Origin of the sequence: Chryseobacterium hilariae (genome assembly GCF_051400735.1) — a bacterium.
Taxonomy (GTDB): domain Bacteria; phylum Bacteroidota; class Bacteroidia; order Flavobacteriales; family Weeksellaceae; genus Chryseobacterium.
In genome coordinates this window covers 743446-974131 of sequence record NZ_JBLFFJ010000001.1, presented here as the reverse complement: position 1 = coordinate 974131, position 230686 = coordinate 743446, and the positions used below count along the sequence as shown (strand labels likewise).

General features: G+C 37.9%; 194 protein-coding genes and 2 tRNA genes (2 of these 196 running past the window's edge). 137 read left to right on the top strand and 59 right to left on the bottom strand.

Translation table 11 applies throughout. The features are described 5' to 3' along the window. The 6 genes from carB to ACMGDK_RS04520 form a co-directional block, all read left to right on the top strand. Positions 1–2516, top strand: the 3' portion of a protein-coding gene (carB, locus tag ACMGDK_RS04545) for a carbamoyl-phosphate synthase large subunit (RefSeq protein ID WP_436806838.1). The gene continues 664 nt to the left of window position 1, outside the view; only the last 2516 of its 3180 coding nucleotides appear in the window; its start codon lies off the left edge, out of view; it ends in the stop codon at positions 2514–2516. A 150-nt stretch (positions 2517–2666) separates the two neighbouring features. Then, a complete protein-coding gene (locus tag ACMGDK_RS04540) occupies positions 2667–4220 on the top strand; it encodes a rhomboid family intramembrane serine protease (protein WP_436806837.1) in 1554 nt (517 codons plus the stop codon). Positions 4221–4504: 284 nt separating this feature from the next. Continuing rightward, positions 4505–4891 carry a serine hydrolase domain-containing protein gene (locus tag ACMGDK_RS04535; RefSeq protein WP_436806836.1) on the top strand — a complete coding sequence of 129 codons (387 nt, stop codon included), beginning with the start codon at positions 4505–4507 and terminating at the stop codon, positions 4889–4891. A gap of 32 nt (positions 4892–4923) precedes the next feature. Further along, on the top strand, positions 4924–5673 hold the full coding sequence (locus ACMGDK_RS04530; RefSeq protein WP_436807250.1) for a serine hydrolase domain-containing protein: 750 nt from the start codon (positions 4924–4926) through the stop codon (positions 5671–5673). Between the two features lie 124 nt (positions 5674–5797). Next, positions 5798–6568: an isocitrate lyase/PEP mutase family protein gene (locus ACMGDK_RS04525; RefSeq protein ID WP_436806835.1), complete on the top strand. Its 771-nt coding sequence runs from the start codon at positions 5798–5800 to the stop codon at positions 6566–6568. Between the two features lie 2 nt (positions 6569–6570). Then, entirely contained in the window at positions 6571–7617 is a 1047-nt protein-coding gene (locus ACMGDK_RS04520) for a bifunctional transcriptional activator/DNA repair enzyme AdaA (RefSeq protein WP_436806834.1), read from the top strand. Positions 7618–7626: 9 nt separating this feature from the next. Here ACMGDK_RS04520 and ACMGDK_RS04515 read toward each other — a convergent pair whose 3' ends face one another. Then, positions 7627–8481: a hypothetical protein gene (locus ACMGDK_RS04515; protein ID WP_436806833.1), complete on the bottom strand. Its 855-nt coding sequence runs from the start codon at positions 8479–8481 to the stop codon at positions 7627–7629. 129 nt (positions 8482–8610) lie between these two features. Between ACMGDK_RS04515 and ACMGDK_RS04510 the strand changes: the two genes are divergently transcribed. Genes ACMGDK_RS04510 through ACMGDK_RS04495 form a run of 4 tightly spaced genes read left to right on the top strand, consistent with a single transcriptional unit; the run spans position 8611 to position 10282 of the window. Next, on the top strand, positions 8611–8757 hold the full coding sequence (locus ACMGDK_RS04510) for an MGMT family protein (RefSeq protein ID WP_495849243.1): 147 nt from the start codon (positions 8611–8613) through the stop codon (positions 8755–8757). Between the two features lie 29 nt (positions 8758–8786). Continuing rightward, a complete protein-coding gene (locus ACMGDK_RS04505; protein ID WP_436806832.1) occupies positions 8787–9392 on the top strand; it encodes a DUF2911 domain-containing protein in 606 nt (201 codons plus the stop codon). Between the two features lie 3 nt (positions 9393–9395). Then, positions 9396–9923: a GNAT family N-acetyltransferase gene (locus ACMGDK_RS04500; protein ID WP_436806831.1), complete on the top strand. Its 528-nt coding sequence runs from the start codon at positions 9396–9398 to the stop codon at positions 9921–9923. Beyond that, positions 9920–10282 (top strand): cupin domain-containing protein, encoded by a 363-nt coding sequence (locus ACMGDK_RS04495; protein ID WP_436806830.1) that lies wholly within the window; start codon positions 9920–9922, stop codon positions 10280–10282. Before ACMGDK_RS04500 ends, ACMGDK_RS04495 begins: the two co-directional genes overlap by 4 nt. Positions 10283–10366: 84 nt before the next feature. Here ACMGDK_RS04495 and ACMGDK_RS04490 read toward each other — a convergent pair whose 3' ends face one another. The 5 genes from ACMGDK_RS04490 to ACMGDK_RS04470 form a co-directional block, all read right to left on the bottom strand. After that, positions 10367–11110: a dienelactone hydrolase family protein gene (locus tag ACMGDK_RS04490; RefSeq protein WP_436806829.1), complete on the bottom strand. Its 744-nt coding sequence runs from the start codon at positions 11108–11110 to the stop codon at positions 10367–10369. 167 nt (positions 11111–11277) lie between these two features. Next, on the bottom strand, positions 11278–12939 hold the full coding sequence (locus ACMGDK_RS04485; protein ID WP_436806828.1) for a S41 family peptidase: 1662 nt from the start codon (positions 12937–12939) through the stop codon (positions 11278–11280). 15 nt (positions 12940–12954) lie between these two features. Further along, complete coding sequence (locus tag ACMGDK_RS04480; RefSeq protein WP_436806827.1) at positions 12955–13671, bottom strand: outer membrane beta-barrel protein; 717 nt, start codon at positions 13669–13671, stop codon at positions 12955–12957. A gap of 233 nt (positions 13672–13904) precedes the next feature. Beyond that, positions 13905–14516 carry an HAD family hydrolase gene (locus ACMGDK_RS04475; RefSeq protein WP_436806826.1) on the bottom strand — a complete coding sequence of 204 codons (612 nt, stop codon included), beginning with the start codon at positions 14514–14516 and terminating at the stop codon, positions 13905–13907. A 189-nt stretch (positions 14517–14705) separates the two neighbouring features. Beyond that, positions 14706–15137 carry a type I restriction enzyme HsdR N-terminal domain-containing protein gene (locus tag ACMGDK_RS04470; protein WP_436806825.1) on the bottom strand — a complete coding sequence of 144 codons (432 nt, stop codon included), beginning with the start codon at positions 15135–15137 and terminating at the stop codon, positions 14706–14708. Between the two features lie 7 nt (positions 15138–15144). Between ACMGDK_RS04470 and holA the strand changes: the two genes are divergently transcribed. The 4 genes from holA to ACMGDK_RS04450 all read left to right on the top strand — a co-directional run bounded on the left by holA (position 15145) and on the right by ACMGDK_RS04450 (position 18070). After that, positions 15145–16182 carry a DNA polymerase III subunit delta gene (gene holA, locus ACMGDK_RS04465; RefSeq protein ID WP_436806824.1) on the top strand — a complete coding sequence of 346 codons (1038 nt, stop codon included), beginning with the start codon at positions 15145–15147 and terminating at the stop codon, positions 16180–16182. 169 nt (positions 16183–16351) lie between these two features. After that, positions 16352–17293 (top strand): thioredoxin-disulfide reductase, encoded by a 942-nt coding sequence (gene trxB / locus ACMGDK_RS04460; protein WP_436806823.1) that lies wholly within the window; start codon positions 16352–16354, stop codon positions 17291–17293. A 337-nt stretch (positions 17294–17630) separates the two neighbouring features. Continuing rightward, the gene (locus ACMGDK_RS04455) at positions 17631–17858 is read left to right on the top strand and encodes a glyceraldehyde-3-phosphate dehydrogenase (RefSeq protein ID WP_436806822.1); all 228 of its coding nucleotides are present in this window, start codon (positions 17631–17633) and stop codon (positions 17856–17858) included. Between the two features lie 127 nt (positions 17859–17985). Continuing rightward, positions 17986–18070 (top strand) — tRNA-Ser (locus tag ACMGDK_RS04450). Between the two features lie 259 nt (positions 18071–18329). Here ACMGDK_RS04450 and ACMGDK_RS04445 read toward each other — a convergent pair. Beyond that, positions 18330–19706, bottom strand: a complete 1377-nt coding sequence (locus tag ACMGDK_RS04445; protein WP_436806821.1) for a phage tail-like protein — start codon at positions 19704–19706, stop codon at positions 18330–18332. A gap of 877 nt (positions 19707–20583) precedes the next feature. On the opposite strand from ACMGDK_RS04445, the gene ACMGDK_RS04440 reads away from it, so the two are divergent. The 15 genes from ACMGDK_RS04440 (at position 20584) to ACMGDK_RS04370 (ending at position 45930) form a co-directional block, all read left to right on the top strand. Then, positions 20584–22050 carry a phage tail-like protein gene (locus tag ACMGDK_RS04440; RefSeq protein WP_436806820.1) on the top strand — a complete coding sequence of 489 codons (1467 nt, stop codon included), beginning with the start codon at positions 20584–20586 and terminating at the stop codon, positions 22048–22050. A 763-nt stretch (positions 22051–22813) separates the two neighbouring features. Continuing rightward, complete coding sequence (locus tag ACMGDK_RS04435) at positions 22814–24613, top strand: POTRA domain-containing protein (protein WP_436806819.1); 1800 nt, start codon at positions 22814–22816, stop codon at positions 24611–24613. Between the two features lie 583 nt (positions 24614–25196). After that, entirely contained in the window at positions 25197–26774 is a 1578-nt protein-coding gene (locus ACMGDK_RS04430; protein WP_436806818.1) for a sensor histidine kinase, read from the top strand. Positions 26775–26887: 113 nt separating this feature from the next. Further along, complete coding sequence (locus tag ACMGDK_RS04425; protein ID WP_436806817.1) at positions 26888–29470, top strand: zinc-dependent metalloprotease; 2583 nt, start codon at positions 26888–26890, stop codon at positions 29468–29470. Positions 29471–29476: 6 nt separating this feature from the next. Beyond that, positions 29477–32806, top strand: a complete 3330-nt coding sequence (locus tag ACMGDK_RS04420) for a SusC/RagA family TonB-linked outer membrane protein (RefSeq protein ID WP_436806816.1) — start codon at positions 29477–29479, stop codon at positions 32804–32806. 10 nt (positions 32807–32816) lie between these two features. Then, positions 32817–34136 carry a RagB/SusD family nutrient uptake outer membrane protein gene (locus tag ACMGDK_RS04415; protein WP_436806815.1) on the top strand — a complete coding sequence of 440 codons (1320 nt, stop codon included), beginning with the start codon at positions 32817–32819 and terminating at the stop codon, positions 34134–34136. Between the two features lie 75 nt (positions 34137–34211). Next, positions 34212–34976, top strand: coding sequence for a LytR/AlgR family response regulator transcription factor (locus tag ACMGDK_RS04410; RefSeq protein ID WP_436806814.1), 765 nt, complete (start codon positions 34212–34214; stop codon positions 34974–34976). Positions 34977–35208: 232 nt separating this feature from the next. Then, positions 35209–36303, top strand: coding sequence for a hypothetical protein (locus tag ACMGDK_RS04405; protein WP_436806813.1), 1095 nt, complete (start codon positions 35209–35211; stop codon positions 36301–36303). 200 nt (positions 36304–36503) lie between these two features. Further along, positions 36504–38303 carry a serine hydrolase gene (locus ACMGDK_RS04400; RefSeq protein WP_436806812.1) on the top strand — a complete coding sequence of 600 codons (1800 nt, stop codon included), beginning with the start codon at positions 36504–36506 and terminating at the stop codon, positions 38301–38303. 352 nt (positions 38304–38655) lie between these two features. Continuing rightward, positions 38656–40131 carry a hybrid sensor histidine kinase/response regulator gene (locus ACMGDK_RS04395; protein WP_436806811.1) on the top strand — a complete coding sequence of 492 codons (1476 nt, stop codon included), beginning with the start codon at positions 38656–38658 and terminating at the stop codon, positions 40129–40131. A gap of 6 nt (positions 40132–40137) precedes the next feature. Beyond that, positions 40138–43743 carry a response regulator gene (locus ACMGDK_RS04390; protein ID WP_436806810.1) on the top strand — a complete coding sequence of 1202 codons (3606 nt, stop codon included), beginning with the start codon at positions 40138–40140 and terminating at the stop codon, positions 43741–43743. Then, the gene (locus tag ACMGDK_RS04385; protein ID WP_436806809.1) at positions 43744–44109 is read left to right on the top strand and encodes a response regulator; all 366 of its coding nucleotides are present in this window, start codon (positions 43744–43746) and stop codon (positions 44107–44109) included. After that, positions 44110–44940: a CheR family methyltransferase gene (locus tag ACMGDK_RS04380; protein ID WP_436806808.1), complete on the top strand. Its 831-nt coding sequence runs from the start codon at positions 44110–44112 to the stop codon at positions 44938–44940. Between the two features lie 10 nt (positions 44941–44950). Then, positions 44951–45523 (top strand): chemotaxis protein CheB, encoded by a 573-nt coding sequence (locus tag ACMGDK_RS04375; protein WP_436806807.1) that lies wholly within the window; start codon positions 44951–44953, stop codon positions 45521–45523. A gap of 41 nt (positions 45524–45564) precedes the next feature. After that, on the top strand, positions 45565–45930 hold the full coding sequence (locus tag ACMGDK_RS04370) for a response regulator (protein WP_436806806.1): 366 nt from the start codon (positions 45565–45567) through the stop codon (positions 45928–45930). 88 nt (positions 45931–46018) lie between these two features. Here ACMGDK_RS04370 and ACMGDK_RS04365 read toward each other — a convergent pair whose 3' ends face one another. Continuing rightward, positions 46019–46321: a hypothetical protein gene (locus tag ACMGDK_RS04365; protein ID WP_436806805.1), complete on the bottom strand. Its 303-nt coding sequence runs from the start codon at positions 46319–46321 to the stop codon at positions 46019–46021. A gap of 174 nt (positions 46322–46495) precedes the next feature. Between ACMGDK_RS04365 and mug the strand changes: the two genes are divergently transcribed. The 4 genes from mug to ACMGDK_RS04345 all read left to right on the top strand — a co-directional run bounded on the left by mug (position 46496) and on the right by ACMGDK_RS04345 (position 52750). Next, positions 46496–47011 (top strand): G/U mismatch-specific DNA glycosylase, encoded by a 516-nt coding sequence (gene mug, locus ACMGDK_RS04360; protein WP_436806804.1) that lies wholly within the window; start codon positions 46496–46498, stop codon positions 47009–47011. Between the two features lie 86 nt (positions 47012–47097). Further along, complete coding sequence (locus ACMGDK_RS04355) at positions 47098–48264, top strand: cytochrome-c peroxidase (RefSeq protein ID WP_436806803.1); 1167 nt, start codon at positions 47098–47100, stop codon at positions 48262–48264. Between the two features lie 100 nt (positions 48265–48364). After that, positions 48365–49153: an SDR family oxidoreductase gene (locus ACMGDK_RS04350; RefSeq protein ID WP_436806802.1), complete on the top strand. Its 789-nt coding sequence runs from the start codon at positions 48365–48367 to the stop codon at positions 49151–49153. Between the two features lie 111 nt (positions 49154–49264). Next, positions 49265–52750, top strand: a complete 3486-nt coding sequence (locus ACMGDK_RS04345; protein ID WP_436806801.1) for a glycosyltransferase family 117 protein — start codon at positions 49265–49267, stop codon at positions 52748–52750. A gap of 94 nt (positions 52751–52844) precedes the next feature. Here ACMGDK_RS04345 and ACMGDK_RS04340 read toward each other — a convergent pair whose 3' ends face one another. The 4 genes from ACMGDK_RS04340 to ACMGDK_RS04325 all read right to left on the bottom strand — a co-directional run bounded on the left by ACMGDK_RS04340 (position 52845) and on the right by ACMGDK_RS04325 (position 58185). Continuing rightward, complete coding sequence (locus ACMGDK_RS04340) at positions 52845–53222, bottom strand: VOC family protein (RefSeq protein WP_436806800.1); 378 nt, start codon at positions 53220–53222, stop codon at positions 52845–52847. Positions 53223–53501: 279 nt separating this feature from the next. Next, on the bottom strand, positions 53502–54683 hold the full coding sequence (locus ACMGDK_RS04335) for a Ca2+-dependent phosphoinositide-specific phospholipase C (protein ID WP_436806799.1): 1182 nt from the start codon (positions 54681–54683) through the stop codon (positions 53502–53504). Between the two features lie 24 nt (positions 54684–54707). Continuing rightward, positions 54708–57560 (bottom strand): TonB-dependent receptor, encoded by a 2853-nt coding sequence (locus ACMGDK_RS04330; protein ID WP_436806798.1) that lies wholly within the window; start codon positions 57558–57560, stop codon positions 54708–54710. A gap of 148 nt (positions 57561–57708) precedes the next feature. Continuing rightward, positions 57709–58185: a helix-turn-helix domain-containing protein gene (locus ACMGDK_RS04325; protein WP_436806797.1), complete on the bottom strand. Its 477-nt coding sequence runs from the start codon at positions 58183–58185 to the stop codon at positions 57709–57711. 265 nt (positions 58186–58450) lie between these two features. Between ACMGDK_RS04325 and ACMGDK_RS04320 the strand changes: the two genes are divergently transcribed. From ACMGDK_RS04320 to ACMGDK_RS04300, 5 genes are all read left to right on the top strand, one after another. Beyond that, complete coding sequence (locus ACMGDK_RS04320; RefSeq protein ID WP_436806796.1) at positions 58451–58669, top strand: hypothetical protein; 219 nt, start codon at positions 58451–58453, stop codon at positions 58667–58669. A 266-nt stretch (positions 58670–58935) separates the two neighbouring features. Further along, a complete protein-coding gene (locus tag ACMGDK_RS04315) occupies positions 58936–59928 on the top strand; it encodes an MsnO8 family LLM class oxidoreductase (protein ID WP_436806795.1) in 993 nt (330 codons plus the stop codon). A gap of 15 nt (positions 59929–59943) precedes the next feature. Further along, complete coding sequence (locus ACMGDK_RS04310; protein WP_436806794.1) at positions 59944–60306, top strand: hypothetical protein; 363 nt, start codon at positions 59944–59946, stop codon at positions 60304–60306. Between the two features lie 119 nt (positions 60307–60425). Beyond that, a complete protein-coding gene (locus ACMGDK_RS04305; RefSeq protein ID WP_436806793.1) occupies positions 60426–61007 on the top strand; it encodes a Crp/Fnr family transcriptional regulator in 582 nt (193 codons plus the stop codon). Between the two features lie 63 nt (positions 61008–61070). Further along, the gene (locus ACMGDK_RS04300) at positions 61071–62006 is read left to right on the top strand and encodes a ketopantoate reductase family protein (RefSeq protein WP_436806792.1); all 936 of its coding nucleotides are present in this window, start codon (positions 61071–61073) and stop codon (positions 62004–62006) included. 93 nt (positions 62007–62099) lie between these two features. Here ACMGDK_RS04300 and ACMGDK_RS04295 read toward each other — a convergent pair whose 3' ends face one another. The 4 genes from ACMGDK_RS04295 to ACMGDK_RS04280 form a co-directional block, all read right to left on the bottom strand. Next, positions 62100–62447 carry a 4Fe-4S dicluster domain-containing protein gene (locus ACMGDK_RS04295; protein WP_436806791.1) on the bottom strand — a complete coding sequence of 116 codons (348 nt, stop codon included), beginning with the start codon at positions 62445–62447 and terminating at the stop codon, positions 62100–62102. 107 nt (positions 62448–62554) lie between these two features. Then, entirely contained in the window at positions 62555–63109 is a 555-nt protein-coding gene (locus ACMGDK_RS04290) for an NADPH-dependent FMN reductase (protein WP_436806790.1), read from the bottom strand. A 5-nt stretch (positions 63110–63114) separates the two neighbouring features. Then, on the bottom strand, positions 63115–63615 hold the full coding sequence (locus tag ACMGDK_RS04285; RefSeq protein ID WP_436806789.1) for a DUF2480 family protein: 501 nt from the start codon (positions 63613–63615) through the stop codon (positions 63115–63117). A gap of 30 nt (positions 63616–63645) precedes the next feature. Then, the gene (locus ACMGDK_RS04280; RefSeq protein WP_436806788.1) at positions 63646–64272 is read right to left on the bottom strand and encodes a superoxide dismutase; all 627 of its coding nucleotides are present in this window, start codon (positions 64270–64272) and stop codon (positions 63646–63648) included. A gap of 191 nt (positions 64273–64463) precedes the next feature. Here ACMGDK_RS04280 and ACMGDK_RS04275 point away from each other — a divergent pair, with 191 nt between their 5' ends. Beyond that, entirely contained in the window at positions 64464–65084 is a 621-nt protein-coding gene (locus tag ACMGDK_RS04275) for a helix-turn-helix transcriptional regulator (protein ID WP_436806787.1), read from the top strand. A gap of 116 nt (positions 65085–65200) precedes the next feature. On the opposite strand, the gene ACMGDK_RS04270 is transcribed toward ACMGDK_RS04275, so the two are convergent. Both ACMGDK_RS04270 and ACMGDK_RS04265 read right to left on the bottom strand, forming a co-directional pair. Next, the gene (locus tag ACMGDK_RS04270; RefSeq protein ID WP_436806786.1) at positions 65201–65587 is read right to left on the bottom strand and encodes a hypothetical protein; all 387 of its coding nucleotides are present in this window, start codon (positions 65585–65587) and stop codon (positions 65201–65203) included. A gap of 57 nt (positions 65588–65644) precedes the next feature. Beyond that, on the bottom strand, positions 65645–67018 hold the full coding sequence (locus ACMGDK_RS04265; protein ID WP_436806785.1) for an MFS transporter: 1374 nt from the start codon (positions 67016–67018) through the stop codon (positions 65645–65647). A gap of 72 nt (positions 67019–67090) precedes the next feature. On the opposite strand from ACMGDK_RS04265, the gene ACMGDK_RS04260 reads away from it, so the two are divergent. Beyond that, complete coding sequence (locus ACMGDK_RS04260; protein ID WP_436806784.1) at positions 67091–67963, top strand: AraC family transcriptional regulator; 873 nt, start codon at positions 67091–67093, stop codon at positions 67961–67963. 91 nt (positions 67964–68054) lie between these two features. On the opposite strand, the gene ACMGDK_RS04255 is transcribed toward ACMGDK_RS04260, so the two are convergent. Continuing rightward, positions 68055–68681: an RNA polymerase sigma factor gene (locus ACMGDK_RS04255; RefSeq protein WP_436806783.1), complete on the bottom strand. Its 627-nt coding sequence runs from the start codon at positions 68679–68681 to the stop codon at positions 68055–68057. Positions 68682–68922: 241 nt separating this feature from the next. Here ACMGDK_RS04255 and ACMGDK_RS04250 point away from each other — a divergent pair, with 241 nt between their 5' ends. From ACMGDK_RS04250 to ACMGDK_RS04220, 7 genes are all read left to right on the top strand, one after another. Next, positions 68923–69867: a FecR family protein gene (locus ACMGDK_RS04250; protein ID WP_436806782.1), complete on the top strand. Its 945-nt coding sequence runs from the start codon at positions 68923–68925 to the stop codon at positions 69865–69867. 56 nt (positions 69868–69923) lie between these two features. Next, positions 69924–73232, top strand: a complete 3309-nt coding sequence (locus tag ACMGDK_RS04245) for a TonB-dependent receptor (protein ID WP_436806781.1) — start codon at positions 69924–69926, stop codon at positions 73230–73232. Positions 73233–73528: 296 nt separating this feature from the next. Then, complete coding sequence (locus tag ACMGDK_RS04240; protein WP_436806780.1) at positions 73529–74842, top strand: beta-helix domain-containing protein; 1314 nt, start codon at positions 73529–73531, stop codon at positions 74840–74842. Positions 74843–74913: 71 nt separating this feature from the next. Further along, positions 74914–75840: a T9SS type A sorting domain-containing protein gene (locus ACMGDK_RS04235; RefSeq protein WP_436806779.1), complete on the top strand. Its 927-nt coding sequence runs from the start codon at positions 74914–74916 to the stop codon at positions 75838–75840. 210 nt (positions 75841–76050) lie between these two features. Beyond that, entirely contained in the window at positions 76051–76791 is a 741-nt protein-coding gene (locus tag ACMGDK_RS04230; protein WP_436806778.1) for a hypothetical protein, read from the top strand. Between the two features lie 14 nt (positions 76792–76805). Beyond that, positions 76806–78155 (top strand): S41 family peptidase, encoded by a 1350-nt coding sequence (locus ACMGDK_RS04225; RefSeq protein WP_436806777.1) that lies wholly within the window; start codon positions 76806–76808, stop codon positions 78153–78155. A gap of 34 nt (positions 78156–78189) precedes the next feature. After that, positions 78190–78462: a hypothetical protein gene (locus ACMGDK_RS04220; protein WP_436806776.1), complete on the top strand. Its 273-nt coding sequence runs from the start codon at positions 78190–78192 to the stop codon at positions 78460–78462. A gap of 347 nt (positions 78463–78809) precedes the next feature. On the opposite strand, the gene ACMGDK_RS04215 is transcribed toward ACMGDK_RS04220, so the two are convergent. The 5 genes from ACMGDK_RS04215 to ACMGDK_RS04195 form a co-directional block, all read right to left on the bottom strand. After that, positions 78810–79841, bottom strand: a complete 1032-nt coding sequence (locus tag ACMGDK_RS04215) for a phytase (RefSeq protein WP_436806775.1) — start codon at positions 79839–79841, stop codon at positions 78810–78812. 4 nt (positions 79842–79845) lie between these two features. Next, entirely contained in the window at positions 79846–82656 is a 2811-nt protein-coding gene (locus tag ACMGDK_RS04210) for a TonB-dependent receptor (protein WP_436806774.1), read from the bottom strand. Between the two features lie 210 nt (positions 82657–82866). Next, positions 82867–83223 carry a nuclear transport factor 2 family protein gene (locus ACMGDK_RS04205; RefSeq protein ID WP_436806773.1) on the bottom strand — a complete coding sequence of 119 codons (357 nt, stop codon included), beginning with the start codon at positions 83221–83223 and terminating at the stop codon, positions 82867–82869. A 2-nt stretch (positions 83224–83225) separates the two neighbouring features. Then, on the bottom strand, positions 83226–83810 hold the full coding sequence (locus tag ACMGDK_RS04200) for an FMN-dependent NADH-azoreductase (RefSeq protein WP_436806772.1): 585 nt from the start codon (positions 83808–83810) through the stop codon (positions 83226–83228). A 78-nt stretch (positions 83811–83888) separates the two neighbouring features. After that, positions 83889–84719 carry a sigma-70 family RNA polymerase sigma factor gene (locus ACMGDK_RS04195; protein ID WP_436806771.1) on the bottom strand — a complete coding sequence of 277 codons (831 nt, stop codon included), beginning with the start codon at positions 84717–84719 and terminating at the stop codon, positions 83889–83891. A gap of 168 nt (positions 84720–84887) precedes the next feature. Here ACMGDK_RS04195 and ACMGDK_RS04190 point away from each other — a divergent pair, with 168 nt between their 5' ends. The 17 genes from ACMGDK_RS04190 (at position 84888) to ACMGDK_RS04110 (ending at position 101019) form a co-directional block, all read left to right on the top strand. Continuing rightward, positions 84888–85460 (top strand): DUF6624 domain-containing protein, encoded by a 573-nt coding sequence (locus tag ACMGDK_RS04190; RefSeq protein WP_436806770.1) that lies wholly within the window; start codon positions 84888–84890, stop codon positions 85458–85460. A 126-nt stretch (positions 85461–85586) separates the two neighbouring features. Beyond that, positions 85587–85671 (top strand) — tRNA-Ser (locus ACMGDK_RS04185). 184 nt (positions 85672–85855) lie between these two features. Beyond that, the gene (locus ACMGDK_RS04180) at positions 85856–86476 is read left to right on the top strand and encodes a Crp/Fnr family transcriptional regulator (RefSeq protein WP_436806769.1); all 621 of its coding nucleotides are present in this window, start codon (positions 85856–85858) and stop codon (positions 86474–86476) included. Between the two features lie 433 nt (positions 86477–86909). After that, positions 86910–87554, top strand: coding sequence for an SDR family oxidoreductase (locus ACMGDK_RS04175; protein WP_436806768.1), 645 nt, complete (start codon positions 86910–86912; stop codon positions 87552–87554). A 212-nt stretch (positions 87555–87766) separates the two neighbouring features. Beyond that, positions 87767–88588: an alpha/beta fold hydrolase gene (locus ACMGDK_RS04170; protein ID WP_436806767.1), complete on the top strand. Its 822-nt coding sequence runs from the start codon at positions 87767–87769 to the stop codon at positions 88586–88588. Between the two features lie 50 nt (positions 88589–88638). Further along, positions 88639–89127, top strand: a complete 489-nt coding sequence (locus ACMGDK_RS04165) for a MaoC family dehydratase (protein WP_436806766.1) — start codon at positions 88639–88641, stop codon at positions 89125–89127. A gap of 182 nt (positions 89128–89309) precedes the next feature. Then, entirely contained in the window at positions 89310–90233 is a 924-nt protein-coding gene (locus ACMGDK_RS04160) for an alpha/beta fold hydrolase (protein WP_436806765.1), read from the top strand. Positions 90234–90295: 62 nt separating this feature from the next. Beyond that, positions 90296–90928 carry a hydrolase gene (locus ACMGDK_RS04155; protein ID WP_436806764.1) on the top strand — a complete coding sequence of 211 codons (633 nt, stop codon included), beginning with the start codon at positions 90296–90298 and terminating at the stop codon, positions 90926–90928. A 20-nt stretch (positions 90929–90948) separates the two neighbouring features. Next, the gene (locus ACMGDK_RS04150) at positions 90949–92337 is read left to right on the top strand and encodes an alginate export family protein (RefSeq protein WP_436806763.1); all 1389 of its coding nucleotides are present in this window, start codon (positions 90949–90951) and stop codon (positions 92335–92337) included. Positions 92338–92358: 21 nt separating this feature from the next. After that, positions 92359–93105: a M17 family peptidase N-terminal domain-containing protein gene (locus ACMGDK_RS04145; RefSeq protein ID WP_436806762.1), complete on the top strand. Its 747-nt coding sequence runs from the start codon at positions 92359–92361 to the stop codon at positions 93103–93105. A 5-nt stretch (positions 93106–93110) separates the two neighbouring features. Then, positions 93111–95000: an amidohydrolase gene (locus tag ACMGDK_RS04140; protein WP_436806761.1), complete on the top strand. Its 1890-nt coding sequence runs from the start codon at positions 93111–93113 to the stop codon at positions 94998–95000. Positions 95001–95012: 12 nt separating this feature from the next. Next, positions 95013–95438, top strand: coding sequence for a DoxX family protein (locus ACMGDK_RS04135; RefSeq protein ID WP_436806760.1), 426 nt, complete (start codon positions 95013–95015; stop codon positions 95436–95438). 1 nt (position 95439) lies between these two features. Continuing rightward, positions 95440–95913 carry a Dps family protein gene (locus ACMGDK_RS04130; RefSeq protein ID WP_436806759.1) on the top strand — a complete coding sequence of 158 codons (474 nt, stop codon included), beginning with the start codon at positions 95440–95442 and terminating at the stop codon, positions 95911–95913. A 6-nt stretch (positions 95914–95919) separates the two neighbouring features. Further along, on the top strand, positions 95920–96585 hold the full coding sequence (locus ACMGDK_RS04125) for a YoaK family protein (protein ID WP_436806758.1): 666 nt from the start codon (positions 95920–95922) through the stop codon (positions 96583–96585). 46 nt (positions 96586–96631) lie between these two features. Beyond that, positions 96632–98902, top strand: a complete 2271-nt coding sequence (locus ACMGDK_RS04120) for a histidine kinase dimerization/phosphoacceptor domain -containing protein (RefSeq protein WP_436806757.1) — start codon at positions 96632–96634, stop codon at positions 98900–98902. 21 nt (positions 98903–98923) lie between these two features. Beyond that, positions 98924–100276 carry a sigma-54-dependent transcriptional regulator gene (locus tag ACMGDK_RS04115; protein ID WP_436806756.1) on the top strand — a complete coding sequence of 451 codons (1353 nt, stop codon included), beginning with the start codon at positions 98924–98926 and terminating at the stop codon, positions 100274–100276. Between the two features lie 116 nt (positions 100277–100392). After that, complete coding sequence (locus ACMGDK_RS04110) at positions 100393–101019, top strand: TMEM175 family protein (RefSeq protein ID WP_436806755.1); 627 nt, start codon at positions 100393–100395, stop codon at positions 101017–101019. A gap of 20 nt (positions 101020–101039) precedes the next feature. On the opposite strand, the gene ACMGDK_RS04105 is transcribed toward ACMGDK_RS04110, so the two are convergent. Further along, the gene (locus ACMGDK_RS04105) at positions 101040–102635 is read right to left on the bottom strand and encodes a sigma-54 interaction domain-containing protein (protein ID WP_436806754.1); all 1596 of its coding nucleotides are present in this window, start codon (positions 102633–102635) and stop codon (positions 101040–101042) included. Positions 102636–103244: 609 nt separating this feature from the next. On the opposite strand from ACMGDK_RS04105, the gene ACMGDK_RS04100 reads away from it, so the two are divergent. The 28 genes from ACMGDK_RS04100 (at position 103245) to ACMGDK_RS03965 (ending at position 148012) form a co-directional block, all read left to right on the top strand. Beyond that, on the top strand, positions 103245–103970 hold the full coding sequence (locus ACMGDK_RS04100; protein ID WP_111952731.1) for an NUDIX hydrolase: 726 nt from the start codon (positions 103245–103247) through the stop codon (positions 103968–103970). Between the two features lie 16 nt (positions 103971–103986). Beyond that, positions 103987–105471 carry a xylulokinase gene (locus ACMGDK_RS04095; RefSeq protein ID WP_436806753.1) on the top strand — a complete coding sequence of 495 codons (1485 nt, stop codon included), beginning with the start codon at positions 103987–103989 and terminating at the stop codon, positions 105469–105471. Between the two features lie 107 nt (positions 105472–105578). After that, the gene (gene xylA / locus ACMGDK_RS04090; RefSeq protein ID WP_436806752.1) at positions 105579–106907 is read left to right on the top strand and encodes a xylose isomerase; all 1329 of its coding nucleotides are present in this window, start codon (positions 105579–105581) and stop codon (positions 106905–106907) included. A 79-nt stretch (positions 106908–106986) separates the two neighbouring features. Continuing rightward, positions 106987–109845: a SusC/RagA family TonB-linked outer membrane protein gene (locus tag ACMGDK_RS04085; RefSeq protein WP_436806751.1), complete on the top strand. Its 2859-nt coding sequence runs from the start codon at positions 106987–106989 to the stop codon at positions 109843–109845. A gap of 11 nt (positions 109846–109856) precedes the next feature. After that, positions 109857–111806, top strand: a complete 1950-nt coding sequence (locus ACMGDK_RS04080) for a RagB/SusD family nutrient uptake outer membrane protein (RefSeq protein ID WP_436806750.1) — start codon at positions 109857–109859, stop codon at positions 111804–111806. 78 nt (positions 111807–111884) lie between these two features. Continuing rightward, positions 111885–113060: a mannonate dehydratase gene (gene uxuA, locus ACMGDK_RS04075; protein ID WP_436806749.1), complete on the top strand. Its 1176-nt coding sequence runs from the start codon at positions 111885–111887 to the stop codon at positions 113058–113060. Positions 113061–113097: 37 nt separating this feature from the next. Continuing rightward, positions 113098–113913 (top strand): SDR family oxidoreductase, encoded by an 816-nt coding sequence (locus ACMGDK_RS04070; RefSeq protein WP_436806748.1) that lies wholly within the window; start codon positions 113098–113100, stop codon positions 113911–113913. A gap of 178 nt (positions 113914–114091) precedes the next feature. Further along, complete coding sequence (gene uxaC, locus ACMGDK_RS04065) at positions 114092–115510, top strand: glucuronate isomerase (protein WP_436806747.1); 1419 nt, start codon at positions 114092–114094, stop codon at positions 115508–115510. A gap of 4 nt (positions 115511–115514) precedes the next feature. Beyond that, positions 115515–116522 (top strand): sugar kinase, encoded by a 1008-nt coding sequence (locus tag ACMGDK_RS04060; RefSeq protein ID WP_436806746.1) that lies wholly within the window; start codon positions 115515–115517, stop codon positions 116520–116522. Next, a complete protein-coding gene (locus ACMGDK_RS04055; protein ID WP_436806745.1) occupies positions 116519–117154 on the top strand; it encodes a bifunctional 4-hydroxy-2-oxoglutarate aldolase/2-dehydro-3-deoxy-phosphogluconate aldolase in 636 nt (211 codons plus the stop codon). The genes ACMGDK_RS04060 and ACMGDK_RS04055 overlap by 4 nt, the downstream gene beginning before the upstream one ends. Beyond that, positions 117154–118428 carry an MFS transporter gene (locus ACMGDK_RS04050; protein ID WP_436806744.1) on the top strand — a complete coding sequence of 425 codons (1275 nt, stop codon included), beginning with the start codon at positions 117154–117156 and terminating at the stop codon, positions 118426–118428. Before ACMGDK_RS04055 ends, ACMGDK_RS04050 begins: the two co-directional genes overlap by 1 nt. A 63-nt stretch (positions 118429–118491) precedes the next feature. Continuing rightward, on the top strand, positions 118492–120210 hold the full coding sequence (locus tag ACMGDK_RS04045) for a glycoside hydrolase family 43 protein (protein ID WP_436806743.1): 1719 nt from the start codon (positions 118492–118494) through the stop codon (positions 120208–120210). A gap of 112 nt (positions 120211–120322) precedes the next feature. Further along, positions 120323–121942 carry a glycoside hydrolase family 43 protein gene (locus tag ACMGDK_RS04040; protein WP_436806742.1) on the top strand — a complete coding sequence of 540 codons (1620 nt, stop codon included), beginning with the start codon at positions 120323–120325 and terminating at the stop codon, positions 121940–121942. A gap of 87 nt (positions 121943–122029) precedes the next feature. Next, positions 122030–122908, top strand: a complete 879-nt coding sequence (locus ACMGDK_RS04035; RefSeq protein WP_436806741.1) for an alpha/beta hydrolase — start codon at positions 122030–122032, stop codon at positions 122906–122908. Positions 122909–122931: 23 nt separating this feature from the next. After that, positions 122932–124320 carry a glycoside hydrolase family 43 protein gene (locus ACMGDK_RS04030; RefSeq protein WP_436806740.1) on the top strand — a complete coding sequence of 463 codons (1389 nt, stop codon included), beginning with the start codon at positions 122932–122934 and terminating at the stop codon, positions 124318–124320. 25 nt (positions 124321–124345) lie between these two features. After that, positions 124346–125713 carry a glycoside hydrolase family 43 protein gene (locus tag ACMGDK_RS04025; protein ID WP_436806739.1) on the top strand — a complete coding sequence of 456 codons (1368 nt, stop codon included), beginning with the start codon at positions 124346–124348 and terminating at the stop codon, positions 125711–125713. Between the two features lie 6 nt (positions 125714–125719). Further along, positions 125720–127663, top strand: coding sequence for a glycoside hydrolase family 97 protein (locus tag ACMGDK_RS04020; RefSeq protein ID WP_436806738.1), 1944 nt, complete (start codon positions 125720–125722; stop codon positions 127661–127663). A gap of 68 nt (positions 127664–127731) precedes the next feature. After that, the gene (locus ACMGDK_RS04015) at positions 127732–130257 is read left to right on the top strand and encodes a glycosyl hydrolase 115 family protein (protein ID WP_436806737.1); all 2526 of its coding nucleotides are present in this window, start codon (positions 127732–127734) and stop codon (positions 130255–130257) included. 140 nt (positions 130258–130397) lie between these two features. Next, positions 130398–133139 carry a T9SS type A sorting domain-containing protein gene (locus ACMGDK_RS04010; protein WP_436806736.1) on the top strand — a complete coding sequence of 914 codons (2742 nt, stop codon included), beginning with the start codon at positions 130398–130400 and terminating at the stop codon, positions 133137–133139. Positions 133140–133331: 192 nt separating this feature from the next. Then, on the top strand, positions 133332–135959 hold the full coding sequence (locus tag ACMGDK_RS04005) for a glycoside hydrolase family 3 C-terminal domain-containing protein (RefSeq protein ID WP_436806735.1): 2628 nt from the start codon (positions 133332–133334) through the stop codon (positions 135957–135959). Between the two features lie 90 nt (positions 135960–136049). After that, the gene (locus tag ACMGDK_RS04000; RefSeq protein ID WP_436806734.1) at positions 136050–138023 is read left to right on the top strand and encodes an alpha-L-arabinofuranosidase family protein; all 1974 of its coding nucleotides are present in this window, start codon (positions 136050–136052) and stop codon (positions 138021–138023) included. A 138-nt stretch (positions 138024–138161) separates the two neighbouring features. Beyond that, the gene (locus ACMGDK_RS03995) at positions 138162–139859 is read left to right on the top strand and encodes a ribulokinase (RefSeq protein WP_436806733.1); all 1698 of its coding nucleotides are present in this window, start codon (positions 138162–138164) and stop codon (positions 139857–139859) included. A 196-nt stretch (positions 139860–140055) separates the two neighbouring features. Then, on the top strand, positions 140056–140754 hold the full coding sequence (locus ACMGDK_RS03990) for an L-ribulose-5-phosphate 4-epimerase (RefSeq protein WP_436806732.1): 699 nt from the start codon (positions 140056–140058) through the stop codon (positions 140752–140754). 163 nt (positions 140755–140917) lie between these two features. Next, entirely contained in the window at positions 140918–142414 is a 1497-nt protein-coding gene (araA, locus tag ACMGDK_RS03985) for an L-arabinose isomerase (protein ID WP_436806731.1), read from the top strand. A gap of 21 nt (positions 142415–142435) precedes the next feature. After that, positions 142436–143596 carry an aldose epimerase family protein gene (locus tag ACMGDK_RS03980; RefSeq protein ID WP_436806730.1) on the top strand — a complete coding sequence of 387 codons (1161 nt, stop codon included), beginning with the start codon at positions 142436–142438 and terminating at the stop codon, positions 143594–143596. Between the two features lie 3 nt (positions 143597–143599). After that, positions 143600–145327, top strand: a complete 1728-nt coding sequence (locus ACMGDK_RS03975; protein WP_436806729.1) for a sodium:solute symporter family transporter — start codon at positions 143600–143602, stop codon at positions 145325–145327. 88 nt (positions 145328–145415) lie between these two features. Further along, positions 145416–146054 (top strand): 3'-5' exonuclease, encoded by a 639-nt coding sequence (locus tag ACMGDK_RS03970; protein ID WP_436806728.1) that lies wholly within the window; start codon positions 145416–145418, stop codon positions 146052–146054. A gap of 50 nt (positions 146055–146104) precedes the next feature. Next, positions 146105–148012 carry a DUF294 nucleotidyltransferase-like domain-containing protein gene (locus ACMGDK_RS03965; protein WP_436806727.1) on the top strand — a complete coding sequence of 636 codons (1908 nt, stop codon included), beginning with the start codon at positions 146105–146107 and terminating at the stop codon, positions 148010–148012. A 2-nt stretch (positions 148013–148014) separates the two neighbouring features. Here ACMGDK_RS03965 and ACMGDK_RS03960 read toward each other — a convergent pair whose 3' ends face one another. Further along, positions 148015–148701, bottom strand: a complete 687-nt coding sequence (locus ACMGDK_RS03960) for an NUDIX hydrolase (RefSeq protein ID WP_436806726.1) — start codon at positions 148699–148701, stop codon at positions 148015–148017. 522 nt (positions 148702–149223) lie between these two features. Here ACMGDK_RS03960 and ACMGDK_RS03955 point away from each other — a divergent pair. The 12 genes from ACMGDK_RS03955 to ACMGDK_RS03900 all read left to right on the top strand — a co-directional run bounded on the left by ACMGDK_RS03955 (position 149224) and on the right by ACMGDK_RS03900 (position 165190). Next, complete coding sequence (locus ACMGDK_RS03955; RefSeq protein ID WP_436806725.1) at positions 149224–151596, top strand: beta-L-arabinofuranosidase domain-containing protein; 2373 nt, start codon at positions 149224–149226, stop codon at positions 151594–151596. A 55-nt stretch (positions 151597–151651) separates the two neighbouring features. Further along, positions 151652–153559, top strand: coding sequence for a sialate O-acetylesterase (locus tag ACMGDK_RS03950; protein ID WP_436806724.1), 1908 nt, complete (start codon positions 151652–151654; stop codon positions 153557–153559). A gap of 20 nt (positions 153560–153579) precedes the next feature. Next, positions 153580–155034: an MFS transporter gene (locus ACMGDK_RS03945; RefSeq protein WP_436806723.1), complete on the top strand. Its 1455-nt coding sequence runs from the start codon at positions 153580–153582 to the stop codon at positions 155032–155034. Between the two features lie 134 nt (positions 155035–155168). Next, entirely contained in the window at positions 155169–156290 is a 1122-nt protein-coding gene (locus tag ACMGDK_RS03940; protein ID WP_436806722.1) for an endo-1,4-beta-xylanase, read from the top strand. A 42-nt stretch (positions 156291–156332) separates the two neighbouring features. Further along, complete coding sequence (locus tag ACMGDK_RS03935) at positions 156333–157301, top strand: glycoside hydrolase family 43 protein (RefSeq protein WP_436806721.1); 969 nt, start codon at positions 156333–156335, stop codon at positions 157299–157301. 91 nt (positions 157302–157392) lie between these two features. Then, positions 157393–159426: an alpha-glucuronidase gene (locus ACMGDK_RS03930; protein ID WP_436806720.1), complete on the top strand. Its 2034-nt coding sequence runs from the start codon at positions 157393–157395 to the stop codon at positions 159424–159426. A gap of 130 nt (positions 159427–159556) precedes the next feature. Continuing rightward, positions 159557–160210: a fructose-6-phosphate aldolase gene (fsa, locus tag ACMGDK_RS03925; RefSeq protein WP_111952829.1), complete on the top strand. Its 654-nt coding sequence runs from the start codon at positions 159557–159559 to the stop codon at positions 160208–160210. 4 nt (positions 160211–160214) lie between these two features. Then, complete coding sequence (locus tag ACMGDK_RS03920; RefSeq protein ID WP_436806719.1) at positions 160215–161063, top strand: transketolase; 849 nt, start codon at positions 160215–160217, stop codon at positions 161061–161063. 11 nt (positions 161064–161074) lie between these two features. Beyond that, positions 161075–162043, top strand: coding sequence for a transketolase family protein (locus tag ACMGDK_RS03915; RefSeq protein ID WP_436806718.1), 969 nt, complete (start codon positions 161075–161077; stop codon positions 162041–162043). A gap of 42 nt (positions 162044–162085) precedes the next feature. After that, positions 162086–163273, top strand: a complete 1188-nt coding sequence (gene galK, locus ACMGDK_RS03910; RefSeq protein ID WP_436806717.1) for a galactokinase — start codon at positions 162086–162088, stop codon at positions 163271–163273. Continuing rightward, positions 163233–164306: a UDP-glucose--hexose-1-phosphate uridylyltransferase gene (locus ACMGDK_RS03905; RefSeq protein WP_436806716.1), complete on the top strand. Its 1074-nt coding sequence runs from the start codon at positions 163233–163235 to the stop codon at positions 164304–164306. The genes galK and ACMGDK_RS03905 overlap by 41 nt, the downstream gene beginning before the upstream one ends. An 86-nt stretch (positions 164307–164392) precedes the next feature. Next, entirely contained in the window at positions 164393–165190 is a 798-nt protein-coding gene (locus ACMGDK_RS03900) for an HAD family hydrolase (RefSeq protein WP_436806715.1), read from the top strand. A 273-nt stretch (positions 165191–165463) separates the two neighbouring features. Here the strand turns inward: ACMGDK_RS03900 and ACMGDK_RS03895 are convergent, their stop codons facing one another. Both ACMGDK_RS03895 and ACMGDK_RS03890 read right to left on the bottom strand, forming a co-directional pair. After that, positions 165464–166300 (bottom strand): GLPGLI family protein, encoded by an 837-nt coding sequence (locus ACMGDK_RS03895; RefSeq protein WP_436806714.1) that lies wholly within the window; start codon positions 166298–166300, stop codon positions 165464–165466. A gap of 261 nt (positions 166301–166561) precedes the next feature. Continuing rightward, positions 166562–166702, bottom strand: coding sequence for a bacteriocin-like protein (locus ACMGDK_RS03890; protein WP_436806713.1), 141 nt, complete (start codon positions 166700–166702; stop codon positions 166562–166564). A 287-nt stretch (positions 166703–166989) separates the two neighbouring features. Between ACMGDK_RS03890 and ACMGDK_RS03885 the strand changes: the two genes are divergently transcribed. Both ACMGDK_RS03885 and ACMGDK_RS03880 read left to right on the top strand, forming a co-directional pair. Next, a complete protein-coding gene (locus tag ACMGDK_RS03885; RefSeq protein WP_436806712.1) occupies positions 166990–167718 on the top strand; it encodes an NAD-dependent epimerase/dehydratase family protein in 729 nt (242 codons plus the stop codon). 430 nt (positions 167719–168148) lie between these two features. Beyond that, on the top strand, positions 168149–168334 hold the full coding sequence (locus tag ACMGDK_RS03880; RefSeq protein WP_436806711.1) for a hypothetical protein: 186 nt from the start codon (positions 168149–168151) through the stop codon (positions 168332–168334). A 421-nt stretch (positions 168335–168755) separates the two neighbouring features. Here the strand turns inward: ACMGDK_RS03880 and ACMGDK_RS03875 are convergent, their stop codons facing one another. After that, complete coding sequence (locus ACMGDK_RS03875; RefSeq protein ID WP_436806710.1) at positions 168756–168902, bottom strand: bacteriocin-like protein; 147 nt, start codon at positions 168900–168902, stop codon at positions 168756–168758. 28 nt (positions 168903–168930) lie between these two features. After that, entirely contained in the window at positions 168931–169074 is a 144-nt protein-coding gene (locus ACMGDK_RS03870; RefSeq protein WP_426048842.1) for a bacteriocin-like protein, read from the bottom strand. 376 nt (positions 169075–169450) lie between these two features. On the opposite strand from ACMGDK_RS03870, the gene ACMGDK_RS03865 reads away from it, so the two are divergent. Next, positions 169451–169822: a VOC family protein gene (locus ACMGDK_RS03865; protein WP_436806709.1), complete on the top strand. Its 372-nt coding sequence runs from the start codon at positions 169451–169453 to the stop codon at positions 169820–169822. A gap of 95 nt (positions 169823–169917) precedes the next feature. Here ACMGDK_RS03865 and ACMGDK_RS03860 read toward each other — a convergent pair whose 3' ends face one another. After that, the gene (locus ACMGDK_RS03860) at positions 169918–170319 is read right to left on the bottom strand and encodes a hypothetical protein (protein ID WP_436806708.1); all 402 of its coding nucleotides are present in this window, start codon (positions 170317–170319) and stop codon (positions 169918–169920) included. Positions 170320–170686: 367 nt separating this feature from the next. Here ACMGDK_RS03860 and ACMGDK_RS03855 point away from each other — a divergent pair, with 367 nt between their 5' ends. Continuing rightward, a complete protein-coding gene (locus ACMGDK_RS03855; protein ID WP_436806707.1) occupies positions 170687–172156 on the top strand; it encodes an alpha-amylase in 1470 nt (489 codons plus the stop codon). A gap of 25 nt (positions 172157–172181) precedes the next feature. Here the strand turns inward: ACMGDK_RS03855 and ACMGDK_RS03850 are convergent, their stop codons facing one another. Continuing rightward, positions 172182–172805: a hypothetical protein gene (locus ACMGDK_RS03850; protein ID WP_436806706.1), complete on the bottom strand. Its 624-nt coding sequence runs from the start codon at positions 172803–172805 to the stop codon at positions 172182–172184. Positions 172806–173144: 339 nt separating this feature from the next. On the opposite strand from ACMGDK_RS03850, the gene ACMGDK_RS03845 reads away from it, so the two are divergent. Then, positions 173145–173756, top strand: a complete 612-nt coding sequence (locus ACMGDK_RS03845) for a DUF4142 domain-containing protein (protein WP_436806705.1) — start codon at positions 173145–173147, stop codon at positions 173754–173756. Positions 173757–173969: 213 nt separating this feature from the next. On the opposite strand, the gene ACMGDK_RS03840 is transcribed toward ACMGDK_RS03845, so the two are convergent. From ACMGDK_RS03840 to ACMGDK_RS03815, 6 genes are all read right to left on the bottom strand, one after another. Further along, positions 173970–174329 (bottom strand): prevent-host-death protein, encoded by a 360-nt coding sequence (locus tag ACMGDK_RS03840; RefSeq protein WP_436806704.1) that lies wholly within the window; start codon positions 174327–174329, stop codon positions 173970–173972. 420 nt (positions 174330–174749) lie between these two features. Then, the gene (locus tag ACMGDK_RS03835) at positions 174750–175676 is read right to left on the bottom strand and encodes a hypothetical protein (protein ID WP_436806703.1); all 927 of its coding nucleotides are present in this window, start codon (positions 175674–175676) and stop codon (positions 174750–174752) included. Between the two features lie 155 nt (positions 175677–175831). Further along, positions 175832–176944, bottom strand: a complete 1113-nt coding sequence (locus ACMGDK_RS03830; protein WP_436806702.1) for a hypothetical protein — start codon at positions 176942–176944, stop codon at positions 175832–175834. Between the two features lie 275 nt (positions 176945–177219). After that, entirely contained in the window at positions 177220–177834 is a 615-nt protein-coding gene (locus tag ACMGDK_RS03825; RefSeq protein WP_436806701.1) for a response regulator transcription factor, read from the bottom strand. Next, entirely contained in the window at positions 177827–180838 is a 3012-nt protein-coding gene (locus ACMGDK_RS03820; protein ID WP_436806700.1) for a ligand-binding sensor domain-containing protein, read from the bottom strand. Before ACMGDK_RS03820 ends, ACMGDK_RS03825 begins: the two co-directional genes overlap by 8 nt. Positions 180839–181017: 179 nt before the next feature. Beyond that, positions 181018–181434 carry a hypothetical protein gene (locus tag ACMGDK_RS03815; protein WP_436806699.1) on the bottom strand — a complete coding sequence of 139 codons (417 nt, stop codon included), beginning with the start codon at positions 181432–181434 and terminating at the stop codon, positions 181018–181020. Between the two features lie 580 nt (positions 181435–182014). Between ACMGDK_RS03815 and ACMGDK_RS03810 the strand changes: the two genes are divergently transcribed. Next, positions 182015–183625: a sensor histidine kinase gene (locus ACMGDK_RS03810; RefSeq protein WP_436806698.1), complete on the top strand. Its 1611-nt coding sequence runs from the start codon at positions 182015–182017 to the stop codon at positions 183623–183625. Beyond that, positions 183609–184262 (top strand): response regulator transcription factor, encoded by a 654-nt coding sequence (locus ACMGDK_RS03805; RefSeq protein ID WP_436806697.1) that lies wholly within the window; start codon positions 183609–183611, stop codon positions 184260–184262. The genes ACMGDK_RS03810 and ACMGDK_RS03805 overlap by 17 nt, the downstream gene beginning before the upstream one ends. A gap of 659 nt (positions 184263–184921) precedes the next feature. Here the strand turns inward: ACMGDK_RS03805 and ACMGDK_RS03800 are convergent. Continuing rightward, a complete protein-coding gene (locus ACMGDK_RS03800) occupies positions 184922–185077 on the bottom strand; it encodes a hypothetical protein (RefSeq protein WP_436806696.1) in 156 nt (51 codons plus the stop codon). On the opposite strand from ACMGDK_RS03800, the gene ACMGDK_RS03795 reads away from it, so the two are divergent. Further along, positions 185076–185627, top strand: coding sequence for a thermonuclease family protein (locus ACMGDK_RS03795; RefSeq protein WP_436806695.1), 552 nt, complete (start codon positions 185076–185078; stop codon positions 185625–185627). The genes ACMGDK_RS03800 and ACMGDK_RS03795 overlap by 2 nt on opposite strands. 75 nt (positions 185628–185702) lie before the next feature. Here the strand turns inward: ACMGDK_RS03795 and ACMGDK_RS03790 are convergent, their stop codons facing one another. The 3 genes from ACMGDK_RS03790 to ACMGDK_RS03780 all read right to left on the bottom strand — a co-directional run bounded on the left by ACMGDK_RS03790 (position 185703) and on the right by ACMGDK_RS03780 (position 188586). Beyond that, on the bottom strand, positions 185703–186119 hold the full coding sequence (locus ACMGDK_RS03790) for a hypothetical protein (protein WP_436806694.1): 417 nt from the start codon (positions 186117–186119) through the stop codon (positions 185703–185705). Positions 186120–186531: 412 nt separating this feature from the next. Next, positions 186532–187143 (bottom strand): response regulator, encoded by a 612-nt coding sequence (locus ACMGDK_RS03785; RefSeq protein WP_436806693.1) that lies wholly within the window; start codon positions 187141–187143, stop codon positions 186532–186534. A 795-nt stretch (positions 187144–187938) separates the two neighbouring features. After that, positions 187939–188586, bottom strand: a complete 648-nt coding sequence (locus ACMGDK_RS03780) for a DUF1349 domain-containing protein (RefSeq protein WP_436806692.1) — start codon at positions 188584–188586, stop codon at positions 187939–187941. Positions 188587–188668: 82 nt separating this feature from the next. Here ACMGDK_RS03780 and ACMGDK_RS03775 point away from each other — a divergent pair, with 82 nt between their 5' ends. From ACMGDK_RS03775 to ACMGDK_RS03725, 11 genes are all read left to right on the top strand, one after another. Further along, positions 188669–189412: a response regulator transcription factor gene (locus ACMGDK_RS03775; RefSeq protein ID WP_436806691.1), complete on the top strand. Its 744-nt coding sequence runs from the start codon at positions 188669–188671 to the stop codon at positions 189410–189412. A gap of 100 nt (positions 189413–189512) precedes the next feature. Next, positions 189513–189872 (top strand): helix-turn-helix domain-containing protein, encoded by a 360-nt coding sequence (locus ACMGDK_RS03770; protein ID WP_436806690.1) that lies wholly within the window; start codon positions 189513–189515, stop codon positions 189870–189872. Positions 189873–190267: 395 nt separating this feature from the next. Beyond that, positions 190268–191524 carry an aminotransferase class I/II-fold pyridoxal phosphate-dependent enzyme gene (locus ACMGDK_RS03765; RefSeq protein ID WP_436806689.1) on the top strand — a complete coding sequence of 419 codons (1257 nt, stop codon included), beginning with the start codon at positions 190268–190270 and terminating at the stop codon, positions 191522–191524. A gap of 6 nt (positions 191525–191530) precedes the next feature. Next, a complete protein-coding gene (locus ACMGDK_RS03760; RefSeq protein ID WP_436806688.1) occupies positions 191531–192163 on the top strand; it encodes a TetR/AcrR family transcriptional regulator in 633 nt (210 codons plus the stop codon). A gap of 97 nt (positions 192164–192260) precedes the next feature. Then, entirely contained in the window at positions 192261–193346 is a 1086-nt protein-coding gene (gene dnaX / locus ACMGDK_RS03755) for a DNA polymerase III subunit gamma/tau (protein ID WP_111952930.1), read from the top strand. 272 nt (positions 193347–193618) lie between these two features. Beyond that, entirely contained in the window at positions 193619–193954 is a 336-nt protein-coding gene (locus tag ACMGDK_RS03750) for a DUF8439 domain-containing protein (protein WP_116014759.1), read from the top strand. A 433-nt stretch (positions 193955–194387) separates the two neighbouring features. After that, entirely contained in the window at positions 194388–195467 is a 1080-nt protein-coding gene (locus ACMGDK_RS03745; protein ID WP_436806687.1) for a chorismate mutase, read from the top strand. 182 nt (positions 195468–195649) lie between these two features. Beyond that, on the top strand, positions 195650–196576 hold the full coding sequence (gene rsgA / locus ACMGDK_RS03740) for a ribosome small subunit-dependent GTPase A (protein ID WP_436806686.1): 927 nt from the start codon (positions 195650–195652) through the stop codon (positions 196574–196576). A 592-nt stretch (positions 196577–197168) separates the two neighbouring features. Then, entirely contained in the window at positions 197169–197585 is a 417-nt protein-coding gene (locus ACMGDK_RS03735) for a nucleoside-diphosphate kinase (RefSeq protein ID WP_436806685.1), read from the top strand. A 257-nt stretch (positions 197586–197842) separates the two neighbouring features. Next, complete coding sequence (locus ACMGDK_RS03730; protein WP_436806684.1) at positions 197843–198121, top strand: anthrone oxygenase family protein; 279 nt, start codon at positions 197843–197845, stop codon at positions 198119–198121. Continuing rightward, positions 198097–198339, top strand: coding sequence for an anthrone oxygenase family protein (locus ACMGDK_RS03725; protein ID WP_436806683.1), 243 nt, complete (start codon positions 198097–198099; stop codon positions 198337–198339). The genes ACMGDK_RS03730 and ACMGDK_RS03725 overlap by 25 nt, the downstream gene beginning before the upstream one ends. 325 nt (positions 198340–198664) lie before the next feature. On the opposite strand, the gene rpe is transcribed toward ACMGDK_RS03725, so the two are convergent. Together rpe and chrP are read right to left on the bottom strand one after the other, a co-directional pair. Then, positions 198665–199315: a ribulose-phosphate 3-epimerase gene (gene rpe, locus ACMGDK_RS03720; protein WP_436806682.1), complete on the bottom strand. Its 651-nt coding sequence runs from the start codon at positions 199313–199315 to the stop codon at positions 198665–198667. Positions 199316–199642: 327 nt separating this feature from the next. Next, positions 199643–200716 (bottom strand): chryseobasin maturation metalloprotease ChrP, encoded by a 1074-nt coding sequence (chrP, locus tag ACMGDK_RS03715; protein WP_436806681.1) that lies wholly within the window; start codon positions 200714–200716, stop codon positions 199643–199645. 51 nt (positions 200717–200767) lie between these two features. Here chrP and ACMGDK_RS03710 point away from each other — a divergent pair, with 51 nt between their 5' ends. Beyond that, positions 200768–201472, top strand: a complete 705-nt coding sequence (locus tag ACMGDK_RS03710; RefSeq protein ID WP_436806680.1) for a DUF4294 domain-containing protein — start codon at positions 200768–200770, stop codon at positions 201470–201472. A 53-nt stretch (positions 201473–201525) separates the two neighbouring features. Here ACMGDK_RS03710 and ACMGDK_RS03705 read toward each other — a convergent pair whose 3' ends face one another. Both ACMGDK_RS03705 and mnmC2 read right to left on the bottom strand, forming a co-directional pair. Continuing rightward, a complete protein-coding gene (locus ACMGDK_RS03705; protein ID WP_436806679.1) occupies positions 201526–201942 on the bottom strand; it encodes an NUDIX domain-containing protein in 417 nt (138 codons plus the stop codon). A gap of 97 nt (positions 201943–202039) precedes the next feature. Beyond that, positions 202040–202738: a tRNA (5-methylaminomethyl-2-thiouridine)(34)-methyltransferase MnmC2 gene (gene mnmC2, locus ACMGDK_RS03700; RefSeq protein ID WP_436806678.1), complete on the bottom strand. Its 699-nt coding sequence runs from the start codon at positions 202736–202738 to the stop codon at positions 202040–202042. A gap of 85 nt (positions 202739–202823) precedes the next feature. On the opposite strand from mnmC2, the gene ACMGDK_RS03695 reads away from it, so the two are divergent. The 5 genes from ACMGDK_RS03695 (at position 202824) to ACMGDK_RS03675 (ending at position 208624) form a co-directional block, all read left to right on the top strand. Continuing rightward, positions 202824–203897 carry a branched-chain amino acid aminotransferase gene (locus ACMGDK_RS03695; protein ID WP_116014692.1) on the top strand — a complete coding sequence of 358 codons (1074 nt, stop codon included), beginning with the start codon at positions 202824–202826 and terminating at the stop codon, positions 203895–203897. A 104-nt stretch (positions 203898–204001) separates the two neighbouring features. Next, the gene (locus ACMGDK_RS03690) at positions 204002–205279 is read left to right on the top strand and encodes a spondin domain-containing protein (protein WP_436806677.1); all 1278 of its coding nucleotides are present in this window, start codon (positions 204002–204004) and stop codon (positions 205277–205279) included. Positions 205280–205677: 398 nt separating this feature from the next. Continuing rightward, the gene (locus ACMGDK_RS03685) at positions 205678–206190 is read left to right on the top strand and encodes an FKBP-type peptidyl-prolyl cis-trans isomerase (RefSeq protein WP_436806676.1); all 513 of its coding nucleotides are present in this window, start codon (positions 205678–205680) and stop codon (positions 206188–206190) included. An 81-nt stretch (positions 206191–206271) separates the two neighbouring features. Next, positions 206272–207312, top strand: a complete 1041-nt coding sequence (locus ACMGDK_RS03680) for a peptidylprolyl isomerase (RefSeq protein ID WP_436807248.1) — start codon at positions 206272–206274, stop codon at positions 207310–207312. Between the two features lie 139 nt (positions 207313–207451). Next, positions 207452–208624, top strand: coding sequence for a retropepsin-like aspartic protease (locus tag ACMGDK_RS03675; protein WP_436806675.1), 1173 nt, complete (start codon positions 207452–207454; stop codon positions 208622–208624). Between the two features lie 207 nt (positions 208625–208831). Here ACMGDK_RS03675 and ACMGDK_RS03670 read toward each other — a convergent pair whose 3' ends face one another. The 7 genes from ACMGDK_RS03670 to ACMGDK_RS03640 all read right to left on the bottom strand — a co-directional run bounded on the left by ACMGDK_RS03670 (position 208832) and on the right by ACMGDK_RS03640 (position 216532). Beyond that, entirely contained in the window at positions 208832–209095 is a 264-nt protein-coding gene (locus ACMGDK_RS03670; protein ID WP_436806674.1) for a hypothetical protein, read from the bottom strand. 745 nt (positions 209096–209840) lie between these two features. After that, a complete protein-coding gene (locus tag ACMGDK_RS03665) occupies positions 209841–211199 on the bottom strand; it encodes a M20/M25/M40 family metallo-hydrolase (RefSeq protein WP_436806673.1) in 1359 nt (452 codons plus the stop codon). Positions 211200–211204: 5 nt separating this feature from the next. Next, entirely contained in the window at positions 211205–212608 is a 1404-nt protein-coding gene (locus tag ACMGDK_RS03660; RefSeq protein ID WP_436806672.1) for a M20/M25/M40 family metallo-hydrolase, read from the bottom strand. A 55-nt stretch (positions 212609–212663) separates the two neighbouring features. Further along, positions 212664–213908, bottom strand: a complete 1245-nt coding sequence (locus tag ACMGDK_RS03655) for a DUF1015 domain-containing protein (RefSeq protein WP_436806671.1) — start codon at positions 213906–213908, stop codon at positions 212664–212666. Between the two features lie 3 nt (positions 213909–213911). Then, a complete protein-coding gene (locus tag ACMGDK_RS03650; RefSeq protein WP_436806670.1) occupies positions 213912–214877 on the bottom strand; it encodes a D-2-hydroxyacid dehydrogenase in 966 nt (321 codons plus the stop codon). Between the two features lie 122 nt (positions 214878–214999). Further along, entirely contained in the window at positions 215000–216064 is a 1065-nt protein-coding gene (gene serC, locus ACMGDK_RS03645) for a 3-phosphoserine/phosphohydroxythreonine transaminase (protein WP_436806669.1), read from the bottom strand. A 117-nt stretch (positions 216065–216181) separates the two neighbouring features. Next, positions 216182–216532: a 4Fe-4S binding protein gene (locus tag ACMGDK_RS03640; protein WP_040999034.1), complete on the bottom strand. Its 351-nt coding sequence runs from the start codon at positions 216530–216532 to the stop codon at positions 216182–216184. Positions 216533–216591: 59 nt separating this feature from the next. Between ACMGDK_RS03640 and ACMGDK_RS03635 the strand changes: the two genes are divergently transcribed. Genes ACMGDK_RS03635 through ACMGDK_RS03625 form a run of 3 tightly spaced genes read left to right on the top strand, consistent with a single transcriptional unit; the run spans position 216592 to position 218834 of the window. Further along, a complete protein-coding gene (locus ACMGDK_RS03635; RefSeq protein WP_436806668.1) occupies positions 216592–217626 on the top strand; it encodes an acyl-CoA reductase in 1035 nt (344 codons plus the stop codon). Between the two features lie 44 nt (positions 217627–217670). Then, positions 217671–218114: a peptidylprolyl isomerase gene (locus tag ACMGDK_RS03630; RefSeq protein ID WP_436806667.1), complete on the top strand. Its 444-nt coding sequence runs from the start codon at positions 217671–217673 to the stop codon at positions 218112–218114. Between the two features lie 30 nt (positions 218115–218144). Then, complete coding sequence (locus ACMGDK_RS03625) at positions 218145–218834, top strand: Bax inhibitor-1/YccA family protein (protein WP_436806666.1); 690 nt, start codon at positions 218145–218147, stop codon at positions 218832–218834. Positions 218835–219299: 465 nt separating this feature from the next. Here ACMGDK_RS03625 and ACMGDK_RS03620 read toward each other — a convergent pair whose 3' ends face one another. The 4 genes from ACMGDK_RS03620 to ACMGDK_RS03605 form a co-directional block, all read right to left on the bottom strand. Next, positions 219300–219548 (bottom strand): DUF6952 family protein, encoded by a 249-nt coding sequence (locus ACMGDK_RS03620; protein ID WP_034727575.1) that lies wholly within the window; start codon positions 219546–219548, stop codon positions 219300–219302. Then, positions 219548–219856 carry a thioredoxin family protein gene (locus tag ACMGDK_RS03615; protein ID WP_034707328.1) on the bottom strand — a complete coding sequence of 103 codons (309 nt, stop codon included), beginning with the start codon at positions 219854–219856 and terminating at the stop codon, positions 219548–219550. Before ACMGDK_RS03615 ends, ACMGDK_RS03620 begins: the two co-directional genes overlap by 1 nt. 117 nt (positions 219857–219973) lie before the next feature. After that, a complete protein-coding gene (locus tag ACMGDK_RS03610; RefSeq protein WP_436806665.1) occupies positions 219974–220606 on the bottom strand; it encodes a peroxiredoxin in 633 nt (210 codons plus the stop codon). A gap of 172 nt (positions 220607–220778) precedes the next feature. Continuing rightward, positions 220779–221975 (bottom strand): pyridoxal phosphate-dependent aminotransferase, encoded by a 1197-nt coding sequence (locus ACMGDK_RS03605; protein ID WP_436806664.1) that lies wholly within the window; start codon positions 221973–221975, stop codon positions 220779–220781. 226 nt (positions 221976–222201) lie between these two features. Between ACMGDK_RS03605 and ACMGDK_RS03600 the strand changes: the two genes are divergently transcribed. The 5 genes from ACMGDK_RS03600 to ACMGDK_RS03580 all read left to right on the top strand — a co-directional run bounded on the left by ACMGDK_RS03600 (position 222202) and on the right by ACMGDK_RS03580 (position 227965). Next, positions 222202–223539 (top strand): M20/M25/M40 family metallo-hydrolase, encoded by a 1338-nt coding sequence (locus ACMGDK_RS03600; RefSeq protein ID WP_436806663.1) that lies wholly within the window; start codon positions 222202–222204, stop codon positions 223537–223539. Between the two features lie 97 nt (positions 223540–223636). Beyond that, positions 223637–224272, top strand: a complete 636-nt coding sequence (gene rsmG, locus ACMGDK_RS03595) for a 16S rRNA (guanine(527)-N(7))-methyltransferase RsmG (RefSeq protein ID WP_111952984.1) — start codon at positions 223637–223639, stop codon at positions 224270–224272. Between the two features lie 62 nt (positions 224273–224334). Continuing rightward, positions 224335–224736: a hypothetical protein gene (locus ACMGDK_RS03590; protein ID WP_436806662.1), complete on the top strand. Its 402-nt coding sequence runs from the start codon at positions 224335–224337 to the stop codon at positions 224734–224736. Between the two features lie 2 nt (positions 224737–224738). Further along, the gene (locus ACMGDK_RS03585; protein WP_436806661.1) at positions 224739–225275 is read left to right on the top strand and encodes a DUF922 domain-containing protein; all 537 of its coding nucleotides are present in this window, start codon (positions 224739–224741) and stop codon (positions 225273–225275) included. Then, positions 225272–227965, top strand: a complete 2694-nt coding sequence (locus ACMGDK_RS03580; protein WP_436806660.1) for a PD-(D/E)XK nuclease family protein — start codon at positions 225272–225274, stop codon at positions 227963–227965. The genes ACMGDK_RS03585 and ACMGDK_RS03580 overlap by 4 nt, the downstream gene beginning before the upstream one ends. A 62-nt stretch (positions 227966–228027) precedes the next feature. Here ACMGDK_RS03580 and ACMGDK_RS03575 read toward each other — a convergent pair whose 3' ends face one another. Next, complete coding sequence (locus ACMGDK_RS03575) at positions 228028–229968, bottom strand: T9SS type A sorting domain-containing protein (RefSeq protein ID WP_436806659.1); 1941 nt, start codon at positions 229966–229968, stop codon at positions 228028–228030. A 164-nt stretch (positions 229969–230132) separates the two neighbouring features. Continuing rightward, on the bottom strand, positions 230133–230686 hold the 3' portion of the coding sequence (locus tag ACMGDK_RS03570; RefSeq protein ID WP_111952994.1) for an acyl-CoA dehydrogenase family protein. Its footprint extends 625 nt past the window's final position; only the last 554 of its 1179 coding nucleotides appear in the window; the start codon falls outside the window, past its right edge — the gene reads right to left on this strand; it ends in the stop codon at positions 230133–230135.

Sequence of the window (230686 nt, the reverse complement as noted above, 5' to 3'; positions counted from 1 at the left end):
ATGCCAACGACAATGCGATTGTGGTTTGTAACATGGAAAATATAGATCCGGTAGGAGTTCACACAGGGGATTCTATCGTAGTAGCGCCTTCCCAGACACTTTCTGACAGAGAGTATCAGTTACTGAGAAACGCTTCCCTAAAAATCATCAGAGCCTTAGGAATTGAAGGAGGATGTAATGTACAGCTGGCTTTAGATCCGCATTCATTCAACTACTATATCATCGAGGTGAATCCTAGAGTTTCCCGTTCATCAGCATTGGCAAGTAAAGCGACAGGATATCCGATCGCAAAAATTGCTGCAAAAATTGCAGTAGGATTAACGCTTGACGAGATTATGAATCCGGTAACAGGAAAAACATACGCATGTTTTGAGCCGGCCCTTGACTATGTGGTAACGAAATTCCCGAGATTCCCGTTTGATAAATTCGAGACAGCAGACAGAAGACTGTCTACACAGATGAAAGCGACCGGAGAAGTAATGGCCATCGGGAGAAACTTCGAAGAATCATTACAGAAAGCCGTTCGTTCCTTAGAAACAGGCTTAAGACATCTAGGATTAAAAACAAAACAGGCTGCCGCTTTAACAGACGAAGATATCGAAAGAAGAATCAGGGTTTGTGACGATGAAAGACTGTTTATTATCTGTGATGCTTTAAGAAGAGGTTACGATTGGGAACAAATTGTAGAATGGAGTAAAATTGATAAATTCTTCATCTGGAAATTAAAGAAGCTTGTTGATTTTGAAAAAGAAATAGCTGCCCATCAATTCGACAAAGAAATTTTAGTTCAGGCTAAAAAATTAGGTTTCTCGGATCAGAATATCGCTCATTTATGGGGATCTTCCCAGAGGGAGGTATATAATTTCAGAAAAGAAAACGGGGTAATACCGGTTTACAAAATGGTAGACACGTGTGCAGCAGAATTTGAAAGTGAAACCCCTTATTTCTACGGAACCTATGAAGAAGAAAATGAAAGTGTGGTAACGGATAAGCAAAAGGTGGTCGTTCTGGGTTCAGGACCTATCAGAATCGGGCAGGGAGTTGAGTTCGACTATGCAACGGTTCATTCGGTTTGGGCGATCAAGGAGATGGGTTACGAAGCGATTATCATCAACAACAACCCGGAAACGGTTTCTACAGACTTCTCGATTTCAGATAAATTATACTTTGAGCCTTTAACGGAAGAAGACGTAATGAATATCATCGACCTTGAAAAACCGATGGGAGTGGTGGTTCAGTTCGGAGGTCAGACAGCGATCAACTTAGCAGATAAACTGGCAAGTTACGGTGTGAAAATTCTGGGAACTTCACTGGAAGATTTAGACCGAGCTGAAAACAGAGATAAATTTGAAAAGGCCCTTCAGGAAATGGGAATTCCACAGCCTTTAGGAAAAACGTCAACGTCAAAAGAAGAAGCCATTAAAATTGCCAGTGAGATCGGGTATCCGGTTTTGGTTCGTCCAAGTTATGTTTTGGGAGGTAGGGCAATGGAAATTGTGTATACCGAAAGCGAATTGGCTCACTACATGGAATTTGCGGTAGATGCCAGCCCGGAGCACCCGGTTTTGGTAGACCGTTATATTACAGGAAAAGAAGTTGAGGTTGATGCAATCTGCGACGGTGAAACGGTAATTATCCCTGGGATTATGGAACATATCGAAAGAGCAGGAGTTCACTCCGGGGATTCAATCGCTGTGTATCCGCCTCAGAATGTTTCGCAGCAGGAAATTGATACTCTGGTAGATTATACTCAGAGACTGGCTAAAGGATTGAATGTGATCGGTTTAATGAATATCCAGTACGTTCTTTTCGAAGGAAATGTATATGTGATTGAGGTGAACCCGCGTTCATCAAGAACAGTTCCTTTCTTATCTAAAATCACTGAAGTACCGATGGCTAACCTGGCAACAAAAGCAATTTTAGGTCAGAAACTGAAAGATTTAGGGTACAAAAATGGATTAGTTCCGAATAAAGAAGGAGTCTTTGTAAAAGTTCCTGTATTCTCTTTCTCAAAACTAACGAAAGTAGATATCTCTCTGGGACCGGAAATGAAGTCTACAGGAGAAGTAATGGGGAAAGATACAACATTGGAGAAAGCTCTTTACAAAGGACTGATCGCAGCAGGAAGAAAAGTTCCGATGCACGGTTCAATTTTGTTCACTGTTGCAGATAAACACAAGCAGGAAGCTGCAGATCTGGCGTCAAGATTCCATGAAGTTGGCTTCAGAATCTGGGCAACAGAAGGAACAGCTAAATTCTTTGAAGAAAAAGGAATACCTTGTAAAATCGGATACAAAATAGGAGAAGATGATGTGAACCTTATCGACCTGATCCAGAAAGGTAAAGTACAGTATGTAGTGAATACCATGACCAAAGGTAAACAGGTAGAGAGAGACGGATTCCAGATCAGAAGAATGAGTGTGGAGAACGGCGTTCCTTGTTTAACATCCATGGATACGGTAGAAGCTATCCTGAAAGTCATTGAAAGCATGAGTTTCAAAATGGAGACGATGTAATTTCGGATTCAAATGATATAATTTTAAACCCCGTGAGTTTTCTTGCGGGGTTTTTGTTTAATTTTGTGGATTTTTACAAACTTTAAATGCAGCACAGATGCTGGCTGCAATGATTAATGGCACTTTATAAAAGAGTAATACCAAGAAAATATGAACGAAATTTCGGACAAATTAAAATTAATTTTTAAACCCTTTTTGATTATTGCAATTTGTTTTATTGTAGGATATACTTTTTTGCATTGGATATTATTTATCAAAGCGGAAATTCCACTGAAAGAACAGATTGTAAGATTCTGGCTACCTTTTGGACTTCCCTTTATTCCAATATTAATTTGGTTGAGGCCAAAAATAAAGTTGTTGTATTTCAAAAATGAAAATGCTTCATTTTTATACCAGTTTATTGCTTGCGTCGCTATAGCAATTCCTACCATAATTGCTCAGGAATATTTAGTAACTGCTATAGGTAAGCTTACAAAAGTTGAAAACATATCACAAATTGATAAGAGTGAAAAAACTAAATATTATTCTTTAAAGAATTACTATATCGACAAGAGACATATTGCTGTGCAAAATACAGTAACAGTAACCGGGAAAAATAATACAGATTTTAATATGTTGATCTATGTTGCGATGCCAATTTTAAAAAGCATTTCCGACACAGCAAAAGCAGAAAGTAAATTTTGGTTAGGAAAGCGATACAGTGAACGGATAAGCAACCGTCTTTCAGATCAGGAAAAAGAAACTAAATACAAAATTTTTGCAGAACAAAAACAAAAAGAATTTGAAAAAACTGACTTTAGTAAATTCAAGTATTTAGAAATAATAGGAAATACTGAAGATCATGATGAATTTAATAAAGCAATTTTAGATTTAGGAATGATCAATGGTGACGATCAGATAGTTTTTGAAGCTAAAAATGAGCCTTTTGAAAATAGAAACGGTAAAAAGTTTGAATGGATTTTTGGTTCGCTGGGAATTGGAATCTTAGTGTATTTTATACTTTTATTATTTTTTAAGTTTGATAAAAAACGATTGGAAAATTTTAAAAGAGGAAGGACTGAAAAAGATACAGATCTGAAAGAAATACTTGAATTTTTCGTTCCTAAAAAAGATTTTTTTATTACCCCAATAATTATTAACCTGAATTTACTGGTTTTTGTTGCAATGGTTATTGCTGGTTTTGGTCTTATATCTTTCAAAGCAGACAATTTATTAAGCTGGGGGGCTAATTACAGACCCATTACGACTGACGGGCAATGGTGGAGGCTTGTGACAAATACTTTTATGCATGGAGGGCTAATGCACATTTTAGCCAATATATATGGGCTTTTATTTGTAGGTATTTTCCTTGAACCGCTTTTGGGAAAGACAAAATATTTACTTGTTTATTTGATAACAGGGATATTAGCAAGTGCTGCCAGTATCTGGTGGTATCCTGCTGTAGTAAGTATTGGAGCTTCGGGTGCAATTTTTGGACTTTATGGTTTCTTTTTAGCAACCTTATTACTTAAAGTGTTCCCACCTGATTTTGGAAAAGCATTTTTATTAAGCACACTTGTTTTTGTTGGCTTTAATTTGCTTATGGGTTTTACTGGTGGTGTTGACAATGCTGCGCATATTGGAGGTCTCTTAAGTGGATTTATAATTGGAATTTTAATGTCAAGACAGCTTAAATTAAAAATTGATATGCAGAACGAAGAATAGTAGAAACAGCTACATCCATGGACACAGTAGAAGCTATCCTGAAAGTCATTGAAAGCATGAGTTTCAAAATGGAGACGATGTAATTTCGGATTCAAATGATATAATTTTAAACCCCGTGAGTTTTCTTGCGGGGTTTTTGTTTATTGAAAATTTAATTATCAGCTGATTACAGAAATTTGTATGAATTAGATGATGGTATAAGTGAAATGTGTACATTGCATATAGGTGAATAGTAGCGAAAATTTAATGACATTGAAAGTTTAGATTAATAAAATACCCTCCAAATGATAAACATCAAATCCGGTTTCTTATATACTGTTTCATGTATTGGAATCCTTTTTTCCTGTACCTCTGCAAAGCATATTGTGGTAGAGCCAGATACGCATGTTATTCCTGAAAAAACAGATTCGCTCTATAAAGAAATCCAAAGGCTCGGTTTAGAATACACTCAAAAAAGTAATGTTCCCGGAGTAGCTGTTGCTGTGATTGAAAATGGAAAAGTTACATGGATACAATGCATTGGATATGCTGATGTAGTAAATAAAAAACCGGTAACAAACCAGACAATTTTTAACGTTGGCTCCGTTTCAAAGGTCGTCGCTGCGTGGGGATTCATGCAATTGACAGAAAAAAAACTGGTTGAATTGGATGATCCTGTAATCAATACTTAACCCGCTGGAAATTACCACAATCCTCATTTGATATTTCAAAAGTTACCCTTAGACGGATTCTAAGCCATACGGCTGGACTTTCCGTTCATGGATATGGAGGTTCTGAGCAGGGAGCTAAACTCTTATCATTAGAAGAATCTCTTTCAGGAAAAACAAAAAGAAACAAAGAAAGTGTAAGTCTGATCATGGAGTCCGGAACAAAATGGAAATATTCAGGTGGTGGTTACACGCTTGCGCAGCTCTTACTTGAAGAAAGAACCAAAGAAAACTTTGCTGAATACATGAGAAAAAATGTTTTTAAGCCTCTGGGATTAAATCATACTAATTATGAATGGACAGAAGAAATGAAAGCAAATTCCGCCACAGCTTATGATACATTGGGAAAACCTATAAAAAACAGAATATTTACCGAACAGGCTGCTGCAGGACTGCAAACAACAATTTTAGATTTTGCCCGTTTTGCTGAATTATCTATCACAGCCGATCCAAAAGAACTGAATAAAGTTTTAAAACCCCAAACGGTACGATTGATGGAACAACGTGTCCAGCCAGGTTCCAGTGAAGGAGAAAGCGGTCTCGGTTACCGGTTCTTTAACTTTGAAAATCTTCAGACTGTTGGCCATACAGGTGAAAACGATGGTTGGTGCGCTTCTATGTTTTTGCACATGCCTACTAAAAGCGGTTTAGTTATTCTTTGCAATGGCTCTAACTGGAAAGATGATATGAGAAATTCAATGTATGCTGCTTGGGCAAAATCAGTTTTAAGAAAACTCGGAAAATGATGATTTGATATGAGTAAAATTTAAGCCCTGTAATTTTCTTGCGTAGTTTTTTCATATAAAAATACTTGTCCGTTTTTCGGTTGCACAAAAACCGCATCTGTATTACTTTTGATAAAAAATTAAGATGACAGCAATTCAGAGATTCAGAGAACTGCATGAGCAGAATGATCCATTATTGATAGGAAACGTTTGGAATGTCCAGAGCGCTAAGGTTTATGAAAAACTGGGCTATAAAGCAGTGGCGACTTCAAGCTCGGCAGTAGCATTTAGCCTGGGATATGAAGACGGCGAAAACATAAGCTTTGATGAATATTTTTATATCATTGAAAGAATTTTAAAATCCATATCAATTCCATTATCCGTAGATCTGGAAGGCGGCTATGGAAAAACCACTGACGAGATAGTTTTAAACATTTCCAGACTGGCGAAGGCTGGTGTTGTCGGGATCAATATTGAAGACAGTGTCATTATTGAAGGTAGCAGAAAATTATTAAGTCCAGACGATTTTTTTAATAAATTAAATGCAGTTATTCAAAAGCTAAAAGAACAAAACATTGAGATTTTCGTCAATGTCAGAATAGATCCGTTTCTGCTCGGTGTAGACAATGCAGCAGAAGAAAGTTTGCACCGGATGAAAATCATAGAAAAAGTGGGAGCGGACGGGATCTTTGTTCCCTGTATCACTGAAGTACAGGATATTAAACGCCTTACCGATGCCGCAAAACTTCCGTTCAGTGTTATGGCTATGCCTGAACTTCCGGCTTTTATTACCCTGGAAAGGCTAGGCGTTAAAAGAATTTCATCCGGAAATTTCTTAAATGGCTATATTTATGGACAATTAGAAACTGCATTAAAAAACATCGGTGAAACCGGGAGCTTTTCCCCAATTTTTTAAACATGATAAAGCTTACAGAAGAAAGAATGTATCAGGCATCTTTAGAGAAAGATTCCTCATTTGAAGGCATTTACTGGATGGCTGTAAAAACTACGGGTATATTCTGCCGCCCAACCTGTACAGCCAGAAAGCCCAAAAGAGAAAATGTTGAATTCTTTATTAATACAGAAAAGGCGATAGAAAATGGCTACAGACCGTGTAAAATTTGCCGGCCACTCGAAAAACTGAATGAAACACCCCGATATATTCAGGATCTGATAGACGAACTTCAGCAGAATGAATCATTAAAAATCAAAGACGCAGACCTCCTGAAAAGAAACATAGAACCGGTAACCATCAGACGCTGGTTCCTGAAAAACCACCGAATGACCTTTCAGGCTTTTCAGAGAGAATTCAGAATGAATAAAGCATTTAAGAAAATAAAAAACGGCGGAAACATTATGGAAACAGCACTGGAATCAGGTTACGAAAGTTTAAGCGGCTTTAATGAACGCTTTAAAGATGTTATTGGTACAACACCCAAAAATACAATCCGCCGGAAAATCATTGACCTAAAAAGGCTGGAGACACCATTAGGACCCATGTTTGCCTGTTCATGCGAAGAAGGAATATGCCTGCTCGAATTTACAGACCGAAAAAATATAGACCGCCAGTTCAGCCAGCTGTCCAAAGTGATGAACGCAGAAATCGTTCAGGGTGAGAATAAACACTTTAAGCAGCTGGAAGATGAACTCAATGAATATTTTGAGGGAAAAAGAACGAAATTTGATGTACCGATTTATACCACCGGAACGGATTTTCAGAAAAAAGTCTGGAACCTTTTGACTGAAATACCCCTAGGAGAAACCCGGACGTACAAACAACAATCTGAGTTTTTGGGCAATCCTAAAGCCGTACGCGCTGTAGGAACGGCAAACGGGATTAATAAAATCGCAATCATCATTCCCTGTCACCGGGTAATAGGCTCAGATGGCGAACTGGTAGGGTATGCCGGAGGAATATGGAGAAAGCAAAAACTTCTGGAACTGGAAGGAGCTATCTTATTTTAAATAGCTCCGTTAATTCATTTTATAATAAGGCTCGGAAAAATATTTGCTGTGCTTAATGTACACTGTTTTTCTATCAGCATCGAAAATCCAGTTGAACCTCTTCAGCATATCTGCACCCAAATAATTAACTGTTTGTGTCTTACGTTTTCCTACAAAAAAGCCTGCTGGTACATCCTTCAGAACAGAATTACTTAGCTTAAAGAAAGGAAGAATTCCCTGCTTGGTTATGATACTTTCTCCTGAAGAATTCTTCATGGTTTTTTCCGAAGTTGTCTTTAAAAGCTTATCCAGCTCTTTTTCTTCTGCAAAAGCATTGCTGTAAAGAATAGCTCCGGAGAATCCGGACTGTAGCAGAAAATAGGCTTCCTGCTGTTGCTTACCATCAATGACATTATCTGCATTAATAAAAAACTGTCCATTCTCATGGAATAGCATAACGCCTTGATAACCATTTAAATCCGGTTCTTTGTCATAAATTTCAAACCTGTTGTTATCATAATCTATTTTAAAAGATTTTCCAGAGAACATTCCTGTTCCGATCTTTCCATCTGCTTCATGACCCGTCAGCTCATTATTAAAAAAACGGACATTATTTAAATTCATCTTCCCGATCTGTACTGTATTATCATTACTCACATCATCTTTATCAAAAGTAATATGATCTGCTTTGTGGTGTCTTTCCGGAGAAATTGATGCATCCTCCATGGCGATCTGGAACATCAGATCCAGAGAATCCTTCTTATTCACCAGGGTTTTGATGATAATATTATTGTGTTTTGTAATTCTGAACGGAATCGTCTGCTGTGCATTGATGGTGAAAAGACCTGCAGAAAGCAGTACGATAATGCTTGATTTTATGAACATTCTGATGTGATTATGGTTAAATTCCGGAATTTTAAAATTACCCATTATCTTTGGAACAGCAAAAACTAAAATCAGATGATTCAAAAAGTGATTAATAGCAGCTTTCATTGAAAAAAAATATCACGTGCAGTGGGAACAGCAAAAAGCATCAATAAAATTGCCATTCTGATAGCCTGTCACCGTGTTACCGGTTCAAATGGCGAGCGGGTTGGGTATGTTGGAGGAATCCGGAAAAAGCAAAAATTATTGGAATTAGAGGAGGTTATTTTATTTTGATTTTTGTAAATTTAGGCAAAAATTTACACGTGAAAAAGTTACTATTTGCACTTTGCATATCAGCTTCGGCTTTAAGTTTTGCTCAGGATTACTCAGTACCGGCAGCAAGTCCGCGTCAGAAGGTAGAACAGCAGTTTTCTATGTCCAAAATCAGCATTGATTATGGAAGACCGGGAGTGAAAGGACGTAAGATCTTCGGAGAACTGGTTCCCTACGGACAGGTTTGGAGAGCAGGCGCGAACTCATCTACAAAAATCACATTTGGACAGTCTGTTAACTTCGGCGGAAAAACAGTTCCTGCAGGAACATACGGGCTTTTTATTGTTCCTACGGAAAAAGAATGGAAAGTAATATTAAATAAAGATTTCCAGCAATGGGGCGCTTACACCTATGATCCAAAGCAGGATGTTGTAGATGTAACTGTACCGGTGAACAAACTGGCTGACAAGCAGGAGTGGTTTGAAATCACCTTGAACCCAACGGATGAAAACTCAGGAAACCTGGTGATTAAATGGGATATGGCTCAGGCAGAAGTTGCTTTAAAACCTGCAAAACCAGAGGCTGTTATCAAGATTGCAGATAAACTTAAAGAAATTAAGAAAATAGAAGCAGACGCTGCAAAAACAAAAAGTTAGGCAATGAAATTTTCAATTCAACCTGTTTTAGAAAATCAGGAATATAAATTAATCCCCTTAGAGCAAGGGGATTTTGAGTCTTTATATGAAGTAGCTTCCGATCCGAGAGTTTGGGAGCAGCATCCTAATAAAGAGCGATATCAAAGAGAGGTCTTTGAAAGCTTTTTCAGAGGAGCTATGGAAAGCGGAGGTGCTTTTAAAATAGTAGAAAAATCCTCCGGCGATATTTTGGGCAGTACACGTTTTTATAATTTTGATGAAAATGAGAGCCGCATTTTCATTGGCTATACTTTCTATGGAACAAAGTCGTGGGGAAAAGGGATCAATCCTAAAGTGAAAAAAATGATGCTTGATTATATCTTCCAATACGTAGACAAGGTACATTTCCATATTGGAAAAGAAAATTTCAGATCCCAGACTGCTTTGGAAAGAATTGGTGGCAAGAAGATCGCAGAAGAGGAAGTGGCTTATTTTGCAGAGCCTACAAGAACCAATTTTGTGTATGAAATCAAAAAAGAAAATCATTCATGAAAAAATACAAGATCCAAACATCACCGTTTGTAGTACCTACCACAGACGGAAAATTAATTGAAGAGCATTGGGGAAATTCTACAGGAAATTCAAATGTTTCCATTGCCCATATGGTAGCACCACCGGACTGGAGCGAACCGCATCAGACCCCGGATTTCGACGAGTTTACTCTTATTATTTCAGGGAAAAAGCAGTTTGAGATAGACGGAGAAATCATCATTCTTGAAAAAGGACAGAGTATTTTGATAGAAAAGGGAGCAAGAGTACGTTACAGCAATCCGTTTTCAGAATCTTGTGAATATATTGCCATCTGTCTTCCAGCGTTTTCGATGGAGCTGGTAAACAGGGAGGAAGAATAAATATAACAATATAGCAGTGTAACAGTGTACCAATCACTCGGTTCAATTATTGTTACACTGCTATACTGTTACATTAAAATAAATTTACTTAAGTATTTCTTTCAGGAATAGCAACGTATGATTCCAGGCTCTTTTGGCCATTACTTCATTATAATCTGGCGATTTCGGATCGGTAAACGTATGCTTCGAATGGGCATAAGTGATGATCTGCCAGTCTGCATTGCCTTCGTTCATCTCTTTGACTAAATTGTTATAATCTTCCGGGGTAACTCCTTGGTCATTTGCAGGATTTTCGACTAATATTTTTGCGGAAATCGGACCGTTTTTTCTGGTCTGATCTTTTCCTATACTTCCGTGAATGGAAACAACGCCCACTACCGGAAGACTTCCTCTCGCAGATTCCAAAGCTCCCGTTCCGCCAAAACAGTATCCGATCACGGCAATTTTATCAGCAATTGCTCCATTCTTTCTCAGTTGTTCTAAAGCCAGGGAAATCCGTTTTTGATAAGCATCATAATTCTGTTTATAATATCCGGAAGTTTTGCTGGCAGAAGCATTGTCAGCCGGAATATTTCCTTCACCGTAAATGTCAGCAATAAAGGCTATATAACCTTGCTTTTCAAGATCGGCAGCAGCAGTTTTAGCTTCATCGTCGATCCCTTTCCAGGCCGGCAGGATCAGGACACCCGGAAGTTTTTTTCCGGCATTCGAAGTGACTAATCCGTTGAGTTTCTGAGAACCGTCCTGATAGGAAACAGGTTTTAATTTTTGACTAAAAACGGTTCCTGCACTTATCATGCATGCTGTTAATAAAAGGTTGCGTATCATATTCTGCAATTTGGTAAATTGTTAAACAGATTTTGATTATGAGTTAATAAAAAATCCTCAACTAAATTACAGAAAATAACTTAGATGAGGATGAATCATTAAAAATCAAAAAAATGAAGATCTTTGATTTTTAATATGAATAGAAATACTTTAAATTAAAACTAACTTTATTTTGTTGAAAGGTATTTTAACGCTTCGTCGATAACTCTGTCTACGAATGTTGTAGGACTGTTTTTCATCTGCTGTAATTCCGCATCCGTAGGAGGAGTTACATAAATATCGGGTTTCACACCAATGCCTTCAATCACTGTTCCGCTAGCATCTTTCGCAGCCATCAGAGGCATATAGAATTCAAGAATACCGCCGGCAACAATATCTCTGGTTCCTCCGTTGAAATCATCAGGAGTTCCTAATCCGGCAGTGGCTCCCGCGCTGTAATCTCCCATTGAAATCACATGATTTCCCTGGCTTTTCAGCATTAATGTGGTCATTTCAGACATACTGGCACTTCCTTTATCTGTTAAAATGACGGTAGGGATATTTTTAGGAATTCCAAACAGGTGAGGCTTGGCTTGTACCGGCACCCATGGCGTATAATTGTACTGCCCGTTTCCTTCCTTGGTTCTCTGGTAATAGGCTATTGCATTTTTAGTGATAAAACGGTCCGAGAAAAAGCGTGCATCCACTATGTCCCCTCCGCCATTACTTCTTAAATCCAGAATGATTTTTTTAATATCTCCGTTACGAAGAGGGTTTAAGAACTTTTTATAAAAGGGAGCTCTTGTTAAGATCCCGTTGGCTGCCGTTTGAAATTGGGGTAAATTATATCCGTATTTTACGTGCCCATCCATTTTTTGAATAAACCACTGAAGATAAGGAAGAGTTTCATTCGTTAAAACAGGTGTATACGTTGATGAAAGATTGTATTTTACGAGATTATTGGACTGATTTAATGTCTGCTGAGTAAGGGTTAATAACTGATCTGATAAAATTTCACTGTTTTTAAATGTCTTAATCTGCTCGTTGAATGTTTTTATATCATTGGAATTTGGAAAAGTATTCCATTGATTTAAGATGTTGATTGTAAAATTCTTTACTTCATTTCGGGTAGTAACATTGGTAATGGCGTTAAGTTCGGCACTGCTCTCAATAATTGCAGGCGTCAGTACCAGAATATTACCAACATCGGGACTGAGATATTTGTCTAAAAGATTGATCTTTTGACTGGAAGTAAGACCGAAGCTTTTAAAGCTGAAATAATAAACTCCGGGACTTGCTTTTAAATTTCCTGCCAATAGAAAGTTGTTGCTTAATAGTGCGCCGTCTTCCAGCCTCTCCTTCATGTAAGCATATTTGTTGTCAAAAGGGTAAATATTCGGATCCTTGGTTTTCATACCTCCAAAGAATGTATAGGTAATAGAAATACCTGCATTGGTATAAGGCATTTTTATTTTCACAGAAAAATGACGGTCAATAATAGGATCTACAATTTCTGTAAAATATTGTTTCGCTTTTTCAGCATCGGCTTGATAATCAGTATCGGTGGCCCCAGATTTAGGGTTGTAGGACTTCAGAGCTTCAAACTTTGGATAGTATTCTTTGTAAATAGTATTCCAATCCATACCATCGGTTCTTTTTTGTTCATAAAAGTAATTGTAACGCTGGTCCATAACTTTCCAGAATACTTTGAAAAGATCGGCATAGGATTTTATATCACTGCTTATATATCTGGTGGTTTCGGTAATGGGCTCATTTTCTTCAAGACATGAATTAAATGTTCCTGTAGCTACAAAAAAAAGTAAGCCTAAAGTAATTAATTTCTTTTTCATAGGTATTTGAATGTATTAATTGAATTTATAGGATGCCCCCAAAGAGATCATATGAGATCTGATAGATGCTTTTTGATTTTTGTCTTCATTGTCTTTGTTGATATCCGAAAGCCCGTGCTGATAGGAATATGAACCATATACATTTAATTTTTTGAACGAATAGCCTAATTGTGCTTTCCCAACCAGGCCGTAGTTCCAGCGGTTCAGCTGATTTTCGTTTTTTTTGAAATCATAAGTATCAGATACTTCCGTATAATTGAAAGTCCCGTTTTCCTGTAATTCCCCAAATACCGGATATCTGCCTTCTCTTTTCATGCTGAGCCAGTAGTCAGAATACATTCCGCCTTCCACTTTAAGCCATACTCCTGTAGTTTCATGAGGATTGTTTAAGATATAGGCACCTACGGTCAGAGGAAGAGTCAGGAAGTTATTGGTGTATTGGGTATACCAGCCTGTACGGCTTCCCGTTCGTTTAAACTCATAGTTTTTCTGTTGGAAACCAACTCCGGTAGAAACGAAAAACGATTTCCAAATCATATATTCTCCGGATAAATTGACTCCAAAACCTGGGCGGCTTTCATATTTTGAATCCACAAGATTGGAAAGATCAGCATGTAATATGCTGGATGTATAGCCTGCATCAAGACCTATATTAAAATGATGCTGTGCAGAAATAGATATACTTGCAACTAAGAGGCCTAGGCTGGCAGCTCTGCATAACTTTTTGTTCATAAAGCGAATTATTTAAATTTTGCTGGAACTAAAATAACGAAAAATAACCAAAGTAAAGCCTTTTTTTTGGCTGTTAAGTTATTGATTATCTTTTTGTTATGCATTTTGGGTGTTGATTTTTTTTAATTAATTCATTGATAAGGGAAAAATATTTTATATTAATTTTTTGTGAAAATAAAAATCCTTAACCGATAAGTAAGGATTGGTAGAATATTATTAAAGTTGAAAATTTATTAAATATTTATGCCTAAACGATGAAGTTCTTCTTCTAAATTGGTGTCCGAATTAACCTGAATGGTAGTAAACCCTAAAATTTGCGCCATTTCGATATTTTTAGGATTATCATCGATGAAAACAGATTCATTGGCCTTAAGATTATATCTTTCCAGCAGAACATGCCAGATTTTCGGATCCGGTTTGATAAGTTTTTCCGTTCCCGAAACTACAATCTTTCCATTAAAAAGTTGGAAGAAGTCATAATTTTCCAAGGCGTAAGGGAAAGTTTCTTCAGACCAGTTCGTCAGTCCGTATAATTGATAATTTGTATTTCCTAAACGTCTTAAAATTTCTACGTTCTGAGGAATATCACTTTTCAGCATCACAGTCCAGTTATCATAATAAGCCCTGAGTTCCTTTTCCCATTCCGGAAATTTTTTCACCTGGATATCAGTGCCTTCTGCCAGGCTTCTTCCGCGGTCCTGCTCTTCATTCCATTCCGACTGGGCAATGTTTTCAAGAAAGTATTCCATTTTTACGTCATCATTGAAATAATCTTTGAAAAAATATCTTGGATTCCAATCCATTAATACGCCGCCAAAATCGAAGATGATATTCTTAATTTCCATATATGAATTTAACTTTTTTAATTTATTATTCTTTTTTTAACCACCCCGTCAAATTTTGATTTACCATTTCTCCAGAGAGGGGGAATGTGATTCTACAAATTAAAGTTGGCTTAACAGATTTTCTTCTTAACCTTGTGTGTACGTACTTATTTTTTATACGTCCAATGTATTTGTTAAAAATATTAGCGGTTACTCCGGTTTATAAAATTGATACTGCCCGTTTTCATAATATGCATTGATGTGCTGAAGACCATTGGTCAGGATAATTTCTTTCGCCCCGATAATGGAGTTGTACCGCGCCGTCTGTTCAAATGTTTTCTCTGTCAGCTTAATTTGTGGCGCCTTGCATTCAATCAGGATAATAGGTTCCGTTTTTTCGGTAACCAGCAGGTCAATTCTTTTGGTAAGACCGTTCAGCAGGATTTTTTTTTCAGTGATAATTGCCGACCGGGAATAAGCCTTTACGGTAAGATAATAGTGTACCCAATGCTGCCTCACCCATTCCTCGGGGGTGAGGAGAAGATAAGTTTTGCGGACCAAGTCATAAATAAAAAACTTATCTTTGTCTTTCTTGAATTTAAAATCAAAAGTTTCCTGAAAATTCAGTTTTGGAAGTTCCATTAATAAGATGAAAGAATTAGATTTAATCCTCAAAAATATTAAAAATAAAGAAGTTTTACCTATTTATTTTTTCCACGGAGAAGAACCTTACTTTATTGATGCTGCTGTAAAAGTACTTGAACACGACTTTCTGGAGGAAGATGAAAAAGCTTTTAACCAGACTGTAGTGTACGGAAAAGATACTTCCTATCAGGAAATCCTTTCCCTGGCAAGGCAGTTCCCGATGATGGGTGACAAGCAGATAATCATTGTAAAAGAAGCTCAGGATCTGAAGTTTAATGAAGAGGAAAACAGAGTGCTGGAAACCTATGTTGAAAATCCTGTACCGTCTACCGTATTGGTTTTTGCCCATAAGCATAAGAAACTGGACAGCAGAAAAAAAGCTACAAAAGCTTTGGACAAAGCAAAGGCCCTTTTCTTAAGTGAACCGGTGAGAGATACCAATCTTCCGAAATGGATTGCTGACGAATGCACACGCCTTAAAATTAAAACAGCTCCGAATATTTCTCATCTGCTTGCAGAATATCTCGGAAACGACCTTTCAAGAATTGCCAACGAACTGAATAAATTGAAGATCATCCTTAAAGAAGGTGAAATACTGGACGGGACGATCGTGGAAAACCATATCGGAATCAGTAAGGAATATAATGTTTTTGAGCTTCAGAAGGCTTTAGGAACAAAAAATACTGATGCAGCCTTCAGAATCGCTCATTTTATGGGTAAAAATCCAAAGAACAATCCTTTTGTTATGATGCTGGCAAGTCTTTACAGCTACTTTTCCAATGTGATTATTTACCAGACCATGGCAGGGCAACCTCCACAGGTTATTGCTTCACAAATGGGCGTTAATCCTTATTTTATTAAAGATTATGCAGAAAGTGCAAGACTGTATCCTTTAAAGCATGCGACAAGAGTCATTTCCATTTTAAGGGAATTTGATATGAAAGGAAAGGGACTTGGTGCTGTAAATATGGGCGAGACAGAACTGATCAAGGAACTGGTGTATAAGATTATCAATGTGGATAAATTTAAGATGAAGGTGTAATGAAGTAGAGTGGGAGAGTCAGGGAGTTTAGGATTGGAGAATAAGCGAACAATTTATCGACAGTTCACATATTTGATATTGACAAGTATCATTAAAAATACTTTAATAAAACATTAAAAATTACGAAATTAGCGGACTGAATTAAAATCTTTTTGAACAAAGTAAATTTATGGAACAAAATATTTTAGATTGTGTGATCGTTGGATCCGGACCTTCTGGTTTCACAGCGGCAATATATGCAGCAAGAGCAGACTTAAAACCTGAGCTTTATACAGGTTTGGAGCCGGGCGGACAATTAACAACAACTACGGAGGTGGATAACTTTCCAGGATATCCGGCAGGGATTACAGGACCTGAAATGATGATGGACCTGCAGAAGCAGGCAGAAAGATTCGACACTAAAGTTCATTATGAAATGATCACCAAAGCTGAATTCTCTAAGGAAAATGGTGGTGTTCACAAATTATATGCAGGAAATAAGGAGATCCTGGCTAAAACAGTGATTATCTCTACAGGAGCTACAGCCAAATATCTTGGTCTGGATGATGAGAAGAAATATGCAGGAGGCGGTGTTTCGGCATGTGCTACATGCGACGGTTTTTTCTACAGAGGAAAAGATGTGGTAGTGGTAGGAGCGGGAGATACAGCAGCTGAAGAAGCTACCTATCTTGCAAAACTTACCAGAAAGGTAACCATGCTGGTAAGAAAAGACGTTTTCAGAGCTTCTAAAGCAATGATCCACAGAGTGGAAAATACTCCGAATATTGAAGTAAAATTCAATCATGAGCTGATTGGTATTGAAGGTGAAAACAGCCTTGTAGAAAGAGCCCTGATCATCAACAACCAAACGCAGGAAACCTCTACGGTTGACGTAGAAGGTATTTTCATCGCTATCGGACACAAACCGAATACGGATATCTTCGCAGGACAGATCGACCTTGACGAAAACGGATATATCCTTACTGAAAAAGGATCTACAAGAACCAATCTTCCGGGAGTTTTTGCTGCAGGAGATGTTCAGGATCATATTTACAGACAGGCCATTACTGCTGCAGGAAGCGGATGTATGGCTGCGATGGATGCAGAAAAATATCTGGCTGAATTACATTAATATAATATTCAGTTTATTATCATAAAAAGCGTACCCGTGGGTGCGCTTTTTTTGTTTTATTTTATCTTCCTTTTAACCACAAAAGTCACAAAAGCTTATTAAAAATTCTATTTATTTTTAAGTTGAATATGTGTGAACTTAAGTTTATAAAAAAAATAAGATTTTTATTGAAAGATAATACATATTATATTCAATAGAGATGGGCTTTAGCCCGTTTAACGTATTGGAAATTCCGCTGGCTTTAGCCAAATCTAGACTCATGGGCTGTTCTTCGTGAAATATATAATTGTACTTACCGGAAAATTCCTAAATTTAAATCCCAATCAAAAAAAATAATATGCACAATAAAATCATAAAAATAAAACACATTACAGGAACTTACACCATTGAAATCCAGGATGGAAGGTTGAATGAAATGCAAAGCCAGCTGGACAAATGCCTGAACGATGAACAGGCGGCTATTGTAGTGAAGGGAGAAAATGGAGATCAATTTGTGTATCCGTCGGATCTTATAAAAAACAGTTTCATTGCCATAGTAGACAGGGAAGAGGTTAGAGTACCCTGAAAAAATAATTCCTCTGATTTTAAGTCTATTATTAAGTTTCATTAAAATTTCTCCCGGAAAAGTTTTGCAGAACTGTAAAATCGTTTTATATTTGCACCACTGAAAACAACGGTATAGCCGTTATTCAGGAGAGATGGCAGAGTGGTCGATTGCGATAGTCTTGAAAACTATTGACTGTAACAGGTCCGGGGGTTCGAATCCCTCTCTCTCCGCGAAATGCAAAGAAGAAATTCTTTACCAGCACAAAAAAATTAAATCCTGCGATTCAATGAATTGCAGGATTTTTTATTGGTTTTAAAAAAGAATATGCAGAATTACATCATGTGTCACTGATGTAATATCTAAAAAATATTATTTTAAAATAGATGTTCATTTGTATATAAATAAGTTTTGTAAATAAGATGATGGGGTGGTGTTTTATTTAATATAGAGCTCATAGTAAAGGTAGCCCCTTACTAGTAAAATATTCTTCTAAAGTGGTGTATAAACAATTGACATGGTTGCCCCCGCTTGTCTGTAGGTTCCACCTTTATCGCATTGAGTATAGGAATGAAACTGTTCTCCGGCATTTAATATGAAAACAGCCGTTAAATTAGTAAAGCCATGTCCAGCAATATAACTAGAGCCATAATGCTGAGTTCTTTTACTTCCATTTGTAGTAGAAACTCCCAAGGTAACACCCCTATACCGGCTGTTTTGTTGTGGTGTTCCTAGCGGAACACCCTCAAATCTAGCGGTAATTGTTATTGTATATAATCCGGTTTTTTTTGCCTGAAAAACTCCATTATCAATTCTGGTTAGATAATCATTATCAATCTGGTTGGTATTTTCAAACCATAGTACACTGTCTGAAGCGTCAGCTGCTTTTAATGATGATCCCGTTCTTGTAGCAATCAAAACACTTGTAGGTGTTTTTAAAGCTACTTTTTCAGCAACTCCGTTATTATCTAATGCGACCAACATATCAGTGGTATTTAGAGATGATGCAGGTACCTTTCTGAATCTTACATTCCCGTCTACATCCAGTTTTTCTGAAGGAGACATTGCATAATTTGCATTCGAATGGCCTATTCCCATATTTCCATATTCATTAATTAATACAGCTGGTCTATCGCTGGTAGAAAATGTAAGAGTAGAAGAATTGGATGATCCATTTCCCCAATAATTTGCTTTTATTCCTGCCAACGGATGATCTGCACCTGCAATCCTGCCATTAAAAGATATTTTTCCCAGCTCAGTGCCTGTAGACAAATTGTTAACACCTGATCTTTCCAAAGTTAGTAATGAAGAAGTGTTTACAGATTCTACTTTTAGCTGATTACTTCCCGCTGTAGAGCTTTCTTTTAAATGTAATCCGCTGTCAGGGGATGAAGTACCGATTCCTACCTTGCCATTATCTTTAATAACAAAATCAGTATTGGTAATCCTTGCAGCACCGGTAGAACTCTTGCCCAGCTTTACCATTGTACCGGCAGGATCATCAATAAAAGCATCCGCAGTCGGGTCTCCAATGGCTGTGTTCCCTGTATTTAGCTTTTGCCATTTGTTTAAGCTACCGTCAAAATAAAAATAACCGGAACTTGTGACATCAGCAGTCTGCCCTGCCGGAGCTGTGTCGGCGGCTGTTACATAAACCATTGCACCCGTTTGGCTGGCAGTATAGGTTTTCGCCCTGAGTTGTGCTCCTGTAATTCTTGGAGCGATAATTCCATCCATAATTTTGATTGAATTTGGTTTACCTACTACATCCAAGGTGGCCTGGGGATTTGGAGTATTAATTCCTATTTGAGAGTGAACTGACAGGTAACATAATATTCCGCCTAAAAATAAAATTTTTTTATTCATCATTGTTTGATTTATTTTTTATGTGCAAATGTAGAGATACAGACGGCAAACAAAGAAAAATCGTTACATCATAAATACATCATATATACACTTTTCATACAATGCATCTAACATATTCGCATGCTAAAATAAATTATGTTACAGTAAATCTGATAATCATTTCTTGAGGTTCTGATATAGACCTGACAAAACGCTACAAATAGATTTCGGTTTCCATGGTAGTTTTTCCGCAGCCGATGCTCAGCAGTGAACTGACAATTGATTTTTAAAAATAAGCACAAAGAATGACACGATATCATGGCGATTTCAATGCTTATCGTAAAGAGTAGGTGAGAACCTTTTTTCCACGAAGTGCAAGAAAAATTCTTTACAAAGCACAAAAAACAAACCCTGTATTCAAACGAATTACAGGATTTTTTGTTTTAAGGAATGCTTCAATTATTAATGATAGGTTTCCTTGGATGTTGTACCAGTTTACTTTTTGTTTTAACAGCTAATATGGCGATTGATAATGTAATATTTACAACTCCAAAAAAGTCTATAAGTATTAGGTCTTGACGGAGCTAAAATGGATTTATACCAAATCCTCAGAAGACAAAAACTGCTTTTACTATTTCGTTGCTTGCACAAGTTGAAAAATCACTGGTAAATAGAAAATTATCAGTTTGTATAAAATAGTGGCAGATTCTTCCTATTTAATTTTTCTATGATTTAGACCTGAATGAATAAATATTAATCAAACTAAGGTTCTGAATGAAAAGAACATTGATATAATGTGCATTGATGCATGTATGGTGTATATCTGATGCATGTATGATGTATATATTTGTTTATTTTTTTTCTGTAAAGATTATAATTTTGCGGCTCAATAATACTGAAGATGAAAAAAAAAGTTCTATTAACCGGAACCATTCTGGGTTCCTTACAAGTATTTTCCCAAGTGGGGATTAATACTTCAAGTCCCAAGGCCACATTAGACGTAGAAGGAAAAGCCTCTGTAGCCAATGTATTGGATGGTATAATTGCTCCGAGAATTACAGGAGCACAACTCAGGGCGAAAACCTATACTGCCAGCCAAACGGGTGCAATGGTTTATGTAACAGCCGCCGACACGGCTCCCGCAGGGCAGACCGTTGATGTCACAAGTTCCGGTTATTTTTATTTTGACGGGAGCTTAAACAAATGGCAAAAGCTAAATACAGGAAATGCGGCCATTGCAGATCCAACTCCGGATGCCTTTATTGATGACCCTGCCGGTACAATGGTAAAGCTTGGCAAGAGTTCTACCGGTGCTGCAAGGATTACCAATACCGATTTTGTTATTAAAGATGATGGAAAGGTGGGAATCGGTACGTCATCCCCTGACAGCGGATTACATTTAAAAGAAAGCTCTATAGTAGGAAGTAATCAATTAAAAGTAGAATCTGTAAACACTTTCTCATTACTAACTTTGGAAAGATCAGGTGTTAACAATTTGTCTACAGGCACAGAGCTGGGAAAAGTATCTTTTAATGGCAGGATTGCAGGTGCAGATCATCCGTTGGCAGGAATAAAAGCAAATTACTGGGGAACCGGATCAACCAATTCTTCTGCTCTTACATTTTCTACGAGCGATAGTCCGGCTATGGTAATTAATGAGTATGGAAATATGGGAATAGGCCGTTCGAATGCAAATTATGCGATGTCTCCTTCAGAAAAACTGGATGTGGATGGAAATGTAAGATTTAGAGGCGTTCCGGATGCTGCCAGTGTAGATTCTACAGAAAGAATAGTAGTATTGAAAAGTGATGGAACAGCAAAAAAGGTTCCTGTAGAAGCAGTGTATCCTACTGACAAATTTAGTTTGGATGATGTATTGGTTAATAAAGCAGGCGGCCCCATACATTATCATTTTGATTCTCCCACTATATCTAATGCTGGTATTGATTTGGGTACTTTTACGAGAGCTGTTACCATTCCTCCTTTTACTATTGGAAGAATAATATTGAACTATTCCATTCCCGCCGGTACTCATACGAGTGGCTGTGCGAATCCGGATAGAATAGATTACCTGGGGATCACTTTTTACAAAGATGGTGTAGAGCAGCAGGAAGGCTCCAGGAAAGTAGCAATCAAAGGTTTGGATTCAGGATCAAGAATGTCTACTATTAATGGTAATTTTTCTGAGGACATCACAAACAATACCTCATCCAATATGACTGTCACTTATAAATTATCAGGATATGTAGAAGGTGGCGGAGCTGGAACATGTATGATTGTTTATAATATGTGGGACGGAGGCGGCCAACCTAATTTCAACTGGGGACGAGGAACTATGACCGTCCAGATGTTTAAAAAACCTTTATAACAATATCTATTCTTAAACAATATATTTAATAAAAGTCTTGGTCCGTTTTCACAACTAGTGGAAACGGACTCTTTTTATAACCTTTCTAGACTTCCTCCGATACCATGTTTTAACTAAACCACTATGAACTTAGAGTCCGCAATTTAAAAGCATGATCAACAAACGGGAAAAATCCTTTTTATTTTCTCGAAAAGTGTCAGCATATCCTGCTATTCCAAAATTGAATAAGCAATTAAAAATTGAGATAAATTTTTAAGGCTTACTAATTAATCTGAATTCTGGATAAGGATTAAATTAAACATAAAGATAGACAGAGCCGTTTCACTTATTGGTAAGCAATACAGGGAAATGTATCGGTCTTACTTTGCTGAATGAAATGTCCTTGTTTTCTTTATTAAGATGTCAAAAATCTACTTTGTTTGCCTTTGCGATAAAAATACAATTTGTTTCAGGTATTTCTTATCCTGAAGTTAGGTTAATTAACTTTATTTCATGATTTCAACTTTAATTATGATTTGTTATTGATATGCAACAACTAAACACTAGAGGATGATTATGTCTTTTACTGACTCTTAAATCTCGTCAGTACTACTGTACAAGTCTATAGGGAACAGCTCATTAAATTATTTTCGTAATATATAGGAAAGAAAAATATCCTGATTATACTGGTAATTGGCAGAAACAAAACACAGGCTAAATTATTATATTGCCTTTATATTGGCTTATTAATTGATATTGAATTTTATCCAATTTTTAATTATTGATGAACAGATCGATCATAATTTTTATTTTCTTTTTAAATTGTTTTTTCTTTTTAAATGCGCAGGAAAGAAAAGATTCGCTTTATTATAAAATAGAAAAGTTTTCGGATAAAAGAAAAGTTACCAAATTCATTCATCGCTTCATATTTCGCAGGGAGGCGGATTCGGCATCTGTTAAAACACGAACTGAGAAACTTTTACAGGAAACTCATAAAGGAAAGCATATCAGAAATATCCGGATAGAAACAATTGACCCGTTTGGATATGGTTCAAAAGAAAAAAAAGAAAAATCCAGGTGGTATGATTGGTTCACAAATCATCTTCATGCCAATACGAGGACTTCTACGGTCAATAATTATTTGCTTTTTAAGGAAGGTGAAGAATATAATGCCCAGAAACTCTATGAATCTGAACGTTTGCTAAGAACAATGCCTTTTATAAACAGAGTGAATATCAGTGTTTCCGACAGTACTTCCGGCAAAGATTCTATTGATGTTGTCATAAAAGTTCTCGATTCCTGGAGTCTGAAGCCGAGAGTCAGTTATTCAGGAAGCAAAATTGGCCTGGGGGTTACCGAAGAAAATGTATTGGGATTAGGACATGAATTGAATTTACTTTATAGGAATGATTCCAAAGAAAAGCAAGATTATCTTTTAGGAAGCTACACTGCATATAACCTTTTGGGTTCTTATATCAACGCCCAGGTTTTAGGGGAACGGGATTTTCTGAAAAATGAAAGAATCAATTTCAATGTCAGAAGAGATTTCTTCTCACCCCTGACGAAATGGGCAGGCGGTTTTACTTTTGAATATTTTATGCGGAATGTTTCACTTCCGGTAGAAACGGGCACTACTTTTCCGGAAGTTCAAATTAAGGTGTACAGCCAGGATTTATGGGGTGGTTATCAAATTCCCGTTTCATCTGATTCAAAGGAAAAAGTCAACAGCAATATTGCATTGATAGGAAGATTTCAGAATTATCAATATAAAGACAGTCCGGGAATCAACCAGTATCAATATTTTAGTTCTTACAGCAGCTTTTTGATGTCTGCCGGATTTATTCACAGAAATTTTTCAGTTCAGAAGAATATTTTTCAATATGATCTGCCGGAGGATATTGCGTATGGTAATTCAATGAATCTTACAGCTGGAGTCTTATCAAGAAGTAATGATGTAATGCCCTATGTGGGAATTTCTGCATCGTATGGCAATTTTATAAAGATAGGTTATTTCAATGTGAAAGCTCAGTTTGGAAGATTTTTTAATGAAGACAGTCAAAACCGCGAGTCTTTCCGTTTGGATGGAACTTATTTTACTAATCTTATGGATTGGAAATTTGCCAAAGCAAGGCATTTCTTTTCTCCAACTTTAGCATTAGGGAATCCGCAGCATAATTATTCTTATAAAGACAGGATTAATCTTTCTTCTGCAGATGAATTTCCTGTTTACAATTCAGATTATATAGGAACTAAAAAATTGGTTTTGAGATACCAGCTTCAGCTTTTCGTAAATAAAACCTGGAAGAATTTTCATTTCAGTCCTTATCTAACTGCAGCAGTCGGCTGGTTAGGAATGCCAGACGATAAATTACTAAAAACAAAAACTAACACTAAAATAGGAATTGGTGTTTTGATAAATAACCCATATTTGGTTTTCAACAGAATTCAAATTTCTTTTACTTATTATCCCCGCGTTCCTTTCGATAATAATTCAGTTTTTGATTTTAACAGCAACCGGAACAATATTTTGCCGATAAACGACCTTGCAACAGAGATTCCGCATTTTGTGAATTTTGGAAATTGATGAGGTATAATAGATTGTAAAGTTTCTTGAGCCATTTCAAAAGTCCTTTGCTATAATTTTGTTTTAAATCTTTAGAAAAGTAATGGTAATTACAGGTGTGAGCCGTGAAACTATTGAATCTGTATTGAATGAACGTTAGGTAAGTTATATGTCCCGTTCGATGACAGGTCTCGGAAGTGTTTTTCATTAATTATTAAAATCAGTATTTAAAGTAAATTTTTCATAATAATTTACGATTTGATTAAAAATAATAATTTCTAATTTCTTATATTTGTATCGCGAAACCAAAGCTGTTATTTTGTAACTTTTATATTTACAATTGATTATGCGGTTGGGTGTTAATTCCTCAAGCTCTGAAGAAAAATCATATAGTTCCGTTAGAATTCTAATGGAACTACTTTTTTATATTGTTGCTGGTTGCATACATTCCAATGAGGAATCCACTGTGAATTAATATCGTCAAAAAATGGCCATCCAATTAAAAAATTGCTCAGGAGGATCAATAATAACCCTCGTTTCAAACAGAGACCAACAAAATATTAATATGATTATTAAATCAATAGTATAAAAATAATCATAAGAATTGAATATTAATTTTAAACATATAGTATCTCAGAAATCTATTTATATAGCAGTTCTGTCGACCTGTTTAATTGCCGCCGCCGCATTTGCCGTTCTGAGTGTTCTCATTACCCACGACAGCCGGAAAAATAATGAAGAATTTGCACGGAAAACATTTTTCAGGAAATACGAAACTATAGAGAAAGAATTCAGGAATATCGAAGATCATCAATATCTCCTCAGGATTCTGACCCAGAAAGACGGTCTGAAGAATTATAAAGAATATTCTTCCGTTCTAAACGACCTGAACCAAAGACGCAACCTGCTGCCTTACAGCTGGTATTCCTACTATAACCATATTTCCGGGAAATTTGAAAGCAGCAGTCCTCTATCTTACCTCTTCAGAAAAAAAGGGAAATATATAAAAATGGAGAATAGCGGTTCCGGACATTTCCGTGATTTTCTCACCACCCGTAAAGACAGTATGTATTGGGTAAGCTATGATTCTCTTGCGCTGCCCAATAAAGATATGCTGTATTACGGTTCTGCAGTGAGTCTTGATGACCTTCACGAATATTTCATTAATATAGATAAAACCCCGAACAATTATGCTTACGTTTTCACCAAAGAAGGGATCTGCATTACCCATCCTGAAAAGAAGTATCTAGGCAGGAATATTTTTGAGTTTACCAACATTAAGCCCAAAGATACCATAACCGGTACTACAAAATCAGGATATACAGAAGGAAGTACGGTTTCCGAATATCTGAACGTAGACGTAACCCGTTTCATAAAGCCGTTGAAGACCGATAACTTTGAAGGATACGCCGTCGTAAACCACGTCAATTTCCTGATCGATGAAAGCGTTAACAAAACAAAGGCCTACACCATCTATATCTTTCTGGCCGCTCTCTTCCTTATTGTAACTGTTTTTATACTGTTTCAGAGATCTACAGCGCTGGCGTACCGGGAAAAAGAAAAGATACAGTCCGAAAAAAATCTCCTGCTGGTTGAAAACGAAAAAATGCACAAAGCAGAAGCCCTGAATCAGCTTAGGCAGCTTAAAAATAACATCAATCCCCATTTCCTGTTCAATTCGCTGAATTCCCTTTATATGCTCATTGGGCTCAACAAAGAAAACGCACAGAAATTTACCATGAACCTTTCCAGAATTTACCGGTATCTCATTGTGCCTCCCAAAGAAAATATCGTTCCTGTTGCCCAGGAAATCAGTTTTATCCGGCAGTATATGGACCTTTTGAAAAGCAGATTTGATGAGGAAATTACTTTTAATTTCATCATCAAGGACTCTAAAAGCCTGGAAAAAAGGATACCTTACTTATCTCTTCAGATGGCCGTGGAAAATGCCATCAAACACAATATTGCTACCATAGATCATCCACTGGACATTATTATTACTGTTGAACACAATGGTGTCAGTATTAAAAATACATGGCAGCCAAAGACAGAAGAAAAGATTCAGGGCGAGAAATTTGGAATTGATTATTTGAATCAGGTTTATGATTATTTTAAAAATAATTCTGTTAATATTTCAGTAGATGGTGAATATTTCATATGCTTTTTACCCCTATTGGAATAAAAAATGAAATCCACTCACTCCCAAAAACACACCTTTCACTCCCTATTAATGTTGATATTATTTCTTTACCTATAGTTTTGCGGGCAGAAACATGGGATATCTAATAATTTGGAATGAATAGGACTATTTTAATGAAGAACTACAGGCTGGCACTGTATTTAGGACTCGCTTTAGCCTCACCGGCAGCACTTGCACAGAAAAAAGACACTTTAAAAACAGATAAGGAAAAATCAGAAAAGACAGATGCTTCATCAAAAAAAGCCAAGAAAATTGATGACCTGATTAAAAAAGGGACTTATAAAAAAGGTCTTTTGAATACCATTCAGGTAAAAACAGATGTTTACTTTGAAATTCCCGACAGTCTGATGGGACGTCAGTTTCTGGTAGTCAATAAACTGTCACAGGTTCCGATGCAGGTCAATGAAGCCGGCTTGAATAAAGGAATGAACTATGAAAACAAAGTCATTTCCTTTCACCGGGACGCCATAGCCAGAAAAGTTTGGGTGAAAACTGTGGTTCCACAGGTATCATCACCAAAAAACGATGCGATTACAAAATCTGTTAAAGATAACTTTTCAGAATCTGTGATTGAGGTTTTTGATATTGAAGCCCAAAACAGCGATTCTACCTCTGTAGCCATTAAAGTAAATAAAATCTTTGACGGAAATCAGAAAAGTTTCAACGACGTTCTGGCTAATGTGGGCCTTGGAGGATCCGTAAAATCAAACCTTTCCTACATAGAAAAAGTAAAAACCTTTCCTCAGAACCTTGTGGTGAAGTCTCAACTGACGACATCCGTAAACGAAGGAGGCGTGGATCTGCCGGTAACTCTTGGAGTAACTACCAATCTTGTTCTGCTTTCCAAAATACCAATGCAGCCGAGAACAGCTGATTCAAGAGTCGGGTTTTTCAGTGAAAAACACTGGACATTCAACGACCGTCAGCAGAAAATGGATGAAAAGCAGCTCATTACCAGATGGAGGCTTGAACCCAAAGACGAAGATAAAGAACGATACTTAAGAGGTGAGCTGGTAGAGCCTAAAAAACCGATTATTTATTACATAGACCCATCAACACCCAAACAATGGCGTGAAAAGATCATAGCAGGCGTCTATGACTGGCAGGCCGCTTTTGAAAAGGCAGGCTTTAAAAATGCTGTTATCGCCAAAATGCCGGATGAAAAAGATGAAGACTTTGATATTGATGATGTAAGATATTCTGTGATCACATATGCTGCCTCACCTAAGGCCAATGCGATGGGGCCGTCGGTAGTGGATCCGAGAAGTGGTGAAATCATCGAATCGGATATCATATGGTGGCATAATGTGATGACTTCCCTCCAGGAATGGATGAGAATTCAGACAGGACCGATTGACCCGAAAGCCAGGGGAAATACATTCAGTGATGAACATATGGGGGAAGCGATCCGTTTCGTATCCTCCCATGAAGTGGGGCATACCTTCGGGCTTAAACACAATATGGGAGCGTCCTTCGCATTTCCCGTAGAATCACTTCGTTCAAAAGAGTTTACTGATAAAATGGGTGGCACTGCGCCTTCCATCATGGATTATGCACGGTACAATTACGTCGCTCAGCCCGAGGATGGTGTTACCGCCATTACTCCAAAGATCGGTGTCTACGATAAATATGCTATTGAATGGGGTTACCGGTGGTATCCAGATGAAATGTCCGAGAAAAAAGCACTGAGGAATTTAATAGAAAAACACCAGGATGATCCCATGTATTTTTATGGAGAACAGCAGAATTATCTGGAAACTATCGATCCGCGTTCACAGTCTGAAGACTTGGGTGATGATGCTATGAAAGCCGGTGAATACGGAATCAAAAACTTAAAAATTGTTCTCAAAAACCTTTTAACATGGACTTATGAAGACGGAAAAAGCTATACAGATGCCGGAAAACTGTATCTGGGAGCAATAGGGCAGTGGGATCTCTACACAGGTCATGTCATGGCCAATGTAGGAGGCATTTATCTGAATCATACGGTTTTCGGAAACAATAAAAAAGCCTATGAAGCAGTACCTGCCGAAACCCAGAAAAGAGCGGTCGATTATCTCATTAAAAATGCAATAGAACTTCCGGAGTGGCTATTTTTTAATCCTATTTCAGAGAAAACCTATCCGGTTAAAAACTCACCGATGGGGCCATTCGAGCAGACTCCGTATACTTTAGCAAGAGGAATGCAGTACGGGAATATTTACTCCCTGTTTATGGATGACCGACTGCTCAGAATGATCGAAAATGAATTAAAACATGAAGTTTCAGGTTCAAAAGAAGAAATCTACACTGTAGAAAATTTATTCAACCAGGTTCGTGCGGCCATTTTCAGCAAAAAAGGAAGTTTAACTATCCTTGAAAAGATGACCCAGAAAAATTATGTGGATGCTTTAATCGTTTCCGTTAATAAACTATTTGAAAAAACAGCAGTCAAAGCTTTAAAGGTTGAAAATACGCTGAATGTCCCGATGATCTGTAACTTCCATGAAGAAGATCACAGCCTTAGGAATATCAACTATTCATCCATGAAAAGAGTATCTGAAGTAACCACTTATAAAAGAGCAGAACTCCAGAAAGTACTGAACTTGCTATATAAAACGAACAACAAAGGAGATGAAGCTTCCAGGGCTCATTATGCAGACTTGATCATCCGGATAAAAGAGGCTTTAAACAAATAATCAGCTATGAAAAAAACTCTAATACTTTTACCTCTTTTGGCGGCTCAGATTGCGTTGGCCCAGGAAAAGAAAACCATTACTGGAAAAATTGAAGACGAAAATACCTCTGGTGTTATTGCAGGGGCATCTGTAAAAATAGAAACGCAGTCCGTTTCCACCAAAACCGACCTTGAAGGAATTATTGAAAGCGTATCAGTAGGTACGGTAACCGATAAAAGCGGAAAATTCATCCTTGAAATTCCTGCAGATACCAAGTCTGTACTGATCAGCTATCCCGGCTATGAGTCCAGAATCATTCAGATCAGTGAAGACAAGACTAATTATACGGTAAGACTGATGCCTGAAGTTACAGACAAAAATAAAATTCAGGAAGTTATCATTACCGGATACCAGAAAATTGAAAAGCGTAAACAGACCTCTGCCGTAGCTACGGTAAAAATGGATAATATCAACCAGGCCGGCGTTGCCAGTGTAGACCAGATGCTTTCCGGACAGATTGCCGGAGTTGTGGTAACGCCTGAGACTGGAGCTCCCGGAGGTCCTGCAAAAATAAGAATTAGGGGAACAGCTTCCCTTTCCGGTCCACAGGATCCGCTATGGGTGGTTGATGGTCTTCCATTAGAAGGAAATGATGTCCCTAATTTCAGTGACAAAGACAATATAGACCAGCTTCAGAATTTTTCTATTGCCGGACTGAATCCTAATGATATTGAAGATATTACCATCCTGAAGGATGCTGCGGCTACCGCAATTTATGGGGCCAGAGCAGCAAACGGTGTGATCTCCATTACAACCAAGAAAGGAAAGAAAGGGAGCATGAAGGTTAATTTCTCAGCAGATACATTCGTGACCGCACGTCCTGATTTCAGTAAACTGAACCTGCTGAATGCTTCGGAAAAAGTAGATCTGGAGCTGATGCTTGCCAGCCGTTCAGATTTAACCTACCGTGATGATAAAGGGGAAGTGATGAGAATTTTAAGGAAAAACAACCAGCTTGATGCTTACAGAAGCGGAGGCTTAGGTGCGTTGAATTCAATCACCCGTCACCAGCTGGACGGTTTAAGAAACAATAATACAGACTGGGGAAAACTCTTGTACCGGAATGCAATCAATAAACAGTATGGATTAAGCATTTCAGGAGGAAGCGAACGTTCAGATTATTATTTCTCTTTAGGGTATTATGATGAAGAAGGAACAACGATCGGGACAGGTTTCGAACGTTATAACCTGACTTTAAAAAACAATTATAAACTCAGTGATAAATTAACTGCAGGAATCTCTGTTTTCGGTACCCAGAGCGAACGTAAATCGTTTGTGACCGATGCTGACGCTGCCATCAATCCTATTAATTATTCAAGAAATGCCAATCCTTATCTTACGCCGTTCAATGCAGATGGAAGCTACAGGTATGATCAGGATATTGATGGTCTGAGAGACGCATATGTACCTTTTAACTTCCTGGAAGAAAGAGAAAACACGAGCTATACACTGAAAAACCGTTCATTGAAAGCGATATTCGATTTAGAATATAAAGTGACCAAAGACCTGAAGATTACTTCGCAGTTCGGCATGCAGTACGACAGCAATAAAACAGAGAAGTTTGCCGCTGAAAACACCTACTTTACCCGAAAAATGAAAGAGGGAACCCGCTATTATAAAGATGGGGCATTTCGTTATTTCCTGCCTGACGGAGGAGTAAAACAAAATTGGGATAATGAGTTTTTCCAGTACAACTGGAAATTGCAGGGAACATACAGCACAAAAATAAATTCAAGGCATGAAATTGATTTGATGGCCGGAACGGAAATCCGTAAAACGGATGATAATACAACACTGACCAGAGCCTTCGGTTATAACAGTATGACAAAAGTTGGAACCCCTATCGTTTTCCCAAGTTCGAATTTCGCAGGAGATAAAAAGTATGAAACCTACCGGGAAATGCCACCCGTAGAGAATGCTTATGCTTCCATGTTTGCAACGGCTTCCTATACTTTCGACCAGAAATATACTTTTTTCGGAAGTGTGAGATATGACGGGACCAACTTATTCGGGGTTAATAAAAAATATAAATACCTGCCGATATGGGCTGTCTCAGGTTCATGGCTGGTAACGAAAGAAAATTTCATGAAGAACCTTACCGCTGTTTCTAATCTTAGATTAAGAGCTTCCTATGGTTTGCAGGGGAATATAGACCGTAACACATCGCCGTTCTTTATCGGTGAATACTATGATATCACCATACTTCCGGGAAATAAAGAGAATATAATTAACGTGATCAGTCCGCCCAATGATAAACTTCGTTGGGAAAAAACAACCAATGTTAACATGGGTCTTGACCTGGGAATGTTTAAGAACCGTATCAATTTTACAGCGGATCTCTACAGCAGAAAAGGAACGGATATGATCAGTATGAAAGAAACGCCGCTCGAAACCGGGTTTGAATATACGATGATGAACTGGGGAAGCTTGACCAACAAAGGTTTCGAACTGGCGCTATCTACAAGAAATATAGATAAGGAGAATTTCAAATGGACGACTACGATTAACTTCGCCCATAATAAGAGTAAAGTATTAAGCGAACAGCCCCGTAACAATGCCTTGCTTCCTTCCAGGGAAGGTCTTCCTGTAAATGCTGTCTTTGCTTTGAAAACAGCCGGAATGGATGAAAACGGAAATCCGATGTTCTGGAAAGGAAATGAAAAGATAAAAGCCGAGGATTTCTTCAAGCTGTACGATGTATATGCAGACTTCCTTCCGGGCCAGCTGGTAGATACAAAACTTTCCAACGAGGAGCTTAGAAACCTGTTTACCTATGTAGGAGACAGAGATCCCAAATTTACAGGAGGAATTATCAATACATTTAAAGTACACAACTTTGATATGACAATCTCCGCTGCTTTTAATTTAAAACAGACGGTTATGAGAACCCCTTCTTACCGTGGGATGGATCTGGACAGAGGAAGAAATTATACCAAAGATATCTACGAGGCGGGAAACACACTTCCGGGAATTACCAGTCCTGATATGGAAACCAATCCGGGATGGATGGCCAATAAGTGGTTTGCTGATAACCGTTCCAATGCCTACAGCTTTCTGGATGTATGGGCAAAAGAAATCAGCTATGTAAGAATCAGCAGTATCCGTTTGGGGTATACGCTGCCTAAAGAATTTACCAGTCCTATGGGAATCAGCAGTCTGAGACTTAGTGTTGAAGGGCGTAACCTGTTTGTGTTCAGTAATGGGTACAAAGGTTATTTTGATCCGGAAACCTATGGTAATATTTATGCACAGCCGATTGCCAAATCAGTGACCGTAGGATTTAATGTTTCTTTTTAAACTTGAAAAAATGAGAAAAATAACAACATTCATTGCACTTGCCGTATTAAGCTTTTCCAGCATCGGGTGCGATCGTTTTTTAGATATACAGCCTGAAGGGAAAATTATCCCTACAACCGTTGAAGATTACCGTAAAGTGCTTACCTCGGCATATTCCAAGTATCCGGTGCACAAATCTTTGACCGCTCTGCGAACAGATGAGCTGAATATAGATGAAAATCTGAATGAATTCAATGTCTACCGTGAAATTGCCATGTGGAAAGACTCAAATAACGATCAGGCAACCGCTGAGTTTCCATGGGTGGCTTTTTATTCAGTGAATTTTTATCTGAATCAGATTATCAACGAAGGAAGCAAGACCATGGCAGATTCTCCTGAAAAACAGCAGATTCTGGCAGAAGCCTATGCGCTTCGTGCCTATCTGTATTTTGATATGGTCAATCTGTATGGGAAGCCTTACAATAGTGCTACGGCAGCTACAGACAGAGGTGTTCCCATCAGTCTTGAAATTGATCTTGAACAGGTATTGAAACCGTCTTCGGTACAGGAAGTCTATGACCAGGTGCATGCAGATATCGCAAAGGCGGAAGGTCTTATGGTAGAAGAGAAGCAGCAGTCCGGCATCAATTACAGATTCTCAAAGGTAGCTTTGAAAGCATTTCAGGCAAGAGCAGCTCTTTACCAGAGTAACTGGAACAAGGCGTTAAGCTTTTCAGAGCAGGCCATGACGATTAAAGGAGAATTAAGTAATTTAAATACCACTGCTACTGCACCTAATCACTTTGCTTCTGTAGAGTCCATCATGGCTTTGGATAATCCATTTAATATTGCGGTACAGAATGTATCGTTTGCTTCTGCCAATCTGACCTCAAAATACAATACGGCTACAGACAAACGGTTTGGTCTTTATTTTGAAAAAAACGGCAGCAAATACAAGGTGATCAAGGGAGGAACTACGGAGTTCAGAGTCTCTTTCAGAACAGCGGAAATGTATTTTATAAAATCTGAAGCATTATTAAAGCTGAACAGACTTAATGAAGCTAAAGATGTACTCCTTAAAGTTTTAAAGAACAGATACACTCCCGAAGGCTATACTGCCGTTCAAAGTACAATCAGTACAATGAACAGTACGGACTTCATGAATTATATTCTGGATGAAAGATTCAGGGAATTTGCACTGGAAGGACAGCGCTGGTTCGATTTAAGACGGGCAGACCAGAAGAAAATCATTCATATCGTCAACGGAGTTGAATATATTCTTCAGCAGAATGACGTGAGATATACGATAGAATTTCCAATGAGCGCAAAAAAGAACAATCCCCTTTTATAAAACATTCATATTAACAAACCCCGAAACCGCTTGAATGTAATAGTTTTAGCGGTTTTTTTGTACTTTTGTAAGGTTATGAAAATCGCCATTATAGAAGATGAATTGCTGGCTGTTAATTATCTTAAAGATTTATTGGATAAACAAAGCATAGTTCCTGTTACAGAGACTGTGATTCTCCGTTCAAAAAAACAGGCCATAGATTTCTTCGAAAACCATTCGGCGGATCTTATCTTTATGGATATCCATCTGGGGGATGGGATGAGCCTGGAGATTTTCGAACAGGTGGAACTCTTTACACCCATTATTTTTATCACCGCATTTGATGAATATGCGATACGGGTTTTCAGGCATTTTACCATAGATTATCTTCTGAAACCTTTTGAAGAGAATGATCTGCAGCAGGCATTGCAGAAATTCATTTCCATAAGATCCAATTTCGATCCCGAACCTGTTTTACAGTCTATTTCCACATTACGTCAGGCAGAAAATCCTGGAAAGATGAATCATTTTATGGTGCGGGAAGGAAATAAGCTGAAATCAATAGACGAGCATAATACCGCTTACTTTTTTGCTTCGGGAAAATATCTTTTTCTCACAACGATGGACAACCGGACCTATATTTATGATAATACCATTAAAGATATCATCCACAAACTGAATCCGGAACTTTTTTTTAAAATCAACCGTAAGTTTATCATCAATAAAAATGCAATTGTTGAGATCATCAAGCATTCCAGCCAGAAAGTGGAATTAAAGCTTTCCCCGGCTCCTGAAATCAATTCGGATGTATTTATCAGCAAAAGACAGATCACCGAGTGTTTAAACTGGATGAAAAGCTGATCATAAATTGATGCAAAATCGAACGTTTTGGGGTTTGAAAAAACAATTGGATAAATTGTACCATCAGAATTTTCGGAAGATAATGAGTAAAGTCTGCTAGGAAAGGCATTTCTGTTATTATATGCGAACCTTAAAAGCATTTATTTAATTTAATTATACTTAAATTAACAGGATAAATAAAAGGTATCAATATAACCAGAAATTATAACCAGACACAATAACCAGCAGAAATATGAAAAATCCGGATAAAGCAAATCCCTATCAATCGATCATTAAGAAAACCGAATTTGGAACGTTGACAACACTGTCTGTAGTAAGTGGTGTTTCATGCCACGGAAACATTTCATGCGGTGACAAAACACTTTTAGCCAATTATGTTTATCATAAAAACGGTACGTATAAGCTAGTTTACACCCTTATTGACCCAGAAGGAAATGACGAAAGTTTTGAAGAAGAGGATGGTATTTTACCGACATTATTTTTAAGTCCGGATCAGAAAAATTTTGTGTCACTGGTTCCCTATCATCCCGACAAGGAAGCTGAAATAAGTATTCCTGTTTTTAACCGGGCAGCCATAGAACAGCCAAAAGGAAACAGGCCTTTTACCGGAAAATTTGTTGGGACAACCCATCAGTTTTCAATTTTTTATGATGTTGATATCTGGTCAGAAACAAAACCGGATAAAATGCTTTCTATCGAATTTAGTAATGATACCCTAAAAAAGAAGCACAACATAAAAATAGACTTTCCCAGAAACAATAAAATATTCATGGATAACGGTGAAATTCATTTATTAGCTAATGATAAAAATGGTTGGCTCCACAGGCAGATTGATGAATCGGGAAATGTAAAACGCGAAAGACTGATCTACTCCGGAAAGGAATGGTTTTGGGAAATACTACATCTGTCTTTTGATGAAAATTCATACCTTCTTTGTGAAGAAGAAGGCAAAATATCTGTTGAGGTCATCTCGCCGGATCTTCAATGCACTACTACAGAACTGGCAGATTTGGAAAATGAATTTTTCAATACCTGGCAACCGGTAAAAATTGCAGAACATACTTTTGTAACACATTTCAACGGGGAATTTGGGAACGGCTGGCTTACAATTAAAAATGATACGCTTTTGGAATTGTTTTACAACAAAGATGAAAAAGGGTATAAAAACATCATGACTCATCATATTCTACCAATGGAGAAGGAAAATTTGATTATTTCTGGAATCAACAAAACGGCTGAAAACAGTTATGCCGTTGTCTTTTATCCAATGACTGACGATGAATCCAAAAATAAAGAACTCCTCATTTTAAACCGTAGGATAGAATAATATCTGCCATAACAATTTAAAAATAATACAGGCTTAACACATTGCATTTTTGGGTGTTTTTCAAGAAATCCGGAACGCAATGATGTAATGAGTAGGGTGACAATGGTGTCATATAAGCAAAATCTTTTTTAATAGTAAAGTAATCTATTCAATTCTGCTAAAACTTGCCTATTTTTGATCAACTAAATTTCAAAATAAAAATGAAAGCCAAAGCTCCTTTTTATACTGCACTTATCATCGGAATGGCCTGTCTTCCATTATCTGCGCAGACAAAGTCCCAATTAAACAATGAGATTTCCAAAGTAGAAGCAGGACTGATGCCTGCGGTTCGTTTTCAGGGCGATCCTCTCTGGACCTTAGAATCCAGGATGAAACATTACAATATTCCCGGAGTGAGCATTGCAGTTATTAAAAATTCCAAAGTAATCTGGAGCAAGGCCTATGGTTTTGCAGATATAGAATCCAAAATTCCGGTAAATAACCAAACATTGTTTCAGGCAGCATCTATGAGTAAGCCGGTGAGTGTGTATGCAGCACTGTCTGAAGTTGAAGCCGGGAAAATAAATCCGGACGCTGATGTAAATACCTACCTGAAATCCTGGAAAATTCCCGAAAATGAATTTACAAAAGAAAAAAAAGTAAGTTTCAAAAATATAGCCAGTCACACGGCAGGATTTACCGTAAGCGGTTTTCCAGGATATGAACCCGGTAAGCCTGTTCCTACACTGGTTCAGCTTCTGAATGGCCAAAGCCCTTCCAATACTCCGGCTATTTTCGTAGATAAAGCTCCCGGAACACCTTTCAGGTATGCAGGTGGCGGATACTGTGTCATGCAGCAAATGATGATGGACATAGAAGGGAAAGATTTTACCACTATTATGAACGAGAAAGTACTGATACCTCTGAACATGAAGAACAGTACCTTTTCCCAACCTCTGTCTGAAGCCCAGGCCCAATTGGCTGCTACGGCATATAACCAGGAGGGTGTAAAGGTTGCCGGAAAACACCATATCTATCCTGAACAGGCGCCTGCCGGTTTATGGACCACTGCTGAAGATCTGTCAAAATTTATAATTGATGTCCAAAATACCCTCAGCGGTAAAAGCAGTACCATTATTTCACAAAAAACAGCTGAAGAATTTACAACCCCTTTTATTGATCCATTTATGGGATTGGGCGTCTTTCTGGAAAACAGAGAAGGGCACATCTATTTCAATCATGGAGGTTGGAACGAAGGCTTTTCAAGCAGGTTTATAGCCAGCAAAACAAGTGGTGACGGGATTGTTGTTTTAACCAATACCAACAAACCTGAGTTTGTAGAAGAACTGGTGCGCTCCGTAGCAGAAGTCTATCACTGGCCTGAGTTTAATTCTCCGGTTAATAAAGTTTTACCTTTAAATAATGAAGATTTCAGCTATACCGGACGTTACAGCAATGATACCTATGGTTTTTTCAAGATCTATAGTGAAAAAGGAAAGCTGATGGCGGTGAACAATACGGAAACTCCTATGGAACTTCTAAAAACGGGAAAAGATACTTATGCAGTCCGGGAATGGGATTTTAAGCTTAAGCTGGTGAAAAATAGCCAGACAGGAAAGACAGAACTGGAGCAGGTTCTCCGCAATGGTAAAATCAGAAAGGGTTTGAAGTTGAGTGACAATGAAAAAATTCCTTTGAAAATGATTCTGGAGGGAAATTTTGATGAAGGGCTCGAAGCCTACAGGAATGCAAAAATCAAAGAGGAGAATCACCATCTTCTTTCCGAAAATTATCTGAACGATGTAGGCTATTCATTACTCAACAAAAAAGATTTCACTAAAGCGATTGATGTTTTCCGTTTAAATACAGCGCTGTATCCCGGAAGTGCAAATGCTTACGACAGCCTGGGGGAAGCCTATATGAAGGCCGGACAAAAAGAAAAAGCAAAAGCGACCTATCAAAAACTACTGAAGATAAACCCTTCAAATGAAAATGCCGCAAATGTCTTAAAAACATTATAAAACAAACTGCTTTCATATTTTGAAGGCAGTTCTTAATTATCCGTATTTATAATGATGCAGGCTGATATTTTTTCCGTTGCCAGATATCAGAGACCTATTACAGGAATGGTTAGAATTCTTGCAATCATAAGTTTTTTTGGATAAGCCTATTGTTCAGTCATTTATCTAAAATATTGATACTTTTTATGGTTATAAGGAAATTTTTGCAAATATTTTTTTTGAAAATTAATTTATAAGTGTATATATGTGGTATGTAGGCATAAAATGATTAAAAAATCAATGTTTTTCGAAATTTTGTAAGTATTTTTGGCAGTATTTAAAAGTAAAATAAACCCAAGTACTGATTCATCTTATGATCTTAATTGTTGATGATAACCAAAGCAATCTCTATTCATTGAAAAAACTGCTGGAATCTAAAGACTTTCAGGTAGATACGGCCAGTTCCGGAGAAGAAGCATTAGGAAAAGCAATAAAAAATAATTATGCGCTCATTATTCTGGATGTGCAGATGCCTGGAATGGATGGTTTTGAAGTGGCCGAAACATTAGCAGACTACAGTAAAACAAAAGACGTTCCCATTATATTTTTATCCGCGGTCAATACCGAAAAGAAATTTATAACCCGAGGATATGCTTCAGGAGGGAAAGATTATGTCACAAAACCTGTAGATCCTGAAATTCTGTTGCTTAAAGTGAAAACTTTTTACAGTCTTCAGGAGCAGAATCTTGCTATGAAAAAGACCCAGCAGAGTCTGGAGCTGGAGGTTAAAGGAAGACGTGAATCGCAGGTGACCATGAAGTCCCAGATTGATCATTTCCAGCTAATGCTTGAATCTCTGCCGCAGATTGCATTTACACTCAATGAAGATGGAAATATAGAATTTGTCAACTGCAAATGGTACCAATACTCGGATACAGATGTGGATTTTCCTGAAGTGCATCCCGATGACCTTAATATCAGAGAAGAATTTAACCGCTGCCGCAAAAAGGGTCAGGCATTGGAACTTGAAGTCAGAATAAAAAAAGTGGATTCCGGAGAATACAGATATCATCTCTTGCGGATAACCCCGGTGAATGACGGAAACATAATAAAAAACTGGGTAGGGACCTTTACCGACATTGATGATCAGAAAAAAGTTGAAAAAGAAAAAGATGAATTCCTGAGCATCGCCAGCCATGAGCTGAAAACACCTTTAACCAGTATAAAAGCTTACGTTCAGCTTCTGGACCGTAAATTAAAATTGGATAAGCAAAGCGCTGAAGCAGGTTTTATGAACAAAGTGCAGGATCAGATAGAAAAGCTGAACACCCTGATCACCGATCTTCTTGATATTTCAAAAATAGAAAACGGAAAGCTTAAAATCAACAAAAAACCAACCAGCCTTGAAAACATTATCAGCAATGCGGTTGAAACCATTATTCAGACTCATGACGAAAATAAAGTCAAGATAAAACGGCATGGTATAAGCCCCGATATTCTGATTCCTTTAGATGAAATACGCATAGAACAGGTTCTCATTAACTTCCTGACCAACGCCATCAAATACTCACCCCAGAATAACCAGATTATAGTCACAACATTTGTAGACGAAGAAAAGCAGGAAGTAAAAGTAAGTGTCACGGATTTCGGAATAGGAATTCCGGACTTTAAGCAGGACGCCGTATTCCAGAAATTTTACCGCGTAGAAGAATCCTCGCTGCAGTTTCAGGGAATGGGCATAGGATTGTTTATCTGTTCAGAAATCATCAAACAGCACCACGGAACCATAGGAGTATCCAGTAAAGTAGAAGAAGGTTCTACTTTCTATTTTACGTTACCTTTAAACTAATTTCTCATGCCGAAAAAAATAATCAGAAATCTTCAGTTTGGGGTCGGGTTATCTTTGCTGATCCTTATTGCAAGTTCAGTTGCATCTTATCTGAGTATCCAAAGACAGATGGATCATCGTGAAAGCCTTTCTCAAAGCAGGAGATCAATAACAGCAGTAAAAGACGTTCTTGTTGCATTACTGGATGCAGAAACAGGAAGCAGAGGTTACCAGCTTACCGGAAAAGAAAGTTTTCTGGAGCCTTACAACCGCAGTTTAAGCGAATTTTCTAAGGCGATAGAACGGGTGAAATCCTTAGATATTTCAGATCAGAAACAGCTGCAGCGTTTAAATGACCTGGAAAAAAATGTTAACAGCAATATTGATAATTTAAAGCAGTTTGTCCAGAACAGACGGAATGGTATTATAATGACCCAGCAACAGATCCTGTTGAGCAAAAGCTATATGGACAGATGCCGCCAGATCGTCCGCGATTTTGTACAATACGAAGAAAACCAGCTTGAAATTAAAAATAAAGATCTCAACCGCTCATCCGGTACAACTGTCATGTTTATTATTGTTTCGGCAATAGCTGCAGTAATTGTCACGATATTCTTTTATTTTAAGCTCAGAGCAGATTTGATCCGAAGAGACAAACTAGAAAAAGAATTAAGATCAAAAGATCTGGAAATAAGCAGGCGTGTAAGTGCTGTTCAGCAGATTGCAAACAGGGTGGCCAATGGAGATTACAGCCAGAAAGCAGTAGATCATTCACAGGATGATCTCGGAGATCTGGTAGATTCCCTGAACCATATGACCGACTCACTGAAAAAGTCCTTCGAGAAGATCAATAAAAGTGACTGGCGCCAGAAAGGTTTAGCCTTACTCAACGAATCTCTGGTAGGCAATAAATCCGTGAAGGAAGTCTCTGATGCATCCTTAAACCAGCTTGTGGAATATAGTAAATGCATCAACGGTGCTTTATACCTTTTTGATGACGGAATCCTTAGGCTTAGTACAGCTTTCGGCCTGGAAAGTACAATGAAAAAAACTTTCGAGCCGGGAGAAGGAATGATCGGACAGGCTTTTGCCAATGAAAAAATGCAGGTCTATAACAACCTTCGTGAAGAAGATTTTGTCGTAAGCTTTGCCAGCAGCAGAATAAAAATTAACAGCATATTACTGTTTCCGGTTCATGCAGACGGCCACTGTATCGGGATACTGGAATTAGGATCAACATCAGATTTTGATGAAGACAAAATTAATTATTTTGCTGAAAGCAGCCGCAATATCGGAATTGCTTTAAATGCTGCCAAAGGCCGCGAAAAAGAACAGCAGCTTTTGGAAGAAACGCAGGCTCAATCGGAAGAACTGCAGGTACAACATGCTGAACTGGAAAATCTGAATACCGAACTGGAAGCCCAGACCCAGAAACTTCAGGCGTCTGAAGAAGAACTGAAAGTACAGCAAGAAGAACTGATGCAGGCCAATGCCGAACTGGAAGAACGTTCAAGATTGCTCGAAGAAAAAAATCACCTGATCGCAGAAAGAAACAGCGAAATCCAGAAAAAAGTAGAAGAACTTGCCTTAAGTACCAAGTACAAATCTGAATTTTTAGCCAACATGTCCCACGAACTGAGGACTCCGCTGAATTCAATTCTTCTTCTCTCGAGATTAATGGCCGAAAATCCTGATGAAAACCTGAATGAAGACCAGATAGAATCTGCAAAAGTTATTCAGAGCTCCGGAAGCAGCCTTCTGACTCTTATTGATGAGATTTTAGATCTGGCCAAAATAGAATCAGGTAAAATGTCACTGGAATATCAGGATGTTGCGATTGATGATGTGGTGAAAGATCTGAAAAACCTATTTAACCCGGTTGTTCAGGAAAAGAAACTTAAATTTGATATTCAGATAGAGCGTGATGTTGAAAAAACCATCGAGACCGACAGGCTTAGAGTAGATCAGGTGCTGCGTAACCTTTTGTCAAATGCTTTGAAATTTACATCAGAAGGAAGCATTGATCTGAACATAGCGAAAGACCCTAAAAATAAAGACTTTATTATTTTCACTGTAAAAGATACCGGAATCGGAATCCCTGAAGAAAAGCAGGCTATTATTTTTGAAGCATTCCAGCAGGCTGACGGCTCTACACGCCGCAGATTTGGCGGAACCGGATTAGGACTCTCCATAAGCCGTGAAATTGCCCGGCTGCTTGGAGGAGAATTAACCCTGAAAAGTAAAGTAAATGAAGGTAGCAAATTCAGCCTGATTATTCCCGTAAAGGCTGTAGATGAAACAGTTCAGCCTGAAACTGACCAGCATTTGGTGGATATTATCCGTGAAGATGTTGAAGAGATTCAGAATATTTTAGAAGACACAGAATCCCAGCCAGCCTTACCTGTTGAAATATTGCCAATTCCGGAAGCTATAGACGATGACCGGGATGCCATAACCGCACAGGATAAGGTAATTTTAATTGTTGAAGATGATATTCATTTTGCTAAGGCTCTCCTCAAATATGCCCGTATGAACCATTACAGAGGAGTAGTGGTGGTAAGAGGAGATTATGCGTTATCCGCAGCTGTTCAGTATCATCCCCAGGCTATTTTACTCGATGTTCAGCTACCGGTGAAAGACGGCTGGCAGGTGATGGACGAGCTTAAATCCAACGCTTCAACCAGGCATATTCCCGTGCATATGATGTCCGTGCTGCAGCTTGAAAAAGAAAGTCTGATGAAAGGGGCTATTGATTTCATTAATAAGCCTATGGCACTTGATAAAATGACCGATGTTTTCAGGAAAATTGAAGAAGCCCTTCTGAAATCTCCCCAAAAGGTCTTAATTGTAGAAAACAATGCTAAACATGCCAGCGCGCTGGCTTATTTCCTGAGCAATTTCAATATTTCCTTATCAGTGGAAAATAATGTGGAAGACAGCGTGAAAGCCCTGACATCATCTCATGTGGATTGCGTCATCCTGGAAGCTTCAAAAGGGAATGAATACCAGATCATTGAATCTATCAAAAGTTATGAAGGACTGGAGAACCTGCCCATCATTATTTTTACAGAACACAGTCTGTCCAAATCCGAAGAACTTAAAATCAAGCAGTATGCGGATTCCATTGTCGTAAAAACCGCCCATTCTTACGAAAGGATTTTAGATGAAGTAGGTTTGTTCCTGCATTTGGTGGAAGAGAAAAATAATTCTGTTGAAACAGCCAGAAACAAAGTTTTAGGATCGTTGACCGAAGTATTAAGCGGCAAAAAAATCCTGATTACCGATGATGATGTCCGTAATATCTTCTCTTTAACCAAAGCATTAGAAAAGTATAAAGTTGAGGTCGTTGTTGCCATGGATGGAAAACATGCCCTGCAGCAGATCAAAGAGCATAAAGATATAGATGTTATTTTAATGGATATGATGATGCCGGAAATGGACGGCTACGAAACCATAAAAGAGATCAGGAAAATGCCTGCTCTTACAAGGCTTCCTATTATTGCCATTACAGCAAAATCTATGATTGGTGACCGTGAAAAATGTATCGAGGCCGGAGCCTCAGATTATATCTCGAAACCTGTGGATATTGATCAGTTATTGTCCTTACTGCGTGTCTGGTTATATGAAAGTTAAATGATGAAAAAGAAAATTTTAATTGTGGACGATGATCCACGTAATATATTTGCACTTAAGCTGACCCTGAAATCCCGTGGATATCAGATTGAAAGTTGTATCAGTGCTCAGGTAGCTATTCAGGTTTTAAAAGAAAATGAAACAGATATTGTCCTTATGGATATGATGATGCCTGAAATGGACGGTTATGAAGCTATAAAGATGATCAGAAATACACCGGCTATCAGCCAGATTCCTGTAATTGCTGTTACAGCACAGGCAATGCCCGAAGACCGTCAGAAATGTCTCGATGCCGGAGCCCAGGATTACGTATCAAAACCGATTGATGTAGATCAGCTGATTGCAGCCATAGAAAAATTATCATAAATGTTAGAGCCCAGCATTGTAAAAGATGAAGAAATTGAATACCTCATAAAAGATGTTTATGAGATGTATGGCTATGACTTTTCCGAGTACAGCAGAGCTTCATTTAAGCGTCGGGTAAACCGTATCTGCCTTATTGACAGGTTTACCAGCTTTGCGGAGCTCAGGTATACTATTCTTAATGATCCGGAATATCTGAAGCGTTTTGTAGAAGAAATAACGGTGAATGTTACTGAAATGTTCCGTGATCCCCATTTCTTTAAAGCACTCAGGGAAAAGATTCTGCCGCAGCTCGGGACCTATCCGCTGATCAGGATTTGGGTAGCGGGCTGTTCCACCGGCGAAGAAGCTTATTCCATGGCTATATTGCTTAAAGAAGCCAATCTGTATCACAAATCGCTGATCTACGGCACAGATCTCAATCCATCCGTTTTGGAAACTGCGCGTTCAGGAGTTTTTCCTTTACAGCAAATGAAAACCTATTCGGAAAACTATATCTTATCCGGCGGTAAAAAAGACTTTTCAGATTATTATACCGCGAACTATGACAGTGTAAAATTTGATAAAAGTTTACAGGAAAAACTGATTTTATCTACTCATAACCTGGTTTCGGACAGTTCTTTTAACAGCTTTCAACTAATCATCTGCAGAAATGTACTGATCTATTTTGACAGGGAATTGCAGGAACGTGTCTTTAAACTTTTTGATAACAGCCTTGAAAATTTAGGCTATCTCGCACTGGGAGCAAAAGAAACCCTTAGGTTTTCCAAGCTGGATAAAAATTACCATCAGGTAGATGACCAGCGCATTTGGAAGAAAGCAGAGCATATCTAAAAACATGATCATGGAAACAGAAAACGTAAAAACAGAATTAGTGGTGATAGGAGGGTCTGCGGGAAGTCTGCAGGTCATTCTTGAAATGCTTAAAAATTTAAAAGACAAGCTCAGTTTCCCTATTGTTCTGATACTGCATCGTAAAGCTTATTCAACCAATATCCTTCAGACCCTGTTGCAGCAGTTTATTTCCATTGAAGTGGTGGAGATTGATGATAAAACAGAAATTCAGAACAATAAAGTGTATGTAGTTCCTGCAGATTACCATCTCCTTTTTGAGAACAAAAGTATGATGTCTCTGGATTTTTCGGAGAAAATGAACTATTCACGTCCATCTATTGATGTGACTTTCAAATCTGCCGCAGAAGTATATGGTGAAAACCTGGTAGGTGTTCTGTTGTCAGGTGCCAATGCCGATGGAGTGGGAGGCTTGGGATTTATTAAAAAAAATAAAGGAAAAGTCTGGATCCAGGAACCCGAGACCGCCGAGGTAGATTATATGCCCAGGCATGCCCTGCAGGAAGTTGTCTGCGATTTAATCATTAAGCCGGATAATCTGGCAGGCCATATCAATCAATTGTAATAATAAATTTAAACAACCCCTAAAGATTAAATAGAACAAATATGAGTACAAAGAAAATTTTGATTTTTGATGATGATACCACTATTTTAGAAATCATTACCATCATTTTTGAGGAAAATGGATATCAGGTCGAAATTTCAGAAACATCTCATGATATTTTGGAAAAAGTTTCCCAGTTTCAGCCGGATGTTATTCTTATGGATAACTGGATTCCAAAAATTGGAGGAGTTCAGGCAACCCAGCTTCTGAAGAGCCACGAAGAATTCAGGTCAATCCCCGTTATTTATGTAACGGCCAATAATGACATCGTGAGCCTGGCACAGGAAGCTCAGGCTGATGATTATGTGGCAAAGCCGTTCAATCTTGATGATCTGGAGGAAAAAGTGGCTAAATATTTACAAGAATAAAAAATGGATTGTTTCAAAAGTCATGCAAATACAATAGTATTAGAATAAATAGAAGAATCCTTACATCACCTGTAAGGATTTTTTTGATTTAAATAATCTTTCTGACAGGAAGGTACTTTATTTCCTCAAAATGTTTGATTCTTTCACGGATAAGATCAACAGTGCATTTTCCATTGTTAATTTCAGTAATCAGTGCGGTTACAAATAATTTCAGTTCCGGATAAAGTAGTATTTTGTTTGTAAACGTAGAAACAATGATGGTCTTTTTAGATACAATATTCTGCGTAAAAGTATATTCACCTTCCAGATCAACGGTTGAGTAAAACCGGTCCGTTATACTAATGGATAAATACCGGTGTATCAGGTCTATATTTTCTAACATGTTTTCCATCTGGTGTATTTATATGATATACAATAATATTTATGCCATAATTGCTTTTTAGAGATTTTTTATGATAAGCTGCAACGAAGATGATCATTGGATATATTAAAATAAATATTATCTTGCTGTTCACAGGCAATTGTAGAAAATTCTAAAAACCTATAAAATTATATCTGCTTTAACATGTTGAAAGATATCATCGCCAAAAATCTCACCGTTATTTTCTGTGGAATCAATCCTGGTTTAAAATCGGCTGAAGAAGGACACCATTTTTCAGGAAAGAGCAACCGGTTCTGGAAAGTCTTGCACAAGGCAGGATTTACTCCGTACCAGATCGAAGCTGGGAACGACAGGAGCCTTTTGAATTTCGGATACGGGCTCACCACTGCTGTAGCAAGAGCAACATCCCGCGCGGATGAACTTTCAAAAGATGAATTCAACAGTTCCCTGGAAATTTTTAAAATAAAAATGACGGAATTTCAGCCAAAATATATTGTATTTCTCGGTAAGGCAGCATACAAATCTTTTTCAGGAAAAAAAGAAATTCTGTGGGGTCCGCAGCCCGAAGATTTTTGTGGCTGCCGGGTCTGGGTCTTACCGAATACAAGCGGTTTGAACCGCGGATTTAGTTTAGATGATCTTGTTCAGGCTTATGGAGATTTTTATAGAGAGATTCATGAAAATGTTCATAAAATTTGATGTTTTTAAATGGATCACAGAATCTTGCCATCAATTTTTAAAATGTATTTAACAGATTTCCTATTTTTGCCAAAATCTCAATATTCATGAAGAATGTCCTGAGCTGGATATTAATTGTATTTCTTACCATTTCTCTTTTGAATAACTGTTTCAGCAATAGTATTCAAAAGGAAATCAGAGAAAAATCCTCGTTCCTTGCAGAACTGAGGAAATTATATTCTTCCAGAGACCCTTCGAAATGGCCAAAACCGATCCTGGATCCACAAGCCGTACCTTATTTTTCTGAAATAGGTCATCTTCCGGAAGTCCAGTCTCCCGCAGATAATCCTTATTCAGAAGCTAAAGCATTGCTGGGAAAAACACTTTTCTTTGATCCACGGCTTTCCAAATCCAATCAGATTGCATGCGCTTCCTGTCATGATCCTGAACTCGGATGGTGCGATAACCGAACTCTCTCTTTCGGACACGACAGGCAGCTCGGTACCAGAAACGCAATGAGTATCATGAATGTAGCTTATGCGCGGTCATTATTTTGGGACGGCCGTGCCGCATCCCTTGAAGAGCAGTCGGAAGTGCCAATTCGTGATGAAAGAGAAATGAACGGACATATTGATCTCGCAGCCGGAAAAATTGCAAAAATTAAAGGCTATGAAATGCTGTTTGAAAAAGCTTTTGGGGATAAAATAGTTTCAAAGGACAGGATTTCCAAGGCAATAGCCGCTTTTGAGAGAAGTATAAGGAGCGGAACTTCTAAATTTGATCAGTTCATTGATGGAAAAACAGATGCTTATTCTGATGATGAACTCATGGGTTTACATCTTTTCCGGACCAAAGCCCAGTGCATGAACTGCCACAGCTCTGGTTATTTTTCCAATAATCAGTTTGAAAATGTAGGAACTTCTTTATTGGGATCGAAAGAAGAAGATCTGGGCCGGTATCTGGTGACCAAAAACCCGGAAGATGCCGGGAAATTCCGGGTACCCGGACTGCGTGAAGTCGCGAGAACAGGACCCTGGATGCATAACGGCTCTATGGCCACCCTTACGGAGGTGATCCGGTTTTATAGCAGAGGAAATCCTGAACATTCCCAAAAGCGGTCGACAGTTCATGAGGGAATAAGCCTTTCTTCTGAGAAATCAGGTTTTGTAAGGCTGCTGGATCTTACGGATGAAGAAATTGCCCAGCTGGAAGCATTTCTGCGGACTTTATCTACAAAACCGGAAAGAGTTCTACCGCCTGTATTGCCACAGTAAATTAACACTCATATAGCTGGAAATAAAAGATTCATTGGCTCAGAATGTAAAGCTTTTTTGCTACATTTATAGAGCAATAATCCGAAATCATTATCCACTTATGAATATTGAACTTTTTTCAAAGAATGCTTTAGTAGGAGCTGCTACCCAGGGAATCGGCGCAGGAATAGCATTGGAGCTGGCAAAATGCGGTGCTAACGTAACTGTAATGGCCCGCAATGAAGCAAAACTTAAAAAGATGGTGTCTTCATTACCTGTAATCAATTCCGGTCAGAAGCATCAATATCTGGTGGCCGATTTTTCTAATTTTGAAGAATACAGAAGGATTATTTCCGGATATTTCAGCAATAACTCTATAGATATCCTGGTTAACAATACCAATGGTCCGGAACCGGGGCAGGCACTGGATAAAAATGTTGATGATTATCAGAAAGCATTTGACCTGCTTTTTAAAACGGTTTGTGAGACAACTTTACTGGCTTTACCGCATATGATCAAACAGAAAAGCGGGCGTATCATTAATGTTTCTTCATTATCTGTCAAAGAGCCGATCAATAATTTATCCCTTTCCAATTCCATTCGTTCAGCGGTGATTGCCTGGGCAAAGACATTATCCAATGAAGTGGCACAGCATCAGATCACGATTAACAATATTCTGACAGGATATTTTGATACGGAGCGTATTCAGAATCTCATCAGCCATGAGTCACAGCAGACAGGAAAATCCCAGGAAGAAATAAAAAAAGCGAGAGAAAATAAAATTCCGATGAAAAGGCTCGGCAAAACTGAAGAATATGGTCATCTGGCTGCTTTTCTGGCATCGGAATATTCATCTTATCTTACCGGAGCCAGTATTCCTTTGGATGGAGGACTGAATAATACCTATTAATTCTGAGGAAGATATTCAGATAAAAACTTATAATTGTATTACGTTTCTTAATGATCATGTAATAATTCCCCAATCTGGGTTGTCTTACTATGTATTGAAACTACATAGTTTATGAAGAACTGGTCTTTTAAAAAATGGAACACTGTTTTAGGATGGGTTATTTTCGTTATCGCACTGATTACTTATTTCTCCACCATGGAACATTATCTTAGTTTCTGGGACTGCGGCGAGTACATTTCCTCAGCTGTAAAACTTGAAGTAACGCATGCTCCCGGAGCAGCTTTATTCCAGATTGTGGGTGCTATGACCAGTATATTGGCATTGGAAAATGAACAGAATTATGCTATTGTGATCAATGCAATGTCTTCACTCTTTAGTGCATTGACCATTTTATTTCTGTTCTGGACGATTACCCATTTTGTAAGAAGGCTTTTGAACAAAGACTTTGATGAAATTACAAAACACCAGGAAATCTCCATTCTTTTTGCAGGAGCGGTAGGCGCATTATGCTTTACCTTTTCAGATACTTTCTGGTTTTCTGCCGTAGAAGGAGAGGTGTATTCCATGGCTTCCCTGTTTATTGCCCTGCTGGTATGGCTCATCACCAAATGGGAAAACGAATACCTTGCGAAAGACAGCGAAAGATGGATCATCCTTATTTTCTTTGTATTGGGGCTTTCTGTAGGAGTACACATGATGGGGATGTTGGCAGTTCCGGCCGTATGTCTGGTGTATTATGCAAGAAACTACAAATTTACATGGAAAAATTTTATCTGGGCCAACGCAATCACACTGGGAATTCTGATTATTGTTTTCAAAATTATCTTCCCATTGATCATGACCATGTTCGGAAGACTGGAAATATTCTTTGTCAATGGGCTTGGACTTCCTTTCCATTCAGGAACGATCGCTGCATTTATTTTAATGACAGCAGCATGCTATTTTATTATTAAATATGCAAGAAGAGCCAAGAAAAATATATATCAGACTGCTGCATTGTCAATAGTTTTCATGATTATTGGTTTCTCATGCTGGATGGTGATTCCGATCAGAGCGAATGCGAATCCTCCAATGAACCTTAATGATCCTGATACTGCCATTGGTATGCTGGATTATTATAACAGGGAGCAATACGGTGATTGGCCAACTATCTACGGTCAAAACTATACCGCTTTCCTTGATGCGAACGGAATGGAGAAAAATGAAGACGGAAGTTTCAAAACAAAAAAGACCGGAGATATCTATGAAAAAGATGAAAAAACTGGAACCTACAGAAAAACCGGTGACCGGTTCAATTACCTATTCAGTAAGTCTCAGATCAGCTTAATGCCAAGAATGTTCAATCAGGACAAGGATGTAATGGCAAACTACATTTCTATGTACGGAGCCCCTGATTTTACCTTCAATTATGCCAATGAAGAAGTGACAGACAATCCACAGGCTAAACAGATATTTGATGAGCTGAGAGCAAAATATGAAGACAAATCCATTACGGCAGCAGATTATCTGAAAGTAAAACCTTATAACCTGATCAATGTTCAGAAGCCTTCACTAGCTCAGAATATGGATTATTTCATTACCTTCCAGAACGGGTATTACTTTGTAAGATACCTGATGTGGAACTTCGTGGGAAGGCAGAATGATCTTGAAGGCAAAATGGAGAATACAAGAGGAAACTGGATCTCCGGAATTCCTTTTATAGACAATGCCTTACTTGGGAACCAGGATAAAATGCCTGCAAAATTCAAGAATGAAAGCACGGTTAAATTCTTCTTTTTACCCTTAATCTTAGGATTGATCGGTTTCTTTTTCCAGCTTAACAGGGACTTTGGAAGATTCTATGCACTGCTTTCATTGTTTATTTTAACAAGTGTTGGAATTGTTTTCTACACAGGTGTAAAACCTTTTGAAGTAAGGGAAAGAGATTATGCAATGGTAGGCTCATTCTATGCATTTGCGATCTGGATCGGCCTTGGAGCCGGAGCTATTTTATGGTTTATCCAATCTAAGATAAAATCAAACGGAGCAAACATTGCTTTAGGAATAGTTTTATTAGGTATCCCTTTTATGATGGGATTCCAGAACTATACACCGCATGACCGCAGCAAAAAATCGGCGGCACGTGACTATGCCTATTCATTTTTGAAATCACTGTCTAAAGATGATATCATTTTTATCTATGGTGATAACGATACCTTTCCTGTATGGGCGATTCAGGAAACAGAAAGGTTCCGTGATGACGTAAAAACCGTAAATTTCACTCTGTTGGCGACCCCATGGTATATTGATCAGGTAAAAAGAAAAACATACAATGCAGCGGCAATTCCGAGTGAACTCACTCATGAAGATTACAGAGACGGAGTGAATGACCAGATCTACATGATGAAGAAAGAAGACTGGGAAGGCGTTTTTTCTATGCTGAAAGAACAGGGTGTCCCTGATACACAATTCGGAGCCTTCAGAAAATACCTTACAGAGGATTCATTGACATTGAAGGAGGCAATCAACTTTCTAAAGTTTAAATCTCCTGAAAAAGATGAGCTTCTGAAAATGTACTTCGGGGAAGAAAAATATGCAGAATACAATATCCTTCCGGTAAACAAATTCATTCTTCCTGTTAATAAAGAAAATGCATTAAAAGCAGGAATCATCACTCAGGCGGATCTTCCGGATGTGGTGAACCAAATCATGATTACCTATAAAGGAAACACGCTTTATAAAAACAACCTCATGATGCTGGATATGCTGGCGAATTTCGATTGGAAACGTCCAATCAACTTCTCATCAGGGGGAATTTACGACAGTGAGAATATCTTTTACCTTGACGAATATCTTCAGTTTGAAGGTTTCAGCTACAAATTAGTGCCTATTCATACAGCTCCAAACCTGGATGGTGATATGGGCAGGGTAGATACTAATTCATTATATAATGTTGTGAAAAACTTCAGATGGGGAAATTTTAAAGACCTGGGTATTCATTATGATGAAGCAGCCACCTCAAACATTATGGGCTACAGAATGACGGCCGGAAGGGCCGCTTCGGCATTGGCACTAAAAGGACAGAAAGCTAAAGCTATAGAATTATTAGACCTTGCCTCAAAAGAAATTCCTGCTGAAAAATATAATGATCCCCGCTCATTGAGCTCTATGGTCACCGGATATATCATTGCAGGACAGGAGAAAAAAGGCCTTCAGCTGGCAGAAATCCTTAAAAAAGAGATCTTTGAAGAATACGATTACTATCTGAGTCTTTCCCCAACATTTCAGAGGCAGTCAGCCAAGCAGATGAGAGTGAAGCCAATGGAATACTCGATGGTGGTATCAGCGGTAACAGATGCTTATAAGAAATTGGGACAGAATGAAAAGGCATATGCTTACCTGGTAAAATCTATAGAGCCTATCGATAAGAAGTTCAATGTTTTCATCAAAGAGCTTCAACAGATGGGTAAAGAAAAGGAAATGAAAGAATCTGAAAATGTACAGAAGATCACTCCTTTCTATCAATATTTGTTCGATGTGATGCAACCTTTTGATTCTACCTATTCAAAAGAAAAAGAAGACCAGATTACCAGGGCAATGATTAAAGCGATCCAATAGATGCCTTAAAAACTGAACAAAGAAAAAGTCCGGTATAGTCCGGACTTTTAATTTTATATATGATTGTTTGTTCTTGAATGAATTTAAATAACAGCTAATCAACCGGCTCCCATAATTGAATTTTGTTTCCTTCCAGATCCAGAATATGCAGGAATTTTCCATAATCATAAGTTTCGATAGTGTCCAGAATCGTAACGTTTTCTTTTTTTAATTCCTCTGCCAATGCCTCCAGATTTTCCACTCTGTAATTGATCATGAAATCTTTCGTAGAAGGTTCAAAATATTTGGTAGTTTCTGTAAAAGGAGCCCATTGCGTGATTCCTTTTTTCGTAGTATCTTCACTTTCACGCCATTCAAAACTGGTTCCGTAGGGAGTTGTCTCTAGACCGAGATGAGTTTTATACCAATCGTTCATAGCATCCGGATCTTTTGATTTGAAAAGGATGCCTCCGATTCCTGTTACTTTTTTCATGTCTGTTTTTTAGTCATTAGAATATAGGAAGGATGACAGGAAAACTGACCTCTGCTTCCTCCTGTTTTCAAATATATGTAAAACTTTTTTTCAAAAAACTAAATTACAAGAAATTGGACTTAAGTGATCAGTTTAACTCAATTCTGTATAAATCTTTAAACGGCAACAATATTTACATCACGTTAACACATCCAAAAGAGGTAGCAATAAAGTAGAATCTATCTTGGTTGATAACTAAAAAGCATCCTCAAATATAATTTTGAAGATGCTTCATTAGGTTTAGTGACAATCCGCATTGATAGGATTCAGGATATAATCTTTGTCCTGGGGAGGTTTTACAAAATAGGACGTTCCATAAACATTTCCGGGCCGGAAAAAATCTGTAGAAATAACCTGTGCACCACTGCTGAAGGCTGCTTTTGATCGGGTAAGGTCATTGACCTTGGCTTCATATGTTTCAATATCAGCTCTCGTTCGTACCATAAACCCCTGTTTCACCAGAGTCTGAATGTCCTGCTGCCGTACGATTGCATTATCTTTTAAAATAAAGGCTGCAAAACTGTCCTCCGGCTCACTTTCCATGAACATTAGTCTTTTTTCCAGAGAACCGTCAATAAGATAAGGGCTGTTTTTAGTAGACTGAGTTCCTGCACTTCCCGGTAACAGCATAAATATGAATTTTCCTCTGCTGTCTTCCGCTTTCGGCCAGTTATTGTGAACGACAGCCTCCCGCAGTGTAGGAAACTTCCCCTGTACTTCTTTAGGAGTAATGATCTTATCTTTCCCCAGATACTGTAAAATTTCCTGATCCAGATCATCGTAAGCTTTTTGGGTAAAGGGTAAAACCTGGGTAGAATTGGGGAAAATAGGAAATCCGGAGTCCTTAGCTTCCACCATAATAAATAGGGTCGTGTGCTGAGGATGCTGATCCGACCATTGCCGAAGTTCCTTAAGGGCATCTTTTAACGTCGGATAATGCGATCTGAAATCAATATCTGCCATATGCAGAAGCTTAAATCCGGGTTGGTCCAGGTCTTTGGTATTGTGCGGTGCCAGATCTTTTACGCCTTTCTCCTTTAAGACGCGGTAGGATGCCGGATGATTAAAGCGGTTGCCGTCCGGATCATAGTAAACGTCCAGCTCAAGCCCACGGAGGTTGGCATTAAGCTGCTCTGTAAAACCGGGATGATTATAATTGAGGGCCTCTGTAAAATCCATTCCGTTAGGATGGTATTCCTGGAATTTAGCTTTCTGCTCAGAGGACATTCCTGAACTGTATTTTGCCATCAGATTCTTGATAATAGGCGCTGCCAGATCCAATACTTTGGGATCTACCGGTTCTGCATAGGAATTATGGGTTCCTAATACCTGTATCTGGTTAATTCTGATGTTTTTACATTTTTCCTGGGCATGGAATAGCGAGGCTGCAGCTACTGCAGCAGTGTACATATACTTTTTCATAAAGTGGATAATTATTTTGTACTATTAAAAATTGAAATTAACGCCAAACTGGCCTCTTATTCCGGAATAGGAGAGGTTCTCAACTCTGGATTTTTCTCCCATATAATACCGGTTGGGCTCGTTGAAAATATTATTCAGTTCTACAAACAGTCTGATATTTTTATTGATGCTGTACGACGTAGAAGCATCTACCGTAAAGTTTTTATCAAAATGCTGATAATGATCGGGGCCGGCAGCTGTTCTTATTTCGCTGACGTAATCTCCCTTATAATTTCCAGCCAAACGGAGCATGAGCTTACTGGTTTCGAAAAATAATATGGTATTAAAAATATGCTTGGCCTGATTGGGAATGGTCGTTTTCATGGTTCCGGTCTGTTTTCCGTTTTCATAGACGGGCATTTTCATTTCGGAATTGATATAGGTATAATTTCCTTCAAAGCCAAGATGTTTCAGAAATCCGGGAAACCTTTCAAATCGTTTGGAGATTCCGATTTCGAAGCCGTATAGTTTTGCCCCTTCTAAATTTTTAGGAGTGGTAAAGGTGTACGGAAGCCCATTGATATTAAGGATAGACTGGTCTTTGTAGATCAGGTCGGTAATGTCCTTATAAAAAGCTCCGGCGGTGACCAAATCCAGTTTTCCGAAATAGTTTTCAAACATCAGATCGAAATTATTGGAAAAAGTAGGACTCAGCTGAGTATTTCCCTGGACGACAGTATTGGACAGATCATTGACAATAGTTCCTGGATTAAGGTCATTAAAATCAGGTCTGGCAAAAGATCTGGTGTATGCAGCTCTCAGTATTCTGTCTTTGGTCAATTTCCATTTCATATTGATCATAGGCAGAAATATATTATACTTTTTCCCATCTTTAATATCTTCTGCCACAGTTCCGGACTTATCGGAAACTACTTTCTTACCGTAGAAGGAAATGTCATTATATTCATTTCTTACACCGCCTACCAGCTGAAAGTTCTCATTGATCCGCCATGTGCCCATTACATAGGTTGCCCATACATTTTCTGTTCCTCTGTAGGAGCTGGTCATATTGGAATTGCTGTTCTTTCCGCTTACCTGCTGCAGTCCCAGAATATTTTGAGTGTCGGTATTATAAAATTGGTCAATCTGTCCGTTAGTAATCTGGTTGATCATGACTGACTGATAAGGATTACCGATAGGATTCATAAAACCTCCTTTAAAAGGAAAGGGTGTCTGTTCAAACTGGTTCATATAGCTTAACGGAGATCCCGGAATACCCAGTGCCGATTTCGGCATCCAAACCAATACAGCAGCATCAACTACTTTTTCTTTATTATTGAATTTTGTTCCGAATTGAAGTTTAAAATGCTCCGAAACGGTATATTTCAGATCCACCTGACCCCGAAGATCGGTTTCGCTGTTACGGTTCTGGCTGAGGATCACCTGATTCAGTTTTAGCTGGCTGGCAGAAACCGGGCTCTGATTATGAGGTAAGGTAAAGTCTGCTGGATCACCCGTTCCGCCTGGAGCATCCATGGCGAAATATTTTCTGCCATCAGAAGCCAGGCTTCCATAGGTCATAGGCTGTACAAAATTGATGATCGGGTAGCCTCTGTCATGGTCGTCTAAATTTTCCGGAGAATTAAATTTAAAACTTGATCTGGCTTTAGACAAAGACCAGTCTATTTCTAAACGCTGGCCAACCTGATGGTTCCCACCCACCTGCATGGAATATAAATCGGTAAGATAATCAGCATGTCTTGCCTGAAGAGTTACATTCTTAGAGTCAAAATTAAAATAGGTTTCCCGCACAGACTGTCCATCTTTGTATTGACTGTAGAGTCCTTTGAAGTACAATTTATTTTTACTGTTGATATCATAGTCCATTGCGTAATTGAATCCCAAAGTTCTTCTGTCTGCCAGATAATCACGAAGCTGTAACTGATTGATGGAATAGGATGCTGTCTGATCTGCTAAACCATAATTGAAAATATTCCGCATTTGGTCTATGGCACTTGACCGTTGCCATATCACCGCAGAGGAAATAAACTTCAGTTTTTCTGTAATTTTATTTCCATAAACGATGGAAGAGTTAAACGTCGGAGATTTGGACATATTTACATATCCGGTAGCATTACTTATGGCCAGTGTTTCTTTGTTGGGGGATGTTTTTGTAATGAAATCCACATTTCCGCCGATAGCGTCGCCATCAAGATCAGGAGTCAGTGCTTTCGATAAACGTACACTTTGTATAAGCTCAGAAGGGAAAATATCCATCTGGACTCCTCTGTTGGCATTATCACCACTTGCGCTCGGCATTCTGCTGCCATTCAATGTGGAAGAAGTCCATTGAACCGGAGTGCCTCTCACGGCAACAAAACGTCCTTCCCCCATATCCCTTTCAATAGAAACTCCCTGCATGCGCTGTACCGCATCTGCAGCATTACGGTCCGGTAATTTCCCGATAGCATCTGCGCTCAGAACTTCCGTAATGGTGTTAGAGTTTTTCTTCATGGTAATAGCCCGGGCCTGTGACGCTTTATAAGCGCTGGTGACCACTACTTCCTGAATGGCATTCTCTTTCGCTTTTTTTTCGCCTAGGCTGATCAAGCCCAGATCAACCGCCTTCTTATCAGCGACTATAAAAGGTAAATATATACTTTCGTAGCCTGTATATTCAATAATCAGTCTGTAATTTCCGTCAGGAATATTGCTTAATACAAAAGACCCGTCCGTATTCGACGTTATTTTTTCTGCTTTATTTTCTATATAGATTAAAGCATTAGGCAGGTTTCCCTGCTGATCAGCCACAACACCATGTACTGTGGTTTGGGCCATCGCAAAGCCCCCGAGAAAAAAGCCAGCTGCAGTGGTTAAAAAAAATCTTCTTCGTAACATTTTATAAATTTTGCACAAAGATGTTTTCCCTGAGAAAGAATTCAGTTCATTTAAATTTTAACAGACTTGTTTAGATTTGAATATTATTTAATGTGTTGATTTTTAGTTATTTGTGTTTGTTAAATAATTGTAATATAGAATTAGACCGTTATATAACATGATCTGTTGGCAGGCAGTTGAATTCTTTTTTGAAATATTTGTAAAAGGTGGATTTGGACTTAAATCCGCATTGGTAGGCGAGGTCTGTAACATTGGAATCAGGCTCTTTTTCCTGCATGCGTTTGAACTGTAAAACACGGTTACGGTTGGTATATTCATGAAAGTTGGAAGAAAGATATTGGCTGAACGTAATGGTAAGATCGGTTCTGGAAATAGATAAATACTGTGAAAGCTGCTCCAGGGTAAAGTCTTCATCCAGATAGATAATGCTTTTGTCATAAAATTCCTCTATAGAAGATTTTACCTTCTCAAAATCTATTTTGGAAAGATCCTTATATTGATATTTTTCCTTAAATGGAGTTTCTTCAATGATTGTAAGTGTTTCTTTCTTCTGCTGTTCGTGGTACGTTAAAATATAAACGTACAATATCCAGGCGAACTGGATTAAAAATGAAAGGTTATACATTTTTTGAAACAGAAGAATATCCAGCCCTAATTTGTAGCTTGACCAGAAAGCCAAGACACTCCCTAACACAAAAGATAAAAATAGCCGGAATTTTTTTTATAAAAAGGTTTTCGATCTTTTTTTGATACAGGGACAACAAAACAATACAGATGACGAGACTTCCTGTCCAATAATGAATATAATAATTGGCAAAATATTTTGAGTACAAGCCTATAACTAGATCTCCTTCTTGGTAACCGAATAATTTTGCTGACAATCCAAAGGTATGGATGAGAACGATCAGAGAGAAAGGGTAGAGCAAGTATTTCAGTTTATCCCGGTGTTTGAAATTAATCAGATAAAAAGTAATGTACAGAAATATCAAACCTTTAAAAACTCTGAGACTGCCCGGTATTTCATAAAGAACAGATTCATAGCCGAATCTTTGGATGATAAAATATTCGTAGCCCATATCCACTACTACGGTCACAATGTAGAGCAATAGCATATTGTGAAAAGACTTTCTGTTCTTGGCAAGACAGAGTAAGACAGCCAGCGTAATTACAGCCTGTAGGATGACAACCATTAAAATGTACAACATAGCCAGTTTAAATCTGCCCAAAATTATCAATAAACAGGAAGGATGCTTTTAACGGATCATTAAATTTTTGGTATTTTTATAAAAAGTTTTCAGGGACTCATATTCATCTTCAAAAGTATAAGTATTCAATCAGTAATTATTTAGTTTTAAATTAAAAGTAAACAGCAGGTATGAAATTGAAATTAGGGATCCTGGATCAATCTCCAGCCATTGAAGGGGGAAGCTCACTGCAGGCATTGAAGAACAGCATTGATCTGGCAGTGTTTGCTGATAAAGCAGGATTTCATAGTGTAATCTATTCCGAACATCATGGCGTGGATGCGTATGGAAGCTCAAGTCCTGAAATCCTGTCTGCTGTGATATTAGGTAAGACTCAACGTATCAAAGTAGGAACCGGAGGGATTATGATGAAAAACTATTCAGCCTATAAAATTGCCGAATGGACCAAAATGCTGGGCAGTCTTTATCCGGAACGGTTTATTCTGGGTTTGGGTAAAGCTCCGGGAGGTTTAAAGGATGCTGTATCCGCATTGAATAACCACCGACCCGTTGTCTTATCTAGTCAGGAAACAAAACTTGAAGAGATCATACAATATATTAAAGAAGAAAAAGGAATCTACGACGGACTTATTGCCCAACCCACAGCCGTTGCTCAGCTGCCTGAGATCCTGTGGCTAGGTTCCGGAATTCAATCTGCCAGAGAAGCCGCAATGCATGGAGTAGGCTATTCATATGCAGATTTCATGGGAGGCGGGCAGGAAACGGAAAGTACTGAGACTTACTTAAATGAATTTAACAGAAATCAATACAGTTCCACTCCTTCGTTGCAGATAGCGGTTGCTGCATCTGTTGCCGGTGATTTAAAAATAGCCAGATACAATGCCTACGGAATGGCATATCAGTTTCTGCAGGCCCGGCATATCCAGGCGCCCGAAGCTCTTCTCCCAGCTGCAATAATTGAACAGAGAATAATGGGAAGCGAAGATGAAGAGGAATTCTTTAATATTCTGGATCATATCATTGTGGATACACCCGGAAATATTTCAGAAAGGCTACAGGAAAAGGCTCAGGATTATAATACAGATGAACTTTTGATTCTCTGCAATATGTACAGAGAGAAAGACCGGATAGATACCTATAAAAGTATTATATTGGGCAATTAATATTCAACCCATCTCATGAGCTATAATATTCAGTTATTCAGTATCAAAACAAAAGAAAAAGAACAGGAAGCCGATGACGACAGCTTTTTTGACCGTGAAGACAACCTTGTTCCCTTGACTGAAGAGCAGATTGACGGATTAAAAGAACGTCTTTTAAGATATAAATATCAACTGGTAAGAAAAGATGATGCCGGAGTCCATTTCAACCACCCGGACGAAGATTTCGGAACGGCTTTACTTACCGAAAGAGGACTGTATTTCAATGCAAGTCTGAGTGAAAGTTCCATTTTTGAAGTAGGAATGACCGCATCAGAATTTACAGATACCGGTGAATTCGCAAAATATGATCCTCAGAACGAAGGCTGGGAAGAATTTTAGTCTCAGATATATCAGTTTTCAGGATTAAATTTATGGAAATATCTGCTTTATAAATTCTTTCAAAGTAATTTTCACTAAAATTTTCTACTTTTGGAAGTTGCTGAAAAATGCTTTGAATTATGGACAAATCTTCACTTAATATTTATTTTCATTCTTTATTCGATATTAAAGAAGAAGTTGTTGAGAAAATCACTGAGACATTCGGTCACTTTGAGCTAAAAGCGAATGAAGTTTTGTTGAACAAAGATGAGATCAGTACCAGAACATTTTTTCTGGAAAAAGGGTATGTCCGTTCTTTTATCCTTAATGAGGACAACGAAGAAATTACAACGAATATCTACGCAGCGCCCTGCTTTGTGAATGATTTTCTGTCGTTTTTCAGACAGCAGCCCGCTAAAGAAACCTACCAAACCATTACTGCCTGCTCTTTTTGGGAAACGGGACTGAAAAACGTACAGCACAACTTTCATAATATTCCGGAATTCAGGGAGTTCAGCCGGCTTCTTTTCGTTCTCAATTATTACAGCATTCATGACCGACTGATAGAAATGGCCAGCCAGAAAGCTTCTACACGATATTTTAACCTGATGAAAAAGCATCCTGATATTTTCCAGTTTGTTCCTCTGAAGATCATTGCTTCCTACCTGGGAATTAAAGACAGCTCATTAAGCCGTATCAGAAGAGAAATTAATAAAATATAATTTCTTTTCATTTGTCAAGTGATCGTTTAAAATTTGAAACCCATCTTTGTTAAAAATAAATTTATGAGCAAGAAACATATTGCAGTACTTGGATTGGGTGGAGTAGGCGGATATTTCGGTTTTAAAATAAATCAGGAAAATGAAGCCTCAAAAAAATATAAAGTGAGTTTTGTAGCAAGAGGAGAAACCTATCAAAAGGTAAAAGAAAACGGACTGGTTCTTCTCTCGCCTGAGCATCCTATAGATCATACCCGCCCCGATGCTGTAGAGCAGAATATCAGTGACGTGAAAAATGCAGACTTAATATTGATTTGTGTAAAAGAATATGATCTCGAGAATATCTGCCGTCAGCTTAAAGAGGTGATCAGCAGTGAAACAGTACTGCTTCCCATGATGAATGGTGCGGATATTTACGAAAGAATTAGAAAAATAATTCCTGATAACGTTATTCTTCCGACCTGTCTGTATGTTGCTTCCCATATCAAAGAAAAAGGAATTGTAGAGCATAAGGGAAAAGCAGGGAAAATGATTGTAGGAAGAGATCCTGAACATTTTTCTGCGGATGTGGATTGGATCGTTGATATATTGAAAGAAAGTAAAATTGATTTTGATTTTAAAGATAATTCGCTGGCAGATATTTGGACGAAATATATTTTCATTGCCAGTTTCGGATTGGTGACAGCTAAACATAATTCTTCTATTGGAAAGGTATGCACGGATGAAAATCAGAGAACTGAAGCTTCTGAAATCATGAAAGAAATAAAAATGATTGCTGACAGAAAAAGAATTGTTCTGGATGAAGATATTATTCAAAAGACATTTGAAAAAGCAGCTACATTTCCTTTCGAAACTCCAACCTCTCTGCAACTTGACGTGAATTCCGGAAAAGAAAATAATGAACTTGAATTATTAGGAGGTGCCGTTTTGAATTTTGGAAAAGAATTAGGCATAGAGACGCCTTCCACACAAAAAATTTATAATGAAATAAAAGCCTTGTAAATTGCTGGCAGATCTTGGCTAAAGACGAATAATAAGCTGAAAGCGGGTCTATTCCCGCTTTATATTTGTTCACAATTGGATGAGTTCACTTATTTAAGAATGAAGGAACTTCTGCCGGCTGAATAAAATATCATCAGTTTCACGGTGTTCGGGATCGTCTACGCAGCAATCTACCGGGCAAACTGTTTTACACTGCGGTTCCTCATGAAATCCTTTACATTCCGTACATTTTCCAGGAACAATATAATAGACGTCATCAGAATAAGCCTGTTGATAAGCCTCAGCATCTGCTTCCGTGCCATCCGGAAAGACCACTTTCCCGGAAAGTTTTGTTTTGTCCTGCCATCTCCAGTCAATAGCGCCTTCATAGATCGCTGAATTAGGACATTCAGGTTCGCAAGCTCCGCAGTTGATGCAAGCATCAGTTATTGTAATAGCCATATAGTATATTTTTGAAGGTTTAAAAGAGATTTCTCCTGACTTATTAGGGCTCGAGAAATCTCCGTCTCAACATAACTTAAATGAAAAAACAATTGGTTGTAATTCTACTATATCTTTCCTATTCTCTTGGTAGTTGCAATGCCGATCATCTTATCAAATTTAGCAGAATATAAAGAAGATATTTTTGTAGAATCTTCCGGATCAAATAATGCTGTTCTGATAATAGGTATGCTGAAAGGAAGAGGCCATGCCCGCAGAGATTTGGCAACAGCGTCCATCGTATTGATGCCCTGCATAGCCTGCAGACCATCTGCCCAGCAAACCAACCCTACCGTTTTATCCGTGAGATAAGGCTGATAATGATTGGCCGTAACCTCAAGCCAGTCAAGACAATTTTTCATTGCTCCCGGAATGCTTCCGTGATAAAGCGGAGCCATCCAGAAATGAATCTCTGCTTCCAAAAACAGTTGGGACATGCGTTCTACAGCCAAAGGAGTTTTAGTAAGACTAGTGTCGAAAAGTGGAATCCCTGAATCTGCCAGTGTAAAGATCTCCGCCTGGAAATCTGATTGCTTCAGCTTTTCCGCAAAATATTGTGAAACCCGTCCGGAAGTAGAGTCAGGTCTTTTTTCTAAAGAACCGTTAAATATAAGTGCTTTCATTGCTTTTAACTTTTAAAAATTACTTTTGGAAGGCCTATTTCACCATACATCAAAGTTTTGACCAAAGGTTTCAGAAGCCCGGCTGCCAATAAGTACAGGGAAGGATCATGATCAGCTTTTGCCCGAACCACAACCTTCTGATTTTTATAGGATCTCAGGTCTGCATACATAAGACGGCGTTTCCAAAGGTCCAGCAAAACCGTTTCTGCATTATTTAAATCTGCATAAATAGCGTAAGGAGATAATTTCTCCATCAGCATCATAAATGCCCACGGCGGAATAATAGCATCCGTAGAGCAGATGATTCCTACAGCTTTTTCGTTGTATACAGAAAAGTCTACAGCAGCAATGGATTCTTTAAATTCCTTCTCCTTCACAATCATTCCCATGAAAAGATGGTCTTTGATATCCAGTTCTACAATTTCTATAGTTGGCCTATAGTCTGAAAGATCGAGGGCAATGATTCCGGATGCTTCTGCTTTATTGATGAATATTTTCTGATCCATAATTGATTTTGTAATCAATATTAAAGTTAGTTATTTAATTTTTGAAAGGGCTTCCTCGTATTTTCTCTCTACGGCTGACCAATTTAAAACAGACCAGAATGAATCCAGATAATCCGCTCTTTTATTCTGGTAAGCTAAATAATAGGCATGTTCCCATACGTCAATTCCAAGAATCGGAAACCCTCTGTTGACCTGTTGGATATCCATCATCGGGTTGTCCTGATTGGCCGTAGAAGTTACAGCCAGCGAACCACTGAATTTTACGAACAGCCATACCCATCCGGATCCAAACTGTCCAAAACCTGCTTTTTTCATTTCGGTTTTAAGGTTTTCAAGGCTTCCAAAAGTAGAGTTGATAGCCTCTGCCAGCTTTCCTTCAGGATTTAACTGAGGTTGTGGAGAGAGAATTTCCCAAAATAATGAGTGGTTGAAATGCCCGCCGCCGTTATTTCTTACAGCAGGGCTGTATTCACTGATCCTTTGTAGTATAGAATCCAGGTCGGCAGAGGTTTCTTCTGATGCCTTCAATGCTGCATTCAGATTATCCACATAAGCCTGATGGTGACGCTGATGATGAATGGTCATGGTTTCTTTATCTATAAATGGTTCCAGCGTATCGTAAGCATAAGGAAGCTGAGGAAGTGTAAATGTGTTCATTGTTTTTATTTTTTTATTAATGCGTTTCAAAGTTAGTTATATATTTTAATAAAACAACTTTGTTGTTGTTTTATTAAATCTAATAACAGATATTTAAATACCTGAAAATGATTGATTTAATATTTAAAATTAGAGATTATAGAAAATGACTATATTTGTTGTTGTAAATAAAACAACTAAAATATTGTAAAATGAAGAAGCCGGCAGCAGACCGAATCCTGATGTTTTTAAAGATGAGAGGCGAGGCGACATCGTTTTTGATCTCTAAAGAACTCTCCATAACAAAGGAGGGTGCAAGAAAGCATTTACTGAATCTTGCTGAGGAAGGACTCATCCGTTCTGTCTCAAAAAGTGAGGGAGTCGGGCGTCCCACAACTTACTATACCCTGACAGAAAAAGGATTGTCGCAGTTTCCTGATTCCCATGCCGATGTAACTGTACAGATTCTCAGGTCTGTAAAAAATCTTTTGGGAGAAAATGCAATGGACCTTCTGATTAATGACAGAGAAAAAAATATGTACGAACGCTATGAAAAAGCCTTGGTAAAAGCAGAATCCTTAGAACATCGGTTAGAAATATTGGTACAGGTCCGAAGCGAGGAAGGCTATATGGCAGAATGGACAAAAGAAGGCAATGAGTATTTTCTCATAGAAAACCACTGCCCGATATGTGCCGCCGCCACAGAATGTCAGGGATTCTGCCGTGCAGAGCTTTCCAATTTCCGAAGCCTGATCGGCAAAGAGTACCAGGTGGAAAGAGTAAATCATATTCTTTCCGGCGGTCAGCGTTGTGTGTATAAAATTACTGGCTGATTTTTAGATAAAAGACAAAAGATTTCGTTGCTTAAATTCAATAGGAGCGGGCTTTAACCCGCTCAAAAAATATCTCAGTTAGCCAAAATCTAAACTGAGAATCCTGGCATGAATTATCAGATCCAATTCTCAATAAGATGAAGCCAGCATGCTTTTTCCTCCCGGATCACAAAGACCGCTGATGATTTTCTATGTGTTACCGCAGCTCCGGTTGTTTGGATCTCGATATATGATGCTAATCCATGGTTTTCTGTAGTTTGAACCTCAATATTTTCGATAACAATGTTGCGTTCCGAAAACTTACCGTATACTCCCGGAAGCCATTCGGAAAATGCAGCTAAAGATATGGTATCACCGTTGCCTGTGACCATTTTAAAATCTACATCAAATCCGGACAGAAGTTTTTTATAAAGAGTATTCTGATCTCCTTCTCCACGAAACCACGCTTCAATATCTTTGTGGAATCCCCTGATTTCTGTAATGATTTTTTCTGTGTTATTCATAAGTTTAAATATATAATTGTTGTTAATAAAAACGGCATAAAATCTATTCATTATAATTTAATTATGCTTCAATAGCTTTTTATTGATAAAAATTCCCACGACCTGGACAATTGCAATCATTAAAGAAGCCAAAGCAAAAGCTCTCGGGAACCCTAAAAAATCTATAGTACTGAAAAATACGGTTCCGATAATGGTGCCACCGGTTACGCTGCCGACCTGTATGCTTATACTGATCAGTCCTGAAGCCTGACCTGCTTTTTCTTTTCCTAATAGTGTTATAGCCTCCCGCATCATCACAGGCATGATAATACCGTGACCCAGTCCTGCCAAAAACAAACTGATATCCATTCCTATTGAAGGTTTTTCCTGAAGATAAATGAATACTGAAGCCAGTGAGAATCCTGAAATCAGCAATCCTAACCCAGTAAAGATCATGGTGTATGAAGAACGTTTTATTCTGGAAATAAGCAATGGCCCAATAAAGAAAGCCAGTCCGTAGGGAATAATAGTAAGACCAGTATCTACAGGGTTCCAGTTCAGAAACTGCTGCAGATAATACGGATAACAGATAAACAGCCCTGAAGTAAAATTATAAAAGAAAATAATAAACAGACATAAAACAAACGGTTGATGCTGCAAAAGACTAGGATCTATCAGTACAGGTTTGTTCTTTCGCATGGCCTTAATTTCATATCTGTAAAATACAGCAAGTAGTAAAAGTCCGGTAAGTAAAACCACAAAGATCCACCACGCCCAATGGTATTTCCGTCCGAAAATAATAGGGCATATGAACATTAATAATGAGGTGATTAGTAATAGTGCTCCTGTAAAATCAATATTCTGTTTCTTTTCTTCCCGGTTATTGTCCATGGTAAAGTGAATACCTATGATACAAAGCAGCGTAACGGGAACATTGACTAAAAATACCAATTCCCATGAAAATGCAGCCCAGTGTTGGTTAAGCAGAAAACCGCCTAACAATTGCCCTGCAACAGAAGCCAGTCCAAAAACAGAGCTGAATATGCTGACTGCTTTAGGCTGCTCGCTGCTGTTGAACAAAATCCTGATAGATGCTAAAACCTGAGGCGCCAGAAAAGAAGCTCCAACCCCCTGGAACATTCGGGAAATAATAAGAAATGTAATGTTCGGAGAGAAAGCGCACGCAAGAGAAGAAAGTAAAAAAAGGTACAATCCCAGGGTAAATATTTTCTTTCTGCCGTATAAATCTCCCAGGCGTCCTCCACAAACCACAAGCGCTGCATAAGTAAGCCCGTAAATGGCAACAACCATTTGTAGCTGATGATCACTGGCCTCAAAAGCTTTTTTAATGGAGGGAAGTGCCATATTGACTATAAAATAATCGAGTGGTGAAAGAAAGGCTCCTGCTGTCAGATAACCAAGTGCCTGCCATCGTTTGGGGTAGATGTTCATTTTTTTCTGCAAAATTAGCCGCTTATTATACCTGTAAAATTGTACTTTTGGAGGAAAAATAAGTACTCAATCATGAAAATGTTACAGGTTGAACGCATTGATGTAAAGGAAATCAGGATTTGCAGCGAAAAAATAGCTCTCAAAACAAAAGCTTTTCTTTCACTGGTTTATGTTCTGAAGGGTTGCGGAACACTCACGTATGACGAACGAACTATTACATTCGGGGAATCGAAGCTTTTTATTATTCCCCAGCATCAGCTGTATCATTTTGAAAGTAATGATGCCCAGTTGATCATTATAGAATGCCCGATTGAGTTTATAGATAAAATAAGACTGGAAGCTGACCGTATAGAAAGCTGCGAAAACCTTTACAAACTGCAATATATCAGTAATAACTTCCATGCGAGGGCAGGATGTGTATTCGGTAGTAAGGATGATGAAAGTTTTGCTGAGACCCTTATTATACAGATTTCAAGAGAGTATAAAAATAAAACCGATGATTATCTGATTATCAGGAACTGCATTTCCATCCTGCTGAATCTTATCGCACGGAATATCATTGACAGCGAAACCTCCGATCTGCAGCAGAACAGAAGATCTTTTTCCATCATGAAAATCATTACTTATATTCAGGAACATGTAAAAGATAAAGAAAAGACGAGGATTCATGCCATAGCAGATCATTTCGGGATTTCAAAGAATTATTTCGGAGAATACTTTAAGCAGCATACAGGAGTTTCCTATCAGGATTATCTGCTGGATTACCGTCTGAAATTGGTTGAAACTTATTTGAAATACAGCAGTGTCCGTTTAAGTGAAATTGCATACGAACTTCAGTTCAGTGATGAAAGCCATCTTTCGAAACTTTTCAAGAAGCACAGGAATATGACGCCTAAAGAATACAGAAAGAATCTTTTGATTAAACCAGATCAGGAGAAAATTTAGGCTGAAAGAGGGAAAAATAAGAAAGGAAGTGCTAAGACTATAATTACTATGGCTAACTTCCTTCTTCAGGCATCCGGCTTCCATCCCCAATTTAATATTTCGTCAGTATTTCCATCAGCATCAGGATAGATACCAGTTTTTTAGAAGACTGGTATTCCGGGTTCAGCTGTTCCCTTATTTCTCCCAAAGCTTTGCTTAATTTATTACTTACCGTCTTATTGCTGATGCCCAGAGCTTCTGCAGTTTCATCAACAGACATATTTCTTCTGATTCTCATATCATACACGCTCTGTTCTGTCGTGGGAAGCTGGGAAACTACCTCATCAATCATTGATAATAAAGCAGAGATCTCATTTTCTTCAAGAATTTCAAAATATTCCGTATCGGATATATTCATTTCGTCGGTAGAATCAAATTCATCAATACTAATGGTAGACGGTATCTTTTTCGAACTGTTATAATGATCAATGATCCGGTAATGAAGATAACGCAGGAGGTAGCCTTTTGCACTTTCTGTGTCATCGGTCTGTATAGACGCCGTATTTTCCAGTATCTTTATCCAGAGGTTCTGCAGCAGTTCTTCAGACATCTCTTTATCTCTCGTCCTCGTGAAAACAAAACGGTAAAGACTGTCCCAATACCGCTCATAGAACAGCATGAATGCAGGACGGTCACCTGACTTTATCTTCTTTAATATCGTATAGTCTGTAAGCATCATATCGTTGTTACAAAATTACCTAAAGGAAAATTAACTTTTTATGAACTTTGGGGATTCTAAGATTAATTATTTCTGAAAGATATCCCCGAAATGTGAATCAAATGTTGAGAAAGCAGTAGAATGGGTTAAAAATGTTAACAAGTTGGTTTTAATGTTAATACAATATTAAGAACCACCTGGGGAAGTTTTTCATTTTCACAGTCTTATAGATAGAAGTATCTGTGAATACATGAAATATTTTATGAAAAGCCAAAAAAATAAGAATACTGCAGCTTTTGTTTTTAAGCTCTGGCAAAGGGAAGTTTCCGAGGGGGAAATCTCAGAAAAAGAAAATGAAATTTTAAACCAGTGGAAAACCCGGGCAGAAAAAGACCTGGACAGAATCCATATGAAGGAATCCAAAGAAAGGGGTTTATCTGCACTGGAACTGTATTTTATTAAGCCTGCCAAAGAAGCTCCTGTTCATTCACTAAAAAAATATATATACACAGCTGCGGCATCAATTGTACTTCTGTTGTCGCTGGGAGGAATCCTTTATACTGCTTTTTTTAAACCGGATATCTATACTTCGGGATCGGAAAACCGTAAAGTTTACCTGGCAGACGGTTCGGTTGTAACGTTGCTAAAAGGTGCAGAGCTTACAGTCGATAAGTCATTTCCTGCTTCCACAAGAATTGTGAATCTGAAAGGAGATGCCGTTTTTTCTGTCGCTAAATCAAAAAACCATCCATTTATTGTACATGCAGACGGTTTCAGTACCAAAGTCCTGGGAACTGTTTTTAAAATTTCACAGTCCGGGAATGATAAATCTGTACAGCTTTATGAAGGAAAAGTTGCTGTTTCTTATGCCGGAGTTCCGGTTTCTTACCTGAAGCCTAACCAGAAGTGGACGAATTTCGGGATAACCCATACCGCTGCCGTGATTTCACTTATAACAGAAAAAAAATTAGGAAAACAGAAAACAGAACTGGTGTCATTAAGCTTCAACGATGTTTCCTTTAAAGAAGTGGCAGATGTGATGCAGAATAATTACAGAATCAAAATCGTGTATCCCAAAGAAACGGCTGAAAAGAGGATAACAGCAGATTTCACAGGAGGATCAGCTGATGAAAATATGGAAGCGCTGGCCTTTATACTGGGACTTGAAGTACATAAAGAAGATCATATATACACCCTGAAGAAATAACCTACATAGAATTAACACTAAAAGAAAATAAAACTTTTAAAAGAGAAATTGAACATATGAAAAGATTGAAATGTGGTCTTACCGTTGCGGCAGTATTCTTTACAGTAGCAGCTGAAGCTCAGGAACTGGTTCAGAAAGTATCATTTTCAGTGCCTGCAAGCAGACCTCTTATTGAGGTTCTGGAAGATTTTGCAGGAAAAACAGGAATGAGGCTGGCCTATTCTAAAATGGATATTAAAGAGCTGAAGGTAAAAGGCGTAAAATGTGAGAATACTTCTGTCAATAACTGTCTTAAAGATATTACAGACGGGCTTCCGGTGGCATTCCGCCTTCGTGGAGATCTTATTTCAATAAAATATGAAGGAACTGGCATTTCGGTAACGGGAGACGGAAGGATCACCGGAAAGATTGTAGATGAAGTAGGAAATCCTGTGGCCGGCGCTGAAGTGACGGTTGCTAAAAAGACTGTACTTACAGATAATAATGGAGATTTTGTGGTAGATCTGCCTTCCGGAATATATACTTTAACCGTAAAAGCTTCAAAATACAACCCGCTGCGCGTAGAAAAACTTTCAGTCCATACTAATGAAACCAATACAGTCTCATTTGCGATGAAGCAGGCTCCCGACAAAATAACGGACATCCGGGAAGTGGTGATTACCGGGACCCGAAAAGCAGATACGCAGGCCGGACTTCTCGCCCAACAGAAAAAAGCTGCCCAGATGAGCGACGGGATCTCTGCTGAGCAGATCGCCAAAACACCGGATAATGACGTAGGTGGAACCCTAAAAAGAGTAACAGGAATAACGACCATAGACAACAAATATGTAGTGGTTCGGTCTATGGGGGAACGCTGGAATACAGCAGCTATGGACGGAATTAACCTTCCGAGTACAGAAGCCTATAATCAGAACTTCTCATTTGATATTATTCCCACTGCCATGGTGGAAAGCATTGTAGTAAGCAAAACGGCAACACCGGACATGAATGCCAGCTTTGCAGGAGGTTATGTTGAAGTAAGAACCAAAGATATTCCCAATGAAAATTTTACGACAGTAAGCACGGGAACTTCTTATAATGACCAGTCGGCGTTTAAGGAATTCCTGACCCGTAAACGTGGAAAATACGATTATTTCGGGTATGATGACGGCACAAGAGATTTTCCCAAAGGTCTTGAAGCTACAGACTGGAACAATCCTTTGTTTTTTGAACAGTCTAAAAGATTCAAAAATGATAATTTTTCCACCTTCAGTACAACAGGGGACATGGGATCCAATATACAGGTAGCATTGGGAAGATCATTTGCCCTAAAAAATAATAACAAATGGGGTTTTGCAGGAGCATTTACGGTAAGAAATGAGCAGAATACGTTAGACATCGATCATACGGGGAGAGGAAACTGGCTGGACACCACAGCGCCATATGATCCTAACTGGCAGGCAAATGGAACAAGCCCGATTGTATTTTACAATTTCAAAAATAAAGGAGCTTCATACAATTATAACTCGACATTAGCAGGAATGCTGAATTTCGGACTGCAACTTGGGAAAAACAGAATTTCCTTCCGTAATTCCTACACTCATATTTATGATAATACCCTGACAAGAATAACCGGCTGGAACGAATATACAGGAGGAAGCGGAATGGCTGCCAATGCTGAAGCATCCTATAATTATTTCTACAACGGAATTATCCCTAATAATAATCCTTCACAGATCAAGGATCTAGACAAACCCTATACCGACAATACCAATTATCCTATCTACCAGACGCTTTTGCAGAACAAGCTTGAGGGAAACCACAAAGTTGGAAATGCAGAAATTAACTGGTTTGCTGCAAGAACAGGAGTGAAATCTGATACCAAAGATTATACGCAGTACCTGAGCCAATATGATTTCATTGGAGGTGAAATTCTTACCTATCATAATATATACAATTCAGCATCAAACTTTTACAGGGGATATATCGCCAATAAAGAAACAGATTATAATTACGGAGCTTCCCTTAAATGGAATTTAGATAAAGGAAATTTTAAAAATGACATTAAAGCAGGTTATGCTGGTGTTATAAAAAATAATACCAACCAGCAGGAGAAGTTTTTTTTAAGAGTGGATGAAAACAGAGATGTTCCGAATAATGTAAAAGGCCTTTTAACAATGTATGGTTCTCTGTCCCAATGGTTTGATGGCTCCAAATATGTTCCGGGAGGAATAGGCTGGCAAACCAGGCCGTTGTACAAGGATAACAAATATGAGGGGAAAGTAACTCAGAATGCCTTTTATGTTATGTTTGACAACCGCTGGAAGAATACATTCAGATTGGTTTGGGGAGTCCGTGCGGAATATTTTAAATACGATCTTATTTCTCAGCAATTAGATCTTTCGGATAATCAAACGGTTACAAAAGAGCCGATAGATGATAAACCGTGGCAGTGGATGCCTTCTGTAAATTTTACATATAGCCCCACCAATAAAATCAATGTAAGGCTTGCCTACAATAAAACGGTAATTCGTCCTCAATTCAATGAAAGAACAGGGCTTCCATATTTTGACCCGGTAGCCAACGGCTTGATTTATAATACGGAAATGACATCATCAGTCGTCAATAACTATGATTTCAAATTTGAATGGTTTCCGGGTCTTGGAGAAATATTCTCTGCCGGACTTTATTACAAGGACATCGACAGGCCTATTGAGCGTGAAGGACGTCTTTCGAACGAAGGAAACCTCTTCCTTTACAACGGAAACTCTAAAAATGCAAAGCTGAAAGGAGTAGAAGTGGAAGTCCGGAAAAACCTGGGGTTTATAGCTGAAGAATCTTTTCTGGAAAAGCTTTTTGTAAGCGGAAATTTCACCTATAACACGACAAAGATAATTGCTTTTAAAGATCAGTATAAAACAGGAGATAATGGGGAAACCTATGAAGTGGAAAGACCACTGTACGGACAGACTCCCTATGCTTACAATTTAGGAATGACCTATGATGGAGGCCGTTTTGGTGCCAGCTTTTTATACAATGCCAAAGGCGATCAGTATATCACGGTAGGATATGATTATAACGGAGAAGAAATACAGCGTCCTTATGCCGTAGCAGACGCCCAGCTTTCTTATAAATTCTTGAGAAACAGGAATCTGGAAGTGAAGTTTAATGTCAGAAACCTTTTCAACAGGGTGAAAGAGTTTTATAACAATTTCAATTCCTACTCAGTGCCGAATGGATCCGGGGGAAGCAACATATCTACAGACAGGGAGGCGTGGAAGCTTCTGCCGGGAGCCACTGACAAATACGACAAAGATATCGACAAGATTACATTCCGGGCTTATAGCGGAAGGATATTCGGCTTAAGCGTGAATTATACATTTTAAAGATATTATAAAAAACAATAAAAGAGCTCACTGATGCAATGTACAGGTTTCGGAATCCTGGGCACGAGCCGGATCAATACTGATGATGCGCACAGCAGTACCGGATCAGATAAAAACCGGACGCCGTTGTTTTTTCCGGACAGCAGCGGATAAACAGGAAACCCCGGCAGGACAGCTCCTCCTGAAATGCAGGGTGAAAATAAAACCAAATCGCAGGAATATAGAGGCGGATATTCCTAATATTAAAATTTCCGGTTATAAAAATAACATTACTGGATCTACTAAAAATTATAACAATGAAAAAACTAACTTTAATTGCTGCTGCAGCATTATCCCTTACTGCTTGTCAAAATGATCATTTAGCGGATTCTTCTACACCATTCGAAATGCAGTCTGCTTCTGCGGAATATATTACAGCTTCTTCACTTCCGGTAACAACCGTAAGTGGTGACATCACTACAAACACTACATGGAGCGGTGTGGTAGAACTTAACGGTATCGTTACAGTAAAAAATGGTGCTAAATTGACAATCCAGCCAGGAACTTTCATTAAAGCAAAACCAAACACTACGAATACACCTACAGGAGTTCTTGTGATTTCTAAAACTGGTAAAATAGATGCTACCGGTACAGCAACACAGCCGATTATTTTTACAAGTTATAAACTGTTAGATGGAGACGAAAATACAACGGCTGCTCCTGGTGACTTTGGTGGTGTGATTGTTTTAGGAGATGCACCTGCAAATACACCTGATACTAAAACTATCGAAGGATTAACCGGTTCTGATTTTTATTACGGAGGTACCAATGCTGCTCACAACGCAGGAATCTTGAAGTATGTTCGTATTGAATTCGCTGGATTCGATCTTTTAGCTCCAAACTCAGGAAATGAGATCAACGGTCTTACTTTAGGAGCTGTAGGAAACGGGACTACTTTAGACCACATCCAGGTATCTTACGGGAAAGATGACTCTTTCGAGTTCTTCGGAGGTACTGTGAATGCATCTAATCTTGTTTCTTTCGCTCCGGATGATGATAACTTTGATTTCGACAACGGATATACAGGAACAATTACTTGTGCACTTGCTTTAGCAGATAACAATTCTACACACAGTATTAGTGGTGGCGTTTCCGATACCAACGGTATTGAGCTGGATAACAACTCAACAGGTACAGCTACACCGCTTATTACAAATCCTGTGATCAACAACCTTACTATCGTAGGATCTCGTACTAATGTGTTATATTCTTCATCTACGCCTTCCGGACCACTATATGAAAATGGTATCCACATCAGAAGAGCAGGAAAATTAACATTAAATAACACTGTAGTAACAGGATATCCTACAGGAATCAAAGTAGAAGGAACAGGTTCTGAACTGTCTTCAGCTTCTTCTTTAAGCACAATCAAAGTACACGGATTTACAACTTCTGTTACAGGTACAGGAACTGCAGGAATCCCTGCTGCCAACCTACTGGTAGGAAGTACAGCTTCAGCTTGGGGAATGACTCAGCCATTCTTCAACGTAGGACCATGGAACGTGGCACCTAGAAACTGTGGAGACTTCCAGGGAACTTGGACGAAATATAACTTCTCTATTGTAGAATAATTTTAAAATGCAGGGGAAGCTTCCCATATCTTTCCCTGCTTTTATTTTTTTAATCTCTAATAATCTGTATTATGAAAAAATTATTTTTATTTTCTGTTGTATTGCTTTCACAGGCCGCTTCTGCGCAGTCTCTGGTATGGAGCAATTCTTTTGATACCCCTGCTGACCTTCAGGGATGGACTACCCATGATCTGAACAATAATGGAAATGGATGGGTTCAGGGACAGAACATCTATTTTAACGGGACCAATGCCCTTACTTATGGAACTGCAGGAGTTCTCCGGTATTCAGTAAGCCTGGTTCCAACCGGAAATGTTACTGGTTTTGCTACTGAAAACGACTGGATTATTTCGCCGCCGATTGATTTGCAGGGCGCATCAGGAACAATCAGTCTCGCTGCTTATATCGGAAGACAGAGAACCACCCATTTCAATGTAGGGCGTGATCTTTTTATTTATGTAAGCACCCCTCAGAAACCGGTTCCGGAATTGGCCGACTTCCAAGCTATGACAGTAGATGCAGGAGGAAATGATATTCCAAGTCCTTACAGCGTTATTGCAGGAACTGTAGCTAACCCTTTTCCTAATGATCTGACTCAGTTCAACGAAAGTATTGTTGATATTTCAGCCTTTGCGGGTAAAAAGATCTATATCGGAATATGGTCTAACAGAAAGCCAAGCGGTAATAATCTCCAGAATATCAACATCGATGAAATGGCGATTTATGCTTCCACATTTTTAGGCACAAAAGATATAAAGAAGAAAGAAAATTTAACGAAAATCGAGGAAAATCCTGTAAAGGAATTCCTTCAGCTACAATTAAATCCAAGTTTTAAAGAAAATATGACGGCGGTTTCTATTTATAATGTGGCCGGTCAGAAAGTACTTTCAGCTCAATACAGCAGATCGATCAATGTAGCATCATTGCAGTCCGGAATGTACATTGCTGAAGTGTCTGACGGAAAAACAACGGAAAAACTGAAGTTTATCAAAAAATAACCATAACGTTTATACACCGGCCTTCAGAGTATTCTGCAGGAATTAACCATGAAAACTTAATAGATCAAACAGGTTTAAAGCTTCCCCGCAAAACCGTTTGATCATAAACATATCCAACTTAGTTTTTTTTATAATTATTATGTTGTCCCGTACTTTCACCGGGCGGGACAATATTTTCTGAGTTAGATTTTTTAATTTAAAATAATATAAATGAATAAGTTCATTGCACTCGTATTTTTTACATTACTTATTTCCTGTTCAGACAGCAGCGTCATGCAGCCGTTTGATAAATCACAGAAGCCCGCTGAGGTGAATATTAAAGGATATTCCAAGCCGGATGTTATCCAGCTGAGACTGAACGGGACACCCGTATCTATTGACGGAAACACTTCTTATACCAATAAAATAGAGACCAGACTTGATTTCGTTCTGGATGAAGGAGAAGCAAACAGTCTTGGAATCTACAATAATGAAACGGGTGCCGAAATTGCCCATTACAATATCACTTACGACAATGTCAGTGATTATAAAACCCTGAATTTTTTTAACCTTCCGGGGATTTTTCTTCAGGCATCCGCTGTTAAACCGCAGATCAACCTGGGAAAAGTAGGCTTTGAATTTATTTTCCCCAATCTGGGTGAATACTCTGGGAGTTCACTTTCCAATGTGAAAGGGATTCTGAAAAGAGAAAACGGAGCAGTGCTTGCAGAATTTGCCGATATCGGAAAGAAGAATTTTACTGAAGTGAAGATCTATAATTTTTTCAGTAATACAGCCCCTGTCTATCTTGAACTGTATAAACCGGATAGCTCTGTGCCATATACCGGATCTGAAATTATTAAAGTAAAAATAAAACAGGATATGGGAGCCAATCTTATCATTCTTCAGGAAAAAATGGAAAATGGTGCTCTCACTGTTAAAGGTGAGATTGATGTGGCAGATTATCTGTAATGATAGGCAATTTTATGAAGAAACATTTTAATTTTCTACTGCTGCTCGCGATAATTTCTATCTTGTTCTTATCATGTAATCGTAATGATGATGAGGGCGTTCCACGTTTCCCGGAGGGAAGCAGGGAATTTCTAAACCAATGGGTGCAGGACAGCATGAAAAGATACTATTACTGGGCAGACCAGATGCCTGCCAAACCGGATTACCAGCTACCGGTGAAAGATTTTTTTAAGAGCCTTTTATCATCACAGGATAGGTTCTCATTTGCTGTAGACAGCAAGGATCCCTCTTCCTATCCTCGTTCTGTCCGGAATATGTATGGCTTTGATTATGCCGTCATACAGCTGGTTAATGGAAGTGTTGTAACTACTGTAAAACTTGTCATGAAAAACTCCCCGGCATTCAATTCCGGCCTGGAAAGAGGAATGATGATCACGAAGATCAACGGTACAACGATTAGCGCGGCTAATGCAGAAGAATTGACATCATCAATTAAAGACCAGACGGTCATAGAATTAACGGTTGGAAAGTGGGAAAATGACACTGTTGTGAATGAAAAAAACATCACAGTCTATTACGGGTATTCCTTTGAGCAGCCTCTGGAATCTAAAATATTTGAAAAAAATGGAAAAAAGACAGGATATCTTTACATTTATGATTTTCCGGACGGAATGACTCCTGCTCTGAGTCAGAAATTTGCAGCATTCAAAGCAGCCGGAATACAGGAGCTTATCATCGATATCCGGTATAATTACGGAGGATCTGTCGCTTCAGCAGCGGCACTGTGCTCATTGATTCCTTCCGGAATTTCCTCTTCCTCACCATTTATTATCTACAAAGGAAACAAAAACGGAGGTGAAGTCAAACGAACATTTGCCCAGCAGATCAGTTATGATTCTAATGCTCTTGATTTCAATACCCTGCGTGCGAATGCTTTGGGATTAAGTAAAGTTTATATTCTTACCTCAACCAGTACGGCATCTGCTTCAGAGATTGTGATTAATAATCTTAAACCTTATATGCAGGTCATTCAGGTGGGCGGTGTGACATTGGGCAAAGATATGGCCGGATTCATTGTGGAGGATAAAAGAAAGCCCAAAAAGATCTCGTGGCAGCTTCATCCGGTTATTTATAAGGTTTTCAATGCGAGTGGAGAAGGAGCTTACAGCAATGGAATTCCTCCGCAGATTGCAGCCGGTGAATATTCTTCGCTGCCACTGCTTCCTCTCGGAGATCCTGAAGAAACCTTGATTTTATCCGCGCTGAATAATATTTATTCAAAATCAGCAGGCAAGAATGCTTTGGACCAAAGTGTTAAGATTTTATTTCAGAGTGATACGCCTTCTGCAGCCATCGGAAAGTGACCATTTTCAAATTTTAATATATAAACCAACAGCCATGCAGGGAATAGAACCAAAATTTCACAGCAGCATTACAGATCGTATGGAATATTACCGTGGTCTGTTGAAAAAAGCAGCCGGGGATCCAGATATCCAGCCTTCCGATATGATTTCGAAGGTCTCGGAATTAAGTGAATTATATGAAGATTATCTGGCTCAAAAGAAACAACTGGAAAGGAGCATAAAAAATTACAGGCAGTATCACAATGATCTGCGAAAACAGCTGACTGTGAGGGTCCGGGAATTGAAAAGAAAGGTAAAACAGAGATGATTTTAACAGAATACTCATTAAAGTTTGCCTGTCTACAGTAAATAATAAAACCATTGCCAGAACAATGGTTTATTATTTAACCTGAATTCGGGATAAGGATTAAACTAACGCAAAGATAAACAAAGCTTTAAAAAGCATTCATTGGTTTTTTTTAAGATAAATAAAAGCCGTTTCACTTATTGGTAAGTAATACAGGAAAATGTATTGGTCTTACTTTGCTGAATGAAATACTCTTGTTTTTCTTATTAACATGCCAGAGAATCTACTTTGTTTGCCTTTGCGTTAGTTTAATCCTTATCCCGAGCTCAGGTCATTTAATATCGAAGAAATATATTATAGAAACTGTATCACTTTCCAGTATCTTGAGCCTTTTTAATCCTCTCCTCAATCACTCTCCAATCATAAAAATGAAAAACCCTGCCATTGCTCATGGCGACAAATACTCCTTTTGGAAAACTCGGTCCCAAATTCACATTCGTTACTTCCGAACCGTCACTTTCACTGGTGGAAACAGGAATTTCAGCAATTCTTCCCTTGGCGGGATCTTCTCTCAGATACACGTTAAAAGTATTTTTCTGCTGGTTGGAAACCAGAATATATCCTGTTTTTTCTGAAGTAGGGTAGATAGAAATTCCTTCCACATCAGATTTAAAATCACCTTTTCCAAAAACCAGAAGCCCTTCGTTTCCTTTAGCCGGATCTGCATAATACTGATGCACCCCGAACTGCTCATCAGAATAATAAATGTAGCCCATTTCGTCATCTACGACAATACTTTCAATCTCTTTCAGACCACTATATTTTCCAAACTTGCGGATGACTTCACCTGTTATTTTTCCTTCTTTTTCAGAAAGCTTATACTGCCAAAGATAACCGTCAGCCGGGCCGGATTTTCTTCCCACAACAACATGTATTTCTCCTGATACAGGGTTCCGGTACATAGAAATTCCCATCGGATCGCGTTCCGTTTCACCTTCAAATACCGTAAATTTACCTACTTCTTTCAGATCAGGAAGGCTGTAAAGCTTTATCGTATTGGTTTCCCTTTCCGTAACAGCAGCAATATCTGTTTTTCTTCCGCTCAGCATAAAGCCGTACTCAATATCTACATTATTTGGCCGTTTTAATCCTAAAACTTTATTGACGATTTTTCCATTCAGGTCAAAAGCGTACAGTCCGCCGTCAGTATCCTTATCTGTGCCGATAATAATACTTTTGGAAGCATCCGCAGGATTGATCCAGATGGCAGGATCATCCGTGTCATGCATCACGGTTTCTGTAATAACAGAGGGTTTTATATTTTTTCCTAAATTTTGCGTGCTGCAGCTTACCACGAAAGGTAAAACTGATATCACTATAATAAATGGTAACTTTTTCATACGTTTAAAAATCAAATTTCAATCCTAAAGTGAATCTCGGCTTGTAATATTCCACCTGTGCAGTTCTGCTTTGGATTCCCTGGTAATATCGTAACGGTTGGTTCGTCAGATTATTGGCTTCGGCAAAAACTCTGAGCTGGCTTGTTATTTTATACGACGCATTTGCATCAAGGAACACCTGTTTGTCATAATAACGGTCTTCAAATGATTTTCCACCCAGCTCATCAATATAATCAGATGCGTAATTCATAGAAACCCTTGCCGAGAAACGTTTATTTTCCCACGAAAGAGATCCGTTGAACATATGCGGGGCAGCTCCCGGAAGCCCTACATCTGTTCTTTCCACACCATCTTCATTTGTGATTCCTTTCGCTTTTGATTTGGTGTACGTATAATTGACATATACTCCAAGACCTTTCCAGAATGCTCCCGGAATAAAGTCGAGCTGACGTTGAAGAGCCACTTCAAAACCGTAAATATCTACATTGTCCCCATTACGCTGCTGTGTAAATCTCCAGTTATTTTCTCCTGCAGGAATAGGATTGGATTGTCCTGCAAAATCATTCGAAAAATCACCCGATGTATAATTTCTTCTCGAATAGGTATAAATAAAATCCTTAAGGTTCTTATAAAAAACACCTCCCGAAAGAATACCCACAGATTTAAAGTATTTCTCCGCCATAAAATCGAAATTATAAGCATACGTCGCCTTTAAATCCGGATTCCCTGCCGCAATGGTCTCATCCCCTGAAATAACGTTAAGATAGGGAACCAGTGAATAATAATTCGGACGGGCCAAAGCTGTTGTAAATGCCGCACGCAATATAAGATCCTGAACAGGAACATATTTGAAAGATAAATTCGGAAGTACATTGGTATAGGTATTCGTACGGTTGATCTTTCCTGCCAGATCTTCCTCATCCAGTACATAATTTCCGGTATAATCAATTTTTGTGGTTTCAATACGGGCTCCTGCAATCATTGAGAATGTATCGCTGAAATCCTGGTCCCATCGGATATATCCGGCATAGATATTTTCTTTTGCAGTATAATTGCTGGAAAGGAATTCTTCCGGTTTCAGCTCACCTGTAAATAAATTAGAATTAAAAAGATCCAGGCCACCGATGTATGAAGGATTTACGAAAGTTCCAGGAACATAATTTCCCGGCTGGAAGTTTTGACCATCAAAATGAACTGTAGGAACAGATAGCAGGCTTCCCATATCATTCAAAGGCTCAAAAGCATAATAATCATTGTTCCGTTCTTTTTCCTTTAAACGGAGGCGTAAACCTGCACGAAGCCTGCCTTTCTGGTTTTCGATCACTGAAAACGGAAAACGAATATTGACCTTTGCTCCAAATTCTTTTTCCTGTGTAAAACTGTTGGAATCTGAAAGGTCACTTAATTCGTAAACGCCTAAATTGTCAGCAGAAAGGGGAGTGATCATCGGTCTTTCCGGATTGCTGAGATCTGAAGAGAAATTCATTTTTCCGTTCTCAAACTCTATATAACGTTCATGAGGTTTCTTTTCACTGGCCGTTGCATAGTTCATGGACCAGTCAAGATCAATCTTCGAGCCCAGAAGATGTTCTCCTCTCAAGGCATAGTTTTGTACCTTCTGTCTTTCCAGACGTGTATTGTCATTATCTGCATCTCCACCTTTATTCTGCCTTGTAATGCTGCCTTTCCAGCTTGTAATTTCCGTTTCATCATCATTATAGACCGGCTTTACTTTATAGCCTAAAGCAAACCTGTTCTCTTTGTCAGTTCTGAAATTATACATAGCAGAAGCATAGATCTTGTTTTTGGAGTTGAATTCATAATCCATATTCAGATCAAAGCTATGTCTTATGCGGTGCTCATTATAATAACGGACTCCCATTTTGCTGATGTAAACAGTCTGTGCAGCATCATCTGCAATGCTCCATGTCGGTTCGATATTATCTGAGCCAAAATTGTTATTGTTATAGGAAAAACTGAAAACGGCACCTAGTTTTTTATTCAAAAAACGGTTTCCATACACGAATCCTGCTGTATAATTGCCCTTTTCACGGATCGGATTGTAACCGCCTGCCAGAGTTGCGGAAATTCTCTGTCCGTTAGGGGAAGCCCTCGTGATAAGGTTTACAGAACCACCGATAGCATCAGCATCCATATCCGGAGTCAGGGTTTTATTCACTTCAATAGTAGAGATCATATCGGAAGGAATCAGGTCCATCTGAACATTCCGGTTATCACCTTCGGCAGATGGAATTCTGTCACCGTTCAGCGTAACAGAATTAAGGTTGGGCGCCAGACCTCTGATGATAAGATTTCGGGCTTCCCCTTGGTCATTCTGTATCGTAATTCCGGGAACACGTTTCAAAGCATCACCAATATTGGCATCAGGAAAACGTCCGATCTGGTCGGATGAGATTACATTGGTGATATTGGCATTGTTTTTCTGCTTGTTTAATGCTCTCGCCTGGTTTTTTAGGGTGGATCCGCTCACGACCACTTCTGCAATCGTTGTCTCTTTTCTCGCAAAAATGATATTCTGCTTTGTATTTTTGTCAGACTCAACCGTTACATTATATTCGCTGGTTCCATAGCCCAGATAATCTACTGTCATGGTATAGTTTCCTGCAGGAACATTTAGGAAAACAAAGTTACCATGATCGTCCGAAGTTGTATAGATATTTCCCGGAGCCAGGGAGATTTTGGCACCCGGCAGAGATAATTGAGAATCATCATTGATATTTCCGGAAACAGTACCGGTTTGTGCATAGAAAAAAATGGATGCACACAATAAAACGGAGGTAAAAATTTTCTTCACTTTTAACTGTATTAGGTCTGAACAAAATTAAACGTCTGTTTGGGAAATAACCGGAAATGTAGATTACGATTGTTTTAAGAATTTATGAACAGTTGATACATAGTAAGGTCAGTAAGGTCAGAAATGGCCTACAATAATATCATTAGATATTTTTAAATCTAAGAGCTGTATCAAAAGCATTGTAATGATCTTTTGACACAGCTCTTTATTTTATTTTTGCTCTATTGTTGGAATGTTGCTTATGACCAGCCATTCTCCATGTTCAAAAACACAGGTAATATGCGATGAGAACCGGAGCACGGGACTTTCCAGAAAAACCTGTGCGTATGCAATATTGTTTTTTCGTTCCAGGGAATGATAAGTAACGGTTCTGGGCTTTCCACCAAAAACTTTGTCACGGACCAGCCGGATATATTCTTCCTTAGAAATAACGAAAATTCCAGGCTGATTAAAAAATCCGTCCTGTATGTTTTGGTAGTTTTGATGAAGAACCTGTTCTAAAAGTGTAGTATCATTAGTATCACCACCTTTGATAAACTTTTCTATAGCTTGTCTGATCTCTTTCATAATTAATTTAAATAATTAAAAATTGCGGTTTCCAATAATCCTGCTTTCTCTGAAATCCGATCCGAAGCTGCTGTGCTTTCCAAAGGGAAATAACTGATATCAGTGATGCCAAGGTGATTTAAAATACTGGTTAAATGAGTCTCAAGAGGATTCATGCCTCCGGGTAACGAGTGAATGCCACCCATGACCGAAATGAGATGTGCTTTCTTACCTGAAAGCAGTCCTTTGATACCATTGTCATAGGTAAATGTTTTATTAGTCCTGATCACAAGGTCAAAATAAGCTTTCAATGAAGAAGGGATTCCATAATTGTACATGGGGCAGGTAATCAGAATCTCACTGCTTTTGTAAAGCTCATCAATCAATCTGTCGGATAGGAGAAGATCTTCGGTATAAAGATTTTCATTCGAAAATGCATCAAAAGTCTGTTGGGTGAGGTGAGGGGTCATTTTTTTGGCAGTATCTCTTTCGATAACCGATCCGTCCGGATGTTTCAGGATCCACTGTTTTACAAAATAATCACCCATACGGCGTGAATAGGAATCTTTAAGCCTAAGGCTGCTGTCGATTCGGAGAAGTGTGTTCATACTTTTTTTCTTTAAAGACACACCTGATTTTTAAAACGTGACAAAAGATGGTTAGAAAGTTGAGAATTTAGTCTTAAACTAATTAATTCTTTTCAGTTTTTCAGGATCTACAATAGAATAAATTTCCCGGATCAGTCCATACTCATTGATATCCAGAATATGACAGTTATAAATACGGCCTCCCTGCCAGAAGCACAAAGCAGGCTGATGATTGAAAACATTAAAAGTAAAATTTTTTCCTGAAAGAAACTGCTGTTGTACATAAGCGAGAAGGGATGCCGTTGCCGGTTTGCCGGTTTCTACAGCTTTGATAACACGGATACGTTTTCCGCCGTCTGCGGAAAGCTTGATTTCATCTACCAGAAGTTCTTCGATCCTGGAAATATTTCCTTCACTCAATGCCTTCTGATATCTGTGGAGTATATCGGTATCCATGGAATTTGCAGTATCAGGAGCGTATTTTATATTCTGCAGCTGTTTTCCGGCGCGGCTCAGCAGCTGCCGTGAATTATCAATGGAAATATCCAGGGTTTCAGCGATTTCCTGGTGTGAATAGTCGAAAGCTTCTTTTAAAATATATACAGCTCTTTCTTTGGCATTCAGCTTTTCTAGAAGGACAAGGAGTGTGTAACGTGCCGTTTGCTCCTTGATCAGTTTATTCTCTGCATTTTCAAACGACAGTGGCTCCGGAAGCCATTCACCGTAAATCATTTTTTTACTGTGCCTGTTTTTAAAATTGATAGCGTGGTTAACTGTACTTTTAATCAGATAGTTAACCTCGTTTCTAATTCCCGATTTATCTAAAGAAATATATTTTTCTATCACATCCTGTACAAGATCCTGTGAATCTTCATAAGAACCTGTGATGTTGTAAGCATAGGTAAGCAGTTTGCTGTAATTTTCCTGCATGATATTTCTTTTGAAGACAAACTTAATGAATAAAACGTGACAGTTCTTTTCAGAAATGTTAGATTTTTTAATGAAATAAACTCTTACGGTCAAATATTTGGAACTTTTTTGGCAATTTGCAGTCCTGAATGAAAACAGATCTGAAATAGATTCATTAAAATTAAAGATATGAATGAAGTATTTTCTAAAGAATTAATTGAGCTGGCTGAAAAAGATCTGTCGGTTAGAGAGAAACTGGCTTCTGAGGGAAAGCTTTCCAACGACTATCATCCGGAAATGGAACAGATTCACAGACAAAATGCGGAAAAGCTTCGGGAAATCATCAGGAAGATAGGCTTTCCTACGATCTCAAAAGTGGGGGATAGGGCCAGCGAGGCTGCATGGCTTGTTGTTCAGCATTCTATTGGTGAGCCTGCATTTATGAAAGAATGTTATAAAATGATGATTGAAAACAGACGTGATATAAATCCTTTAAACATTGCTTATCTGCACGACAGAATACAGGTTTTTCAGAGCAAACCACAAAAATACGGGACACAACTTACTGAAGAAAGAGTACCATATCCGGTAGAAAGTAAAAATAAACTGAATGAAGAACGGCTGAAAGTCAATTTGAAACCTTTTTCTCAGGAAGAAATTAATAAGATTCCGGATATAGAAAAGATTGCTGAGATAGATGCAAAACATGTTGGTTATACGGAATGGAGAATAAAAATGGGATGGATATTGGTCCTTAAATAGATTCTTATTTAAAAAATTATACCATGGGATTTAATATTTTTTGCAAAGAGCTGAAAAATATTTTGTCAGTTTTAAAAAACTTTATATATTTGCACCACTGAAAACGACGGGTGTAACCGTTATTCAGGAGAGATGGCAGAGTGGTCGATTGCGATAGTCTTGAAAACTATTGACTGTAACAGGTCCGGGGGTTCGAATCCCTCTCTCTCCGCTGGTTGAGAAACTAAAATAAGCTAAAACGCTGTAAACATCAATGTTTACAGCGTTTTTTTTATTGTTAACGTGCCACTACGATTGCCTTAATTAATCATTTGTATATTTGCATAGTAAAATCAATAAAGATCATATTGGAGTTTTTAAATAGGTTTGAAAGATAATTTTGAATATTCCAATTTTTGCTTTTATTCGAAAGACAAACGCCTCACCCAACGATCGGACTAATGGATAACTTTAAATCTTTTATAAATAGACTTTCAACTGTTTCAGCTGAAAGCTGGAAAAACTTTTCTGCGTTGTTCACTCCTAGAATCCTGAAAAAGGGCGATTATTTTATTAAGGAAGGCGAGATTGCCAATGAAATTGGTTTTCTGGAAATAGGAATCCTTAGGGCATTCTATAGAAATAATGAAGGTGTTGAATATAATAAACATTTTTTTCTGTCAAATTGTTTTATTGGTGGATATGCATCCCTGATTACTAATAAATCAAGTCCAATCAATCAACAGGCTCTTACTAACTGTAATCTGTTAGTGGCCAATTTTAAAAATATACAAAATCTCTATGGTACGTCTCCCGACATTGAACGATTGGCGCGTATTTTAGCAGAACAGCTTTTTATACAGAAAGAAAAACGGGAAATCGAAATAGTCCTATTGGATGCAGAAAAGCGGTATCATATTTTCCAGAAAGACTTTCCGTTATTAGAACAGCAAATTCCACAATATCATATTGCTTCCTATCTTGGTGTAACTCCTACACAGCTCAGCCGTATAAGAAGAAAAATTTTAAGTAAGTAATTTCTTTACCTATGTAAATGGAATTTAGCAATTGATTGTCCATATTTGCACAGTAAATATTGAACATTGTAAAAATGAAGAGACTGTTTTCTTTCTATTGACTGTATTTTTTTACTAATCCCATGCTCAATTGGAGAATAATATCCAAGGTGGATGTTTAGAAATGAGTCGACAGGAATGGACATTGAATTTTAGCTCAGACTGATTCTCGCCAATTTTTGACAACCGTTAGTGTAATGCTGTTGACAATGAATGCTACTTCTCTTTTTCATCCTTAATGATTTTGATAGCAAAAAAACGTTGGAATTGTAATATTCTGATGAGAATATATCTGGATATCAATATTTTGAGTGTGTATTAATTTGAAAGTAAAGACATTACTGTAGAACAAAAATCTCTTTGAAGATTTAACGAAAGGCTTAAAATAAATAAAATGAGAACTACAAATAACACCATACTCATTACAGGTGGTTCCTCTGGTGTCGGGCTGGCTCTGGCAAAACGTTTTCTATTGTTGGAAAACAAGGTTATTATTACAGGAAAAGACTCAGGCGAACTTGAGGTCGTAAAAAAGAATTTTCCTGAAATGATCGTACTTGTCGGAGATCTAACTGAGCAAAATTCGATAGATGAATTGGTTTCCATTATTGAGCAGGAATATCCGGAAATAAATATATTGGTCAACAGTGCTGCTGTTCAGTACAATTATGATATTTTGGATGAACCAAACTTTCTTAGTAAAGCCGATCATGAAATTTCTTTAAACTTTAGTGTGCCATTAAAACTGACCGGATCACTATTGCCTACATTGCTAAAGAACAAAAACAGTGCAATTGTAAACGTCAGTATGGATCAGTTAATCGTTCCAAAGAGCTCTGCTGCGGTCTATTGTGCTACAAAAGCAGGGGTTCAAAGTTTTAACAATTCTCTAAAGCTTCAGTTAGAAGGTACACAGGTTAAAGTTTTTGAAATCATTTCCACATTGATTAACACGCCTATGACAGTGGGGAGTGATAAATCATTGATGGAACCTGACAAGCTAGTAGATAAATTTATCTCAGATTTTTACAATAATTGAAATAAAAACTATTTTGCCAGATACAATTGCTAATTCATTACTCCAATTTTTTCTGATATTTAAGTAATAGCCTCATAAAACTACGATATATCGTAGTTTTATTTTATTTGGTATGTGTTTAAATATTTGAATTACAATGTTTTGTATTTCTAGTGTGCTTCTTGTAGTTAATTTTTATGAATTTAATTATCAATCAAAAATAATCTACAACAATGAGTACACTAAAATTAAAAGACGGAACAGAAATTTTTTACAAAGATTTTGGAACAGGACAGCCTGTTGTATTTCACCATGGATGGCCTTTATCATCTGATGACTGGGATGCCCAGATCATGTTCTTCCTGCAAAAAGGATATCGGGTAATCGCCTTCGACAGAAGAGGACACGGACGTTCAGGTCAGACCACTGCCGGACACGAGATGGAAACTTATGCCGCGGATGTTGCTGAACTGACAGAATATCTGGATTTAAAAGACGCGATCCACGTAGGACACTCAACCGGTGGAGGTGAGGTGATTCGTTACGTAAACAAATATGGCAAAGACAGAGTTGCCAAAGCGGTTTTAATCAGTGCTGTTCCGCCTGTGATGGTGAAAAGTGAAAATAATCCTGATGGAGTTCCTATGGAGGTTTTCGACGACATCAGAAACCAAACTCTTACCAACAGACAGCAGTTTTATATCGATTTGACGATTCCTTTTTACGGATACAACAGAGAAGGTGCTGTGATAAAAGAAGGGGTGCAGAGAAATTGGTGGAGACAGGGAATGATGGGAAGTATCCTTGCCCATTATGAATGTGTAAAAGCATTCTCAGAAACTGATTTTACAGAAGATTTAAAGTCTGTTGATATTCCTGTTTTAGTATTACACGGAGAAGATGACCAGATTGTGCCTTATCAGAATGCGGGTGTAAAATCTGCCAAATTGCTGAAAAACGGCACATTGATTACTTATCCGGGATTCCCCCACGGAATGCCAACTACGGAAGCAGAAACCATTAATAATGATATACTGGCATTTATAAAAAAGTAAGCTTTTTATTGGGTGTGAAATAGTAATTTATTCTAATTCAGAAAGTTTTTATGGAAAATTCAAATACAAAACAACCGGCATTTAATCCTGAAGATTTTTCAATTGTACCGGCTCGCAGTTTCGATGAACTGGCAGTAGGCGAGATATTCAGAGCTCCAAGCAGAACATTGACAGATGCTCATGCTTCAGCTTTTCAAACCGTATCATGTGACAACCATCCCATACATTATGATGCAGAATATGCCAAAAGACAGGGGCATGAGGCACCAGTAGTTCATGGTTTACAGGTTTTGGCCTTTACTGCGCCAGGGGCAACCTTGCTGCCGCATTATTTCGGGAAGGTTTTCATCAGCTTTTTGGAACTCTCATGTAATTTCCTGAAGGAGGTCCATTCCGGAGATACCTTATATTCTTCACTCACGATTACGGATTTGAGTCCGCAGGGAGATAAAGGGATTGTGACGACAAAAGTAATGGTATACAACCAGAAATCAGAACTTGTGCTGGAAGGTCAGCATAAATACTTATTGAAGCGATAAATTACAACCTATTACAACAGTTAATAGCTGATGTTCTTTTTTCAAATCCTCTGCCTCATTTTTCCACAGGGGTTATCATCTCTTGAACATGGAGCAGCGGATTTGAAGAAATCTCTATCAATCATTACAATACTTATTCGTCAGATGTGATTTTTTAAATACATCCCTAAATACTTTATATTATGAAAATTAAACCAATGATCAGTGCGGCTATTGTATTAACCACATTATTCGTTTCGTGCAACACGAAAGATAAATCGGAAAAAAGCACTGAAAAAACAGCCACAGCAAGAGCTGAATATATCGAAGTTGAACCCAATGTAAAACTGCATGTTACCGATCTGGGTGAAGGAAAACCGGTTATTCTGATCCACGGCTATCCTTTGAGTGACGCTTCGTGGGAATATCAATACCATGCTCTGGTAAAAGAAGGGTATCGGGTAATCGGAATTACCCTGAGGGGTTTCGGACAGTCCGATAAACCTTATGGAAAATACAATTACGATCAATTTGCAGCCGATATCAAAGCTGTTCTTGATCAATTAGACATTAAGGATGCTACCCTGGGCGGACATTCCATGGGAGGTGCGATTGCCCTGCATTATGTAGCAAAATATAACAGTGCTCATGTAAGCAAATTGGCCTTGTTTTCGGCGGCAGCACCCTGCCATACTAAAAAAGCTGATTATCCTTATCCGTTTTTTACCAAAGAAGACATCTCCAAGTGGGTTGAATTAAACAATACAGACAGACCTGCATTATTAGCAGCCATCGGTGAAAAGTTTGTGTATTCCCCGACTTCTGTTTCTCCGGGAATTGGAGCCTGGCTGGGCAGTATCGAAATGCAGTCGTCCCCATATGCAATGGAACAGGCACTAATTGCTTTAAGAGATGAAGATCTGCGCGGCGATCTTCCAAAAATTAAAATCCCCACTTTAATTCTCCACGCGAAAGAAGACAAAATTGTGTCTTTTGCATTGGCGGAACAAATGCATAAAGCTATTTCAGGATCTCAATTGGTTCCTTTTGACAAAAGCGGGCACGCTTCATTCCTGGAAGAGAAAGATAAGTTTAATGCGGAATTCATCAAGTTTTTGAAACAATAAGTACGGTCAATACTTATTCCGCTTAACCCGAATAAATACATAATAACAAATAAATAAATTTTATGAAACCATCAACCAAACTACTTTCTCCGGATAATCATGCGCTTGTATTGATCGATTTTGAAGGTCAAATGGCATTCGCTACGAAAAGCATCTCAATGAATGAACTGCGTAATAATGTCGCTGTAGTCTGCGGGGCGTCCAAAATATTTAATGTACCGACAATTGTAACAACGGTAGCCGAAGAAAGCTTTTCAGGTCCGGTATTTCCTGAAATTGAAGAAGCATATCCTATGGCAACTTCAGGATACATTGACAGAACAACAATGAATACGTGGGAAGATGAAGCAGCTTATAAAGCAATTGTAGCCACTCAGAAACAGAAGTTGGTTTTCGCAGGATTATGGACCGGTGTATGCATCGTAGGGCCTGCCTTGTCTGCTCTTGAAGAAAACTATGATGTGTATGTTATTACTGATGCCTGTGGTGATATAAGTGATGAAGCCCACGAAAGAGCGATTCAGAGAATGATTCATGCAGGAGTAAAACCAATGACCTCCATCCAGTATATTTTAGAGCTTCAGAGAGATTGGGCACGTCAGGAAACCTATATTCCTGTGACTGATTTAATGAAAAAACATGGGGGTTCTTATGGATTGGGAATTCATTATGCTCATCATATGCTGAACCATTAATATTTATATAAAAATTTTCAATGTTGAGATCTGCACATTACATATGGTCTTTGAAAACCGTCATCTTTCTGCTCTTTTTATTTTCTGAAAACTTATCTGCCCAGAGTTTCAAGCTCCTGCGTTACGATGAGAATTATGAATATTTAAAAGATTCTTCAAATACTTTTTATAACAGGGTGAAATTTCTTCCCCTTAATGAAAAGAAAGATAGCTATCTGTCTTTTGGAGGCGAGGCACGCTATGAATATGTAGATTTCAACAATGAAGATTGGGGAAGACTGGATATAGGACACAACAACTTTTTTCTGCAGCGGTATGATCTTCACGCAGATATGCATTTGGGAGAAAATATCAGGGTGTTTTCACAGATCAGAAGTGCTTTACAGAACGGAAGAAAAAACGGATCAAGAGGTATTGATGAAGATCAGTTAAGCATTCAAAACCTTTTTATTGATGTTAACCTGATCAATAAAACAGCTCAGAAACTGACTTTCAGGCTGGGCCGTCAGGAACTTGATTATGGTTCGGGAAGATTAATCTCTGTAAGAGAAGGTCCCAATGCAAGACTTTCCTTTACCGGAGCTAAAATAATGTATTCCCATAAGAATGTTTTTGTAGATGCTTTTGCCATGATGGCAGATAGTATCAATGCAGGAATTTTTGATAATAAGATTTCAAAACAGCTCAATCTTTGGGGCGCTTATTCTAAAATAATTTTTCCGCGCGCAGGAAACCTTGATCTGTATTATATCGGAATACGAAGAGATGAATCCGTTTTTGAAGCTGGGACGGCAAAAGAAAAACGCCACACGATCGGAGGGAGATTTTGGAAATATGGCGGCGGATTGATCTATAATCTTGAAGCCGCATATCAGTTTGGAAGCTTTGGAGATCAGAGCATCAGTGCCTGGACAGGCTCCGTGGATATTGGCTATCTGTTTGAAAATGTAAGATTCAGACCCAGCATCAACCTGAGGAACGATTACATTTCCGGAGATCAATCGAAAGATGATGGAACGCTTCAGACATTTAATCCTCTCTATCCAAAAGGCGGGTATTTCGGCTTCAGCCCACAGATCGGACCGGTGAATCTTATAGATATTCATCCTTATGTAACACTGGACTTAAATTCTAAACTCAAAATGCAGATGGATGTTGTTTTCAACTGGCGGTATGCTCTTCAGGATGGGGTCTACAGGCCAAGTGGAGTACTCAATCGTTCAGGCAGCAGTTCTGATAAAAGATATATCGGAACAGCCTATTTAACCAATTTTACCTACAGTTTTAATCGTTATTTCTCTTTGGTGAGCGGAATTCAGTACTTCAGAAAAGGAGCTTTTATTGAAGATATTATTCCTAATGCTAAAAGTGGCGTCTTCTACAACATCCGGTTAGGATTCAAATTTTAATCATTACTAAAATCATTTATTATGCAAAATTCAATATCAAAATATTTTAATTGGTCCAAAGCGGTTTTTGCCGCATTGATTCTTACAAGTTCAGGAATCCAGTTCGTTTCAGCGCAGACATTAACTGAAACAAAAGCAGCGGTAGGAACCATCACTACGTGGGGGAAAGTAGACGGGGTTTCCGTTGTTGGTCTTGTACAGGGACCTTCTGCAGCAGTAGCTGACCTTCAGATTGCGTGCGTTTTCGAGTATACGGAAGGTGATATTTTCAACCCTCCCGCACTTCCTGCCGAACTGAACGGAATGGTTCACCTGGATGAAGCATTAAAAGGAATCATTACAGAAGTCAGAAAAAAAGGTCAGTTCAAAGGCTATGCTTTGGAGACATTACTGATAACGCCACCGAAAGGAAGTTTAGCCTCTAAGAAACTGTTACTGATAGGTTTGGGCGACAGAAATTCTTTCGATGCCGGATTAATGAAAAAAGTAGGAAGCGTTGCAATGAGAGAAGCTTTGAGGCTGAACGTAAAAACGGTTTCTTTTGCCAGCGATATTAAAGATGCCGGAATAGATTCTCCCACAGCTTTGGTTGCAGGAAATGTGGTTTTAGGAGCATTTGATGCCTACCGTACACAGTCGTATTTAAATACTCAGCATTTATCTGAAAAAATGGAGTTACAGAAACTGATATTGCTGGCAGGTCCGTCGTTTTTCAGTGTTGCAGGAGAGGGAATTAAAGAAGCTGTTTCAAAACTCAATGCCCAATAATTCCTATGAAAGCAGATCTTATTTTATATAACGGAAAGATTCACAGCTTCAGTAAAGAAATAACTGATATTTCAGCTGTTGTCATGAAGGAAGGTGAAATTATTGCTCTGGGAAATGATGGGTTGGTAGACCAGTTTGCAGATGCAGCTACAGAGATTATCGATCTTAAAAAGAAAAGAGTCGTCCCTGGAATTAATGATTCCCATATTCACCTGATCCGGGGAGGATTGAATTATAATCTTGAATTAAGATGGGATGGTGTTCCTTCGCTAGCCGACGCTCTCCGCATGCTTAAGGAGCAGGTTGATCGCACGCCTTCACCCCAATGGGTACGTGTTGTGGGCGGATGGTCAGAATTTCAGTTTGCGGAAAGAAGAATGCCTACGTTAGAAGAAATCAATGCGATTGCCCCGGAAACTCCTGTTTTTATCCTGCATTTATATGACAGGGCATTAATGAACAGGGCAGCACTAAAAGCAGTAGGGTTTACCAAAAATACCCCGGCACCTCCGGGTGGTCATATTGAAAGAGATTCAAATGGCGAACCGACAGGGCTTATTATTGCGACACCCAATGCAATGATTTTATATTCAACATTGGCAAAAGGTCCAAAATTATCCTACGAACATCAGGTAAATTCTACCAGACATTTTATGAAAGAACTGAACCGGTTTGGGATCACAAGTGTCATAGATGCAGGTGGTGGTTTTCAAAATTTCCCAGATGATTATCAGGTGGTCAATGAACTGAATGAAAATAAGCAGTTAACGGTAAGAATTGCCTATAATTTATTTACCCAAAAGCCAAAGAATGAGTTTGAAGATTTCAGCGAATGGATTGACACCGTAAAGCTTTATCAGGGTGATGATATGTACCGTCATAACGGAGCCGGGGAAATGCTGGTTTTCTCTGCCGCAGATTTCGAGGATTTTTTACAGCCGAGACCGGACCTTCCCGAAAATATGGAGGCTGATCTCGAAAAAGTAGTCCGCTTATTAATCGAAAACCGGTGGCCTTTCAGACTTCATGCTACTTATAATGAAAGTATCACAAGATTCTTAAATGTTTTCGAAAAGGTAAACCAGGATATTCCTTTCAACGGGCTTCCGTGGATTTTTGATCACGCTGAAACCATTGATGAAAGAAATATTGAAAGAGTAAAAATGCTCGGCGGCGGAATTGCCATCCAAAGCAGAATGGCTTACCAGGGAGAATACTTTACAGACCGTTACGGTTTAGCAGCGGCAGAAAATACTCCGCCCATAAAGAAAATGCTTGAAATGGAAGTGCCTGTTGGCGGTGGCTCAGACGCAACAAGAGTCAGTAGTTACAATCCCTGGGTGTCTATGTATTGGCTTACTGTGGGAAAAACGGTTGGCGGGCTTCAGCTGTATCACGAAACAAGGCTGGACAGAACAGTTGCCCTGGAATTGTATACCAAGGGAAGCGCATGGTTTTCTCAGGAACAGCAGAAAAAAGGAGATATCCGGGTAGGAATGTTTGCTGATCTGGCAGTGCTTGATAAAGATTATTTTACGATAGAAGATGAAGAAATCAAAAGTATAGAATCGGAAATGACTATTGTGAACGGTAAAATTGTCTATGCAAAAGGAGAGTTTTCATCATTCGCACCACCGTCCATCCCTGTTCTTCCGGACTGGTCACCGGTCAATTTGTACAATGGTTATTATCCTGTGGGCGGACATGTACAGAAAGATATTGAAAAAAATGCAAAAGCAGACTTAAAAGCACCTTTGACTTCACAGGTGCACAGCTGTGCCGGAAGCTGCGATATACATCAGCACAGCCATGATGCAGCAAGAATGAGTTCTGTCCCTGTTAATAATTACCATTCATTCTGGGGTGCTTTGGGATGCTCCTGTTTTGCCTTTTAAACATTGAAAATTATGGAAATTTTGAAACAGATCCTTGAGTCCGATTTAGGATCATCCTATAATGATTTTGCTTTTCTGATCTTCCGGGTACTCTTTGCCGTTCAGTTATTTAGAGTTCACGGACTGAAAAAGTTCAGGCTTGAAAACGGGCAGAAAGAAATCATTCCGAATCCTCTCGGACTTCCGGAAAAAATGAATGCTTTAGTAGCTTCATATGCCGATTTGGTTGTTCCTTTTTTAATCATTTTAGGTTTGGGAACCAGACTCGCGGTATTGCCTACAATTGGCGTAACAGCGATCGGCTATTTCATCGTTCACAGAAAAGATTCTCCCGAAGTGCGGGATTTACCTTATATGTACACCTTGTCTTTACTGTTAATTCTTGCTCTGGGTGCAGGAAAATATTCACTCGATTATTATTTATTAAATCTACTTTAAAATGAAAACTTCAATAGGAATAAAAAATGAAAACTTGGCGAAAGTCGCTGAGGTATTGGTTCAGACACTAGCAGATGAATTTGTGCTCTACACCAAAACAAAAAAAGCCCACTGGAACATAGAAGGAGCAGATTTCTACAACAAACATCTGTTTTTTGAGGCTCAATACGGGCAGCTGGATGAGATTATCGATAATCTTGCCGAAAGAATCAGAACATTGGGGCATTATGCGCCGGCTACGTTAAGAGAATATCTTGCCCTGACTCATTTGTCTGAGCATCACTTGGAATCCAATGACAGCCTCACCTATATGAAAGAACTTCTTTCTGATCATGAAAGTATTTTGATTCACCTTCGTGAACATATAGAAAACTTTGCCGTTGAATTTCATGATGCAGGAACCAGCGATTATATCACCGGATTATTGGAAACTCACGAAAAAATGGCTTGGATGCTGCGTTCACATTTAAAATAAAAAAGGATGGAAATAAAGAATAATATAGGCTTTGTCACCTTACTTTTAACCATGATCGCGGGATATTGTGATACCGTGACTTTTGTATCGGCGGATGCTGTTTTTTCAGCGCACGTTACGGGAAACTTTATTGTATTTGCCTATCAGTTGGTGAAAGGTTCCGATGTTCACGCATGGGTAAAGCTGCTTACTTTTCCCGTATTTATCCTGGCGGTCATCACAGGAGGGCGGATTGCTTACAGGGTGACGAATCACTATACCATTCTGTTTTGCGAAGGACTTTTGCTATTATTAAGCGGAATTACTGTAGCCATACTGAGCTATGCCGGTATTTTTACAGAATGGATGATGTATGCCGTTGCTATGGTCGCTGTTTTTGCGATGGGACTGCAGAATGCTTTCGGAAAATTATATGCTAAAGAAACGCACGGGCCCACTACGATGATGACCGGAAATGTCACCCAGGCATCTTTAGACGTTGGAAATTTAATGAAAAACGGTTTTAATGATGTGGATGCCCTGGCCAGTTTAAAAAAACAACTGGTTACTATTTTAGGTTTTTTGACCGGATGTTTTTTAGGGGCTTTTGCAGGGAAACAGTTCGGGCTAGTAACACTGGCTTTACCGGGGTTGGCAATGATCATCTGCTATCTTTATCACCGTAAAATTTAGTCTGTAAAGACTGGTAAATAATTGGAGAATGAATTATCTTTAAAAAATGAATTTTACCCTTTATTTTATTAATAAAAATCCACTAAAGATATTTTATTTTTCATTGGTTTTACTGTTTTTAAGTATCTCATTAAGAGCTCAGACCAGGGAAAATCCTGTACTGCTGAGAAAGCAGATCTCTACTTCAAAGAATGATAGGCAGAAAACAGCTTTATTGCTGAGATTGAGCGATTTTTATATAACCAAACAGGGAGAAGTGAAAAAAGATCTCGACAGTGCGGCCATCCTTAACAGGGAAGCAAACCTGCTGAGTATAAAAACCGGAGATAAGCTGAACAAAGGAAAATCAATGTTTCTGGAGGCAAAGATCGATAAAGAAAGAGGAAATAAAACGGCTGCCTTCTCAAAAATGAAACAGGCTGTCAATTATTTTGAAACCCATAAAATGACCGAACAGGCAGGAGAAGGATACGAAGAGCTTTCTTTTATGTATGATAATGATCCCAAAAATATGGATATCAAAATAAAGCTTAAAGAAAAGGCTCTTATGCTTTATAAAAATTCAGGAGCAAAACTGAAGCAGGGTTCTGCTTTAAAAGATCTGGGCGAGCTGTATAACATAATGGAAAATCCGGATAAGTCGATACCATTGCTTAAAGAAGCTTTATCTGTTTATCAATCGGTTAAATTTAAAGAATTGCAGGGTGTTTATAATTTCCTTTCTCAGGCTGAAGTTCAGAAAGCAGATTACGAGGAGGCTTTACGTTACGGGCTTTTAGCTGAAAAAACAGCCGAGAGCCTTGATGATAATTCTTTGCAGATGAGCTCCATATGCAACCATGTAGGAATGGTTTATTATTATCTGAGGCAAAATGACGATGCCATGAAATATTGGAAAAAAGCATTAGCCATTGCAAAAAAAAGCAATGATAATTCATACATACGTACTGTAGCCAACAATATCTCTACCATGTTGATCAGACAAAAGAAATTTGAGGAAGCGATTGCCATGATAAAAGAATATAAAGCCCGGTATCCCATTACAGATCAGGAATTTGAAATGACAGAAAATTATATTCTCTTCAGTACGTATACCATTCTTAAAAAGTTCAGTAATGCTGAAATGTATTATAAGATACTGGTGGATTATTATGGTGAAAACGGAGGGAAGAATAACAAGCAGATTTCACTGTTGAGAAGCTTTGTTTTTTATCATTACCAGACCGGGAATTATAATGCCATGTATCGTGAGGCAAAGCTTTTTGATTCAATCGCTAAAAAAAACGGGAATGATATGCTGCGTTCTGAAAATCATTTGATTTGGTTTAAAGCAGATTCTGCCCGGGGAAAATATCTTGACGCAATTGAACATTACCAGCTGTATAAGAAACTCTCCGATTCTGTTTTTAACGGCGAAAAAAGCAAGCAGATCAACAGCCTGAAAATCCAGTTTGAAACAGATCAGAAAGATAAAAACATCCAATTGCTTACCCAGAAAGGAAAAGTTCAGGAAATTCAGATTACCAATGATACTTTTGTAAAGTACATTTTTATAGGAAGCATTCTGGTGCTGATTATTTTTGCAGCCTTGCTTTACAACCGGTCAAGACTGAAAAGTAATGCCAATAAAACGCTTGAGCTGAAACGTAAGCAGATCGATGAACAGAATGAGCAGCTGAAAAAACTGCTTTCCGAAAAAGAATGGCTGCTGAAGGAAATTCATCACAGGGTAAAGAACAACCTGCAGATAGTGATCAGCCTTTTGAACACACAGTCAGCGTATCTGGAAAATGAAGATGCTTTAATGGCCATTCAGAACAGCCAGCACAGGATGCACGCCATGTCTTTGATTCATCAGAAACTGTATCAGTCAGATAATCTGTCAATGATAGATATGTCGTGGTATATTTATGAGTTGATCAATTACATCAGGGAATGCTATTCATCAGAAAAGAAGGTTAGCTTTACGATGGATATTGACAAGGTTTTTCTGGACGTTTCGCAGGCTGTACCCATGGGACTCATTGTCAACGAAGCGATCAATAATACCGTTAAATATGCATTTCCTGAAAACCGGAAAGGAGAGGTTATCGTCACTTTTAAAAGTACCGGAAAAGACGATTTCGAATTGATTGTTTCCGACAACGGAGTAGGGCTTCCGGAAGATTTTAACATTGATGAAAGCGAATCCCTAGGCATGAATCTCATGAGAGGATTAACTGACCAGCTCGACGGAACTTTTCTCCTGGAAAATAAAAATGGTTTAAAGATCATCATCACATTTAGGAAAAAAACAGAAATTGATATTTCAAAATAAGACGTTGAAATTTAAATCAGAATGAAAGAAAAAATTTTAATTGTAGAAGACGAATTCATCGTGGCCAATGATCTAAAGATCATGCTGATAAAAGCAGGTTACCAGATCACCGGAATTGCCTCTTCGGTAGTTCAGGCCAGGAAATTAATTGCAGAAAATAAACCCAATTGGGTCCTTCTTGATATTATGCTCAAAGGCGATCTTACAGGAATAGATCTTGCCTGGGAGTTGCGTGAAATCAACCTGCCATTTCTATATATTTCGGCTAATACCAACCAGTCAACGCTGGAAGCGGTAAAAGAAACCCAGCCTTATGGATTTATGGTAAAACCTTTCCGGGAGCGGGATTTGATCGTTATGCTTGATATTGCCAAATACCGTTTCGGTATTGAGGAAGGAGGCGGGTTTGTGAAAACCAGTGATCATGGTATCATTGAAGGAATTATCGGAAAAAGCAATTCCCTCCAGGATGTTATTGAAAAAATAAGAGTGGTTGCACCTACCCATACTTCCGTACTTGTGGTGGGAGAAAGCGGAACCGGAAAAGAAAAAGTAGCCCATTCTGTACACGAACTTTCAGAACGAAAGGATCAGCCTATTGTGGTGGTGAACTGTGCAGCATTGCCTCATTCTCTCATTGAATCTGAACTTTTCGGTCATGAGAAAGGAAGCTTTACAGGAGCCAATGCCATGAGAATCGGGAAGTTTGAACAGGCAGACGGAGGAACTATTTTCCTGGATGAAATCGGTGAATTACCCTTAGACTCACAGGTAAAACTTCTGCGTGTGCTTCAGGAAAAAGAAATCGAAAGATTGGGTGGAAATAAAACCATTAAAGTCAATGTCAGGATTGTTGCAGCAACCAACAGGTCTTTAGAAAAAGAAGTGGCGGAAGGAAGATTCAGGCTGGATTTATATTACCGGTTAAATGTTTTCCCCATAGAACTGCCGCCATTAAGAGAACGAAAAGAAGATATTGAATTGCTAGCTCATTTTTTCCTGACCAAATATGCATCAGCTTCAAGACGAAATATTACTTCGATAAGTGCAAAAGCTTTAGATCAGCTGCATAATTACAACTGGCCGGGAAATATAAGAGAATTGGGGCATCTTATAGAAAGAAGTGTTCTCCTGGCAAAAACAGCAGAAATTGAAAATTTTGACCTTCCCAATATCATAGAAAAGCTTTCTGATCAACCTCAGGGCCAGTTAAAATCGATGGAGGAAATGGAAAGAGATCATATTCTGAATGCCCTGCAAAATTCCGGCGGGAAAGTTTCCGGAATAGGAGGAGCTGCTGAATTACTGAAAATGCAGCCTCAAACACTTTATTCTAAAATGAAGAAGCTGGGAATTGATAAGGGGTATAAATAAACCTGAACAAAGAAAAATAATTTACACATTTAATCTTGTTGAAGTCACTTATGGATAAGTGAAGCATTTTTCATGCAATTTTCAACCTAATTAAGCTTAAAAAAATGACCAACAATATGGAAAAAGAAACCGTCAGAATAGAAGGGTTCAGTGATGCTGTTTTTGCGATTGCCGTAACACTGCTGGTTTTGGATCTTCACTTACCGGAAGAACACGTAATAAAAAACGGAAATGATCTTTTCACCTTCATAAAGAGTCAATGGCCTGTATTTTTAGCCTTTATCCTTTCTTTTTTCAGCATTTTTATAATGTGGGTGAACCATCATAAGATTTTCAAACAAATCTACAGCCGTAATTCGGCTATTATGTTTGCCAACGGACTGATTCTCTTTTTAGTTTCTGCAGTTTCTTATCCTACCGCTTTGCTGGCCAGATATTTCAATGGAGAGGCATCTTCTATGGTTGTAGCCATATATACGGGAATTTTTGTTCTGATCAATTTTGCCTATAATTTATTATGGTTTGTAGCCAGTCGTAATAAGAAGCTTTTGCGTCCGGGAATTACGGATGCTGCGATTAAAAAAATCCGCAATAATTACCTTTATGGTTTTCCCATCTATCTCATTGCATTGATGTTCTCTTTTTGGATTCCTGCGGTTTCCTTACTAATGATTTTAGGCTTGTGGATCTTCTGGGCTTTATCTTCAGGAAAAATTGAGATGGATATGAAGGAATCAGAATGATTAACGGCTTTACGGTAATTTTAAGTTTCATTGCTCTCATTAAAATAATGCCCTTTCTGTATTCCTAGTTTTTGCATTTTTGAAATCAATGTGGTAGCCGGTAACCCTAATAATAAAGCCGCTCCCTGTGGTCCAAAAATTCGTCCCTTACATTTTTCAACGGTCTTTAGGATATGTTCTTTTTCCACCTGGTGTAATGTTTTAATCTGAAAATCCTGATCAGCTGTTTTTTGTTCGAAAATCTCCGGTAAATCCATTTCTCTGATCGTGCTGTCTTTTGCCGTAAGAATACTTCTTTCGATCATGTTTTCGAGCTCACGGATATTTCCCGGCCATGCATTTTCACTCATTGCATGGATTACCTTTTGAGAGAATCCACTGATCTTTTTACCTGTTTTCAGGTTGATTTTTTTTAGAAAATAATCGGCCAGTAACGGGATGTCTTCTTTTCTGTCCCGCAATGCAGGCAAATGAATGGGGAAAACATTAAGACGATAGAACAGATCACTCCTGAATCTCCCTTCAGTAACCTCTTTTTCCAGAATCCGGTTGGTGGCAGCAATAATTCTGACATTAACTTTAATGGTGTTATTCCCGCCGATTCTTTCAATCTCTCTCTCCTGTAAAACTCTCAGTAATCTTCCCTGAAGAGCTAAAGGCAGCTCTCCAATTTCATCCAGGAAAATAGTGCTGTTATTAGCCTGTTCAAATTTTCCTTTGCGTTGTTCCGTAGCACCCGTAAAACTGCCTTTCTCATGACCGAAAAGTTCACTTTCTATAAGATTAGCAGGAATGGATGCACAGTTAATCCTGATCATTGAGTGATGAGACGAAGAGGAGAGCTCATGAATAGCCTGGGCTATCAGCTCTTTTCCCGTTCCGGTCTCGCCATAGATGATCACACTGGATAATGAAGAGGCTACCTGGGAGATTTGTTGATAAATATGCTGCATGGCTTCACTATTTCCAATGATTCCGTTAAACCCTTCTTGATTTCTTGCCTCATCTTTTCTGACAGGCTTTATATCTTTTTGAGAATCGGGTGCTGAAGTATGAGTAGTCTCCAGCATTTCCGAGAACAGAATGTTTCTGATGGTAATTGACACCTGCGTAGAGATGCCTCCCAATAACCTTTCTAGCCGGCCATTGAATTCAGTAAAATTTTTATACAAAAGGAAAATCACGTTTTTATGATCTCCTACAGATGGTAAGCAAAATCCCACTGCCATATGCATTCCCAGTTTTTTTGCAAGGGTAAAATACGGTACTGATGTTTTCCTTTCAGAGAAATCCTTAAGGTAAAAAGTAACAGGTTCCGGCGATTGCATGCATTGCTCAAAACAAATATCCGGTGAATCGGAAGGGCTATCATCATACGCTCCGGTAATTAAAGAGCTGTAAAAAATCTGCTGCTTATGGTCCCTTGCTGTAAGGATCATAATGTCATCATATAGAAATTCATTTTTAAAGGATTGATTTAAAGCAATACTAAAATGTTTTTTATCTAAAACTTTGGCAAAGGCAGTATTAATAGATGAAATCGCCAGATGATCCTTCTGCATTTCCTGAAGTCGGGCCCTCATGACATCAACATTTTGATCAGACTGTTTATTCATAAAGATCTATTGATTGAAAGGATAAAGATAGAGAAAACAGTACTATTTTGGAATAGAATAGAATAATTAATAATGCTTTTTTAAGCACAGGTTTTTTTATGAAAAGTTTATCTCTGTAAATCTTTTTAAAGTAAATCATCTGTACGTTTTTTATAAAGGATCATGAAAACCCTTTTTAAACCTCCTGAAAAGTTTAGAAATTTCCTAATTGTGTATAGAAAAATCCTATGATATGATAACTTTTCACCTCTTAGGGTAAATAATTGTAAAAAACACACGTCTTAATTATATGAGTTTAAATAGAAAATGGACGTTTTTCTTATAACTTTTTTAAAAAATATCAATAAAATTTAAAATTTTCTTATCATAAATTAGATAAAAATAAATATTAATTTTTTAAGTGTCAATTTAACATTTAAATAGCTATATATTAAGGTATTCTGAAATAATAATCATAAAATTAATGATAACCTTATCATAATTTTTACATCATTCTTATCATAAAAAAATGATATATAATCTATTGATATATAGCATGTAATGTAGATTTTATTTTTTTTTCTCAATTGAATTTTTATATTTGTGATGTTACGCTAATGTTAATAAAAGATGAACCAGGATTTTATTCATACCTATGTTTCTGTTGATTGTGTAGTATTTGGATTTGACCATGACAACAGACTCAATATCTTACTTGTGCAACGTCATGTAGACGATGTACCAGTGGATAGGCAAAGAAAATTGCCGGGGAGCTTGATTTTCAGTAATGAAGATGTGGATGATGCAGCCCATAGGGTTCTTCATGAGTTAACAGGAATAAAAAAAATGGTTCTCAAGCAGTTCAAATGCTTTGCTGATCCATTTCGCGCAAGCAATCAGATTGATATCAAGTGGATGGGAACCGAGTATATGCATAATATTGACAGGATTATTACGGTGGCCTATCTTTCTCTATGTAAAATCGATCATAAAATTAACAGCACCAAATATGAAACAGTCGACTGGTATCCTGTAGATCAGGTGCCTGCATTACCCTTTGATCATAATAAGATCATTAATGAATCTTTAACAGAAATAAGAAGGTGGATTGAGACCGATTTTTCTATTATTTTTGAATTGCTGCCGAAAAAATTTACCATAAGACAGCTGTACCAGCTGTACAGCGCTTTAAGTGAAAAACAGATCGATATCAAGAATTTTCATAAAAAAATTTCATCATTTAATTATATCATTCCTTTAGAAGAGATAGAGCAAAACGTATCGCACCGGGCAGCAAGATACTATCGGTTTGATGCCAAGATCTATAAGAAAAACAACACTAAACTAATTAAATAAATCCCCTTTTCAAATTATGTATTTGCTAGGATATGACATAGGCAGTTCTTCTGTTAAAGTTTGTCTCATTGAGGCATCCAGTGGAAAAATTATTGCATCAGACTTTTCTCCAAAAAAGGAAATGAAAATCATGGCAGTCAACCCAGGCTGGGCAGAACAGAACCCTGCGGAATGGTGGCTGAACCTAAAGCTGGCACATGAATCTGTGATGCATGAATCCGGAATCAATCCTGAAGATATTAAAGGCATTGGTATTACCTGGCAGATGCATGGACTGATCCTGGTCGATAAAGACCAGAATTTGCTTCGTCCTTCGATTATCTGGTGTGACAGCCGTGCTGTACCTTATGGTGAAAAAGCTTTTCAGGAAATTGGAACTGAGAAATGTTTATCTCATCTTCTTAATTCTCCCGGAAATTTCACAGCATCAAAACTAGCTTGGGTAAAGGAAAATGAACCTGAAATTTTTGAAAAGATTGATAAAATAATGCTGCCGGGAGATTATATTGCCATGAGACTTTCCGGTGAAATAGGGATGACGATTGAAGGACTTTCTGAAGGCATATTCTGGGACTTTAAAAACAACTGTATTTCTGAGGACGTGATTAATTATTATGGAATTCCTAAGAGCTTTTTTCCTGAAATCATTCCTACTTTCGGTATCCAGTCGACGGTTTCTGCAGCGGCAGCTCAGGAATTAGGACTAAAAGAAGGAACCCCAATTTCGTACAGGGCAGGAGACCAACCCAATAATGCGCTCTCTCTGAATGTTTTCAATCCCGGAGAAATTGCTTCAACAGCAGGCACTTCGGGAGTGGTATATGGAGTACTGGATAAATTGGAATATGATACCCTGTCACGGGTAAATACATTTGCCCATGTCAACTACAGTCCTGAGCAAACCAGATTGGGAGTTTTGCTGTGTATTAACGGAACAGGAATTTTAAATTCCTGGCTAAAGCACAATTTTGCAACCTCACTGTCTTCCTATGGTGATATGAATGATCTGGCATCGCTTTCCCCGATAGGATCAAAAGGATTAAGCATCATCCCTTTTGGAAACGGGGCAGAAAGAGTTTTGGAAAACAAAGATACCAGCTGTTCTATGCACGGGATTAATTTCAACATTCATACAAAAGGAGATATTCTGCGTGCGGCACAGGAAGGAATTGTCTTTTCATATGAATATGGAATGGATATTATGAGAAATATGGGAATGGACATCCAGGTGATCCGGGCAGGCAACGCCAATATGTTTTTAAGTTCAATTTTCCGGCAGTCGCTTGCCAGTGTGAGCAATGCAGTGATTGAGCTTTACGACACAGACGGAGCGGTAGGAGCTGCCAGAGCCGCCGGAATGGGAATCGGTTTTTATGCAGATTCAAAAGAGGCATTTTCGTCCCTCGAAAAAATAGCAGTTATAGAACCTGAAACAGAAAAAAGAGAACAATATTTAGAAGCATATTCAAGGTGGAAACAGCATCTTAACGAAATCATCTAATCATCCTGCAACGAAGCTATTCATTGTACCTGCGGACCTATTAAATCAGCAGGCAGGGGATTCTTATATTAAATTGTAAAGAACAAACTAAAATAAAATCAAATAATATGAACATTTTAACAGAAACAAAAGCATTTTTTCCAGGTATTGAAAACATCAGATTCGAAGGTAAAGAAAGTAGAAACCCTATGGCATTCCGTTATTATGATGCAGATAGGATCGTGATGGGAAAGCCGATGAAAGAATGGATGCGTTTTGCAATGGCATGGTGGCATACCCTGTGTGCAGACGGAAGCGATCCATTTGGAGGAGCAACGATCCACCATCCTTGGGATATCGGTAATGATGCGGTTTCAAGAGCTAAACATAAAATGGATGCAGGTTTTGAATTCATGTCTAAAATAGGATTTCAATATTACTGTTTCCATGATGTAGACTTGGTTGCTCCGGCAGATAACTGGAAAGACTATGAAAAGAACCTTCAGGCTGTTGTGGAATATGCCAAAGAAAAGCAAAAAGAATCAGGGATCAAGCTTCTGTGGGGAACTGCCAATGTTTTCACGCATGAAAGATACATGAACGGAGCTTCTACCAATCCAAATTTTGATGTGGTAGCCTGTGCAGGAACTCAGGTGAAAAATTCTATTGATGCAACGATTGCTCTTGGTGGTGAAAACTATGTGTTCTGGGGTGGCAGAGAAGGTTATATGAGTCTGCTGAATACTGAAATGAAAAGAGAAAAAGACCACTTGGCCCGTTTTCTTTCTATGTCCCGTGATTATGCCCGTAGTCAAGGCTTCAAGGGAACATTCCTTATTGAGCCAAAACCAATGGAGCCAACTAAACATCAGTACGATTACGATTCTGAAACAGTGATTGGCTTCCTGAGACATTACGGTTTAGACAAAGATTTTAAACTTAATATTGAAGTTAATCATGCTACCCTGGCGGGGCATACCTTCGAGCATGAGCTTCAGGTAGCAGTTGACGCAGGATTATTGGGAAGTATTGATGCCAATAGGGGAGATTACCAAAACGGATGGGATACAGACCAGTTCCCTGTGGATTATCGTGACCTGGCTCAGGCTTGGTTGGTACTTCTTCCTGCAGGAGGATTAGGAAATGGCGGAGTTAATTTTGATGCGAAAATCAGAAGAAATTCTACCGATCCGGAAGATTTATTTATCTCCCATATTTCTGGAATGGATGTTTTTGCCAAAGGATTATTAGTTGCTGCAGATATACTGGAAAACTCTGATTATAAAAAATTACGGACAGAGCGCTATGCTTCTTTTGACAGCGGTAACGGAAAAGCTTTCGAAGAAGGGAATCTTACACTGGAAGACCTTCAGAGAATTGCTCATGAGGTGGGTGAACCCCAGACCAAAAGCGGAAAACAGGAATTGTTTGAAGCAATCGTGAACATGTATATCTAATAATTATAGAAGGCTTTCATTATAACACTAAGGATTTATTAACAGCCTTTCTATTTATGTAATATTAAAAATAATAATTATGAACAGATTTCATTTTGCTAAAACCAACAGGGCTGCGATATTTTTCGCCATGGCGCTGTTACCGTCAAGCTTAGCTTATTCTCAAAGTAAAAAAGATACTGTTGCCAAAGAAAATAAGATAGAAGAAGTTATTGTAATCGGATACGGTACACAGAAAAAAGAAGCGGTTACCGGATCCGTATCATCCCTGGGTGGCACTGCTCTCAAAGAAGTTCCTTCGGCCAATATAACCGATGCAATCCAAGGACGTCTTCCGGGAGTTGATATTGGCAGAACTTCTACAAAACCCGGCGCTGTACAACAGATCCGTATTAGGGGAGAACGTTCGTTAACCGGTTCCAACGATCCTTTGATTGTATTGGATGGAATTCCTTTTGTGGGCTCTCTGGGTGATATCAGTCCATCAGATATTAAAAGCTTGGATATTCTTAAAGATGCTTCTGCCACAGCGATTTATGGATCACGTGGTGCAAACGGAGTCATTTTAATAACAACAAACAGAGGATCAAAAGGTCAGAAAGCAAGATTTACCTATAACGGATATACCGGATTTCAGACTATTTTCTCTAAATATCCGGTGATGGATGGGCCTAAGTTTGCCAAATTACGTGCTGATGCCAAAATGTTCACCAACGCGCAAGATGAATTCAATGATATAAATACAGACTGGCAGGATAAATATTACGGTGTGGGACTGATGATGAACCACGATATAGGGGTTGCAGGAGGAAGCGAAAAAGGGAATTACAATTTTGGTGTCGCGTATTTTCAGCAAAATGGAGTTGTCCCTTTGCAAAGTTATAAAAGACTTTCTATTAGGGGTTCCTTAGATCAGGAAGTAAGTAAGTTCATAAAAATAGGCTTCTCTACCAACTCAAACTTTTCTATCAATGACTTCAATGGTGTTAGCGGTGCTCCTATGTTAGGGTATTCACCATTGGTTAGTCCCTATAAGGCTGATGGAAGTCCTAAGACCGTCATGTATAGTGCCATTGATCAGACTGCTCTCCAGACCAGAGGTATTCTTGAAAATTTAGGCGACGCCTATGCTGACCGTACCAATGCTTTTAGTTCATACAATAACCTTTATGGAGAATTAAAAATACCAGGAGTTGAAGGTCTTAAATACAGGCTTAATGTCGGTCTTACCTACAGAAATTCAAATAGCGGAACCTATACAGGAACCGGTATACTCAATGTAAATCCTGCTACTGAATCTTCGGCTGGAATCGGAAACTCGTTGACGACGCAGTGGGTTTTGGAAAATATCCTGTCTTATGACCGAACTTTTGGTAAACACAAAATTAGTGCAACGGCATTATATTCTGCGGAACAGACCAAATATAACAGCTCTTACATATCAGCGAGAGATGTTCCTATCGATGCCTTTCAATACTTTAATTTAGGCCATGCACAAGGTGAGGTTACTATTGATCCCAATAATCAGGGATATTATAAAAGAGGTCTTATGTCTTTCATGGGAAGAGCATTATATCAATATGATAACCGATATATGCTTACGGCTACTATCCGTTCAGACGGAGCGTCAGTTTTAGCGAAAGGGCATCAGTGGCATACCTATCCTGCAATCTCTGTGGGTTGGAATATTGCCAATGAGAGCTTCCTTAAAGATTCAAAATATATCAATGCGCTTAAGCTGAGAGCTGGTTTTGGACAGACTTCCAACCAGTCTGTAGGGCCATACACCACTTTTGGGAGTTTAAGTACTGTGCCATATAATTTTGGAAATGAATTTGTCATCGGGAATTATGTAAATACAGCCTCAAATGCAAATTTGGGCTGGGAGTTTTCAAAAACCTGGAATTATGGATTAGATTTTACTTTATTCAACAGAATCATCAGCGGTACCGTAGAATATTATGTTACGAAGACAGAACAGTTATTGTTAAGTAAAGGGTTGCCTTCATCCAGCGGTTTGGGATCTGTGACCGAGAACGTGGGAGCATCAGAGAATAAAGGTTTCGAAATATCTCTTAATGGTTCTATTTTCAATAATCCTGATGGGTTTAGCTGGGAAGTTGGTGGTAATTTATATGCTAACAGAAATAAAATTACAGCATTAGCTTCCGGGACTGACAGAAACGAGGGGAATTTATGGTTTGTTGGTCATAATATCAACGCATTATATGATTACCAGTATATAGGTTTGTGGCAGCATGGAGATCCTTATTTGAGCGTATTGGAACCTGGAGGAAATGTGGGAATGATCAAAGTTTTATATACAGGTGGATACAATGCAGACGGAACTCCGACCAGAGCTATCGGGCCGGCTGACAGACAGATTATCGATACCAATCCGGATTTTATGGGTGGTTTCAATACAAGATTAGCATATAAAAATATTGATCTTAGTGTAGTAGGAGCATTTCAGAAGGGTGGAGTATTAATCAGTACACTATACGGCTCTTCAGGATATCTCAACAGATTATCGGGAAGAGGAAATAACGTAGATGTTGATTACTGGACTGAAGAAAATCCAGACGTGCGCTATCCGAAACCAGGTGGAATGATGAGCGGAGATAATCCGAAATACGGTTCAACTTTAGGTTTATTTGATGGCTCATACGTAAAAATAAGAACCATCACATTAGGGTACAATTTTAATAAAAATACCCTGGATGATTTAGGCGTAAGCAGTCTGAGACTGTATGTGACAGTACAGAATCCATTTGTTTTCGGTTCTCCTTATTACAGAGAATCAGGGATGGATCCTGAACCGAATTCAAGAGGGAATGAAAATCAGGCTGTAAACTCATACAAAAGCAATCAGCTGGTAATTGGTACGAATAATCCTTCTACAAGAAACTATATGATGGGGCTAAATCTAACCTTTTAAAAGAAAAAATCATGATCAATTTAAATAAAAAATTTATCGCTGCTCTGTTTTTAGCATCATTAACATTCAGTACAGGATGTAATGAGATATTGGATGAACAGCCAAGAGGTATTTATACACCGGAAGATTTTACTACAGAAAGAGGAATTACACAGGGGGTTACGTCTTTGTATAGACAAATGAGAATGCTGTATGGAAACGGCTATTTCTTAAATTCTACCATGACGGGTACTGATGAGGCAACCTGGGGCAAAGATGCAGACGGCAATTTTAAAGCTATGGATATGTCCAATAACGGGAATATTGACAGTTCAACTTTCCCAACAAGTATGGTTTGGGGATCTGTTTTTCCTGCCATCAATTCTGCAAATGGGGTTATACAAAATGGTCCGTTAATTAATGTATCCGAATCACTGATTTCAGAAGCAAGATTTTTCAGATCATTTTATTATTTCTTACTCGTTCAGACCTACGGTGGCGCACCACTAGATTTGGGTTCAGGAGAACTGGCCTTCAACATTTCGCCAACCACCACTTCAGTTAGAAATACGGTTTCAGAAGTTTATACAAAAGCCATTTTCCCTGATTTGATCAAAGCCATTGAAAACCTTCCTGCAAGCCCAAGAGTGACCGGCGGTGTTACTAAAAATGTTGCGAGATTATATCTTTCAAAAGCCTACTTAACGTATGCATGGTGGCTGCAAAATCCAAACAGCGTTCCAACCTATCCGGAGGCATCAAGAACAGATCCTGATGGCCATAATGCACAATGGTACTTTCAAAAAGCTTATGATATTGCATTAGACGGGATCAACAGTCCCGGCCCGTATGCTTTACAGCCTACCTATTATAATTTAAATGTGGGATCAAATGATCGTAACAAGGAATGTATGCTGTATGCAGACCATACAGAGACAAGTGCTTATTATAATGAAGGGGTTATCCAGGCAAGTTATGGCGATGGCTGGTCTCCAAATAATTTTGCTGCCTGGATGATGACCTGGAATTATCCTAATATCAGAAGTAGCACTTCCAGCACATCATGGTCTGCTGTCAGTTCGGTACAAAGAGCAGCAGCTCAAGATTTGGGACGTCCCTGGACACGTATGGCTCCTACTATTGAAGTTATTAAAAATACATTTGCAGACAAAACAAATGATTCCAGATATGACGGAACATTCGTGACCACCTACCGTGGTAATTGGGACAAAGCAGGGATGACTCAGACTACCTTGTATAATGCTAATAATCTTCCCGTGCATCCCGGTGATGCCATCTTAACGTTTCTCAATGATGATTCTGTAGTGCCAACGTACTCTTCCAATGCTGGAAATAGTAACATTGGAGCAGGAACGCTTCCGGGAAGGGCAGACTGGGTAGTGGCACCAAATGGGATCAGCAGAGTGGTATATCCTGGTATATGGAAAATAGGAACTTACCGTACAGATAACGGTAACGGTTTAGGATATCCAAATCCAACTTTAACCCGTCCGTTTGTAGCCGCCAAATTTTCAGAATTTTATTTTCTGGCAGCTGAAGCAGCAGTTAAAGGAGCTTCCGGATCTGTCAGCGCCAGAGATCTTATTAATGTAATCAGAGCCAGAGCAGGAAAATGGGTTTGGAGTGTTAGCGGAAATGTTGCAAAAGTACAGGATAACAGTGCTGCAATGATTGCTGCTACACCAAATACCATTACCATAGATTACATTCTGGCAGAAAGATCCCGTGAGTATTATGGCGAAGGATACAGATGGTATGATCTGGTACGCACACAGAAGTGGGAAGAATATGCAGCCACGTATAAAATTGCAGGGACTGCTTATGGAGATCATACTCCTCAGACTGTAACGCGTAATATCCAGAAATTTCATTATCTGAGACCAATCCCTCAGGGACAATTGGATGCTATGGAAGTTTCTGCAGATATTAAGGCTAAATACCAAAATCCTGGTTACAATTAATATTTATAAACATTCATGTTAACAGAAGCAAAGTAGATGTATTCATTACATCTGCTTTGTTTAATGAAAATAAAATTTATGGAAAAAACATGGCGTTGGTTCGGTAAAAAAGACAAAATAAAATTAGAGATGCTCCGTCAAATTGGAGTTCAAGGTATTGTTTCTGCGCTTCACGATATCCCTAACGGAGAAGTCTGGCCGTTGGCCGCAATTAACGATTATAAAAATAATATAGAAAGTTTCGGCCTTCGCTGGTCTGTCGTAGAAAGTCTGGCAGTAAGTGAAGCCATAAAATACGGAGGCGAAAACAGGGATCAATTAATAGAAAATTATATCCAGAGTCTTGAAAATCTGGGAAAATCCGGAATAACAACAGTTTGTTACAACTTTATGCCGGTTCTCGACTGGGCTCGGACAGATTTGTTTTATCAGTGGGAAGATGGCTCATCATCATTGTACTTTGATAAAGCCAAATTTGCTTATTTTGAAATTCATATTCTGCAAAGAAAAGGTGCAGAAAACGATTATAATTCAGGCATTCTTCAAAAAGTAGAGCAATTAAAAAATACTTTAACGGAAGAAGATAACAATGGTTTGATAGACTCGATCATTGTAAAAACACAGGGTTTTGTTAATGGAAACATTAAGGAAGGAGACCAGAATCCGGTAGCTATTTTCAAAAGTTTATTGGCATTATATGATGGGATTGATAAAAACCAGCTCCGTCAGAATATGAAATATTTCCTGGAAAAAATAATGCCCGTTTGCGAAAAATGGAATATCCAGATGTGTGTGCATCCTGATGACCCGCCATTTTCATTGTTAGGTCTGCCAAGAATCGTAACCAATGAAGAAGATATCGACTGGCTCTTAAATGCTGTCGATAATCCTCACAACGGGCTCACATTCTGTACAGGTTCTTTAAGTGCAGGTCTTCAGAATGATGTTCCGAAACTTGCCCAAAAATATGCTCACCGCACAAAATTTGTCCATTTAAGAAGCACCAATGTATTTGAAAATGGGGATTTCATCGAAGCGCATCATTTGGGTGGAAGAGGAAAATTGATTGAGGTCATCCGGATATTTGAAAAAGAAAATCCGGACTTGCCCATGCGTATAGATCATGGAAGATTACTGACAGACGATATTGATAAAGGTTACAATCCCGGATATTCATTTCTCGGAAGAATGCTTGCGTTAGGACAAATCGAAGGAGTAATGGCTACTGTACAGTCAGAATTGCAAAGAAATTAAATCTAAGGTTTGCAATAAATTATTATAAAAAGTAAAAATGAACGAAATATTCAGCATAAAAGATAAAGTAGCCGTAATTACAGGAGCCTCAGGGGTGTTGGGTGGATGTCTGGCTAAAAGTTTCATAGAAGCCGGAGCCAAAGTTGCAGCATTGGGGAGAAACCAGGAAACTTTAAATATCCGGGTAGCAAAACTGACAGATCTGGGAGGCGAAGCATTCGCTGTGGAAGCCAATGTAATGAATGTGGAAAGTCTTGAAGCTGCTTCAAAGAAAATCCTTGAAAAATACGGTAGAATTGATATTTTGCTCAATATTGCCGGAGGAAATATACCTACCGCAACATTAGCTCCCGACCAATCTTTTTTCGACCTGAAAATGGAAGCCTGGAACGAAGTAACCGATTTAAATATCAACGGAACCGTTTATCCAAGTTATGTCTTCGGAAAAGTGATGGCAAAACAGGGAAATGGAAGTATTGTGAATATCTCCTCAATGGCGGCTTATTCTGCAATTACAAGAGTTGCTGGTTATTCAGCAGCAAAATCCGCAATTACCAATTTTACACAATGGCTCGCTTCGGATCTAGCGTTGAAATTTGGCGATAAAATTCGTGTCAACGCAATTGCTCCCGGATTTTTTATCGGAGATCAAAACCGGGCGATTTTATTGAATCCGGATGGTTCTTTAACTGATCGAAGCAAAAAAGTCATCGCTAAAACCCCAATGGGACGCTTCGGAAATGCCGATGAGCTCAACGGAGCCGTCCAATTCCTTTGTTCAGATGCCGCAAGCTTTATCACGGGTGCATTATTGCCTATTGATGGTGGTTTTAGCGCATTCAGCGGTGTTTAAGATGAATTGTTTTTTCTTCATATAGTTGCAAGGCCTTAATGATGTAACTGATTGACTTAAGGTCTTGTTTTTAAAATTTTATCTGAAATTAATAAGAACCTCCTCAGGAGATTACTACAAAGGATTAGATGTCCTTTAAAGAAATAGATTAAAATCTTAAACCTTTTTAAATTAAATAATGACTCATTCCATTAACAATAAAGAAGTTTTCGGAGAATCGTTTTTGCTGGAATCAGCAAAGGCAGAAAATCTCTATTTCGGCTTTGCGAAAGAAATGCCGATTATTGATTATCATAATCATCTTGAGCCCGAGGTAATTTCAAATAATCAGAATTTCCGTTCTCCGGCGGCGATCTGGCTGGCTGGTGATCATTACAAATGGCGGGCAATGAGAAATTTCGGGATTGATGAGCAATTCATTTCCGGCAAAGCTTCAGACTTGGAAAAGTTCAGAAAATGGTCGGAAGTTGTACCGTATACGCTTAGAAATCCTTTATTTCACTGGACTCATCTGGAACTTAAAAATCCATTCGGAATCAAAGAATATCTTTCCTCGAAAAATGCAGATTCTGTTTATCAGCAGATGAATGAAAGTTTGCAGACCTCAGATTTTTTGCCACAATCCATCATTCAGAATTTCAAAGTGGAAGCACTTTGCACAACCGATGATCCTGCTGATGATTTGGCTTATCATAAAGCATTAAAAAATAGCAGTTTTAAAGCTCAGGTTTTACCTGCTTTTCGACCGGATTCTTACATCAATATCATCAATCCGGAACAATATCTTTCAGGAATAAAAAAACTTGAAAATGTTTGTGGAATTTCAATAGAATCAGTTTCCGATTTATTAAATGCGCTTCAATCCAGAATCAATTATTTTGCAGAAGCAGGAGCCAAGGTTGCCGATCACGGGTTTGAATATTTTCCCGATACCACAATATGGAATCTGGAATTAGAAAAAGAATTTTCAGAATTTTTAAAAGGAAATAATCCAACATTCTCCAATCCGGAAGCGTTGTGTGGTTACTTACTAAAAGAGCTTTGCAAAATGTACGCTGAAAAAGGCTGGGTACAGCAGTTTCACGTGGGAGCAACCAGAAATAATAATTCTTTAATGCTTAGTAAAATTGGTATTAATGCTGGTTATGACGCAATCGGCGAACAATACTTTGCACAAAGATTGAGCATTCTTCTGGACGAACTGAATTCTGCCGGACAACTTACCAAAACCATTATTTATAACCTTAATCCCACCTTCAATGAAGTTTTAGCGACACTTGCAGGAAATTTTAATGAAGGCGGAATGAAGTCCAAAGTACAGTTTGGTGCAGCGTGGTGGTTTCTCGACCAATTAGACGGAATGAAAAAGCAGATGAACACACTTTCCAACATTGGTCTCATCAGCACATTTGTCGGAATGCTGACCGATTCCCGAAGTCTCCTGTCGTTCTCAAGACACGATTATTTCAGAAGGCTTTTGTGTAATATGTTCGGCAGCGAGATCGAAAGGGGATTGCTTCCCGATGACGAAGAATGGGTGGGCAAAATCATTCAGGATATCTGCTATCACAACACGAAAAATTATTTTGAAATTTAATACAATGCAAGATTCATTTTCAAATAAAATAGTATGTTTCGGAGAATTGCTTTTGCATTTCGCTCCGGATTCCGAAGGAAATTGGCTCAATGACCAATCTCTGAAGATTTTCGTGGGCGGTGCCGAATATAATGTAGCTGCAGCTCTTGCACAATGGAATAATCCCGTAAAACTTCTTTCAGCTTTGCCTGAAAATTTTCTGGGAAGCCAATTGGAATCACAGCTCAAAAATAAAGAAATTCAGGTGCTTGCTGAGAAAAGTAACGGCAGAATCGGAACGTTTTACCTCTCTTCGGATGGCGATATGCAGAACGCATCTGTTGTTTACGACCGTTTTCCTTCGGTTTTTACACAGTCGGATTTTAAAACATTTGGTTTCGATGAGGTATTTTCGGAGGTAAAATGGCTTCACATCAGCACTATTACGCCGGCATTGAGTGAAAATGCCTATCAGAAATGTCTGGATTTAATGAAAGAGGCAGCGTTCAGAAACATCACGGTTTCTCTTGATTTGAATTACCGTGCTATACTGTGGCAGGGCAAAAATCCTTCAGATAAAATAAAAAATCTGATGCCTTTTGTCAATGTTTTGATGGGAAACATCTGGTCCATTCAACAATTTTTGGAAATTCCGATTGAATATGAATTGAATGGGAATTTTGACGACAAAAACCTTCTGAAACAGGCTGAAAAATCAGCACTGGAAATTCAGAAAATATATCCCAACGTAGAAATAATAGCGAATACATTCCGCTTTACGGGCAGCGAAGAAGTCAATTATTATGCAACTTTATTTGCTAATGAAAAGCTTCTGATCTCACAACATTATCATTCAACAAAAATTGAGGAAAGAGTAGGAAGCGGCGATTCCTTTATGGCTGCTTTGATTCACGGAACTTTAAAAGGAAATTCCTTACAGCAGATTTTAGAAGATGCTACGAAAGTCGCTTTCAAAAAGCTTTTTGTAAAGGGTGATATCATTAATGACAGCATTAACATTGAAAAATTATGAAAGGAATACTACAAAAAATAAAAGACCAGAAAATAGTTCCGTTGTTTTACAATGAATCTTTTGAGGTTTCAAAAAATACCGTAAAAGCTTTGTACGAAGCAGGAATTCGGGTGATAGAATATACCAACCGCGGTGCTCAGGCATTGGAGAATTTTACTGAATTAAAAGAAATGTCTGCCAACGAATTTCCAGAACTTTTACTGGGAATCGGAACCGTGAAAAATATAAAGGAAATGGATGATTATGCCAATGCAAAAGCAGATTTTATCATTACACCTGTTATTAGCGAAGAACTGATAAAACATTCTGTTGCAAAAAATATCAATTTAATTCCAGGATGTTTTACTCCTTCCGATGTCAATATAGCATTTCAGAACGGACTTCGGTTAGTGAAGGTTTTTCCGGCAGATGCTTTAGGCAAAAATTATATCAGATCCATTCAACCTGTTTTTCCGGGAATGATTTTTATGCCGACCGGAGGAATCAATGCTGACTTTGATGACATTACAGAATGGATGAAAGGTGGCGCCGTTGCTGTCGGTTTAGGAAGTTCACTCATCAGAACAGATTTTACATCAGAACAGCTCACCGAAAAAGTTCAGAATTTATTACAACAACTTAATCAAAACTAATGCAGGCTCCTAAAAACCGTAACATAAGATGGTTGATGCTGTCTTTGGTCTTTCTCGCTACCACGATCAATTATCTCGACCGTCAGGTAATGGGTTTACTGAAACCTGTTCTTGAAAAAGAGTTCAGTTGGGACGAAAAAGATTACAGCTACATTGTAATGGCATTCACCACAACGTATGCCATCGGGTATCTTGCGATGGGAAGATTTATAGACAGGGTAGGAACCAAAATAGGGTATGCCGTTTCGTTAATTGTCTGGAGCCTTGCTTCCATAGGACATGGTTTTGTGAAAAGCACCGTTGGATTTATCATTGCGAGAAGTACACTCGGAATCAGTGAGGCAGGAAATTTTCCGGCAGCGATAAAATCTGTTGCAGAATGGTTTCCGAAAAAAGAAAGAGCCTTGGCAACGGGGATTTTCAACTCCGGAGCAACGGTTGGAGCCATTTTAGCACCGCTTCTTGTGCCGTTCATTCTGGGACATTACGGATGGCGGGAAACCTTCGTCTGGATCGGGGCTTTAGGTCTATTATGGATTATACTTTGGTGGAGATTCTATAAAATTCCGGAGAAAGCCAAAAACCTGAGCCAGGAAGAATTACAGTACATCAAAAGTGATCAGGACGGAAAAACACAAGAACAGTCCAAAGTTCCGTTGTCTGAAATATTAAAATACAAAGTCACCTGGTCATTTGCCATCGGAAAAATTCTGACCGATCCAATCTGGTATTTCTTTATGTTCTGGTTGCCGGCTTATTTTTCAGACGTATTCAAGATGGATATGACTAAACCTTCCATTCCGTTAATTATTATTTACAGCGGAACCACGATTGGAAGCATCGGTGGTGGTTATCTTTCCTCATTTTTAATTAAAAAAGGCTGGGCCATCGGAAGAGCCAGAAGTTTGACAATGCTCTTGTTTGCGTTGATGGTCGTTCCGGTAATGTTCTCAAAATATGTAGACAATATGTGGCTGATTACCATCATCATTGCTTTCGCCACTGCAGCACACCAAGGTTGGGGAGCCAATCTGATGACCACAGTTGGAGATAAATTACCTAACAACTATGTAAGTTCGGTTATCGGTTTTGGCGGAATGCTCGGTTCAGCAGCAGGAATTATTTTTCCGCTTTTCATCGGAATTGTCTTGGATACCTTCAAAAAAGCAGGAAACATCAACGGCGGATACAACATCATATTTTTTATTGCCGGTGTTTCTTACGTTGCGGCTTGGGGAATTATCTGGTTGATCAACAGAAGAAAACCAGTGTAAAGATCAAATTCATTTTGGAAAAAACGTAACACATTAAAAATAAACAATAAACTAAAATATACTATGAGACAGAGAACAATGAATCCGATATTTTTAAAAAAGAAAACAACGTTGATGGCTGCTGTTGCCTTATTATCTTTTGCCAACGTTTCAGCACAGACTTTCTCAGACTTTTCCTATCGTGGAAATGATAAAATATACACAAACAACCCTTTGAAAGAAGACGAATTTTATTCTCCTATTCTTCAGGGATGCTATCCGGATCCGAGTATTACCAGAAAAGGAGACTATTATTATCTTGTAAATTCTTCATTTTCAATGTTTCCGGGAGTTCCTATTTTCACTTCAAAAGATTTGGTCAACTGGAAACAAGTGGGTCACGTTCTGGACAGGCCTTCTCAATTGAAAGTCGAGAAATCAGGTGTTTCACAAGGAATTTATGCTCCGGATATCAAATATAATAAGCACAACGATACTTTTTATATGATCACCACGCAGATTGCCAGTGGAATCGGGAATATGGTCGTGAAAACCAAAGATCCTGCGAAAGGCTGGAGCGAAGTGCAAAAGTTGAATTTTGACGGTATCGATCCTTCCATTTTTTTTGATGATGATGGTAAAGCTTATATTGTTCATAATGATGCACCGCCGAAAGGAACTGAGCAGTACAACGGTCACCGTGTGATCAAAATGTGTGATTATGATTTGGAAAAAGACCAGGTTGTAGCAGGTTCAGATAAAATTATTGTGAATGGAGGCGTCGATCTTTCCCAAAAACCGATCTGGATAGAAGGGCCACATTTATATAAAAAGAATGGTAAATATTATCTGATGTGTGCAGAAGGCGGAACAGGAGGTAATCACAGCGAAGTTATTTTTATGTCAGATTCTCCGAAAGGTCCATACATTCCTGCGAATAACAATCCGATTCTGACACAGCGGTATTTCCCAAAAGACAGAAAAGATAAAGTAGATTGGGCAGGTCACGCAGATTTGGTAGAAACTCCTGAGGGTCAATATTATGGTGTCTTTTTAGCCATTCGTCCCAATGTAAACAACAGAGTGAACAGTGGACGCGAAACTTTCATTCTTCCGGTGGACTGGAGCGGAACGTATCCTGTGTTCCAAAACGGACTGGTACCAATGAAACCGAAATTGAAACTACCGCAAGGCGTAAAAAATCACACCGGACAAAACGGATTTTTCCCTAACGGAAACTTCACGTACAATGATAAACTGACAGATAAAAGCCTGGATTACCGATGGATCGCCATGCGCGGACCCCGTGAAAATTTCATCAGTGCTTCTAAAAACGGAGTCAAAATAAATCCTTTTGATACCAATATCAAAGCTTTGGCTCCGGTTTCGGCATTATTCCACAGATTGCAGCATGAAGACTTTGAAACTTCTGTAACGCTGGATTTCAAGCCGAAATCAGAAAAAGAACTGGCTGGAATTACCTGCTATCAAAGCGAACGATTCAACTATGTTTTCGGAATCACAAAAAAAGGCAAAGATTTTTACATTGTTTTGGAAAGAACAGAAAAAGGAGAATCAAAACTGATGGCCAGCGAAAAGATTTCGCTTTCAAAAACGGTCAGATTACAAGTCGTTGGTGAAAAAGATGAACATCAATTTAATTATTCTCTGGATGGCAAAAACTTCAAAAACCTTGGAGGTTCCGTTTCCGGAGATATTCTTTCTACCGATGTTGCAGGTGGTTTTACAGGAAGTTTGATTGGTTTGTACAGCACTTCGTCTAATGATATTATACCTAATTAACATTAAAAATGATAAGCTCCAGATTAAGCCGATTTTAATAATACAATCATCTGCCAAACCCATAAAATCTGCGAGATAAAAAATTTAAATAACCAATCAAAATATTAAAATTTTGAAAACTAAAGAATCGTTTTATATAGTTTCTTTTTTGGGGTTTATCGGGCTGAATTATTGTTCAGCCCAGGTAAATCCTGCTCAGAAGCCGCAGACGACAGCATTTACCAATCCCATTATCTGGGCAGACGCTCCTGATTTATCAGTGACCAGAAACGGTGATGATTTTTATCTTATCAGTACCACCATGCACCTGATGTCGGGAGCTCCGGTCATGCATTCCAAAGATCTTGTACATTGGGAAATGGCAAGCTATGTCTTCAATACATTGAATGATAATTCTAAGTATGATTTACTTAACGGAACAGTTTACGGTCGAGGGCAATGGGCATCTTCCATCCGCTATCACAAAGGGAAATATTACGTTTTGTTTTCTCCGAATGATGAGCCTTTCAAATCCTATTTCTATGTAACAGATAATCCTGAAAAAGGCAATTGGAAACTCATGGCCAGAACCCGACATTTTCACGATGCTTCGTTGCTTTTTGATGATAACGACAGAGTTTATGTTTTCACCTCAAACAAAGTTTTTGAATTAAGTTCTGATTTTAAACAAGTCATCGGAAATCCTGAGGGAACTGAAGTTTTTCAGAAAGATTCTTCGGAAACCGGACTTTTAGAAGGTAATCAGATTATTAAAAGAAACGGAAAATATTATATGATGATGATTTCCTGGCCTAAAGGTGAAAAACGTCGCCAGGAAGTTTACAGAGCAGATAAAGTGACTGGACCTTATGAGAAAAAAATCATTCTGGAAGACAACTTTTTAGGATTTTCCTACGCAGGTCAGGGCGCTTTGATTGATGACAAAAATAGCAACTGGTATTCGCTTATTTTCCAGGACAGAGGCGGAGTGGGACGTGTCCCGGTTTTGATTCCCGTACAATGGGAAAATGACTGGCCGGTTTTGGGAGATAACGGAAAAGTTCCTTTGAATGGTGAAGTTCCGCTTCCTCCGTTTAAGCCTAAAAATAATATCGTAGAAAGCGATGAATTTTCAGATAAAAAACTGAAAATCCAGTGGCAGTGGAACCATAATCCTGTAAACGAAGCCTGGTCATTATCCGAAAGGAAAGGATTTATGAGACTGAAAACAAGTCGTGTGGTAGACAACCTTTACGCTGCTCCGAATACTTTGACGCAAAGAATGACAGGCCCAAAATCCAGCGCTGTTGTTGCTTTAGATTTAGGAGGAATGAAGGATGGCGATGTCACAGGTTTCAGTGCATTTAACGGCGATTCCGGCTTACTTTCAGTTATAAAAGAAGGCAATCAGAAATTTATCACATTTTCTACCAATGAAGTCAGTCTTGATAACAAAACAAAAGCCATTTTAGGAGTGAGAAAAGAAGAAAAGAAGCGTTTTCCTCTCACTTCAAACACAGTTTATCTTCGTATTGAAGCTGATTTTAATCTTGGAAAAGATCTAGCTGATTTTTCTTACAGCACCGACCAAAAAAACTGGACGCTTATGGAAAAAGATTATAAAATGATTTTCGATTACAGAAGATTATTTATGGGATCTAAATTCGCGGTTTTTAATTATGCCACAAAAAGTACAGGAGGTTTTGTAGATGTTGATTTTTTCAGAATAACGGATTCTTCAGGCATAAAATAAATAATAGATTAAATAAGAAAAAAATAGTTCCTGTGGATATTATTTTTTTATCTGAATTAATAAGTGTTTAAAATACAAATAAAAATTATGAAAAATTCTCTTGTATTAGCTTTAGGTTTTATCTTGTCAGGAATATTTGTTTCTGCACAAGCTTTTGATAAACTAGCACCGCAAGTTTTTGATATTGAAAAGAAAGAAATTCCCCACGGGAAAATTGATACTGTAACCTATGAATCAAAAACAGTAGGAACCCAAAGAAAAGCATTGGTATATACGCCTCCGGGCTTCAAAAAAGCAACTAAATATCCGGTTTTGTATCTGCTTCACGGCATTGGCGGAGACGAAAAAGAATGGTTCCGAAACGGCACTCCCCAAAATATTCTTGACAATCTGTATGGCCAGGGAAAACTAATGCCAATGATCGTTGTTTTGCCTAATGGTAGAGCGATGAAAGACGACCGTGCAACCGGAGACATTATGGCAAAAGATAAAGTGGAAGCTTTTGCCACATTTGAAAAAGATTTGCTGAACGATCTTATTCCTTTCATTGAAAAAAAATATCCTGTAAAAAAGGACAGAGAAAATAGAGCAATAGCCGGACTGTCAATGGGTGGCGGACAATCCCTGAATTTTGGATTAGGAAATATAGATAAATTTGCCTGGGTAGGCGGTTTTTCTTCCGCTCCCAATACCAAAGAACCTCAACAGCTTCTTCCAGATCCTGCCAAAGCTAAAGAATTAAAACTCCTTTGGATTTCCTGCGGCGATCAGGACAGGCTGATGCCTTTCAGTAAAAGGACAAGCGATTATCTGACACAAAATAATATTCCTCACATTTTTTATGTAGAACCGGGCGGTCACGATTTCAAAGTCTGGAAAAATGATTTATATATTTTTTCGCAGTTGTTGTTTAAGCCTGTTGACAAAAGCAAATTTTTTGAGTTTACCATTGTGCCCAATCAGTAAAGAACTAATCTAAAATCAAAATCATGAAGGAAAAGGTTTTAAAGTATGTTCTGAATATCGGATTAGTTTTAACAGGATTATCACTCTCTGCCCAAAATCCCATCATTCAAACAAAATTTACGGCTGATCCGGCACCAATGGTGCATAAGGACACCGTTTTTCTGTACACCAGTCACGACGAAGATGATGCATTTGGATTTAAAATGAAAGACTGGCTGCTGTACACTTCAACTGATATGGTCAACTGGACCGATCACGGTATTGTAGCTTCCCTAAAGGATTTTAAATGGGCCGAGCCTGAAAATGGAGCCTGGGCGCCTCAGGTCATAGAAAGAAACGGCAAGTTTTATATGTATTGCCCGATGCCCGGACAAAGAGGAATCGGAGTTTTGGTAGCAGATAGTCCGTATGGTCCTTTTAAAGATCCTATCGGCAAACCGCTCATTAAAAACTCAAGCGACGATATCGATCCGACGGTTCTTATTGATGATGACGGACAGGCTTATCTGTATTGGGGAAATCCTAATTTATGGTTTGTGAAGCTCAATAAAGATATGATTTCTGTTGACGGACCTATTGTAAAAGATCCGTCGATTGCCAAAGTGAAGGGCTCTCCCGATCCTTTTCATTATCAGGAAGGTCCCTGGGCTTGGAAACGCAACGGGAATTATTATATGGCTTATGCTTCAACGTGCTGTCCGGAAGGAATTGGTTATGCAATGGGCAAATCTGCAACCGGGCCGTGGGAATTTAAAGGAATGATTATGGACAGCGACAGACGTTCCAACGGAAATCATCCCGGAATCATTGATTATAAAGGAAAATCTTACGTTTTCGGTTTCCATTACAATTTAGGGAAACAAACTATCAGCAAACATTATGAGCGTCGTTCTGTCTGTGTGAGCGAAATGATTTACAATGCCGATGGCACGATTCAGAAATTACCGTTTTGGAATCCGGAAGGTGTAAAAGGAATAGCAACCCTGAATCCATATTCCAAAGTAGAAGCAGAAACTATTGCTTACAGTGAAGGTTTAAAAACAGAAAAAATGACCGAATGGGAAAGGAACAATCCTTACGATACCGGTAAAAAAATTACCGACCGAATGGTAGTTTCATCGATTAACAATGGAGATCATATCAAAGTTCAGGGTGTTGATTTTTCAAAAGGAACAAAATTCCTGGAAATATCGGTTGCCTCAATGAACGGTGGAAGCATAGAAATACATACAGATGCTGTAGACGGAGCGTTATTAGGAACTGTTCAGGTAACGGGAAAAGGCGAAGGCGACCTCTTCAAAACGATTAAATCCCCAGTAAAAAATATACAAGACGTTCACGATTTGTACTTTGTATTTAAAGGGAGCAAAGACCTTTTCTACTTCGATTGGTGGAAATTTACTTCGAATTAAAGTGTTCATCATAGAAATATTTAAAATGAAGAATAATACCATAAAGTTTATAATAAGTAGTTTATTGATGAGCTGTACAGGAATTGTAACTGCTCAAAATCCCATCATTCAGACAGCTTATACTGCCGATCCGGCGCCAATGGTTTACAATGACAGGCTCTACGTATATACCAGCCACGATGAAGACGATTCTACATGGTTTACCATGAACAACTGGAAAGTATTTTTTACCAATGACATGGTGAACTGGACCGATCACGGCGTTATCCTTTCCTACAACGATTTCGATTGGGCAAAACGTGATGCATGGGCAGCACAGTGCATCGAAAGGAACGGTAAATTCTTCATATACGTGCCGATGATTTCCAAAACGAATAACAAAGGCGCAATTGGAGTTGCCGTTGCTGACAGCCCCTTTGGCCCGTTTCATGACCCGTTGGGAAAGCCTTTAGTTCAGAGCGAGTGGGGAGATATCGATCCCACAGTTTTCATTGATGATGACGGTCAGGCGCATATGTACTGGGGAAATCCTAAACTTAAATATGTGAAGCTGAACGAAAATATGATTTCCTATTCCGGCGATATTGTTGAGGTTCCGATGGCCGAAGAATCTTTCGGTAAAAGAGAAGGAAATCCAGAAAGACCTACCCAATACGAAGAAGGTCCGTGGCTGTACAAACGTAAAAATTTATATTATCTGTTTTGGCCGGGCGGTCCTCTTCCTGAATTTATTGGCTATTCGACGAGTAAAGGCCCACAAGGTCCTTGGAAATATGGCGGAATCATAATGCCTGCGGAAGGAAAATCCTTTACCAATCATCCCGGAGTTATTGATTTCAGAGGAAAAACGTATTTCTTCTACCACAACGGTGCATTGCCGGGCGGAAGTGGATTTACACGTTCGGTAAGCGTTCAGGAGCTTAATTTTAATAAAGACGGTTCTATTTCACCTTTTAAAATGACTAACGGCATTACGAAGGCTATTGCAACCATTAATCCTTATTCATTCAATCAGGCGGAAATGATAGCCTGGTCGGAGAACGTAAAATCTTATCAGAACAAAACAACGGGAGTTTTCATTAAAGCAAAGAAGAATGGTGCTTACACCAGTATAAAGAATGTTGATTTTAGAAAAGAAGGCGCATCTTCTTTCTCAGCCCGTGTTGGAACTACGCATAACAGCGGTGTCACGATGGACGTCCGTTTAGACAGTTTGGACGGACCAATTGCCGCAACTGTAAAAGTTCCGTTGACTGGCGGAGACGACCGTTTTGAAACAGTTAAAATTAATCTGTCCAACAAAATTACAGGCATTCACAGTCTTTATTTCGTGTTTAATGGCAAAGCGGAAAAAGATATTATGTTTTTCGATTATTGGATGTTTTCAAAATAATTTAAAATGAAAAAAGGAACACTCATATTTCTGTCATTAATAATTTTCTGTCTTTTATCAGAAGTTAAAGCACAAGTTGCTGAAATTTCCAGTCCGGATGGCAAATTGAAGCTGAATGTATTTTCAGAAGAAGGAAAAGCATTATACTCTGTAAGTTTTCAGGGAGAAACAATGCTCGACAAGTCTCCGTTGGGGTTGATCACCAATGAATCTGATTTTTCTAAGAATTTAAAATTCATCAACAGCAAAAAAGATGTTGTTTCTAAAAAATACAGTAACAAAAAAATAAAAAAATCTGAAGTTGAGTATAAGGCCAATACTTTGATGGTCAGCTTTATGAATGCAGATCAGTTCGATCTTGAAATTGAATTTCAGGTTAGCGATAATAATATTGCTTTCCGTTATGAGATTCCGTCAATGAAAGACCGTTTCAGTGCGGTTGTAGAGTCGGAAGTTACCGGATATAGATTCCCGACAAAAACCACGACATTTCTCTCACCGATGATGAAGCCGATGAGTGGATTTGCCCGAACAGCACCAAGCTACGAAAGCGGATACAAAGCGGATGCAGAATTGGGAATTAAAGCCGATTACGGTTATGTTTTCCCAGGGCTTTTTCATATCGGAAATGACGGCTGGGTTTTGCTTTCGGAGACTGGTGTGACCAGTTTGTACTGCGCTTCGCATCTCAGCACTACTTCAGAAAAGAATCTTTATCAGGTAGCTTATCCAAATATGGCGGAAAATAATGGTTTCGGAAGTTCCGGAGCAGCGGTTTCTCTTCCGGGAAAAACACCTTGGAGAACCATTACGATAGGAAATTCTTTAAAACCGATTGTAGAAACTACGATTCCTTTTGATGTGGTAGAACCACTTTATGATCCTTCGCAGGAATATCAGTTTGGGCGTTCTACCTGGAGCTGGATATTATGGCAGGATGCAAGCATGAACTATGATGATCAGGTGAAATTCATAGATCTTGCCTCTTCTTTGCAATATGAATTTATTTTGATCGATGCACTTTGGGATAAAAATATAGGGAAAGAGCGGATGAAACAACTCGTTCAGTATGCGAAATCCAAAAATGTGGGTGTGATGCTTTGGTACAATTCCAACGGAGCTGCCAACGATGCACCGATGGGACCAAGAAACAAAATGAGCAATGCTGTAGAAAGGAAAAAGGAAATGAAATGGTTAAAGGAAGCCGGCGTAAAAGGCCTGAAAGTCGATTTCTTTGGCGGAGACAAACAGGAAACCATGCGTCTGTACGAAGATATTTTGTCTGATGCTAATGATTTCGGATTAACCATTATTTTCCATGGCGCCACTTTACCACGAGGCTGGGAAGTGATGTACCCGAATTATGCAGGAAGTGAAGCTGTTTTAGCTTCAGAAATGCTGTACTTTTCAGAAGATGTCCGTAAGCAGGAAGCTTTTTTTGCCACCTTACATCCGTTTATCCGTAATACCGTCGGGAGCATGGAATTTGGCGGTACTTTTCTCAATAAATTTTTAACCCAATCAAACAAGGATAAAAATAAAAGACATACAACAGACGGATTTCAGTTGGCAACAGCGGTTTTGTTTCAAAATCCCGTTCAGATGTTTGCAGTTATGCCCAATAACCTGACTGATGCCCCAAAATTCCAGATTGATTTTATGAAAGATATTCCGACACTTTGGGATGAAACGGTTTTCATAGACGGTTATCCCGGAAAATATTTAGTCATCGCAAGAAGGCATCATGATAAATGGTATATCGTTGGTGTAAACGCGGAAAAAACGTCTAAAAAGCTTACACTGAACCTCCCGATGCTGGCAGGTAAAAATGTGAATCTTATTAATGATGATAAAGCTGGAAACTCTTTCACAAAGCCGGTCTCCATCAGTAAAAAAGGTATATACGATATCGAAATCCAGCCAAATGGCGGATTTGTTTTAAAAAACTGAGTGAAGTAAAACGAACCGTAGATTTTAAACTTATAAATGTTTTGTATCCAATCCAATAAATAAAAATCATGAAAAGACTAACCATATTTCTTACCATATTATTATTGAACCTCTGTTGTAATGTGCAGGCAACCGAAAGATTTATCACAACAGAAAAGACCGGTGATGCCATTCTTCTGAAAGACAAATCAGTAAAAATCTCTTTGTATGCAGATGCTAATATGGATGCAGGAATAATGAGAGCAGCAAAAAATCTGCAATCTGATTTTCAGAAAGTCACAGGTGAGCAACCCAACATTCTGAACCAGATTTCCGGGATCAGTTCTCCTTTAATTATCATCGGAACTGTCGGAACCCAATCTGTAATTGATGATTTAATTAAACAAAAAAAGATCGATGGAAAATCACTGGCAGGGAAAACAGAAAAATACATCATTCAGAATATCAGCAATCCGTTTCCGGGAGTTTCGGAAGCCATTGTGATTGCAGGAAGCGACAAAAGAGGAACCATCTACGGAATTTATGAAGTTTCACAACAGATTGGTGTTTCCCCCTGGAATTACTGGGCAGATGTTCCGGCTGAAACGAAAGAAAATTTATATTTCAAAAAAGGAATATATACCGATGGAGAACCTGCTGTAGAATACCGCGGGATTTTCCTGAATGATGAAGAACCTTCGCTTGGTGGTTGGGCAAGAGCAACTTTTGGCGGCATCAATTCAAAATTTTACGAAAAGGTTTTCGAACTGATCCTGCGGTTGAAAGGCAATTACCTTTGGCCTGCAATGTGGGGAAAAGCGTTTTATGACGATGATGCTTTGAGCGGGCCATTAGCCAACGAAATGGGAATCGTAATGGGAACTTCTCACCACGAGCCGATGGCGCAGGCACAGACCGATTGGCACCGGTATATCAAAAGAAATAACCTTCCAAATGTCTGGGATTATTTTAAAAATGCCAAAGTATTGCAGGAATTCTGGAAAGCAGGAATCGTGAGAAGCAAAAGCTGGGAAAAACTCGTTACGGTCGGAATGCGTGGCGATGGTGATGAAGCAATGGGAGAGGGAACTAATATTTCCTTACTTGAAAAAATCGTAAAAGACCAGCGTAAAATTATTGCAGCTGTCACCGGGAAACGACCGGAAAAAACGCCTCAGGTCTGGGCTTTATACAAAGAAGTCCAGGATTATTATGATAAAGGAATGAGAGTTCCTGATGATGTGATCCTGCTGTTTTGTGATGACAACTGGGGCAATGTGAGAAAGCTGCCGGATCTGACAAAGCCTTTGCATAAAGGCGGTTACGGGATGTATTATCATTTCGATTATGTAGGAGGCCCAAGAAATTCAAAATGGATTAATATCAGTCCCATACAGAGGGTATGGGAACAGATGAATCTTTCTTATGAGCATAAAGTCGACAAAGTCTGGGTAGTCAATGTGGGCGACCTAAAGCCGATGGAATTTCCGATCAGTTTTTTTTTGGAAATGGCTTGGAACCCGAAACAGTTTAATGCTAAAAACCTTCTGGAATATACCGAAAAATGGGCTACACAGCAGTTTGGTGAGAAACATTCAAAGGAAATTGCCCGGATGATTAATCTATATGCCCAATATAACCGACGGGTTACACCGGAAACGCTGGACAGCAAAACATTCAGTCTGGAAAATTATAATGAATTTGAAACAGTGATGAATGATTACAGAGCGCTGGCAGCTGATGCATTACGTTTGAAAGACCGTATTCCTGCAGAATATCAGGATGCCTATTATCAGTTGGTTCTATACCCGATTGATGCGTGCAGCAACTTATATGAAATGTATTATGCCGTGGCTAAAAATAAAGAATTGGCTGCCAAAAAAGATATCAAAGCCAATTATTATGCTGATAAAGTGAAAGAATGTTTTGAAAGAAATGCTTATCTCGACAATAAATATAACAATGAAATTGCCGACGGAAAATGGACGCATATGATGGATCAGATGAAGATTGGATACAACAACTGGTTCGATGGAAAAGTAAATATAATGCCTGAAGTGACTTATGTTTCTGAAGCAGATGTACCGAAAGAAAAAGTGTTTTCAGAAAAAAATGGTTACGTTTCCATTGAAGCGGAAAATTTTGCAAGAATGAATAATTCCGACAGGATTCATTGGGAAATCATCCCTGGCTTCGGGAAAACAAAATCCGGAGTTACGACTTTTCCACAAAATGCCTATCCGAAAGCCAGTGAAAATATGTACCTGGAATACGATATTAATTTTGAATCCAAAGGACAATTTGAAATACAGCTGCTGTTAGCCCCAACTTTAAATTTCAATCACAACAAAGGATTGCGCTACGAGATTTCATTTGACGGTGAAACTCCGCAAACTGTAAACTTTAACGGGCATTATAAAGGCGAATTGGGAAGATGGCAATCGGAGCATATGATCAGATCAATTACAAAACACCAGATTTCCCAACCCGGGAAACATACATTGAGATTGAGGGTTCTGGAACCGGGAATTGTACTTGAGAAAATATTAATTGATACCGGAGGTCTCAAACCAAGTTATCTGGGAGCGCCTGAAAGTGAATATTCAGGACAATAATGAAGAGCGTAATTGTTGAAAATTGATGATTGAATGATAATGATACAGGTAGATTTTCAGAGAGAAGACCTGAGATATTAATTACAATAACCTTAGCCTTTCATTAAACTTATTCATATCACAATTAAAAACTTATTACTATGAAAAAAATCTTCAAATTTATACTTGTAGTGATTACAGGTATTGCAATTTCAGTACAGTTGAATGCACAAAATCTACAGGCAAAAGTAAAAATTGATAAGAATATTGCTTATCAGAAAATAACAGGCTTCGGCGGCTTTGTCTGCAGTCCGCAGTTTGGATACAACCATATGACTACCACAGAGATCCAAAAACTTTGGGGTGCAGGCAGTGAAGGAGGATATAACATTATGCGCCTTTATATTCCCGAGCAAAGCAGCAACTGGAGTGCAGCTCTGGCAACAGCTCAGCTCGCCAAATCTATGGGACTGACTATATTCGCAAGCCCGTGGACAATGCCTGCCGAATGGAAAACCAATAATCACGTTAATGCAGTATATACCGATCCAAACGGTGTGCAGCAAATCGGTTATCTAAAGCCGGAAAAATATCAGGATTATGCTTTGTATCTCAACAGTTTTGTAACCTATTTGCAAAATAACGGTGTTACACTGGATTATATTTCGATACAAAATGAACCCGATGAAATGGCACAATACCAGGGATGTATCTGGACACCGGCGCAAATTGCAACATTTGTAAAAAACTATGGTCAGCTGATTAACTGTAAAGTAATTGCGCCGGAAAGTGTAGGTTTTACAGATAATTTTGCCAGTGCGTTTTTAGATCCTGCGGTAATGGCGAATTTTGAGGTGTACGGAGGACATCAATATGGTTCGATGCAGTCTGTTTACAAGCAGTTTCAGAATCATAACAAAGAAATATGGCAGACAGAATATCTCATCAACTGGAATTCTTCAAATAGTTCGGCTCCACGGGACTTCGCATGGAATACAGATGGTTTCACTTTTGCAAGAAGTGTAAATAATGCATTGCTTGGAAATGTAAATGCGTGGATTCATTATGCCTCAAAAAGATTTTATGGGTTGATGGGAGATGGCTCATACGGAACCGTTGCCGGAGATATGACCAAAAGAGGATATATTTTATCCCAATATGCTAAAAATACTACGGGAAAAACCAGAATTGATGCCAAATGGGAAACCTCAAGCGGAACTTTGGAAGGTTCTTCTTATATTTCGCTGAATGGTAACCAGATTACCCTTGTTGTTATTAATTCTTCTTCCAGCACATATGATCTTAAAGTTGATTTGCCATTCTTTACAACTTCAGGAGTACAGACAACTACTTCACAATCCTTGAATATGGCTTCATCACCTTTCTCTTTCAGTACGGCGAGTTTCCGCCCGACAGTTCAGGTGAGTCCTTCGAGCGTAATGACTTTTGTTTTTAATAAAAGTGGCGACAGACCGGCATCATTAATGACGGGTGGTGATGTTCATTATAATAAAATTGAAACTCAGGTTCCAACCAACTCATCGTTTGGTACTAATTATCAACTGAGCGGAAAAACAGTTACCTTCTATAATTCAACTCCGTTAATAAGCTCAAACACAGATGCCAACAGCGGATATTTAAATCTGAACGACCGTTACAACAAGTTAATTTTTAATGTACTAAATTATACAACAAGCAACTTGCCGACTTCATCCAATACGACATTGTATTATGTTGATAGCAACGGAACGGTAAGATCTCATAATTATGGCAGTGTAGCATTTCCTGCTCCGGGTTCCGGAAGTTTCAATCTGGTATTTGATATTTCCAGAACGGTTCTTCCGTATGGCTGCAAAGGGATTATCGGGCTTCGAAGCGGAAATTACAGTTCCATTCTTACCCTGACTTTGGGTGATGTTTATTTCAATGTTGGTAATGAAAGGGCTTCAAAATTTGCAGCGGCTTACTCTCTTACAGACAGCAATCTTATGGATGCACTCGAAAATGAATTTTATACATCCATTGATTTCAGAGACGTTACAGGAAACACTTCTACAGACACCTGGAGCAATGCCTCTGCCAACCGCAACAGTATTTTTTATGTTAACGGAAGCGTCAGCAATAATAATATAAATGTAATTTCAGGCAATTCCTGTCAGAATATGACTCTTTCGGATCTGGGTAAAGATTTTCAGGTGCCTTTTGGTTTTACAGCAAATTCTGCTACGTACACAAGAACTTTTAATGGGTATGGGATCGTTCTTTTACCTTTCCAGTCAGCCATTCCTTCCGGAGTTACCGCATACATGATGCAGCCCGGTTCCGGAAATGTGGTTTGTTCACAGATTTCCAACGGGATAATTCCTGCTAATACTCCTGTATTGATCAATGCTACAGGAAGCAAGACATTCACAGGATCAGGTGCTGTATCTACACCAAAAGCAATTACGGTCAACCAGATAAACGGCGTTTATCAGTCTGTAAAAGTAGCTGCAGGAGGATATGTGCTGAAAACAGAAAGCGGAGTGACAGGTTTTTATAAGGTAACGGCGGGTAACGAGCCCTTAGTCAGTCCTTTCCAGGGATATCTTACTGAAAATAATACCTATACCAATAATGTTCTTCCGTTAAGTTTTGCTACACTTAAGACTGATGAGTTAATCACAGCAAAAGACGAGATTTTCCTCTATCCAAATCCTGCCAAAACAGAAATTTTTATTGATTGGAAATCGGATGATGCATTTTATTCTATCAATAATTCGAGAGGAAGCATAATTTATAATAAAGCAAAGCTAACTAAAGGAAGAAACAGAATTGATGTTTCAAAACTTCCTGCAGGGCTTTATTTTATTGAGATATCCAACTCAGGAAAAACCATTGAAAGGAAATTTATAAAACAATAATCTCAAAGATTATATTAAAAATTCCTCTAAAAAGGTTACCGCCTTTTCAGGTAGCCTTTTTTATTTTATATTAAGTGTATTATGTACATTTATTAAAATAGAATCTTATCTTTGTCTTTATCATATTGGAAAGCAATATTCAATGGTAATACTAAAAATATTTTGATAAAAGACTGCTTTAAAATTAGCCATATGAACAAAATTTTATTAACCCTGTCAGTTGTGGTCTGTACCTTTAGTTATGCTCAGAATTTCAAATATCCTTTTCGAAACCCCGGTCTTCCGGTTGAAAAAAGGATTGAAAACCTTTTAGGGCTATTAACGGTTGACGAAAAGATTGGAATGATGATGGACAATTCCAGGGCTGTCCCAAGACTTGAAATTCCGGCTTACGGTTGGTGGAACGAAGCGCTTCACGGTGCTGCCAGAGCAGGAACGGCTACTGTTTTCCCGCAGGCAATCGGAATGGCGGCAACATGGGATGTTTCAGAGCATTTCAAAACTTTTGAAATGATTTCTGACGAAGCTCGTGCGAAATACAATAAATCTTTCGATGAAGCTCATAAAACCGGACGTTACGAAGGTCTTACATTCTGGACCCCAAATATCAATATTTTCCGAGATCCGAGATGGGGAAGAGGCCAGGAAACCTATGGTGAAGATCCTTATTTAACCTCTGTTTTGGGCGTTGCTGCCGTAAAAGGTTTGCAGGGAAATGATCCTAAATACTTTAAAACCCATGCCTGTGCCAAGCATTTTGCCGTTCACAGCGGTCCGGAATGGAACAGGCATTCCTATAATGCTGAAATTTCCAGGAGAGATCTTTATGAAACCTATCTTCCGGCTTTTAAAGCACTGGTTTTGGAAGGAAATGTGAGAGAAGTAATGTGTGCCTATAATGCTTTTGACGGCCAGCCTTGTTGTGCAAACAATACGTTGCTTAATGAAATTCTTCGTGGTAAATGGAAATACGACGGAATGGTGGTTTCAGATTGTTGGGCTTTGGCCGATTTCTATCAGGAAAAATACCACGGAACACATCCTGACGAAAAAACAACCGCTGCAGATGCATTAAAACATTCAACAGATCTGGAATGCGGAGATACTTACAATAATCTTAACAAATCTCTGGCAAGCGGATTAATTACCGAAAAAGACCTTGATATTTCCATGCGGAGGATCCTCAAAGGCTGGTTTGAATTAGGTATGCTCGATCCCAAATCTTCCGTTCACTGGAACAATATTCCTTATTCTACGGTAGATTCTAAAGAACATAAAGAACAGGCATTGAAAATGGCTCAAAAGTCTATTGTACTGATGAAAAATGAGAAAAATGTTCTGCCTTTAAATAAAAATATAAAAAAAATTGCCGTTGTAGGTCCTAATGCCGACGACGGAATTATGCAGCTCGGAAATTACAACGGAACGCCTTCTTCAACAGTAACGATTCTGGATGGAATTAAAACCAAGTTTCCAAACGCAGAAATTATTTACGAAAAAGGAAGCGAGGTGACAGATCCATCATCCAGAACAACTCTTTACCAGAATTTTGTAAGCCAGAAAAACGGTGAGAAGGGAATGAAGGTTGAATTTTTTAATAATAATGAATTCAAAGAAAAACCGGTCAATACTTCGGTCAATACAACGAGGATTTCCTACAGCAGTTTTGGCGGAACTCAGCTTGCTCCGGGAGTTGCCAGAGAAAATACCTCCGCAAGAATATCAGGTATTTTTAAAAGCACTTATTCCGGTGAAGTGATATTTTCTGCTTCAACATCAGATATTTATACGCTTTTGATTGACGGCAAAGAAATCGCAACCAGAAAAGGTCCGGATGCAAGACATCCTTCGGAATTTCCGGTGACAATGGAGAAAGGAAAGGAATATCAGGTCGAGCTCCGACACAGCCAGAAAGGAAAATATGTAAGCATTGATTTCGAAGTGTACCGAAAAGATCCGGTGAATTTTAATTCAGTAAAAGAAAAAGTAAAAGACGCTGATATAATTGTTTTTGTCGGCGGATTGTCACCAAGTCTTGAAGGGGAAGAAATGATGGTTAATGCAGAAGGTTTTAAAGGTGGTGATAAAACTTCAATAGAGCTTCCGAAAGTTCAGCGTGAACTGTTAGCAGAATTAAGGAAAACAGGAAAACCCGTTGTCTTCGTACTGTGCACGGGAAGTGCGCTTGGTTTGGAGCAGGATGAAAAAAATTATGATGCGCTGCTGAATGCCTGGTACGGCGGACAATCCAGCGGAACCGCTGTTGCCGATGTTTTAGCGGGAGATTACAATCCATCCGGAAAACTACCAATTACTTTTTACAAAAATCTTGAACAATTGGATAATGCACTTTCGACAACGAGCAAGCATCAGGGTTTTGAGAATTATGATATGAAGGGAAGGACGTATCGCTATATGACTGAAGATCCTTTATATGCATTTGGTCATGGTTTAAGCTATTCAAAATTTGCCTATGACAATGCTAAATTGAGCAAAAACAGCATCAATTCTAATGAAAATATCACGATAACAATTCCGGTTACCAATACTTCAGAAAGAGATGGCGAAGAAGTGGTGCAGGTGTATGTGAAAAGAAATAATGATCCTTTAGCGCCCGTAAAAACGCTGAGAGCTTTTGAAAAAAAATTGATTAAATCTAAAGAAACCAAAAACATCCAGCTAAACATCTCTGAAGAATCTTTTAAATTTTATGATGAAAAAGCAGATGATCTAGTTTCAAAATCAGGAGATTATACAATTTTCTACGGAGGAACTTCAAAAAATTCAGATTTAAAAAGTATCCAGTTGAAAGTTAAATAATTACGGATTACCATCATTAAAATTTAGTATTAGAAATGTCACACTGAGCGGAGTCGAAGTGTCTGTTTGGACAATCAAAATAAATTATCAATGAAAACTAAAAATAAAATCTTTACCCTTCTTCTTTCAAGTTGCGTTGTATTTTCATCTGCACAGACAACAAAGTTTACTTTAGATTTGGATGGAAGTTCTACCAACATTAAAATCCAGCCTACAATGTATGGGATTTTCTTTGAAGATATCAATTTTGCAGCCGATGGAGGAATGTATGCTGAGCTCATCAAGAACCGAAGCTTTGAGTTTGATGAACCCTTGACAGGCTGGAAACAACCAAACACGCAGATCCTTTCTCATAATCTGGATTCCGGTTTTTTGACTATTTATTCTGATCATTCCAAAACCAATAAAAACTACGCTAGAATTACCGTTCACAACGATAAAAAGTATCTCTTGGAAAATGAGGGTTTCCGGGGAATCGGGCTTCATAAAGATGCTAAATATGATTTCAGCTTTAATTTAGAAAATGTATCTGGAAATATTTCTGCTGTCAATGCGAATTTGGTTGACGAAAAAGGAGTGGTAATTTCTACAGTCCCAATAATCATCAAAGGAAAAGGATGGCAAAAATATAAGGCTGTTTTTTCGCCCTCAAGAACGGTTGAAAAAGCAAAACTGCAGATCACTTTTACAGGAACCGGCGTTGTAAATATGGATATGATTTCCCTTTTCCCGCAGGATACCTGGAAAGGAAGAAAAGGTGGCTTAAGAAAAGATTTAGTTCAGAAATTATACGATTTACAGCCTGGGTTTTTACGTTTTCCGGGAGGTTGCATTGTAGAAGGCAGAACACTTGCCGAAAGGTATCAGTGGAAAAAAACATTGGGAAATGTAGCAGACAGAGAATATCTCATCAACAAATGGAGTTCAGGTTTCCCGCATCGCCTGACTCCCGATTATTACCAATCGTTCGGATTAGGTTTTTATGAATATTTCCAGCTTTCCGAAGATTTGGGAGCAGAGCCCGTGCCAATTCTCAGTTGCGGAATGGCATGTCAGTTCAATACAGGCGAATTGGTGCATCTGGAAGAATTAAACCCCTTCGTTCAGGATGCTTTGGATTTAATTGAATTTGCTAACGGAGATGTCAATACGAAGTGGGGAAAAATCCGTGCAGAAATGGGACATCCCAATGCTTTTAATATGAAATATATTGGCGTCGGAAACGAACAGTGGGGTGAAGACTATATCGAACGGTACAAAATTTTTGAAAAAGCCATTCATTCAAAATACCCCGATATTACAATTATTTCCGGAAGCGGGCCGTCGCCAGACGGAGAGTTTTTCGAATACGGCTGGAAAGAGCTTAAAAAGCTCAATGCACAGATTGTCGATGAGCATTATTACAATTCTACAAAATGGTTTCAGGAAAATGCTGCGAGATATGATAAATATGACAGAAACGGACCTAAAGTTTTTGCAGGTGAATATGCAGTTCAGTCGGTAAAAACAGTAAGTCCGGACAATAAAAATAACTGGGAATCGGCACTTTCGGAAGCCGCTTTTATGACAGGGCTGGAAAGAAATGCAGATGTGGTAACCATGACTTCTTACGCGCCGCTTTTTGCACACGCCGATGGCTGGCAATGGACTCCGGATTTGATTTGGTTCAATAATCTGCAGTCATATGCAACTCCCAATTATTATGTTCAGAAGTTATTTTCTAATAACAAAGGAACTGATTTACTGAAGATTTACCACAATAAAACCTCAATTACCGGGCAAGATAAACTCTATGCAACCGCAGTAAAAGACAGTAAAAAAAATGAGGTGATCATTAAGATTGTCAATACGGACAGTAAGACAGCATCAATAGAAATTAATCCTAAAAACATAAAGTTGGGGCAAAAATTAACAAAAACGGTCTTAACTGCTTCCGAGCTTTCCGCCGAAAATAATTTTCAAACAGAAAACATAAGGCCCATAGAGGAAAATTCTGCGATTAACAAAGGGAAATTTTCAGTTGAAATTCCAGCCCGTTCGTTGGTTGTTTTGAAGGTTAAATAAACGTCAGAAATCATCAAAAAAAGGGAAAGTAAAATTAAGTGTATTTTATACATTTATTTAAAATAGAATCTTATATTTGTTTTATTCTCTGACAGAAAGAAATTATGAATGTTTGTTAAAACTTAACTCATTATATAAATGAAGAAATATGTTATCGGGCTGGATTATGGTACAGATTCCGTTCGTGCTGTACTGATTGATACAGAAAACGGAGCAGAGTTATCCGCATCCGTCAGCTATTACCAAAGATGGAAACAGGGAAAATACTGTAATCCTGAACAAAATCAGTTTCGTCAACATCCCTTAGATCATATCGAAGGTTTGCAGAAAACCATTTCAGATGTAGTAAAAGAAAGTGGAGTGGTACCGGAAACAATTGTCAGCATCTGTATCGATACCACAGGTTCATCACCACTTCCTGTAAACAAAGACGGAATAGCATTGGCTTTAACACCCGGATTTGAAGAAAACCCCAATGCAATGATGGTTTTGTGGAAAGACCATACTTCCATTGAAGAGGCGGAAGAAATCAATCAGCTAGCCAGAAACTGGGGCGGTGAAGATTATACCAGATTCGAGGGCGGAATCTATTCTTCCGAATGGTTTTGGGCAAAAATTCTGCATATCAGCAGACAGGATGAAAAAGTGAAAAATTCTGCTTACAGCTGGATGGAACACTGTGATTACATTACTTTTCTGCTTTCCGATCATCAGGACCTGGCAACATTCAAAAGAAGTCGTTGCGCAGCGGGTCATAAAGCAATGTGGCACGAGTCGTGGAACGGACTTCCGTCTAAGGATTTCCTTGGGCAGCTGGATTCGTCTTTAGCTGAGCTTCGGGACAGATTATATGATAAAACCTATACTTCCGATGAGATTGCAGGCAGTTTAAACGAAGAATGGGCGGCTAAGTTGGGACTGACAACCCATACTGTGATTGCTGTAGGAACATTCGATGCCCACTCAGGAGCCGTCGGTGCAAAAGTTGAAGAGAACACCCTCATTAGAATTATGGGCACGTCCACCTGCGATATTATGGTTGCACCCAACGAAATCATCCGGGACAAAACCGTAAAAGGTATTTGCGGACAGGTGAACGGTTCTGTTATTCCCGGACTCATTGGTCTGGAAGCCGGTCAGTCCGCATTCGGAGATCTTTTGGCCTGGTATAAAAACATTCTCACTTGGCCAATTCATAATGTGCTTATGGATTCCAATAGTATCGATGAAGATCAAAAGCAGCACTTAAAAGAAGAAATAGAAAATAATCTCATCCGCAATCTTACTTTGGAAGCTGAAAAAATTCCACTTTCCGAAACAATTCCTGTTGCCCTGGATTGGATCAACGGAAGAAGAACACCAGACGCGGATCAGCAGCTGAAATCAGCAATTTCCGGGCTCTCTTTGGGAACAAAAGCACCTCATATTTTCAAGGCTTTGGTTAATGCCATTTGTTTCGGATCCAAAAAAATTGTCAACCGTTTCGAAGAAGAAGGCGTTAAAATCAATAAAGTAATTGGAATTGGCGGTGTTGCCAGAAAATCCCCATTTATTATGCAGACATTGGCAAATGTTCTGAATATGCCGATCGTTGTAGCGGCATCTGATCAGGCTCCTGCTTTGGGAGCCGCCATTTATGCGGCAGTTTCGGCAGGTATTTATCCGACTGTTCAGGAAGCAAGCCGTAAAATGGGCTCCGATTTCGAAGCTGAATATTTTCCTCAGGCAGATCAGGTTGAAAAGTATGCAGAATTAATGAGCCAGTATCAGATTCTTGCCGACTTCACCGAAAACAATATCAAATCAAAAAAGAAGGTGATCGCTGGCAGTTTATAGTTGATAAAAATTTTCAACCCGGATTTAGTAGCTCTGCAGGAGTGCACCGCGTGAAACGAGGAACTAGATTCATCGATTCAAATAAATAATAAATAATTCAAAAGGCTGACAGAAATCAAGAGGAACGGGCTTAGCCCGAAACAAAGACCTGTAATTTTTAAATTATCTAATCTTTTAATCATTTAATAAAAATAAAATGAGCATATATAAAGAACTTCAGAGAGAGTGTTACGAAGCCAATATGCAGTTGGATGCTTTGAAGCTTGTCGTTTATACCTTCGGTAATGTAAGTGCCGTTGACCGTGAAAAAGGAATCTTTGCGATCAAACCAAGCGGTGTTCCTTATGAGATTCTAAAGCCTGAAGACATTGTGATTTTAGATTACGATGCTAACATTGTGGAAGGAAAATTAAGACCCTCGTCCGATACCAAAACCCATGCTTATCTTTACAAAAATTGGGAAAACATTGGCGGAATTTCTCATACTCACGCGATCTATTCGGTAGCCTGGGCTCAGGCACAGCTGGATATTCCGATTTTCGGAACCACGCATGCAGATCATTTAACAGCAGATATTCCCTGTGCACCGCCAATGCGCGATGATTTGATCGAGGGAAATTACGAATACAATACCGGAATCCAGATTCTCGATTGTTTCAGAGAAAAAAAATTGTCTTACGAAGAAGTGGAAATGGTACTCGTTGGAAACCACGGACCTTTTACCTGGGGCAAGAATGCTGATAAAGCTGTTTATAACAGTAAAGTTCTGGAAACAGTTGCGGAAATGGCTTATCTCACCCGGCAGATCAATCCCAATGCAGCCCGGCTGAAAGATTCTCTCATCAAAAAACATTACGAACGAAAACACGGAAAAAATGCCTACTACGGACAGTAAATGACATGAGTCATGAAAATTTGTTTATTAACGGAAAGCAAACCTATAAGGTTTAATAAAACAAATTATTCAAACAGAACCCGAAGGGTTTAATATCAATAGCCGTAGGTAAAACCTATGGTAAAATATATAACAATTATTTATCAATTATCATTTATATTATATGTTAACACCTCTCAATACCAAAGAAATCTGGTTCATCACAGGAAGCCAGCATTTATACGGACCTGAAACATTAGCGCAAGTTTCTGAACACTCAGGAAAAATTGTTGAAGCGCTCAATAAGTCTTCATCAATTCCTGTAAAAGTGGTTCTGAAGCCAACCGTAAAAACTACAGAAGAAATTTTTGAAACGCTTACAGCTGCCAATTTCGCAAAAGATTGTATTGGCATAGTGACCTGGATGCACACATTTTCACCTGCAAAAATGTGGATTCGCGGACTCACGGCTTTGCAAAAGCCAATGCTGCATTTGCACACACAGTTCAATCAGGATATTCCCTGGTCTACAATGGATATGGATTTTATGAATCTAAACCAGGCAGCGCACGGGGACAGGGAATTTGGGTTTATGGTAAGCCGTCTTCGTAAAAACAGAAAAGTAGTTGTAGGACACTGGGCGGAGGAAAGAGTTCAGAAACAGATCGGGGACTGGAGCCGCGTTGCAGCAGGCTGGGACGATTGGCAGGGAGCGAAATTTGCCCGTTTTGGAGACAATATGAGGTATGTAGCCGTCACAGATGGTGACAAAGTAGAGGCGGAAACAAAATTCGGATTTTCAGTAAACACCTGGGGAATCGGAGATTTAGTGAGTGTTGTGAATTCTATTGGTGAAGGTGAAGTAAAAACTTTAATTGAAGAATATGAAGCTTCTTACAAAATGGCAGATTCTCTGCTTTCGGGAAGAAGCAAAAGGAAATCACTTGAAACTGCTGCGAGGATAGAATTAGGATTGGAAAAATTCCTGAAAGACGGAAATTTCAAAGGTTTTTCAGATACTTTTGAAGACCTTCACGGTTTGGAGCAGCTTCCTGGAATTGCTGTTCAAAGGTTAATGGAAAAAGGCTACGGTTTTGCCGGAGAAGGCGACTGGAAAACAGCAGCATTAGTCCGTGCAATGAAAACAATGGGACAAGGTCTGGAAGGAGGAAATGCATTTATGGAAGATTATACTTATCATCTCAATCCTGCAAATCCTTCAGTTTTAGGTTCCCATATGCTGGAAGTTGACCCCGTTTTAGCAGTTGATAAACCATCCTGCGAAATTCATCCGTTGGGAATTGGCGGCAAAGCAGATCCTGTCCGCCTGGTTTTCAATTCCAGAGGAAATATTGATTCTCTGAATGCTGCTCTTATGGATTTCGGAAATCATTTCAGACTGTTAATCAATAAAACAAAAGCATTGGAAATTACCGAAGAATTACCAAAACTTCCTGTAGCAAGAGTCCTTTGGAAACCACTTCCGGATTTATACACGGCTGCAGAAGCATGGATTCTGGCTGGTGGAGCGCATCATACGTGCTATAGTGAAAACATCAGTGCAGAGCAGTTGGAAGATTTTGCGGAGATTGCAGGAATAGAATCACTGGTTATTGATGAGGATACTAAAATTCGCGATTTTAAAAACATCCTTCGCTGGAATGAAATTTATTATCGTTAAACTTGCAAAATTATTCAAACTATGAAAAAAATATGGCATAACCTGATTATTGTTGCAGTTTTATGTGTTATCGGATGCAATAAAAAAGAAAACATTAATCAGCCTCAAAAAGAAAATATGGAAAAGATACAGGTATCAGACTATGGAGTGACTGCAAAAGGCGATTCCATTAAAAAATACACCTTAACCAATAAAAACGGGATGAAAGTGGAAGTCATCAATTTTGGAGGAATTATCACCTCATTGACAGCTCCTGATAAAGATGGTCACTATGAAGATGTCGTTTTGGGCTTTACAAAGCCTGAAGGCTATTTCAACGGAAATCCGTATTATTTCGGAGCGTTGATCGGACGTTTTGGAAATAGAATAGCTAACGCAAAATTCACCTTGGAAGGCAAAACCTATGATATTAATAAGAATGACGGTCCCAACAGTCTTCACGGAGGAAAAGAAGGTTTTCACACCAAATTCTGGAACATTGAACCTGTTAAAGGTGCGAAATTTCCAGCTATAAAGCTGACTTACACGAGTGCAGACGGCGAAGAAGGCTATCCGGGAAAATTATCTACAACGGTATTCTACACATTGACAGACGATGATGCACTGGAAATCTCCTACGAAGCAACTACCGATAAAGCAACGGTTGTGAATCTTACGCAACATTCATATTTCAACCTTTCAGGGAATTTTACAAAAACGATTACTGATCACGAACTGCAAATTAATGCAGATAAATTTTTACCTGTCAGTGAAACGTTGATTCCAACCGGTGAACAGAAACCTGTAAAGGGGAGTCCGTTTGATTTCACGGTTTCAAAACCAATCGGAAAAGACATTAATGTTGCAAATGATGACCAGCTGAAAAAAGGAAAAGGTTACGACCATAACTGGATTCTGAATGGAAGTGGAATGAGGAGCATTGCAAAAGTTTATCATCCTGAGTCAGGAAGAGTAATGGAGGTGCTTACGGATGAACCGGGTGTTCAGTTCTATTCCGGAAATTTTCTTGATGGAAGGTTTAACACTAAAACAGGAGGGAAAAATGAATTCCGAACAGGCTTTTGCTTAGAAACCCAACATTTTCCGGATTCTCCAAATCAACCTTCTTTCCCTTCAACAGAACTTAAGCCGGGACAGAAATATCAGACTAAAACGATTTATAAATTCTCAGTTAAAAAATAAATTATGGGAAACTTAGCAACTATTGATATCATCATATTTCTGATTTATTTTGTGGTGGTAGCCGGTTACGGAATTTGGATCTACAACAGGAAAAAATCTGCAGTTACAGGCAGTAAAGACTATTTCCTGGCAGAAGGTTCACTTACCTGGTGGGCGATTGGTGCCAGCCTGATTGCGTCCAATATTTCGGCCGAACAGTTTATAGGAATGAGTGGCGAAGGATTCTTCGTAGGGATTGCTGTCGCAGCTTACGAATGGATTGCAGCCATTGCATTGATTATTATTGCAGTCTGGTTCATTCCTATTTACCTGAAAAATAAGATTTATACGATGCCTCAATTCCTTGAAACCCGTTACAACAAATCGGTTTCACTGATTATGGCGGTTTTCTGGCTGTTCCTTTATGTCATTGTGAATTTAACCTCAATTCTTTATCTCGGAGCTTTGGCTATTGATACTTTGCTGGGCGGAGATAATCTTCATATCATTATGATTGGGTTGCTGCTTATGGCCTTGCTGATTGGTCTGGGAGGAATGAAAGTAATCGGGTACACCGACGTTATTCAGGTAGCGGTTTTAATTATCGGAGGCTTTGCCACGGTTTATATGGCTCTTCAGATTGTTGACCAGAGAATTAACGGAGCCGCTGTAGGAAATGCTTTCGCAGGTTTCCAGACATTAATTAAAGAAGCACCACAGCATTTTAAACTCATTCTTGATAAACCGACGACAACCACTACAACTTTGGCAATGCCTGAAAACGTGAATGTTCAGAAATATGTGGTTTTACCAGGATTGGCAATGTACTTTGCCGGTCAGTGGATTGTTAACCTGAATTATTGGGGATGCAACCAGTACATTACGCAGCGTGCTTTGGGAGCAGATCTGAAAACGGCAAGAACCGGAATTTTGTTCGCAGGGTTCTTAAAATTATTTATGCCGATTATCGTAATGCTTCCGGGAATTGCAGCCTATGTTTTATATACGAAAGGACATCTGCCAGGTTTCAACGGTGTAAAAGATGGCGCGTATTCAGCCATTTTAGGTTTCTTGCCAACAGGGCTGAAAGGTCTTGCGGTTGCAGCGCTTACTGCAGCAATTGTAGCATCTTTGGCAGGAAAAGTAAACAGTATTTCGACCATTTTTACTTTGGATATCTATAAAAAATACCTTAAAGCAGATGCGACTGAAATCCAGATGGTAAGAACAGGACGCTGGGCAATCATTATCGCAATGTTCGTGGCTCTGGCATTTACATGGACAGATGTTCTGGGAATTGGAGGAGAAGGTGGTTTCACATTCATTCAGAAATATACCGGATTTATCAGTCCCGGCGTTTTTGCCATGTTCCTTTTGGGAATGTTCTGGAAAAGAACAACAGGAACGGCAGCTTTAGTCGGAGTTCTTCTGGGATTCTTACTGGCTATTTTCTTCAACAGTTTTGCAGTAGATATTTTCGGGAAAGAAACCTGGCTATACACTGCTTTTACCTATGAAAAATTAGAAAACGGAGTCGTTCATACGATCACCGAAATTCCATTTTTAATTAATATGGGATGGTCATTTTTCATCACGGTTGCCGTTATGGTTCTGATCAGTTTGGCCGGCCCGAAAGTGAATCCTAAAGCTTTTGCCATTGATGCAGCAATGTTCAAAGTAGATTCCAGAACTTTGGTACTTATTGTGGTTACCGTTCTTTTACTTACCGCACTTTATGTGAGATTCTGGTAATTAATAAATAACTTATAAACAGGATGTCATGATTGGCATCCTATTTTTGTTAAAAAATTCTAATGATTTTGTAATTTTAAATAAAGTTTTGAAAAAGTATCTCCTTTTTATCGATACCGAAACAACAGGAATTCCGAAACGTTGGAATCTGCCTTATTCTGAAACCGACAACTGGCCATCAGCAGTTCAGGTTGCATGGATCTTGTACGATGAAAACGGTAGAGAAATTAAAAGAGAAAATTTTTATATCGATGAAGATGTGGAAATCAGTAAACCGTCATTCAGAGTTCACAAAATTTCCAGGGAATTTTTAAGCAACAATGGAAAGGCACGAAAGTTTGTTTTGCAAAAACTTTCAGAAGATATTCAGCAATATCGTCCGCTGATCACAGGACATTTCACAGAATTTGATATTCATACGCTAAGCTGTGATTATTACAGGGCAGGTTTGGAAAATCCTTTTCAAAAAAGTTATTTTTACTGTACGATGCTCAAAAGCAAAGGCTATGCTTTGAATCCTGAAGCAGATTACTTCCGGCTGCCACAGCTCTACGAGTTTCTTTTTAATGAAAAGATGGAACACTCTCACGATGCTGTGATTGACGCTGAAATGACGGCAAAATGCTTTTTTGAGATTCGTTCTCGTGGAGAAATTTCGAAAGATGAACTAAAGAATATCCATCACAAAATTGAAAGTAAATTGAAATTTTTATATAAAATCAAATAAGTAAATGAAATAATTTATTAATCTGAATATCTGTCACCTATTTAATCATTATGGAAGAAAAAATTATTTCGCTATTAAAAGTAACAGAACCTTTTGATCTTCTGCCTGAAACGGTTCTTGCCGAAATCTCTGAATCGCTTACAAAAACCGAGTTTTCTAAAGATACGCTTGTGTATCGTCAGGAAGTGACTGAAATGAGAGGAGTAGACATTATTTCATCAGGAGAATACGAAACTTTCTTTTTCGATGCTGCAGAAAACAAAAGATGTCTGACCAGGCATTATTCGCCTTACTGCTTCGGCGGAATTTCAGTTGTTCTGAACCGGGTTCGTGCACTAAAATCTGCGATAGCCAAAAAAGGAACTGTGGTTTACACCTTACCCAGAAAGGAGTTTTATGAATTATGCAATGCCTACGACAGCTTTTTTCATTATTTCACTTCAGATTTTGGTATAAAAATGCTGGATGAGGAGTTTTCGCACTTTGTAAAAACCCCGGCTACTTTTGAAGAAAGTTATTTTGCAGCCGATCAGCTGTATTCCAGAAAAATAGAAGGCATCGCTTACAAAAGTATTGTTTCATGTGAAGAAAGCACACCCGTTTTTGAAGCCGCCAAAATGATGGCCGCCAACAAAGTGAGCTGTATTTTTATCAGGAAGTCACAGAGTGACGAGATTATCGGTTATGCGACTGATATTACTTTACGGGATAACGTCATTGCCCGCTGCCTGGATTCAAGAACAGCCATTTTGGAGGTAATGGATAATCCAATTGTCAGTATTTCCAGCGATGCTTACCTGTATGAAGCGGTTCTGATGATGTTTAAAACCAAAACAAGGTATCTTCTGGTAAAAAATAAAGATGAATATGTAGGCTTCCTCAGCAGAAACCGTTTGCTGAGCGAGCAGGCGCAGAGCCCGTTGGTGTTTATCCAGTCTGTAAAGCAGGCAGAAAATACGGAAGAACTCCACAAAAAATGGAACCAGGTACCTGATATCATCAATCAGCTTTTGGGTAGGGGAGTTCACGGTGAAATTGCCAGTCAGGTTATTACCACAATTGCAGATACAATTACAGGAAAAGTGATAGAAAAGGTTATCAGGCAGATAGGAAATCCGCCTGCCAAATTTGCCTTTATTGTCACAGGAAGCGAAGGAAGAAAAGAGCAGACGCTGAGTACCGACCAGGACAACGGGATTATCTATGAAGATAAAGCCAACGAAGACCGGGAAATGGTAAGGGAATATTTCCTGGATTTTGCCAGAAAAGTTTCCGACGACCTCAATACCATTGGTTTTGAATACTGCAAAGGTGGCTTCATGGCGAGCAATCCCAAGTGGACGCATTCTCTTTCTCACTGGAAAAGAAATTATACCCAATGGATTGAAAAATCCCTGCCTGAAAGTGCGATGAATTTTTCCACATTTTTTGATTTTCGTTTTATTTACGGTGATGACGCTATTGTCCGTGAGCTGAAAACTTTTATCAAAGAAAAACTGGCTTCGCCCAATCAGTTGTTTTTTGCCCACATTGCTAAAAATGCACTGCAGTATGAACCGCCATTGACCTTTTTCAAAAGAATAAAGACCCAGACTATCGGGAAATCAGAAGTCTTCGACATTAAAACAGCGATGTCTCCAATGGTAGATCTGGTTCGGGTCTACGTGCTGGAAAATCAGCTCGAAATTGAAAATACTGGTGAGAGAATGAAAAAATTAGAGGAAATCGGAATTTTCACACAGCAGCAGTATAATGAGATGCATCAGTCTTATTATTATCTGATGGCGCTCCGGCTTAAAAACCAGGCCAACCAAATCAATATAGATAAAAAGCACCCTGATAATTATGTGGAAATCAGTAAACTCACCAAAATAGAAAGAGTAACACTGATCGAAATTTTCAAGACCATTGCCAATTTTCAACTGGGAATCAAAATGAAATTTACCGGAAATTTCTAAGACTAAATTTTAAACATAAAGCCTTCCGAGATCTTCTTATTGTATTTCTCTTCGTCAAAAGTGTAAAGAAAAGATCCTTTTTTAGACGAGCTCATATCTTTTTCATTAGTTTTTACCAGAACATCCAAAGCATTGATTTTGCTGGTAAAATTCCGTTTGTCATATTTTTCATCAAAAATAGCTTCGTAAAGATTCTGCAGGTCTTTCATGGTGAATTTTTCAGGGAGAAGCTCAAAGCCAATCGGCCTTGTTGTAGCTCTTCTTCTCAGTCTCAAGACAGCATCTTTTACCATTGCGTTGTGATCAAAAATAAGATCGGGGCGGTCTTTCAGGTCAAACCATTTCGCACTGTATTTTTCGTTGATCTGAATATTGTCCTGGATATTGATTAAAGCATAATATGAAATCGACATAATTCTGGCAGTCGGCTCCCGGTCAATTTCTGTGTAAGTTTTCAGTTGTTCAAGGTAGATGTTTTCAAGACCGGTAAGAGCATTCAGAACACGATTGGCAGCCTGATCGGAATTTTCTTTATCATCAACAAAACCTCCCATCAGTGACCATTCTCCCTTTTTGGGCTCGAAGTTTCTTTTTACCAGAAGAATTTTAAGGTTTTCTCCACCAAAACCAAAGATGATACAGTCTACTGCGACAAGATGTTTGGGATAAGTAAGATAATTTTCTTCCATCAAAATGATTTTAAACAAAGTTAATTCTTTTAACGTAGATTTAATATGAAAAATTAATAAATGTATGTTAAACACTTTATGTTTTTCTTACTACTCATTTTGATGATTTGTAAGTTTCAAACAATGTTTTGGGGAATTATTTTCATCATTTAAACGAATTGTTTGCTGAAATAACGGTGAATCCTATATGAATGCAATGTTAAAAATATGTTAAAATTTTGATCTTAAATTTTACTCTGCTTTTTTTCAGGGTTATTATTAAAATACGATAAGCCCGGATGTAAATTTTTTCCGGTTTTTATAAACACACGATATGTATTTTGATAATGACGGGATTACATTTACTTAATTGATATTCTATGGTTTGTCTATTCTTGTTTTTTATGATAAGGTAAAGGTTTGTAAAAGTTTTTTTACTTATTTCAAAATGCTTTTTCAGAAGGACATATTGCTAAATGATGAAAATTGTTTGTTATCTGGATACTTTCTTTTATTTTAGAAATGTAGAAATAACATTTATTAATGAACAAAAAATCACTGATAGTACTTCTGGGCTTTACTACGGCTTTTGGACAAGTAAAGAAAAATGTTAGCTACTTTCCGCTCAACAAGGTTCATTTGTCTGAAAGTGTTTTCAGCCAGGCGATGCATACGGATGAGAAGTATATCCTGGCAATGGATGCAGACCGCCTTCTGGCACCTTATCAGAAAGAAGCTGGACTTAAGCCCGGAAAAGAGAACTATCCCAATTGGGAAAATACAGGATTGGATGGTCATATCGGCGGTCATTATGTGTCCGCTTTGGCATTAATGTATGCTTCTACAGGTGATTCAAAAATAAAGCAGCGTCTGGATTATATGATTGATGAGCTGGAGCGTTGTCAGAATCTTTCAGGAGACGGTTATCTTTCGGGAGTTCCGAACGGTAAAAAAATCTGGAAGGAAATTGCCGGCGGAAATATCCGGGCAGCAACTTTCGGTTTGAATGACCGTTGGGTTCCTTTATATAACATTCACAAGATATATTCGGGTTTACGTGATGCCTATTGGTATGCGGACAGCGGGAAAGCAAAACAAATGCTCATCAGACTCACAGATTGGATGGCTGAAGAAGTTTCCGGACTTTCCGATACACAGATTCAGGAAATGCTGCAAAGTGAACACGGCGGTCTGAATGAAGTTTTTGCTGATGTTTACGACATTACAAAAAATGAAAAATATCTAAAGCTTGCCCGCCGTTTTTCTCATCTTGCAATTCTGAATCCACTGCTGAATGGTGAAGATAAACTCACCGGCATCCACGCCAATACACAGATTCCGAAAGTGATTGGATTTAAACGCATTGCCGATTTGGAAAACAATAAAGAGTGGAGCAATGCCGCCGATTTTTTCTGGAACAATGTTACGCATAAAAGATCAGCTGTTATCGGAGGAAACAGTGTCAGCGAGCATTTCAATCCGACCAGTGATTTCAGCGGAATGATTAAAAGTATCGAAGGTCCCGAAACCTGCAATACCTATAATATGCTGAAACTCTCCAAAGAATTGTACGCATCCAATCCAAAATCATCTTATGTGGATTATTACGAAAGGGCTTTGTACAATCATATTCTTTCCACACAAAATCCCGGAAAAGGTGGTTTTGTCTATTTTACACCGATGCGTCCCGGTCATTACAGGGTTTATTCCCAGCCGGAAACCAGCTTTTGGTGCTGCGTAGGTTCAGGAATGGAGAACCACGCCAAATATGGTGAAATGATCTATGCGTATTCTGATGAAGATCTGTATGTAAACCTGTTTATTCCTTCCGTTTTAAAATGGTCTGAAAAGAAAATAATTCTGAGACAGGAAAATAATTTCCCGGAATCACCATCTACGAAACTGATCTTTGATGTTGTATCAGTCTCAAATATAAATTTAAAATTAAGAGCGCCGGAATGGTCAGATGCCTCTCAAATCAATATTTCAGTAAATGGTAAACATATCAATGTGCCTGTTGATGCTGAAGGGTATTTTAGTATCAAAAGAAAATGGAAAAAAGGAGACGTGGTCGAGATGAAAATGCCGATGCATCTTTCCGCAGAACAGCTTCCCGATCATTCAGATTATTTCGCGTTTAAATATGGCCCGGTTGTTTTAGCTGCCAGATACGGAAAAGAAAACCAAAACGGACTTTTCGCCGATGACAGCAGAGGCGGACATATCGCGCATGGTCCACAGATTCCTTTAAATGAAATTCCAACTGTTTTAGGTACTTCAGCTTCGGTTTTAAATCATTTGGAAACGGTTAATGGAAAAGATTTGACCTTCAGATTGAATGGGCTGTATCCCGAGAATAAATTCAGCAACGGACTGGAATTAGTTCCATTTTATAAGATTCATGAAGAGCGCTACATCATTTATTTTCCACAGGCAGATCAGGATAAGATTGAAAAGATTCAGAAGCAGAAAGCTAAAGAAGAAGAGGAAATCAGAAAGCTTGACAGCATCACTTCAGATAAAGTTCAGCTGGGTGAGCAACAACCGGAATCTGATCATTTCATCGACAGCAAAGATTCCAATACCGGTTATATGGAGGACCGCCATTTCCGTGAGGCAAAAGGCTGGTTCAGCTATCAGATGAGAAACAAAGATAAAAAGGCAAAGTATCTTTATCTTCTTTATTTCGATGCCAATACCAACCGAACGTTGAATGCGGAAATTAACGGAATCAAGGTAATTTCTAAAAATTTCGACGGAAAACTAGGCAGCTCTCCGCAATCATTATTAATTCCAATTCCCGAATCTGAAAGTCGTAAGGAAGTTCTGACAGTAAAATTTAATTCAGGTGAAAAATCCCTTACCCCGAAAATAATCGAAGTCAGATTGCTGACCCAAATGCCAGATAAAAACTAAACAGCTTTCTCAGGATTTAAAACCTAACAAGGCTTATAAAATATTTCAACCCGATATGAACAATAAACTCAACAAAATCTTAAGCTTGCTTCTCTGTATATTCTGCATTTTCATTGAAGCTAAAATCAAGCTTCCTGCATTGGTTTCAGACGGAATGGTTTTGCAGAGAAACCAAAAGCTGAATGTTTGGGGACAAGCCGATGCCGGAGAAAAAGTAGAAATTAAATTCATCAATAAAAAATATAGCACAACGGCCGACCAGGCCGGAAACTGGAAAATTCAGCTTCCGGAGCAGAAAGCAGGCGGTCCTTATACAATTACCATTAATGAAATTACATTGAAGGATATTCTTATCGGCGATGTCTGGCTGGCTTCAGGACAATCGAATATGGAACTTCCGATGCGCAGACTGACACCGCTTTTTGCAGATGAGATCAAAAATGCAAATAATCAGAACATCAGATTCTTCACTGTTCCACAAAAATATAATTTTAAATTACCTCAGACTGAGCTGGATGGCGGCAGGTGGGAAGCAACCAATCCACAGACGATTCTTAATTTTTCCGGAGTTGCCTATTTTTTTGCGAAAGAATTAAGTGAAAAAAACAAAGTTGCCGTTGGAATTATTCACGCCAGTTTAGGCGGTTCACCAATCCAGGCCTGGATGGATGAAAATTCCCTGAAAAAGTATCCTGAATATCTTGATGAAGCCAAAAAATGGCAAAATGATGACTTAATTAAGTCTACAGAATCTAACGAACAAGCTTTGAGCAAGGCGTGGTACACAGAATTGGAACAAAGTGATATCGGATTAAACCAGCATTGGGAAAACTTCGAGCTAAACGATTCTGATTGGAAGACGATGCAGATCCCCGGTTCCTGGGAAGATAAAGAAGGTCCCTTCGAAGGTTCGGTTTGGTTTAGAAAAGAAATTAATTTAACTAAAAATCAGGCAGGAAAAGCCGCATTTTTAAATTTAGGAAGAATAAAAGATGCTGATGTCACCTACATCAACGGAACAAAAGTTGGAAATGTAACCTATGAATATCCACCTCGCTGGTATAATATTCCGGCAGGCATTTTAAAAGAAGGCAAGAATGTCATTGCCGTAAGAATTACAAACGCAAGCGGAAAAGGGCAGTTCATTGCTGACAAACCTTACTATCTTGATATTGATGGAAATAAAATCGATTTAAAAACCGAATGGAAATATAAAACCGGGGCTAAAATGGAAAAAATGGCTCCCGGACAGACCTTCATCCGTTGGAAACCGACAGGGTTATACAATGCAATGATTCACCCTTTAATCAATTATAATATCAAAGGGGCGATTTGGTACCAGGGCGAAAGCAATACCGGAAAACCAAAAGAATACGGAGACTTGTTGACCACAATGATTCTGGACTGGCGAAACAAATGGAACCAAAAAGATTTGCCGTTTTTTACCGTGCAGCTGGCCAATTTTATGGAACCGAAAAACCAGCCTGTCGAAAGTAATTGGGCAGAGCTCAGAGACCAGCAGCGTCAAGTTTCGCTGAAAGTTCCAAACACAGGACTTGCCGTAATTATTGATGCAGGAGAGTGGAACGACATTCATCCGCTTGACAAGAAAACAGTGGGGGACAGACTAGCTTTACAGGCATTAAAAGTGGCATACAGAAAAAATATCACGGCAGACGGACCGGTGTATCAATCAATGAAAGTGGAAGGAAATAAAATTATGCTCTCTTTCAGAACCGGAACAGATGATTTTGAGCCTGTTTCAGAGCTGAAAGGTTTTGCTGTCAAAAGTAAAAACGGTAAATATGAGTGGGCAAAAGCCAAAGTGGAAGGTAATAAAATAATAGTTTGGAACGATGATGTAAAAGAACCTTTCGCTGTTCGCTACGACTGGGCAGATAATCCCGACGGAAATTTGAAAAACAAAACAGGACTTCCTGCTTCACCATTTACTACAGAATAATCAATTATAAAATTATTAAAATGAACAACTCATCCAAAAAAATATCCGTTGTTGAGAAAATCGGCTACAGTTTAGGAGATTTAGCGGCCAATCTGGTTTTCCAGACGCTTGTAACGTATTTAGCTTATTTTTACACAGATATTTACGGATTAAAAGCGGAAGATGCATCCATTATCACCCTTACTGTAGGCTTATTGGCAGGTTTTGTATTCAACCCGGTGATTGGTGCTTTGGCAGACAGAACCCGGACAAAATGGGGTAAATTCCGTCCTTGGATTGTACTGTCCGCAATTCCACTGGGTGCAGCGGCACTCTTTGCATTTAGCACACCCGATTTTTCGTATAAGGGAAAAATGATTTATGCAGCAGTTACTTATTCTCTTTTGCTATTGCTTTATGCGGCCAATAATTTACCTTATGCTGCTTTGAGTGGTGTGATAACGGGAGATATGGGCGAAAGAAACAGTATTTCTTCCTACCGTTTTGTTGCCGTTATGTTTGCACAGTTTTTTGTTCAGGTATTTATGCTGCCTATTATTTTATCTGCAGGACATGGTGATAAAGCAGCCGGAATTGAAGTTGTAATGACCTGGCTCGCCATTATAGGAACGATCATGTTACTGATAACGTTTTTTACAACCAAAGAAAGGGTGATTCCAAAACCGGAGCAGGAATCGACTTTAGGTGCCGATTTAAAAGATTTAAAGAAAAATAAGCCATGGATTATCATGTTGATAGTTACCGCATTGATTTTCATTACATTGGCAATGAAAGGCGGATCATATGTCTATTATTTTAACAACTATGTAGATGAAGCATCGCTTCAGCAATTTATATCACCAATTACCAATTTCTTCAATTCCATTGGGATGAATTTCTTTGGAGAAGATCCACGGTCAGCAGGTTTTGGGCTCTTCAATGCAGGCGGGATTATCATGATGATTGTAGGGATTGCTTTTTCCAAAAAATTTGCCGACAAATATGGTAAGAAAGACGCATTCATCGCCTCATTGTTCATTTCAACATTGTTCGTATTGGCATTTATATTTTATCCGCCAAAATCGGTAGGGTTGATGTTCCTGTCACAGATTTTACACGGTTTCTTTTACGGAATCGGAACCCCTTTACTTTGGGCGATGATTGCAGATGTGGCGGATTATTCCGAGTGGAAAAATAACAGACGCGCAACAGCTATTATTTTCTCTGCGATGATGGTCGGCTTAAAGGTCGGCTTAAGTATCGGAAGTTCTTTGGTTGCACTGATTATCGGAAAATACGGTTACATTTCGTCAGAAGGTGCGATAAGCGTGGTACAGCCGGAAACTGTTTCCGAAGGAGCAAAAATGCTGGTCAGTGTATTTCCTTCCATTCCGTTCTTTTTAGCGTGCGGGTTGCTGATGTTCTATGAAATCAACAAAAAAATGGAAATCAGAATCGAGCAGGATTTGAAAGAAAGAAGAAAATCAACAGATTAATCAATTATATTTTTTGGACAGCTGATCCGTCTTCCACTCCCGCTTTTTTGTGCTGCTCTGCATCACAAAAAGAGCTCCGTTCAAGCCGGGCTGCGTGTGGTTCAGCGTATTAGAAATAATTAGAAAATTAAATTATGAAACGAATTATAGCATTATTGGGAATTTTAACCTTAACAGTATCATGCAAAACAGCAAGCACGGCAGGTTCTGATGCCACCCTGAAAAACGCATTCAAAAATAAATTCTACATCGGAACAGCACTGAGCCTTCCACAGATTCACGAAACAGAAGTAAAATCCGTTGGGATTATTAAAGATCAGTTCAGTTCCATTGTAGCGGAAAACTGTATGAAATCTATGTTCCTGCAGCCACAGGAAGGTAAATTCTTTTTTGATGATGCTGACCAGTTTGTGGCATTTGGAGAGAAAAATAAAATGTTTATCATCGGTCATACGTTGATCTGGCATTCTCAGCTGCCAAAATGGTTTTTCGTTGATAAAGACGGGAAAGACGTTTCTCAGGAAGTCCTTAAGCAGAGAATGAAAAATCACATCACCACGGTTGTAAGCAGATACAAAGGCCGCGTGAAAGGCTGGGATGTGGTTAACGAAGCCATCATGGAAGACGGTTCTTACCGGAAAAGTAAATTTTACGAAATACTGGGTGAAGAATTCATTCCGTTGGCATTTCAGTACGCGCAGGAAGCTGATCCGAATGCAGAATTGTATTACAATGATTACAACGAATGGTATCCCGGAAAAGTTCAGACCGTCAGCAAAATGGTGCAGAACCTGAAATCCAGAGGGATCCGCATCGATGGTGTTGGGATGCAGACTCACGTGGGTCTCGATACACCAATACTTGATGAATATGAAAAAGCAATTGTAGCTTATGCAGCAAATGGAGTGAAGGTTAATGTTACCGAAATGGAGATCAGCGCACTTCCGTCACCTTGGGGCACTTCTGCCAACGTTTCAGATACCATGGAATATCAGGCAAAAATGAATCCTTATAAGGCAGGGCTTCCCGAAAATGTAAAAGCAGAATGGGAAAACCGTTATCTGGATTTTTTCAGATTATTCCTGAAACATCAGGATAAAATCAGAAGAGTGACTTTGTGGGGTGTTACTGATGCCCAATCCTGGAAAAATGACTTCCCGGTGAGAGGAAGAACCGATTATCCATTACTTTTCGACCGGAATGATCAGACAAAACCTGTGGTGGGGAAAATCATTCAGCTAACAAAAGAAAAATAAATCTAATATCTAGTTTCTAAAATCTAACTTCTAATTAAAACAATGAAAAAATCAAAATATCTATTTCCGAAAGATTATATGGCAGACCCTTCCGTACACGTTTTTGAAGGCAAATTGTACATCTACCCGTCACACGACTGGGAAAGCGGAATGGAAGAGAATGACAATGGAGATCATTTTGATATGAATGATTATCACGTTTTCTCCCTTGATGACGTAGAAAACGGCGAAATTACAGATCATGGTGTTGTCCTTTCAGTAAAAGATATTCCGTGGTCGGGTAGACAGTTGTGGGATTGCGATGTGGCGTATAAAAACGGCAAATATTATATGTATTTTCCTTTAAAAGATAAAAACGATATTTTCAGAATTGGTGTTGCGGTAAGCGACAAACCTTACGGACCATTTATTCCGGAGAAACACCCGATGATGGGAAGTTACAGCATCGATCCTTGTATTTTTGAAGAGGATGGAAAATATTATATGTATTTTGGTGGAATCTGGGGCGGGCAACTGCAACGTTACAAAAACAACAAAGCCCTTGAGTCTGCGGTTCTTCCCAATGAAAATGAACCGGCAATTCCTTCAAAAATAGCTTTGCTGAGTGACGATATGCTGGAATTCGGGGAAGAGCCGAAAGATATTTTAATTCTTGATGAAAATGGAAATCCATTGCTTCACGGAGACAAACATCGCTTTTTCGAAGCATCCTGGATGCACAAATACAACGGCACCTATTATTTTTCATATTCTACCGGTGATACGCATTTGATATGTTATGCAACGGGAGACAATCCTTATGGGCCATTTACTTTTCAGGGAGAGATTCTGACGCCTGTTGTTGGATGGACAACCCATCACAGTATTGTAGAGTTTAAAGGGAAATGGTACCTGTTCTTCCACGATTGTGTTCCGAGTGAAGGAAAAACCTGGCTCAGAAGTATGAAAGTTATTGAGCTTGAATACGACAATGACGGTAAAATTAAAACCATTGAAGGAATGGAAGATTAATTAAAGCAAAATGGCTTTAGCCGTTTGAATAGAAAGATCCGATCTGGCTTTAGCCAAAACATATAAAATCAAAAATTTGAAAAATTACCCAATGAATCATTTCCGTTTATATATCCTATTATTTTTAATGATTCCGTTTACTGTTTTTGCAGAAGACGGAAGTCAGCTTTGGCTCCGGTTTCCGGCAAAAAATGGAGTGTCCTCAGACAAAATTATTTCCAAGGGAAACAATCCGACTTTAAATATTGCCAAAAAAGAATTAATGAATCATTGGCAAGGACAGGCTGTGGAACTTCGTACAGATAAATCATTAAAAAATCTGAAAGGTGGTTATACAATAAAATCAGTTCAGAACAAATTGGTCATTTCTGCTGAAAAAGAAATCGGATTGTTGTATGGAGTGTATCATATTTTACGTTTACAACAGACAAAATCTGCATTGACAAATCTTAATATTACCGAAAAACCTTCGTATGATGTCAGAATTCTCAACCATTGGGATAATCTGGACGGGACGATTGAGCGTGGTTATGCAGGACATTCACTTTGGAAATGGGAAGATTTACCGGATACAATTTCCCCGAGATATGAAGAATATGCAAGAGCCAATGCCTCGATCGGAATTAATGCAACCGTTCTCAATAATGTGAATGCATCACCCAATATGCTCCGTAAAGACTATCTTGAAAAAGTAAAAATTCTCGCAGACATTTTCAGACCTTACGGGATCAAGGTATACCTCTCAGTTAATTTTTCGTCTCCAAAAGTTTTAGGCGGACTTCAGAACTCCGACCCTTTAAACAAAGATGTCCAGAAATGGTGGAAAGATAAAGCCTCAGAGATTTACAAATTAATTCCGGACTTTGGAGGTTTTTTGGTGAAAGCCAATTCCGAGGGGCAACCCGGACCTCAGGATTATGGAAGAACACATGCAGACGGAGCCAATATGATGGCAGACGTTCTGAAGCCTTACGGAGGAATCGTAATGTGGAGAGCTTTTGTGTATAGTCCCAGCAAAGAAGACCGCGCAAAACAAGCCTATCTGGAATTCGTTCCCCTTGATGGGAAATTCAGAGATAATGTTATTGTTCAGATTAAAAACGGACCTGTTGATTTTCAGCCCCGTGAAGCGTTTAACCCACTTTTTGGAGCGCTGAAGAAAACTTCTGAAATGGTTGAGTTTCAAATTACTCAGGAATATTTAGGGCAAGCCAATCATCTGGTTTATCTCGCTCCATTGTTTAAGGAAACACTGGACAGCGATACCTATTCTGACGGAAAAGGTTCTACGATTGCTAAAATTACGGACGGAACGCTAAGACCTGCGAAAATTACGGCTATTTCTGCGGTTTCCAATATCGGGGAAGATAAAAACTGGACGGGTCATCATTTTGCACAAGCCAATTGGTACGCTTTCGGACGTCTGGCGTGGAACCACGATCTGACTTCTGAACAGATTGCTGAAGAATGGATTAAAATGACGTTTACCGATAATGACAAATTCCTCAGTCCTGTGAAAGAAATGATGCTGACATCAAGGGAAACGGCAGTGGATTATATGATGCCTCTTGGTTTGCACCATATCTTTGCAGGAATGCACCATTATGGACCTGAACCTTGGGGCGATTACAAAGGAACTAGAGCAGATTGGTCGCCAGTTTATTACCACAAAGCTGATGCAAATGGAGTAGGTTTTGACAGAACTAAAACCGGAAGTAATGCAGTTTCAGATTATTTCCCTCCTTTGAATGAAGTGTATGGAAATATCAAAACCTGCCCTGAAAACCTGATTCTCTGGTTTCATCATGTTCCGTGGAATTATCAGATGAAAGATGGCAAAACTTTGTGGGAAGAATTATCTTACAAATACAATACAGGCGTTAAAAATGTACGCGAATATCAAAAAGTCTGGGACAAAATGCAGCCTTATGTTGATGAAGAACGATTCCAGAACGTTCAATCAAAATTAAAAATTCAGGCAAAAGATGCCGTTTGGTGGAAAGATGCGTGTCTGCTGTATTTTCAGACCTTTTCGAAAATGCCGATTCCTTATGACATCGAGCGACCGGTTCACGAACTGGAAGATTTAAAGAAAATTAAGCTCAATATGGGACATCATAATTAGAATGGCTAATTAAATTTCCAGTATTCAATTTATCATTAAACTAAATCTCATCTTGATTATAATGAGCAAAATTTGCTCATTTATTTAATTAAGTGTAATTTTAACACTTATAACCTTAACAATTTATTTTATGAAATTTTTTATAGACACGGCGAATCTTGCTATGATTGAAGAAGCCAATGCTTTGGGTATTCTGGATGGCGTTACGACCAATCCGTCTCTGATGGCAAAAGAAGGGATTTCCGGAAAAGAAAATATTCTTAACCATTACCTTAAAATCTGTGATATCGTTGATGGCGATATAAGTGCCGAAGTTATCGGAATTGCTTATGACGAAATGATTCAGGAAGGAGAGGAGCTGGCAGCCCTGCACCCGCAGATCGTGGTAAAAGTTCCTGTTACTAAAGACGGAATTAAAGCGATCAAATATTTTTCACAAAAGGGAATCAGAACAAATTGTACTTTAATTTTTTCCGCCGGACAGGCACTTTTAGCTGCGAAAGCAGGAGCAACGTATGTTTCACCATTTTTGGGCAGGCTGGATGATGTTTCTACGGACGGTTTGAATTTAATTGAAGAAATCAGAACCATTTATGATAATTTCGGATTCGAAACGCAGATTTTAGCGGCTTCCGTAAGACACAGTATGCACATCATCAATTGTGCAAAAATAGGTGCAGATGTTGTTACCTGTCCTTTGCCACCCATTTTGTCATTGCTAAAACATCCGTTAACAGACAGCGGTTTGGAACAGTTTATCAAAGATTCACAAAAAATGAAATAAATATATGCAGCACGATATTTCAAAACTCAAAAATATCGCTTCCCAGGTAAGAAGAGATATTGTAAGAATGGTTCATGCCTGCCAATCGGGTCATCCTGGAGGTTCGCTCGGGTGTGCCGACTTTTTGGTTGCTCTTTATTTTGATGCGATGAAAAGAAAGGAGGGATTTGATATGAATGGAAAAGGTGAAGACGTATTTTATCTTTCCAACGGCCATATTTCTCCGGTTTTTTATAGTGTTTTGGCACATGCGGGTTATTTTGATAAGTCAGAATTAGCCACTTTCAGAAAACTGAATTCAAGACTGCAGGGACACCCCACCACACACGAACATCTTCCCGGGGTCCGCGTTGCATCAGGTTCTCTTGGGCAGGGCATGTCAGTGGCCATTGGTCACGCAGTTGGTAAAAAGCTGGACAAAGATGAAAATTTAGTGTTCACGCTCCACGGTGATGGCGAACTACAGGAGGGGCAGAACTGGGAAGCCATTATGTACGCTTCTCACAATAAAGTAGATAATCTCATTGCGACAGTAGATTACAACGGCCAGCAGATTGACGGACCCACTTCAAAAGTACTTTCTCTAGGCAACCTTAAAGCCAAATTTGAAGCCTTTGACTGGAAAGTTCTTGAAGTGGAAAATGGAAATGATATGGACGAAGTTCTTAGAGTTTTAGATGAAGCGAAGTCGTTGACAGGACAAGGACAGCCTATTTGTATTCTGCTAAAAACCGGAATGGGCTATGGTGTAGATTATATGATGGGAAGCCACGCCTGGCACGGAAAAGCGCCTAATGATGAGCAATTGGCAAAAGCATTAGACCAGCTTGAAGAAACTTTGGGAGATTATTAAACAGATATCAAATGAAAAAATATACTTATACAGAAAAAAAAGATACCAGAAGCGGTTTTGGAGCCGGTCTTGCAGAATTGGCGGACAAGAATTCTGATGTCGTAGCTCTTTGTGCAGATCTTATCGGTTCCCTGAAAATGGAAAAATTTATTGAAAAGGCACCGGAGCGTTTTTTCCAGATCGGAATTGCAGAAGCCAATATGATTGGTATTGCAGCAGGTTTGGCAACAGAAGGCAAAATTCCATTTACGGGAACCTTTGCCAATTTTTCTACCGGAAGAGTGTACGACCAGATTCGTCAGTCGGTGGCTTATTCCGGCAAAAACGTGAAAATCTGTGCTTCGCATGCGGGCCTTACTTTAGGCGAAGACGGCGCAACACACCAGATTCTGGAAGATATTGGGCTGATGAAAATGCTTCCGGGAATGACTGTTATCAATACCTGCGACTACAACCAGACCAAAGCAGCAACCATTGCTATTGCAGATTATGAAGGTCCGGTTTATCTGCGTTTCGGAAGACCTGTAATTCCTGTTTTTACCGATGAAAATCAAACTTTTGAAATCGGGAAAGCCTGGGTGGTAAACGAAGGAAAAGATGTGACAGTCATTGCAACAGGACATTTGGTTTGGGAAGCGATAAAAGCTGGAGAAATCCTGGAAGAGCAGGGAATTGATGCTGAAATTATCAATATCCACACCATCAAACCTTTAGATGCTGAGGCCATTCTTAATTCGGTTAAAAAAACAGGATGTGTGGTTACTGCCGAAGAACATAACAGATTAGGAGGTCTGGGCGACAGCGTTGCACAGCTCCTGATCACGGAACATCTTGCGCCACAGGAATATGTTGCCGTAAACGACAGTTTTGGTGAAAGCGGAACACCTGATCAACTGATGGAAAAATATGGGCTGACGGCCTATGATATTGTGGAAGCAGCAAAAAAAGTTATAAAAAGAAAGGAATTGAATGCTTTTTAAATTTATGCTCAATTCACCTAAAAGTATACATTGCAGTTATTTATGAAGGAGAAATTAGTTAATGATACAACAGAAGCATTCCAGGCTTTCTTTCATTCAGATCCGGAAAATATTTTTCTGGCTCCGGGAAGAATCAACATTATTGGTGAACATGTTGATTACAGCGATGGTTTCGTACTTCCAGCAGCTATTGACAAATACATTTGCTTTGCTGTAAAAAAAATTGAGGACTCGGAAACCTGTACCTTTTTTGCTAAAGACTTTGACGATTCTTTTAGTTTTAATATCAACCAAAAGCAAAGTCCTGTTTCGCAGACCTGGGTCAATTATTTACTGGGCGTATTTAATGCTGTTCAGGAAAGTGGGAAAAAGACCGGTGGTTTACAAATTGCTTTTAGCAGTACCATTCCGATGGGTTCCGGCTTATCTTCATCAGCAGCGCTGGAATGTGGATTCGCCTTTATTCTGAACCAGATTTTTGATTTAAATTTAAGCAGGAAAGATCTGGCTCTTATAGGTCAGAAATCCGAACATACCTTTGTTGGAGTACAATGTGGAATTATGGACCAGTTTGCCTCTGTTTTCGGTAAAGAACATCAGGTGATCATGCTGGACTGCCATTCTCTGGAACACCAGTATTTCGAAGCTAATCTGGAAGGTTACAGCCTTGTACTTTTCGATAGCTGCGTAAAACATACCCATCTCACTTCCGGCTACAACAACAGGAGAAAAGATGTGGATCAAGGAAAAAGAATATTGTGGGAAAAATTCCCTGAAATCGAGAAGTTCAGAGATTTCAGTTTTTCAATGCTGGATGCAGTCAGATCGGAAATAGGAGAGACCTCATACAAAAGGTGCCTGTATCTTTTAAAGGAAATCAAAAGAGTCGAAAAGGCTGCCAAAGCTTTATCAGAAGGCGATGTAAAATATCTGGGTAAACTTCTTACCGAAACCCATTCCGGACTTTCTACTGAATTTGAAGTGAGTTGCGAAGAGCTCGATTTTCTGGTAAAGAAAACCATAAAAGAAAATGGCGTTTTGGGGGCAAGAATTATGGGAGGCGGCTTTGGTGGATGCAGCATCAATCTGATTAAAGATGAAAATGTAAATGAAGTGATTAAAAATATCAGTGCAGCGTACAAAGCCGGTTTTAGCATTGAAATGAAAGTGTACCGTGTAAAAATATCAGATGGAATTAAAGAATACAAAAGAAATGAATTCGTCATTTAATCAGAAAAAACATCCTCACCGAAGATACAACCCACTTTTGGATGAATGGATTCTGGTTTCGCCGCAAAGGGCAAACCGGCCTTGGCAGGGACAAACCGAAAAAATAGCCGAAGAAAAACTTCCGGTTCACGACTCAGATTGTTATTTATGTTCCGGAAATCTCCGCGTAAATGGAGAAAGAAATCCCGATTATAAAGGTGTTTATGTTTTTGAAAATGATTTTGGTTCTTTAATGAGAGATGATGTTGAATTCTCTGATGAAAATGCAGATTTATTTGCATTGAAACCAGAGCGGGGAATTAACAGGGTGATTTGTTTTTCAGAAAATCACAGCCTTACTTTACCGGAAATGCAAGTTGGTGACATCAAAAAAGTAGTTGACGTGTGGCAACAGCAATATGAGGAATTGGGAGCTGAAAATTACATCAATCATGTTCAGATTTTTGAGAATAAAGGAAGTGTGATGGGATGTAGTAATCCGCATCCTCACGGACAAATCTGGGCACAATCTTCTATTCCTTCGACGGTTTTGAGAACGCAGGAAAACCTGAAAAAATATTTTGAAAAAAACGGAAGTTTTCTGCTGGAAGATTATATCAAAAAAGAATTGGAAATCGAAGAAAGAGTCATTCTTGAAAATAAGGATTTTGTAGCTGTTGTTCCATTCTGGGCAGTGTGGCCTTACGAAACAATGATTGTAAGCAAAAGAAAAGCTGAAAATATTCTGCAGTTTTCTGATTCAGAAAAGCATTCATTAGCATCAATAATAAAGGATTTAACAATCTTATACGACAATCTTTTTGAAATCTCTTTTCCATATTCAGCGGGAATTCATCAAGCGCCAACGGATGGAAAGCCACATCCGGAATGGCATTTTCACATGCATTTTTACCCTCCTTTACTCCGAAATGCTGAAGTAAAAAAATTTATGGTTGGTTACGAAATGCTGGCAGAAGCACAGCGCGATCTCACACCGGAACAAAGTGCGGAAATATTGCAGGATCTTTCAATGGTACATTACAAAAATGTATAAATAAAAGAGCTTACCTTTGCATTGTCAATTTTAAATGAATTATCATCAAAAAATTCAAATGGAATTTTTTTGTAAAGAATACTATTATGACAGATATTAAACTGATTGTCACAGATATGGACGGTACTTTTCTCAATTCAGATTATGAAGTAAGTCCCAACTTTCCTTCCGTATTTAAAGAACTGAAAAAAAGGAATATCCTGTTTGTTCCTGCAAGCGGCAGACAAATGCCGGGTATTACCCAATATTTTGAGGATATTAAAAATGAGATCGGTTTTATTGCAGAAAATGGAGGATATGTTATTTACAAAAATAAAGAGCTTTTTGCAGATAAATTAGAACATCAGTTTATTGTTGATATTACAGCGGCTGTCCGGGAAATTCCCGGTGCCAGAGCAGTTTTGTCTGCAAAAAAGAAAGCGTATTATGAAAGTGATGATCAGCAATTTATTGATTATTTTACAAAATATTATACTGAAAATCAAAAAGTAAATGATTTGGGAGAAGAAGTGGATGATGATGCATTCAAGATCGCCGTTTATCATCCCGGGGGTTCTGAAAAGAATCTTTACCCTTTCCTGAAAAAGTTCCGGGAAAATAATCTGGAAGTCGTTGTATCTGGAAAATACTGGCTTGATATTATGAATAAGGATATTAACAAGGGCAATGCACTGGAAAAGTTACAGAATCTTCTGAATATTACACCGTCCCAAACCATGTCTTTCGGAGATTATATGAATGATATCACGATGCTGGAAAGGTCAAAATATTCTTATGCAATGGAAAATGCTCATCCTTCTGTAAAAGACGCCGCCAGCTTTTCTACACTTTCAAATGATGATTTTGGCGTCTTAGAAACTATCAGTGAATATTTAAAAATCTAATGATAAGAATTTAGAGAGAAACCACAAAACAACTTTCTGAAAGGGTTTTTCGTTTATGTGGGAAACTGCTCTATACTGTTAAAGATCTTAATACAATACCACTAGATTTGAATATACAAACGCACTAGGAATTGCCAAAACCTTAATACTGAACAGCTGTATAAGGATGAAAAATTTGCCTATAAGATTCTGAACGATACAATTTAGAATTTGAAAATAGTGAAATAATATCTGAAACTGTATGAACGTAGTACAGTTACTAGATAAGCCACATTATTCTTTGTATTGAATAGCTTTGTCAATCTCAACAGGATTATTGTATTTTCTGATTACTTCCTGCATGTTTCTTGTCTGAGCATTCAGCTCGTCTACAGTGTGGATTTCTTTTCCGTTGATGTTGATCTTTAAATTAGTATTTGTTTTGCTGAAATTATTTCTTTCAAAGGCAAAAGGATCATTGTAAAAATCATACATCAGCTTCACTTTTTGCTTTTCATTGATGGTTATTGCCCTGTTGCCGAAGTTCGATTCTATCAGATGATCAGTTGAAAAAGTGCCTGAGAGCTTCTGGCTTTTTATCAAACTATAAATGAAATTCTTTTTTGAGTCTGAAAGCTCAAAAATCAGTCCCGGAAGACCCCGGAATTTATAAGGTCCTTCATTAAAAGGAATATCCTTACAGAACCAGGCTGTCCAGTCCCTTCCACCAAATCGGGTAAGGGCCTTTTGAAGGGTGTAATTTTCTACTTTTTTTGTCTCATTCGTAATAATCCAATTCATTTTATCCGTTGTTCTGAATGAATAATATCCTTCTTTAATCGCAATGAAATTTGTATTATCATATGTATTGACCTTTCTTTTTACGATCTGTCCGGACATATCGGTATGGCTGTTGTTGGTCCCGAATTTTTTGTTTAAAGAATCAGTTACCACTAAATTATGACCATAAAATTTGACCTCCTTTGGACTAATGTCCAAGAGCATATTCAGTTTTTCATAACCTGCTTCGGTCGAATCCATTTTGTACTGTAACTGATAAATAAATCTATGGGTCTGGGCATGAATGGATAGAGAAAAGAGCAATGTTAATAGGGCAAAAATATTTTTCATAAATAATTACTTTATATGATATATGATGCTTTAGTGCAGATGTAGATGTTTAGGTACGTTTTCACTTTTTGATCCACTGTAGCCAGTTTAAGATGGCGATGGATAAAGAAGATTAAAGAATAGGTGGTTTTATATTTCTCCGCAATGGGATAAATTAAAAAAGCTCAAAATAGGATTCCAAAGGAGAATTGTTTGAAAGACTGGTAAAAAGTAATTTTTGAAAAAAAAGGAGTACACTGATGTTGCACTCCTTATTGTTTTTTATGGCTCAAGACCAGGACCACCACATGAATTATAAGGAACGCATGTTAATTTGTCATTTACAAAACACATCCTAACACAATCTGCACCTCCAACAATTGTTTTTAATTCTGCTTTGTTAAGCTTTTTTAAATTTTTCATATTAATAATATTTTATATTGTAGAACAAATCTCAAAAATAATTACTACATAATAGTAAAATTAACAAATTTTAACTTTCAAAATTCATTATTAATGGCTGTCAAATACACGAGAAGTCAAATTAGTGGCTTCTGAAATCATTTTAAATTTGTGTTGCAAAATACCATAAACACTAATCTTAGGGGATTTTTAATGGTCAAATTTGCATATATTGCCGTTTAACTTTTAAGGAACTTTTGAAGCTTTCTATATTTTGGAAGTTAATGGAAATCAGATAAGCAATATTCATGCGAACAAAAATATTAATTACTGGTGGCTCCGGAAAAATTGCCAGCCACTTTATCAAATCTTTTTCCGATCGATATCAATTTAGGATTTTCGATCTTCACCCTTCTAAGATTCAGGATATCCCTTTGGAATATTTTCAGGGAAATCTTACGGATAAAGACTATCTCGTAGAAGCGTGCAGAGATATGGACATTGTTATCCATTTAGGTGGAATTGCCAATCCGGATGCCACTTTTAGTGATCTGTTGGATGCCAACATCATTGGAACGAAAAATATTGTTGATGCATGTATCGCAGCCGGCTGTAAAAAAATTATTTATGCAAGCAGTGCACAAACAATAGAAGGCTATCCAAAAGATATTCAGATTAATACAGAGATGGCTGTAAAGCCTGGAAATTTATATGGTGTTTCTAAATGTTTCGGGGAAGCTCTGCTCTCATACCACTGTTCTAGCACTGAGTTAAGCGCAATATGCCTTAGGATTGGAGCGTATGAATTTCCAGAAGATTTTACGGAAATGGATGCGCGGGATATGAGTGCTTATTTACATCCCGATGATTTAAATCAATTGCTACAACTATGTATTGAATCTGATATAAAATTTAAGATATTAAATGCTATTTCAAATAATACTTATAAACGACTAGATATCCAGGAAACTAAACTGCTTACAGGGTTTGATCCCAAGTATAATTCTTTCGATTTATTTAAGCTAAAAAAACAATAATCAGTTGATAGTGGGTAATATAACCCATTTTCCATTTATTTGTCTATGCTAGAATGGCTTAAAAATAGAACGCTGAATGATATGAACAAACGCCGGTCGTGAAATTCTACAGGGCTAATGCTGAGATAGGAGGCTACATGAAAGATCGAGAGAATTGTTTTAGGAAATAATGATAGCGCTCATTGATAGACACAACCTCGCAATCTAATTCAATTTGAGGGCTGCCTGACCAAAAAAAATAATAAAAATAAACGGTGTGATTTTTGTAAAATAAAATCATAACGACTTAAAGCTAATATCATGGTAAATATCAAATCACAAAAAAGTCAGCAAAATCAAAACGAATTTTTGGATCTGAGAACTATGAATTCCAAATAACAGCTTTTAGAAAAGTTATTTAAATATAGTAAAAACCTAATAAAAAAATATCATGAACGTAAAACGAATATTTGGAGCAATACTTACAATACTTGGAATTGTGGGTATGATTTATACAGGATATGAATTGATCAACAAAAGTTCTGCATATACTACATTATCTGTAGTTGGCGTGATTGGTTTGATCTTCTTTTTTTCCGGAATAGGCCTTGTAAAGAATACAAAAGATGAAGCCTAGTAAATAGCCTGAATTCGGGATAAAGATTAAAATAACCGCAAGGATAAGCAAAGCTTTAAAAAGCATTCATTGGATTTTTTTAAGATAGACAGAGCTGTTTCACTAATTGGTAAGCAATACAGGGAAATGTATTGGTCTTACTTTGCTGAATGAAATATCCTTGTTTTCTTATTAATAAAAATTTGTATCAAGTATTAAAATTTACAGTTTATTTGTCAATTTTTATATTTGTACTATATTTTTTTGAGGTTCGGTTAATGTTTACCTACCGAACATGCTTGCCTATAGACAAGTTATCGAGAAATATCAAAAGTGAAATCAGATATCTACAATAATCTCTATACACAAAAAAGCCTTAGAAGTTTTGATTCTAAGGCTTTTTTATTTTTGGTGACTATGGTTACCAAAGAGTTGATAACTTTTAACTTAATATATCACATGGTACTACACAAATTACCCAGGGACATCTTTTTATTCCCGGAGGTGGGCAGCATGCTTCGGAACAGCTTAATGCCCCGCCATTAATGTTCTTCAACTGATCTCTTGTAATTTTCTTAAAATTTTTCATAATAAAGAAATTTAGTTAAACTTAAAGTTTAGGGCTGGTTTCCACCGCCACATCCATCATATGGCATGCATTGCCATTTTCCGCTGATTAAGCAAATTTGACCACCCGGGCAGTTAATACCACCTTTAATTGCCTTCATTTCCTGTCTTTCGATTTTTTTTAAATTTTTCATAAAAATTAGGTTTAGTTCTATCCGAAATTAATAAATTTTATTCAATTCAGAGGAATTATTTATAAAAATATTTATCTTAAAGGAATATTCTTCTGTGATATTTTACTTTAAACTCTTTTTAATTCAAGTAATATAACATGTGAAAAAGGATCTTAATATTTTTAAACAGAATCTATAAAAATTGATTTCGTTCATATAAAATCTTGTCTTGTGACAAGTTAGCTTTCGTTTTGGCTTGGTAACTTTGAGTAAAAGTTTCGATCCGGAAGCTTTTGTCTTAACAGGAAAGCAATGTGAACATTAAAAGGAGTAATTATATTACAAGTGTATGAGTAAGATTATAAATTAACTATTTTCTATAACTTAAAAATATTATATGAACACAAAATTTCAGGCAGGAATTAATATAGCCATAAAAATTCCAAAAAATAAATATGAGAAAACGGTTGCTTTTTACAAGGATATTCTTAAGCTGGATGTTGAAGAAAAACCGATTGCCAATCCGACTGTTTCCAGAACATACGAAGTGAAATTCGGTAATAATATTATATGGTTGGATTGTGTGGACAACTATACCCATTCCGAAACCTGGTTACAGCTTACTGTTCCCAACGTAGAAGAAGCAACAAAGTATTTACAGTCGAACGGTGTGGAGACCTGCGACGAAATTGAAGAACTTCCTGAAAATATGCATTGGATTACTGACCCGGCAGGTACGGTTTTCAATATACAGGAAACGCCAAAATAACATTACAAAAGCTGTAAACATTAGATTACAGCTTTTGTTACTTTATTAAGAATTCTGGCAATTTCAAGAAAAGACTGATATAGAATTAATATCACTTACTTGATTGTTATAGTCATATTCGGGACTATGATATCGCCATTAGAGCCTGAATATCTCTGAGCAAATATTTCAATATAATCATTATTTAAGAGCTCGGTTGTACCGTTTATTGGCAAGACAACAATGTCATTGGTAGAAGATCCTCTGCCGTACACTTTATATTGGCTTAAAACAGCTCCGTTTTTGGCAATATATATTATGTAAGTTCCTGCCGCAGGAACCTGAAACGAAATGGAACCTGTTATTTGGAAAATTCTTTTCTTTTTACCCAGATATCTTAATCTGTTGGCAACACCGTCTGTTGAAAACCTGAATAAATTGGATGAGGTGGAAACTGAAGATGCTGTACCAACCTTTACAATCATAGAAGAATTATAAGTAAATGTAATAAGTCTCATATTATTGAATTATGATTATAGTCATAATATTCCTTTTGTTTGCAGACAATCACACGGGTTAGCTGTTGTTTTATAAGCTCTTAAGCAGTCTGAATGTTAAAACTACAGATTAGAAATACATGGAAATCCCGGAAATATAATGTTTATGATCTCAGTCATGATAATGGTGAAAGATAGACCATAGATTTGTATATGATTAATGCACATACTATCTAAAAATGCTAGACTTGCCTTCCATCCTTTGGGAGGTTTTTAGTATGGCTGGAACAGATAGAGTATAAACTTTAGTGCATCATATTCCTGATCTGTTTTGACACTTATCGTTATAAACAAAGTTTTAATGTATAACAGAAAACCGAAATAAAATATGAATGGAGTTATTATCCAACACTTTCACTGGTATCATGAAGGAAATTTATGGAACGAATTTACGGAAAAGTGTGACTATCTTAAAAATCTGGGATTTACAGCAGTGTGGTTTCCCCCTGCAACAAAATGCGTTTTAGGACGGGAGGGCAGAGGATATGATATTTACGATTTGTATGATCTGGGAGAGTTTAACCAGAAAGGAGGTATTCCTACCAGATACGGAACAAGAGATGAATACTTGTCTGCCATTAAAAAAGCTCATGAAGCGGGTATATCCGTTTACGCAGATATTGTCCTGAATCACAGAATGGGAGGGGACGAGAGTGAGACTGTTACCGTACATCAGGTTAATGAAGAAAACCGCAATGAAACCATTGGCGACCCCTTCACAGCAACAGCTTTTACGAAATTCTTTTTTCCTGAACGGAATGGAAAATATTCTAATTTCATATGGGATCATACCTGTTTTAGCGGAATAGATATCATCCAGAAAGATCATGAAGAGATAAAAGGTATTTTTAAAATCCACAATGAGTACGGAACGGAATGGAATGAGGCAGTAAGCCACCAGTTCGGAAATTATGATTATCTGATGGGAGCTGATGTAGAATACCGGAACCCTTATGTAGTCAGAGAAATGAAAAATTGGATCAAATGGTACCTGGAAACTACCCATGTGGATGGATTGCGTCTGGATGCGCTGAAGCATATCTCGGTTGATTTCTTACAGGAATGGATTACATATATAAAAACAGAGCTGAACCCGGACTGTTATATTTTGGGAGAATTCTGGAAATCTGAATCAGAAAAAATATCTGATTTTTCTGATAAAATCAATGATATGATCTCCTGTTTTGACGCACCTCTCCATTACAACTTTTTTGAAGCATCAAAGGAGGGGAAAAATTATGATCTCAGCCAGGTTTTAAAAGGAAGTTTTCTGGAAAAAAAGCCTGTTCTTTCCGTATCATTTGTTGAAAACCATGACACGCAGAAGTTACAGTCCCTGGAATCAGCTGTAAAGGATTGGTTCAAACCTTTGGCTTATGCTATTATTTTATTATCGGAAAAGGCATATCCCTGTGTTTTCTATCCTGATCTCTTCGGTGCGGAATATACGGACACAAAAGATGGTGAGGAAATTAGAATCATTATGCCTAAGGTGGAAGTTCTGCCTAAACTGCTTGAGGCTCGGCAGCAGTTTGCCTATGGCGAGCAGATCAGCTATTTTGATCACCCCAACTGCATTGCGTGGGTGAGAAAAGGGAACAATGAATATTCCGGCTGTATTGTGATCCTATCTAACAGTGAAGACGGCTATAAAGACATTGAGCTGGGGAAAGAGAATGCAAATTGCATATACCGGGATTTTACCGGGCAAAGGGAAGATGAAATTAAAACAGATGAAAACGGCAAAGCCAGATTTGTGGTCAATTCACAATCTGTAAGCGTTTGGGTGAAAGTATAAATTCCAGCCTATGATTTAATATCGGTTAAAGAGTCTTCTTTAAATTGACGTCTTCCACATCGCCGTCTTTTTTGATGGTAACGGATTTTCGGATGTTTGCCTCACTAAGAATCTTAAAGTAATGATGTCCCTGTATTTCCCTTGAACTCTGAAGAGTATTATTGATATAGGTATTCTCATAACCCAAGGTATAGCTCTGTTGCTTATCCTGTATGTAGTTGAACCCCGTGATCAGTAAATATTGTCCGGGCATGAGATTATTGATCTCGAAGCTGCCTTTATCATCCTTTACCTGTATTACTTTAATGCAGGCTCTGGCCTCTTTGTGGAGTTCTACTATCTTACCTTCCTTTTCATACTTTTTGCTTACTTCCTGCCATTCTTTAAAATAGGCAGTTTGTGGCATTACAATAATGGAAGTCCCTTTGGGTGCATATTGTCTTTTGTTGACGTTAAGGACAGCAATTCCTTTGATGCCAGATCGGTTATCTTTAGCAAAAGCCTGTCCCTTAATGGTTGAATTGCCTCCTGTCATCAACTGTATGGTTTCACTTTTGTTAAATTGGGCTTTCTGCTCGACCGTGAATGACTGTGCTCCAGCTCCAGAAAAAATCAGGAGAAAAGCTATGATATAGTAATGTTTTTTCATAATAATAGTATTTAGATTAAAATTGATGGGTGTATGCTGCAAATATATCAAAAAATACAAACACCAGCATTAGATAGATAAAAATCTGAATACCAAGTATTAAGCACCAATTTATTAGGGCTTTTGGTACCTTAATTTTGATGTTAAAAATTTTTTCAGAGTATAATTATTATACTTCTAGAGAGCTTAAACTTCAGGTTTTTATTTATAAGAAGCTCATTAAATGATGTTTATAGATGAATTGATACCGTGAAAATGTAGATTTTGGCAAATAAATTGTTGTATTTGTAGTGAAGTGCTTATATACTTCATTATTTATCACCACTTAAAATTATTATTATGAAAAATTCTGTTTTAACACTTTTTGCAGCTGTTACCCTTATAGCCTGCAAAAAAAATGAAACTACATCTGTACACGAATCTACAGATGCTACAACTGTATCTGCCCCGGCTGAATCTGGCATGACGGTTACGGACTCTACAAAAATGGCGGATAACACGGCCACTAAAAATTCGCTCAGTGATCAGGACAAAAAATTTGCAGATGCCGCAGCCAAAGGAGGTATGATGGAAGTAATGATGGGTCAGCTTGCTGCTACCAATGCTTCTCATGCAAAAGTAAAAGCATTGGGAGAAATGATGGTAAAAGATCACAGCAAGGCTAATGATGAGCTCAAAAAATGGGCTGCGACAGCAGGCTACAGTCTGCCAGCCAGTCTGGATGCCGAACAGCAGAAGGAATATGATGGCCTGAAGGCAAAAAAAGGAGCCGAGTTTGATAAGAAATATACCGACCTGATGGTCAGTGATCATAAAAAAGATATAGAAGAATTTAAAAAAGAAGCTTCCGAAGGTAAAGAGGCGTCTTTAAAATCTTTTGCAAGCAAAACCCTGCCAACTTTAGAACATCATTTAATGGAATCTGAAAAAGCAAAAAATGCCGTAAAATAATTGATGGCACTACAAGATAAGCTCCTCTTTTATTAGAGGAGCTTTTATTTTGCAGAATGTTATTATAATCGATTTAAATAGCTGAAGAATTATCTCTGAATAACAAAACCTCTCAGCTCTGCCAGTTTTCCATCTTTGAATCTCCAAACATCACAGTAATCATAGTCTGTCCATCCACCTGCTGACTGTGAAGATAGAAGTTCAGTACAAGATCTAATTAAGCTGATAGTTAACAATTACTAAGCTCAAAATGAAGTGAACATAATCCTGCTGAGCCTCTTTTACATTCATCAGTTTGTTTTTATAAGCATAGGAATTCAGAACTTTTGTTAATTTCTGGTAAGTTTCAAAATGATCTCCTTTAATTTTGACCCTTCCATTACCGTCTCTTGTTTTAATAATTTCATTATCCAGGGTTCTGACTTTAAATAAGGCATATGATAATTTTGGCTGAAAATTCATTCGCCCTGTATATCTTTCAACTATATTAACCTTGAACGAGTCAAATACGATTGTGTTAAAAACAACAGTAGAGTAAGCATCCTGAGTATTGAGCTCAAGTGTATAGTTCATTTATTTTATTTTTTTACAAATTTACTCAGAAGCTTAAAAGAATCAAAGTAAAATAAAAATTTAACTTTTTAATAACTTATAATCAATAGCTTTTTCACACAGCATTAATCATTTAGAGAAATAATTTATGCCGAAAAGTATTGATCAGGACGCAAAATAATGAATTGTTTCCAGAAATGAAGCAAGAAGTGCTCAATAAAAGAGTAGGTGCTATCTTAAAGCTTAATCCTAAAGCTAATGGATCAGTAGAAATAGTTAAATCCAAATACCTGAAATAACATTTTTATGAATGAAAGATATTAATCTTCAATCTTATAAATTAGAATCCCCCTTTTGTTTGGGAACAAATTGATTCTTTCTCATCATTCATGATATATGTAATGATAGGAGGGGGATTAACTAATCTATATATTGTACCGTTTAATTGGCGATTTTGTAGCCGTAGAAAGAACTTACTACTACCTGGTAAGTAGTTCCGCTGGTTACGGCTGCTGCTGAAGCCATACTTACGGTTTCTCCGGCATTCAGATAGGTGATGCACGAAACGTTAGTTCCGACCAATATACCCGGATTTGACTGGTAAGACTGAACCAATATATTATTGGGAGTGGTACTGAAGTTTTTTACAAGATATAATATAGCCCATGCAAAATTGGGAGCACCGGCAATTGCACCATTGTCAAATTGGGTAGAGCCGTAAAACATATAATATCCGCTGGTAGCAGCTGTAAATCTTCCATTGGCTGTATTCATTACATTTCCTGTATTCATGACCGTGCCTTGAGGATAATTAATTTCAGCGTTGATAAAGGGTCCGCTGGGTGTAGCAGGAAGTGACTGTCTTGTTGTAGTACTTATGGTGGAAAAAGCGTAAGTGGATGCTGCTACGGGCAGACTGTTGGAGCTTGAGAGTAAAATAAGCTCCCATGTTGTATCGGTAGTTGTTCCTTTGCTTATGAAAAAAGCATAGTAACCAGGAGGTACACTGACAGAAGCTACTCCTGCACCACTTTGATTGTCAATCAGCTCTGTTCCGCTGGCGGCAATAGATAATGTTGCCGTTCCGGTATTTTTGAAATGATAGGTTCTTCCAATAAAATTGCCTGATCCGGTCACAGCAGCAGGCAGTGTTAAAGTACCATTGCTGTTGCCGTTGTAGGCTATATAGTAATCATTGGCATCAACAGGACCACTTGTTCCAGTAGTTTTATACGTTGCAGCAAACGAGCCATTAACAGTTAGCTTACTGCCCGGATCGCTGGTATTAATACCTATATTTCCGGTTTGAGAATACATCAGATTACTGTTTAAAAGGGCCATTAGCGGCAGGAAAAACATTTTTTTCATATTAAATAATAGATAAATGAATAAATAGCAGATAAAGAAATTATTGGTTTAATACAAGAGAGTAAATTTTTAATGAACTGCTGCTGGAATGAGGGAATTTGCAGCAGTTCAATTTTTCAGCTTTATGTATTTAGAATCATGGTTATTGTGTTTCCTTAATTTTGGAATTTTACAAAACTTAGGTAAAATGCAGGGTTACCTATGTTGAATCCTGCTGGTACATTTGCATTAGTTTTTACACCAACAATGGAATAAGTACCCGGAGTAGAAAAATAAAGTACTCGGTTTTGATCTCTTGGTGACATCATCTGAACATCTGCAACGTTACAGTAAGTCCTCCAAATCTCACCTATTCCATCAATATAAAATCCATAATCATTACAGTTTGATTGTATTGTCACCCCACAACGGAAAAAATACCATCCTTTTGCAGGAATAGTTACTGAAATTCCCGTTGGAAGAAGACCTCCCGGACTTCCGGTAAAAGGATTTACCAGTGTTCCTGAATATGATGTCCAGTTGTCGGCAAATGCAGTGGTAACAGTTGATGACCAGGTAGCCAATCCATTAGCATCACTGGTCAGTACATACCCCAGCTGCTCTGTACCGTCTTTAATCTGTAGCGCACCGTTGGTGGTTCCATTGTCTATAACAATTTTAGAATTGGCGGCTCCGGCAGGTACCGTATTGGTTCCAATCAGAACTTTTCCGGTTCCGTTGACGCTCAGGTTATTTCCGGCAGTAGCAATATTGGTTGCCTGGGATAGGGTGCCTCCTAATTTAACATCGGTGCCCGACAGGTTAAGACCGTTACTTGCTGTTATGGTACTGTTGGCTGTTGTAACTTCCCAGGTGCTTGCGGCTCCTGTAAGTCCTGTATTGATTAGCTGAACACTCTGATTAGCCGGAACTGAAATATTGGCATTTCCGTTAATGGTTTCCGGGGCAGCAGCATTTACCGTTATGGTAAAGTTTGTATTATTCTTGACCGTATACATTCGTCCCTTAAAATTTCCCACTCCGCTGATGGCTGCCGGAAGATTAAATACTGCATTGGCGGTACCATTGTAAGAGACATGAAAATCTGTTGAATTTAAATTGTAAGCGGCTGCAGTTACAGCGCTGTAATTGGCAGCCAGAGATCCATTAATATCTATTGTAGATCCTGGGTTTGGAGTATTTATCCCTACATTTCCAGATTGTGCAAAAATGACAGATGAGGTTACCAATCCTGCTATTTGTCCTAATTTTGTGATTTTTTTTAGCATTATTCCAGTTTTATTTCAGTTTTAATAGATTAGCTTTTATCTTAATTTTAATATGTGATACATAATAAAATTATTTTATAATGGGTTAATTTTATGTTACTTAATATTTAATAAATTATGAATTTGAATGTTTTTTGCTTTTAAATTTTAGACATATTTATTCATAATGTAAAAATATAGAAATATTACTACAAAAGTTAATGTGTTTCGTAGAATAAAATAAAAGTAAATATAGAAAATTTTCTACATTATGTGATTTATTAAAAGTTGATGAATCAGGCAATATAGGTTTGATGTAACCTGATGAGATCTGCTAATTTTTTGGTCTTTAATTTATTGTGGATTCTTTTTTTATAGGTACTGATAGTCGGCATCTGGATCCCCATCTTATTGGAAATTTCTAAATTGCCGTTGCCCTGTACCATTAAAATAAAAATCTCATACTCTCTCACAGATAAGTTCTTTATAGAATCTATTGGAGATTCCTGAAGCAATTGCTGTACAATGGAAGGAGGGTAATAATAGCCGTCAGAAAATATTTTGTTTACGGCGTCCGAAATCTCTTCCGACTTGCTTAGCTTGCTGATGTATCCGTTGGCACCTTCCTTTATATATTGTACGGCTACTTCCTCTTCATAAGCAGAAAATATCAGGATTTTTATATCAGGATCCAGCGTTTTAATTTCGGAGATCATTTTTTTATTTTTACTTTCCGGCATGTTGATATCCAAAATAACAAGATCGTATTTCTGCCCTGAAATTTTTTCCAGGGCTTCCGGATAGTCTTCCGCCTGGTCTATAGCTACATCTTGGATCCTTGACTCTAAAATCATGCTTGTTCCTACCAGAACAATGTCGTGATCATCAGCAATAAGAATTTTCTTAATCATTTTTTTTATTCGTTAAAATCAGTTTGAATGAAGTTCCTTTCAATTTATTTTTTTTAAAGACAATTTTTCCTTCTATCATTTGCAGAAGCTGCAAAACGAGGTGAAGTCCCATGCCGTATTTTTGCAGTAGTAATTTTTCATTTTCAATATTATCCTGAAGTTTTGTATAATATTCTATCTTCTTTTCATCCATTCCGGTTCCGGTATCCCTTATCAGCAGGATAATGATATTTTCTTCCACATGGCTTTCTATTGTGATAAATCCATCTTTTGTAAACTTTACAGAATTATCCAGCAGGTTATGAACAATTGCCGACAGGATATTCTTGCTGATCCATACCCATAATGTTTTATCTACATTGTTGATAATTAAAGTATTATTATTCTCTGCTATGGCATTAAACAGTATTTTCTTTTCTTCTATCAGCTTATGCAGAGAATAGAGTTCTGTTTTATCGGACCGGTGGTGCGTATAGATGTCAGCATATTCTTTTAGAGTGATCGTGAAATTGTATAACTGATCCGAGGATTTATAAATAGAGTTAAGAATCTTTTCATTGTGTTGCTCGTTAAAGCTGTCTTTGTTCAAAGCTTCCTTTGCGGTGAGTGCGATAAATTTTACCGGAGTTGTAATATCGTGGGTAATGGTTCCGATGAGCTTTTTTTGCTGTTCGATTTCTTTATGAAGTTTTATTTTTGTTATTTCCAGCTTTTCTACAGTATCAGAAAGGCTTTTTGTACGGGAATTTATAATCTCTTCCAGCTCATGATTTTTCTTTTTCAGAAAGCTTATTCTCCACCTTACCAAAAAATATAAAAAAAGCAGCAGGGCTGAGGAAATCAGTATTTTGAACCATAAAGTCTGGTAAAAATAAGGTGGAATGATAATATTTATTTTTTTATAAATGTATTTTCCTGTATCGGAAACTAATACCCTCACAACAAAAGAATGATTTCCATAGGTGAGGTTGGAAATAGAAAATTTTCCGTCTGTACCTATAGATTCCCAGTCTGCATTGGATATTCCGCTCAGCTTTGCTTCTATAATAAGGTTGTCCGGATTAGAATAATAGGGAACATCAATAAAAATATCTATACGATTGGATTCTGGTTTTATATTGAGTACTTTGTCGAAATACTGTTCTTTGTTATCGATAACCGCTCTTTCTATATAAACATTTCTGGGATAATAGCTTTTTACTTTTAATGGATCGAAGAAAACCAGGCCATCTAAAGAAGGAAGTACAAATTCCCCATTTTTTAGCCTGTTACCACATACATTACTGCCGCCATTGAATTCGTTGGTTTTGAAACCTGAATCTTTTGAAAAACGGTAATAATTGACTCTTAATTTCTTATCCTGCACATGCTGAAGCAGCTGGCTTTCCAGAACTCTGTAAAGTCCGTTGTTGGTAGGGATCCAGAAAAATCCGCGTGAATCTTCTAAAATGGTATGGGAAGAAGAAATATTATTATTAGCATCATAAGGCATTTTGATCAGCCGGTTGTTTTTCAGCAGATAAAATCCTTTCCCCAAAGTGGTGATCCAGAAATTACCGTCTTTTGATTGTATAATACTGCGGATGGACAGTTCATTTCCGGGATTCAGGTGGAGTATTTTATTGGTTTTTAATGAAACTTTGTACAGTTCTTTCGTGGTTCCTACCAATATGTGTTCTTCATCAAGCTTCAGGGCTTTGACAGGCTCATTATTAAAAAAAAACCTTTTTTTCACTGAATTGAAAGACAGGTTCTCATAGATTAGAAGAGTCCCGCTGTAGGCAGGAGTCCCGCTTTTTTTAGGCTGCATTTCTAGGGCATAATACCTCTGGGCATCCCAGAAGAAGTCTACTAAATCTAAACTTTTTTTAGAAATAATTTCTGTATAATAAGATTTTTTCTGATAGATTATCAGATCGTTTGCCTTACGCGCAATGATGTTTTTTTTCTCATCATAAGCCATGAAGAATGGAACGATGCTGTTAAACCTTTTGTCTTCTACAAGCCCGTTACGGTCATAGATCTCTCCGAAAGTGGTGATGACTGAAGAATGACTGTAAGGCAAAGTATTGTAAAAAACAGATTCAGGTTTTGAAGGGGGTCTCTGGATGGTAACAAAATCTGGAACATTGATAATCTGCAGTCCGTTGGTGCTGCTTCCCAGATAAAGCTTTTTGTAAACTGTATCATAATATATGCTAATGATATTTTTTGCAATATCATCAAGCTGTACAAGTTTTGTTACTTTTAGTGTATTTTCTTCATATTCACACCTGTAAATACTGTTTTTATTGATGATAAAAACCTGGTTATTAATCAGGCTCCAGTACACCTTACTATGGATGTCCGTCAGTAACGGCTCATGATAATAATCCGTGATTTTTCCCTTTTCAATTTTTTGAATATTTTTTGACTGATGATCAATAAAGAATACTGATTTATTGATTACAAAAATTCTGGCAACGTTCTTATAGAAGGCCTTGATATTTAAATTCTCTTCTTTTTTAGAAGTGGCATCTATATATTGAAGAGAATTCTGCTTTATAAAATAAGTACCTTCTTTAAGGTGAAAATACAGATTTATGCCGGGTGATGTAGTGTAGATGTAATTGGAGCAATATAAAAAGTAATTCAGACGGTCTTTAAATATAAAATGTGAATTCTTTTTTATGGAGCTTATTACCTTAGGGGATTTTTGGTGTATAAGCACAGTTCTTCCGTAATCTGCTGTAGTATAGATGCTGTCTTTTTCGGGGGCGCCGTAGAAATACCTAAACCGCTGACTGTTTAACGGGAGATTCCTATAAACCAGGAATTTCATTCCATCGTACCTTACAATTCCGTTTTCAGTGGTTAGCCATATAAAACCATATCTATCTTTAATAATATCTTTTACACTGTTCTGCGGAAGACCGTTATCTGTATTATATAACTGAATGTTATATTGTTGGGTGTAAACAATTGAAAAGATAAAGAGAAGAACAGCGGAAGTATATTTTTGCACAAATCCTTTTATTTAATTTGCTGCAAAGTTATTACTGTATTTGTAAAAACAATATCAATAAAAGGTTTTTTTTTAATATTTGGCAAAAAAAGATAAATAGGGTATTGCCTGTAGTATTTAGGATTACAGAAAGTTTATATATTCTGGTTTGAATTTTATTTAACAGTTCCCGATTCTTACTAATTAGCTCTGGGAGGCGGTGGAGGTGGAGGCGTCATTTTGTTGATCTCTTCCAGGGTTGGCGGAACAATATGTTCCAAAATCACCGTTTTCTTAAAAGGAAATTGTTTTTTTGAAAGTTCTTCATGATAATCAAAGTAATAGGTGTTTTGATTATGATAAGAGGCTTCAATAATTATCGAGCCTTTTTTATCAAAATAATCTTCAGAGATTATATGCTTTAAAATGCCATTACGGTCAGCAATAACTTTCTCAACTATAATACCGCCTTCTTTGGTATCTTTAATAAAAATTACATTAACATTAGGCGCGCGTTCATTGCTGTCAGTCAGAAAATTGAGTTCCAGGCTGTATTGCTTTTGGGCAGGAGCATAAAAAAAATAAAATAAAAGAAATAAGAATGATAAACTTTTCATAATAGAAATTTATGTTAAGATAAATAATTATTCCGTATTATGATGTATATTGCCCAAATTGGGATTGATTATTTAAGTGTGGCAAATCTCGGTTAAAAATATGCGAAGCATTGCGAATTTATTTTTTTTTCACCGTGAAAAATTATGTACTTGGAAAAAACTAATGATTATTGTTTTCAATATGCATGTCTGAACCGAAAAATATATCTACACTGAATGAAATCCTGAAGTTTTGTTAAGTTTTTGTGATTTGAATGAAATTACAATCTCTGTATTTATCACCATTTACTGTTATGAAAAGACAAAAATTACTTTAACTTTGCCAAAGGAAGGGTGTACAAACATTACCAGGTTTTGGTAATATAATGATAGTGTTTAAAACTAATACCGGTGACTTAGATAATCAGAAAATTAATTTAGCTGATAAAAAGATATGAAATATAAATTCTTAGATTTTAAATTGAGGAAAGTTGTTCATTACTCATTAATCCTGTGCATATTGTTGATACAGGTTATTATAGCCATATTTTTTTATAACGAATTTGTCAATGAAAAAAAACTCCAGTTTATTAAAAGTCAATTGGAGGAAAGTAAAGCATTGGGTGGGTTAACGGATAATTCGAGGAAAGACTTCATGAATGCACAGAACTACTTTCAAAAGTATATGATCAGCCAGGATAGCAAAGACCTGAATTTATATTTTGAATCCCTTAAAAAGCTTAATAGCAATTTCGAAAAAATAAATGATTATGGAGACACAAATCTGGGATTGAAAAACAAACTGGCAAAGCAAAAAAAGGATACACTGAAAATCATAAGGCTGCAGACCATTATAGATTCTGTATATCAATATTCTATGAAGCCGCCTGTGAAAATCATCCCGGAGCAGCATTACGAGCTGGAAAGATATAAAAACACTGATAACTTTGAAGATCTGACGATACAAACCCAGACCTATTCTGATACCATTAAAAAGAAAGGCCTGATGGGGCGTTTAAAAGATGCAATATCAGGTAAGGTAGATGTGCAAAAGGAAAGTACCGTCATCACCATGACCAATAAAAAGCCGGCTAATTTTTCTAAAATAAAGCTGAGGATGGATAGCCTGGCAAAATCTATGGATAAATATTATACCACTGAAGTCAAAAAAATCCAGCGGTCTACAGTTCAGAACCAGCAATCCATAGCCGAAAACCATCGTGAAAATTTAAAGTTCTACAGTAATTTCAGTAAGTTATTGGTATACAGCAACGGGCTGATCAATGTGTACGAAAAGGCTATTAAAGAATTTAAATCAGAGCTGGAAAAAGAATATAACAAACAGAGCTCAACTAATAACAGAATCAGGACCTATCTCGTACTGGGATTAATGGTGTTAATGTTTATTGTATCCATTCTGATCATGTATTTTACAAGAATGGCGTTCATATACGAACTCAAACTTAATGCTGCGAATAAAGAGATTAAAAAGAACCTTAATTTCAAAAACAGGATTCTTGGAATGCTGAGCCACGAGCTGATGTCACCCCTGAAAATTATCAATATTTTTATTGATAAGATCAACAGAACCACAAAAGATGAGACCACAAAAGACTACCTTAAATCAATAAAATTTACCAACAGTACACTGCTTATACAGTCCAACCAGATCCTGGAATACACAAAAAACCAGGAAGTTGAGAAAAAGCTGGTAAAAACCGTCTTTAATCTTAACGATGAAATAAACTCTATTGTAACTGCCATCACGCCTTATATAGAAACAAGGAACAATAAATTTCTGGTAACAAACAGAATTCCTGAAGATATAGTTGTAAATTCAGACAATATAAAAATTAACCAGATATTTATGAATATTCTGGGAAATGCCAATAAGTTTACAGAAAACGGACAGATTGATCTTTCAATGGTAACAGAGAAAGTAGATGAAAATACCATTTCTCTGGTAACAACAGTAGGGGATACCGGTGTAGGAATTTCAGATTCTGATCTGGAGAAAATTTTTGAACCTTATTATCAGGGGATGGTCTCTGATAAAATTGATAATTTCGGCGCCGGGCTGGGATTAAATCTATGTAAAGAAATCATAGAGCTTTTTAATGGGGACATATCCGTTTCAAGTAAGCTGCATAAAGGAACAAAGGTAACATTCAGAATAAATTTAAGTATTAATCATAATGGAAGCACCAATTGAAAATAAAGAAATTATATTTCTTTTAGCGGATGATCACAGTATCGTTCGTCAGGGAATAGCGATCCTGATTGATGAAATTGTTCCAAATTCTAAAGTTTATCAAACCTCATCCTCACAGCAGATCGTAGAGCTGGTACAGTCAAAAGGAGTGGAAATAGCTATCATTGACGCTCATTTTCCGGACGGCAACAGCCTGCATGTTTTGCCACTTATGAAAAGTGTAAATCCGGATATTAAAATCTTAATCTTTACAGGCCTTGAAGAAGATCTGCATGTGCTCAAATTTATCAAAGCCGGGGCCAGCGGATATGTAAGCAAATTAAGTGAAGAAGAAGAAATAAGACAGGCGATTTCAGATATTGTGCATAAAGGAGAATATTTCTCCCCGCTTTCCCGGAACCTCATGCTGCAGTTGGTTCAGAATCCTGATTTAATCAACCCGCTTAGCCGTTTAACCAAAAGAGAACTGCAGATTGCAGAAATGTATGCAGAAGGATACGGTAACCTTGAAATTGCAAATGACCTCGATATAAAGCAGAATACCGTGAGCACCATCAAGAAAAATATTTTTGATAAATTGAAAATAGAAAACCTTGTTGAATTGATCGAGCTCATCAACACCCACCATAAAATATAGGATTTTCTAAAGATCCATTCCTCATTTTTTTCCGCTAAAGCATTTTTATCGATAAACATCTATGGCTTTATCGATATATATCGATGCCAATTATAAGAAATATTATCCACTAATGTTGTTACTTTGTTTTAGTAAAATGAACCAAAGATACTTTCTGATTTTAGTACAACGGTAAGTTTTATAACACGCATAAATGATGAGATAAATATATAAGTGTATGCATGGCCTTAAAGGAACTTCTCGAAACCAAATTATTAAAAAACACAAATTGATATAGAGAAGCAGACTTGGTCTTTGTAGGTCATTTATACAGAAAAAGGGAGGCAGTAGCCTCCTTTTTTATTGATTAATACCAGGGTGAACTCCGTATCAAATAAAATGTAAATCAGATTGATATTTATTGATAAACTTCTATCTGCTTATCGATATATATCGACATCAATTATAAAGAATAATATTCAGTAATGTTGTTACTTTGTCTTAATAAAATTCACCAAATGAAAAACATTAACTGAAAAGTTTTTTGATACATACGGTAGGTTTTATTAGAACACAAATGATGAAATAAATATTGGGTATGAATGATCTTTAAGTAGCTTCTTGAATTCGACTTAAAAAAACACAAATTAATATAAAGAAGTTAACTTGATCTTTGTAGATCATTGATACAGAAGGAGGCAGTGGCCTCCTTTTTTATTGAACGGTATTTCTAAAGCAGTTGAAGCATCATAATTGCTCTCTTTTACAGGGTAGGATAATAAAAAAAACTCCGTCTGGTAGCGGGTTTCCGAAATAAATACATAATTTCGCATCATGAGATTACTTCTTTCAGCATTATTAGGTTTTCCCCTTTTACTCTTCTCACAGACAACGGCTAAAGTAATTGGAATTTCAGACGGAGACACTATTACGGTTTTACTGGACGGAAATATACAAAAGAAACTTCGGCTGGCAGAAGTAGACTGTCCGGAAAACCGACAGCCGTTCGGAAAAAATGCTAAAAAATTTACATCAGATCAGGTTTTCGCCAGGGAGATCATGTTTATAGAAACCGACAAAGACCGTTATGGACGCTTAGTAGCTAAAGTATATTATGACCACGGGAAATATCTTTCAGCGGAGATTATAAGAGCCGGCTACGGATGGTGGTACTATTCCTATTCCAAAAATGCTGACCTGGGAAAGATGCAGGAATTGGCGAAAAATAAAAAACTTGGGCTGTGGCAGGATAAAAAAGCGATTTCTCCATGGGATTTCCGTAAAGTACAACGCGAGAATGCTAAGAAGAAACGGCTCCAGAAACAATTGGAACAACAGGCACAGAAAGTAAAGGAACAGGGCTTCAGAGAAGGTAAAACGATATAAAATAAAGGTAAAACGATATAAAATAAAAACCGCTGCAAAAAGCAGCAGTTTTCTTATAATCAACATAATAATAAACTAAGACTCTGTCTTTAACAGTCCATAATTAGAAGTTGCAGGTTCCTTTCCGAAAAGGCAGGAGAAGATATTCTGAAACTCATGAATATACCTGCATTTGATGGAGTTCCCGTATATTTTCAATCCCTCAAGGATTTTCTTTGAACTCAGATCAATGTCATATTTAATAAATGTTTCAGGTCTTTCATAACGGATTCTTTCATTTGAGCTGTATGTTCTCAGGAACCCAAACTTTTCAAGCCATTCTTCTGTTATCTTAATGGGTTTAATAGAATCAGCCGGAACTGAAATACTGTGGATGTCATTTTCGATTTTTACAAAATAATCATGATCTGTGCCCTGAAATATTTCAGTGATGGTGTAAATCTGATTTTTGTATTCAACTAAGTTTTTAATTTTAAGATCTGCTGCATTCATAATATTTTGAGTTTAGAAAGGTGTGTTGGTAAATATTTAATTGCAAATATTATGCCCAGAGCAATAATAAATATCCTGTGTTATTAAGAATTTTATTAGTTTTTAACATAAATAATCAATTATATGTTAAAATAATGCGGAAATTGGCTGAATTAGTAGAAAATTTGGAGATTAAGTGTGGTATTTGTGTGGTATCTAATGTTTTATTAAAAGTTTTAACATCTTTTAATCTTTGTTTCTTTGACGCAGATATTAAGAAATTTTAGCAAAAAACAAGACCAAGAGATGAAGACATCTCATGAAAAGATATGAAGAATACATCTAATAACAGTATAAATTAAAATGAAAAATACCAGAAAACGGTGTTGTGCTATAATGTAAGGAATACAAAAATATATAGTTGCCCCGATTCCTAATGCATCATTTCATGTACCTTGATAAGCTCCGCGATATTGGAAACATTAAGCTTTTTAAATATTCTCTTTTTGTAAGTGCTTACGGTAGACATCTGGATGTTCAGTATATTCCCGATTTCAAGATTTCCAGACCCTTTAGCCAGAAGCTTAAAGATTTCATATTCCCTTGAAGAAAGCTTTTCTGCAGGATTACTTTTTTTATTCTGAATAATAAGCCCGATGAGTTCACTTGGATAGTAATACCCCTTCTGAATGACTGATCTTACTGCTTCCCTGATCTCTTCTTCACAGCCCTGTTTGCTGAGATAGCCTTCTGCGCCTTCACGAATATACTGTATGGCCACATCCTTGCCATGTCCTGAAAAAACAAGGATTTTCAGACTTTCCTGGATACTTTTAAGCTCAGGGATCATTTTCCTATACTGTGTCCCGGGCATATCAATATCAAGAAGAAGAAGGTCATAAACGTGCTCGGATACCTGTTCCTTTACCTGGTCATAATTTTCTGCAAAATCTATTTTAAGTTTTGGATAAACAGACTCTAAGACCAAAGCAGCTCCTGCTCTTACTACATAGTGATCATCAGCGATTAATATTCTTTCATTCATATAAATTTGGCTTTAATAAGAGTTTCAACGGTAGTTTCTTTTAGGATATCTGAATTTGTAAGCTTGGCAGTTGAGTAACTATTGATATTTTAACAGAAATTCTTTTCATACCGGTGGTTATTGTAGTTAGTTTTTGATTGCTTTTAAAAGTATAAAGGAAGATGGTTCCGTTTTTGGCGGCATTTATAATAAGTGTAATTCTTTTCTGAACAGCTTCAGTAAAGGTCCACGTAAAATCATGATAATTCTTGACAATGGATTTCGCCCTATTCAGTAGAGATCCGTTGCCAGTAATATACCTCGTGGAAATATGACGCTGTTCGTAAATGTCCGAAAACAAGATTACAAAAAACAATGTCCAGGCTTTCATAAGTACATAAATGATCTATGCTTCCGCTTGATTAGAGCGAAAATTTATTAATAATAGTCATTATACAAGCCGAATTTTTTTAAGTGTTGGGAATGCTGAGTACATTTTTTTTCATTACTATTTTGTGTTTCGTGTCTTGCTGTTTAACAAGTTGGATTTGGGCTGTAAAATTAGTGATTTTATACACATAAATTATCATATTAAAATGTATTGATATGAATTTTATCTAATAACCAGACCCATTGAGCATGATTTTATGGTTTTTTATCTTCAGGCAGTGAAATAGTGTCCTCTTTTTAAATTTATTTTCTGAAATAATATTTAAAAATCTAATGATTGGCCAGAAGAATATTAAAAAGCAAAAAACCTCCCAAAAAAAGGGGAGGCGAATAAAAATTGACTGTATATTGAATAAAATTCAATCGTTATTTGTTGTTTTCAAGCCATTTCAGCCTGCGCTCGTCGGGAAGATGCTGTACCTTGAAGTTTTCAAAAACTGCAGTAAAGCCATTTCCATCCGGACAGGCAGCCATCAAGCCCACCATTACAGGAGTATTATCCTGTAAATATGCATTGCGCATCATTGTATAATTCTTATCATCAAAAGAATAAAATATTTCTACAGCATCCAGTCTTCTTACGGCTTTTATCCAGACTGCAGAAGGAGTGGTGTTCAGTGTAATAACACTCCAGTCGCTTGTTCCATGTGTAACTACAGTGCTGAGGTTGTATTTCCCATCCACGAATTCAATGCCGGCCTTTATGTAGTTCTCTTTATCAATCCTTAGCATAAGCCCCATCTGGTCAAATCTTGCCTTATAGTTTCCGCTTATTTTTACCTTGGCTTCAAATTCTCCGCCATAGGTCGTATAATAAAACGGGGCATCATCTACTGTAAATCCATAGTGAGAAATTCTCCAGTAATCACTTTGCGGAGTGACAGTCATTAGCAGACTCTTGTTTTTGATTTCCCATTTCTCGGGTTCATTGAACCAGTTCATCTTTTCCAAAGTCTGTGAAAGCGTTTCCTGGATCATAAAAACAGTGCAAAAACTTAAAATCAATCTCTTCATCCTCTTTAGCTGGGTGTAAATTATTATTTTAGCAAAAGTATAACTATACCCATACTCCGTCAATACTGATAAATAACCATTTATGGAAATTGTAGAAAAACTGAACAGTCGGCTTTTGGACAGGTCATCTCAAAAATGCAGGCTTGACATAGAAGAATATAAACAGAGAGCCTTGATATATTCCCAGATGGAAGGTGCTATCTCTGTTTTGAGCGACATGCAGGCAGATAAAAGTTATGTGTACAAATCTAAAGCTGCATCGGAATTAGGCTTAAGTATGAAAGAAAACCCATCAGAGATCAATTCTATCTGGGAAGAAGAGATTATCAAAAAGATACATCCGGATGACAGGCTTAAAAAATATATTCATGAACTGCGGTTTTATGAAATGATGGATGCTATGGATGCAAAGCTTCGGGCAGACTATTCTGTTCTTTCAAAAATCAGGATGAAAGATAAAAATGATGAATACATACTTGTAAAACACCGGATGTTCTATATTTATTCTCCTGATAACGGAAAGCTGAGATTTGCATTTTGTCTTTACCATATTGCCCTGGACCAGACACAGCTTCCCGTTTCCGATTTTATGATCATTAATACAGTTAAAGGTGAAATTATTGTAAAAGATAAGCTTAACTATCAGAATATTCTCTCGAAAAGAGAGCTGGAAGTTTTAAAATATGTAGGGGAGGGCTATGCCAGCAAAGAAATAGCAGGTTTTCTGTCCATAAGCATCAATACAGTTAGCAGGCACCGCCAGAATATCCTGGAAAAACTGAAAGTGAAAAATTCTGTACAGGCATTTAAAGACAGCTTTTATTAGTTCAGTTTCCTGTAAACACCGAAAAGTTCACCATGTTTTTTTTATTCTTATCTTTAATTTTATTGTGTAAATTTTTACTATAAATAAATGATGATAACAAATGAAAAGAAGTGAAGAGATCACCAGGCAATATTTTGATTTTCTTGAAAAGCACATCCGAGATGTAATTACCGGAACTGTTCCGGAATTTATGGAACTCAATGAAATTGCTGCCCAGCTTGCAGTTTCCCATCAGCATCTCACAGATACTATAAAAAAAGAAAAAGGACAGCATCCGTGTTATTTCTATGATGGAAAAATTATTAGCGAAGCCAAGGCAATGATAAAAGATTCAGATCAGTCTATTGCAGAAATTGCAAGGCTGTTTACCTATGATCCATCCAACTTCTCCAAGTTCTTTAAAAAAATGACTGGAATTACACCGGGAGAGTTTAGAAAGATCAGCAAGCTGAAATCATAAAAATGTGTACTTGAAATTTATATAAATAGAAGGAAAAATGATACAAAAATGTCTTATTATAAACTTAATTTTCCAATAGATTTTTATCCTAAAAACAAATAATATTTTAGAAATGAGATAATTGTAAAATCAATTATCTTTTTTTTATGATTAATTAAGTAATAGTGATTTATTGTTGTGTTTTTTTTTGTTAAATTTAGTTTGATTAAAAAAAATATTGACTATTTAAGCAGGAATAAATGAATTGAAATCTGAAATATTTTGATTATCAGATCATAACGCAGAGTGTGTTATATGATGCGTAATATTTAATATAATAGATGGATTTACAGGCTTTAAATAATTATATATTTGTTTCTTTAAACAACTAACATTAACAAATAACAACATTAAGGATGACCATTGATTTTACAACAGCAACATTTAAAGATTTTGAGAATATCCCTGACTATGATATTGCTCAAAGAGCAGATTATTTTTATGAATTCCTGGATCATATGAAGTCCAGAGGACACATGAATTACAGACTGAAGAATACAACTGGAACCAATGCAACATTAAATATAAATATTGCAAACCAGAATAAGGAATATGTAAGTTTTGTTTCCAGCGATTATCTGGGATTTACCCAACATCCGAAAGTAAAGGAAGCAGCTATAGAAGGAATTGCCAAATACGGAACTGGAACAGGAGCTACACCACTTATTGGCGGGTATTTTGATTATCATTATGCTTTAGAAAGAAAAATTGCAAGTTTTTTTGGGAGAGATGAAGATGAAGCCGTAATATTCACTACAGGATATACTGCTAATAGTGCTACCTTGCAGATTCTGATGCAGAAAGAAGATATCGCTATTTTAGACATGGCAGTACATGCCAGCGTACATGAAGGATGTGCTTTTACAAATAAAAAAACATTTCCGCACAATAATTTGGAAGCTTTGGAACACATTTTGAAGATATCTGAAAATACGTACCGTACGAAACTTGTTGTTGTAGATGGAGTATATTCTCAGGATGGTGACACTTCACTTATTAATGAGATATATGATTTGGCAAAAAAGTATAATGCTTATGTCATGGTAGATGATGTGCATGGTGTTGGGATTTTGGGAGAAACTGGAAGAGGAACCCTTGAGCAGGCTGGTTTACTGGATAAAGTAGATTTCATCACAGGCACATTCAGCAAAACCTTTGGCAATTTAGGAGGATTTGTTATTACCAATAAAAAAATAGCATCATTTCTTAAATTCCAGTCTCGACAACAGATTTTCTCAGCAACAGCACCGCCTTCCTCAGCAGGAATTGTTAAAGCCATAGATTTGATTGATGAAGAACCGATCTGGAGAGAAAGACTTTGGAATAATATCAACTATTTCAAAAAAGGTCTGGACGATCTGGGTTTGGATACCGGTATTACCTGTTCAGCAATTATTCCTGTAAAAATTGGAGATCAGAATAAAATGTGGGATATTGGCAGAATATTGATTGAAAAAGGAGTGTACACAAACCCCATTATGTACCCCGCAGTAGCAAGAAAGGACGCGCGCATCAGAATGAGTGTGACGGCAAGACATGAAAAAGAGCATCTTGACAAAACACTTAATGTATTTGATGATATTAATAAAAAATTGCATATTGCAAAAAAATAATAAATTATGCCCAGAAAAGTAGTGCAAGGTCCCATTAGGGACAAAGAAAAAACAAAACAAAAACTGCTCGCAGCAGTTGGTAAAATTCTCAGAGTAAAAGGTTATTCAGGTCTGAAAGTAAGTAAGATTGCAGCAGTAGCCGGTTTTGACAAGAAGCTTATCTATGAATACTTCGGTAGTACAGATAAACTTATTGACGAATATATTAAGTCTCAGGATTATTGGAGCAAGTTCAGCCCGAATATAGAAGAGGAAGTCCAGATTGGCAAAGGTAAAGAAGCTTTAACCCAAGGAATTCTCATGCAGTTTGAAAGCCTGAAGAAAAACAAAGAACTCCAAAAAATTATCCTCTGGGAGCTTTCTGAGAGTAAGCCTATACTTAGAAAACTCGTAGAGCAAAGAGAAGCTGTAGGAGCAGACTTATTCGGGAATGTTACAGATCCTTATTTCGGAGAAGATGCACAAAGATTTAGAGCAATTATCGCTTTGATTGTTTCAGGGGCTTATTATCTGAACCTCTATCCTGCATATAATGCTAGTGAATTTTGTGGCCTGGATATGAAGACAGATGCAGGAAGGTCCGAAATAGAAAAAGCTATTGTTGATATAATAGAATTTGCTTACCAAATGAAAAAATAATGATTAAAAGTTTTCCAATTTTCCGAAAATAAATTTTTGTTGATAATTTGAAAACTTTTAATTTTCAGATTAAAACTATATTTCTTATTTTTGACCAATGGAAAATTTTATCGTATCTGCAAGAAAATACCGCCCTCAGCAGTTTGACACTGTAGTAGGGCAATCTCATATTACGGATACGCTGGAACATGCTATTGGAGAAAATCAGCTGGCTCAGGCCTTACTATTCTGCGGTCCAAGGGGTGTAGGTAAAACTACATGTGCCAGAATCCTGGCCCGGAAGATCAATGAAAAGGATGGTTCAGTTTCAGAAGACGGCTTTGCTTATAACATCTATGAATTAGATGCGGCATCCAACAATTCCGTGGATGATATCAGGGAACTGATAGACCAGGTCCGCTTTGCGCCTCAGGTAGGTAAATATAAAGTCTATATTATTGATGAGGTGCACATGCTGTCTTCTGCGGCGTTTAATGCTTTCCTTAAAACTCTCGAAGAGCCGCCGGCACACGCTATCTTTATTTTGGCGACTACAGAGAAGCATAAAATAATTCCTACTATTTTATCGCGTTGCCAGATTTACGACTTCAAAAGGATTACCATTGAAGATATTCAGGGACATTTGAGAAACATCGCTCAAAAGGAAAATATCCAGTATGAAGATGATGCCTTGTATCTCATTGCCCAAAAAGCTGATGGCGCTTTAAGAGATGCACTTTCTATCTTCGACAGGCTCTCCACATTTTCCCAGAAAAACATTACGTTGGCCAAAGCTGCCGAAGTACTCAATATCCTTGATTATGACCAGTATCTCAATATAGTAGATCTGGCGAAGGAAAACAAAATTCCCGAAACACTTTTCGCTTTTAATGAAATTGTAAAAAAAGGCTTCGATCCGCATATTTTCATTGCAGGGTTAGGAAACCACTTCAGAGATCTCATGATGGCCCAGAATGCCAGAACAATAGAACTTATTGAAGTCGGGGAGAGGACTAAGGTGAAATTCGTAGAGCAAAGCCAGAAATGGAATGCCCAGCAGCTCATAGACGCCGTCGAGATCTGTAACCACGCGGATATTAATTATAAGAACTCCAAAAATCCAAGACTTACAGTAGAAATTGCACTGATGCAGCTGTCTTCACTGACAGCCAATTTAGGTGATACTAAAAAAAAAAGTTCTTAATACTGGCTCCGTTTCTCAGTGAGAAGCAGGAAGTAATCATCCCGGTAAAAGCTCCCGAAAAACAACCCATAGCAGAAAAACCTGTTCAACAGCTTGAAGCCGTTCAGGAAGTCACTGTAAAAACAACAAAACCTTTATCAAGACAGGGAATCTCTTCAGGTTTCAGCATCAATTCTTTCCTCAATAAAGAAGAAAAGGTAGAGAAAGAAGAAGCCGTAGCCGTAAAAACAGAACATCTTCCCCAGAACCATTTTACAGAAACAGATCTGCAGATGGAATGGAACCTTATGCTCAAACAGCTTCAGAAAAGAAACAGCTTTATCTTTAACGCTGTAAAAACATTCAAACTGATCAAGGCTGGAGAAAATACCATTAAAGTTCTGTACCCTTCAGATTCTGCCAAAGTTGAATTCGACAAGATCGCAGGAGAATTTTTCAATCATTTCAAAACTAAGGTTCACAATCATGCTATTGAAATAGATTATCAGCGGGATTTTGACAGCCTCAAAATTGAAGTGGTTACCAAAAGAAAAATTTTTGAAAAGTTTATTGAGAAAAATCCACTTTTAAAAGACCTTGATGATTTAATGAAATTTGACCTGACATAAATTTTTGTATTTATCACAGTTTTTTTTTGTTAGATTGAGTTTTTTTATATCTTTGTCAAAGATTTTTGCAAAAAATAAGTTTTTGACAAAAACAAATTAGATTTAAAAAACTAGACAACAGAAGTTTCAGACCCCAAGTGGAAAAATTATTCATCCCATATCTGTCTCATTTTGTACCCGCTGATTTCTTTAGCGGTTATTTTAGTTTTTCTGCTTTCTATTATAGAAATTTCAGAACGTATTATCGATTTTATTGGTACTGCTAACTGAATTTCTTTCCAAAAAATACAGGAGGATTAAAGTCCTTTTATTTTCCTGATTCCTTTAAAAAACTTTGAACGGCATTTTTTGAAAAGAATTATAAAAATCAATTTTATAATCAAAGGACTATTGCTGTTAATTCAAGAAAAATAAAAACAATAAATTTAAAAATATGAATTTAAAAGATGTAAAAAACGAGTGGATCAATGAGCTTTCGCAGCCATTAATGATCGCAGGGCCATGCAGTGCGGAAAGTGAAGCTCAGATGCTTGAAACTGCTAAAAGGATAAGAGAAACCAATGCCCAGGTGCCAATTTTCCGTGCAGGAATCTGGAAGCCGCGTACCAAACCGAACGGTTTTGAAGGAGTAGGGGTTATCGGCCTGAACTGGCTGAAAAAAGTAAAAGAGGAATATGGATTCAAGACCGCTACAGAAGTAGCCAACGCCCACCACGTATTTGCAGCTTTAGAAGCGGATGTTGATGTTCTTTGGATTGGTGCGCGTTCTACTGTAAACCCTTTTACCGTTCAGGAAATTGCAATGGCTTTAAGAGGAACTGATAAACCCGTATTCGTTAAAAACCCTGTAAACCCGGATCTTGCTTTATGGATCGGTGCTTTAGAGAGACTTTTAGGACAGGATATCAAAAATCTGGGTGTGATTCACAGAGGATTTTCAACCTACCAGAAAACAAAATACAGAAATAATCCGAACTGGCAGATTGCCCTTGATTTCAAAAGCCAGTTTCCTAATATTCCAATGCTGATAGATCCTTCCCACATCTGCGGAAACAGAACAGGTCTTGCAGATATTACACAGGAAGCATTCAACGTAGGATACCAGGGAGCAATTATTGAAACCCACTGCAATCCGGATGAAGCTTGGAGTGATGCTTCACAGCAGATTACTCCTGAAGTACTGGCAGAACTGATCGGGAACTTAAAAGTAAGAAATTCAGGTATTGCAGGCTTCGATAATGAGATGGGAAGACACAGAACACTGATCTCTGATCTTGACTTCCAATTAATCGAACTTCTTTCCCAAAGAATGAAGATCTCTGAAAAGATAGGTAAGCTTAAAAAGGAAAATGATATCGCGATCTTCCAGCCGGAAAGATGGAAGGTGATCACAGAATATGCTACACAGAAAGCAAGGGAAACCGGAATGTCTCAGGAATTTATCGAGAAGGTTTTCAAAGCGATCCACGAAGAATCTATTGAAGTACAGAATAGTATCATGATTAATAGATAATTGGATAAGTTTAGAACTTAAGGATTAGGGTTCAGGATATAGTTGGAGAGACTTCTAGAGTCTTTTATATATATAAATAATGAGGTTTGAAATTTCATGATCAGAAGAGAATTATTTGATATGTTTTCAAGTATATCCTGAACCCTAATCCCTAATTCCTTATATTTGTATCCAATTATCATATGAAAGGGAAAATCATTAAATCTACAGGCAGCTGGTACCAGGTTATGGAATTCGAAACTGACAAAATTTTCGAAGCCAGGATCCGCGGCAAATTCAAATTGATCAAGACCAGACTTACCAATCCGCTTGCTGTAGGAGATTTTGTGGAATTTCAGCTAGAACAGGATGATATTGCATGGATCACTAAAATAGAGCCACGTACCAATTACCTGATCAGAAAATCTGTCAACCTTTCAAAAGAGGCCCATATTATTGCTTCCAATATAGACCTGGCATGTTTTATCTTTACATTGAAGCATCCGGAAACTTCACTTGGATTCCTTGACCGCTTTTTAGCATGCTGTGAAGCCTATAATATAACTCCATTGATCCTGTTCAATAAAATTGACGTTCTGAACGAAGAGGAAATAGAGCTTGTAAAAGATATCGAATTTCTTTATCAGGAAATTGGTTATGATACTTTGGAAATTTCATCCTATTCCAAACTCAATTTTGATCAGCTTCAGGAGCTTCTTAAAGACAAAACTTCCGTATTTTTCGGGCATTCAGGATGTGGCAAATCTACGCTGGTTAATGCATTACAGCCCGGTTTAAATTTAAAAACTTCTGAAATTTCAGATTCTCATCTCAAAGGAAAACATACTACAACCTTTGCCCAGATGCACTTTTGGGATTTTGGCGGTAACGTTATTGATACTCCCGGTGTACGTGAGTTTGCTATGATTGATATTGAAAAAGAAGAAGTACAGCATTATTTCCCTGAGATCTTCAAAAAAAGGGAAGAATGTAAATTCCATAACTGTCTTCATATTAATGAACCGAAATGCGCCGTTCTTTCTTCTCTTGAAACCGGAGAAATCCAGTATTCCCGCTATGCCAACTACGTAAAACTGATGGAAGAGGCTGAAGAAGCTTCCCAGAAATAAAATTTTCTCAGTTTTTTCATTCCTGCAATCCGGATCTTTATAATATAAGATAAACCTTTGTAATAATCCAGATCACATACTTTGACATAAAGCTTAAGTATTATAATAATCTACAATTTTTTCAACTATCAGAATTTTTTTCTTTGATTACTATTTTCTTGAAATAAAAAAACGACTTCGCTCTAGAATAACTCTACTTTTTCGTCTTAATTTTTCTTGCCAACTATGACTATTTTGAAGAATTTAAATTTGGTTTAATGGTAGTCATAAAAAATATCAAAAAATTAATTTTATCTTATTGACTTAAATTGAAGCAATAAGGTATTAATATGATTTTAATGAGTTTTTTAAATTATTAAATTCGCAATATAAATTTGGTTTTTTTGCAAATAAAAAACCCAGCCGAAGCTGGGTAAAAACTAATAACCATGAAAACTCAAATTAAACATGAGAATCGTAATAGAATTAACAATTACTGTGCCAAAACTTTTGCCTCATTTCTTAACAAAAGTTATTTTTATGTTAAAAAAAAATTAAAATAAAATTGAAAGATATTTTTTGTAATTTTGCGGCATTAAAAAAATATACATTTATGTCTAAGATTACATTCACTATGATTAAGCCTGACGCAGTAGCAGACGGACATATCGGTGCTATATTAGGTAAGATCGCTGAAGGAGGTTTTAAGATCAAAGCATTAAAATTAACTCAACTTACAGTTGCTGATGCTAAAAAATTCTACGAAGTACATGCTGAAAGACCATTTTATGGTGAATTGGTAGAATTCATGAGTTCAGGTCCTATCGTAGCTGCTGTTCTAGAAAAAGAAAATGCAGTAGAAGACTTCAGAACATTGATTGGTTCTACAAATCCAGCTGATGCAGCGGAAGGAACAATCAGAAAAATGTTTGCAAGAAGTATCGGTGAAAATGCAGTTCATGGTTCAGATTCTGACGAGAATGCTCTTATCGAAGCTCAATTCCATTTTTCAGGAAGAGAGATTTTCTAAGAAAACCCACCTCAAAAATATAAAACCAGAGAATTTTCTCTGGTTTTTTTATGCCAAAATGTCCTGAAATAGCAGATTGTAATGATTATCAGTAGTAAATAAAGAAGATCTGATTTTTCAGATAATATCATTAAATCCGAAACCTTAAGTAAATAGGAACTTAAACTCGGAAAAGTTCTTTAATAAATTGTATTTTTAACATTATCATAAATGAAATCCTTATTAGGTTTTTTGCAATACATCACAAATTAAAATATATGAAAATGACAACGGTATTTTTACTAATTACGGCCGTGCTTACGGCTCTGATCGCCGGGCTTTTCTATGCCTATTCATGCTCTGTAGTTCTGGGCTTGGGGAAACTTTCCGATACGGAATATTTAAAGTCCATGCAGAGTATCAACCGCGAAATTCTTAACCCTGTATTTTTTATGAGCTTTATGGGAACTGCCATACTTCTTCCGGTAACTGCTTTTCTGTACAGGGAGAGCAGCCGGGGTTTCTTTTTCTTTTGCTGGCAACTGCCGCTTATCTGATAGGTGTTTTTGGAGTGACCGTTGTCGGAAATGTCCCTCTGAATGATATGCTGGATAAGTTTGATATCAGTAATTCAACAGCAGAATCAGTTAAACAGATGCGGGAAAGCTTTGAAAACAGATGGAATCTTTTGAATAACATCAGAACTGTATTTTCAATAATAAGTATTGTCCTGGTAATCTGCGCATGCATCTGGAACAAGCAGCTGCATGGATAATTGCTTGATTGTGTAGAAATACTTAACGATAAAATTCAGTATTTATACGGATGCATTATATGTGATTTTATTTGCAAATTTACATCAGCAATAATACAAGGAATCTTAAGCATTTAAAGTCTTACGACAAAAACTAATAACCACATAAGCTCAAATTCCGCAAGTAGAAAGGTAGTCTCCCAAGGGCTGCCTTTTGTTTTTTAGGCTCTTGCGTCAAAAGAATATTTTACTCATGTTTTACTCAATGTAAAAGAAAAGATCAGTCTTTAAAGAAGAAAGGCAGCCAATAAAGCTGCCTTTTATATGAGATAAAATCTGAAGTGGATTAGATCTTCAGCAACTCAATTGTTCCTTCCGGACTTTCTGCAGAGAAAACTGCATTTCCTGCTACAAGAACATCTGCTCCGGCTTCGAAAAGCTTTGAAGCATTATCAAGATTGACTCCGCCGTCAATTTCGATAAGTGCAGTGGAGTTATTGCTCAGGATAAGATCTTTAGTCTCCGCAATCTTTTTGTATGTATTTTCAATGAATTTCTGGCCTCCGAATCCAGGATTTACACTCATTAAAAGCACAAGATCCACATCGGCAATGATATCTTCAAGCATTAATACCGGAGTGGAAGGATTTAAAACAACCCCTGCCTTTGCCCCTCTGCTCTGGATGTGATGAATGGTTCTGTGAAGGTGTGTACATGCCTCATAATGTACGGAAATAAGGTCTGCACCATGATTGATGAATTCATCCACATACTTTTCAGGTTCCACGATCATCAAATGGACATCTACAAATTTTTTGGCATGCTGCTGCACAGTTTTCATCACAGGGAAGCCAAATGAAATGTTGGGAACAAATCTCCCGTCCATCACATCAATGTGGAACCAGTCTGCCTGGGAGTTGTTCAGCATTTCAATGTCTCTTTGCAGATTCCCGAAGTCTGCGGATAAAAGGGAAGGAGCAATAAGCTTTGTTTTCATTTTTACTTTTTATACTTTACTTTATATTATCCTATTGAAAATGATTGATCATGCGTGTAATAATAATAAGTCAAAAAAATAATTGTCAAAACCACTTCAATGACAGATAATTTTATATTATCAAACTGCTTAACTAAAAATCTGTCAATGACAAGTAAAGCAAAGATAATAAGCAAGAAAATTACTTCTATTGTTATTCCCAAACTTCCACTTGAATGTACTGTGAATACTTGGTATATAATTAATGGAATGATCAATCCAAACAATATAATGCTCACAATGGAGAGGAATGTCGGTTTTTTCAATAAGTCAGAAATCAAGCTCATTTTAGTGATACTTTAATTTCATTTCCGGCTTGATCTTCAGAAGGGTTTCATAGATCAGCTGGATTACATTACCTACATCTTCTTTAGACACCATTTCTACTGTTGTATGCATGTAGCGCAAAGGTAAGGAAATTAATGCACTTGGCACCCCACCGTTAGAATGGGCAAAGGCATCTGTATCTGTTCCTGTTGCTCTGCTTGATGCAGCTCTCTGGAAAGGAATTTTTTTAACTTTTGCTGTATTAATGATCAATTCTCTGATGGTATGATGGATGCTTGGGGCAAAGAAAACAACAGGTCCGTCACCACATTTCTGGTCGCCCTCTTTTTTCTTTTCGATCATAGGAGTTGTGGTATCGTGGGTAACATCTGTTACAATGGCGATATTAGGTTTAATGGTATCAGCGATCATATCTGCACCGTAAAGTCCTACTTCTTCCTGTACGGAGTTTGTGATATACAGCCCGAAAGGAATTGCTTTTTTGTTCTCTTTTAAAAGCCTTGCCACTTCGGCGATCATAAAGCCTCCGATTCTGTTATCTAATGCTCTGCAGACAAAATATCTGTCGTTCATTTCAAAGAATTCATCCGGGTAAGTGATCATGCATCCCACATAAATTCCCATTTCCTCAACTTCTTTCTTGGTAATAGCACCGCAATCGATGAAGATATTCTCAATTTTCGGGGTGGGTTCATTCTGGTTGCTTCTTGTATGGATTGCAGGCCATCCGAATACACCTCTTACAATTCCTTTTTCACCATGAATATGGACTACTTTTGATGGGGCTATCGTTTGATCTGAGCCTCCGTTTCTGATCACGTAGATCAATCCGTCATCCGTAATGTAATTCACATACCATGAGATCTCATCAGCATGGGCTTCAATCACTACTTTAAATTCAGCATCGGGATTGATTATCCCATAGCATGTTCCATAATGATCTACTTCTATTTTATCTACATACGGCCTGATGTAATCCATCCAGATTTCCTGGCCTCTGTGTTCGTAACCTGTTGGTGAAGAAGTGTTTAAGTATTTTTCTAAAAATTTCAAAGATTTCTTTTCAAACTTCATAAAAGGGAATGATTTTTGCGGGTAATTTTTGTTATTATAAGTGTAAAAATAATGAATTTTAGTAAGATTGTCTGTCTTTTTATCTTCTTTTTTGGAGTCAGTATTTTTGGTCAGAAGGATTCTATCGTTGCAAAACCTCTCAACCAATATCCTGCTGAATCTCTAAAAACTGATGAGTTCGGGAATAAGTACTATTATGACGAACGTCAAAAGGTCAAGATTTATGAAATTAACGGCGAGCCTGTGGTAGTGCTGGATGAGCTGGTTCTAGTTAATAAACCGCGGTTTAATAATCAGCTGGATAAAAATTACTATTATTTCCTTAACAAAAAACTGAACAGGGTTTATCCGTTATTTGTCACGGCACTTGAGCAGTACAGAGGCATCCAGGCAGATATGACAGATATGGACAGCAAAGCCAAAAGGAAATTCATAAAAGAAAGACAGAATATACTTGCAGATCAATATGAAAAGCAGCTGAGAGATCTTACAACAACAGAAGGGCAGGTTTTTGCCAAGTTGATGAACAGAGCAACCGGGAAAAATGTTTATGAAATCATTAAAGAGATGAGAGGCGGATGGAGTGCTTTCTGGTGGAATGTAAAGGGCAAGATGGCAGACATAGATCTGAAAGACCAATACAATCCACACAAGAACAGAACAGACGAGTTTATAGAATCCCTGCTTCAGTCTAACTGGAATTCAGGCTATTTACAGCCTTATCCCGGTGCTTCCGATTTTAAGGTCAGAAAATAAAATCTAAAATATAAATCTGAACAGATTCTGAAATATAAAATTCCTGTAATTATTTACAGGAATTTTTCTTTTAATTTATCGAATACAATTTGATCTATCGGAAGCGGGAAGGGATTATCCGGCCTGTCGATATCGATCCACTCTGTCTTTTCAATGCATGGATCAAGAATCAGGAAATCTTCCTCTGTCGTAATGTTTACTATATAATAGATGGTAAGCAGCTGCTCATTTTCTCTGAAACGTGAAACCAGGAAATCTTCCTGGGTATAAAAGTGTTCCACAACTTCAATTTTTACATTCAGCTCTTCATCAAATTCGCGGTGAAGACATTCTATAAGCCCTTCACCAAATTCCAGGCCTCCTCCCGGAAATTTCATTAATTGTTCACCTGCATATTCTTCAAACAGGGTCAGTACTTTTTTATCCTTTACTGCGCACGCATACACCCTAATGTTGATCTTATCAATCATATATAATATTTTGTATAGCTAAAATAAGGAATTTAGTAGAAAGAGCCAATAAACCCATTTGCAAATTGGTCCTTATGCAATCTGTTTCTTTCCTTTTCTAATTTTCTCTGTTTTCCTCACTTTCCATCTTTACCGCATTAATCATTTCTCTCTTTCCCGGAGGACCCTGCTTTTTCTCCACTTTAAAATTCAGTTCCTGAAGAATCCTTCTTACGCTTCCTTTGGAAGAATAGGTTGTTAACAATCCGTTAACGGACATTTTGTCGGAAACCATTTCAAACAGTGGTTTTTCCCACAGATCCGGCTGTACTCTTGCACCGAAGCAATCATAATAAACCAGGTTGATTTTAGGTAAGTCTATGTCTTTCACGTCAAAAAAGTCGCATTCGATCTTTTTCAGGTTAAATCCTTTAATGATTTCAGATGGTTTTTCCCATTCTGCCTGATGAATTTTTTGATAAATATTTTTGAATTCCGGGTTATCAAAATGCTCAAAATAGGCAAGGTCATTCATTTCGGATTCATTTATCGGATATTTTTCAAGGGAAAAATAATTGATGACATGATTTTTGTCAGTTTTTAAATATTCATTAATTGTCACCAAAACATTCAAACCTGTTCCAAAACCGAGTTCTAAAATATTAATTTCGCAATCGTTTAACTGATTTAGTCCATTTTTGATAAACACATGTTCTGCTTCCTGAAGTGCTCCGTGATGAGAATGGTAGTTTTCATTTAAATCATTGATAAACAATGTTTTACTTCCGTCGTTTGTGGTCTTAATTTCTCTTTTCAAGCTATTTTTTTGTCAAATTTACTCTAAAATTTTTATATTTAGAAAATTATGTTAAATTTGTAGAACATCGTAAAAATTTTAAAAAATGATAATTCAAAAAACTGAAAACTCCAGACTTTCGGACTTTGATCCGAATAATTTTTCATTTGGAAATACTTTTATCGACCATATGGTTATATGTGAGTATGAAAATGGAAAATGGGGTGATGTAAAATTGGTTCCTTATGGTCCAATACCATTTACGCCAGCCATGATGGGTGTAAACTACGGGCAAGCTTGTTTTGAAGGTATGAAAGCTTATAAAGACAAAGACGGGCAGGTTTTCCTTTTCAGGCCAGAAAAGAATTTTGAACGTATCAATAAATCAGCAAAACGTCTGGCAATGCCTGAAGTGACTGAAGAAATGTTTTTAGACGGATTGAAGGCATTAGTAGATATCGACAGAAACTGGATTCCGCAGGGCGAAGGCATGTCATTATATATCAGACCATTGATTTTTGCTACAGAGGAAGCTCTGAAAGCAAGAGTTTCTAATAAATATATGTTCGCAATCGTTGCGACACCAGCGAAAAGCTATTATTCAGAACCGGTTTCCGTAAAGATTTCAGATCATTATTCAAGAGCAGCTAACGGAGGAGTGGGTTCTGCTAAAGCAGCAGGGAATTATGCAGCTTCTTTCTATCCTACACAGCTTGCTATCGAAGAAGGGTATGAGCAGATCATCTGGACCGATGATGCCACTCACGAATACTTTGAAGAAAGTGGAACAATGAACGTATTTGTAAGAATTAACGATACAATTTATACACCTCCTACTTCTGAAAAAATCCTTGACGGGGTAACAAGAGACAGCTTCATTCAGCTTGCGAAGAAGAGAGGAATTGAGGTGAAAATAGAGCCTGTTGCTGTGAAAACGGTTGTAGAAGCTCAAAAGAACGGAACTCTGAAAGAAGTTTGGGGAGTGGGAACAGCTGTTGTAACTACCGTATTCCAGGCTTTAGGATATGAAGGCACAAAACTTGAGCTTCCTAAATTGTCAGATGAGGAAAGCTTTGCAGCTATTCTTAAAAAGGATCTTACAGATCTTCAGAACAACCTTAGCGAAGATCCTTTCGGATGGAGAGTTATGGTTGAAAAAGACGTTCTGGAAACAGTTTAATTTCAACATTATTTGATTTAATAATAGACCGGCAGAATAAATTTCTGCCGGTTTTTTTATTTTCTCGCCAATTATTGGTAATTTTTCACAAAATTTAGAATACTATGCAATTCGTAAAGCTTAAATTACCTGTGGGGCTGCTTTCTATAATTGGTGTCTTAGCTGTTTCTTCATGCAGCAGCGATGATGCAGAGCCAATAGTAAACGATGCAGCCACAATAACTGTAGAAAATATAATTGAAAGTAAGGCACTTACACAGTTCGGGACTTTTCAGAATGCGGGATCATCGCCTGTCATTAATCCCGGAGAATCAGCTTCTTTTACATTTTATGCAGGCAAAGGACAGGCTGTAAGTTTTGCAGCCATGTACGGAAACAGTAATGATTTATTTTTTGCACCGGCTAACCCGGGCGTAAAACTGTATCAGGATAACGGAGATCCGGTAACAGGAAATGTTTCTTCACAGATCAAGCTTTGGGATAACGGGACACGTAAAAATGAACCTACAGGTCCTGGTGTTACTCATCCTGGCTCAGCAGAGTCCCCTCAACAGAATATTGCTGAGATTGCATTGGCAACACCTGCTTCACAATTGCTGAAAGCGGAATTGACTCATGAGGGAGGAACCAAATTTACTTTGAAATTAACTAATACTTCAGGCGGTACAGCCAATGAAACGCCAATAAGTGCCGGAGTCTGGGCTGTTTCCCATATTTCAGGGACAACACTTTTGAAAGAAGATCCTATTTTTTCACCAGGAAAGCTGTCGGCCAATGGATTGACAGATCTTGCTGAATTAGGGAAAACAACACCTCTTGAACAATATCTAACGGGTATCACAGGCCCTAATTCTGCATTTTCACCGGTACTGGTCGTAGTATACAGCGGTAACGATAATCCTATCTTTAAAACCGGGGAGAATGACCGTGGAGAAGGTTTGAAGGAGCTTTCTCAGCAGGGTAATGCTGATGTTTTGGCAGCTTTTCTTAAAGCCAAACCCGGAATAAAAGAAGTATTCGTCCTTAAAGATCCGGCTACAGGTGTTTTACTACCTAGAATAAACGGAAATAACGGTGGCAAGGCTTCACAGGTAATATCTGCACGTAAAGGAGACCGTATTGCATTGGCAACAATGTACGGACAGTCCAATGACTGGTTTATTTCGGCCATGAATAATGGGGTAGATGGCTCAACGCGCGGCGATATCTCTTCGATAATGGGACTGTTTGACAGTGGAACCTTACAAAGCTCTTTTCCGGGCGCTCATATAGGGTCGGAGCCGGCTGAGGCTGAAAGCCAGCCGGTACAGCAGCTTGCCAACCCGAACCAGTTCAACACACTTCCGTCACTTCCACAAATGATTAAAGTGACAATTCAATAATATTTGATTATCAGTATAATAACAAATCACCTCATTTTACGGGGTGATTGTTTGTTTTTATATGGTTTTACAGATCCCACAAGAAATTAAACCATTATTAAGGATAAAGAAGGTTAAAAAGAAGATCAAATGTTCTTAAAGCTTAAAAATCTTAATAGTTCAAAACTTCTACTAGTAAAAAAGGTTGCATAATCTGCAAGAGGAAATAATTTTCACAGGTTTTTGAGATTGCACAAAATTTCATAGAACTTATTTTCAAAATCCTTGAATCTTTGAATTTTTAAATCTTTAAATATCCTATCACACCATTCACCAGAAATACTTCACGAATTATCTGTCAAATTTTTTAAAACCTATTGAACAATATTTCCCCGAAATGCGTATTTTCGCAAAAGTTTATGAAAAAATTACTCTTCATATCAGCAGTAAGCCTGTTAAGCTGTAACCGGAATGCACCCACGGCGCATCCTCCCGTAGGCGGAGTGTTGAGCCGAAAAGACCTGGATGTTTCGAAGGAAAGGATGAGGAATCTGAATACTATAGAGCGGGGCCAGATTCAGGATTGGATTGCTGGCCAGCCTGTGAAGTATTACCCTACACAACTTAATTATTGGGTGACTGTTGAAGGTTTTGATCAGAGAGAAAAAAGAGCGGATAATACACCGATCTCTTATTCTTATGATTTGTATGATTTTGATGAAACCAAGATCTACGACAAACCTTTTGAAAGAAGAGATGCCAGATTCGGGCATTTTGATGAACTGAAAGCAGTAGAGAATGCTTTGCGTTTTATGCATGATGGAGAGGAAGTAACGCTTTTGGTACCTTCTTCACTGGCCTACGGAACTTTTGGAGACGAAAAGAATATAGACAACGATATACCATTAATCATAAAATTAAAAGCTCTATAAATAATGAAATTGTTTAACAAGAATATAATTCTGGCAGCGGCAAGTATTTCGCTGATGAGTTGTACCCCAATCTATAAAAAAATGAACGTAGACAAAGAAACTTACGAAGGTCTTACCAACGGACTTTATGCAAATCTTCAGACTTCTAAAGGAAACCTGATCGTGCAGTTCGAAGACAAAAAAGCACCGGTAACTGTAGCCAATTTTATTGGTCTTGCAGAAGGGAAAATAGACAACAAAGCTAAGGCGAAAGGAGTTCCTTATTATGACGGAACTATTTTCCACAGAGTGATTAAAGATTTCATGATCCAGGGAGGCGATCCTCAGGGAACAGGAATGGGAGATCCTGGATATAAATTCGAAGATGAGAAAAACGACCTTAAGCATACAGGAAAAGGAATCCTTTCTATGGCGAATTCCGGACCTAATACGAATGGTTCTCAGTTCTTCATCACTGAAGTGGCAACCCCGTGGCTAGACGGAAGACACACGATCTTCGGAAAAGTGGTTAAAGGTAACGATGTAATCGATGCGATCGCTAACGTAGAAAAAGGAGCTCAGGACAAGCCTAAGACAGATATTGTTTTAGAAAAAGTTTCTGTTTTCAGCAAAGGTGACGAATACAAAAACTACGATGCAGCAAAAACTTTCACAGAAGGTAAAGCTAAGATCGCAGAAAACAACAAAGCTTATATCGCTAAGGAAGAAGCTGACAGAAAGAAAAAAGAAGAGGAATTCAAAGCTAACCAGGAGAAAATGGTTGAAGACCTTAAAGCTGGAATGCAGAAAACTGAATCCGGATTATATTACAAAATCACTAAAACAGCTGCAGCTGGAAAAGCTCCTAAAGCCGGTGACAATGTATCCGTACATTATGCAGGTAAATTAATCGACGGTACAGAATTCGATTCTTCATTTAAAAGAAACGAGCCTATCGAAATTCCAATCGGAATGGGAAGAGTAATCAAAGGATGGGATGAAGGTATCCTGTTGCTTAAAGAAGGCGAAACTGCTACATTATTAATCCCGCCGGCAATGGCTTACGGAGAAAGAGGAGCAGGAGGTGTTATCCCGCCAAATGCATGGTTGATCTTCGATGTTGAGCTTGTGAAAGTACAGTAATTAAAAATTTAAGATATTTTGAAAGCCGTCCGTTAGGATGGCTTTTTTTGTTGCCAGAGATTAAAATTATATATAGTAAGGATAAGAAAGATATATTTTAGTTTAGTGTAATTTCCTTATTTTCGTGTAAAATATTCACATGAAAAAAATCTTCTACACTCTTTTTATTCTCTCCACAACCACCATTTCCGCCCAGGGTAAGAAATTCTTCAAAAGCGGGGAAGTGCAGTTGCAGAATCCAGTAGAAAAGATCAATCTTAAATATGTTAATGATCTGCCTTTTGTACAGGTAAGCATCAACGGGAAACCCTATAATTTTCTTTTTGATACCGGTGCACCAACAGTGATCTCTACAGCAGTGTACACTGAGCTTGGGCTGGAGAAAAAACATAAAAGTAATGTAAAGGATTCGCAGAAAAACAAACAGGAACAGATCTTTACGATTCTGCCGGAAATGACCGTTGATAAAGCTGTTTTCAAAGATATAGGAGCTGTAGTGATGGATTTCAGTATTTCGGAGCTCAGCTGCTTCAAAATCGACGGAATTCTTGGAGCCAATCAAATGGCAAAGCTTTTCTGGAAAATCAATTATGCAGAAAACTCACTCGAAGCTTCAAGAGATCTTGCACAGTTTAATCCTGCAGATTATGATATTGTAATTCCTTTCACGCCCAGAACACAAAAAACGCCTGTTGTAGAAACCGACCTTCAGGGTAAAAAAATAGATCTTACCTTCGATACCGGATTTTCAGGGAGACTGAAGATCACAGACAACGCATATGATCTTCAAAAAGCATTAAAGAGTATAGAAGTCTATGGAACGAGCTCTGTCGGAGCTTATGGGGCCGGAAAGCCTGCACCGGGATATATTTTCAGAACTGCAGCTCTGTCATTGGGAAATAAAAGCTTTTTTAATGAAATAATTGCCACTGGAGGTGCAAATCTGATCGGGAATGATTTCTTTAAAAATTTTGTATTCATCCTCGACTGGTCCGGAAACAAGATCTACATGAAACGGATTAAAAATGAGCCTGCCAGGTTGGAGTCTTTCGGCTTCGGATACCGTTTTATAGAGGCAAAGCCAACAGTGGCCTTTGTATTTCAGGAAGAAAATTTTCCATTGAAAGTGGGAGATGCTATTATCAGCATCAATAACATTAATCTGGATAACCTTAACAAAGAAAGTGCCTGTCATTATTTTCTTAATAGAGTAGAAAACGGGCAGAATTCAATTGATCTTAAAATCAGGAGAGACGGAAAGGAAATGCAGGTGAAGCTGGATAGAAAAGAGTTTTTGAAAGTAGGGGTCTAAATTTGAGTGTTGGAGAGTTTTAGGGTTTTTAGAGTTTGAGAACAGGAAGTGTATAGATACTGTTTCAGTGTAAGAACTTTTATTTTTTACTATTAATCCTATAGACTTTGAATAACAGCTGATTATAGGTTTTTATTTAAAGTAATTTTAATAAAGAAAAAGCCATTCAATATCTTGAACGGCTTTCTAGTAAAGTAGAAATTAAAGTTATGGGTGTCTTGATTTCTTTCTTGCGTTGGAAGAATTCATTTTCCCTGCAAGGGAGCTGATAAATACAATTCCAAAGCCGAGGTATGCCACAAATGCGGTAAGGTATACGATTAAGCTGTTAAAATCAGGTTTTGAGGCATATATACAATACACCAGCACAGAAAAAACAGCAAAACTTAACAGGAGCATCAGGCTCCAGATATTCATTTTTGCGGCATCTTCATTTCTCTTAAAAATCATTTCAAAAAAGTCTCTCATCATTAATCACTTTTTAAGGGTTATACATCTGTTTTCCGTTCTTCCATAGAACGGTCCGGAATCATTTCCGATATAAATTAAATAGCACACGGATCATAGTTAAACTTGGCTAAGGTTATGATCTTATGGCCGTTTGATTGTTTTACATCAGGGTATGCTTTAAGCTGCCCAGAAAAGTTTTAATTAAAAAACAGTATTGAATCCCGGAAGGAATTCATGAGCCTTTATGACACCGTACACAATCATCATCGTAAATGGAATTGATAAGAGGATTATCTTTTCCGATGCATACGGTATCTAAAGAAAAAGGATCATATCTAAAATATGAAAATCCTTTATCTGGCTCAATGGAAACTGAACGTCCCATGGAAACCTTTTCTCATCGTCTGTGTTTTAAATAATTTTTTTTCAATGATTTAGCTTGCGAATTTCATGCCAAAGTGAATTCTTCTACTTGTTTTTATAGCTAAGTAGGTTTAAGTTTGTATATGGTTAACAACGAAATCTGAAAAACGGAAAGAGTTAATTCAAGGAATTATTTTTACCACAAAAGTCACAAAAGTTTTTTAAAGCTTTTGTCATTTCTGAGTGAAGCTTAGAGCTGAAAAAGTTCACTTAAGTTTAAGAAAATCAAATATTTATATGTGAAAATCTGTGTAGGGTAATCTGCGGGAGATGTATATAGAAAATCAGCAAGTTGATTCCAGGAAAGAAGAATACCCTCATCAGAACCAACTTGTTGATGAGATTACCAGTTTTTATCAATCATATAGATGATCTGTGTCAAAGTTGTAGCACCCAACAGAAGCTCTCTTCTGTTCACCTTATCGAATGTATCCTCTTCCGTGTGATGGATGTCAAAATACCTTTGAGAATCCGGTACAAGCTCCGCTGTAGGAACTCCCATGTCATGAAGTGGCGATATATCTGCTCCTGAATATTTTCCTTCAAAATTATAAACTCCGTATGGAATGAATAAACTAGTCCAGCTTTTGATCTGGTTTCTCTTTTCATTATCCATTTCCAGAGCGATTCCTCTTGGTGCAAAGCCACCTGCATCGGATTCTATGGCAAAAAGGTGCTTTTCATTCTTTTCCTTAACAGTTTTTCCATATTGAATACCGCCCTTGAGTCCGTTTTCTTCATTAGCGAAACAAATCACCCTGATGGTATGATTATTTTTAATTCCTAATTTCTTAAATGTTCTCAATACTTCAATACTCTGTACAATTCCGGCACCATCATCGTGAGCTCCTTCACCTACATCCCAGGAATCAAGATGTCCTCCCACTACGATTACGCTTTGGTCCTTTTTGCCGGTAATTTCACCAATGACAGAGTGAGAGAGCTTTTCGCCTTTCATGCCGCAGTTGGAATTCAGTTTTGCAGTAATTTTCTGCGTTTTTAAAAGAGCTTCAAGCTCGTCTGCTGTTGTTGTTCCGATAGCTATGGCCGGGATTTTTGAAACTTTATCCTCATAACGCATGGCTCCTGTATGTGGAATATCGTCAAAAGCTGAAGACAGGGATCTGACGATTGCAAATTTCCCACCTTTTTTAGCTGTTAACGAAGCTGCGGTTACCCTGTATTTTGCGGCATCACCATAACCTCTAAATGTTTCTACAAAAGACTGACTGAAAGGGTAGTTAAAGAATACGATCTTATCCTTTACTTGATCTGCAGAAAGCTTTTCATATTCCTCCATGGATTTCACGATAATGATTTCACCGGAAACATCCTTTCCTCCGGTTCCTTCGGAATTCCCAAGAGAAAGCATCTTTATGTTTTTCCATTTTCCGCCTGCTGTTTTAATCTGCAGGGATTCCTTTCCCCTGGTCCATACCGGAACCATTACTTCCTGAAGCCATACCTTATCTGCTCCTGCATCACGAAGCTTTTGTTCCGCCCATTTTACAGATTTTTCGTAAGCTTCCGAACCGCTGAGGCGGTGACCTATATTTTTGGTTAAATCCCTTAATTCCGTATAGCTTTTGCCATTGTTCAGTATTTCAGCGGAAATCTTACTGAACTGTATAGAATCTTCCTTAGATTGGCCAAAAGCAGCCATTCCTAAGAAGAATAGTGAAGTTCCGATTATCTTTTTCATAATTTTTACCAGTTTTTATCGATCATAAAAATAAGTTGTGTCATTGCGGTGGCGCCCAGTAGTAGTTCTCTTTTGTTCACTTTATCGAAAGTATCTTGTTCAGAGTGATGGTAATCAAAATATCTTTGTGTATCTACCACCAATTCGGCTAATGGAATATCTAATTTTTTCAGTGGAGAAATATCCTGAATAGCTTCAGTTTGGTCAAAATCATAAATACCGTAAGGAAGGAAATAATTTTTCCATTCAAAAATCTGTCTTCGTCTTTGTGGCGGCATGTCTAAGGAAAATCCTCTTGGCGAATATCCTCCTGCATCTGTTCCTAAAGCAAAAACATGCTTTTCTTGTTTCTTTTTCACATAGGCTGCATACATTTCACGTCCTTGTCCTCCGTTTTCGCTGTTAGCATAAAAAACAACTCTTATCGTATGATTATTTTCGATTCCAAGCGCTTTAAATGTTCTTAAAACTTCAATGCATTGTGCAACACCGGTTCCGTCATCAATAGCGCCTTCACCGAAATCCCAAGAGTCTAATTGAGCTCCTAAAACAATCACTTTAGAATCTTTTTTACCCTGAATTTCAGCAATAATATTCGGATTGGTAGTGTCGCCTTTTGATTGCGCAGTCATATTTATTTTGGCGGTAACTTTTTGATTTTTTAATAATTTTTCCAATTCATCAGCGGATTTTACTCCAATGGACAAGGCAGGAATTCTTACTTTGTCATCAGGTTCATAATACACCATTTTTGCGTGTGGTGTATCGTCCATAGCTGTTGTTAAAGATCTTATAATTAAAGCTTTTGCTCCTGTTTTAGCAATCACAGAAGCGGAAATTAATTTAGATTTTGCGGTAATTAAATAAGAATCATTTGTATTAATGATCTTCGGATCCATAGGAAGATTTACGAAAACGATTTTATCTTTCAATTGTCCGATAGACATGGCATTAAGTTCAGAAGTGGAGTTGATTAAAACAATTTCGCCTGTAAGATCTTTCCCGCCTGTTCCTTCAGAATTCCCGAAAGACAGCATTCTGATATTTTTCCAATCTCCATTCGCAGTTTTTATTTGCAAAGATTCTCTTCCTCTTATCCAGACCGGAGCTTTAGCTTCCATTCTCCAGATCATTTCAATACCGATAGATTTAAGTTTTTTTTCTGCCCATTCCACCGCTTTTATATAGCCGGCAGTTGCACTGAAGCGTGGTCCGATGCCTTTGGTAAGCTCACCCAGATTTTCATAGGCTGTACCGTTGGTCATTACCTCATCTGAGATTTTCCTGAATTCATCATGATAGTTGAACTTGGCCACGGTTGTCTTTTTTACCGGTTTTTTCTGTGGCTTTTTTTGAGAAAATAAAAATCCACTCAAAAAGAGTGGAAGTATAATGAAGATTTTTTTCATTTTTTATTTACCTTTCTTTTTCCGATGATAAAAGTAGGGAAAAATTAGGAATTTATTAAGGTTTCATATCGTACATTAACAGTGCTGTAACCAATTTCGGTTCAATAAATGTACATTTTGGAGGCATGCTGAGTTTAAGGTCAGAAATTTTAATCATATCGTTGAAACTCACCGGATAGATTCCGAACCCTACTTTTCCCTCACCATTGTCTATTTTTTCTTTTAAGAAGTTGATTCCCTGGATGTTGGAGGTTCCTTTAGCATAGGAAATCTTTTCAGAACTGTCTGAATCTTCTATTTTAAGGATATTCTTGAAAATATATTTATCTAAAAGATGATGGTCAAGATTATCAAGGGACATTTCCGTTGAACGGAGGTTGTGTTTCACGTGAAGTGAGTAGAATTTACCATCCAGGTACATTGAGATATGGAATTTCTGTGAAGGGAAATAAGAAGTTTCTCCTTTTTCGTGAATCAGAAAATACTGGTCCAGCTCTTTTAAAAACTCTTCGCTGGAAAGCCCGTTAAGATCTGACAGGATTCTGTTGTAATCATGAATCTTGATAGACTGGTTGGAGACAATAAAGCTGTACACAAAATTGTAGGCTTCAGTACCATTGTGTCTCTTATTTTTCTCTTTGTGATGTTTGGCATTCAAAGCGGTAGATCCGATCCTGTGGTGGCCATCTGCAATGTAGAAAGAATCAATCTGGTCAATCACTTCCTTGAACTGCTGAAGTTTCAGACGGTTGTCTATCCTCCAGATTTTATGCCTGATCCCGATAGAATCGACATGGTTGAAAATAGGAACATTCTTCTCTTCATGATTCATCAGAAGCTCGATCTTTGAATTGGAAGGGTAGGTAAGAAGCACAGGCTCAGCCTGAAGACTTACTTTGTCGAGATAATGAGCCAGTTTTTCCTTTTTCTGCGGAATAGTACTTTCGTGTCTTTTGATCTTTCCGTTCCAGAAATCTTCAATACTCGCCAAGCCTAGCAATCCTCTGAAAATCTGCTTATTAGGGTAAATTTGCTCATAAAGATAATATGATGAACTGTCCTGGATCAGTTTTTTTTCTTCCAGAAGTTCTTCAAACGTTGAACGGATCTTCCTTAAATTCCGGTCAATATCTTTGGATTTACTTACAACATAGGGTTTGATCATATTGATGTAAGTATTTTCAACTTGAGCTTTCTCTGCAATCTCCTCTTGGGTGAAATTGTCCAGCGGGTGGGTAGGGAAAGTGCTCTCAAAGTCTTTATGAGGTCTTATTCCACGGAAAGGTTTAAAAACAGGCATATTTTATCTTATGGTTTCTTTTTGTAGCTTAATAATTTGTTCTGCAAGTTCTGCACCGATCTTCTCCTGTGCATCTATGGTGTTTCCACCTACGTGAGGAGAAAGAGATAATGCAGGATTCATCAGTAAAGGGAGTTCCGGAGTCGGTTCGTTTTCGAACACATCCAGAGCGGCTCCCGCCACTTTTTCAGATTCGATGAAATCTATAAGGGCTACCTCATTGATCACGCCGCCTCTTGCAGTATTTACTATGTAGACTCCGTCTTTCATTTTTTCAAACTGAGGCGTGTCTATAATATATTCATTCGTTTTTGGAGTATTGATGCTGATAAAGTCTGTGTCTTTAAGGAAAGCATCCATATCATTGGTGGAGGTGATCTCAAAGTTCAGACTCTGGCCGTCGAAAAAGTCCAGGGTAAGAACTTTTGTCTTCGGATTCTTTGTGAGTACTTTAATTTTCATTCCTAATGCTATTCCCATTTTCACGACTTCCTGCCCGATACTTCCAAAGCCAATCACTCCAAGTGTTTTTCCTGAAAGTTCGTACGCTTTGCTGAATGACTTTTTCATGGCATCGAAGTGGGTTTCTCCCTCCAATGGCATCAGCCGGTTCGATTCGTGAAGGAACCTGGCCAGTGCAAAAAAATGTCCGAAAACAAGCTCAGCTACTGATTTTGAAGATGCTGTAGGCGTGTTGATCACTTTAATACCTTTGCTTTTAGCATAATCCACATCAATATTGTCCATTCCGATACCGCCGCGTCCTATAATTTTCAGGCTTGGGCAAGCATCGATCATGTCCTGTCTTACTTTCGTAGCGCTTCTTACCAAAAGAATATCCACGTTATTTTCATTAATGAAATTGATCACGTGATTCTGGGCCACTCTGTTCGGCAGGACTTCAAATCCTGCTTCCGTAAGGGCCAGTTCTCCTGTTTTCGAGATTCCGTCGTTTGCTAAAACTTTCATGTATTATTTAGATTTAAAGACTGAAAAGTTTAATTATTTAAAAAGTTTAAATCGGGGCGCAAATTAATAAATTTAAATTAACTGCTTTAAACTTTTCAATCTTTGAATTTTTAATGCTTAAATTATTTAATAGATTTCATAACATCCACAAGAACCTGTACACTTTCAATAGGTAAAGCGTTGTATAAACTTGCTCTGTAACCGCCCAGGCTTCTGTGTCCGTTGAGTCCGCTGATTCCTGCAGCTTTCCACGCAGCATCGAATGCCTCTTTTTTGCTTTCGTCCGTGATATTAAAAGAAACATTCATTAAAGAGCGGTCTTCTTTTACGCAGAATGTTTCAAACAGAGGGTTGCTGTCGATCTCATCATATAAAAGTTTTGCCTTGGCCTCATTTCTGGCTTCCGCTGCTGCAATTCCACCGTTCTTTTCAAGATACTGTAAAGTAAGAAGGGAAGCATACACAGGGAAAACCGGAGGAGTATTGTACATAGATTCTTTTGAAATATGCTGTGAATAATCCAGAATAGAAAGCATGTTCTCTCTTCCTGTTTTTCCAAGAATTTCTTTTTTGATCACCACTAAAGTAACTCCTGCAGGCCCCATATTTTTCTGGGCTCCGGCATAGATCAGGTCAAATTTGGAGAAATCCAGCTGTCTTGAGAAAATATCGGAACTCATATCACAAACCATCAAAGTATCTACCTTAGGGAAAGATTTCATCTGTGTTCCGTAGATTGTATTGTTCGATGTGCAGTGGAAATAATCGTATTCCGAGCCTACTGTATAATTTTTTGGAATGAAAGAATAGTTTTCTTCTTTAGAAGAGCCTACCACATCTACAGTTCCTAGTTTTTTTGCTTCTTTAACAGCTCCTGCCGCCCATGTTCCTGTCTCCAGATAAGCTGCTTTACCGCCTACTTTAAGAAGATTGTAAGGAACCATTGCAAACTGCAGGCTCGCACCACCACCTAAATAAAGTACTTCATAATCATCGCCAAGGTTCATCAGTCTTTTCACAATGGCACGTGCTTCGTCCATTACAGCAACAAAATCTTTGCTTCTGTGCGAAATTTCAAGGAGGGACAGCCCGATTCCGTTAAAATCTAAAATAGCTTCCGCTGATTTTTCAAATACCTCCTGAGGTAAGATGCATGGTCCTGCGCTGAAGTTGTGCTTTTTGTTCATGTTTTTACTTTTTGGTTGTGCAAGGTTATGGACTTGCGGTTTAATATTGATATTTTACTAGATTCTTGAAATTTATCGTTAAAAAAACCGCCTCATTATGCTGAGACGGAGCCTTTATTATTCACCGTGTAAGAATGCTTTTTTATTAAGCAGGGTTTCTTCAGATTCTACGTGGTCTTCGTCTGGAACACAGCAGTCTACCGGGCAGACAGCTGCACACTGAGGTTCTTCATGGAATCCTTTACATTCTGTACATTTATCTGTTACAATGAAATATACATCATCACTTACCGGTTCCTGTGGCGAATCTGCATCTACAGTAAGTCCTGACGGCATGGTCACGGTACCTGTAAGAGCAGTACCTTCAGAAGCTTTCCAATCTACGGCCCCTTCATATATTGCATTATTTGGGCATTCCGGTTCGCAGGCTCCGCAATTAATGCATTCATCAGTTATTTTAATAGCCATCGCTAATTTTTTTTAAATTTGCACAAAATTACAAAATATTCCCCAATTTAAAAGTAATTATGAATATCGAAAATAAAGTTTTAGGACTTATTAAGTTAAGTACGTATATAAAAGAGTTTTTAGCAAAGAATCCTGCGGATTATAATGAGCATGATACAGAGTTTGAGTTATTGCTGAAAAGATCCGAAATAGAGAACCCCTGGTTTACCCTTGAGAATCAGAAATTTGCTCTTACCGAGTGGACTCATTTGCTTACTCAGGAAAATATAAATAGCTGGATCAGAAATTATTCCGTTGCCAAAACTTCAAAAAGAGTAGGATTGATCCTGGCCGGAAATATTCCTCTGGTTGGACTTCATGATGTGATAGCTGTTGTCTTGAGCGGCCATATTCCACTGATCAAACTGTCTTCAAAAGATAAGCAGATGGTGCCGTTCCTGCTAAAAAAATGGAATGAGCTGTCAGATGGAGCTGTACAGTTTGAATTTGTTGAAAGGCTGGAAAATTTTGATGCTGTAATCGCTACAGGGAGCAATAACACTGCAAGATACCTTGAATATTATTTCAAAAACCATTTAAGCATCATCAGAAAAAACAGAACTTCTGTAGCTGTATTGAAAGGGGATGAAACTCCTGAAGAGCTTCAGCTTCTTGCCGAAGATATTTTCAGGTATTTCGGGCTGGGCTGCAGAAATGTGACCAGGATTTTTATTCCGGACGACTTTATTATTGATAGATTATTTGAGAGTTTTGTAGGATTCCAGGATATCATCAATCATAATAAATATGCTAATAATTATGATTATAACAGGGCAGTTTATCTCCTTAACCGGGATAAATTCTGGGATAATAATTTCGTTATGCTGAAAGAGGATGATAAGCTTTTCAGTCCGCTTTCCGTAATTCATTTCAGCAGGTATTCATCTTTGGATGATGTTAAAAATTTCATTGCCGAAAACGAAGAAAATATCCAGTGTATTGTGGCTAAAGATGAGCTGGGGTTGAATTCAATTCCTTTCGGTGAGGCGCAGCATCCTGCTTTAAATACTTATGCAGATAATGTAGATACGATGAAATTTTTGGAAGTGGTCTGATTTTCGTATCTTAACTCACTTATTTCACCAATAACAAAAAGATTATGAAAAAAATATTTTTAGGACTTACAGTTCTTGCCGCACAGCTGATGTTTGCTCAGAAAGTAACAGACGTAAAGGTTGAAAAAGTTCAGAAAGAGATTCCTGCGCAGTTGAGCAAGGAGAAGATCAATCTGTATAATGACAACTTTCTTAAGTTTGTTGAAGCCCTGAAATTTCCTGATCGTTCCGGAGTTGATGTACTTCTTTCCGATAAGGTAAAAGAAATCGTTACGGATAACGTTCTTAAAAAAGTAAAAGATGGTTTTGATATGAATAAAAAACTGGAAATTTTAAAAACAGGATATCACCGATTAATGGATGGCTCCAGTCTGCCAAGCATCAACTACAAATATGCAGGAGATTCTTCTTCAAAAGAGGTAATTATGGCTGTTTTTGAAGAGGATGGGAAGATTATTGGGGTAATGCCTGCGAAAAAAGACAAATAATTAAATTTAAAACAATAAAAAATACTAACTATGATGACAGATGTTTTAGTTGCTCATTCTTCAGACGTGGAAAAAGCAGCTTTTTACAGAAAAACTTACCTGCATGTCGCTTTATCAATCCTGGCATTTATCGGGGTTGAAACTATTTTACTGAAAACGGTTCCGGTAGAGATCATTGCTATGATGTTCGGACAAAAATACACATGGTTACTGATTATCGGTGTTTTCTGGCTGGCCTCAATGCTGGCTTCTAAATGGTCGCTTTCACAGAGCAGAACGACTCAGTATTTCGGATTAGGATTCTATATCATTCTGGAAGCAGTGATCTTCATGCCTATGATTTATATCGCAGCAGGAATGCAGGGTGGAGGAAATATTATTTTCCAGGCTGCTATGCTTACTATTGCCATGTTTGCCGGACTTTCGGCAGTGGCATTTACTTCTAAAAAAGATTTTTCATTCCTGAGAAACATCATCGTTATCGGAGGTTTTCTTTCGATAGGACTGATTGTGGCGGGAGCAATTTTCGGATTCAATCTTGGGCTTTGGTTCTCTGTAGGAATGGTACTTTTGGCTTCTGCAAGTATTCTTTATGAAACAAGTAAGCTAAAAGATGTTTATTCTACAGGACAGTATGTAGGTGCTTCACTGCAGCTTTTTGCATCTGTTATGCTTTTGTTCTGGTATATTCTGAGAATCTTAATGAGCAGAAGAAGTTAATAAGTGAAGAATGAAAAGTGAAGAATTATAAATTCAGATTCAATCTTCATACATACTAATCCTGGTGATATTTTCATCAGGATTTTTTTTGAATTTCCACAAATGTTTTCACAAAATATCACTAAGAGAGAATAAAGAATATTAGTGTTTTAATTAAAGTAATGAAAGACGGAAGCTTCAACTGTGGTTCTATTTTTAAATATTTGAATTCTTAAATCTTTCAGTACTTTAATTTTAATTCAGCCAGTTAACCAAAAAATCCCGGTGAAAATATCACTGGGATTTTTTATTCTTTAATCTATAAACAACAGCAAGAGCATCAGCAATGGCATATTACAGAAGCTTTCAAGCGTGTGTTTAAGTTGTAATTAAAGAATTGAGAAAATATAGTATCGAGGAAAGCCTCAGTAGTACTGTGTTTTTGTTGTAATTTTTACAATTAATCTTAATGATCGAGTGAAAAAATTACTTGTCAATAGATCCTAAGACCTTCTGTGCAAAAGAATTTAAAGCATCTTTTTCGCTCATTCCGTTCTGAACACTGGCATGGACCTCTAAAGCACCGCAGATATTGGTGATCAGTTCTCCTGCTACATTCAGATCTTCTTCGCTGGTTCCTCTGAACTCGCAAAAGCTTTCTAAAACCTCTAATGTTTTTTCAAGATTTTCAGGCGTCTGATTCTGATAAAACTGTCTGATTACGGGTAACTTCATTACTGTATTTCTTTAAAAAGATTGATTAAACTTTCAGCCTGGTTGCTCTGTACCTGGTTTACCAATTCACCGTTTTTAAAAACTGCGAAAGTAGGAAGGTTGTCAACCGTTGCTAATTTTCTGCTTTCAGGAAGCTTTTCGGCATCTACATATAAGAAAGGAATTTCTTCGTTTTCTGATGCTAATTTTTTGAATTTAGGCTTCATAATTCTGCAGTTTCCACACCATGTGGCACCATACTGAACAACTACTTTTTCATTGTCGTTCACAATATTCTGTAAAGTATCTTCTGTTAATTCTGTGTACATAAGTTTATTTTTAGAAAAAATAAACAATGTAGCAATCTAATAATTTACCAATCTAACAATTAAAAAACGAATCTTAAAATTGTTATACTGTTAGATTGCTACATTGTTATATTAAATTTAGTTCTTAGCCAAGTATTCTGCTGTAGAAGTTCTGTCTGCTTTCATAGCATCTTTTCCTTCTTCCCAGTTGGCAGGACATACTTCACCGTGTTTTTGAACGTGTGTGTAAGCGTCGATCAGTCTTAAATATTCTTTCACGTTTCTTCCAAGAGGCATATCGTTTACAGACTCGTGGAAAATTTTTCCAATTTCGTCAATAAGATAAGTTGCTCTGTAAGTTACGTTAGAACCTGTGAAAGTTTCCTCTCCATCTTCATTGTATTCGAAATCCTGATCTACAATTCCTAGGATGTTTGCCAATTGTCTGTGAGTATCAGCTAAAAGTGGGTAAGTTACTCCTTCAATACCTCCATTATCTTTTGGAGTGTTCAGCCATGCAAAGTGTACCTCGTTAGTATCACAAGAAGCACCGATTACTTTAGTGTTTCTTTTTGCGAATTCACCTAAAGCATCCTGAAAAGCGTGAAGCTCTGTAGGACACACGAAAGTGAAATCTTTCGGATACCAGAATAAAATTACTTTTTGCTGGTTAGAAGTAGCTTCTTCAAGGATGTTGATTCTAAGATCGTCACCCATTTCAGACATAGCATCGATTGTTACATTTGGGAATTTTTTTCCTACTAAAGACATAATTTTCTGTTTTTATATTAAATTTTCTTATGCAAATATATAACTATTCCATCTATCAAACAAATCAATATCGATAAATAAAATCTATAATTGTTTTTAATGGATCCAAAGAAAAAAGCCCTGAAACCAGAGCTTTTATGTTTACTTTATACTAATTTTTATTCAGTCTAGTTTATGAATTGAATGGAGCCAACACATCTTTAATTCTTTTCATTGCTTCTCTAAGATCTTCTTCAGAAGCTGCATAAGAAAACCGGATACATTCTGGGCTTCCGAAAGAAACACCGCCTACACATCCTACGTGAGCATTTTCCAGTAGGAACATCGCAAAGTCATCAGAATCTTTGATCTCCGTACCGTTCAGGTTTTTTCCGATATAATGGGAAATGTCCGGAAAGAAATAAAATGCAGCTTTTGGAAGTAAAACTTTAAATCCTGGAATTTCTTTCATCAGGTCATATACCAAATCTCTTCTTTTCTGGAAAGCATTGATCATATATTTATACTCAGAAGGATCTGTTTTTAAAGCGGTAATAGAAGCTCTCTGCGCCACCGTATTGGCTCCGCTGGTCATTTGTCCCTGGATCTTTTCACAGGCTTTTGCCAGCCATTCCGGACAGGCAGAATATCCGATTCTCCATCCCGTCATGGCAAATGCTTTAGACATTCCGTTGATCACCGCAGTTTGCTCATAAACTTCAGGGAACTGAGCGATGGATGTTGTTTTTGTTTCATAATTGATATACTCGTAGATCTCATCCGAAATAACCGTTACATGAGGATATTTGGCAATAACTTTTGCCATCGATTTTAACTCATCATACGTATAATATCCGCCGGAAGGGTTACACGGAGAACTGAAAAGAATAGCTTTTGTTTTATCTGTAATGGATTCTTCAAGCTGTTCAGCGGTTATTTTAAAGTCTGTAACATAAGAAGTAGGAAGCATTACCGAAGTTCCTCCCATCATTTTTACCATTTCATCATAGCTTACCCAATACGGTGCCGGAAGAAGAACTTCATCACCATCATTGATCACTGAAGCCAATACATTTAAAATAGCTTGTTTAGCACCATTGGAAACACAAATCTGTGCTGGCTTATACTCGAGATTGTTGTCTCTTTTTAATTTATGGGCAATTGCTTCACGAAGTTCAAGAAACCCAGGAACAGGAGAGTAATGGCTATAATTCTGGTTAATCGCATCAAAAGCGGCCTGTTTGATATTGTCCGGAACATCAAAATCCGGTTCGCCAAGAGTAAGACTAATCACATCAATGCCGGCGGCCTTCATTTCTCTTGCTTTGTTGGACATTACGAAAGTCTGTGAGTAACCTAATCTTTTTACTCTATCTGAAAGTTTATCCATGTGGGTCTTTTTGAATTTTAACAAATATATAATAAAAACGTTTTGCCGGGAAATAAAAGTAAGGCCAGAAAAAAAGATTTTTGTCAGGTTTTTTTAATTTAATCATTGAGGTGTGGTTTCTTATATTTTTCTTCCAAAATATTCAATTTCTATAAACATGAAAATGAAAAGTGGTTCCAATCTTATGTTTTTGTATATTTAACTATCTTAAATTTATTCAGTTGGCATGAAATATTCTCTCCTTTTGCTGTTGGTTCCTTTTGTCGGTTTTTCTCAGGTATGGACAAAAGATGATGAAATAAAGAAATACGTTTCTGAAGTAAGTTCAGATTCTTTAAAATCCTATATCGATAAGCTTGTAAGCTTTCATACCAGGCATACTTTAAGCTCAACGGAAGATAAAAACCGGGGAATAGGAGCGGCAAGGAACTGGGTACTTGGAAAATTCAAAGGCTATGCAAAGAATTCCGGAGGAAGAATGGATGTTTACTTACAGCAGGAAGATATTCAGCCGGATGGAAAACGAATAGACAAAGTTACCAACCTGGGGAATCCTATAGCTTTTCTGAAAGGTACAGATCCTAATGATAAAAGGATTTTCCTGATTTCTGCACACCTGGATTCACGGGTTACCGATGTAATGAACAGAACTTCATCTGCACCGGGTGCTAACGATGACGGCAGCGGAGTAGGTGCTGTTATAGAAGCTGCGAGAATTTTGAGCAGATCTTCCTTTCCCGCATCTATTATTTTCGTTACTTTTTCCGGAGAAGAGCAGTCTTTGCTGGGATCTAAGCTTCTGGCAGATAAGGCTAAAAAAGAAAACCTGCAGATAGAAGCAGTCCTGAACAATGACATGATCGGAAATCCTAAAGCAGGAGAAACGGGTGAGATCAATAACCGGATGTTAAGGGTTTTTAGCGAAGGGCTGCCTTATGCAGAGATCGATAAAAAAGCAATGGCTATAAGAAATCTGGGTCTTGAAAACGACAGTGGATCCCGGCAGCTGGCCCGGTATATCAAAGAAATTACAGAAGAATATGTCAAAGGGTTGGAAGTTAAGCTGATCTATAGGAACGACAGGTTCCTGCGCGGAGGAGATCATTCCAGCTTTGTCAGTCAGGGGTTTCCTTCCGTAAGGCTCACAGAATATTATGAAAATTATGATCAACAGCACCAGGATATTAGAGTCGACAATAATAAGCAATATGGTGATCTTCCCGAATTTATAGATTTTAACTATCTTAAAAAGAATGTGGCTGCAAATGTTGCTGTTTTGGCCAGTCTTGCCAAAGCTCCCTCAAAACCCGAGCGGGTAGAAATAATGGTTAAAGAACTTACCAATTCCACTTCATTGCAATGGGAAAAGTCAAAATCCGGGACGCCGGCGGGATATTATATTCTTGTAAGAGAAACTGACAGTCCCGTTTGGCAAAAAAAGATATTCACTAAAGAGCTTTCCATTAAAATCCCACTTTCAAAGGATAATTATATTTTTGCCGTTCAGGCCGTTAATCAGGCTGGAAATTTAAGTGTGCCTGTTATTCCGGGGATTGCGAAATAATATCAACTAAGGAAGCTGAAAATTAAAATCCGGTCCGGATAACTTCATTTGAATACAACAGAAATAAAACTTATTTTTGTAGATTATAATAATTCATATGGCAGCATCGTTACTATTAAAATACTTTCCTGATCTTACGGAGAAGCAGATCGAGCAGTTTTCCCAGCTGGAGAAACTGTATAATGAGTGGAATGAAAAAATCAATGTGATCTCAAGAAAAGATATGGAATCGTTGTATGAAAAGCATGTTCTGCACTCCTTGGGAATTGCAAAAATAATGGAATTTGCGCCCGGAACAAAAGTGCTGGACATTGGAACAGGAGGAGGTTTTCCGGGAATTCCCCTTGCAATTTTGTTTCCGGAGACAGAATTTACCTTAGTTGATTCTATCGGAAAGAAAATTACTGTTGTGAAAGCAGTGGCAGAAGGAATCGGGTTAACGAATTTAACGGCCATTCACGGAAGAGCGGAAAAGGTAAAAGAAAAGTTCCATTTTGTGGTAAGCCGCGCTGTCACCCAGATGCCGGAATTCCTGAGATGGCTGAAAGGAAAGTTTGAAAAAGAACAGTTTAATCCCAAGCACAATGGAGTTTTATATTTAAAAGGCGGCGACCTTGCAGAAGAATTAGCCGGGATTAAATGTGAAATCTTCAATCTTAAAAACTATTTTGATGAAGAATTTTTTGATACTAAAAAAGTGATTTATGTATCAAAAGGCAATTTTAATTCTTAATTTTTCCGAATTAAGGAATAATTTTTGCTGAATTTCTATTAATAATCAGTAAATTTAAGGTTATGAAAAAACTTCTAAATATTGGATTTTCTGCATTGTTTTCAGGAATGGTTTTTATTTCCTGCGAAGATGATGATTATCAGACTGTGCAATCCGTAGAAAAAATCAAGATCGACAGTGTGAAGATCATGCAGGATACTATGGATGTATATTCAATACAGAGCATTAAGACGTATTCTACCTATTCGTCCCAATGTGAGGGGTTTTACGGATATGATTATATTCATGACAGCAGCCTGGAAAGATCTGTTACTGCTTATAAATATACCACAGATGGACCTTGTACGCAGAAAACTTATGTGGGAGCCAATCAGATCAATTTCAGTCCGCGCCAGACAGGAACGTATACCTTTAAATTCTGGAATGGAGGGAGTTGGATTACCAAAACAATTGTAGTTGAATAATAATGAAATGGATTTCGTTTTGCTTTTTTCTCCTTGCCAATACTCTTTTTGGACAGAAAATTATCTGGCAGGAAGATCGTAAGCTGGTCTGGGACAACTTTAAAAGTTCCGTAAACAGAGAAAGTATCCTTAATGTGGCTGCTTATACCCACTGCGGCTGGGAATATTCTGTAGTGAAATCTACCAATCCTAAATCTCCGGTTAAAATTGAGATCACTGCTATTTTTAACGAAGACAGATCCTGGAAAGATGTCAAAAAAATAAATGATTATATCCTGTTGCATGAACAGAAGCATTTTGATATTGCGGAATTGTTTGTCAGAAAATTCAGGAAAGAAATAGAAGAGAAGATCAAAACTTCCGGTGATTACGATAAAAATTTTAAAACAGTTTACAGCAAAATATCAAACGATTACAAAAAATTCCAGATGTCCTATGACAGAATTACACAACATGGAATGAATAAAGAAAAGCAGGCAGAATATAATGCCATTATTGCTGAAGAACTGGACAACTTAAAAAGCTACAAAGCCTCTTGAAATTTCTCAATAAGATTATCCATGAATTGCTGGCCCAAAACCCAGACCTCTCGGAGTTCAATATCGTTCTGCCAGGAAAACGTCCCATCGTATTCATCAGGCAGATTCTGGAAGAAAACAATTACTCAGGATTTCTTCCCAATTTCTTTACCATAGAAGAGCTGATTGACAGGATTGCAGACAAACAGCCTGTTCAGGGAATCTCTCTTTGGCTTTTTGCCTTTGATGTCTACCGGAGCCTTGGTCTTATCCCGAAAGATGATTTTACGGACTTTCTGAAGTGGTTTCCGACCCTTCAGAAAGACTGGGACGATATCCTGAAGTTCTCTGAAAGTGATGAAGCCGTTTTACAGTATATGTTTGATGAGGAAAGAATTAAAGAATGGGCTCAGGATCTGGGTGAAGATGATGATGTTCCCCGTAAAAAATTCCTTAATTTCTGGCGGAATATGAATGCTTTTCTCCCAATTCTAAAGAAAAAACTACAGGAAAAGAACTGGGCCACTTCCGGGATGATCCATGAAACCGCCAAGGCTAAGATCGCTGGTTTTGCTGAAAATACTTCCGAACATTTTGTATTCTGCGGCTTCAATGCTTTTACACCGGTGGAAGAGAAGCTTGTAAGGAGCTTACTTCGTCGGAATAAAGGACAATGTTTCTTTCAGGCTGATCATTATTATTTTGATGATGAAAGACAGGAAGCCGGAAAATTCCTCAGGAACCACAAAACATGGAAAGAATTTGATGATAACAGGGCTTTTCAGTGGATAGAAGATGATTTTAACCAGCCTAAAAATATAAAGGTTTATGAGGTTTCCGGAAATGTGACGCAGACTAAAGTGCTGCCGGAAATATTTAAGGAAATTGAAAATAAAACTTATTCCAACACTGCCGTAGTATTGTTGGATGAAAATCTTCTTCCGGCAAGTCTGGATGTGATGTACGGTGTTGAAAACCTGAATATTACCATGGGTTTTCCTTTGAAGAATCTTTCTTTTTCCAATGCTGTAAAACAGCTTTTCTATCTTCAGAAACAGCTGGAGAAAAATAAATCTTCCTACTACTACAGAGATATTTTCCCGATCCTTGAAGAGCTTCCGAAATCTGCTGAAGATGAAGTGATTATCAGTAATTTCAGAACAAAAATAGAGGAAAGAAATATTGTTTATATATCAAAAAAGCTTTTAGAAGAACTTCTGGGCGGGCTTTCTTATTATGGGCTTCTTAGAAAAGCTGATCATACGGGCGTTTACCTGGATATGCTTATCGCTTTCTGTAAACGGATCAAATGGCTGGAGATAGATGATATTCAGTATGAAAACGTTTCTCACTTTGAAAATGCGTTCAGGATTATTAAAAACCAGCTCAGCCCATATGATTTTGAGATCAAAATGGAAACGCTGGAAATCCTGATCAACCAGCATGTTAATTCTGAAAGTATAGATTTCCAGGGGGAACCGCTCCGTGGACTTCAGATTATGGGGCTTCTGGAAACCCGTCTTTTAAACTTTGAAAATGTAATTATGCTTTCTGTGAATGAAGGGAAGCTTCCTTTGGGAAATTCACAGAATACCTATATTCCGTTCGATATCAGAAGGTATTTTGACATGCATACGTTCCTGGAAAATGACAGTATTTATGCCTATCACTTTTACAGGCTGATCCAGGATTCCCAAAATGTCCATCTTCTGTACAATGCACTCAGTTCCGGGGTGAATACGGGAGAGAAAAGCAGATTCATCACGCAGATAGAAATGGAGAGCTCCCATAAGATAGAGCACCTTATTATTGAGAATTCTTCCGAACCTATTGCTTCGCAGCCGATAGAAATTCTGAAGACAGAAATTGTTATGGAAAGACTTCAGAAATGGAAAGAAAAAGTATCTGCTTCACATCTTACCAGCTACCTCTATAATCCTATAGATTTTTATCTTTCCAAGATATTAAAGACTTCAGAAACGGATGAAATAGAAGAAGAATTATCGGTTAAAAATTACGGGAATTTAGTTCATTATTCACTTCAAGAAGTATATGAATTACTTAAAGGTAAGGTATTAAAAGAAAAATATTTACAGAATTTAATTAAAGAAATTGATCAATATATAAATGTTGCTATCGAAAAGCTGAAACACCAGCCTGAATTTTATGAAAAAGGGATGAACTTTATTCATAGGGCTATTGCTAAAAAAGTGATTGAAAATGTTCTTAACCATGATCTTGAACTGGTGAGAAGCGGCAATACTCTGGAAATTTTAGACATTGAAAAAAGATTCGAAAATGTAGATTTCTATCTGGATGGCAACGACAAAATTTCTTTCTTCGGATTCATTGACAGGATAGACCGCCTGAACGGGACTTTAAGAATTATTGATTATAAAACGGCAAAGATCAAAAACCTCACGGTAAAAATAGATGAAAACAACGTAGATGAATATTTCCATAACAGCGAAAGGAAACAAGCTCTACAGCTCTGCATTTATCATTATGTGGTACAAAATCTTCCGGAATTTTGGGGGCTCCCTATAGAAACGGGAATATGGAGCTTTGCAGAAGCTAAAAAAGGCGTGGTTTCCCTGCAGTTCGACAAAGGAAATATTGATGATGCCATGCAGTCTGTAAAGAACCTTATTCTGGAAATATTAAATCCTGACCTCAGTTTTATTGAGAATATCAAGCCTTATTCCAATTAAAAATGCACTTCATTGCTGAAGTGCATCCCATTTGAAATGAAGAATATACGAGTACTATTGTCTTATAGTTTTACTTTTTTATTCACCGTTTTTCCATCGTTTCCGGTGAACTGAACCACATAAACGCCTGGTTCCAAGGCTTTTGATTCAAATTCTGATTTATTGACTTCCTGCTGAAGAATCAATGCACCTGAAATATGATAAATGCTGATGTTTTTAATACCGTTGTCTGCTTTGGTGATGATCTGACGGTTTTTCGTAAATATCTCAGCTTTAGATACTGAGCTGTCTGTCAGTGCTTTTCTGAACTGAAGATTATAAAACTGAGTGACCACTTCAAAAGTGTTCTGATTATTAAGACCTTTTATATCAATTCCATTGTTTTCGGCGTATTCTTTCTGAGAAACCGTTCTTAAAAGATTTTTATTGCCGTCAAAAATATTAATGGAGATCAGTTCTTCCTGTGGTATCTTCAGTTTTAAAATATTATTGTTTTCAGACTGTACAATTTCATTTTCAGGAACTTCTACGGGTGTACTTTTAACGTATGGAATTAATTTCTGGTCATTATTCTCCTGTACTTTTAAAAGATAGACACCGTCTTTTAATGATGATAAGCTGCTGCCAGTTCCTGATTTGCTTACTGCTTTTTCTTGATTGAAATCTGTAACTCCTACAAGCTGCATGTTTCCCAATTCCGGCTTTATTTGAGAAGAATAAAGCGAATGGGTTTCAGTTTGGCCGTTTCCCTGCTGTTTTGAAGTCAGTATGGCCCATTCATTCAGAAAACCTCCGCTTCTGAGTGTGTTGAATTTGGCATTGGAGGCTAATGTAAAAGGAACAATTCCTCCTACATGGCCCAAAGGTCCCCAAAATAGTGATTCCAGCTTATATTTGTTCAGATCCCACCATGCGTAATACCCTCGCTGTACATCAATGGTTTTAGAGGTATTTTCCGGCGGAATAGCGAGATCTACTGAAGAATGCCCTAAGGTCATAGGTGTTTTATTGTACCAGTCATACACATCCTTAGGTTTCATGCATTGTCTGAGGTTATTGTTTGGATTATTGGTAACATCATTGACGAAGTTTTGAGTGAAAAGATTTCTCCAGATCACCGGTCCCCAAAGCAGGCCTCCGTTGTCCTGAACTACATGATAATTATATTTATCCAGATATTCCGTAGAAATGACCTCCGAAATACTGTTATTATATGTTTTATAGCCGGTATTGTTGCAGGTGTGAAGAACATTGGCCAGGAAAGAGGTGAAAGGATAAAAATCTTTTTCCAGAACTCCTTTATTCAGAGTAACTCCTGAAAAATCATAAGGTCCGTCTCCCATATAGGCATATTTGAACTTCAGATTGGTAGGGTTGGACGTGTTCAGGCTTTTTAAAGTGGACATGGCCGCGTGGGCACCCTGTGAATAGCCTGCAAGAAAGTATTCATCATATCTTTTTATTCCTAATTGACCCAGCACTTTATTGGCTGCCTTTACAAAGTCTATCGTTGCGCCAGCTTCCGTAGCAGCGTCTACATATGGGTGAACACCGTCTCCGCTTCCCATTCCTACGTAATCAGGCGCCATCAGAATGTAGCCATTAAGTACGTATGATAACTCAACTACAAATCCTGCGGTTAAGGCTCCTTTGAAATTAGAAGGGACATTATTTCTGCTGTCAGTTGTTCCGTGATCAGAGACCACTGTAGAAAGTTTAAAATTAACGTTAGGATACATCAGTAATCCTGTAGCTTTTACTAAGACATTCTTTTCATTTTTGGTGTAATAAGTGATTTTATAGCCTTTAAGTCCCACATTGAACCCGTTAAGATAGCTGACGAAATCCGGAGCATTCTGCTCGCCCAGACTGTTGGCGATGAAATTGTTAACTCCCTGTGGGGTCAGATCTAATTTTTGTTCAAAACTGACAACGTCTCCTGCCTGTTGGGCAAAAAAGAACGGAGCAGTAAAACTTAATAAAAATGTGGATAGTTTTCTCATATCAATATTTTTTAATGTTATTAAATTAATTATTTTTAATAAAATGTTAATAATGTTAATACATCAATAATTATTCATTGAATATAAGTTCCCTGCAAAGTGACTAAAACAAAGAGTCCGGCCATTCGGCCGGACTCCTTTTCAATATATTTTTGAGCTTTTATTTAAAAAGCGTTGATTCCTGTAATATCTAACCCGGTGATCAGTAAATGAACATCATGTGTACCTTCATACGTAATCACGGACTCAAGATTAGCTGCGTGTCTCATCATCGGGAATTCGCCCATGATTCCCATGCCGCCAAGGATCTGTCTGGATTCTCTGGCAATATCAATAGCCATTTTCACATTATTACGCTTAGCCATTGAGATCTGTGCAGGACTTGCCTTGTGGTCATTTTTAAGGTTTCCTAACTGAAGGCACAGCAATTGTGCTTTTGTGATCTCAGTTAAGAATTCAGCCAATTTCTTCTGCTGAAGCTGGAAAGAACCGATCGGCTTGCCAAACTGTTTTCTTTCTTTAGAATACTGAACAGCTGTACAGTAGCAGTCAATCGCTGCACCAATTACACCCCATGAAATTCCGTACCTCGCTGAATTCAGACAAGATAAAGGTCCTTTCAATCCGGTTGCTCCAGGAAGTAAATTTTCTTTCGGAACTTTTACATTATTGAATACCAGTTCTCCGGTTTTTGAAGCCCTCAAGCTCCATTTATTAT

Bases quoted from the DNA above. Each gene is read 5' to 3' on its own strand.
- ACMGDK_RS03805 (WP_436806697.1), top strand. From the start codon at position 183,609: ATGGAAGCACCAATTGAAAATAAAGAAATTATATTTCTTTTAGCGGAT.
- ACMGDK_RS04305 (WP_436806793.1), top strand. From the start codon at position 60,426: ATGGACAAATCTTCACTTAATATTTATTTTCATTCTTTATTCGATATT.
- ACMGDK_RS03905 (WP_436806716.1), top strand. From the start codon at position 163,233: ATGGAATTAAAGAATACAAAAGAAATGAATTCGTCATTTAATCAGAAA.
- ACMGDK_RS03660 (WP_436806672.1), bottom strand. From the start codon at position 212,608: ATGAAAAAAATCTTCATTATACTTCCACTCTTTTTGAGTGGATTTTTA.
- ACMGDK_RS03770 (WP_436806690.1), top strand. From the start codon at position 189,513: ATGAAAAGAAGTGAAGAGATCACCAGGCAATATTTTGATTTTCTTGAA.
- ACMGDK_RS03920 (WP_436806719.1), top strand. From the start codon at position 160,215: ATGCAGCACGATATTTCAAAACTCAAAAATATCGCTTCCCAGGTAAGA.
- ACMGDK_RS03605 (WP_436806664.1), bottom strand. From the start codon at position 221,975: ATGGATAAACTTTCAGATAGAGTAAAAAGATTAGGTTACTCACAGACT.
- ACMGDK_RS04255 (WP_436806783.1), bottom strand. From the start codon at position 68,681: ATGATGCTTACAGACTATACGATATTAAAGAAGATAAAGTCAGGTGAC.
- ACMGDK_RS04125 (WP_436806758.1), top strand. From the start codon at position 95,920: ATGGAAATAAAGAATAATATAGGCTTTGTCACCTTACTTTTAACCATG.
- ACMGDK_RS04015 (WP_436806737.1), top strand. From the start codon at position 127,732: ATGAAAAGACTAACCATATTTCTTACCATATTATTATTGAACCTCTGT.
- ACMGDK_RS03865 (WP_436806709.1), top strand. From the start codon at position 169,451: ATGAACACAAAATTTCAGGCAGGAATTAATATAGCCATAAAAATTCCA.
- ACMGDK_RS03880 (WP_436806711.1), top strand. From the start codon at position 168,149: ATGAACGTAAAACGAATATTTGGAGCAATACTTACAATACTTGGAATT.
- ACMGDK_RS04495 (WP_436806830.1), top strand. From the start codon at position 9,920: ATGAAAAAATACAAGATCCAAACATCACCGTTTGTAGTACCTACCACA.
- ACMGDK_RS04280 (WP_436806788.1), bottom strand. From the start codon at position 64,272: ATGAACACATTTACACTTCCTCAGCTTCCTTATGCTTACGATACGCTG.
- ACMGDK_RS03695 (WP_116014692.1), top strand. From the start codon at position 202,824: ATGATAATTCAAAAAACTGAAAACTCCAGACTTTCGGACTTTGATCCG.
- ACMGDK_RS04135 (WP_436806760.1), top strand. From the start codon at position 95,013: ATGGAAATTTTGAAACAGATCCTTGAGTCCGATTTAGGATCATCCTAT.
- ACMGDK_RS04215 (WP_436806775.1), bottom strand. From the start codon at position 79,841: ATGAAAAAGTTACCATTTATTATAGTGATATCAGTTTTACCTTTCGTG.
- ACMGDK_RS04230 (WP_436806778.1), top strand. From the start codon at position 76,051: ATGAATAAGTTCATTGCACTCGTATTTTTTACATTACTTATTTCCTGT.
- ACMGDK_RS03790 (WP_436806694.1), bottom strand. From the start codon at position 186,119: ATGAATGCAGCAGATCTTAAAATTAAAAACTTAGTTGAATACAAAAAT.
- ACMGDK_RS03990 (WP_436806732.1), top strand. From the start codon at position 140,056: ATGAGCATATATAAAGAACTTCAGAGAGAGTGTTACGAAGCCAATATG.
- ACMGDK_RS03860 (WP_436806708.1), bottom strand. From the start codon at position 170,319: ATGAGACTTATTACATTTACTTATAATTCTTCTATGATTGTAAAGGTT.
- trxB (WP_436806823.1), top strand. From the start codon at position 16,352: ATGGAACAAAATATTTTAGATTGTGTGATCGTTGGATCCGGACCTTCT.
- ACMGDK_RS03950 (WP_436806724.1), top strand. From the start codon at position 151,652: ATGAACAATAAACTCAACAAAATCTTAAGCTTGCTTCTCTGTATATTC.
- ACMGDK_RS04060 (WP_436806746.1), top strand. From the start codon at position 115,515: ATGCAAGATTCATTTTCAAATAAAATAGTATGTTTCGGAGAATTGCTT.
- ACMGDK_RS03670 (WP_436806674.1), bottom strand. From the start codon at position 209,095: ATGATGAGAGACTTTTTTGAAATGATTTTTAAGAGAAATGAAGATGCC.
- ACMGDK_RS04150 (WP_436806763.1), top strand. From the start codon at position 90,949: ATGTTGAGATCTGCACATTACATATGGTCTTTGAAAACCGTCATCTTT.
- ACMGDK_RS04265 (WP_436806785.1), bottom strand. From the start codon at position 67,018: ATGAACATCTACCCCAAACGATGGCAGGCACTTGGTTATCTGACAGCA.
- ACMGDK_RS04480 (WP_436806827.1), bottom strand. From the start codon at position 13,671: ATGAACAAAAAGTTATGCAGAGCTGCCAGCCTAGGCCTCTTAGTTGCA.
- ACMGDK_RS04520 (WP_436806834.1), top strand. From the start codon at position 6,571: ATGATAAAGCTTACAGAAGAAAGAATGTATCAGGCATCTTTAGAGAAA.
- chrP (WP_436806681.1), bottom strand. From the start codon at position 200,716: ATGAAGTTTGAAAAGAAATCTTTGAAATTTTTAGAAAAATACTTAAAC.
- ACMGDK_RS04145 (WP_436806762.1), top strand. From the start codon at position 92,359: ATGCAAAATTCAATATCAAAATATTTTAATTGGTCCAAAGCGGTTTTT.
- ACMGDK_RS03895 (WP_436806714.1), bottom strand. From the start codon at position 166,300: ATGAAAAATATTTTTGCCCTATTAACATTGCTCTTTTCTCTATCCATT.
- ACMGDK_RS04315 (WP_436806795.1), top strand. From the start codon at position 58,936: ATGAAATTGAAATTAGGGATCCTGGATCAATCTCCAGCCATTGAAGGG.
- fsa (WP_111952829.1), top strand. From the start codon at position 159,557: ATGAAATTTTTTATAGACACGGCGAATCTTGCTATGATTGAAGAAGCC.
- ACMGDK_RS04330 (WP_436806798.1), bottom strand. From the start codon at position 57,560: ATGTTACGAAGAAGATTTTTTTTAACCACTGCAGCTGGCTTTTTTCTC.
- ACMGDK_RS04130 (WP_436806759.1), top strand. From the start codon at position 95,440: ATGAAAACTTCAATAGGAATAAAAAATGAAAACTTGGCGAAAGTCGCT.
- ACMGDK_RS03635 (WP_436806668.1), top strand. From the start codon at position 216,592: ATGAATATCGAAAATAAAGTTTTAGGACTTATTAAGTTAAGTACGTAT.
- ACMGDK_RS03965 (WP_436806727.1), top strand. From the start codon at position 146,105: ATGGAAGAAAAAATTATTTCGCTATTAAAAGTAACAGAACCTTTTGAT.
- ACMGDK_RS04030 (WP_436806740.1), top strand. From the start codon at position 122,932: ATGAAGGAAAAGGTTTTAAAGTATGTTCTGAATATCGGATTAGTTTTA.
- ACMGDK_RS04110 (WP_436806755.1), top strand. From the start codon at position 100,393: ATGGAAAAAGAAACCGTCAGAATAGAAGGGTTCAGTGATGCTGTTTTT.
- ACMGDK_RS03590 (WP_436806662.1), top strand. From the start codon at position 224,335: ATGAAAAAACTTCTAAATATTGGATTTTCTGCATTGTTTTCAGGAATG.
- ACMGDK_RS03800 (WP_436806696.1), bottom strand. From the start codon at position 185,077: ATGATGCGAAATTATGTATTTATTTCGGAAACCCGCTACCAGACGGAG.
- ACMGDK_RS03655 (WP_436806671.1), bottom strand. From the start codon at position 213,908: ATGCCTGTTTTTAAACCTTTCCGTGGAATAAGACCTCATAAAGACTTT.
- ACMGDK_RS03610 (WP_436806665.1), bottom strand. From the start codon at position 220,606: ATGTCTTTAGTAGGAAAAAAATTCCCAAATGTAACAATCGATGCTATG.
- ACMGDK_RS03960 (WP_436806726.1), bottom strand. From the start codon at position 148,701: ATGGAAGAAAATTATCTTACTTATCCCAAACATCTTGTCGCAGTAGAC.
- ACMGDK_RS03935 (WP_436806721.1), top strand. From the start codon at position 156,333: ATGAAAAAATCAAAATATCTATTTCCGAAAGATTATATGGCAGACCCT.
- uxaC (WP_436806747.1), top strand. From the start codon at position 114,092: ATGACTCATTCCATTAACAATAAAGAAGTTTTCGGAGAATCGTTTTTG.
- ACMGDK_RS03745 (WP_436806687.1), top strand. From the start codon at position 194,388: ATGAATTTAAAAGATGTAAAAAACGAGTGGATCAATGAGCTTTCGCAG.
- ACMGDK_RS04320 (WP_436806796.1), top strand. From the start codon at position 58,451: ATGGATGAGAACGATCAGAGAGAAAGGGTAGAGCAAGTATTTCAGTTT.
- ACMGDK_RS03760 (WP_436806688.1), top strand. From the start codon at position 191,531: ATGCCCAGAAAAGTAGTGCAAGGTCCCATTAGGGACAAAGAAAAAACA.
- ACMGDK_RS04275 (WP_436806787.1), top strand. From the start codon at position 64,464: ATGAAGAAGCCGGCAGCAGACCGAATCCTGATGTTTTTAAAGATGAGA.
- ACMGDK_RS03640 (WP_040999034.1), bottom strand. From the start codon at position 216,532: ATGGCTATTAAAATAACTGATGAATGCATTAATTGCGGAGCCTGCGAA.
- ACMGDK_RS03785 (WP_436806693.1), bottom strand. From the start codon at position 187,143: ATGAATGAAAGAATATTAATCGCTGATGATCACTATGTAGTAAGAGCA.
- ACMGDK_RS04270 (WP_436806786.1), bottom strand. From the start codon at position 65,587: ATGAATAACACAGAAAAAATCATTACAGAAATCAGGGGATTCCACAAA.
- ACMGDK_RS03855 (WP_436806707.1), top strand. From the start codon at position 170,687: ATGAATGGAGTTATTATCCAACACTTTCACTGGTATCATGAAGGAAAT.
- ACMGDK_RS04000 (WP_436806734.1), top strand. From the start codon at position 136,050: ATGAAAACTAAAAATAAAATCTTTACCCTTCTTCTTTCAAGTTGCGTT.
- ACMGDK_RS04420 (WP_436806816.1), top strand. From the start codon at position 29,477: ATGAAAAAAACTCTAATACTTTTACCTCTTTTGGCGGCTCAGATTGCG.
- ACMGDK_RS03615 (WP_034707328.1), bottom strand. From the start codon at position 219,856: ATGTACACAGAATTAACAGAAGATACTTTACAGAATATTGTGAACGAC.
- ACMGDK_RS04165 (WP_436806766.1), top strand. From the start codon at position 88,639: ATGGAAAATTCAAATACAAAACAACCGGCATTTAATCCTGAAGATTTT.
- ACMGDK_RS04260 (WP_436806784.1), top strand. From the start codon at position 67,091: ATGAAAATGTTACAGGTTGAACGCATTGATGTAAAGGAAATCAGGATT.
- ACMGDK_RS03680 (WP_436807248.1), top strand. From the start codon at position 206,272: ATGAACGTAGACAAAGAAACTTACGAAGGTCTTACCAACGGACTTTAT.
- ACMGDK_RS04175 (WP_436806768.1), top strand. From the start codon at position 86,910: ATGAGAACTACAAATAACACCATACTCATTACAGGTGGTTCCTCTGGT.
- ACMGDK_RS04070 (WP_436806748.1), top strand. From the start codon at position 113,098: ATGAACGAAATATTCAGCATAAAAGATAAAGTAGCCGTAATTACAGGA.
- ACMGDK_RS04245 (WP_436806781.1), top strand. From the start codon at position 69,924: ATGAAAAGATTGAAATGTGGTCTTACCGTTGCGGCAGTATTCTTTACA.
- ACMGDK_RS03780 (WP_436806692.1), bottom strand. From the start codon at position 188,586: ATGAAGAGATTGATTTTAAGTTTTTGCACTGTTTTTATGATCCAGGAA.
- ACMGDK_RS03690 (WP_436806677.1), top strand. From the start codon at position 204,002: ATGCAATTCGTAAAGCTTAAATTACCTGTGGGGCTGCTTTCTATAATT.
- ACMGDK_RS03915 (WP_436806718.1), top strand. From the start codon at position 161,075: ATGAAAAAATATACTTATACAGAAAAAAAAGATACCAGAAGCGGTTTT.
- ACMGDK_RS04160 (WP_436806765.1), top strand. From the start codon at position 89,310: ATGAAAATTAAACCAATGATCAGTGCGGCTATTGTATTAACCACATTA.
- ACMGDK_RS04445 (WP_436806821.1), bottom strand. From the start codon at position 19,706: ATGATGAATAAAAAAATTTTATTTTTAGGCGGAATATTATGTTACCTG.
- ACMGDK_RS04140 (WP_436806761.1), top strand. From the start codon at position 93,111: ATGAAAGCAGATCTTATTTTATATAACGGAAAGATTCACAGCTTCAGT.
- ACMGDK_RS03630 (WP_436806667.1), top strand. From the start codon at position 217,671: ATGAAAAAAATATTTTTAGGACTTACAGTTCTTGCCGCACAGCTGATG.
- ACMGDK_RS04500 (WP_436806831.1), top strand. From the start codon at position 9,396: ATGAAATTTTCAATTCAACCTGTTTTAGAAAATCAGGAATATAAATTA.
- ACMGDK_RS04235 (WP_436806779.1), top strand. From the start codon at position 74,914: ATGAAAAAATTATTTTTATTTTCTGTTGTATTGCTTTCACAGGCCGCT.
- ACMGDK_RS04335 (WP_436806799.1), bottom strand. From the start codon at position 54,683: ATGAAAAAGTATATGTACACTGCTGCAGTAGCTGCAGCCTCGCTATTC.
- dnaX (WP_111952930.1), top strand. From the start codon at position 192,261: ATGGAAAATTTTATCGTATCTGCAAGAAAATACCGCCCTCAGCAGTTT.
- ACMGDK_RS03710 (WP_436806680.1), top strand. From the start codon at position 200,768: ATGAATTTTAGTAAGATTGTCTGTCTTTTTATCTTCTTTTTTGGAGTC.
- ACMGDK_RS04490 (WP_436806829.1), bottom strand. From the start codon at position 11,110: ATGATACGCAACCTTTTATTAACAGCATGCATGATAAGTGCAGGAACC.
- ACMGDK_RS04080 (WP_436806750.1), top strand. From the start codon at position 109,857: ATGATCAATTTAAATAAAAAATTTATCGCTGCTCTGTTTTTAGCATCA.
- ACMGDK_RS03685 (WP_436806676.1), top strand. From the start codon at position 205,678: ATGAAAAAATTACTCTTCATATCAGCAGTAAGCCTGTTAAGCTGTAAC.
- ACMGDK_RS04055 (WP_436806745.1), top strand. From the start codon at position 116,519: ATGAAAGGAATACTACAAAAAATAAAAGACCAGAAAATAGTTCCGTTG.
- ACMGDK_RS04355 (WP_436806803.1), top strand. From the start codon at position 47,098: ATGAAGAATGTCCTGAGCTGGATATTAATTGTATTTCTTACCATTTCT.
- ACMGDK_RS03840 (WP_436806704.1), bottom strand. From the start codon at position 174,329: ATGAACTATACACTTGAGCTCAATACTCAGGATGCTTACTCTACTGTT.
- ACMGDK_RS04250 (WP_436806782.1), top strand. From the start codon at position 68,923: ATGAAAAGCCAAAAAAATAAGAATACTGCAGCTTTTGTTTTTAAGCTC.
- ACMGDK_RS03875 (WP_436806710.1), bottom strand. From the start codon at position 168,902: ATGAAAAATTTTAAGAAAATTACAAGAGATCAGTTGAAGAACATTAAT.
- ACMGDK_RS03975 (WP_436806729.1), top strand. From the start codon at position 143,600: ATGGGAAACTTAGCAACTATTGATATCATCATATTTCTGATTTATTTT.
- ACMGDK_RS04345 (WP_436806801.1), top strand. From the start codon at position 49,265: ATGAAGAACTGGTCTTTTAAAAAATGGAACACTGTTTTAGGATGGGTT.
- ACMGDK_RS04405 (WP_436806813.1), top strand. From the start codon at position 35,209: ATGAAAAATCCGGATAAAGCAAATCCCTATCAATCGATCATTAAGAAA.
- ACMGDK_RS04415 (WP_436806815.1), top strand. From the start codon at position 32,817: ATGAGAAAAATAACAACATTCATTGCACTTGCCGTATTAAGCTTTTCC.
- ACMGDK_RS04535 (WP_436806836.1), top strand. From the start codon at position 4,505: ATGATAAACATCAAATCCGGTTTCTTATATACTGTTTCATGTATTGGA.
- serC (WP_436806669.1), bottom strand. From the start codon at position 216,064: ATGAACAAAAAGCACAACTTCAGCGCAGGACCATGCATCTTACCTCAG.
- ACMGDK_RS04440 (WP_436806820.1), top strand. From the start codon at position 20,584: ATGAAAAAAAAAGTTCTATTAACCGGAACCATTCTGGGTTCCTTACAA.
- ACMGDK_RS04390 (WP_436806810.1), top strand. From the start codon at position 40,138: ATGCCGAAAAAAATAATCAGAAATCTTCAGTTTGGGGTCGGGTTATCT.
- ACMGDK_RS03900 (WP_436806715.1), top strand. From the start codon at position 164,393: ATGACAGATATTAAACTGATTGTCACAGATATGGACGGTACTTTTCTC.
- ACMGDK_RS04155 (WP_436806764.1), top strand. From the start codon at position 90,296: ATGAAACCATCAACCAAACTACTTTCTCCGGATAATCATGCGCTTGTA.
- ACMGDK_RS04485 (WP_436806828.1), bottom strand. From the start codon at position 12,939: ATGAAAAAGAAATTAATTACTTTAGGCTTACTTTTTTTTGTAGCTACA.
- ACMGDK_RS04170 (WP_436806767.1), top strand. From the start codon at position 87,767: ATGAGTACACTAAAATTAAAAGACGGAACAGAAATTTTTTACAAAGAT.
- ACMGDK_RS04120 (WP_436806757.1), top strand. From the start codon at position 96,632: ATGAATTTTACCCTTTATTTTATTAATAAAAATCCACTAAAGATATTT.
- ACMGDK_RS04290 (WP_436806790.1), bottom strand. From the start codon at position 63,109: ATGAAAGCACTTATATTTAACGGTTCTTTAGAAAAAAGACCTGACTCT.
- ACMGDK_RS04020 (WP_436806738.1), top strand. From the start codon at position 125,720: ATGAAAAAAGGAACACTCATATTTCTGTCATTAATAATTTTCTGTCTT.
- ACMGDK_RS03575 (WP_436806659.1), bottom strand. From the start codon at position 229,968: ATGAGAAAACTATCCACATTTTTATTAAGTTTTACTGCTCCGTTCTTT.
- ACMGDK_RS03815 (WP_436806699.1), bottom strand. From the start codon at position 181,434: ATGAAAAGTTTATCATTCTTATTTCTTTTATTTTATTTTTTTTATGCT.
- ACMGDK_RS04035 (WP_436806741.1), top strand. From the start codon at position 122,030: ATGAAAAATTCTCTTGTATTAGCTTTAGGTTTTATCTTGTCAGGAATA.
- ACMGDK_RS03750 (WP_116014759.1), top strand. From the start codon at position 193,619: ATGGAATGGAACCTTATGCTCAAACAGCTTCAGAAAAGAAACAGCTTT.
- ACMGDK_RS04190 (WP_436806770.1), top strand. From the start codon at position 84,888: ATGAATGAAGTATTTTCTAAAGAATTAATTGAGCTGGCTGAAAAAGAT.
- ACMGDK_RS03940 (WP_436806722.1), top strand. From the start codon at position 155,169: ATGAAACGAATTATAGCATTATTGGGAATTTTAACCTTAACAGTATCA.
- ACMGDK_RS04050 (WP_436806744.1), top strand. From the start codon at position 117,154: ATGCAGGCTCCTAAAAACCGTAACATAAGATGGTTGATGCTGTCTTTG.
- ACMGDK_RS04385 (WP_436806809.1), top strand. From the start codon at position 43,744: ATGATGAAAAAGAAAATTTTAATTGTGGACGATGATCCACGTAATATA.
- ACMGDK_RS04365 (WP_436806805.1), bottom strand. From the start codon at position 46,321: ATGGAAAACATGTTAGAAAATATAGACCTGATACACCGGTATTTATCC.
- ACMGDK_RS03945 (WP_436806723.1), top strand. From the start codon at position 153,580: ATGAACAACTCATCCAAAAAAATATCCGTTGTTGAGAAAATCGGCTAC.
- ACMGDK_RS03665 (WP_436806673.1), bottom strand. From the start codon at position 211,199: ATGAAAAAGATAATCGGAACTTCACTATTCTTCTTAGGAATGGCTGCT.
- ACMGDK_RS04005 (WP_436806735.1), top strand. From the start codon at position 133,332: ATGAACAAAATTTTATTAACCCTGTCAGTTGTGGTCTGTACCTTTAGT.
- holA (WP_436806824.1), top strand. From the start codon at position 15,145: ATGAAAGAATTAGATTTAATCCTCAAAAATATTAAAAATAAAGAAGTT.
- rsmG (WP_111952984.1), top strand. From the start codon at position 223,637: ATGGCAGCATCGTTACTATTAAAATACTTTCCTGATCTTACGGAGAAG.
- ACMGDK_RS04470 (WP_436806825.1), bottom strand. From the start codon at position 15,137: ATGGAACTTCCAAAACTGAATTTTCAGGAAACTTTTGATTTTAAATTC.
- ACMGDK_RS03600 (WP_436806663.1), top strand. From the start codon at position 222,202: ATGAAATATTCTCTCCTTTTGCTGTTGGTTCCTTTTGTCGGTTTTTCT.
- ACMGDK_RS03825 (WP_436806701.1), bottom strand. From the start codon at position 177,834: ATGATTAAGAAAATTCTTATTGCTGATGATCACGACATTGTTCTGGTA.
- ACMGDK_RS04285 (WP_436806789.1), bottom strand. From the start codon at position 63,615: ATGGATCAGAAAATATTCATCAATAAAGCAGAAGCATCCGGAATCATT.
- ACMGDK_RS03995 (WP_436806733.1), top strand. From the start codon at position 138,162: ATGAAGAAATATGTTATCGGGCTGGATTATGGTACAGATTCCGTTCGT.
- ACMGDK_RS04220 (WP_436806776.1), top strand. From the start codon at position 78,190: ATGCAGGGAATAGAACCAAAATTTCACAGCAGCATTACAGATCGTATG.
- ACMGDK_RS04525 (WP_436806835.1), top strand. From the start codon at position 5,798: ATGACAGCAATTCAGAGATTCAGAGAACTGCATGAGCAGAATGATCCA.
- ACMGDK_RS03675 (WP_436806675.1), top strand. From the start codon at position 207,452: ATGAAAAAAATCTTCTACACTCTTTTTATTCTCTCCACAACCACCATT.
- ACMGDK_RS04515 (WP_436806833.1), bottom strand. From the start codon at position 8,481: ATGTTCATAAAATCAAGCATTATCGTACTGCTTTCTGCAGGTCTTTTC.
- ACMGDK_RS04435 (WP_436806819.1), top strand. From the start codon at position 22,814: ATGAACAGATCGATCATAATTTTTATTTTCTTTTTAAATTGTTTTTTC.
- ACMGDK_RS04085 (WP_436806751.1), top strand. From the start codon at position 106,987: ATGAACAGATTTCATTTTGCTAAAACCAACAGGGCTGCGATATTTTTC.
- ACMGDK_RS04240 (WP_436806780.1), top strand. From the start codon at position 73,529: ATGAAAAAACTAACTTTAATTGCTGCTGCAGCATTATCCCTTACTGCT.
- ACMGDK_RS04200 (WP_436806772.1), bottom strand. From the start codon at position 83,810: ATGAACACACTTCTCCGAATCGACAGCAGCCTTAGGCTTAAAGATTCC.
- ACMGDK_RS03705 (WP_436806679.1), bottom strand. From the start codon at position 201,942: ATGATTGATAAGATCAACATTAGGGTGTATGCGTGCGCAGTAAAGGAT.
- araA (WP_436806731.1), top strand. From the start codon at position 140,918: ATGTTAACACCTCTCAATACCAAAGAAATCTGGTTCATCACAGGAAGC.
- ACMGDK_RS04455 (WP_436806822.1), top strand. From the start codon at position 17,631: ATGCACAATAAAATCATAAAAATAAAACACATTACAGGAACTTACACC.
- ACMGDK_RS03735 (WP_436806685.1), top strand. From the start codon at position 197,169: ATGTCTAAGATTACATTCACTATGATTAAGCCTGACGCAGTAGCAGAC.
- ACMGDK_RS04195 (WP_436806771.1), bottom strand. From the start codon at position 84,719: ATGCAGGAAAATTACAGCAAACTGCTTACCTATGCTTACAACATCACA.
- uxuA (WP_436806749.1), top strand. From the start codon at position 111,885: ATGGAAAAAACATGGCGTTGGTTCGGTAAAAAAGACAAAATAAAATTA.
- ACMGDK_RS03980 (WP_436806730.1), top strand. From the start codon at position 142,436: ATGAAAAAAATATGGCATAACCTGATTATTGTTGCAGTTTTATGTGTT.
- ACMGDK_RS03930 (WP_436806720.1), top strand. From the start codon at position 157,393: ATGAATCATTTCCGTTTATATATCCTATTATTTTTAATGATTCCGTTT.
- ACMGDK_RS04325 (WP_436806797.1), bottom strand. From the start codon at position 58,185: ATGTATAACCTTTCATTTTTAATCCAGTTCGCCTGGATATTGTACGTT.
- ACMGDK_RS03845 (WP_436806705.1), top strand. From the start codon at position 173,145: ATGAAAAATTCTGTTTTAACACTTTTTGCAGCTGTTACCCTTATAGCC.
- ACMGDK_RS03765 (WP_436806689.1), top strand. From the start codon at position 190,268: ATGACCATTGATTTTACAACAGCAACATTTAAAGATTTTGAGAATATC.
- ACMGDK_RS04025 (WP_436806739.1), top strand. From the start codon at position 124,346: ATGAAGAATAATACCATAAAGTTTATAATAAGTAGTTTATTGATGAGC.
- ACMGDK_RS04395 (WP_436806811.1), top strand. From the start codon at position 38,656: ATGATCTTAATTGTTGATGATAACCAAAGCAATCTCTATTCATTGAAA.
- ACMGDK_RS04105 (WP_436806754.1), bottom strand. From the start codon at position 102,635: ATGAATAAACAGTCTGATCAAAATGTTGATGTCATGAGGGCCCGACTT.
- ACMGDK_RS04010 (WP_436806736.1), top strand. From the start codon at position 130,398: ATGAAAAAAATCTTCAAATTTATACTTGTAGTGATTACAGGTATTGCA.
- ACMGDK_RS03835 (WP_436806703.1), bottom strand. From the start codon at position 175,676: ATGAAAAAAATGTTTTTCCTGCCGCTAATGGCCCTTTTAAACAGTAAT.
- ACMGDK_RS04300 (WP_436806792.1), top strand. From the start codon at position 61,071: ATGAGCAAGAAACATATTGCAGTACTTGGATTGGGTGGAGTAGGCGGA.
- ACMGDK_RS04100 (WP_111952731.1), top strand. From the start codon at position 103,245: ATGAACCAGGATTTTATTCATACCTATGTTTCTGTTGATTGTGTAGTA.
- ACMGDK_RS03795 (WP_436806695.1), top strand. From the start codon at position 185,076: ATGAGATTACTTCTTTCAGCATTATTAGGTTTTCCCCTTTTACTCTTC.
- ACMGDK_RS03850 (WP_436806706.1), bottom strand. From the start codon at position 172,805: ATGAAAAAACATTACTATATCATAGCTTTTCTCCTGATTTTTTCTGGA.
- ACMGDK_RS03890 (WP_436806713.1), bottom strand. From the start codon at position 166,702: ATGAAAAATTTAAAAAAGCTTAACAAAGCAGAATTAAAAACAATTGTT.
- ACMGDK_RS04310 (WP_436806794.1), top strand. From the start codon at position 59,944: ATGAGCTATAATATTCAGTTATTCAGTATCAAAACAAAAGAAAAAGAA.
- rpe (WP_436806682.1), bottom strand. From the start codon at position 199,315: ATGAAAACAAAGCTTATTGCTCCTTCCCTTTTATCCGCAGACTTCGGG.
- ACMGDK_RS03830 (WP_436806702.1), bottom strand. From the start codon at position 176,944: ATGCTAAAAAAAATCACAAAATTAGGACAAATAGCAGGATTGGTAACC.
- ACMGDK_RS04370 (WP_436806806.1), top strand. From the start codon at position 45,565: ATGAGTACAAAGAAAATTTTGATTTTTGATGATGATACCACTATTTTA.
- ACMGDK_RS04115 (WP_436806756.1), top strand. From the start codon at position 98,924: ATGAAAGAAAAAATTTTAATTGTAGAAGACGAATTCATCGTGGCCAAT.
- ACMGDK_RS04380 (WP_436806808.1), top strand. From the start codon at position 44,110: ATGTTAGAGCCCAGCATTGTAAAAGATGAAGAAATTGAATACCTCATA.
- ACMGDK_RS04540 (WP_436806837.1), top strand. From the start codon at position 2,667: ATGAACGAAATTTCGGACAAATTAAAATTAATTTTTAAACCCTTTTTG.
- ACMGDK_RS04425 (WP_436806817.1), top strand. From the start codon at position 26,888: ATGAATAGGACTATTTTAATGAAGAACTACAGGCTGGCACTGTATTTA.
- ACMGDK_RS04375 (WP_436806807.1), top strand. From the start codon at position 44,951: ATGGAAACAGAAAACGTAAAAACAGAATTAGTGGTGATAGGAGGGTCT.
- ACMGDK_RS04045 (WP_436806743.1), top strand. From the start codon at position 118,492: ATGAGACAGAGAACAATGAATCCGATATTTTTAAAAAAGAAAACAACG.
- rsgA (WP_436806686.1), top strand. From the start codon at position 195,650: ATGAAAGGGAAAATCATTAAATCTACAGGCAGCTGGTACCAGGTTATG.
- ACMGDK_RS03775 (WP_436806691.1), top strand. From the start codon at position 188,669: ATGGAAATTGTAGAAAAACTGAACAGTCGGCTTTTGGACAGGTCATCT.
- ACMGDK_RS04295 (WP_436806791.1), bottom strand. From the start codon at position 62,447: ATGGCTATTACAATAACTGATGCTTGCATCAACTGCGGAGCTTGCGAA.
- ACMGDK_RS03885 (WP_436806712.1), top strand. From the start codon at position 166,990: ATGCGAACAAAAATATTAATTACTGGTGGCTCCGGAAAAATTGCCAGC.
- xylA (WP_436806752.1), top strand. From the start codon at position 105,579: ATGAACATTTTAACAGAAACAAAAGCATTTTTTCCAGGTATTGAAAAC.
- ACMGDK_RS03955 (WP_436806725.1), top strand. From the start codon at position 149,224: ATGAACAAAAAATCACTGATAGTACTTCTGGGCTTTACTACGGCTTTT.
- ACMGDK_RS04095 (WP_436806753.1), top strand. From the start codon at position 103,987: ATGTATTTGCTAGGATATGACATAGGCAGTTCTTCTGTTAAAGTTTGT.
- ACMGDK_RS03625 (WP_436806666.1), top strand. From the start codon at position 218,145: ATGATGACAGATGTTTTAGTTGCTCATTCTTCAGACGTGGAAAAAGCA.
- ACMGDK_RS03620 (WP_034727575.1), bottom strand. From the start codon at position 219,548: ATGAAGTTACCCGTAATCAGACAGTTTTATCAGAATCAGACGCCTGAA.
- ACMGDK_RS04400 (WP_436806812.1), top strand. From the start codon at position 36,504: ATGAAAGCCAAAGCTCCTTTTTATACTGCACTTATCATCGGAATGGCC.
- ACMGDK_RS03585 (WP_436806661.1), top strand. From the start codon at position 224,739: ATGAAATGGATTTCGTTTTGCTTTTTTCTCCTTGCCAATACTCTTTTT.
- ACMGDK_RS03730 (WP_436806684.1), top strand. From the start codon at position 197,843: ATGAAAATGACAACGGTATTTTTACTAATTACGGCCGTGCTTACGGCT.
- mug (WP_436806804.1), top strand. From the start codon at position 46,496: ATGTTGAAAGATATCATCGCCAAAAATCTCACCGTTATTTTCTGTGGA.
- ACMGDK_RS03870 (WP_426048842.1), bottom strand. From the start codon at position 169,074: ATGAAAAATTTAAAAAAAATCGAAAGACAGGAAATGAAGGCAATTAAA.
- ACMGDK_RS04340 (WP_436806800.1), bottom strand. From the start codon at position 53,222: ATGAAAAAAGTAACAGGAATCGGAGGCATCCTTTTCAAATCAAAAGAT.
- ACMGDK_RS04475 (WP_436806826.1), bottom strand. From the start codon at position 14,516: ATGGAAATTAAGAATATCATCTTCGATTTTGGCGGCGTATTAATGGAT.
- ACMGDK_RS04350 (WP_436806802.1), top strand. From the start codon at position 48,365: ATGAATATTGAACTTTTTTCAAAGAATGCTTTAGTAGGAGCTGCTACC.
- galK (WP_436806717.1), top strand. From the start codon at position 162,086: ATGAAGGAGAAATTAGTTAATGATACAACAGAAGCATTCCAGGCTTTC.
- ACMGDK_RS04225 (WP_436806777.1), top strand. From the start codon at position 76,806: ATGAAGAAACATTTTAATTTTCTACTGCTGCTCGCGATAATTTCTATC.
- ACMGDK_RS04410 (WP_436806814.1), top strand. From the start codon at position 34,212: ATGAAAATCGCCATTATAGAAGATGAATTGCTGGCTGTTAATTATCTT.
- ACMGDK_RS04205 (WP_436806773.1), bottom strand. From the start codon at position 83,223: ATGAAAGAGATCAGACAAGCTATAGAAAAGTTTATCAAAGGTGGTGAT.
- ACMGDK_RS03650 (WP_436806670.1), bottom strand. From the start codon at position 214,877: ATGAAAGTTTTAGCAAACGACGGAATCTCGAAAACAGGAGAACTGGCC.